Source organism: Paenibacillus periandrae (genome assembly GCF_022458865.1).
Lineage (GTDB): Bacteria > Bacillota > Bacilli > Paenibacillales > NBRC-103111 > Paenibacillus_S > Paenibacillus_S periandrae.
Map to the genome: position 1 here is coordinate 115,344 of NZ_JAJNMU010000009.1, position 225,621 is coordinate 340,964.

At 45.7% G+C, this 225,621-nt stretch carries 217 protein-coding genes, 1 other RNA gene, 2 pseudogenes and 1 riboswitch (1 of these 221 cut by a window edge); of the genes and pseudogenes, 175 read left to right on the plus strand and 45 right to left on the minus strand.

Translation table 11 applies throughout. From position 1 onward, the window contains the following. Positions 1-950, minus strand: partial view of a substrate-binding domain-containing protein gene (locus LRL21_RS16425; RefSeq protein ID WP_240416888.1) — the 5' portion only. Its footprint begins 88 nt before the window's first position; only the first 950 of its 1,038 coding nucleotides appear in the window; its start codon is at positions 948-950; its stop codon lies beyond the left edge, outside the window. A 187-nt stretch (positions 951-1,137) separates the two neighbouring features. On the opposite strand from LRL21_RS16425, the gene modA reads away from it, so the two are divergent. The 3 genes from modA (at position 1,138) to fumC (ending at position 4,212) form a co-directional block, all read left to right on the plus strand. Further along, on the plus strand, positions 1,138-1,974 hold the full coding sequence (modA, locus tag LRL21_RS16430; RefSeq protein WP_420832455.1) for a molybdate ABC transporter substrate-binding protein: 837 nt from the start codon (positions 1,138-1,140) through the stop codon (positions 1,972-1,974). Further along, the gene (gene modB, locus LRL21_RS16435) at positions 1,975-2,649 is read left to right on the plus strand and encodes a molybdate ABC transporter permease subunit (protein WP_240416889.1); all 675 of its coding nucleotides are present in this window, start codon (positions 1,975-1,977) and stop codon (positions 2,647-2,649) included. A gap of 171 nt (positions 2,650-2,820) precedes the next feature. Beyond that, a complete protein-coding gene (fumC, locus tag LRL21_RS16440) occupies positions 2,821-4,212 on the plus strand; it encodes a class II fumarate hydratase (protein ID WP_240416890.1) in 1,392 nt (463 codons plus the stop codon). 112 nt (positions 4,213-4,324) lie between these two features. On the opposite strand, the gene LRL21_RS16445 is transcribed toward fumC, so the two are convergent. The 5 genes from LRL21_RS16445 to LRL21_RS16465 all read right to left on the minus strand — a co-directional run bounded on the left by LRL21_RS16445 (position 4,325) and on the right by LRL21_RS16465 (position 9,448). Continuing rightward, on the minus strand, positions 4,325-4,477 hold the full coding sequence (locus LRL21_RS16445) for a DUF1540 domain-containing protein (protein WP_240416891.1): 153 nt from the start codon (positions 4,475-4,477) through the stop codon (positions 4,325-4,327). Between the two features lie 279 nt (positions 4,478-4,756). Next, positions 4,757-5,302: a DoxX family protein gene (locus LRL21_RS16450; RefSeq protein ID WP_240416892.1), complete on the minus strand. Its 546-nt coding sequence runs from the start codon at positions 5,300-5,302 to the stop codon at positions 4,757-4,759. Between the two features lie 307 nt (positions 5,303-5,609). Then, positions 5,610-6,620: a lipoate--protein ligase gene (locus tag LRL21_RS16455; RefSeq protein WP_240416893.1), complete on the minus strand. Its 1,011-nt coding sequence runs from the start codon at positions 6,618-6,620 to the stop codon at positions 5,610-5,612. Positions 6,621-6,711: 91 nt separating this feature from the next. Beyond that, complete coding sequence (locus LRL21_RS16460; protein ID WP_240416894.1) at positions 6,712-8,598, minus strand: ATP-binding cassette domain-containing protein; 1,887 nt, start codon at positions 8,596-8,598, stop codon at positions 6,712-6,714. After that, positions 8,588-9,448, minus strand: coding sequence for an ATP-binding cassette domain-containing protein (locus LRL21_RS16465; protein WP_240416895.1), 861 nt, complete (start codon positions 9,446-9,448; stop codon positions 8,588-8,590). Before LRL21_RS16465 ends, LRL21_RS16460 begins: the two co-directional genes overlap by 11 nt. Positions 9,449-9,576: 128 nt before the next feature. Here LRL21_RS16465 and LRL21_RS16470 point away from each other — a divergent pair, with 128 nt between their 5' ends. The 7 genes from LRL21_RS16470 (at position 9,577) to LRL21_RS16500 (ending at position 20,480) form a co-directional block, all read left to right on the plus strand. After that, a complete protein-coding gene (locus tag LRL21_RS16470; RefSeq protein ID WP_240416896.1) occupies positions 9,577-10,167 on the plus strand; it encodes a biotin transporter BioY in 591 nt (196 codons plus the stop codon). Positions 10,168-10,286: 119 nt separating this feature from the next. Continuing rightward, positions 10,287-10,940 (plus strand): SGNH/GDSL hydrolase family protein, encoded by a 654-nt coding sequence (locus LRL21_RS16475; RefSeq protein WP_076230039.1) that lies wholly within the window; start codon positions 10,287-10,289, stop codon positions 10,938-10,940. Positions 10,941-11,023: 83 nt separating this feature from the next. Continuing rightward, the gene (locus tag LRL21_RS16480) at positions 11,024-11,176 is read left to right on the plus strand and encodes a hypothetical protein (RefSeq protein WP_240416897.1); all 153 of its coding nucleotides are present in this window, start codon (positions 11,024-11,026) and stop codon (positions 11,174-11,176) included. Between the two features lie 78 nt (positions 11,177-11,254). After that, positions 11,255-11,752: a L,D-transpeptidase gene (locus LRL21_RS16485; protein ID WP_240416898.1), complete on the plus strand. Its 498-nt coding sequence runs from the start codon at positions 11,255-11,257 to the stop codon at positions 11,750-11,752. A 506-nt stretch (positions 11,753-12,258) separates the two neighbouring features. Further along, the gene (locus LRL21_RS16490) at positions 12,259-14,424 is read left to right on the plus strand and encodes an efflux RND transporter periplasmic adaptor subunit (RefSeq protein WP_240416899.1); all 2,166 of its coding nucleotides are present in this window, start codon (positions 12,259-12,261) and stop codon (positions 14,422-14,424) included. Further along, complete coding sequence (locus LRL21_RS16495; protein WP_240416900.1) at positions 14,421-17,549, plus strand: efflux RND transporter permease subunit; 3,129 nt, start codon at positions 14,421-14,423, stop codon at positions 17,547-17,549. The genes LRL21_RS16490 and LRL21_RS16495 overlap by 4 nt, the downstream gene beginning before the upstream one ends. A 57-nt stretch (positions 17,550-17,606) precedes the next feature. Continuing rightward, a complete protein-coding gene (locus LRL21_RS16500) occupies positions 17,607-20,480 on the plus strand; it encodes an RCC1 domain-containing protein (protein ID WP_240416901.1) in 2,874 nt (957 codons plus the stop codon). Between the two features lie 99 nt (positions 20,481-20,579). Here the strand turns inward: LRL21_RS16500 and LRL21_RS16505 are convergent, their stop codons facing one another. Both LRL21_RS16505 and LRL21_RS16510 read right to left on the minus strand, forming a co-directional pair. Next, positions 20,580-21,848: a glucuronate isomerase gene (locus LRL21_RS16505; protein WP_240416902.1), complete on the minus strand. Its 1,269-nt coding sequence runs from the start codon at positions 21,846-21,848 to the stop codon at positions 20,580-20,582. A gap of 416 nt (positions 21,849-22,264) precedes the next feature. Beyond that, on the minus strand, positions 22,265-22,471 hold the full coding sequence (locus LRL21_RS16510; protein WP_076230063.1) for a DUF1657 domain-containing protein: 207 nt from the start codon (positions 22,469-22,471) through the stop codon (positions 22,265-22,267). A gap of 144 nt (positions 22,472-22,615) precedes the next feature. Between LRL21_RS16510 and LRL21_RS16515 the strand changes: the two genes are divergently transcribed. The 18 genes from LRL21_RS16515 (at position 22,616) to leuS (ending at position 40,263) form a co-directional block, all read left to right on the plus strand. Further along, positions 22,616-23,473, plus strand: a complete 858-nt coding sequence (locus tag LRL21_RS16515) for a DUF421 domain-containing protein (RefSeq protein ID WP_240416903.1) — start codon at positions 22,616-22,618, stop codon at positions 23,471-23,473. A 16-nt stretch (positions 23,474-23,489) separates the two neighbouring features. Continuing rightward, positions 23,490-23,963, plus strand: a complete 474-nt coding sequence (spoVAC, locus tag LRL21_RS16520) for a stage V sporulation protein AC (RefSeq protein ID WP_240416904.1) — start codon at positions 23,490-23,492, stop codon at positions 23,961-23,963. Between the two features lie 3 nt (positions 23,964-23,966). Next, a complete protein-coding gene (gene spoVAD / locus LRL21_RS16525; RefSeq protein WP_240416905.1) occupies positions 23,967-24,980 on the plus strand; it encodes a stage V sporulation protein AD in 1,014 nt (337 codons plus the stop codon). Positions 24,981-24,994: 14 nt separating this feature from the next. Beyond that, positions 24,995-25,345 (plus strand): stage V sporulation protein AE, encoded by a 351-nt coding sequence (gene spoVAE, locus LRL21_RS16530; protein WP_076230285.1) that lies wholly within the window; start codon positions 24,995-24,997, stop codon positions 25,343-25,345. 222 nt (positions 25,346-25,567) lie between these two features. Continuing rightward, positions 25,568-26,536 carry an AAA family ATPase gene (locus tag LRL21_RS16535; protein ID WP_338044637.1) on the plus strand — a complete coding sequence of 323 codons (969 nt, stop codon included), beginning with the start codon at positions 25,568-25,570 and terminating at the stop codon, positions 26,534-26,536. Between the two features lie 5 nt (positions 26,537-26,541). Next, the gene (locus tag LRL21_RS16540) at positions 26,542-27,786 is read left to right on the plus strand and encodes a DUF58 domain-containing protein (protein WP_240416907.1); all 1,245 of its coding nucleotides are present in this window, start codon (positions 26,542-26,544) and stop codon (positions 27,784-27,786) included. Next, positions 27,783-30,029 (plus strand): DUF4129 domain-containing transglutaminase family protein, encoded by a 2,247-nt coding sequence (locus tag LRL21_RS16545; RefSeq protein WP_240416908.1) that lies wholly within the window; start codon positions 27,783-27,785, stop codon positions 30,027-30,029. Before LRL21_RS16540 ends, LRL21_RS16545 begins: the two co-directional genes overlap by 4 nt. A 164-nt stretch (positions 30,030-30,193) precedes the next feature. Next, complete coding sequence (locus LRL21_RS16550; RefSeq protein ID WP_240417088.1) at positions 30,194-30,691, plus strand: YqeG family HAD IIIA-type phosphatase; 498 nt, start codon at positions 30,194-30,196, stop codon at positions 30,689-30,691. A 7-nt stretch (positions 30,692-30,698) separates the two neighbouring features. Continuing rightward, positions 30,699-31,820: a ribosome biogenesis GTPase YqeH gene (gene yqeH, locus LRL21_RS16555; protein WP_240416909.1), complete on the plus strand. Its 1,122-nt coding sequence runs from the start codon at positions 30,699-30,701 to the stop codon at positions 31,818-31,820. 21 nt (positions 31,821-31,841) lie between these two features. Further along, entirely contained in the window at positions 31,842-32,699 is an 858-nt protein-coding gene (aroE, locus tag LRL21_RS16560) for a shikimate dehydrogenase (protein ID WP_240416910.1), read from the plus strand. A gap of 91 nt (positions 32,700-32,790) precedes the next feature. After that, positions 32,791-33,084: a ribosome assembly RNA-binding protein YhbY gene (gene yhbY, locus LRL21_RS16565; RefSeq protein ID WP_240416911.1), complete on the plus strand. Its 294-nt coding sequence runs from the start codon at positions 32,791-32,793 to the stop codon at positions 33,082-33,084. A 26-nt stretch (positions 33,085-33,110) separates the two neighbouring features. After that, positions 33,111-33,710, plus strand: coding sequence for a nicotinate-nucleotide adenylyltransferase (locus tag LRL21_RS16570; protein WP_240416912.1), 600 nt, complete (start codon positions 33,111-33,113; stop codon positions 33,708-33,710). Continuing rightward, complete coding sequence (gene yqeK / locus LRL21_RS16575; protein WP_240416913.1) at positions 33,688-34,260, plus strand: bis(5'-nucleosyl)-tetraphosphatase (symmetrical) YqeK; 573 nt, start codon at positions 33,688-33,690, stop codon at positions 34,258-34,260. Before LRL21_RS16570 ends, yqeK begins: the two co-directional genes overlap by 23 nt. Positions 34,261-34,299: 39 nt before the next feature. Beyond that, complete coding sequence (rsfS, locus tag LRL21_RS16580) at positions 34,300-34,647, plus strand: ribosome silencing factor (RefSeq protein WP_240416914.1); 348 nt, start codon at positions 34,300-34,302, stop codon at positions 34,645-34,647. Then, positions 34,644-35,576 (plus strand): CvfB family protein, encoded by a 933-nt coding sequence (locus LRL21_RS16585; protein WP_240416915.1) that lies wholly within the window; start codon positions 34,644-34,646, stop codon positions 35,574-35,576. The genes rsfS and LRL21_RS16585 overlap by 4 nt, the downstream gene beginning before the upstream one ends. Before the next feature lie 36 nt (positions 35,577-35,612). Then, positions 35,613-36,407, plus strand: coding sequence for a class I SAM-dependent DNA methyltransferase (locus tag LRL21_RS16590; protein WP_240417089.1), 795 nt, complete (start codon positions 35,613-35,615; stop codon positions 36,405-36,407). Positions 36,408-36,725: 318 nt separating this feature from the next. Further along, positions 36,726-37,418 carry a TraX family protein gene (locus tag LRL21_RS16595; protein WP_240416916.1) on the plus strand — a complete coding sequence of 231 codons (693 nt, stop codon included), beginning with the start codon at positions 36,726-36,728 and terminating at the stop codon, positions 37,416-37,418. A 394-nt stretch (positions 37,419-37,812) separates the two neighbouring features. Further along, positions 37,813-40,263: a leucine--tRNA ligase gene (leuS, locus tag LRL21_RS16600; protein ID WP_240416917.1), complete on the plus strand. Its 2,451-nt coding sequence runs from the start codon at positions 37,813-37,815 to the stop codon at positions 40,261-40,263. Positions 40,264-40,362: 99 nt separating this feature from the next. Here leuS and comER read toward each other — a convergent pair whose 3' ends face one another. Next, positions 40,363-41,196, minus strand: a complete 834-nt coding sequence (comER, locus tag LRL21_RS16605) for a late competence protein ComER (protein ID WP_240416918.1) — start codon at positions 41,194-41,196, stop codon at positions 40,363-40,365. A gap of 60 nt (positions 41,197-41,256) precedes the next feature. On the opposite strand from comER, the gene LRL21_RS16610 reads away from it, so the two are divergent. The 4 genes from LRL21_RS16610 (at position 41,257) to LRL21_RS16625 (ending at position 46,208) form a co-directional block, all read left to right on the plus strand. Continuing rightward, positions 41,257-41,949, plus strand: a complete 693-nt coding sequence (locus LRL21_RS16610) for a ComEA family DNA-binding protein (RefSeq protein ID WP_240416919.1) — start codon at positions 41,257-41,259, stop codon at positions 41,947-41,949. 79 nt (positions 41,950-42,028) lie between these two features. Then, the gene (locus tag LRL21_RS16615) at positions 42,029-42,550 is read left to right on the plus strand and encodes a deoxycytidylate deaminase (protein WP_240416920.1); all 522 of its coding nucleotides are present in this window, start codon (positions 42,029-42,031) and stop codon (positions 42,548-42,550) included. Next, the gene (locus LRL21_RS16620; RefSeq protein WP_240416921.1) at positions 42,550-43,431 is read left to right on the plus strand and encodes an Rpn family recombination-promoting nuclease/putative transposase; all 882 of its coding nucleotides are present in this window, start codon (positions 42,550-42,552) and stop codon (positions 43,429-43,431) included. Before LRL21_RS16615 ends, LRL21_RS16620 begins: the two co-directional genes overlap by 1 nt. Positions 43,432-43,553: 122 nt before the next feature. Further along, positions 43,554-46,208, plus strand: coding sequence for a DNA internalization-related competence protein ComEC/Rec2 (locus LRL21_RS16625; RefSeq protein ID WP_240416922.1), 2,655 nt, complete (start codon positions 43,554-43,556; stop codon positions 46,206-46,208). A 72-nt stretch (positions 46,209-46,280) separates the two neighbouring features. Here the strand turns inward: LRL21_RS16625 and LRL21_RS16630 are convergent, their stop codons facing one another. Next, a complete protein-coding gene (locus tag LRL21_RS16630) occupies positions 46,281-47,426 on the minus strand; it encodes a DUF2264 domain-containing protein (RefSeq protein WP_240416923.1) in 1,146 nt (381 codons plus the stop codon). A 411-nt stretch (positions 47,427-47,837) separates the two neighbouring features. Between LRL21_RS16630 and LRL21_RS16635 the strand changes: the two genes are divergently transcribed. The 3 genes from LRL21_RS16635 (at position 47,838) to holA (ending at position 51,205) form a co-directional block, all read left to right on the plus strand. Further along, on the plus strand, positions 47,838-48,395 hold the full coding sequence (locus LRL21_RS16635; protein WP_076230084.1) for an RNA polymerase sigma factor: 558 nt from the start codon (positions 47,838-47,840) through the stop codon (positions 48,393-48,395). A gap of 127 nt (positions 48,396-48,522) precedes the next feature. Further along, positions 48,523-49,932 carry an anti-sigma factor family protein gene (locus LRL21_RS16640; RefSeq protein ID WP_240416924.1) on the plus strand — a complete coding sequence of 470 codons (1,410 nt, stop codon included), beginning with the start codon at positions 48,523-48,525 and terminating at the stop codon, positions 49,930-49,932. A gap of 253 nt (positions 49,933-50,185) precedes the next feature. Beyond that, positions 50,186-51,205 carry a DNA polymerase III subunit delta gene (holA, locus tag LRL21_RS16645; RefSeq protein ID WP_240416925.1) on the plus strand — a complete coding sequence of 340 codons (1,020 nt, stop codon included), beginning with the start codon at positions 50,186-50,188 and terminating at the stop codon, positions 51,203-51,205. A 193-nt stretch (positions 51,206-51,398) separates the two neighbouring features. Here holA and rpsT read toward each other — a convergent pair whose 3' ends face one another. After that, a complete protein-coding gene (gene rpsT / locus LRL21_RS16650) occupies positions 51,399-51,671 on the minus strand; it encodes a 30S ribosomal protein S20 (RefSeq protein ID WP_240416926.1) in 273 nt (90 codons plus the stop codon). 198 nt (positions 51,672-51,869) lie between these two features. On the opposite strand from rpsT, the gene gpr reads away from it, so the two are divergent. Beyond that, positions 51,870-52,862 (plus strand): GPR endopeptidase, encoded by a 993-nt coding sequence (gene gpr / locus LRL21_RS16655; RefSeq protein WP_240416927.1) that lies wholly within the window; start codon positions 51,870-51,872, stop codon positions 52,860-52,862. A 106-nt stretch (positions 52,863-52,968) separates the two neighbouring features. Here the strand turns inward: gpr and LRL21_RS16660 are convergent, their stop codons facing one another. Next, on the minus strand, positions 52,969-54,678 hold the full coding sequence (locus tag LRL21_RS16660) for a methyl-accepting chemotaxis protein (RefSeq protein ID WP_240416928.1): 1,710 nt from the start codon (positions 54,676-54,678) through the stop codon (positions 52,969-52,971). Positions 54,679-54,884: 206 nt separating this feature from the next. Here LRL21_RS16660 and LRL21_RS16665 point away from each other — a divergent pair, with 206 nt between their 5' ends. The 48 genes from LRL21_RS16665 to rnpB all read left to right on the plus strand — a co-directional run bounded on the left by LRL21_RS16665 (position 54,885) and on the right by rnpB (position 109,191). Then, entirely contained in the window at positions 54,885-56,126 is a 1,242-nt protein-coding gene (locus LRL21_RS16665) for a stage II sporulation protein P (RefSeq protein ID WP_240416929.1), read from the plus strand. 23 nt (positions 56,127-56,149) lie between these two features. Then, the gene (locus LRL21_RS16670) at positions 56,150-56,524 is read left to right on the plus strand and encodes a hypothetical protein (protein WP_240416930.1); all 375 of its coding nucleotides are present in this window, start codon (positions 56,150-56,152) and stop codon (positions 56,522-56,524) included. Between the two features lie 96 nt (positions 56,525-56,620). Next, positions 56,621-58,432 carry a translation elongation factor 4 gene (gene lepA, locus LRL21_RS16675; RefSeq protein ID WP_240416931.1) on the plus strand — a complete coding sequence of 604 codons (1,812 nt, stop codon included), beginning with the start codon at positions 56,621-56,623 and terminating at the stop codon, positions 58,430-58,432. 99 nt (positions 58,433-58,531) lie between these two features. Next, positions 58,532-59,695 carry a radical SAM family heme chaperone HemW gene (gene hemW / locus LRL21_RS16680; protein WP_240416932.1) on the plus strand — a complete coding sequence of 388 codons (1,164 nt, stop codon included), beginning with the start codon at positions 58,532-58,534 and terminating at the stop codon, positions 59,693-59,695. A 90-nt stretch (positions 59,696-59,785) separates the two neighbouring features. Beyond that, on the plus strand, positions 59,786-60,247 hold the full coding sequence (locus tag LRL21_RS16685) for an N-acetyltransferase (protein WP_240416933.1): 462 nt from the start codon (positions 59,786-59,788) through the stop codon (positions 60,245-60,247). A 128-nt stretch (positions 60,248-60,375) separates the two neighbouring features. Next, the gene (gene hrcA / locus LRL21_RS16690; RefSeq protein WP_240416934.1) at positions 60,376-61,398 is read left to right on the plus strand and encodes a heat-inducible transcriptional repressor HrcA; all 1,023 of its coding nucleotides are present in this window, start codon (positions 60,376-60,378) and stop codon (positions 61,396-61,398) included. Next, the gene (locus LRL21_RS16695; protein WP_240416935.1) at positions 61,395-62,933 is read left to right on the plus strand and encodes a TCP-1/cpn60 chaperonin family protein; all 1,539 of its coding nucleotides are present in this window, start codon (positions 61,395-61,397) and stop codon (positions 62,931-62,933) included. The genes hrcA and LRL21_RS16695 overlap by 4 nt, the downstream gene beginning before the upstream one ends. Positions 62,934-63,032: 99 nt before the next feature. After that, the gene (gene grpE, locus LRL21_RS16700; RefSeq protein ID WP_240416936.1) at positions 63,033-63,614 is read left to right on the plus strand and encodes a nucleotide exchange factor GrpE; all 582 of its coding nucleotides are present in this window, start codon (positions 63,033-63,035) and stop codon (positions 63,612-63,614) included. Between the two features lie 118 nt (positions 63,615-63,732). Then, positions 63,733-65,577: a molecular chaperone DnaK gene (gene dnaK, locus LRL21_RS16705; protein ID WP_240416937.1), complete on the plus strand. Its 1,845-nt coding sequence runs from the start codon at positions 63,733-63,735 to the stop codon at positions 65,575-65,577. 91 nt (positions 65,578-65,668) lie between these two features. After that, positions 65,669-66,793: a molecular chaperone DnaJ gene (dnaJ, locus tag LRL21_RS16710; protein ID WP_240416938.1), complete on the plus strand. Its 1,125-nt coding sequence runs from the start codon at positions 65,669-65,671 to the stop codon at positions 66,791-66,793. A gap of 173 nt (positions 66,794-66,966) precedes the next feature. Then, positions 66,967-67,119: a YfhD family protein gene (locus LRL21_RS16715; RefSeq protein WP_240416939.1), complete on the plus strand. Its 153-nt coding sequence runs from the start codon at positions 66,967-66,969 to the stop codon at positions 67,117-67,119. 37 nt (positions 67,120-67,156) lie between these two features. Further along, entirely contained in the window at positions 67,157-67,444 is a 288-nt protein-coding gene (locus LRL21_RS16720) for a hypothetical protein (RefSeq protein ID WP_240416940.1), read from the plus strand. Positions 67,445-67,652: 208 nt separating this feature from the next. Further along, positions 67,653-68,636, plus strand: coding sequence for a 50S ribosomal protein L11 methyltransferase (prmA, locus tag LRL21_RS16725; protein ID WP_240416941.1), 984 nt, complete (start codon positions 67,653-67,655; stop codon positions 68,634-68,636). Positions 68,637-68,644: 8 nt separating this feature from the next. Then, on the plus strand, positions 68,645-69,337 hold the full coding sequence (locus LRL21_RS16730; protein ID WP_240416942.1) for a site-2 protease family protein: 693 nt from the start codon (positions 68,645-68,647) through the stop codon (positions 69,335-69,337). A 101-nt stretch (positions 69,338-69,438) separates the two neighbouring features. Next, positions 69,439-70,215, plus strand: a complete 777-nt coding sequence (locus tag LRL21_RS16735) for a 16S rRNA (uracil(1498)-N(3))-methyltransferase (RefSeq protein WP_240416943.1) — start codon at positions 69,439-69,441, stop codon at positions 70,213-70,215. A gap of 1 nt (position 70,216) precedes the next feature. Beyond that, the gene (gene mtaB / locus LRL21_RS16740) at positions 70,217-71,551 is read left to right on the plus strand and encodes a tRNA (N(6)-L-threonylcarbamoyladenosine(37)-C(2))-methylthiotransferase MtaB (protein WP_240416944.1); all 1,335 of its coding nucleotides are present in this window, start codon (positions 70,217-70,219) and stop codon (positions 71,549-71,551) included. An 87-nt stretch (positions 71,552-71,638) separates the two neighbouring features. Next, positions 71,639-72,337, plus strand: a complete 699-nt coding sequence (gene deoC, locus LRL21_RS16745; RefSeq protein ID WP_240416945.1) for a deoxyribose-phosphate aldolase — start codon at positions 71,639-71,641, stop codon at positions 72,335-72,337. A gap of 22 nt (positions 72,338-72,359) precedes the next feature. Then, complete coding sequence (locus LRL21_RS16750) at positions 72,360-73,733, plus strand: class I SAM-dependent rRNA methyltransferase (protein ID WP_240416946.1); 1,374 nt, start codon at positions 72,360-72,362, stop codon at positions 73,731-73,733. 256 nt (positions 73,734-73,989) lie between these two features. Further along, complete coding sequence (locus LRL21_RS16755; RefSeq protein ID WP_240417090.1) at positions 73,990-74,565, plus strand: nitroreductase family protein; 576 nt, start codon at positions 73,990-73,992, stop codon at positions 74,563-74,565. 159 nt (positions 74,566-74,724) lie between these two features. Then, entirely contained in the window at positions 74,725-75,240 is a 516-nt protein-coding gene (locus LRL21_RS16760) for a sigma-70 family RNA polymerase sigma factor (protein ID WP_240416947.1), read from the plus strand. A gap of 83 nt (positions 75,241-75,323) precedes the next feature. Then, a complete protein-coding gene (locus LRL21_RS16765; RefSeq protein ID WP_240416948.1) occupies positions 75,324-76,514 on the plus strand; it encodes a hypothetical protein in 1,191 nt (396 codons plus the stop codon). Further along, positions 76,511-77,470, plus strand: a complete 960-nt coding sequence (locus LRL21_RS16770) for an ABC transporter ATP-binding protein (RefSeq protein WP_240416949.1) — start codon at positions 76,511-76,513, stop codon at positions 77,468-77,470. Before LRL21_RS16765 ends, LRL21_RS16770 begins: the two co-directional genes overlap by 4 nt. Then, a complete protein-coding gene (locus LRL21_RS16775) occupies positions 77,467-78,351 on the plus strand; it encodes an ABC transporter permease subunit (protein WP_240416950.1) in 885 nt (294 codons plus the stop codon). The genes LRL21_RS16770 and LRL21_RS16775 overlap by 4 nt, the downstream gene beginning before the upstream one ends. 232 nt (positions 78,352-78,583) lie before the next feature. Next, positions 78,584-82,291: a helicase-exonuclease AddAB subunit AddB gene (addB, locus tag LRL21_RS16780; RefSeq protein ID WP_240416951.1), complete on the plus strand. Its 3,708-nt coding sequence runs from the start codon at positions 78,584-78,586 to the stop codon at positions 82,289-82,291. Continuing rightward, positions 82,281-86,192: a helicase-exonuclease AddAB subunit AddA gene (gene addA, locus LRL21_RS16785; protein WP_240416952.1), complete on the plus strand. Its 3,912-nt coding sequence runs from the start codon at positions 82,281-82,283 to the stop codon at positions 86,190-86,192. The genes addB and addA overlap by 11 nt, the downstream gene beginning before the upstream one ends. A 111-nt stretch (positions 86,193-86,303) precedes the next feature. Further along, positions 86,304-88,418: a stalk domain-containing protein gene (locus LRL21_RS16790; RefSeq protein ID WP_240416953.1), complete on the plus strand. Its 2,115-nt coding sequence runs from the start codon at positions 86,304-86,306 to the stop codon at positions 88,416-88,418. Positions 88,419-88,617: 199 nt separating this feature from the next. Next, positions 88,618-91,140, plus strand: coding sequence for an EAL domain-containing protein (locus LRL21_RS16795; protein WP_240416954.1), 2,523 nt, complete (start codon positions 88,618-88,620; stop codon positions 91,138-91,140). Between the two features lie 89 nt (positions 91,141-91,229). Further along, positions 91,230-91,574 (plus strand): histidine triad nucleotide-binding protein, encoded by a 345-nt coding sequence (locus LRL21_RS16800; protein ID WP_240416955.1) that lies wholly within the window; start codon positions 91,230-91,232, stop codon positions 91,572-91,574. 105 nt (positions 91,575-91,679) lie between these two features. Then, positions 91,680-91,853: a 30S ribosomal protein S21 gene (gene rpsU, locus LRL21_RS16805; protein ID WP_076230116.1), complete on the plus strand. Its 174-nt coding sequence runs from the start codon at positions 91,680-91,682 to the stop codon at positions 91,851-91,853. A 12-nt stretch (positions 91,854-91,865) separates the two neighbouring features. Beyond that, entirely contained in the window at positions 91,866-92,309 is a 444-nt protein-coding gene (locus LRL21_RS16810; RefSeq protein ID WP_076230117.1) for a GatB/YqeY domain-containing protein, read from the plus strand. Between the two features lie 420 nt (positions 92,310-92,729). After that, the gene (gene yqfC / locus LRL21_RS16815; RefSeq protein WP_240416956.1) at positions 92,730-93,008 is read left to right on the plus strand and encodes a sporulation protein YqfC; all 279 of its coding nucleotides are present in this window, start codon (positions 92,730-92,732) and stop codon (positions 93,006-93,008) included. 15 nt (positions 93,009-93,023) lie between these two features. Next, positions 93,024-94,202 carry a sporulation protein YqfD gene (gene yqfD, locus LRL21_RS16820; protein WP_240416957.1) on the plus strand — a complete coding sequence of 393 codons (1,179 nt, stop codon included), beginning with the start codon at positions 93,024-93,026 and terminating at the stop codon, positions 94,200-94,202. Positions 94,203-94,270: 68 nt separating this feature from the next. Then, on the plus strand, positions 94,271-95,236 hold the full coding sequence (locus LRL21_RS16825) for a PhoH family protein (protein ID WP_240416958.1): 966 nt from the start codon (positions 94,271-94,273) through the stop codon (positions 95,234-95,236). 53 nt (positions 95,237-95,289) lie between these two features. Then, positions 95,290-97,533, plus strand: coding sequence for an HD family phosphohydrolase (locus LRL21_RS16830; protein ID WP_240416959.1), 2,244 nt, complete (start codon positions 95,290-95,292; stop codon positions 97,531-97,533). 4 nt (positions 97,534-97,537) lie between these two features. Beyond that, the gene (ybeY, locus tag LRL21_RS16835; protein WP_240416960.1) at positions 97,538-98,167 is read left to right on the plus strand and encodes an rRNA maturation RNase YbeY; all 630 of its coding nucleotides are present in this window, start codon (positions 97,538-97,540) and stop codon (positions 98,165-98,167) included. After that, on the plus strand, positions 98,164-98,862 hold the full coding sequence (locus tag LRL21_RS16840) for a diacylglycerol kinase family protein (RefSeq protein ID WP_240416961.1): 699 nt from the start codon (positions 98,164-98,166) through the stop codon (positions 98,860-98,862). Before ybeY ends, LRL21_RS16840 begins: the two co-directional genes overlap by 4 nt. A gap of 16 nt (positions 98,863-98,878) precedes the next feature. Then, positions 98,879-99,295 (plus strand): cytidine deaminase, encoded by a 417-nt coding sequence (locus LRL21_RS16845; protein ID WP_240417091.1) that lies wholly within the window; start codon positions 98,879-98,881, stop codon positions 99,293-99,295. Beyond that, positions 99,295-100,206: a GTPase Era gene (era, locus tag LRL21_RS16850; RefSeq protein ID WP_240416962.1), complete on the plus strand. Its 912-nt coding sequence runs from the start codon at positions 99,295-99,297 to the stop codon at positions 100,204-100,206. The genes LRL21_RS16845 and era overlap by 1 nt, the downstream gene beginning before the upstream one ends. A 153-nt stretch (positions 100,207-100,359) precedes the next feature. Then, positions 100,360-100,500: a YqzL family protein gene (locus LRL21_RS16855; RefSeq protein ID WP_240416963.1), complete on the plus strand. Its 141-nt coding sequence runs from the start codon at positions 100,360-100,362 to the stop codon at positions 100,498-100,500. A 54-nt stretch (positions 100,501-100,554) separates the two neighbouring features. Then, entirely contained in the window at positions 100,555-101,301 is a 747-nt protein-coding gene (recO, locus tag LRL21_RS16860) for a DNA repair protein RecO (RefSeq protein ID WP_240416964.1), read from the plus strand. 115 nt (positions 101,302-101,416) lie between these two features. Beyond that, positions 101,417-102,229 carry a pyruvate, water dikinase regulatory protein gene (locus LRL21_RS16865; RefSeq protein WP_240417092.1) on the plus strand — a complete coding sequence of 271 codons (813 nt, stop codon included), beginning with the start codon at positions 101,417-101,419 and terminating at the stop codon, positions 102,227-102,229. A gap of 113 nt (positions 102,230-102,342) precedes the next feature. Then, positions 102,343-102,810: a YaiI/YqxD family protein gene (locus tag LRL21_RS16870; RefSeq protein WP_240416965.1), complete on the plus strand. Its 468-nt coding sequence runs from the start codon at positions 102,343-102,345 to the stop codon at positions 102,808-102,810. A gap of 40 nt (positions 102,811-102,850) precedes the next feature. Further along, positions 102,851-104,677 (plus strand): DNA primase, encoded by a 1,827-nt coding sequence (dnaG, locus tag LRL21_RS16875; protein WP_240416966.1) that lies wholly within the window; start codon positions 102,851-102,853, stop codon positions 104,675-104,677. Between the two features lie 51 nt (positions 104,678-104,728). Further along, entirely contained in the window at positions 104,729-105,859 is a 1,131-nt protein-coding gene (gene rpoD, locus LRL21_RS16880) for an RNA polymerase sigma factor RpoD (RefSeq protein ID WP_076230131.1), read from the plus strand. Between the two features lie 132 nt (positions 105,860-105,991). Then, positions 105,992-106,834 carry a hypothetical protein gene (locus LRL21_RS16885; protein WP_240416967.1) on the plus strand — a complete coding sequence of 281 codons (843 nt, stop codon included), beginning with the start codon at positions 105,992-105,994 and terminating at the stop codon, positions 106,832-106,834. Position 106,835: 1 nt separating this feature from the next. Beyond that, positions 106,836-107,606, plus strand: a complete 771-nt coding sequence (locus LRL21_RS16890) for a tRNA (adenine(22)-N(1))-methyltransferase (protein WP_240416968.1) — start codon at positions 106,836-106,838, stop codon at positions 107,604-107,606. Next, positions 107,573-108,688 (plus strand): Nif3-like dinuclear metal center hexameric protein, encoded by a 1,116-nt coding sequence (locus tag LRL21_RS16895; RefSeq protein WP_240416969.1) that lies wholly within the window; start codon positions 107,573-107,575, stop codon positions 108,686-108,688. The genes LRL21_RS16890 and LRL21_RS16895 overlap by 34 nt, the downstream gene beginning before the upstream one ends. Before the next feature lie 95 nt (positions 108,689-108,783). Then, positions 108,784-109,191, plus strand: an RNA gene (gene rnpB, locus LRL21_RS16900) — RNase P RNA component class A. Between the two features lie 53 nt (positions 109,192-109,244). Here rnpB and LRL21_RS16905 read toward each other — a convergent pair. Beyond that, positions 109,245-111,179 (minus strand): S8 family peptidase, encoded by a 1,935-nt coding sequence (locus LRL21_RS16905; protein ID WP_240416970.1) that lies wholly within the window; start codon positions 111,177-111,179, stop codon positions 109,245-109,247. Between the two features lie 194 nt (positions 111,180-111,373). Here LRL21_RS16905 and LRL21_RS16910 point away from each other — a divergent pair, with 194 nt between their 5' ends. From LRL21_RS16910 to LRL21_RS16975, 14 genes and pseudogenes are all read left to right on the plus strand, one after another. After that, positions 111,374-111,874: a DUF3907 family protein gene (locus tag LRL21_RS16910; protein ID WP_240416971.1), complete on the plus strand. Its 501-nt coding sequence runs from the start codon at positions 111,374-111,376 to the stop codon at positions 111,872-111,874. 72 nt (positions 111,875-111,946) lie between these two features. Next, the gene (locus LRL21_RS16915) at positions 111,947-113,122 is read left to right on the plus strand and encodes a glycoside hydrolase family 15 protein (protein WP_240416972.1); all 1,176 of its coding nucleotides are present in this window, start codon (positions 111,947-111,949) and stop codon (positions 113,120-113,122) included. A 15-nt stretch (positions 113,123-113,137) separates the two neighbouring features. After that, positions 113,138-113,347, plus strand: coding sequence for a DUF1540 domain-containing protein (locus LRL21_RS16920; protein ID WP_076230137.1), 210 nt, complete (start codon positions 113,138-113,140; stop codon positions 113,345-113,347). A 97-nt stretch (positions 113,348-113,444) separates the two neighbouring features. Then, positions 113,445-114,140, plus strand: coding sequence for a lytic transglycosylase domain-containing protein (locus LRL21_RS16925; protein ID WP_240416973.1), 696 nt, complete (start codon positions 113,445-113,447; stop codon positions 114,138-114,140). A gap of 98 nt (positions 114,141-114,238) precedes the next feature. Beyond that, entirely contained in the window at positions 114,239-115,411 is a 1,173-nt protein-coding gene (locus tag LRL21_RS16930) for a cysteine desulfurase family protein (protein ID WP_240416974.1), read from the plus strand. 6 nt (positions 115,412-115,417) lie between these two features. Further along, complete coding sequence (gene thiI, locus LRL21_RS16935; protein WP_240416975.1) at positions 115,418-116,620, plus strand: tRNA uracil 4-sulfurtransferase ThiI; 1,203 nt, start codon at positions 115,418-115,420, stop codon at positions 116,618-116,620. Between the two features lie 74 nt (positions 116,621-116,694). Then, positions 116,695-117,363: a TerC family protein gene (locus LRL21_RS16940; RefSeq protein ID WP_240416976.1), complete on the plus strand. Its 669-nt coding sequence runs from the start codon at positions 116,695-116,697 to the stop codon at positions 117,361-117,363. A 74-nt stretch (positions 117,364-117,437) separates the two neighbouring features. Then, positions 117,438-117,764 carry a hypothetical protein gene (locus LRL21_RS16945; RefSeq protein ID WP_240416977.1) on the plus strand — a complete coding sequence of 109 codons (327 nt, stop codon included), beginning with the start codon at positions 117,438-117,440 and terminating at the stop codon, positions 117,762-117,764. Positions 117,765-118,043: 279 nt separating this feature from the next. Further along, positions 118,044-118,361 (plus strand): annotated as a pseudogene (locus LRL21_RS16950) (ABC transporter ATP-binding protein); the annotation flags it as partial. Between the two features lie 181 nt (positions 118,362-118,542). Next, a complete protein-coding gene (typA, locus tag LRL21_RS16955; protein ID WP_240416978.1) occupies positions 118,543-120,390 on the plus strand; it encodes a translational GTPase TypA in 1,848 nt (615 codons plus the stop codon). A 429-nt stretch (positions 120,391-120,819) separates the two neighbouring features. Beyond that, a complete protein-coding gene (locus LRL21_RS16960) occupies positions 120,820-121,092 on the plus strand; it encodes a YlaH-like family protein (protein WP_240416979.1) in 273 nt (90 codons plus the stop codon). A gap of 23 nt (positions 121,093-121,115) precedes the next feature. Next, entirely contained in the window at positions 121,116-121,571 is a 456-nt protein-coding gene (locus LRL21_RS16965) for a hypothetical protein (RefSeq protein WP_240416980.1), read from the plus strand. Position 121,572: 1 nt separating this feature from the next. Continuing rightward, on the plus strand, positions 121,573-121,848 hold the full coding sequence (locus LRL21_RS16970; protein WP_240417093.1) for a hypothetical protein: 276 nt from the start codon (positions 121,573-121,575) through the stop codon (positions 121,846-121,848). A 248-nt stretch (positions 121,849-122,096) separates the two neighbouring features. Next, positions 122,097-122,549, plus strand: a complete 453-nt coding sequence (locus tag LRL21_RS16975) for a pyridoxamine 5'-phosphate oxidase family protein (protein ID WP_240416981.1) — start codon at positions 122,097-122,099, stop codon at positions 122,547-122,549. Positions 122,550-122,599: 50 nt separating this feature from the next. Here the strand turns inward: LRL21_RS16975 and LRL21_RS16980 are convergent, their stop codons facing one another. Beyond that, a complete protein-coding gene (locus LRL21_RS16980; protein ID WP_240416982.1) occupies positions 122,600-123,142 on the minus strand; it encodes a YhcN/YlaJ family sporulation lipoprotein in 543 nt (180 codons plus the stop codon). A 110-nt stretch (positions 123,143-123,252) separates the two neighbouring features. On the opposite strand from LRL21_RS16980, the gene LRL21_RS16985 reads away from it, so the two are divergent. After that, on the plus strand, positions 123,253-124,584 hold the full coding sequence (locus LRL21_RS16985) for a PhoH family protein (RefSeq protein WP_240416983.1): 1,332 nt from the start codon (positions 123,253-123,255) through the stop codon (positions 124,582-124,584). Positions 124,585-124,671: 87 nt separating this feature from the next. Here LRL21_RS16985 and LRL21_RS16990 read toward each other — a convergent pair whose 3' ends face one another. From LRL21_RS16990 to LRL21_RS17000, 3 genes are all read right to left on the minus strand, one after another. Next, positions 124,672-125,178 carry a hypothetical protein gene (locus LRL21_RS16990; RefSeq protein WP_240416984.1) on the minus strand — a complete coding sequence of 169 codons (507 nt, stop codon included), beginning with the start codon at positions 125,176-125,178 and terminating at the stop codon, positions 124,672-124,674. Between the two features lie 28 nt (positions 125,179-125,206). After that, positions 125,207-126,307, minus strand: a complete 1,101-nt coding sequence (locus LRL21_RS16995; RefSeq protein ID WP_240416985.1) for a hypothetical protein — start codon at positions 126,305-126,307, stop codon at positions 125,207-125,209. A gap of 164 nt (positions 126,308-126,471) precedes the next feature. After that, positions 126,472-127,458 carry a hypothetical protein gene (locus tag LRL21_RS17000; protein ID WP_240416986.1) on the minus strand — a complete coding sequence of 329 codons (987 nt, stop codon included), beginning with the start codon at positions 127,456-127,458 and terminating at the stop codon, positions 126,472-126,474. Positions 127,459-127,650: 192 nt separating this feature from the next. Here LRL21_RS17000 and LRL21_RS17005 point away from each other — a divergent pair, with 192 nt between their 5' ends. Then, the gene (locus LRL21_RS17005; RefSeq protein WP_240416987.1) at positions 127,651-128,790 is read left to right on the plus strand and encodes a class I SAM-dependent methyltransferase; all 1,140 of its coding nucleotides are present in this window, start codon (positions 127,651-127,653) and stop codon (positions 128,788-128,790) included. 34 nt (positions 128,791-128,824) lie between these two features. Here the strand turns inward: LRL21_RS17005 and LRL21_RS17010 are convergent, their stop codons facing one another. Beyond that, a complete protein-coding gene (locus tag LRL21_RS17010; protein WP_240416988.1) occupies positions 128,825-129,055 on the minus strand; it encodes a DUF2626 domain-containing protein in 231 nt (76 codons plus the stop codon). Between the two features lie 434 nt (positions 129,056-129,489). Between LRL21_RS17010 and LRL21_RS17015 the strand changes: the two genes are divergently transcribed. From LRL21_RS17015 to LRL21_RS17055, 9 genes are all read left to right on the plus strand, one after another. After that, positions 129,490-130,140: an RsfA family transcriptional regulator gene (locus LRL21_RS17015; RefSeq protein WP_240416989.1), complete on the plus strand. Its 651-nt coding sequence runs from the start codon at positions 129,490-129,492 to the stop codon at positions 130,138-130,140. A 114-nt stretch (positions 130,141-130,254) separates the two neighbouring features. Continuing rightward, positions 130,255-131,259: a ketopantoate reductase family protein gene (locus tag LRL21_RS17020; protein WP_240416990.1), complete on the plus strand. Its 1,005-nt coding sequence runs from the start codon at positions 130,255-130,257 to the stop codon at positions 131,257-131,259. A gap of 20 nt (positions 131,260-131,279) precedes the next feature. After that, positions 131,280-131,675 carry a DUF3397 domain-containing protein gene (locus LRL21_RS17025; protein WP_240416991.1) on the plus strand — a complete coding sequence of 132 codons (396 nt, stop codon included), beginning with the start codon at positions 131,280-131,282 and terminating at the stop codon, positions 131,673-131,675. Between the two features lie 15 nt (positions 131,676-131,690). Next, the gene (locus LRL21_RS17030; RefSeq protein WP_240416992.1) at positions 131,691-131,978 is read left to right on the plus strand and encodes a late competence development ComFB family protein; all 288 of its coding nucleotides are present in this window, start codon (positions 131,691-131,693) and stop codon (positions 131,976-131,978) included. A 217-nt stretch (positions 131,979-132,195) separates the two neighbouring features. Beyond that, entirely contained in the window at positions 132,196-133,857 is a 1,662-nt protein-coding gene (locus LRL21_RS17035; RefSeq protein ID WP_240416993.1) for a peptide ABC transporter substrate-binding protein, read from the plus strand. Positions 133,858-134,021: 164 nt separating this feature from the next. Then, positions 134,022-134,957 (plus strand): ABC transporter permease, encoded by a 936-nt coding sequence (locus tag LRL21_RS17040; RefSeq protein WP_240416994.1) that lies wholly within the window; start codon positions 134,022-134,024, stop codon positions 134,955-134,957. Then, on the plus strand, positions 134,957-135,874 hold the full coding sequence (locus tag LRL21_RS17045; RefSeq protein WP_240416995.1) for an ABC transporter permease: 918 nt from the start codon (positions 134,957-134,959) through the stop codon (positions 135,872-135,874). The genes LRL21_RS17040 and LRL21_RS17045 overlap by 1 nt, the downstream gene beginning before the upstream one ends. 33 nt (positions 135,875-135,907) lie before the next feature. Further along, positions 135,908-136,933 carry an ABC transporter ATP-binding protein gene (locus tag LRL21_RS17050; RefSeq protein WP_240416996.1) on the plus strand — a complete coding sequence of 342 codons (1,026 nt, stop codon included), beginning with the start codon at positions 135,908-135,910 and terminating at the stop codon, positions 136,931-136,933. Further along, a complete protein-coding gene (locus LRL21_RS17055) occupies positions 136,930-137,889 on the plus strand; it encodes an ABC transporter ATP-binding protein (RefSeq protein ID WP_240416997.1) in 960 nt (319 codons plus the stop codon). Before LRL21_RS17050 ends, LRL21_RS17055 begins: the two co-directional genes overlap by 4 nt. A 59-nt stretch (positions 137,890-137,948) precedes the next feature. Here LRL21_RS17055 and LRL21_RS17060 read toward each other — a convergent pair whose 3' ends face one another. Further along, positions 137,949-138,377: a pyridoxamine 5'-phosphate oxidase family protein gene (locus LRL21_RS17060; RefSeq protein ID WP_240416998.1), complete on the minus strand. Its 429-nt coding sequence runs from the start codon at positions 138,375-138,377 to the stop codon at positions 137,949-137,951. 211 nt (positions 138,378-138,588) lie between these two features. Between LRL21_RS17060 and bshC the strand changes: the two genes are divergently transcribed. From bshC to gyrA, 8 genes are all read left to right on the plus strand, one after another. Then, entirely contained in the window at positions 138,589-140,220 is a 1,632-nt protein-coding gene (bshC, locus tag LRL21_RS17065) for a bacillithiol biosynthesis cysteine-adding enzyme BshC (protein ID WP_240417094.1), read from the plus strand. 36 nt (positions 140,221-140,256) lie between these two features. After that, positions 140,257-141,519, plus strand: coding sequence for an adenosylhomocysteinase (locus LRL21_RS17070; protein WP_240416999.1), 1,263 nt, complete (start codon positions 140,257-140,259; stop codon positions 141,517-141,519). Between the two features lie 187 nt (positions 141,520-141,706). Then, the gene (locus tag LRL21_RS17075; RefSeq protein WP_240417000.1) at positions 141,707-143,035 is read left to right on the plus strand and encodes a M23 family metallopeptidase; all 1,329 of its coding nucleotides are present in this window, start codon (positions 141,707-141,709) and stop codon (positions 143,033-143,035) included. 159 nt (positions 143,036-143,194) lie between these two features. Next, entirely contained in the window at positions 143,195-144,019 is an 825-nt protein-coding gene (locus LRL21_RS17080) for a GDSL-type esterase/lipase family protein (RefSeq protein ID WP_240417001.1), read from the plus strand. A 25-nt stretch (positions 144,020-144,044) separates the two neighbouring features. Next, positions 144,045-145,007 carry an ABC transporter ATP-binding protein gene (locus tag LRL21_RS17085; RefSeq protein ID WP_240417002.1) on the plus strand — a complete coding sequence of 321 codons (963 nt, stop codon included), beginning with the start codon at positions 144,045-144,047 and terminating at the stop codon, positions 145,005-145,007. After that, positions 145,000-145,992, plus strand: coding sequence for an ABC transporter permease (locus tag LRL21_RS17090; protein WP_240417003.1), 993 nt, complete (start codon positions 145,000-145,002; stop codon positions 145,990-145,992). Before LRL21_RS17085 ends, LRL21_RS17090 begins: the two co-directional genes overlap by 8 nt. Positions 145,993-146,101: 109 nt before the next feature. Further along, the gene (gene parE / locus LRL21_RS17095) at positions 146,102-148,075 is read left to right on the plus strand and encodes a DNA topoisomerase IV subunit B (protein ID WP_240417004.1); all 1,974 of its coding nucleotides are present in this window, start codon (positions 146,102-146,104) and stop codon (positions 148,073-148,075) included. A 7-nt stretch (positions 148,076-148,082) separates the two neighbouring features. Next, positions 148,083-150,518, plus strand: coding sequence for a DNA gyrase subunit A (gene gyrA / locus LRL21_RS17100; protein WP_240417005.1), 2,436 nt, complete (start codon positions 148,083-148,085; stop codon positions 150,516-150,518). On the opposite strand, the gene LRL21_RS17105 is transcribed toward gyrA, so the two are convergent. Next, positions 150,515-150,682 (minus strand): hypothetical protein, encoded by a 168-nt coding sequence (locus tag LRL21_RS17105; protein WP_179097445.1) that lies wholly within the window; start codon positions 150,680-150,682, stop codon positions 150,515-150,517. The two genes, gyrA and LRL21_RS17105, sit on opposite strands and share 4 nt — an antisense overlap. Before the next feature lie 200 nt (positions 150,683-150,882). On the opposite strand from LRL21_RS17105, the gene LRL21_RS17110 reads away from it, so the two are divergent. The 5 genes from LRL21_RS17110 (at position 150,883) to LRL21_RS17130 (ending at position 155,162) form a co-directional block, all read left to right on the plus strand. Then, positions 150,883-151,290 (plus strand): MarR family winged helix-turn-helix transcriptional regulator, encoded by a 408-nt coding sequence (locus LRL21_RS17110; RefSeq protein WP_240417006.1) that lies wholly within the window; start codon positions 150,883-150,885, stop codon positions 151,288-151,290. A gap of 81 nt (positions 151,291-151,371) precedes the next feature. Further along, entirely contained in the window at positions 151,372-152,220 is an 849-nt protein-coding gene (locus tag LRL21_RS17115; RefSeq protein WP_240417007.1) for a tetratricopeptide repeat protein, read from the plus strand. Positions 152,221-152,254: 34 nt separating this feature from the next. Further along, positions 152,255-152,336: riboswitch (ZMP/ZTP riboswitch) on the plus strand. 56 nt (positions 152,337-152,392) lie between these two features. Then, a complete protein-coding gene (locus LRL21_RS17120) occupies positions 152,393-153,241 on the plus strand; it encodes a bifunctional 5,10-methylenetetrahydrofolate dehydrogenase/5,10-methenyltetrahydrofolate cyclohydrolase (RefSeq protein ID WP_240417008.1) in 849 nt (282 codons plus the stop codon). A gap of 407 nt (positions 153,242-153,648) precedes the next feature. After that, positions 153,649-154,401: an ABC transporter ATP-binding protein gene (locus tag LRL21_RS17125; protein ID WP_240417009.1), complete on the plus strand. Its 753-nt coding sequence runs from the start codon at positions 153,649-153,651 to the stop codon at positions 154,399-154,401. Beyond that, positions 154,398-155,162, plus strand: coding sequence for an ABC transporter permease (locus LRL21_RS17130; RefSeq protein WP_240417010.1), 765 nt, complete (start codon positions 154,398-154,400; stop codon positions 155,160-155,162). The genes LRL21_RS17125 and LRL21_RS17130 overlap by 4 nt, the downstream gene beginning before the upstream one ends. A 180-nt stretch (positions 155,163-155,342) precedes the next feature. On the opposite strand, the gene LRL21_RS17135 is transcribed toward LRL21_RS17130, so the two are convergent. The 3 genes from LRL21_RS17135 to LRL21_RS17145 are packed head-to-tail and all read right to left on the minus strand — an operon-like array spanning position 155,343 to position 158,066. Further along, positions 155,343-156,038: an RluA family pseudouridine synthase gene (locus tag LRL21_RS17135; protein WP_240417011.1), complete on the minus strand. Its 696-nt coding sequence runs from the start codon at positions 156,036-156,038 to the stop codon at positions 155,343-155,345. 3 nt (positions 156,039-156,041) lie between these two features. Next, positions 156,042-156,905 (minus strand): class I SAM-dependent methyltransferase, encoded by an 864-nt coding sequence (locus LRL21_RS17140; protein WP_240417012.1) that lies wholly within the window; start codon positions 156,903-156,905, stop codon positions 156,042-156,044. Positions 156,906-156,926: 21 nt separating this feature from the next. Beyond that, positions 156,927-158,066: a peptidylprolyl isomerase gene (locus LRL21_RS17145; protein WP_240417013.1), complete on the minus strand. Its 1,140-nt coding sequence runs from the start codon at positions 158,064-158,066 to the stop codon at positions 156,927-156,929. Between the two features lie 222 nt (positions 158,067-158,288). Between LRL21_RS17145 and glgB the strand changes: the two genes are divergently transcribed. From glgB to LRL21_RS17170, 5 genes are read left to right on the plus strand one after another with little or no spacing between them, the layout of a single operon-like run. Then, positions 158,289-160,229 carry a 1,4-alpha-glucan branching protein GlgB gene (glgB, locus tag LRL21_RS17150; RefSeq protein ID WP_240417014.1) on the plus strand — a complete coding sequence of 647 codons (1,941 nt, stop codon included), beginning with the start codon at positions 158,289-158,291 and terminating at the stop codon, positions 160,227-160,229. After that, positions 160,222-161,385 (plus strand): glucose-1-phosphate adenylyltransferase, encoded by a 1,164-nt coding sequence (locus tag LRL21_RS17155; RefSeq protein WP_240417015.1) that lies wholly within the window; start codon positions 160,222-160,224, stop codon positions 161,383-161,385. The genes glgB and LRL21_RS17155 overlap by 8 nt, the downstream gene beginning before the upstream one ends. A 15-nt stretch (positions 161,386-161,400) precedes the next feature. Further along, on the plus strand, positions 161,401-162,501 hold the full coding sequence (gene glgD, locus LRL21_RS17160; RefSeq protein WP_420832458.1) for a glucose-1-phosphate adenylyltransferase subunit GlgD: 1,101 nt from the start codon (positions 161,401-161,403) through the stop codon (positions 162,499-162,501). A gap of 57 nt (positions 162,502-162,558) precedes the next feature. Next, entirely contained in the window at positions 162,559-163,986 is a 1,428-nt protein-coding gene (glgA, locus tag LRL21_RS17165; protein ID WP_240417017.1) for a glycogen synthase GlgA, read from the plus strand. A 57-nt stretch (positions 163,987-164,043) separates the two neighbouring features. Beyond that, entirely contained in the window at positions 164,044-164,916 is an 873-nt protein-coding gene (locus LRL21_RS17170; RefSeq protein ID WP_240417018.1) for an HAD hydrolase family protein, read from the plus strand. An 86-nt stretch (positions 164,917-165,002) separates the two neighbouring features. Here the strand turns inward: LRL21_RS17170 and LRL21_RS17175 are convergent, their stop codons facing one another. Next, positions 165,003-165,299 (minus strand): hypothetical protein, encoded by a 297-nt coding sequence (locus LRL21_RS17175; protein ID WP_076230187.1) that lies wholly within the window; start codon positions 165,297-165,299, stop codon positions 165,003-165,005. 182 nt (positions 165,300-165,481) lie between these two features. On the opposite strand from LRL21_RS17175, the gene LRL21_RS17180 reads away from it, so the two are divergent. From LRL21_RS17180 to LRL21_RS17205, 6 genes are all read left to right on the plus strand, one after another. After that, the gene (locus LRL21_RS17180; RefSeq protein WP_240417019.1) at positions 165,482-165,682 is read left to right on the plus strand and encodes a hypothetical protein; all 201 of its coding nucleotides are present in this window, start codon (positions 165,482-165,484) and stop codon (positions 165,680-165,682) included. Between the two features lie 109 nt (positions 165,683-165,791). Beyond that, positions 165,792-166,487 carry a FadR/GntR family transcriptional regulator gene (locus LRL21_RS17185; protein WP_240417020.1) on the plus strand — a complete coding sequence of 232 codons (696 nt, stop codon included), beginning with the start codon at positions 165,792-165,794 and terminating at the stop codon, positions 166,485-166,487. Positions 166,488-166,679: 192 nt separating this feature from the next. Then, positions 166,680-168,005: an ABC transporter substrate-binding protein gene (locus LRL21_RS17190; RefSeq protein ID WP_240417021.1), complete on the plus strand. Its 1,326-nt coding sequence runs from the start codon at positions 166,680-166,682 to the stop codon at positions 168,003-168,005. A 133-nt stretch (positions 168,006-168,138) separates the two neighbouring features. After that, a complete protein-coding gene (locus LRL21_RS17195; RefSeq protein WP_240417022.1) occupies positions 168,139-169,017 on the plus strand; it encodes a carbohydrate ABC transporter permease in 879 nt (292 codons plus the stop codon). Beyond that, positions 169,004-169,846 carry a carbohydrate ABC transporter permease gene (locus LRL21_RS17200; protein ID WP_240417023.1) on the plus strand — a complete coding sequence of 281 codons (843 nt, stop codon included), beginning with the start codon at positions 169,004-169,006 and terminating at the stop codon, positions 169,844-169,846. Before LRL21_RS17195 ends, LRL21_RS17200 begins: the two co-directional genes overlap by 14 nt. 40 nt (positions 169,847-169,886) lie before the next feature. Next, positions 169,887-171,083, plus strand: a complete 1,197-nt coding sequence (locus tag LRL21_RS17205; protein ID WP_240417024.1) for an enolase C-terminal domain-like protein — start codon at positions 169,887-169,889, stop codon at positions 171,081-171,083. 68 nt (positions 171,084-171,151) lie between these two features. Here LRL21_RS17205 and LRL21_RS17210 read toward each other — a convergent pair whose 3' ends face one another. Next, positions 171,152-171,379: a hypothetical protein gene (locus LRL21_RS17210; protein ID WP_240417025.1), complete on the minus strand. Its 228-nt coding sequence runs from the start codon at positions 171,377-171,379 to the stop codon at positions 171,152-171,154. 263 nt (positions 171,380-171,642) lie between these two features. Between LRL21_RS17210 and LRL21_RS17215 the strand changes: the two genes are divergently transcribed. The 9 genes from LRL21_RS17215 to LRL21_RS17255 all read left to right on the plus strand — a co-directional run bounded on the left by LRL21_RS17215 (position 171,643) and on the right by LRL21_RS17255 (position 178,662). Next, positions 171,643-172,569, plus strand: a complete 927-nt coding sequence (locus LRL21_RS17215; RefSeq protein ID WP_240417026.1) for an MBL fold metallo-hydrolase — start codon at positions 171,643-171,645, stop codon at positions 172,567-172,569. A gap of 227 nt (positions 172,570-172,796) precedes the next feature. Then, a complete protein-coding gene (locus tag LRL21_RS17220) occupies positions 172,797-173,738 on the plus strand; it encodes a hypothetical protein (RefSeq protein WP_240417027.1) in 942 nt (313 codons plus the stop codon). 102 nt (positions 173,739-173,840) lie between these two features. Beyond that, entirely contained in the window at positions 173,841-174,587 is a 747-nt protein-coding gene (locus LRL21_RS17225) for an ABC transporter ATP-binding protein (RefSeq protein ID WP_240417028.1), read from the plus strand. Next, entirely contained in the window at positions 174,580-175,332 is a 753-nt protein-coding gene (locus LRL21_RS17230; RefSeq protein WP_240417029.1) for an ABC transporter permease, read from the plus strand. Before LRL21_RS17225 ends, LRL21_RS17230 begins: the two co-directional genes overlap by 8 nt. A gap of 12 nt (positions 175,333-175,344) precedes the next feature. Further along, complete coding sequence (locus tag LRL21_RS17235; RefSeq protein WP_240417030.1) at positions 175,345-176,811, plus strand: sensor histidine kinase; 1,467 nt, start codon at positions 175,345-175,347, stop codon at positions 176,809-176,811. Between the two features lie 34 nt (positions 176,812-176,845). After that, entirely contained in the window at positions 176,846-177,535 is a 690-nt protein-coding gene (locus tag LRL21_RS17240; protein WP_240417031.1) for a response regulator transcription factor, read from the plus strand. A gap of 113 nt (positions 177,536-177,648) precedes the next feature. Beyond that, complete coding sequence (locus LRL21_RS17245; protein WP_240417032.1) at positions 177,649-178,011, plus strand: hypothetical protein; 363 nt, start codon at positions 177,649-177,651, stop codon at positions 178,009-178,011. A gap of 33 nt (positions 178,012-178,044) precedes the next feature. Then, complete coding sequence (locus LRL21_RS17250; RefSeq protein WP_240417033.1) at positions 178,045-178,266, plus strand: hypothetical protein; 222 nt, start codon at positions 178,045-178,047, stop codon at positions 178,264-178,266. A gap of 195 nt (positions 178,267-178,461) precedes the next feature. Continuing rightward, positions 178,462-178,662 carry a copper ion binding protein gene (locus LRL21_RS17255; protein WP_240417034.1) on the plus strand — a complete coding sequence of 67 codons (201 nt, stop codon included), beginning with the start codon at positions 178,462-178,464 and terminating at the stop codon, positions 178,660-178,662. A 104-nt stretch (positions 178,663-178,766) separates the two neighbouring features. On the opposite strand, the gene LRL21_RS17260 is transcribed toward LRL21_RS17255, so the two are convergent. After that, the gene (locus tag LRL21_RS17260) at positions 178,767-180,206 is read right to left on the minus strand and encodes a DHA2 family efflux MFS transporter permease subunit (RefSeq protein WP_240417035.1); all 1,440 of its coding nucleotides are present in this window, start codon (positions 180,204-180,206) and stop codon (positions 178,767-178,769) included. 187 nt (positions 180,207-180,393) lie between these two features. Here LRL21_RS17260 and LRL21_RS46285 point away from each other — a divergent pair, with 187 nt between their 5' ends. After that, a complete protein-coding gene (locus LRL21_RS46285; RefSeq protein WP_338044632.1) occupies positions 180,394-181,551 on the plus strand; it encodes an HAD-IA family hydrolase in 1,158 nt (385 codons plus the stop codon). Between the two features lie 11 nt (positions 181,552-181,562). Here the strand turns inward: LRL21_RS46285 and LRL21_RS17275 are convergent, their stop codons facing one another. Continuing rightward, complete coding sequence (locus tag LRL21_RS17275; protein ID WP_240417036.1) at positions 181,563-182,834, minus strand: methyl-accepting chemotaxis protein; 1,272 nt, start codon at positions 182,832-182,834, stop codon at positions 181,563-181,565. Positions 182,835-182,973: 139 nt separating this feature from the next. On the opposite strand from LRL21_RS17275, the gene pyrB reads away from it, so the two are divergent. The 9 genes from pyrB to LRL21_RS17320 all read left to right on the plus strand — a co-directional run bounded on the left by pyrB (position 182,974) and on the right by LRL21_RS17320 (position 189,537). After that, positions 182,974-183,969, plus strand: coding sequence for an aspartate carbamoyltransferase (gene pyrB, locus LRL21_RS17280; RefSeq protein WP_240417037.1), 996 nt, complete (start codon positions 182,974-182,976; stop codon positions 183,967-183,969). 246 nt (positions 183,970-184,215) lie between these two features. Then, positions 184,216-184,674 (plus strand): VOC family protein, encoded by a 459-nt coding sequence (locus LRL21_RS17285; RefSeq protein WP_240417038.1) that lies wholly within the window; start codon positions 184,216-184,218, stop codon positions 184,672-184,674. A gap of 18 nt (positions 184,675-184,692) precedes the next feature. Next, entirely contained in the window at positions 184,693-185,151 is a 459-nt protein-coding gene (locus tag LRL21_RS17290; RefSeq protein WP_240417039.1) for an NUDIX domain-containing protein, read from the plus strand. A gap of 102 nt (positions 185,152-185,253) precedes the next feature. After that, positions 185,254-186,108 carry an aminoglycoside phosphotransferase family protein gene (locus LRL21_RS17295; RefSeq protein ID WP_240417040.1) on the plus strand — a complete coding sequence of 285 codons (855 nt, stop codon included), beginning with the start codon at positions 185,254-185,256 and terminating at the stop codon, positions 186,106-186,108. A 139-nt stretch (positions 186,109-186,247) separates the two neighbouring features. Beyond that, entirely contained in the window at positions 186,248-187,060 is an 813-nt protein-coding gene (locus LRL21_RS17300; protein WP_240417041.1) for a VanW family protein, read from the plus strand. Next, positions 187,053-187,760, plus strand: coding sequence for a class I SAM-dependent methyltransferase (locus LRL21_RS17305; protein ID WP_240417042.1), 708 nt, complete (start codon positions 187,053-187,055; stop codon positions 187,758-187,760). The genes LRL21_RS17300 and LRL21_RS17305 overlap by 8 nt, the downstream gene beginning before the upstream one ends. A 49-nt stretch (positions 187,761-187,809) precedes the next feature. Beyond that, positions 187,810-188,295 (plus strand): NUDIX hydrolase, encoded by a 486-nt coding sequence (locus LRL21_RS17310; RefSeq protein ID WP_240417043.1) that lies wholly within the window; start codon positions 187,810-187,812, stop codon positions 188,293-188,295. Between the two features lie 203 nt (positions 188,296-188,498). After that, on the plus strand, positions 188,499-189,116 hold the full coding sequence (locus tag LRL21_RS17315; RefSeq protein WP_240417044.1) for a nucleotidyltransferase family protein: 618 nt from the start codon (positions 188,499-188,501) through the stop codon (positions 189,114-189,116). 58 nt (positions 189,117-189,174) lie between these two features. After that, positions 189,175-189,537, plus strand: a complete 363-nt coding sequence (locus LRL21_RS17320) for a VOC family protein (RefSeq protein ID WP_240417045.1) — start codon at positions 189,175-189,177, stop codon at positions 189,535-189,537. 20 nt (positions 189,538-189,557) lie between these two features. On the opposite strand, the gene LRL21_RS17325 is transcribed toward LRL21_RS17320, so the two are convergent. After that, the gene (locus LRL21_RS17325; RefSeq protein ID WP_240417046.1) at positions 189,558-189,884 is read right to left on the minus strand and encodes a hypothetical protein; all 327 of its coding nucleotides are present in this window, start codon (positions 189,882-189,884) and stop codon (positions 189,558-189,560) included. 183 nt (positions 189,885-190,067) lie between these two features. Here LRL21_RS17325 and LRL21_RS17330 point away from each other — a divergent pair, with 183 nt between their 5' ends. After that, complete coding sequence (locus tag LRL21_RS17330) at positions 190,068-190,919, plus strand: AraC family transcriptional regulator (protein WP_240417047.1); 852 nt, start codon at positions 190,068-190,070, stop codon at positions 190,917-190,919. Between the two features lie 16 nt (positions 190,920-190,935). Here LRL21_RS17330 and msrB read toward each other — a convergent pair whose 3' ends face one another. Then, positions 190,936-191,883, minus strand: coding sequence for a peptide-methionine (R)-S-oxide reductase MsrB (msrB, locus tag LRL21_RS17335; RefSeq protein WP_240417048.1), 948 nt, complete (start codon positions 191,881-191,883; stop codon positions 190,936-190,938). Positions 191,884-192,202: 319 nt separating this feature from the next. On the opposite strand from msrB, the gene LRL21_RS17340 reads away from it, so the two are divergent. From LRL21_RS17340 to LRL21_RS17370, 7 genes are all read left to right on the plus strand, one after another. Then, complete coding sequence (locus LRL21_RS17340) at positions 192,203-192,763, plus strand: DUF1697 domain-containing protein (protein ID WP_240417049.1); 561 nt, start codon at positions 192,203-192,205, stop codon at positions 192,761-192,763. Between the two features lie 76 nt (positions 192,764-192,839). Beyond that, positions 192,840-193,238, plus strand: coding sequence for a hypothetical protein (locus LRL21_RS17345; protein ID WP_240417050.1), 399 nt, complete (start codon positions 192,840-192,842; stop codon positions 193,236-193,238). 29 nt (positions 193,239-193,267) lie between these two features. Then, the gene (locus LRL21_RS17350; protein ID WP_240417051.1) at positions 193,268-193,903 is read left to right on the plus strand and encodes a hypothetical protein; all 636 of its coding nucleotides are present in this window, start codon (positions 193,268-193,270) and stop codon (positions 193,901-193,903) included. 140 nt (positions 193,904-194,043) lie between these two features. Continuing rightward, positions 194,044-195,351 (plus strand): WD40/YVTN/BNR-like repeat-containing protein, encoded by a 1,308-nt coding sequence (locus LRL21_RS17355; protein WP_240417052.1) that lies wholly within the window; start codon positions 194,044-194,046, stop codon positions 195,349-195,351. 152 nt (positions 195,352-195,503) lie between these two features. Further along, positions 195,504-196,331 (plus strand): AAA family ATPase, encoded by an 828-nt coding sequence (locus tag LRL21_RS17360; RefSeq protein WP_240417053.1) that lies wholly within the window; start codon positions 195,504-195,506, stop codon positions 196,329-196,331. Positions 196,332-196,478: 147 nt separating this feature from the next. After that, positions 196,479-196,952 (plus strand): hypothetical protein, encoded by a 474-nt coding sequence (locus tag LRL21_RS17365; protein ID WP_240417054.1) that lies wholly within the window; start codon positions 196,479-196,481, stop codon positions 196,950-196,952. 164 nt (positions 196,953-197,116) lie between these two features. After that, complete coding sequence (locus tag LRL21_RS17370; RefSeq protein WP_144026440.1) at positions 197,117-197,530, plus strand: Fur family transcriptional regulator; 414 nt, start codon at positions 197,117-197,119, stop codon at positions 197,528-197,530. Positions 197,531-197,565: 35 nt separating this feature from the next. Here the strand turns inward: LRL21_RS17370 and LRL21_RS17375 are convergent, their stop codons facing one another. The 7 genes from LRL21_RS17375 to LRL21_RS17405 all read right to left on the minus strand — a co-directional run bounded on the left by LRL21_RS17375 (position 197,566) and on the right by LRL21_RS17405 (position 203,356). Then, positions 197,566-197,814, minus strand: a complete 249-nt coding sequence (locus LRL21_RS17375) for a type B 50S ribosomal protein L31 (RefSeq protein WP_240417055.1) — start codon at positions 197,812-197,814, stop codon at positions 197,566-197,568. A 128-nt stretch (positions 197,815-197,942) separates the two neighbouring features. Next, entirely contained in the window at positions 197,943-199,121 is a 1,179-nt protein-coding gene (locus LRL21_RS17380; protein ID WP_240417056.1) for a Ger(x)C family spore germination protein, read from the minus strand. Positions 199,122-199,135: 14 nt separating this feature from the next. After that, positions 199,136-200,653, minus strand: coding sequence for a spore germination protein (locus LRL21_RS17385; protein WP_240417057.1), 1,518 nt, complete (start codon positions 200,651-200,653; stop codon positions 199,136-199,138). Positions 200,654-200,667: 14 nt separating this feature from the next. Then, complete coding sequence (locus tag LRL21_RS17390) at positions 200,668-201,771, minus strand: GerAB/ArcD/ProY family transporter (protein WP_240417058.1); 1,104 nt, start codon at positions 201,769-201,771, stop codon at positions 200,668-200,670. Positions 201,772-201,788: 17 nt separating this feature from the next. Beyond that, entirely contained in the window at positions 201,789-202,031 is a 243-nt protein-coding gene (locus LRL21_RS17395) for a hypothetical protein (RefSeq protein WP_240417059.1), read from the minus strand. A 201-nt stretch (positions 202,032-202,232) separates the two neighbouring features. After that, a complete protein-coding gene (locus tag LRL21_RS17400) occupies positions 202,233-202,454 on the minus strand; it encodes a hypothetical protein (protein WP_240417060.1) in 222 nt (73 codons plus the stop codon). Positions 202,455-202,591: 137 nt separating this feature from the next. After that, the gene (locus LRL21_RS17405; protein ID WP_240417061.1) at positions 202,592-203,356 is read right to left on the minus strand and encodes a DUF3105 domain-containing protein; all 765 of its coding nucleotides are present in this window, start codon (positions 203,354-203,356) and stop codon (positions 202,592-202,594) included. Positions 203,357-203,582: 226 nt separating this feature from the next. On the opposite strand from LRL21_RS17405, the gene LRL21_RS17410 reads away from it, so the two are divergent. After that, positions 203,583-204,143 (plus strand): nitroreductase family protein, encoded by a 561-nt coding sequence (locus LRL21_RS17410; RefSeq protein ID WP_240417062.1) that lies wholly within the window; start codon positions 203,583-203,585, stop codon positions 204,141-204,143. 112 nt (positions 204,144-204,255) lie between these two features. Further along, positions 204,256-204,753 carry a MarR family transcriptional regulator gene (locus LRL21_RS17415; protein ID WP_240417063.1) on the plus strand — a complete coding sequence of 166 codons (498 nt, stop codon included), beginning with the start codon at positions 204,256-204,258 and terminating at the stop codon, positions 204,751-204,753. Positions 204,754-204,786: 33 nt separating this feature from the next. Here the strand turns inward: LRL21_RS17415 and LRL21_RS17420 are convergent, their stop codons facing one another. Both LRL21_RS17420 and LRL21_RS17425 read right to left on the minus strand, forming a co-directional pair. Next, positions 204,787-205,617, minus strand: coding sequence for a sulfurtransferase (locus LRL21_RS17420; RefSeq protein ID WP_240417064.1), 831 nt, complete (start codon positions 205,615-205,617; stop codon positions 204,787-204,789). A gap of 62 nt (positions 205,618-205,679) precedes the next feature. After that, positions 205,680-206,963 carry an LLM class flavin-dependent oxidoreductase gene (locus LRL21_RS17425; RefSeq protein ID WP_240417065.1) on the minus strand — a complete coding sequence of 428 codons (1,284 nt, stop codon included), beginning with the start codon at positions 206,961-206,963 and terminating at the stop codon, positions 205,680-205,682. Positions 206,964-207,209: 246 nt separating this feature from the next. Between LRL21_RS17425 and LRL21_RS17430 the strand changes: the two genes are divergently transcribed. From LRL21_RS17430 to LRL21_RS17440, 3 genes are all read left to right on the plus strand, one after another. Next, positions 207,210-208,940 (plus strand): ABC transporter ATP-binding protein, encoded by a 1,731-nt coding sequence (locus tag LRL21_RS17430; protein ID WP_240417066.1) that lies wholly within the window; start codon positions 207,210-207,212, stop codon positions 208,938-208,940. Further along, a complete protein-coding gene (locus LRL21_RS17435) occupies positions 208,933-210,756 on the plus strand; it encodes an ABC transporter ATP-binding protein (protein ID WP_240417067.1) in 1,824 nt (607 codons plus the stop codon). Before LRL21_RS17430 ends, LRL21_RS17435 begins: the two co-directional genes overlap by 8 nt. Before the next feature lie 127 nt (positions 210,757-210,883). Then, positions 210,884-211,870 (plus strand): aldo/keto reductase, encoded by a 987-nt coding sequence (locus LRL21_RS17440; RefSeq protein ID WP_240417068.1) that lies wholly within the window; start codon positions 210,884-210,886, stop codon positions 211,868-211,870. A gap of 87 nt (positions 211,871-211,957) precedes the next feature. Here the strand turns inward: LRL21_RS17440 and LRL21_RS17445 are convergent, their stop codons facing one another. Then, complete coding sequence (locus LRL21_RS17445) at positions 211,958-212,347, minus strand: type II toxin-antitoxin system PemK/MazF family toxin (RefSeq protein ID WP_240417069.1); 390 nt, start codon at positions 212,345-212,347, stop codon at positions 211,958-211,960. Next, complete coding sequence (locus tag LRL21_RS17450) at positions 212,331-212,513, minus strand: hypothetical protein (RefSeq protein ID WP_240417070.1); 183 nt, start codon at positions 212,511-212,513, stop codon at positions 212,331-212,333. The genes LRL21_RS17445 and LRL21_RS17450 overlap by 17 nt, the downstream gene beginning before the upstream one ends. A gap of 195 nt (positions 212,514-212,708) precedes the next feature. Between LRL21_RS17450 and LRL21_RS17455 the strand changes: the two genes are divergently transcribed. From LRL21_RS17455 to LRL21_RS46290, 3 genes are all read left to right on the plus strand, one after another. Further along, entirely contained in the window at positions 212,709-213,077 is a 369-nt protein-coding gene (locus LRL21_RS17455) for a MerR family transcriptional regulator (RefSeq protein WP_240417071.1), read from the plus strand. Positions 213,078-213,199: 122 nt separating this feature from the next. Beyond that, positions 213,200-215,965: a sensor histidine kinase gene (locus tag LRL21_RS17460; RefSeq protein WP_240417072.1), complete on the plus strand. Its 2,766-nt coding sequence runs from the start codon at positions 213,200-213,202 to the stop codon at positions 215,963-215,965. After that, the gene (locus tag LRL21_RS46290; RefSeq protein WP_240417073.1) at positions 215,962-216,687 is read left to right on the plus strand and encodes a response regulator transcription factor; all 726 of its coding nucleotides are present in this window, start codon (positions 215,962-215,964) and stop codon (positions 216,685-216,687) included. Before LRL21_RS17460 ends, LRL21_RS46290 begins: the two co-directional genes overlap by 4 nt. A gap of 87 nt (positions 216,688-216,774) precedes the next feature. Here the strand turns inward: LRL21_RS46290 and LRL21_RS17470 are convergent, their stop codons facing one another. Further along, on the minus strand, positions 216,775-218,262 hold the full coding sequence (locus LRL21_RS17470; RefSeq protein ID WP_240417074.1) for an S-layer homology domain-containing protein: 1,488 nt from the start codon (positions 218,260-218,262) through the stop codon (positions 216,775-216,777). A 242-nt stretch (positions 218,263-218,504) separates the two neighbouring features. After that, positions 218,505-218,933, minus strand: coding sequence for a VOC family protein (locus LRL21_RS17475; RefSeq protein WP_240417075.1), 429 nt, complete (start codon positions 218,931-218,933; stop codon positions 218,505-218,507). 146 nt (positions 218,934-219,079) lie between these two features. Between LRL21_RS17475 and LRL21_RS17480 the strand changes: the two genes are divergently transcribed. Together LRL21_RS17480 and def are read left to right on the plus strand one after the other, a co-directional pair. Next, positions 219,080-219,775 carry a DUF7002 family protein gene (locus LRL21_RS17480; RefSeq protein WP_240417076.1) on the plus strand — a complete coding sequence of 232 codons (696 nt, stop codon included), beginning with the start codon at positions 219,080-219,082 and terminating at the stop codon, positions 219,773-219,775. 23 nt (positions 219,776-219,798) lie between these two features. Further along, positions 219,799-220,344, plus strand: coding sequence for a peptide deformylase (gene def, locus LRL21_RS17485; RefSeq protein WP_240417077.1), 546 nt, complete (start codon positions 219,799-219,801; stop codon positions 220,342-220,344). Here def and LRL21_RS17490 read toward each other — a convergent pair. Together LRL21_RS17490 and LRL21_RS17495 are read right to left on the minus strand one after the other, a co-directional pair. Further along, a pseudogene (locus LRL21_RS17490) lies at positions 220,323-220,945 on the minus strand (AraC family ligand binding domain-containing protein); the annotation flags it as partial. The gene def and the pseudogene LRL21_RS17490 overlap by 22 nt on opposite strands. A gap of 335 nt (positions 220,946-221,280) precedes the next feature. After that, entirely contained in the window at positions 221,281-221,559 is a 279-nt protein-coding gene (locus LRL21_RS17495; protein ID WP_240417078.1) for a zinc ribbon domain-containing protein, read from the minus strand. A gap of 145 nt (positions 221,560-221,704) precedes the next feature. Between LRL21_RS17495 and LRL21_RS17500 the strand changes: the two genes are divergently transcribed. Continuing rightward, the gene (locus LRL21_RS17500; protein ID WP_240417079.1) at positions 221,705-222,613 is read left to right on the plus strand and encodes a helix-turn-helix transcriptional regulator; all 909 of its coding nucleotides are present in this window, start codon (positions 221,705-221,707) and stop codon (positions 222,611-222,613) included. A 45-nt stretch (positions 222,614-222,658) separates the two neighbouring features. Here LRL21_RS17500 and LRL21_RS17505 read toward each other — a convergent pair whose 3' ends face one another. Next, complete coding sequence (locus LRL21_RS17505) at positions 222,659-222,796, minus strand: hypothetical protein (protein WP_240417080.1); 138 nt, start codon at positions 222,794-222,796, stop codon at positions 222,659-222,661. Positions 222,797-223,102: 306 nt separating this feature from the next. Between LRL21_RS17505 and LRL21_RS17510 the strand changes: the two genes are divergently transcribed. The 4 genes from LRL21_RS17510 to LRL21_RS17525 all read left to right on the plus strand — a co-directional run bounded on the left by LRL21_RS17510 (position 223,103) and on the right by LRL21_RS17525 (position 225,501). Beyond that, positions 223,103-223,537, plus strand: coding sequence for a hypothetical protein (locus tag LRL21_RS17510; protein ID WP_240417081.1), 435 nt, complete (start codon positions 223,103-223,105; stop codon positions 223,535-223,537). A gap of 11 nt (positions 223,538-223,548) precedes the next feature. Continuing rightward, a complete protein-coding gene (locus tag LRL21_RS17515; RefSeq protein ID WP_240417082.1) occupies positions 223,549-223,797 on the plus strand; it encodes a sensor histidine kinase in 249 nt (82 codons plus the stop codon). Positions 223,798-223,860: 63 nt separating this feature from the next. Beyond that, positions 223,861-224,595, plus strand: coding sequence for a hypothetical protein (locus LRL21_RS17520; protein ID WP_240417083.1), 735 nt, complete (start codon positions 223,861-223,863; stop codon positions 224,593-224,595). A gap of 45 nt (positions 224,596-224,640) precedes the next feature. Then, positions 224,641-225,501, plus strand: a complete 861-nt coding sequence (locus tag LRL21_RS17525) for a stalk domain-containing protein (RefSeq protein ID WP_240417084.1) — start codon at positions 224,641-224,643, stop codon at positions 225,499-225,501. Positions 225,502-225,621: the final 120 nt, after the last annotated feature.

Genomic DNA, 225,621 nt, shown 5'->3' on the forward strand with positions numbered 1-225,621 from the left:
AATTGAAGAACGTGTTCCAGCCATATCTTATTTTCCGGCTTTTTCAGCATGACCAGGTCATATCGTTCCTGAATTAACGGAATAAATTCAATATTTCCGACAATTATGGCTGCCTTTTCAATACCAACCCCAACATCGGCTTCTCCTGCTGCTACTTTTCCGGCCACTGCCAGATGGCTCGTTTCCTCCTGATCGTATCCTCTTATTTGACTCGAATCTAAATGCTGCAATCGCAGCTGCTCATCCAGCAGCACTCTGGCGCCAGAGCCCTTTTCACGATTAACAAGACGAAGACCAGGTCTGCTTAAATCGCTCCAATGGCCGAGCTTTAATGGGTTGCCGCGCTGTACGTACAATCCGGCTTGCCGTGAAACGAGATTCACAACTACATAGGAAGAGCCGACGAGCAGCGTACGTATATATGGCAAATTATATGCACCTGTATCACCATCGAGCAAATGAGTGCTTACAATATCGGCTTCGCCCTTGTACATCGATATTAAACTGTCCATGCTGCCAACAAATGCCCTCAATGGTCGAATGCCTGGAATGCTTCGTTCCATATGCTTGGCTAATAGATCAAGACTCATGTCCTGGCCTGTGATCACGAGAGGTCGAATTCCGTTTGTGTTCGGAAAATGGGAAGGTGATGAACTATAATGAGCAGATGGTAAATGAGGCACTGCTGTATGCTCAGAGCGGTCAAGCTTCTCTGATTGCAGGGCTGGATGCTGTGAGGGCGGAGCTTCTGCAGACTGGGATTGGAGTAACGTCTGCATCGTTTTAGATCGCTGCTTGTAGGCTTCAAGATCTGCAGCGTCTACGCGCATTTGTTTGCCAACCCGATAGGAGGGAAGCTCGCCTTTTTTGATTAGATCGTAGACGGTGAGCTTGGATATTTTTAAAAGCCTGGATATATCTTCGGTTGTATACGAGGAATCGTTGGGCATGTAGACCTCCACGTGCTTGATTTGGAATCATTCATTTCAATTATTAATTGTATCACATCTAGAATAGTCTCAGCTCTAAATCATGTCTGTCATAGCTTGAAAAAATTCCGAATAATCAACTATAATCAAATATAACTAATTATATCTAATTATAATATATGGAGGCTCGATGATGAGGGAAAAAGCAGTGAGAAATCAATTATGGGTACCGATTATTGCGATGACTTTACTGATTGCCGGTTGTGGGACCAAGACGGAGCCAATGGCTGAAGCCGGTGCTGGTTCAAAGCAGCAGCAAAGTGCGAGTCCAGCTCAAGCGCCTGCAGAAGCAGTGGAGCTGACGATTTCAGCAGCTGCAAGCTTGACGGATGCACTAAAAGAAATTCAGACAGCCTATCAGGCCAAAGTAAAAAGTACGAAGCTTAACTTTAATTTTGGCGCATCGGGAGCGCTGCAGCAGCAAATCGAGCAGGGGGCTCCTGCAGACTTGTTCTTATCCGCGGCTACGAAGAATATGAAGACGCTTGTTGATAAGCAGCTGATTGATTCAGGAAAGCAGAAAAACCTGCTGACCAACGAATTGGTCGTTGTTGTTCCTTCAGATGGCAAGGTATCCATTGGCAGCGAAGCGGATCTATCGAAGCCGGAAGTGCTCCATGTTGCAATCGGCATACCCGAAAGTGTTCCGGCTGGCAGCTACGCCAAGGAAGCTTTAACCTACAGCAAGCTGTGGGATAGTCTGCAGCCGCGACTGGTTCAAGGGAAAGACGTCAGACAAGTACTGCAGTACATCGAGACAGGCAATGCGGAAGCGGGTTTTGTTTATAAAACGGATGCTTTGACCTCTTCTAAAGTAAAGATTGCGTTTGCCGTCGATCCAAAGAGCTATCAAGCTGTTGAGTATCCTATCGGTATTGTGAAATCGACCAAGCATAGCAAGGAAGCCGAAGACTTTTACAATTATTTGCAGTCCAAAGATGCGCTCGATGTGTTCGTTAAATTCGGTTTTACGGTTCCCAAATAAATGATAGCTGAACTTCATTGGGGTGAGCTTTGGCCTCCAATCCGTCTGTCTCTTCAAGTTGCACTTCTCTCCAGTGTTGTTGCTGCCTTATTGGGAGTCGCAATTGCATGGTGGATGTCACGCAAATCGTTCAAGGGCAAGCTGCTGCTTGAAACGCTGTTTATGCTGCCCTTGGTACTGCCTCCCACCGTTATCGGCTTTTTACTTCTAGTCATGCTGGGCAGAAAAAGTATCGTCGGCCGCTTCATGGAGTGGCTGTTTCATGCACCGGTTATTTTCTCCTGGTGGGCTGCCGTTATTGCTTCTATAGTGGTAGCCTTTCCATTGATTTATCAGACGATGAAGGTAGGTTTTGACTCTGTCGACATCAGTGTGGAGGAGGCAGGGCGTTCAGATGGGGCGAATGCTTGGCAGGTTTTTCGCTTCATTACTTTGCCTTTGGCAGCACGTTCGCTCATAACGGCTTATATCTTGGGCTTTGCCCGTGGTCTTGGCGAATTTGGTGCGACCTTAATGATAGCCGGCAATATTCCAGGTGTTACACAGACGATACCGACAGCGATCTATGTGGCGGTAGATTCAGGCAAAACAACAATGGCCTGGGCCTGGACAGTCTCGATCATCCTGATTTCCTTTCTTTTGTTGTTCATGACAAGACGTAGAGTAAGCACGTAATAGCTCGGACATTGGGTAATGCTAGAGGTGGTTATGCATCCGTCTAACAATAGAGCGTGCGTTGTGATGTTCCGCGGGGTTATTCAATCCCCCACGTTTGACATTGATAATCGTTATCATTTAAAATGGATGCAATACGTTTAAATCGAGATGTCAGAGGAGGATTTAATTGTGGAATACAGAATTGAAAAGGATACGATAGGTGAAATCAAGGTTCCTGCACATCAGCTTTGGGCGGCACAAACGCAGCGAAGCTTTGAAAATTTTAATATTGGCACCGAAAAAATGCCGCAAGCTATCATTCAGGCTTTTGCTATTCTCAAGAAAAGTGCGGCAGCGGCTAACCTGAAGCTGGGCAAGCTGGATAATGTGAAAGCAGCTGCAATTATCGCTGCTGCCGATGAAATTATTAGAGGAGAGCTTGATGATCATTTCCCGCTTGTGGTATGGCAGACGGGGAGCGGTACCCAATCCAACATGAACGTCAACGAGGTAATTGCCAACCGTGGGAATCAAATTCTCAAAGCACAGGGCAGTGAGCTGAAAATTCATCCGAATGACGATGTGAACAAGTCGCAAAGCTCTAACGACACGTTTCCAACAGCGATGCATATTGCTGGTTTAATCGCGATTGAAGAGCAGGTATTACCAGCTATTGCACTGTTAAAAGAAACCTTTCGCCAGAAAAGCGAGGTATTTGCGGACATTATCAAAATTGGGCGAACCCATCTTCAGGATGCGACTCCATTGACACTTGGACAGGAGATTAGCGGCTGGCACCGGATGCTGGAAAAAACGGAGTCCATGATCAAACATAGCTCCGAATCCTTGAAGGAGCTGGCTATCGGAGGAACAGCTGTGGGTACGGGAATCAATGCCCATCCCAAATTTGGCGAGATTGCAGCTGAGGAGATCAGTGAGCTGACTGGCAAAGAGTTCACGTCCGCATCCAATAAATTTCATGCGTTAACGAGCCATGATGAATTGGTTTATGTACATGGCGCTTTAAAGGCTCTTGCTGCAGACCTGATGAAAATTGCTAATGATGTACGTTGGCTTGCCAGTGGACCGCGCTGCGGCATCGGAGAACTGATTATTCCGGCAAATGAACCAGGCAGCTCGATCATGCCGGGTAAGGTGAATCCGACTCAGAGCGAAGCATTGACAATGGTGGTCTGCCAGGTTATGGGGAATGATGCCGCTATCGGCTTTGCGGCCAGTCAAGGCAATTTTGAGCTGAACGTATTCAAGCCGGTCATTATTTATAACTTTCTGCAATCCACAAGGCTGCTTGCAGATTCGATTCGTTCTTTTAATGACCACTGTGCAATTGGGATCGAGCCGAATTACGCAGTAATTCAAAACAATGTGGAACGCTCGCTTATGCTGGTTACTGCTTTAAATCCTCATATCGGCTATGAAAATGCTGCTGCTGTTGCCAAGCTTGCCCATAAAGAAGGGTCTACACTAAAGGAGGCAGCCGTTAAGAGCAAGCTTTTGACCGAAGAAGAATTTGATCGTCTGGTGAAACCGGAGCTGATGATTCATCCTGGCGAAGAATAAAAAAATACTTGATAATAATTATCATTATTGATAAAATGAAACCATAATCACAAAGAAAAAAGGAACCCGAGGGTTCCCATACATTCATTGCTAAATTTCTTGCAATCGCAGCTTATTTCGATTCAAACGTTTTGCAATCTGTTTCTGCAGAGCTGTGGGCTTGTTTTGATTGATGGTTTGTAATGTAAATGGATGAAGCGGTACATTGGTTTTCATTAGCCCAGTGACGACAGGAATTCACTTCACATAACACGTCTTTAGCCATAGTCAGGCACCTCCTTTACGTAGAATACAACACAATTTCATAGTTAGCTTGTACAAGGTGGATCTTGTACAAGCAGCGAAACCCTCAATATTTGAAGATAGTGAGGGTTTTTGTGTATGAATGTGTAGTTGCTTTGACCAGCATAGCAAATTTTCTGACAATTATCAAATTCGGCAAGCAGCCTTCTGATTTTCTGCGAATCACTGGAGTATGAACTTCTACTTCCTGGATAGCCAAAGAGCAGCTCGCATGAAGCTGCTCTTTGTACAAGATTGTAGGTTATGCGTGCGCTGTAGTAGGCTTTTTACCTGTTCCTGCTGCTCCATCCGTAGGTTTATTCTTATTTGTGAACCATTGGCGAAGGTATGGCATCAGGTAGTAGTCAACGCCGAATCTGCCAGTGTTCGCTCCTGCCATGAATAAGATCACACCGATAAGAATGAACCAAGGATTCGTGCTTACAGTGCCTGCGAACATGAACATGAAGTTCATCATCAGTCCGAAGAATGCTGCTGCTGTGGTCAGAACACCGAGTATCAAGCCAAGTCCTACCAGGAACTCACCAAGCGGAATCAAGAAGTTAATGATCTTGACATTAGGTAGTGCAAAGTTTTGGATAAATGCAGTGAAGGTTGGATAAATAAGTTCATTGGTTGCCTTGTCGATCACTGGTTTGGTGACCGCGTTATTCAGAAAGCCTGTTGCATCAAATCCTCCGGTCAGCTTCTGCCATCCGTGAGTGAGCCATTCATAACCAATGAATAATCTGATGACAAGCAAGATACCTGCTGCATATTTATTTTCTCTTAGCCATTGTCCAAACATGAGTATCATCTCCTAATTTTATTGTGAAAAAATTCACATCATTGTCTAAAAAAAATGTTGATTTACTTGTGCCAGCTACGGGATCGTTTATGTGGTTGTGTTGTCATCTTCCATCAATCCTTCCGTTTGTTGTCTTTCTGTTATCTTACACCCTTAATTTAACATGTTATGGATCCTATGTATGTGATTATAATCACAGCCAAGAAATAATTGGATGCATCCGTGGACAATAATAAACCTCCCAAGCTCAGTGAAAGCCGGGAGGTTATTTGCATTAAATCAATATGGGTATTCAATTGAAAAACAGTTATTGTGGGATCTCCTGCAGCAATAATAGGGCCATGAATTGCTGGGTCGTAAGATTGCCAAAATAGTGATGGATATCAATGCTGTTAAGAACATTAAAAATAGCCTGCTGTTCATACTGGATGCCTGTGAGGTGTTGTTCCAATTCAGATACGTCATGAGTGCCGAAGAAATCACCGAAAATATGGATCGACGCTATTTTACCCTGAATGACGTTGAGACGCACATCGATAATCCCGGAAGGAAATTTGAATGTATTTTGGATATTTGACTTCGGTGAACGTCCATAATTCCAATCCCAGCTCCGATAGCGCTCATCAGCCAGCTTATGAACAGCAGCCCAATCGTCCTCCGTTAAATGATATTGAGGGACATCTGCAAGTGAGCAATCAAATAATTGCTGCAGCAAAATGTCTCTAAACTGCTTAATCGTCAACGGCTCTCTTAAAAAATCCGAGATATTGGCGACTCGGGAGCGAACGGATTTAATACCCTTGGATTCTATTTTAATCGGTTTGACTTTGAGAGCAGAAGCAACATTTTCCATTGCTGAATTAAACAGCAGGGTACCGTGACTGAACATTCGTCCCTTGGATATGTACTGAGCATTGCCGGAAATTTTTTGTTCACCAACCTGAATGTCGTTGCGCCCAGTTAATACGGCCTCCACCCCAAGCCGATGAAGGATCTCGATAACGGGTCGGGTGAACTTGGCGAAGTTATGAAAGGAATTCCCGTCATCCTTCATCAGAAAACTGAAATTGAGGTTGCCCAAATCATGATAAACCGCACCGCCACCGGAAAGACGTCTGACGATATGTAGATGCTGCTGCTCTACGTAATCCGTATTGATCTCTTCGATGGTATTCTGATTTTTGCCAATAATGATGGACGGTTCATTTATATAGAACAGTAAGTAACTGTCGTCCATGGGCAGATTACGCAGCGAATATTCCTCCAGGGCGAGATTAACAGCCGGATCGGTAATGTCTTTATTATCAATAAACAGCATGAGATGTTGTACCTCCAAAATGGGTTATATTCGATTACTCATCATTATTATAATGAACAATGATAATCGTTATCAAATTTGTTGGACTCTATCATGCCAATATTATATAGTTCAGCACTAACAGAACCATTAATATACTCGCTGCGGCTGCAACTAGTCTATAATCATAACGGTTAAAGCGAAGCCGGAAGGCGATCGTCGGCTTGCTATCCGCACGCCCTACACCTCGCACAATCAGAATCAGGGACAACGCTTCGCCAAGGCGCAGAAGTGAAATGAGTACCGGAATCATTGTCATTCGCATACGGAATATAGGAATCTGTCCAGGACGAAAAGGGTACTTGCCGCGTGCAGCGGCGATTTTCGCAAACCGTTGCCATTCGTCAATAATCATCGGAATGAACCGAATGATCAGCGAAGCTGTTAAGGCAAAAGGGTCAACAGGAACACGGATTCGTTTTAACCAATGAAGTCCTTGCTCCAACCCCCGTTTTAGTCGCAAATGATTGATTCCCGATAGAAGTACAAACCCAATGAGCATGATCAAGACCAATATACTTAGTCTGAAAAATGTCTCGACAGCCGGACTCACAGCAAAACGCAGGTTAAAGGGAAGTGAATATAGGATTCCGCCTGTTTCACTTTCGCTGCCTGGGAGTGGGGCTTCAGCTCCTTCTACAGCTAGTCCAGACAAAACAGAGGCTATAAGAGTAAATACAATCAAACCAGCAGCGGGCTTTAAGCATTCCATAAGCGGTATATGCGCATAACGTATGACAGCCAGCGTTACTATGAAAGCAGCTATCCAGCCAAACCAATGGGATTGGACAAGGATACCTGGCGATATGAGCATATAAGCAACCCATACAGCACGTGGATCATAAGCCTTTAAGCCTGATTTCTTTGTAGGCATGGAGTAGGAAGTATCATCGCCAGCAGGTATGGGTCTAGGTGTTGATTCGGTAATGGGTTCAGGAGCAGCTCCTGTCATGCATTCAGATGTTCCCTGCGAGCGCATCTTAACCTGCTCTGCCTTGGGTCCGTTTATAGGATAACTTTCTTCAGCAGAGGTAGTATCCATTCTCGTGTGCTCTTCCAGATTTTCGATTGCTCCTGCTGCCATATGGACCGTTAGTGCAGATTTAATGGCAGTTGCCGCTGCTTTTGCATCGGGCCAGCTCGCGATAGGCATAGGGATTCCTGATGCTTGCAGCAGGTTCAGCGTATTCAACTGGACAGGCGGAGCAAGTCCGACCTGACTCCATATAGACTTCTGATCTGCCAGTTCTGAAGGTGACCCTTGCCAAAAGGTATCGTCATATAAAATAAGCACGGAGTCGGCAAGCGTCAGCAAAGCTTCCGGATCATGTGTGACGATGATAGTGCCGAGACCTTCGGCTTTTCGTTGCTGCAGATGTCCGTAGAGCAGGGAGGCTCCTTCGGCATCAATCCCCGCTGTAGGCTCATCGAGAAGCAGCCAGTCAGGAGCTGCTGCTTGCAGCAATGCAAGCGACAATCGACGCTGCTGCCCTCCGCTTAATTGAAAAGGATCTCGCTCCAGCCATGACTCGGGCTCTCCCGAAAATAGACGAAGTGCATGCTGTATACGTTGATTGCTCTCTGCAGGGGATAGCTTAAAGGGGCGAAGCGTATACTGAAATTCTTCCTTGATGGTATTGGCAAATAATTGCTGCTCCGGATGTTGAAAAGCTGTGCCTAATCGCAGCAGTACCTGACGATTCGGTTTTCTCCGTTTGGAGGTACCTGTCCAGAGTGAGGTGCTTCCCAGGCTAATCTGACCGGAGGAAGGCTCACGCAGCCCCGATAACATCTCCAGAAGCATAGTTTTACCCGTACCGCTGCGCCCCAGAACAAGGGTTAATGTGCCTGCATGAAACTGATGATTCAAAGGCTTGGACAGACGGTTCCCGTTGGTTGTGAACGATGCTAATTCGCGAATAACTAAATCATCGGACATACTTATGCACCACCTCTACAAGCTGCTCGGCAGTAAGCGGCAGTCTATCCAAATGGACGCCTTGTCTCATCAGCTCACGGGCCACCTGAACCGGATATGGTGGCTCAAACCCGAGCTGCTCACAGGGAGTCAAACCCATGCTAGTTTCGGAGCTCAACTCAGGTTGCAGCAGAGAACCATGAGAACCTTCGTTACCATAGAAGAAGGAAGCTGTTGGACCGTCGAACGTGATTTTCCCATCCATCAGTCCGATGACACGAGTTCCTGCTGCCAGCTCTTCCATATGATGTGTCAACCAGATCACAGAAGCCCCCTGCCGATGAATGGCTTGGACAGTCTTAAGCACATCCTTGCGTGAAGTTGAGTCCAGCATGGACGTCGCTTCATCGAGCAGCAGCAGCGGGGCCTTTGCTGCGATACATCCGGCAATGGCTGCCAGCTGTTTTTGTCCTCCAGACAATTCGGCAAATGGACGATGCATGAGTTTGGCCAATCCTACTGCCAGTAGTGCCTGATGAGCAATACCTGGGATTTGCTTTGGCTCCTGACCACGCATTTCCAATTGGAAAATGATATCCTCCCACGGCGTATCACCAATACAGTAATGCTGCTGCATCACATAAGGCACAACTTCAGGAAGAAAAGCTCTATCGAAATTACCGGAATGAGCGCTCTGAATCCCTGCAATAAGCTGAGCTAGTGTTGATTTGCCACTTCCGTTAGGTCCGACAATGTTTACCCACTCCCCCGCGGCAATCCGCAGATCGATATGGTTGAGCACAGGGAGTGTATGCCCGGATTGATTTCTATAAACCGTTACCTTGCTCATTATTAGTTCATTTCCTGCCATTATGGGTTCACCTGTATACTTTCAAAAATTCAAATTGCCTCTTCCACAAGAGGAATAAGATGTGCTATACTCCTAATTGTCAACCGAACTTATACATAATAGGTTAACAAATAAAAGGAGGAAAATCAATGAATTCAACTGCATGGAATGTCAGGGGGCTCGTATTCAGTGCCCTTTTCGCAACACTGTTCATCGTATTTAGTATGATCAAAATCTCGCTCGGCTTTAATCCGGTACCCTTCACATTAGAAAGCTTTGCTGTCATGCTGGCTGGCGGACTGCTGGGAGCACGGTATGGTTTTTATAGCATATTTACGGTATTCATACTTACAGCTATTGGTCTGCCATTGCTTCACGGGCAAGGTGGGATTTCACTTATAATTGGCAAAACAGGCGGATTTATATGGATGTTTCCAGTTGCTGCATGGGCCATTGGTTGGGTGTCCAGCCGTATACGAGGTGAAGGTATAATGGCTTTCTTGCTGTTGTTCGTTACTATAGAAGCTTTTGGGTCCTTGCTGCTGTATGCTGGTGGTGCACCATGGCTTGCTTATACAGCAGGCTTATCATTTTCCAAGGCAATGACCCTGGCTGTGTATCCCTTCATTCTACCCGATCTGCTGAAAGCATTGGTTGCAAGCTTCATTGTGCTTAAGCTGCGCAAGTATGTGCCCTCATTTGCAGCTCCCAAACCAGCATCCCCGCGCATTTCCGCGTGATTCAGATATGCATCCCGGTCCTTATCCTGAGGGTCGGGATTTTTGATGCAGACAAGGCGATAATCAGGTAAAATCAAACTGGAATCTATTTCATATTTATTAAAAGGGAGATTATGGACATGATTTTTAACAAAAATGATAAGCTGGTTATGATAGGCGATTCGATCACAGACGTGGAACGCAAACGGCCGCATGGCGAAGGTCGCAATGATTCTACTGGAAAAGGTTATGTAGCCGCAGTTAATGCGCTGTTCCATTCTGTATATCCGGAGCTTTCGCTGCGGGTAATTAATATGGGTATTAGCGGCAACACGGTTCGTAGCCTTAAGGAACGCTGGCAAACCGATGTACTGGATCTAGAGCCGGACTGGGTTTCTATAATGATCGGAATCAATGATGTATGGCGTCAGTATGATCAGCCGACAATTAAGGAATCACACGTATACATAGATGAATATCGCGCTACACTCGATGAATTGGTTAAGCAGACATTACCATCAGTCAAAGGATTAATCCTGATGACACCGTTTTATTTGGAGCCTAACGTCAATGATCCGATGCGACGGACGATGGATGAGTACGGTCAGGTTGTTAAAGAAATCGCTGATCAAAATAACACTCATTTTATCGACATTCAGGCTGCTTTTCAACCTGTGTTGGAGCACATTTATCCGGCTACGCTGGCATGGGATCGTGTGCATCCGAATCTGGTGGGGCATATGGCAATAGCGCGTGCTTTCTTACAGGAAACAGGATTTAACTGGAATCGATAATATTGCAGCACATTTAAAAGCAATCGGATTTATTGGTCATAGGTACAAAATCTGCTCTTCCACATTGTACCTCATTCTGTGGAATGTTACATTACGGTATTCATGGGAAACTGACAGATGAAGAAATACGAGTGGTGCGAGAGCTGGACATTCGTTTTTTTTCCTACCGCATAGAGTCTGGTATCCTGATCAGGCAAGTACCGAATGATTACCCTAACTTTATGGGGATTGCGTGAAGAGTGATGACAAGTGCACATAAATCGATATCGATCTGGCAACTATAACTTCGTATGGCTAGCAAAGGATGCGATTTCATGAAGCTTGTTAATTGTACGATCATTGTTCTTGTCAGTATCTGGTTGAGCTTGATCTTCGGTTCTACAGTAAGTGCTGCAATAGCTCCGTTTCCACTTGAAGCAGTGCACGAAGAGGGTGTGTATATCGAAATAAACAAAAAAAGCAATTTGCTTACCGTCTACGTAAATGGGAGGGCAAATTACCGGTTTTCGGTAGCTACAGGTCGCAGTAAGGATTTGACGCCTGAGGGTGAATTTCACATTGTGACCAAAATCGTCAAGCCCTGGTACATGCGTAAGCAAATTCCGGGTGGTCATCCCCGTAATCCTTTAGGGACAAGATGGCTCGGGATCAATGTGCCTGGATCCGGAGGTTATACATACGGAATCCACGGAACAAATCGCCCTTATTCGATTGGCAGTCATGCTTCATCAGGATGTGTACGTATGCACAATAGGGATATAGAATGGCTGTATCGTCACATTCCGTTAGGTACTAAAGTGATTATCAAATAAATTAAATGCAAGGTACATGTATAAAAAGCTTAGCGATTGAGAAACATATGATTAGCGGTGAAAAAGAGAGGCGTGATTCCGTTGAACCATTCAACGAAACATCGTGGAAATTTGTTGCTTGACTCCAGATAGAAGCGGAGGGATGTGCCAAAGACACGTTAGGGTAGTACTCGTACTGCAGTAAAGTGACCAAGGTTTCTGACCCAGCTTTTGGAAAGAGCTTAAGACATTGGACCTATATCCTTTCATCGCTAAGCAGACCCCGAAAGGGGTCTCTTTTTGTGTGTAAATATATCAGACAAAAGTACTATTTGAAGCCGATATTCACAGTTTTTTTACATTTAAATCATAGTTTAATCATGAATATACGCTAAGTTGATCTTATACTGGAGCATCTGTAAGAAAGCATCCGGAGCCGTTAGACGAAAGCCTTGACAACAAGGGCTTCTTTGTGGAGGGTTAACCTTACAGGGAAGGGACGGATAAGACTACATGGAGGTATGGAAATGATCAGGTGGATCCAAAACGTATCGAAAAAATGGGTGATTGCCGCCATTGCTATCATTGCGGTGATTGCTGTTGTAGGAGCCTCCTTTCTGAATTGGGGCGGCTTAAATAGTACTCAGGCGGCTCAGCCGAATGCACCTGGTGCAGGTGCAGGCCAACAGCGTGGTGGCGGGGCGGCGGCACGACAGTTCCCTGTTGAAACACAACTGGTAAAAATGGCGGAGGTTGGCGGCGGACAAGTTTTTACCGGCTCTATTACACCTATCTATACAACGAATATTTCCTCCAAAGTTAGCGGCAGAGTAACCGATTTAATGGTCAAAGCTGGTGACAGGGTCAAGGTCGGACAGCCTTTAGCCAAGATTGATACCAGCGCCCTGCAGCAGCAGATTGCTCAATCCGAAACTTCGTTGGCTGTTAGCGCTGCTCAGCTTCAGCGAGCTGCTAACGACCAGGCAAACAGCGCGGCAACGGCAGAAAAGCAATTAATCATTCAACGCGCGAACCTGGAAAAGGCGATAGCAGATCAACAAAATACGATCACAACAGCCAAACAACAGCTGGCTTTATCACAAGCCAATTATAATAAAGCGATCAGCGATCAACAAAATGCCATTGCGTCTGCCAAGCAGCAGGTCGCAATATCACAACAAAACTTAAACAATGCTCAAAACACATACAATACGACGCTAGTTAATGCGCAAAATACATTGAATGCCCAGCAGGACACGACTCAAACCTCGCAGGTTAGCACGAATAACTCACAGACTTCCTTGCAGCTTGCTCTTCAACAGGCTATCGTAAATTTTAATAATGTTCAGGCTGCCTTAGGTGCTAAAAAAGCCGATGTTGATGCTGCTATGGCAAAGGTGCAATCAGCCCAGCTGGCTTTGGATCAAGCGCAACAAACTACACCAAACTCGCTCAGTTCGGCAACGGCAGCCCTGCTTAAGGCACAAGGGGATTTGGCAGCAGCTCAAAGCTCACAAACGGTTCAGGTTGCCCAGGAAACATTAAATCGCGACACGGTTGCATTAGCCAACGCGCAAAATACATTATCGGTCATCCTCGACACGAATCAACAAAGTTTGCAAAAGGATCAGCTTTCTTATGCGAATTCAGTTGCGTCTCAACAAACAAACCTCAACGTTACTAAAGCACAGGTTGCTCAGTCTGAGCAGGCGCTGTTGACTGCACAATCAACAGATGCTGTTGCCGTATCCAGTGCCCAATACCAGCAAGCTGAAACGAATTTGAGAGTGCTTAATGAGCAGCTTCAGGACGGAGTACTGTCTTCACCAATAGATGGAGTAGTCACTGTGGTTAGCATTCCGGTAGGACAAAATGCAAGCACTCAGGCTGCGATACTCTCCATTGCAACTGTGGATCCAACGCAAGCCACAGTAAATATTTCCGAGGCTAATATCGGGAAAATCAAAATCGGTATGGAAATGAAAGTTACCGTGCCAACGTTGAACAAGACGTTTGATGGAATTGTTGCAACGATTAAGCCTTTATTGGATCCTGTAACCAAAGCTTATAATGTCGATATTAAAGTAAGTGATCCTAAGGGAGAGCTGCTTCCGGGAATGTTTGCAACATCAAGCTTAAAGAGCGAAGGACGCAAAGCGGTCATGGTTCCAGCTGATGCTGTACTCAGTCAACCGAGCGGTTCAGCCGCTTTCATCATTCAGGACGGACGTGCCAAGAAAGTGTCTGTAAAAGTCGGAAGCCTGACGAGTGCAATGTTTGAGATTACGAGCGGTCTTTCCGAAGGCGACGAGTTGGTCGTTAAAGGGCAAGAATTGCTTTCAGACAAGGCAGCTGTGCAAATTGTCCAACCAGGCAAGGAAGGTCAGAAGCCGCAAGGCGCCCAGCAGCAGGGTGGCCAGCAAGGCGGCCAACAACAAGGTGGTCTAGGCGGACAACGCCAGCAAGGCGGAGGCCAAAATGGACAAAACCAGCAGGGTGCCGGACAAGGTGGCAATCAGCAGCAAGGCGGCCAAAGTGGCCAACAGGGAACTCAAGGACAGGGCGGACAACGCAATCAGGGAGGGCAGTCTGGCGGCACCGCTCCAGCGGGCAACAGCTCGCAAACTCCAGCTACAGCTAATCCCAATACCGGAACAACCGGTCAAGCAGGGAGAGCGGGTGGCGGTCAGTGAATTTAGCTAATTTTTCAGTCAACAGACCGGTAACGATAACGATGATGATGATTGCAATGATCATCATTGGTTCAATTGCAGCACCACTGCTCCCGGTAGATTTGTATCCGAATATGGATATTCCGACGGCAACGGTTTCCGTTAACTGGGCAGGTGCTTCTCCAGGACAGGTAGAAACACAGGTTACCAAGCGCATAGAAGCATCCATGGCAACCCTGGCCAACGTACAGTCAGTCACCTCAACCTCTCGAACGGGAGGAAGCACAGTCACTGTACAGTTCAATTTTGGAACAGACATCAGTGATGCTACTTTAACGATGAGGGACCGTTTGGACCGGGTTAAGCGACAACTGCCTACGGATGCAGATGCTCCTGTCGTGTCACGCGCTGACCCCAACAGTCAGCCTATACTGAGCCTGGCGCTCTATGGGAACAGCGTAGATCTGGTCACTCTGCGTGATCTTGCAGATAATATTGTTAGCCCTGCGGTTCAACGTGCCGATGGTGTAGCTTCGGTTGGTGTAACAGGAGGAAGGGTCAGACAAATCCAATTGCTGCTTGATCAGAACAAGCTGACCCAATACGGCTTAACCTTTAGTCAGGTGACTTCAGCTTTAAGCAATGATAATCAATCAACGGATGTAGGTTATGTCTACAAGGGTGACCAGCTCGTGCCGTTAAGTATTGCCGGTGAGTTCAAATCCGTTAGTGAAATAGAAAAGGTACGTGTCACCTTAGGCCGCGGCCAATCCATTGCACTTGGCGAGTTAGGGAAAATTATTGATACGTATCAGGATGTAACCTTTGATTCCCGTCGTGATGGGGAACAAAGCGTCGGCTTATCCATACTCAAGCAATCCGATGGCAACACCGTCGCTGTAGCCAAAAATATTCGCAAGTCGATGGAAGAGCTGCAAAGCAAGCTGCCTCCAGGCGTGAAGCTTGGTATTTTAAATGATTCATCCAAATTTATTAGCAACTCGATTAATACAGTTATTGAGCATACGCTTTTAGGAGCTATTTTCTCGATTATTATTCTTTTATTGTTTTTAAACAGTGTGAGAGCTACGCTCATTATCGGGGTTGTTATCCCGATTTCAATTATTAGTACGTTCAGTATGATGTACTTCTCTCATCAGACGATCAATACGATCACACTTGGAGGTCTGGCGCTCGGTCTGGGCTCGCTAGTTGACTTTGCGGTCGTTGTTCTGGAGAGTATTTACCGTAAAAAAGCGGAGGGACTGTCTCCAGTCGAAGCGGCCAAACAGGGAACAGCTGAGGTCGGAACTGCCGTATTGGCATCCGCACTGGCACAAATTGCTGTTTTTGCTCCTACAGTATTTATATCAGGCATTATCAAAAATTTCTTTGCTCCTATGGCGCTCACTGTGAGTTTTTCTCATATAGCGGCCCTGATCGCTGCTATTACTCTGGTGCCTATGCTGGCAGCGAAGCTTTTAAAGAAAAATCATGAAGAAGAGCTACCTGAAGGACGTTCTTATAATCCGGCTGTATGGTTTGGCAGAGGGATGAACCGTTTTACAAACGGTTATACAAGATTGCTGCGTTGGTCGCTGGGACATCGTTTGATTATCGTGCTGATTACGGTATCGATGCTGGGCGGAAGTGTGTATTTGGCTAAATTTGTCGGCTCTGAGCTGACCCCCAAAACAGATGAAGGCCAATTATTCATTAATATTTCACTGGCACAAGGCACTAAATTTGAAATAACGAATGCATTGACTTCCAAGGTTGAAGCACTTATCAAGGATATTCCCGATATCGAATCGATCTTCACAAATGTCGGTAGTGCAGGGGGAGGCGCTTTTCAGAGCGCATCCACGAATTCTGCCAATATTTCCGTTACACTGAAGCCCTTGGCTGAGCGGAAGTTGAAAACAGAGCAAATCGTCGAGCAAATCCGTAATTTGACAAATGGCAATGCAGGCGCGCAAATCTCGGTTAACGCCCGATCCTCAATCCGTCTTCCTGGTATTGGTGGAGGTGGTGGCGCTGATATTCAGGTTAATTTAAATGGACCCGATATGGCTGTATTGAGTAAGCTGGGTGATATGGTCTCAGAAGAATTACGTGCCATTCCAACACTCAGAAACGTACAAAATACACTTGAACGCACGATACCAGCCTATGAGATGACGATTGATCGAGAAGCGGCTACCTATTACGGTATTTCGTCCAGAGAGGTCATGACTTCACTGCGGACTGCTTATCAGGGATCGGTTGCAACCAATTTCAAAACAGGAGATACCCAAATTTCTGTATTAGTTAAATATCCAACAGAGTTTACGAACAATTTGGAAAACCTCAATCAGATCGTGCTGACTACATCTACGGGAACACAAATTCCGCTTAGTGCCATCGCGAAGGTTGAGCCGGGCTCAGGTCCATCACAGATCAGACATATTAATCAGCAGCGCTTGACCACGGTTCAAGCCTTTGTTACCGGTGCACCCGTGGGCGATGTCGCCAAAATTGTTCAAGAACGTCTGGATACCATTCAGCCGCCTGATGGCTATGCAATTTCATTGGGCTCTCAGGCTGATTCCAACAGTACCTTCAGCAGCCTGTACATGATGCTTATCTTGTCTGTCGTCTTGGTTTATATGGTTATGGCGGCACAATTCGAATCGTTGTATGGTCCTTTTATAATTATGTTTTCGCTGCCACCTACATTTATTGGTGCCATTCTCGGTTTGTATTTAACAAATAGAACAATCAATATGAACTCCGTAATGGGAATGATTATGCTCATAGGGGTCGTGGTCAATAACGCAATTGTGCTAGTTGACTATACGAATCAGCTGCGCAAACGGGGTTATACGTTATTCGATGCATTAATTGAAGCGGCCAGAGTACGGCTAAGGCCAATCCTGATGACTACAGCGACTACCGTATTGGCAATGCTGCCTCTTGTTATCGGCTTTGGTGAAGGGGCTGAATCGCAAGCGTCCATGGCAACTGTTGTTGCCTTTGGTCTGACGATATCGACAATGGTCACATTATTGTTAGTACCTGTCGTGTACACTTTGATGGATGGCATGATGGATTTCTTTCGCAGTAAATGGAAGCGGCAATCCCCTCCAGCCCTGCCAACCAAATAGTCATAGCTTGTCGAGCAGGGTATCAACCGCATAAATCATGATGGAGGAGATTGTACAATGGTTCGAAACCGTTTTAAACATAAACTAATGTATTGGCTTTCCTTTTCACTGACAGGGGCACTTCTGCTTCAAAGTCTGGTGATACCGGGCGCTGCTTTTGCTGATGGTGTGCCAACTGGAGGTAGTTCAGGGGTAGAACCTACAGCAATAAATTCGACTACGACAGTGTCCATGCTTGGTGTTGCTCAGGTTACAGGCGGATTAAGTCATACGGTCGCTCTCAAAAGTGACGGCACGGTATGGACCTGGGGTGACAGCTTGCATGGCAAGCTCGGAACAGGTGCAGGTGTTTCCCGATATACACCGACTCAAGTGAAGGAATTGTTCGATGTTACAGCAGTTGCGGCTGGAATGAACCACACTCTTGCACTTCGTAAGGATGGAACAGTATGGGCGTGGGGACAAAATAATGCAGGTCAATTAGGTGATGGCACATTAAACGACCGTCTGGCGCCATTCCAAATCGAGGATTTAAAAGATGTTGTTGCTATCACCGCAGGAAGCAATCACTCTGTCGCTTTAAAAAGCGATGGAACGGTTGTGACTTGGGGCGATAATTCAAAAGGCCAATTGGGTGATGGCACCTTGAATAATAAGCTCAAGCCTGCACAGCTTTCTTACCCTACTAATGTTAAGGCTATTGCGTCTGGCTCCAATCATGTGTTGGCCCAGATCTCAGACAATTTTGTCCTTGCCTGGGGAGACAACTCCTATGGACAGGCGGGAGATGTGGATTCCAATGATATTGTAACCAGACCCACTCGGGTCAATTTTACCTATGAGACAAAAGCTGTAGCCGCTGGCGGTAATTTCTCAATGACACTTAAGGAAGATGGAAGTGTATTTACCTGGGGCTCTAACGTTGCCGGTCAGCTAGGTAACGGGAATACCACTGATAGAAACTTTGCAGCCGGTGTAATTGGCGTTAATGACGCAGTGAGTATCGCTGCCGGTAATTCTCATGCATTAGTTCGACATAAAGACGGAACGGTTAGTGCGTGGGGTTTGAACAACTATGGACAGCTTGGTACCGGTAACTATACTAACAGTATTGTTAATATGAGTATTGATAGTTTGAAAAATGTTTCCGCAATTGGCACCGGTTATTTCCACTCCATGGTGGTTAAAGCCGATGGAACGGTTTGGGCTTGGGGAAACAGCACGCTGGGCCAATTGGGTGACGGGGCTGCTACTAGCCGGATCATTCCAGCGCTAGTACCGCGGTTTATCTTAACGCCCCCGCCAATCGATCCCACATTGGGAAGTTTTAACGGTGAGATCCAATCACGTAAGCTTGCATCTGGCGACAGTTTTACGATGGTTTGGAAAAACAACAAGCTGTGGACCTGGGGAGAGAACACATTTGGTCAACTGGGCATTGGCAGAAATGGTGGAACGAATACACCAGTTGCCTTGGAAACTCTGGACCGAGTCGTTTCAATTGTTGCAGGCACCGGGCATGCTCTGGCACTGAAAGCCGATGGGACGGTGTCGAGCTGGGGCTTGAATAGTAACGGCCAACTGGCAGATAACATGGAAATGAATAAAAATACGCCTGCCGCGGCACCGTTGCTAACGGATATTATAGACCTTGCTGCTGGAAATTCTTTTACAGTCGCCTTGAAGAAGGATGGAACGGTATGGGCTCTGGGTGATAATACTTTTGGTGCCCTTGGCGATGGTACGTCCAAATCAAGCACAACCCCAATCGAGATTCCAGGTCTGAAACGGATCCAAGCTGTTGCGGCAGGCTACAATCACGCGTTAGCCTTAGCCAGTGATGGAACGGTGTGGGCATGGGGTGACAATATTAATGGACAGATTGGCGATGGTACTTTGTCGACACGTCGTTCAGCTATACAGCTTTCAGGTTTAAGCAATGTGAAGGCAATAGCGGCAGGCCGCAATCATTCTTTGGCGCTTAAAAATGATGGTACCGTATGGGCATGGGGCTATAATGGCTATGGCCAAATTGGGGACGATTCGACCACTAATAGGTCAATTCCTACCCAGCTTGGCGGTCTATACGATGTGACTGCCATTGCTGGAGGCAGCTATCATTCCCTCGCAGTAAAAAAAGATGGGACCGTATGGGCGTGGGGACTGAATGTTTATGGTCAATTGGGTGATGGAACCACTACAAACCGGAAGATGCCTGTTCAAGCAAAAGCGATTAACGGTGCTCAGGCTGTTTCTGCGGGTAGTGCCCATTCTCTCGCTTTGTCGGCTGATGGAACAGTATGGACGTGGGGAGGCAATACGATAGGTCAATTAGGTGATGGTTCTTACAAAAACCGCACAACACCAGGGATCGTAACTGTATTTGCCAGCGGCATTGGCTTTAGTGATACAAGTGGCCACTGGGCCAGCACGGAGATTGCTGCAGCCGTGGAGAAAGGCTACACAGATGGCTACCCGGATGGGACCTTTAAGCCTGAGGGGACCGTTACTCGAGCTGAATTTGCTAAGCTGACAGCAGCCGCTCTTAAATTGTCAACCTCCCAATCATCGTCAAGTAACGTATGGTATCAATCCTATGTGGATGCATTAGTCAGAGCAGGATTGTATGGTCCAGGAGAAACCCAAACCAATTGGGATGCTCCGATTACCCGCTCAGAAATGGCGAAAATTGCTGTTCGCGTGACTAATAAGGAGCTTCAAAATGCAGCTACAGTTGTTGATAGTTCATATGCGATGCTGAATGCTGTACAAAAAGGTATCCTGCAAGGTCTCAATAACGGTGAGCTGGCACCACAAGAAACGACTACAAGAGCTCAAGCAATCACAATCATTGAAAGACTGCTTGCTCTTAACAGCGGAGCTGTGCTGCCGGTTGATGAGCTTGCCCTCAAAAATGCACAGGTAAAGTAACGTTAAAAAAAGCAAAGGAGCATCCCCCTAACCACAGTGGGGAGGTGCTCCTTTGCTTTGTATTACAATATTGAATCTAATATTCTCCAAGAATGATATTTAGTTTACAGCCGCTGGATCGGGTTTTCCAAGAAACTTCCAGAAAGTACCACCGAGCAAGTCGTCGACATCGCGCTGAATTTCTTCTTCCTCCAAGCGCCATCCCGCTGCCAATAAATCATCATATTTCTCAAACAATACTTTTGCAATGATTTCACGGGAATGATCCCATTTATACAGCAATTGGTCAATAATTCGACAATCGGAATGCTGTGGAATGATGCTGCCACCGAGCAATTCGAAACGCATACGGGTAATTTCTTCGATAAGACTTGGATTGTTAAGGAACCACCAGCAGCCGAAAATTAATAAATTACGGTTTTTACGGGCAGTTACGGCGAGCTCATGCTGATTTTCACGTGAAAGCATGGTCACCAGGAATTTCACGTCCTGATATTTGCTGACGATTCGTTCTACTGTTCCGATATCACTTTTTCCCAAGCTGTCTCCAGCATCCTTCAAAGATGGGTTAACCTGACGTTTAACACCGATCATCATGGCAAATGGGATATCAGTCTCACGCGCGGTAGGAACGATGCATTCATCAATGATGCGTCCACGGGAAGAATCCTCAGGGTAAGCAAAATCACTTGGCAGTGAAACCGCCATATATAATGGATTAATGCGCTCAATCCAGTCGGTTAGAAAACGACGAATCTCTGAAATGGTATTTCCTGAAAAGTCGGATTTGACCTCGTAGCCTTGCTCAACAAGCAGAGTCCAGGTAGTATCCCAAGCATTCAACAAGGGATCGATACGTAACGCAGCGAGAAAACGGGGATCCTGCGGATGATTTTGCGACCATTTCTCACGTTCAAAGCTATTGAAAGGATCATTCGTCATGACGACAGTTTTCACCTTTGCCAGGTCCAATATGCGTGTAATATAATCTTTGGCGCTGACATTGTTGTAATATTCGCGATATGTGTTCAGATCTCGCGTACTTAAATCAAAGCCAAGTCTGTTCAGCACGGTGACAACACCACGACATGCTTCACTATAAGGGGAGTGTTCAATGAACAACGTTTTCCATATTAAATCGGCCTGCTCCTGCTTGCCCATAGCCCAAAAAACATCATAAGATAATTCCGGCTTGAAGCGAAACGTTTCAGCAATCAGGTAATGGTAGGTTAATAAGTCATCGACACCCCATAGCAGCAGGTCGCCGAACGATTCTGCAAATAAATGTGTGTGTATATCGGTTACTTGAGTATTTCTTACCGTTTCCGTAACAAATGAATACAGTTGCTCCTTCGAACGAATCGTCATAATAGAAGAGAAACCTCCCGCAAAATAAGTTTATGTTAACGTGAACAATGAACATATTATATCATTAAATTCCATATAGGCATATACACATTCCAAACAAATTAACGGGACATAGGATAGATCGGGAACATTAAGGATAGATGGGAGCCTGTTCATATGAAAAAACAGACTAATCTTCTCTTTATACTTGTACTTTATATTTTATTGCTTTTATTTTTATGGCTATTGGGTTGATCGAGGGAACTCATACGAAGCTTATTAGAGCTATGTGCATAGGTAAACTTACATAGCTCATGATTGTTCTAGTTTTCGGCAAAGAAATATGAGCGCATAAAAAGCCTTGAACTGCCATTTTTTTGACAGTATCAAGGCTTTTATGTGTGGACAAGTTTTTTGTCCAATTCGTTCAGCCTTAGTTAAAAGCCTTTATATTGAGGCTCTTCACTTTCCAGCTGCTGAACACGTCCGCTGATTTGATCGCAAACTTGTTGTGTTGTTTGAGCAGCTTGCTCAAAAATCTGCTTGGCTTCTTGATTTTGTGTACTCAGAGCAAAAGTCTCCAAGCTCGCTTGTGCACTTTTTAAAGAGGCAAGTGTTGTCTTTACGCTTGATGCTACAGTCATGATTGTTCACCTCCTTGTGTTTCACCTTTTACATTGTGCTCACAATTTTTGAAAACATAACTGGAATAATTTAGAAACCATAAGTCTGAGCAATGATGCAAATAATGTTACGGTGAGGTTTATTCCGGGAAGGAGAGAGTGGGGATGGATTGGGTACACATTATTGTCAGGTCGCTTGGAGCTATCGCGATGCTGTTTATACTGACAAGGTTACTAGGGAAAAAGCAGATTTCCCAGCTTACTTTTTTTGAATATATAACAGGTATAACCTTGGGTGAGCTGGCTGGTTTTATATCGACCGATATCGAAAATAATTACATGCACGGGGTTGTTGCGTTATTGGTATGGGCACTGGTACCGCTCGGAGTGGAATTGATCACGCTGAAGAGCGTTACGCTGAGGGGTTGGTTCGAGGGGAAGGGTACGGTCATGATCAAGGAAGGTAAGGTCATGGAAAAAAACCTCAAGAAAGAACGTTATACGGTGGATGAATTACTGGAGCAGCTTCGAAGCAAAAGCGTATTTAATCCAGCGGAGGTCGAATTTGCAATGCTGGAGGCAAGTGGTGAGCTAAGCGTCATGCTGAAGAAAGAGAATCAGCCGCTTACACCCAAGCATCTTGGTATCCAAACTGCACCTGAACAGGCTTCGCAGGCTGTGATTATGGACGGTAATATCATGGAAGAACCACTCGCAACAGCGGGTTTAAATCCAGGATGGCTCAGGACCGAATTGGAGAAAATCGGGGTCACAGTCGACAATGTGTTTCTGGGGACCGTTGATTCCTATGGAGCGCTGTATGTCGATTTGTATGACGATATGCTCAAGCTGCCGGTAAATAACGAAAGAAGACTGCTGTGGGCAACGATCAAAAAATGCGAAGCCGATTTAACCTTATATGGCTTATCAACGGTTGATGCATCTGCCAAAAAAATGTATGAGGACTGTACCCTGCAGCTGCAAAAGCAAATCAGGCTGCTTGAGCCCGTCCTAAAAAGATAAGAAAGGAAGCGATGATATGGCTTCAAAAACCAAGCAAAAACTAACCTGGACACAGCAGGAATACCAGGTGCTTGCCAAAAAGAAGGAGCCGTCCAGGCCGGTTCTGAAAAACTGCCTAAGGGCTTTTTTAGTCGGGGGGATTATCTGTGTAATTGGTCAAGGCTTAACTGAAATGTTTATCCACGCGTTTGGATTTCAGGCAGAAAAGGCAGGTAATCCTACAGTGGCCGTGCTTATTTTATTGTCGGTCATTCTTACCTGCTTTGGTTGGTATGACAAGCTTGCGCAATGGGCGGGAGCAGGCTCAGCCGTTCCCGTAACTGGGTTTGCAAACTCGATGTGCTCAGCAGCTCTTGAGCATAAGAGCGAAGGGTTTGTGTTAGGTGTTGGTGGTAACATGTTTAAGCTGGCTGGCTCTGTCATTGTGTTCGGTATCGTAGCAGCTTTTGTGATCGGATTGATTCATTTAATTTTCAACATAGGAGGATGAGCGATGCTTCAGGGACATCAAAGCTGGGCATTTCAGAACCGTCCCGTCATAACGGGTGCTGCCACTGTCGTTGGCCCTGAGGAAGGCTCAGGACCGTTAGGTGATGATTTCGATATTGTTCATGGAGATATGATACTGGCGCAGGACAGCTGGGAAAAGGCAGAGCGACAATTGATGGATGAAGCCGCCAAGCTCGCTGTAGAAAATGCGGGATTAACGAAAGAAAAGCTTCAGTTCTACGTTGGCGGCGACTTGATGAATCAAATTATTAGCAGTACATTCGCGGCACGAACGCTGGCGATCCCGTACATTGGTATTTTCGGTGCTTGTTCTACTTCAATGGAAGGGCTAGCGTTAGCATCCATGCTGACGGATGCAGGTTATGCGAATGACGTCATGGCCGGAACCTGCAGTCACAATTGTACCACGGAGAAGCAGTTCCGTTACCCGACCGAATACGGCTCGCAGAAGCCTCCCACTGCCCAATACACAGTAACAGGTGCAGGTGCAGCAGTAGTTTCACGACATGGAAAGGGACCTGTTGTTACGGGCGCTACGATCGGCCGGGTCGTCGACATGGGCATAAAGGACCCGTTTAATATGGGTGCAGCAATGGCACCTGCCGCGGTCGATACCATGCAGGCGCATTTCAAGGATTTTGACAGAGAACCTGGATACTACGATTTAATCGTAACAGGAGATTTGGCCAAGGTTGGCTATGATATTGCAAATGAATTGCTTATCAAGCACAAAATACCGATTCATCAGACCACCTATTACGACTGCGGCCTGATGATTTATGATCGTGAAAAGCAGCCTGTTATTGCAGGGGGGAGCGGCTGTGGATGCTCGGCCGTTGTGACCTATGGTCATATTCTTAAAAAGCTGATTAAAGGCGATTATCGTAAAGTTCTGGTCATTGCTACAGGAGCTCTGCTATCGCCGCTTTCGTTTCAGCAAGGGGAAAGCATTCCTTGTATCGCACATGCTGTAGCTATTGAAAGTGGGGTGCAGTAATTTTGGAAACCTTCATGGATTTTGTCTGGGCGTTCATTATCGGTGGCGCAATATGCGTGGTGGGGCAGCTGCTTATGGATGTTGGTAAGCTGACTCCTGCGCATACGATGAGTACATTAGTCGTAAGTGGTGCAGTATTGGATGGAATCGGCTGGTATGATCCGTTGATTCGATTCGCGGGTGCCGGCGCCACGGTGCCGATTACAAGTTTTGGGAATGCGCTCGTTCATGGAGCTTTGCAGGAGCTGAAGGAGGATGGTGCGATAGGTATAATCACAGGTATTTTCAATGTGACAAGCGCCGGGATATCATCCGCGATTATCTTTTCATTTCTGGCCGCTCTGGTTTGCAGGCCGCGAGGGTAAAGTTCCCATTCCATGAAACCAAATGCAACTATTGTACGTATCCTTAATAAGGTCTGTTGCGCTCCAGGGGCTCGTCCTTTGGAGTTTTTTGATTACCAAAATATCTCTAAATGTGTAATTTTACAAACAAATTTAGCGTATTTGCATGTATACGGCCTTTTTTTATTCCTGTAAAATAGAAAGAGAAACGCTCTGCCCACTTATTATACACACCCAAGGAGGATCAGGAACATGGAGGCCATTGTCAGTGAAGATATAGGAGTGCTAAAGCGCATACAAGCGAATTTGGAGTCTTGCATCCTCGGTAAGACAGATGAAATTAAATTACTTATGACAGCCATGTTAGCAGGCGGACACGTTCTTTTGGAGGACGTACCCGGTACCGGGAAAACAATATTAATCAAATCATTAGCCAAATCAATTCGTGGTCAATTCCGACGTATTCAATGCAATCCTGATTTGCTTCCCACCGATATTACTGGAGTGTCGATATATCATCCAAAAGATGAAGTGTTCATTTTCAGACCTGGTCCTATCATGACGCATATTTTGCTGGCAGATGAGATTAACCGTGCCACGACCAAGACCCAATCCGCATTGCTCGAAGCAATGGAAGAACGCCATATTACCGTAGACGGAAACACGCATGAGCTGCCACAACCATTCATGATGCTGGCTACGCAAAATCCGATAGATTTTGAAGGGACTTATACATTGCCGGAAGCTCAATTGGACCGTTTTATGATGAAGTTCAGTCTGGGCTACCCCGATGAAGCGACTGAAACGAAAATGATTATATCACAAAGCATCGTGCATCCGCTAGAGAAGCTGGAACCGGTAGCGGATATTGAACACATACTTGGCATGCAGCAAAGAGCAAAGCGGGTACATCTGGATGACGCGGTCGCAAGCTATCTCGTTTCGATCACAAGACAAACCCGTGAACACAACTCGATTTTTCTGGGGGCAAGTCCTCGTGCGACCCTGGCGCTGGTACAGGCAGCTAAAGCCTTTGCATTATTGCAGGAAAGAGATTATGTAATCCCCGACGACATCAAGTTTTTGGCTCCATACGTGTTGGGGCATCGCCTCATTCTGAATGCTGAAGCCCGAATGGACGGCGCTACGGTGCAATCCGTACTGCAGTCTGTGTTTCAACAGGTGAGAGTACCCATACGAATGGAGAAGTGAGCAGGATGCGAGAAGCCATCGTTCAGAAGCTTACCGAATTACCACGTATGAGCAAACAATTTTGGGCGGTTCTGCTTAGCTTGCTGGGAAGTTTGGGCTTTCTGTTGTTTCAAGGCGGGAAGCTGGCACTTATGCTATTTGTGGTCATGCTTGTTTTAAGCATCTATTTATTGCTCGGTCAATGGAGTGGAATCAAACGGACACAGGGTGCGCGGACACTGCATACTGCCGAAACGACGAATACATTGGAAGCAGGCAGTTCACTCTCAGTCACGATTCAATTGCAAATACCTGGATTTTGGCCTATGCCTTATATATTCGTTAAAGATCGCTTGACACATAAAAACGGCAGTGAATTGGCATTTGAATCTACCATAGTTCCCGATTGGAGACGACGTGGAGAGTGGGAGTACCGGACCCCTGCTTTGCGCAGAGGTTCTTATACATTTGGTACGACCGAATGTGTCACTGAAGATATATTTGGATTATTCGAGCATCGAGGTACTCTGAAGCTGCCTAATAGTATTGTAGTTCTACCGCAAACTGTGCAGATCCGCGAGTGGCAGCAATATCATCAAATGATGAAAGGTACGAACCACCATTCTACAACGACTCGTGCAGTTCGCGAAACAACGCAGATCAATGGTGTTCGAGAGTATATTTATGGGGATCGGTTGTCTCGTATTCACTGGAATGCGACCGCCAAAACAGGAACATGGAAATCAAAGGAGTTTGAGCGTGAGTCTTTGCCCAAAACTTACCTGATTCTGGATCGTGACCGTAAAGCTTATGGAGATCCGGAGAATTTTGAGCTCGCCGTGTCTGTTGCTGCATCTTTGTTTCAATACGGGGCCGGTCGCAGTCTGGCTCTGGGCCTGGTATCTACAGGAGCGGATGATGTGTATTTTGAGCCTAAGCCTGGACAAAACCTGCAAAAAGCGGTTCAGCAGCATTTCATTCATGTGGAGGCTGATGGTTCGTACAATCTTCGTCAAGTATTGAGGGAAAAGGTGCAGCATCTGGTTCCCGGCAGCTTTATTACCTTGATTACTCCGCAGTATGGCGAGTCGGTTATACAAATTTTTACTTGGCTTAAACAGCTCCAGTTGAATCCTTGTCACCTATGGATATGCTCGGATGCTACCGATCAGGAGGCTTGGCTGAAAAGACTGCAATCGGTTGGCGTGGTTGGGTATGCGATCCATTCACTTCATGAGCTTCCGGTTGTGCTGGGAGGGAGAAGTGGATGAGCGAATTGATGGTTGAGAGGACGCCAGTGTGGCGCCGCATGCTTTTGACGGATTGGACGCATCGGTTGACGGTTCTGCTGGTTGGTTTGCTGTTATTGCAATTTGTTACCTGGATTTCAAAAGAAAATGGATTGTGGCTTCCGGAAACGGTGCGCATTGTTCAACTAACATTGCTAGTCACCTTTCTACTAGAGCATGTCCCTCGGCTTCACTGGCTAGTGCGCGGCTTTATACAGATGGTTGCCGTGATTGCGCTTAATGCCCATGTTTTACTTGATTATAAAATTATTGAAGACGTATCACTATCCAGTTATTTTTCTTCGCAGCTTTTTCTGAATTTATATCAATTGACGCCTTATTTATGGTTTGCATTAAGTACCTGGGTTATTTATCTGACATTGATCTGGTGGGTAGAGGTGAAGTGGAGAGTTTATTTACTGATGATCGTCAGTGTTCTCGTCATGTGTATCCGCGATTCCTTCTCGAATGTATATTTATGGCCTCAGGTGGTCATGGTAGTGGGCTGTGGATTGTTCCTGTTAATTTTGTGTCATTTTCAACGGCTGCGTCGAAAAGATCCGACTGCGTGGAGCTATCTCGCTGATTATCCGACGTCGATATCGGTTCCGGTCATTACATTGGTTTGTCTGACGTTATCGATCGGCTCCATTATGCCGGAAGTCAGTCCATTATTAACTGATCCTTATACCGCATGGCGCAATTTTCAAGGCCAACCGGTTAATTTCACCACTGGCAAAGGCGTTGAGGTTGCAGCTCCTACGTCTTCGGGTGATGCTTCTTCGGGATACAGTCGCAATGATGCGGCACTTGGCGGAGGGTTTGAATTCGATTTTACACCGGTGATGACCGTAGAAACCTCTCATCGAAGCTATTGGCGGGGCGAGACACGCAGTTTGTACACTGGCAAGGGCTGGGAGCTTGGAGAAGGCGATAGACGTGCTCCCGTAAGTACGGTACGAGCAGATGTCGCATTGGCTGCTGATCCAAGAGCTGCCGGCAGCAAGCTGAAAACCATCGAGGTTACTCAAACGGTTACGATTTTGTCAGAGGAAAAATATCCTGTATTATTCGGTGCCTTCAGCCTGCAAAAGGTAGTCGATCTGGGTGGCGCCAAAACAGGTTTTGAACCTTTGCTCTGGGCTCCATCGCAGTCCGAGCTAAGATTTAATGAACAGCAGCGTCAGGCATTTCCTAAATCGTACACGATTGTCTCACAGATGCCGATTGTGGAAGAGGAAGGTTTGCGTCAAGCTCCTGCGGAGCTGCCGAATCGCGCCGAGCTGGCTGAATACTTACAGCTGCCTGACAACACCCCGAATCGTGTCCGACAGCTGGCAGCAGATATTACTAAGGATACAGCGAGTCCTTATGATAAGGCAAAAAAAATCGAACAATATTTACGCCAAACGTATCCATACACAAATAAGCCTGATCTCACCAAAGGCAAAAGTCGCGATTTTGTAGAACGTTTCTTGTTTGAAATCAAGGAAGGCTATTGTGATTATTTCTCATCGGCAATGGCCGTGCTGTCCAGATCCTCCGGGCTTCCAACACGTTGGGTGAAGGGTTATGCTTCTGGCTCGACGACAGTTCCTGACGAATATTTGAATATGTCAGTTGAACAGGGTATGCTGGACCCCGATGCTGCAGGTGTGTATACCGTTCGGAATGCGGATGCTCATTCCTGGGTGGAAATCTATTTTAGCGGATATGGCTGGATTCCTTTTGAGCCTACCTCAGGCTTTGTGCTGCCGCGTGCTTCACAACTGCAGGAAACCGTGATTGATCCATCCACATTGCCCGAAATTCCGGAAACAGCAGAAGAAGCGGTTGTCTTTTCAAATTCAGGCCATGTTGTCGGGATCAGCGGATTGGTTTTGTTCGTTGTTGCTTTAGTTGCTTTTTTAATTTGGAAGCTGCAGGTAGTCGATCTTGTCAAAGAACGGATTGAGCGCCGCAGAGCGTCACTTCTGAAGCAAAAGGTCATTGTAGAGTGTGAACGCATGCTGCGGATTTGTCGACGTAACGGTTATACCCGTGATGAACATGAAACATTACGAGAAGCAACTCGCAGATGGATCAAGCAGAGCAAATGGATGAAGGCGGACTTGGAGCAGGTGCTTACGATCTTCGAGAAAGCTAAATACAGCAATGCAGAAATAACAGAGGATGACTGGCAAAGCACGACTCAGTTGGTTGAGAAGCTGCGTTCGCAATTTTGATTTACAACGAGGATTCCCATAAGAAGCATTCAGCTCTTTAAGCTGTAGCCTGGCAGCCTGCTGTCAGGCTTTTTGCTGCCTATAGTTATTATTATTTTGCCACACCTAACTGGCTGTGGTATAGTTTGACGTATGTAGGTATGATCGTTCCCGAGGTGATTTCTTTGTTAAAAAGGCTGCTTCCACAATTACAAGTCAACACGATTTATGATATTGATCTCAATGAACTATGGGCCAAAGGTGTTCGTGGTATTATTACAGATCTGGATAATACACTCGTAGGAGCCAAAGCACCACTGGCTACGCCTGAATTAATCGAGTGGCTCAAGGTTGTCGGACAGATTGGATTTCAAGTCGTGATTGTTTCCAACAATAATAAGCTGCGGGTTAGCAAATTCGCTGAACCACTGCTGTTGCCTTTTATTTATCGGGCCAAAAAGCCAACCAGTGCGGCCTTTCACAAAGCACTTGGTATGATGAAACTGCTGCCAAGTCAGACAGTAGTTATTGGGGATCAGATGATGACCGATGTGCTTGGCGGGAACCGAATGGGGCTATTTACAATTCTGGTGCTTCCAATTGCAAAGGGTGATGAAGGTTTTTTTACGAAAGTTGTCAATCGCTCACTCGAGAAAGTAGCTACAAGTTGGATGAAAAGGTAGGTAAACCATGACAGAAAAGATTGCAGAAGTAAAAGCATGTGCCGGCTGTGGTGTGAAGCTGCAAATGGAGCATGTGGACAAGCTGGGCTATGTTCCGGCGCAAGCATTGGATCGTTCACCGATCATATGCCAGCGCTGTTTTCGTATGAAAAATTATAACGAGTCCTCAGGCATTACTTTAGACCACAATGATTTTTTGAAGCTGCTGAGCCACGTAGGCCATACAAAATCGCTGGTCGTCAATATTGTCGACATTTTTGATTTTGAAGGTACCTTAATCAGCGGCTTGCCGCGTTTTGTCGGGGATAACCCGATTGTGCTAGTCGTTAACAAAATTGATTTGCTCCCGAAAGTAACGAATTACAACAGAATTATTAACTGGATTCGTAAACAGGCTAGTGAATTTGGTCTTAAGGTTGTTGAAGTTGTGCTGTGCTCAGCCAAAATGAATCTGGGCTTTGACCGTGTGATCAAGGCATTGGACGAGCATCGGAATGGCCGCGATATTTATGTCGTTGGAGCCACGAATGTTGGTAAATCGACATTGATTAACCGTCTGATCCGTGATTACAGTGACCTGGAAGCAGAGCTGACAACGTCTCAATACCCGGGAACGACGCTGGACCTGGTGAAAATACCAATGGATGACGGTACCTTTATTATTGATACACCGGGTATTGTGTACCCACACCGGTTGACAGAGCTTGTGAGCAAGAAGGATTTGGCTGCGTTAATGCCTGATAAAGTCGTCAAGCCGGTCGTATTTCAATTAAATGAGAAGCAGACGATATTTTTCGGAAGCTTTGTACGGTTTGATTTTATCCAAGGTGCGCGTCAATCGTTTACCTTTTATGTATCCAATTCAATCACCCCGCACCGGACCAAGCTTGAACGTGCCGATGAGCTGTATGCAGAGCACAAAGGTGTCATGCTCGCACCGCCGACTCTTGAAGCCTTGGAGCTGCTGCCGAAGCTGACCAAGGTACCTGTACGTATTCCGAAGGGTAAAATTTATGATGTATCGATATCGGGCCTGGGCTGGATTAAAGTAAACAGTGACAGTGGCGCTGATCTGGCTATTCATGTTCCCAAGGGAGTTAAGGTTGCTGTACGTGAGGCAATGATATAGAGCGGGAGGAACGAAGTAATAATGGGGAAACAGAAAATAGACAGCAACACGATTCTGTATGGTGTATTTGGGGATCCGATTCGCCATTCCAAATCGCCGATTATGCTGAATCGCGCTTTTGAAGAAGCGGGAATTAACGCGGCTTATGCGGCATTTCATATTAAACCAGGGCAGCTTAGGTCTGCTATTGATGGAATCCGTGCGATGCAATTTCGTGGTGTCAATGTTACCATTCCACATAAGCTAGAGGTCATGGACTATATGGATGAAATCGATGAAGGCGCCCGAGTTATCGGTGCAGTCAATACGATTGTCAATGAGGATGGTCGTCTTGTTGGTCATAATACGGATGGTATCGGATACGTACGGTCCTTGAAGGAAGAAACGGGAATCGATTTGCGAGGCAAACATGTATTGATGCTCGGCGCAGGTGGTGCAGCGCGTGGTGTCGGATATGCATTAGCCATGGAGGGCGCGGCACATATCTATATTGCCAATCGTACCCGTGATAAAGCTATAGAATTGGCACAATCCATGTCCAGTTTTACCATGGCTACGGGCTTAGGGCTCGATGAAATAGTGGACATAGTCGGTAAGGTTGGTTTGATCGTAAATAATACTTCGGTTGGCATGCACCCTAATGTCAATGAAGTACCGATGGATACTTCATTGATTCTCAATACAACGATTGTCAGCGATCTGGTTTACAACCCGATGGTTACAAAGTTTCTTCGTGAATCCGAGTCTCGGGGTGTTACCATACACAGTGGCTTGGGGATGTTTATTTACCAGGGCGCTTATGCTTTTGAGTACTGGACAGGGGTTTCAGCCCCGGTTGTGGCTATGCGTCAGGCTGTCATTGATTCATTTAACACGTAAAAAATGGTCGGAGCTTGCAGCAATTTTGAATACATGTCAAGCCCGACCACAGATAACTATATTTACTCAAGAATAGAGGATAACGAACATTATGCTAACAGGTAAACAAACCAGACATTTACGCGCTTTAGCGCACCATTTGAACCCGATCTTCCAGGTGGGCAAGGGTGGAGTGAACGAGCATTTAATCAGACATATCAACGAAGCATTGGAAGTACGCGAGCTGATCAAAGTTACAGTGCTTAACAACAGTGGCGAGGATCGCAAAGAAGTCGGTGAACAATTGGCTGAACAAGCGGAGGCTGAGCTCGTGCAGGTTATTGGTAAAATTATCGTTTTGTACAAAGAGTCCAAGGACCACAAAACAATTGTGCTGCCAGTATAGATTTTTGAGCTAGAAGAGGTGAGAGCATGAAGGTTGGAATTATGGGAGGTACCTTTGATCCTATTCATATCGGACATTTGATTGCTGCCCAACACGCGTGTGAGCAGGCCTTCTTGGATGAGGTCTGGTTCATGCCAACAAATGTGCCCCCTCATAAGGAAAAAGGCCCGATGGCTACGCCTGGGCAGCGTTGGGACATGGTATGTAGAGCGGTCGAGGACCACTCCCATTTTCGTCCTTTTGATTTTGAGCTAAGGAAGGGCGGGATTTCATACAGCATTGATACGGTAACCGAGCTTCTTAAGGTTCATCCCGATATTCATTTTGCCTATATTATTGGTGCGGATATGGTACAGTATTTGCCTAAGTGGTACCGGATTAATGAATTGGTGCAGAAAATTACATTTATCGGCCTGCAGCGTCCAGGTTATGTTTGGGATTTGAATCTGCTGCCAGAAGCTATACGTAAAGCGGTTATTGCTGTGGAAATGCCTTTGATTGAGCTCTCATCCAGCTTGATCCGATCGCGTCAGGCTGAACGGAAGTCGGTTCGCTATTTAGTGCCAGATCGAGTAAATGAATATATGGTGGTGAATCGGATTTATGAATCGCAAGCAGCTGATTGATGCGGTAAAGGTTCAAATGCCTGCTGCCCGTTGGGAGCACACGTTAGGTGTGATGGAGACGGCTGTATTGCTCGCAAGGAGCTATCATGGTGATGCGGACAAGGCGCATTTGGCTGCCGTGCTGCATGATGTTTGTAAATATTGGCCAGTCAAGGATCAAGGTAATATTATTCGTGATCATGGATTGCCAGCCGATTTGCTGGAGTATGATAAAGAGCTTTGGCATGCGCATGCGGGAGCCTTTATAGCCCAGAGGGATTATGGTGTTAATGATGAAGAGGTATTGGATGCAATCCGTTATCATACTACCGGACGTAAACCTATGACCCAGCTGGAAAAAATCGTTTGTCTTGCAGATTATATTGAGCCTGGAAGAGATTTTCCGGGTGTGCATAAGATTCGAGAAATCGCCGAATATAGTATAGAGAAAGCTCTCTTGATGGCGTTTGATGGAACGATCATTTTTTTGCTGGAAAAGGGAAAAAAGGTGTATCCACTAACGATAGAGGCAAGAAACGGCCTCGTAGATGAAGTGAAATCCGTTGGATAGATTGAATTTGTCATACAGTTAGATCGAGGAGGAATTAAAATGAGTCTTACACCAGAAAAGCTAGTAGACCTTGTTGTCGAAGCGGCTGAAGATAAAAAAGCAATGAATTTAATCGCGTTAAACCTACAGGGGGTTTCGCTGATTACGGATTATTTTGTTATATGCCATGGTAATTCAGAAACTCAGGTTCAGGCTATTGCTACGGAAATTCGTAAAAAAGCTGAACAAAATGGCGGACGCGTACGTGGATTAGAGGGTATGGATACAGCACGTTGGATACTCGTTGATTTGGGTGACGTGATTGTTCATGTTTTCCATCGTGAAGATCGGGAATATTATAATATAGAGCGTCTATGGTCAGATGCCAAGGTGGTAGAACGCGTATGATATTAGATGCAGGAAGAACTTATAAACTGAAGGTTGCCAAGGAAATCGCTCCACACGGCTATTTTGTAACGGACGGCACTCAGGAAGTATTGCTCCATTACAGTGAGGTCGTAGGAACGATTAAGCCGGGTGATTCGGTAGATGTGTTCTTGTTCTACGATACCCAGGATCGTCTTGCCAGTACGATGAAAAAACCATTGATCCAGCTCGGTGAAATTGCACTTCTGGAAGTTGTTGATATTCACCCGCGATTCGGCTGTTTTCTGGAAATGGGCTTGGGCCGCAATTTGCTGCTTCCATTCAGGGAGCAACCGGATTTGCGTGAGCTTCGTCCCCAGGTAGGGGATAAGGTGTTCGTTGAACTTGCCCATGACCGTCAAGGTCGATTACTGGCCAGAGTTGCCGGTGAGGCAGAGCTTAAGCCGATGTGCTTTGATGCTCCAACCAGCTGGAAGAACACCTGGGTTAGCGCAAGAGTGTACAAGCCGCTGCAGATGGGTACCTTTGTTGTATGTGATGGAGGCGTCGTTGGATTTGGTGTCATTGGTATGATCCACTCCACGGACCGGACCAGAAAGCTGCGTCTTGGTGAGCAGGTGGATGTGCGGATAAGCTTTGTTCGTGAGGATGGCAATGTGAACTGTTCGATGAAGGCGGTAAAAGAGGTTGGACGGGATGAGGACTCGGAACGGATTCTTGCCTTTTTGCGTGAAAGACCAAACGGTTCCATGCCTTATTCGGATGAATCCCCTGCGGATGCGATTAATGAACGGTTCCAGATCAGTAAATCTGCTTTTAAACGGGCAATTGGTAAATTAATGCGTGAAGGCCTTGTTTATCAGGAAGGCAGCTGGACTCATCTGAGGCAGGAGCAACAACCTGAGGATAATCAGGAGTTGAAGACTGAGAGTCAGTCGGACGGAGAATAATAGCTGTAAATTGTCAATTAGTAAAGGTGCTGAATGATTGTGGCTTATAATCAGTTTGCGTATTATTACGATCGATTGATGGAGGACATGCCGTACGCCGAATGGCTCGAATTTCTGCAGCAGTGCTGGAAACAATATGGCCATCCACAAACGATAGCGGATCTTGGATGCGGAACAGGCAGTATAGCGCTGCCACTTGCAAAGCAAGGTCACGAAGTTTATGGCATCGATAGTTCAGAGGATATGCTGGCGGTCGCGCAGCAAAAGGCACAGGAAGCTGAAGCTCAGCATCTTTTTCAGGGAAAAGGTCGAATAACCTGGCTGCAGCAGGATTTGCGTGATTGGTCCTTGCCGGTTCAGGTTGATGCGGTCATCTCCTTATGTGATTGTATGAATTATTTGCTGGAGGAAGAGGATGTGCAGCAGGCATTCAGACAGGCATACAATGGTCTTAAAGCCGAGGGTATATTTGTGTTCGATGTGCACACTCCCCTTCAGCTGGAAAGCTATGCGGAGGAACAGCCCTTTTTTCTAAATGAAGACGATATTGCTTATATTTGGACGAGCGAGCTGGATGAGGAGCGCTGCGAAATCGAGCATTCACTAACTATCTTTAGTCAGGTTCCTGCGAGTAATGGGAAATCTGGCTATGAGCACGGTGATTTTTTCCAACGTTTGGAGGAATATCATTCGCAGCGTGCCTACTCACTTGCATGGATGAAGCAGCAGCTATTGGCGGTTGGTTTTAACGAAGTGCTTTGTTACGGTGATTTTGTGTGGAAGCCAGCAACAGATTCGACGCAGCGTGCTTTTTTTGTAGCGAGGAAGTAGTTGGGCTTAATCTGAACCAACACTTCTGCGCTGCTACAGCTTCATAAGTAGACTCCATATACATAAAATGATTCCCCAAAGTGGTAAAGCTAACAAAATTCCGTTCATGATACCTAACATATGACCCACCTCGTTCCTGAGTGATCGGAGCTGCTGCCGCTGTTCCATTGACAGCTCATATTGTTATCTTTTCCATTTAGGAAACTCTCTAATCATGCTGACTATCGCCAAATAGACCTCGATTGGCTTTAATAGTGGCCATCGAGGTTTATTCACGGCATGGAGAACACTATTTAACAGAGAAAGCGGGTATCCCTTATGAGCGATGAAAACAGCACTGTGCAGCCCTTGGTTAAGGCAAAACCGCTCGGCATGCAGCGGGAGCTTCTCCAAATCGTAGCCATGCTGACCATGCTCATTGATCATATTGGAGCAGCCTTATATCCGGATCAATTTCTGATATTGCGCTTTATTGGACGGATTGCTTTTCCGCTGTATGCTTTTGGTATCGTCCAAGGATACCTGTATACCCATGATATTCAGAAATACGTATTGCGGTTAGGAATTTTAGCGGTCATATCCCAATTTCCATTTATGTGGGCCTTCGACTATTTGGAAGTGAATGTGATCGGAACCTTTTTTATATGCATATTAACCTTGATTGCGATGGAGCGTACGCGGATTATTTTATTGCAAATCCTGTTTGCTTGTGCCGCTTTCCTGCTGTTCAGCTGGATTCCAACAGATTACGGCACTTACGCGCTGATGATGATTTTGATCTTCAGGTACACATCTTCCTATTTTGCCTTGCTATTGCATTTTTTCTTGAACCTGTACTACTACTGGACAGGCGGCGTTATTTATCAATTTATTAGTATGGTGTCTACGATCTGGCTGATTTGGGGAGCCAAAGCAAGGCCAATCCCATTTACCATTCCACGGTGGCTCTGGTTATCGTTTTATCCTGCACATTTATTCATTCTTGCCATTATCAAATGGCTATTTTATTGAAAAAACGGTGTGTACAAGCAGGCGTGACTTGACACAGCAGCTGTTTTTTACATATAATCGCCTTATATGAACTAGCGGCAGTGATAGGAAGTAGTAGCTACGTACCATTTTTCAGAGAGTCAGTGTTAGGGTGAGAGCTGGCAAATGGGAAGAGTGAACTCGTCTTGGAGCCAGAAGGTCAATGCTTGAACGATGCTGAGGTTGAATACGTCAACAGAGCAAACACAAGTCTAACCGGATCGTTGCCCCCGCGTTAAGGGGAAGAGTGAACACGGGCAAAGCATGCTCGCTGTTAACTAGGGTGGTACCACGGGAAGCACGCCTCTCGTCCCTAGCCGTTGCGCTAGCGATGAGGGGCTTTTTTGTTTGGACATAATGAAAGGGGATTAACAGAATGACAGAGGAAATCAAAGAACAGCAGGGCTATAACCCACAGGCCATCGAGCCGAAATGGCAAGGATATTGGGACGATCATAAATCCTTTAAAGTGCTGGAGGACGATAGCAAACCGAAATTTTATGCGTTGGATATGTTTCCTTATCCGTCGGGAGCCGGACTTCACGTAGGACATCCGGAGGGCTACACGGCCACGGATATTGTTTCCCGTTATAAAAGAATGCGCGGCTATAACGTGCTGCACCCGATGGGCTGGGATGCATTCGGACTGCCTGCAGAGCAGCATGCATTGGATACGGGACAGCACCCCCGTGACATAACGATCAAAAATATTAATAATTTTCGCCGTCAAATCAAGTCGCTGGGCTTCTCCTACGATTGGGACCGTGAGGTCAGCACGACCGACCCGGATTATTATAAATGGACGCAGTGGATTTTTATTCAGCTGTATAACAAAGGACTTGCCTATGTAGATGAGGTTGCTGTGAACTGGTGTCCGGCACTGGGTACGGTATTGGCTAATGAAGAAGTTATCAACGGCTTGAGTGAGCGTGGTAATCATCCTGTCGTGCGTAAGCCGATGCGTCAGTGGGTATTGCGAATTACAGAGTACGCAGAGCGGCTGCTGGACGATCTGGAGGAGCTGGACTGGTCTGAGTCGATTAAAGATATGCAGCGGAATTGGATCGGGAAATCGAAGGGTGCCGAGGTCGTATTTGCGATTGACGGACATCAAGGTGAGGGCTTGAAGGTATTTACCACTCGCCCAGATACCCTTTTTGGTGCCACCTACTGCGTTATGGCTCCTGAGCATGATTTGGTAGCGAGCATTACAACACCTGAACAGGACGCAGCAGTGAAGGCTTACCAGGAAAAAGCGTCACATAAAAGCGATCTGGAGAGAACGGATCTGGCCAAGGATAAATCCGGTGTATTCACAGGTGCGTATGCGGTCAATCCGGTAAATGGCGCCAAGGTACCGATCTGGATTTCCGATTATGTGCTGGCTGGTTATGGAACAGGCGCGATTATGGCTGTACCTGGGCATGATCAACGTGACTGGGAGTTCGCCAAGCAGTTTGATCTGCCGATTGTTGAGGTTATAACAGGCGGTGACATTACGAAGGAAGCTTATTCAGGAGACGGAGCGCACGTTAATTCAGAGCTGTTGAACGGATTGACGAATGTGCAGGCGATTGCCACGATGGTTGAATGGCTGGAGTCGAACGGTAAAGGTCACGGTAAAGTCACATATAGACTGCGTGACTGGTTATTCAGCCGTCAGCGTTACTGGGGAGAGCCGATTCCGATTTTACATCTTGAGGATGGCACAATGAAAACTGTTCCTGTTGATCAATTGCCTTTACTGCTGCCGGATATCGAGCAAATCGCTCCTTCGGGTACAGGAGAATCACCACTGGCTGTTGTCACAGAATGGGTAGAAACTATAGATCCTGAGACCGGTATGAAAGCGCGCCGCGAAACAAACACGATGCCGCAATGGGCAGGCAGCTGCTGGTATTATCTGCGTTTTATCGATCCAAAGAATGACAAGGAGCTGTGCTCACAGGAGCTTCAGCAAAAATGGCTGCCGGTGGATCTGTATATTGGCGGTGCCGAGCATGCGGTGCTTCACTTGCTGTACGCACGTTTTTGGCATAAGGTGTTGTACGATCTGGGTGTGGTTGCAACAAAAGAGCCTTTCCACAAGCTGGTCAACCAAGGAATGATTTTGGGTGAAAACAATGAAAAAATGAGTAAATCGCGTGGTAATGTGATCAACCCGGATGAGATCGTTAATGAATTCGGCGCGGATACACTGCGGATGTACGAAATGTTTATGGGGCCGCTAGAAGCGACGAAGCCTTGGAATATTAACGGCGTTGAAGGAAACTTCCGTTTCCTGAACCGGATTTGGCGGATGTTTGTCGGAGATAATGGTCAGCTGCATTCCAAGATTTCCTCTGACGAGACCTTGGGAAGTGAATCCTTCAAGCGTACCTGGCATCGTTCGATTAAAAAAATTACCGAGGATTTCGAAGCACTGCGCTTTAATACAGCAATCAGCCAATTGATGATTTTTACGAACGAGGCTTATAAAACAGATCGTCTGCCCAAAGCAGCGATGGAGCATTTTGTTCAAATGCTTTCCCCGATCGCACCTCATATCGCTGAAGAGCTGTGGGAGAAGCTGGGGCATACGGGCTCAGTGACTTATGCCGAATGGCCAGTGTATGATGAAGCATGGACTGTAGATAATGAGATCGAAATCGTTGTACAGGTGAATGGAAAAATCGTGGAGCGCGCACTTGTTTCCAAAGATGCCGATGAAGCGGCTCTGCAGGAATTGGCGATGGGCTCTGAGAAGGTCCAGGAAGCTATGGCTGGCAAAACTGTAAGGAAAGTAATCGCGGTAAAAGGAAAGCTTGTTAACATCGTAGTTGGCTAATTGAGCCTGGCTGCCAATCGACTCATGATTGCTTGACTAATTTAAATAACCGTCCGGTTGCGCGGACGGTTCATACGAGGAAAACGTGAAAGCATCGCGTTAGTCGGCACTTGCGCCGAAAAACCGGGCTTTCACTTTTTCCACATCTTCTTCATATTTGGAATGAGTTGTGCGGATCAGTTTATTAAACATCCCGTGCAGCTCATTTTCCATTATACGGAGCCCTTCGGCCGTAATTCCACCGGGCACTGCAACCTGTTTTTGCAAGGATAAAGGTGTAAACCCGCCAACGGTCAGCAGCTTGCCTGTTCCAAGCAGCATTTCGCATGCTAGTCGTGTCGCTTCAGGCTCGGAAATTCCGGTTTCTTCAACTGCGGCATCGACGAATTTTTGTATGAAATAAGCTATAAATGCCGGTCCAACACTTGTCAGGTCAGATGAAATACGTGCATGCTCCTCGGATATACGTATCGGTGTACTGATGAAGGCAAGTAAGTTCTCGACTAGCTCAATATCTTGCTCAGACATGCGATCGCTATACATACATAGAGTCGCACCGCTGGATACATAGTTGGTAATACTGGGTATCATTTTGGCAATCTTGCAGTTGAGCTGCCCTTCCAAATGACTAATAAGCACAGGGCTTGTTATGGACACGAATATATGTGAACCATCTATCTCGTCCTTCAGTTCATCAATGACTGCTTTATACTCCAATGGCTTGACGCATATAAACAATATTTCGGAATGCTGTAAAACATCGATGCTGGAGTGGGAAACTCGGATACCGGGATAGGCAGCTGCTAATCGTTCTGCTTTGGACAGGGTGCGGTTTGTGATCGTAATTTGCTCCGGCAGGAGCGCACCCGCTTGAATGAACGCTTCGATTAATATGCTGCCCATGCTGCCTGTACCGATGAATCCAACTTGCATAGCCATCCCCCCTTGGATCAATAGACCTTCCTTTATGCCTATGCGGATGAGGTTGGGATTATGCAGCAATTGAGCCATGGTCACGAAAATGAAGGGTCCAATAAGCGCTTAGGGTGGAATGCAATGATGAACCATATTCAAATTTACTCTCACCAGAACGGAGGGAATTTACTTTTGAACCTTAACAGTGGATGGAGCATCAAATGGGTAGTGTGGCTTGTAACTGCTGCTATTATTTTGGTCATGGCGTGGTGCGGTTACTCTTGGTATGGGCGTAGTTTTCCCCAGTCAACCGGATGGCACAATGCTAATGAAGAGATGCAAACGTTTTTACTCAAGCAATCAGAAGAAAAGCTGAAGAAGGCAGAAATTTCCGCTGAGCAGGGAAAGAATGCATCGACACCCGCAAAAGCAGTCACAGATAAAAATGTTCCCAAGGATACATCGGCTACCGCCCAAACGAATCCGGACCCACTGGCGTTAGAGGCTGCTTCTCCCGTAAACAAGCCCGATCCCGTGTTACCTGACCCAGCTTCCAAGCCAGTATCAACTAAAGGCACGGTGCATCTTAACAAAGCCACGCAGGCACAGTTGATTACCATACCTGGCATCGGTGAAGCCAAAGCCAAAGCTATAATTGCCCATCGCAAGCAAATTGGAGGTTTTCAGAGAATCGATCAGCTGTTGGATGTGAAAGGGATCGGAGAGAAGCTGCTGGAGAAAATGAAGCCTTATCTGGTTCTGGAACCTTGATCAAGCCTTTTGTTTTGAGGAAAAGTATGAGAAAATAGTATCAATACCTATTCTATTATAACTTATGGAGAACCAACTAATGACAACCCGCAAAGATTGGGACACTTACTTTCTGGATATGGCTTATATGGCTTCAACCCGTTCCCGCTGTAACCGCAGACATGTCGGAGCCGTACTGGTGCAAGGGAAAAAACTTCTGGGTGCTGCTTATAATGGTGCGCCTATGGGGGTGCCGGATTGTTCGGAAGCTGGCTGCATGCTTGTAGAGGAATATGAGCTTTTAAATCTTGAAGGCGCAGAGCAGGTTCTCAAAAAACAACGCTGCATCCGCACCATTCATGCCGAGCAAAATCTGCTGTTGTTTACAGATCCAAAGGATCGTGAGAATTCTGTCGTTTATGTAACCGACCAGCCGTGCTGGACCTGCTCGAACATGCTGGCCAACAGCGGAGTTATCGAAATCGTGTACCATCGTCCATACAATAAGGACAGCGCCAAGGTGACAGCATTGATGGAGCAAAAGGGAATTATTTTTCGCAGTCTGGAGTCCTATGTACCGCCTTCTGGAACGAGTGATCCTATCAAGGATGGCGCGGAGTGATGGACAGAAGATTTGTGAACCATATACCACAAAAATTCATTCCTATGAAATTGGATATTTTGTTCAAGATGGTATTTGGCAGCAGCAAGGTAATATTAGGTGATTTTTTGTCCGCAGTAGTTGGCAGCAAAGTGGAAGTTGAAGAGATCATCAATAATGAGCTTGCCAAAGAGAATCTTGCTGAAAAGAAAAGTATTTTAGATGTGCTTGCATCTCTAGAGGGTGGTAGTAAAGCCAATATAGAAGTGCAATTGAGCAGTCACAATATGTTTAGTGAGAGATCTCTTTATTATTGGAGTAAGCTGTATGGAAGACAAATTCCTGAAGGCTTTGACTATTCTCATTTAAGAAAAGTGATTTGTATAAATATTGTAGACTTTAACCTACAGACGAATAAAGATATCACTCATTATCATACTGAGTTCAATATCAGAAGAGAAGATGGCAAACTATTTAGTGATCACTTATCACTTCATTTTTTGGAGCTTCCCAAGCTAACTGAATCAAAAGAGCCTGTAAATAGGCTTGAGCTATGGTTGAAGTTTTTAAATGCTGAATCTGAGGAGGAATTGAAAATGATTTCAGATAAAGATTCATTGCTTTCAGATGCATACTTGGAACGAATTAAAGCATTTGCAGATGAAGCTAAAATGCACGAAATCGATGCCAGACAAAAGGAATTGATGGATAGTATAACCTCTATTAACTATGCCAAACAAGAAGGCAGGAAAGAAGGCAGGAAAGAAGGTAAACAAGAAGGTAAACAAGAAGGCAGGATTGAAGTAGTTAAAGAGATGTATGCTGGTGGTATGTCAATTGAAACAATAGCTAAAGTTCTCAAGCAAAGTGAAGCTGAGATTCGCAAATATGTAAATATGTAAACAGCGGGTATTACAAAGATAATCATAATTATTACTATTATGGGGAAGAACCTCTTCATGCACCCTTAGGTGCAAGAGGTTTTTTTGTGTTTTATCCATAATTTCATGGAGGAGGCTGCTGGATGAATCGACCTCTCGTAGTATGTACGCTGCTGTGGATTAGCGGTTATGCATTGGCATATTTATTCAGTCTTGATTGGTTATCTCTATATGTAAGTTTACTATTAGCAATAGCTATGATTATATATTGGGTTCTGGGCTTGAAATTCAGAATAGGCGTATGCGCAGTACTGCTTGTGTTGATTGGCGCAGGCTATTATGAGAATTATGACCAATCCAATCGCAGTGATATTTCAATGCCGCGTGATGCAGAAGGAGCTGGAGAAGCCAGCATGATTCTGGCAGGCTTCATTGCATCGAGAGTAGAGGTTGACGGGGATAAAGCATCCTTTACTTTAATGGTTGAAAGCAAACAACAGGAGACAAGGGTGGATGAGCCCAGTAAGCTTGACGTAAAACCTAAGCGTGTAGAAGAACCGATAGCTGTAAATGTTAAGCTGTTAACCCGCGAGGAGCAGCAGCGTGCCTATTCCTGGCAGAGGGCAGATCGAGTCGTTCTTCAAGGGGTGGTCAAGCTCCCAGCGGAAGCACGGAATTTTGACGGATTTGATTATCGCGACTACTTGAGGCTGCAGCATATTCATTGGATTGTGAGTGTTAAAGGGATTGCATCCATGCAGGTTACACAGCCACAAACATGGACTCTGGATTCTCTATTACGCTGGAATGATCAATTTCGAATGATTCTCGCGCAACGGATTTCAGATATATTCCCTGCTGCTCAGGGAGGATTTATGCAAAGCATGCTGATCGGTTTAACTGATGATATGGACCCTGTTCAATTTCAGCAATTTTCACAGCTTGGATTAACACACATTTTAGCGGTGTCCGGATTAAATGTTGCGGTATTTCTTGCTTGTTTGCTATGGGTATTGCGTAAATTACGTTTTACGAGAGAGACCTGCATCCTTACAGCTATTGCACTGATGCCGCTATACATTGCTCTAACTGGGGGCTCGCCATCTATTGTTCGCGCAGGATTAATGGCGATGATCGGTTTATATGCGGCGTATCGTCATACATTAAAGGACGGCTTGCACTCCGTTCTATTTGTTGGTTTTGTCATGCTGTTATGGGATCCCTATTACTTACTGGATGTCAGCTTTCAGCTCTCATTTTTGGTAACCATAGGGTTAATTGTCGGAGTACCGCCTGTTAACACCATTATGCCTATCCGTTCGCAGCTATGGAAAAATACACTTTCGATCTCGTTAGTGGCTCAATTGATTTCTTTTCCGGTATCGATTTATTATTTTAATCAACTATCGCTGCTGTCGCTGGCAGCCAATTTGTGCCTGGTCCCTGTGTTTAGTATGGTCACGATGCCGGGAGGCACTGCAGCTTTGGTTATCGGCTTCATCTATGTGCCTGCAGGTCAGGCGTTGGCTTGGCTTGTCGCCAAGGTCAACGATTGGGTGTTTCTCGTCGTTTCGATCTCCAGCAAATGGGATGGCTTTCAAACAATTTGGCCAAGCCCCAGTATAGGTTGGATGGTTGGTTACTATATAGTTCTCGCTTTTCTGGTAGCGATGCTTATTCGTTTGAAAAACGAACATCATAAAGCAGCTGAGCCTATGCTGAAGGCTGTACGACCCGGCTGGTACCTTGAAAGAAATGGCCAAATGAAGTGGAATTGGATGAAGAAAAAATTGCCGCTGCCTCTGGCAAGCATAAGCTTGATTGCCCTGTTGGTATATGCCTATATTCCTGACCGGTGGCATTCAGTCGGGGAGGGGCATGTGGATTTTATCGATGTGGGTCAGGGGGATAGCATATTAATACGTTCACCGATAAGTCGCAGTGTAATTTTGATTGATGGTGGTGGAACAGTAAGCTTTCATAAACCGGGAGAGGAGTGGAAGCTGCGCAAAAATCCGTATGAAGTGGGAGGCAAGCTGCTTGTACCTTTATTAAAAAAACGCGGCATACAGCAGATTGATTATTTAGTCATCTCCCATGAGGACGCCGATCATATCGGTGGCTTGCAGGCAGTATTGGAGCAAATACCGGTAAAGCAGCTTGTGTACAATGGTACATTCAAACCCGGCCCATCCGTAGAAAAATTGTTCCAGACTGCCTTGGATAAACAAGTGAAGCTTGTTAAAGCCAGTGCCGGAAGCACACTAAAAATAGATGCGGCTACGGAGCTATTGGTGCTGCATCCAATACCGAGCACTGCTGCAGAGGGACTGCGTATTGAGAAAGAGCAAAATGGCCAGTCGGTTGTGTTCATGATGCGTATGGATAACACAAGATGGCTATTTACCGGAGATATGGATCAAGCTGCCGAAACGGCTGTAGCACAAATGACAGCTGCTGCCAAGCCCATTGACACCCGTGCGAGTAGCCCCCATGCTGCCAAGGAGATGCCGCTTAATTTGCATGAATTGATGATGCAGGGGCCTATTGATGTGCTCAAGGTTGCGCACCACGGAAGCAAGACTTCTACGTCCAATACCTGGCTTCAGGCCTATCCACCTAAAATGGCGGTTATATCAGTCGGTGCAACCAATGTTTATGGTCACCCGCATCCTACCGTTGTAGAGCGTCTGCAGCAGCATGATATTCAAATCGTACGCACAGATAAAATGGGGGAAGTGCAAATGTTGATTCATAACGGAGAGATAAAGGTGAGGACAAAGCTTGAAGTGAACTGATAAAGGGTTAATATGATTCTATATACATAAACAAAAAACTCGCTCTGATTTTGAGCGAGTCCCTTTCAATAATTAACCTTTCAAAGCCTTGTCAATCGGAATTTCTTGGCCGGCCCATGCCTTCTTTCCTGTCCAGTCTGCTTGTCCCTGCCAAAAAGGATCAGACGCACTTAATCCCAGTGGCAAAAATACGGCAGAACATAAATACAGGCTGCCTGTAGATATATACGTCTCGCCAACCTCCGGTTGATGGCCGCAGAATCCGATAGTCAACCAGCCATTCTCATCAAATGTACCAGGAGCTTCAATCATCCGTCGAATAACCGCAGTTAATGCGCAGCGAACTTGTGCTGGCTCTATACTGTCATCCAGCTCATTGCGCAGCGCGATTTGACTCAAAACCTGGAAAGCGCCAAATCGATAGGCTAGTGAGCGACCGTGTGTCGGAAACGTGCCCTCAGGTGAAATCAGGCGCTCTTGTTGAACAGCATAACGTTGGGCTCGCTTCACGATGCGTTCTTGTAATGCAGCCCAAGCCTCATCTTCACCGGCAACAGCTTCAATGATATCAACCAGCATGGGTTGAATGACAAAACTGTTGTAATAATCCGCATGATACTCCGGCCCGTCCCCATAGATGCCATCACCTTTATACCATTGTTCATGCTGCCTGATAGCATAATCGACACGCATCCGATCCCAATCTTCACCAGCATGGAAAAGAGCGGTTTCAATCATCGCTGCGAACAAGAGCCAGTTGTTAAACCCCGGCTTGCGTGTCCGGGTTGCTTTCAAAGCTGCAACTACTTGCTGTTGTACTCGTGGCTCCAGCTTTTCCCATAGCTCTATGGGAGCCCGTAAAATGGCATGAGCCAAAAACGCCGCGTCCACAATAGGCTGATAACCTTCGGAAAAATTCATGAAATCAGGAGAGGAGGGATCTGTACCCGCATCAATGGCTTGTCTGGCAAGATCGGCGTAATGCTGTCTCAAACGTCCTTCTTCACCCTCGCGGCTGCCAGTTTCGAGCCAAGGTGCCATTCCTGTTAATAAGCGGGCTAATGCCTCTAAATGCGTATACATAGGCCTGTCATTGGTTTTTCCTTCGACGGGCATTTTTTCTTTTAGCTGACGGTTGGTCAAATGATACAGCACGGGTTGTGCAATTCGACTTAAAGTATCTATCCAATAAATTCGATCTTCCTGAGCTTCCGGCATGATGAGATTCCCTCCAACATAGTTTCGACAATTAAGTTCTCTTTTGATCATTTTATAACAAAAAGATACATGGGTCATTGGTGAACATGACAATTATCTTTGTGTAAAAATTATATAGTTTCATTTTCTAGCACAAATATTGGGAGCTAGGGTGTTTCTGGGTAAGTTCTATAAGGGAGAAAGTGTATAAATCTATATATTAGTTGTTGGCAGGCAGCTTGTTGAACGTGTATAGTTTGTATGTTGCAGGCAACTAATCACTTAAAATCAAGACTTCCATTTCAGCCAATAACTGCTGGAGTATACCTTCGCACTTAAATTTGATATTCTTAATACAACTAATTATATTTTTGTTGTGCAACATTATTAATTATAGTTTCGTTTATATAGTTGCAAGAGAGGGGGATCCCAGTGGTAGCGCCAGATTTGATCAAGGCTGCCCAGTCGGGCGATCGCGACGCTCTAATTACCCTGCTGCGTGAGATTGAAAATCATGTTTACCGAACTGCATATTACATTTTGGGTAATGAGCAGGACGCCTTGGATGCCGCGCAGGAAGCTTTGATACGCATTTATACAAAAATAAATTCTTATGAAGAAAAGGCGCAATTCAAAACGTGGGTCCAGCGCATTGTTACCAATTTGTGTATAGATAAATTCAGGAAAAACAAGCCTACTGTTTCCATTGAACAGTTTGATTTGACCTTTACAGAAACAAAGACAGTTGAACAAGAGGTTATGTCCGCATATATTGCCGAAGATATTAAAGAGGCCATTGATAAACTGCCGGAACATCATCGATCAGTCGTCGTGCTTAGGTATTTGCAGGATTTTTCCTACAATGAAATTGCCGAATCACTTGATTTGCCCATCAACACGGTTAAATCCTATTTATTTAGGGCTAGGCAGCAGTTGCAAACGTTGTTGCAGGATTACAAAAAAACATCAACCGAATCGACCCGGGGATGAGCAGATAACGGGCTTGATTTTCAAGCTTAGTCGGTATGCTGCGTAGCGTTGTGCACTGTCACATATCAGTTGTGAATCTTTTAGAAAGGTAGTGTGCGGGATGAATTGCCAAGAGGTGATCGAACTGATGCAGAGATATCTCGATCAAGATCTCGATAAAATAGAATATAATCAAATGCTCGATCATATACAGGATTGCCCGGAGTGCTCAGAATTGTTTGAGCGATTATTAAATGTATCCGAGCAATTGGAAAGCTTGCCTAAGGTTACGCCTGCGTTTAGTCTGGTAGATGCGATTCTGCCTAAGCTGCAGCAAATGGATATGGTGTCAACTCCTTTGACAATGGAGGATCATGCTGCATATGCAGCCCGCGACATCTCATCCCCTGTTCCAGCAGAGCTGCCATCCTCAGCTGCGCAGACTGTGCGCAAAGATACTGTACCTGTAAGTCGAGCTACAGATTGGCGTAGTCGGACACGTGGCTTTGTTTCAGCTAAAATCGTTGGTGGTGTAGTTGCCGCTGGTTTGATTCTCGGTTTCTTTGTTTTCAATCAGCAAGAGCAGAGCAATATGCAAAATGCTGATAGCGCCCTAATGGCTCCGAAATCCGCCTCAACGAGCAGCGCAAGCTCTAGGGAAAAATCTGCAGCTCCTGCAGCGTCAGGCATGAGTGATTCCAAAAGTACGGCTCCTACGGATATCGCTTCAGATGTTAACGGCAATGCGCAGGGACTTCAGCAAGAACAAAGCAGTGCGTCCCAATCTTCTAAAGATTTGGTTACTCCATCCGTAGCTCCGACTACGAGTACGCCTGCTAGCAACTCAACGCCAGCACCGAACATGGGCTCCAATAAGATAGGAGGCGCGGTTCCACAGACATCCAGTCCAAAAAGCCCGGCAGCCGACAGTCAGATCATGACTCCTCCAAGCACAGGTGAGAGTACTTTATCGAAATCTTCGTCCACTCCGCTGCAAGCGGGCACAGGAGACGGACAACTGAAAGAACCTCTAACCTTTGGAGCACAGCAGCCAGCGGCTAAAGCGGATAACCCAACTGCCAAGGCGATTGTTCCGCAGGCAGAGACGCCACGCAGCAGCTTGGCAGCACCAGGTTTATTCGGTGGTAATGCAGCATCTTCGGCTGCATCCGATAAAAACTCTGGCGCTGGGTCAGGAGAGGTTGCCCAACCAAGCACCGGCAACGCAGCTTCAGCCAATGAAAGTAATGCGGCCAAATCCAAAATAGGTGAGGCGCCAGCTGCGGATCAAAGCTTCTCGTTCATGCAAGCTCAAGCAGCCAGCAGTCTTGCTGCTGCTGACAAGACGTACACGGCTGCCATTAGCGAGAAGCGAGTCGTTATAAGTGATAAGAATGGAAAAAGCATCTTTACATCGATGAATGTAGCCGCGGATACCGAACAAATTACATTGATGGAATGGACGACTGATTACAAGCTGACCTATCAGATAAGCAATCCAACCAGCACAAGGACTTTCACTATCAACGCTGTAAGTCGATCGGAAGCAGCCAAGTGACCATTTACAAATATTTCGTATTCAAGCCAACACACATTGTTCTTCACTTGCGTATGATAGGTTAGGTTGGAAATGAAATCATAACGTCGTATGACCACTCGGGGAACGGTTTCTAGAGCCTTAACCCGATTGTTTATATAGATGGGCTTGGCAGCAAAGGGATGATGTCTGAACCGTAAGGTTTTGACGGAATCCCTTTGTTGTTGTTACAATGCTCATATAAACAGGCTTAGAGAGAAATGGGTGAGCAGCAATGGATTTCAAGACCGCGTTAAGGAGTATTCAAAAAGGTGCATTTGCGCCGCTGTATGTGTGTTACGGTACAGAGGGCTATTTAATTCAGGAATTTTTACAGAAGCTGACGAGCCGTCTTATTGATCCACAGGATGCAGCGTTTGCTGTATCCAGGTATGATTTGACAGAAACCTCGATAGATAGGGTTATAGAAGAAGCTGAGGAGTTACCCTTTATTGGGCCAAGAAAGTTGATCGTAGCGACAAACGCACTGTTTTTGACAGGGTCCAAGGACAGCTCAAAGGTTGAACACAGTCCCGAGCGGCTGCTGGAATATTTAAAATCCCCTGCCGATTTTTCCGTTATCGTTCTAACAGTAAGTGCTGAAAAGCTTGATGAACGCAAGAAGCTTGTGAAATCACTGAAGGAAAAAGATTATTTGATATCATGCGCTGCTTTATCGGCAGACGATCTGGGACAGTGGGTGAAGGGAGAGGCTGACAAGGTCGGCATTTCTTTTGCACCTGGTGTTCAGGATCAATTTATTATGTATACGGGAACGAATCTGCAGGCTTTATCGAGTGAGTTGGATAAATGCGCTATGTATATAGGGCGCGGCGGCACGATAACGAGTGATATATTAGAGCAATTGGTGACGCGAAGCATTGAACAAAATATTTTTCTGCTGATTGAGCATATAGTACAGCTTAAACTGGACAAGGCCTTCACGATGCTGGCTGAGCTTCTGCGGCGCAAGGAAGAGCCTATTAAGATCATGGCTTTGATAGCGAGACAGTTTCGTATCATGTACCAGGTAAAGGATTTGCAGCAGCAAGGCTACTCACAGCAGCAAATTGCATCGCAGATCAGTTTGCATCCTTATGCAGTCAAGATCGCAGCCGGACAGAGTAACCGCTTCGAGGTCAGTCAGCTGTTACATATTTTAGATCAATTATCTGATCTTGACTATCAAATGAAAAGCGGTAAAATCGATAAAGCAATCGGTCTGGAGCTTTTCTTGTTAAAGCTCGTTGCTTGAAGCGAGTGCCGGATTTATAAGAAAAGCTTCTGTTCGAAGCCTATTCGATGAAGATACATCCGTGTTATAAATGTAGCTTTTCCTGCGAGATAAGAATCGTCCAGCTTTGCTGAAAACATATAAATTCTTATCTCTTCAAAAAAACGACCTGCCCCCAAAGGAGTGGTCGTTTTTATTTGTTCGCATTGGTTAATTAAGCTTGTGCTGAAAGCGCGTTAAGTCTTTTCGCTAAGCGGGACTTTTTACGGGCTGCGGCATTTTTATGGATTAAGCCTTTGGACGCTGCTTTATCCAGCTTTTTGCTGGCAGTGACCAGGGCTGCAGTTGCTGTTTCCACATTGCTGCTAGCAGCAGCTGTTTCAAAGCTCTTTACTGCTGTGCGAAGGTTTGATTTCTGGGATGCGTTGCGTAGACGACGCTTCTCATTGACTTTCACTCTTTTAATCGCGGATTTAATGTTCGGCATTGACGTTCACCTCCTAATACAACTTGCATCAACCATAGTGCTTGTTTGAAAGATCCTTTTGTTGACAACTCTAGATATTCTAACACGGCCCATATCAAATTGCAATAGATCAATCCGCAACGATTCCGACAATTGTTGCATAAGGCTGCCTGTACATTCACACACTACGGGCATAGCTATGTAAAAGGAGATGTCAGCATGGATCTAAGCGCATATACAATTCGTACGGACCTGGCTTTGGAGGCGCATGATATGGCTTCAAATTCAGGCAAGGCAATCCCCGGTGTTCATATGTCATCAGAAACGCATGAAGGAATCACGGTTAGTACCACCGATATTACGTCTCAGGAGGGCTCTGCTGCATTAAGCAAGCTGCCTGGACATTATATTACCATAGAAGTGCCTCAATTAAGAAAAAAAGACAGTGTACTCCAGGATCGTGTTGCAGCTGTCTTTGCCAAAGAGTTCGAATCCTTTTTGGCCAAGCTCCAAATCGATTCGATGTCAAAGGTATTGATTGTGGGCTTGGGGAATTGGAACGTCACTCCAGATGCTCTGGGACCATTAGTCGTAGAAAATGTGATGGTCACCCGCCACTATTTTGAGCTAATGCCCGGAGAGGTGAGTCCGGGTTACCGTCCTGTGAGCGCTATAGCGCCTGGTGTTCTGGGTACGACAGGAATTGAGACCGGTGAAATTATTCAGGGAATCGTCGAAAAATCAAAGCCGGATCTGGTCATTGCCATCGATGCACTAGCCTCGCGTTCTCTGGAGCGAGTGAATACGACCATCCAGATCGCGGATACAGGCATACATCCGGGATCTGGGATTGGCAACAAACGTAAGGGCTTGACATTGGACACACTCGGAGTACCTGTCATTGCTGTGGGAGTGCCAACCGTCGTGTTTGCTTCCACCATTGTGAATAATGCGTTTGAGCTGATGCACAAGCATTTTCAGCAGCAAACCGCTCATACGGGTGAAATTCTTGGTCTTTTGGACCAAATGAAGGAAGATGAGCGACTGCTGCTGGTTAAGGAAGTGTTAAGTCCATTGGGACACGATCTGTTGGTCACCCCAAAGGAGATTGACGAATTTATTGAGGATATTGCCAATATTATTGCCAGTGGCTTGAATGCCGCCCTGCATGAGGTCGTCGGGATGAATAATGTAGCCGCCTATACTCATTAGTCTATTATGATTGTATGGAATGACATGACAAAACGCCAAGCCTGCGGCCGGAATAACGCATAGCTTGGCGTTTTTAGGTATACATGGAAATTTACTGCTGCTGAAATCAAACGATCTTGAAGCGTTTGACGAGGCTGTTCAAGTTCTCGGCCATTTTGGAGAGATTCAACGAGGAGAGAGCAACTTCTTCCATTGATGCCAGCTGCTGCTCAGTTGCAGCGGAAACATTTTGTGCACCTGCCGCTGTTTCCTCTGTAGTCGAGACAATCCCATTAATGGCGATAACCATTTGCTCGGTATTCGCAGATATCGCTTTCAGCGATTGATGGACATTGTGGATACGATTATTGACCTCACCAACAGCCTGGGTAATTTCAGCAAAGGAGCTGCCGGCATACTGAACTGCTGCCAATCCTTCCGTCATTTGCGAACTTACCAGATTCATGCTATGGACCGCAGCTGCTGTATCCTCCTGTATCGTTTCGATCATGTTCTCAACCTTCTTCGAGGAGCTGGCGCTTTGCTCCGCGAGCTTGCGAACCTCTGCCGCAACTACAGCAAAGCCTTTTCCATGCTCTCCGGCTCTTGCCGCCTCTATCCCGGCATTTAAGGCCAACAGATTCGTTTGCACAGCAATGCTATTAATCACTTTGTTCATATCACCAATTTCACTAACACGTTGCGCTAACCGCTGCACGACACTATTCATGTCTCCAATTGTATCGTGTATCGATTGAATTTGCCGAACCGCTGATTGAATCGTTTGAAAGCCTGAATGGGCATTTGTGGAAGCAAGCTCTGAGGAGGAAGCTGCCTGATTCGTATGCTCTGTAATTTGTTGAATCCCTGCGTTCATTGTGGTTACGGCATCGGAGGTTTCATTCACACTGCGTACCTGCTTATCGCTATCCACGGCCATAACCTGAATGGTTTGGGCGATATGCTCGGTGGCCTGACTGGTTTGATCAGCGCTGGCAGTCAACTGCTCTGTGGAAGCGGATACCTGAATGGCATGATCATCAACCTCGCGAATGATATGCTGCAGATCCGTTACCATTTCTGCAAAGGAGCCTGTCAATCTGCCTATTTCATCGGTGGAATCCGCTCGAATATGGACGGTCAAGTCACCTAGTGCTACTTGTTTCGTCGCTTCAATCAATCGGTCCATCGGCTTGGTCAATATGCGTGCAAGCAATAATGCGAACAATAGTCCCACAATAATGGCCACGGGCAGTGTGATCAAAGAAATCCGAATATCCTGATCGATATGGTTCTGGAGCAGCTGGCTTTGATTAGAGAGCTCCTGATCATGGTATGTGATCATTCGATCTATAGTGGTGTACAGCTTTACTTTATGTATGTCGGTCTCATCATCAAGCTTCTTATAAGTTGCTTTTAATGTATCGGCGTTCATGGTTTTTCTTTGATCATAGGCAGCCTTTACTCTATCAAAGGTAGAAAGATAAGCGGTGGTTTCCGTAGCAATTTCCACAGCCCACAGCTTTTCCTGATCATTGCTGGCAGCCTTTTGGATATCAGCCAATTGGCTATTGATCGTTCGTGTGTCCTGCTCGTAAACAGTGATGGAGCCTTCATTTTCATTAATAATCAGGTCAGCCTGACTGCTGTACAATTGACCGATCATATTTTTGAACTGCAATGCGAGTTTGGAAGTATTCACTGAATTCAACTGGTGCTGTGTAGTCTGCTTGATCTGGCTGAGCATGATGTAATTAAATCCGATGACGCCTCCCAGAAAAAAGATTAATACCCCAAATCCCATTAGCATTTTCCACTTTAACGGTAAGTTTTTCATGACAAGCCCCTTTCGTCTGACATAGCTAAATTGGAAACTACCGATATTATATCACGAATCCATTAGAGTCCATTCAAGATTCAATAGAGGAAGAAATGAAATCTTTTCGTTCTAGATCCTACCAACTGCTCATAGATTTGTTACTAGAGAATGGAGCACGACTACAAATCCATGATGTGGGTTTTAGGGTGGAGGAGGATGCAGAATTGAAGTGGACAGAGGTTACTGTGGATGTAAATAAACATCGTACAATAGGACAAGGTCTGGCTGTATATTTCCGCATTATGGCCACACTGCTAATGGGGTGTGTGATGTTTTTTGCGGCGTTTGGTCTTTTGGGCTTTGCTCAGGCCAAGCTGACGAATACGACACCGAATTCATCGATGAAGGGTTTGGCTTCGTCGGTTTCAAGTCGATTTTTTTTGGACATGCTTGGGATGGAAATGCCGCATATGCAGACAGATCGGCAAACCTTTACCTTCTCGCAATCTAATGTTTCCGGTTTTCTATTTACGCTCGTCACAGATTTGAATTGGAAGGATCCCAAAACCTTTATTTCCCGTGAAATGCCCGGTATGTCTCAGGATCGTTCAGTTGTGCTGCGTAAGGGGGTACAGACAGGAGATGACGGGCCAGAAGATTATGGACCGAAGGCAGATGTTATTCCCAAAAATGGAGAGGGCGGGGAGGGTTCAATTACTGCTAATCCATCTCCGCTTCCGGAAGTAGGCGAAACGACACAGGGAGAGACCAAGATAATTCCGCCTACAGCTCAGCCCCCACGAACCGCAGGCAGAAATGTTGCATTCATTTATCAGTCTCACAATCAGGAATCGTATTTACCTGAGCTCGATGGTGTTAAGGACCCAGACAAGGCCTACGATCCTCAGACTAATGTGACCAAGGTTGGGCTGCGGTTAGCGCAAAAATTGGAACAGGAGGGTATCGGTGCTGTTCACTCTGACAAAAATTATCCTGCAATAGAAAAAAGCTTTAATTATTATTTTTCCTATAAGTATTCTTTGAAAACCTTGCAGGAAGCAAGCGCATCCCATCCGGATCTGAAATACTATTTTGATATCCATCGGGACTCCCAAAGGCGGGAAAAAACGACGGTTCGGATCAACGGTAAGGATTATGCGCAGCTCTATTTTATTATTGGAGGCAAAAACCCGAACTGGAAAGAAAATGAACAGTTTGCTTCACAAATTCATCAAGCTATCGAAGCCAAGTTCCCGGGGATCTCCAAAGGCTCGTTTGCCAAAGCTGCGGAAGGCAATGGTGTGTACAATCAAAATTTTTCAGCGAACAGCGTACTGATCGAGGTTGGTGGTGTAGATAATTCCCTCGAGGAGTGCTACCGGACTGCAGATGCGCTGGCAGCAGCAATAGCCGAGGTTGTGCTGAACGTGAAGAAGGTTGATGGAGCGAATACACAGGCGAAGTAGGCAAGTAGTGGAGGAGCAGGAGCATGGACAAGCTGTATGTGAGGCTGATGGTGATCGGGTTTGTGACGGGCTTTTGCATTTTTGTAGGATTGATGCTGGTTAATCGAGCTGTTGAGAGAAGTCACGAACCAGTGGTTATAGAAGCTGCACAGCAGAGAGAACCTGAATCTACAGAGTCTGCATTACAAGTAAAAGCCGAGCCTGATAAGACAAATGTGGATGAGGCATCCAAGGAAACGACTGTGAAAGAAAAAGTAGAGTCCGAAGAACAGCGGACTGTGATCAGCAAAGCAACAGGTGTCGGACGTTTGGGTAACAAGATTGGCGGTCTTCTGCAAATACTGGCGCATTATGGTATCCAGGGGGTTGTTGCCTTATTTGAGGCGATTACCGCTTAAGGTATGAATACGAAGGTGACTCCATTGCCGCAAAACGACACACCTGCTATAATTAGAAGAATTGTTAAATTTGCAGGTTAGTGAGGGTCAACTTACATGGATATTCATGCCAGACAGAAAATGATTAGAAACTTTTCAATAATTGCCCATATCGACCACGGGAAATCGACATTGGCCGACCGGATATTGGAATATACGGGTGCTCTTTCATCAAGAGAAATGCAGGAACAAGTGCTGGATCAGATGGATCTGGAGCGTGAGCGGGGTATTACCATTAAGCTGCAGGCCGTTCGTTTGGAATACCGCGCTGATGACGGGGAAACCTATATTTTGAATTTGATTGATACACCAGGGCATGTCGACTTTACGTACGAGGTATCACGGAGTCTAGCAGCCTGTGAGGGTGCGTTGTTGGTAGTAGATGCCGCACAGGGGATAGAGGCGCAAACGCTCGCAAATGTGTATCTGGCATTGGATAATAACCTGGAAATCTTACCTGTTATTAATAAAATCGATTTGCCGAGCGCTGATCCTGAACGGGTCAAGCAGGAAATCGAAGAAGTGATCGGTCTGGACGCAAGCGAGGCGGTGTTAGCATCGGCCAAGGCGGGAATAGGGATCAAGGAAATTTTGGAGCAGGTAGTCCAAAAGGTCCCAGCGCCTTCAGGTGATTCCGGGCAGCCGCTAAAAGCGCTTATTTTCGACTCACATTATGATCCCTACAAAGGTGTTATCGTATATGTTCGTGTCATTGACGGAGCTATTAAAGCAGGCTCCAAGATCAAGTTTATGGCTACGGATAAAGTTTTTGAGGTCATTGAGGTAGGGGCGTTTATGCCAAGAATGACGATTGTCGACACCTTAAATATAGGGGACGTTGGCTTCATCGTTGCGGGGATTAAGCATGTTGGCGACACGCGGGTCGGGGATACCGTAACGGATGCCAAAAATCCGGCTCCAGAGGCGCTTCCCGGCTACCGGAAGATCAATCCGATGGTATTCTGCGGATTGTATCCGATTGAGAGTACGGAATATAACGATCTTCGAGAGGCGCTCGGAAAGCTGCAATTGAATGATGCTTCATTGAGCTTTGAGCCAGAGAGCTCGACGGCACTAGGCTTTGGCTTCCGCTGCGGTTTCCTGGGCTTGCTGCACATGGACGTTATTCAGGAGCGGATTGAGCGTGAGTTCAACATTCCACTGATTACGACAGCACCGAGCGTTATTTTTAAAGTGACTCAGACCAACGGTGAAGTGCTAACGATCGATAATCCATCGATGTTCCCGGAGACAGGCAAAATTGATTACGTGGAAGAGCCTTACGTAGTCGCATCTATAATTGTACCTAATGATTTTGTGGGTGCCATTATGGAATTGTGCCAAAGTAAACGCGGTGAATTTATAAATATGGAATACTTGGACGCCACGCGTGTTACGCTTTCTTATAACATTCCGTTGTCCGAAATTGTGTATGATTTTTTTGATCAGCTGAAATCAAGCACCAAAGGCTATGCTTCATTTGACTATGTGTTGTCAGGGTACAAGCAGTCCAATCTGGTCAAAATGGACATCCTGCTTAATGGTGAGCAGGTGGATGCTTTATCTTTCATTGTGCATAGAGACCGGGCCTTCAATCGCGGGCGCATTATTTGTGAAAAGCTGAAGGAGCTTATACCGAGGCAAATGTTTGAGGTGCCGATTCAGGCAGCGATTGGTCAAAAAATCATTTCGCGTGAAACCGTTAAAGCGATGCGTAAAAACGTACTTGCCAAATGCTACGGCGGTGATATTTCCCGTAAAAGAAAACTTCTGGACAAACAAAAAGAAGGTAAAAAGCGGATGAAGCAGGTTGGTAACGTTGAAGTACCGCAAGAAGCGTTTATGGCCGTGCTGAGGCTGGATGAGTAGCAGGTAAGGCGATGCAAGAGCAGGTGCTTGTCTGAGCACCTGCTTTTGGCGTCATAGAAGCAGGCTGCTATTACGTGTTCCGCGGAAAGGAGAAAACGGATGATTCAGCGTGAGGAGACACCACAAGCATTATATATACACATTCCATTTTGCACCAATAAATGTCACTATTGCGATTTTAATTCTTATATATTGAAGGGTCAGCCGGTAATGGACTACCTCGATGCATTGGAGCGGGAAATGGAGCAAACGGTGAAACGGATTCCGCCGGGTGAGATCCAAACGATCTTCGTCGGAGGGGGTACACCGACCGTTCTGCTGCCTGATCAAATGGAAAGCTTCCTGAAAAGGGTGCATACTTATTTTCCTCATAAGTCTGCTGAGCTTGAATTTTCTATGGAGGCCAATCCGGGAACGACGGATAAGGAAAAGCTGCAGGCCATGAAGGAAGGAGGCGTGAACCGGATCAGCTTTGGTGTGCAATCCTTCGACAATGCGCTGCTGGAAGGAATCGGTCGAATTCATAATACAGATGATGTATATCGCAGTATTGAGAATGCGCGGCAGGTCGGCTTTACGAATATGTCGATTGATTTAATGTTTGGACTGCCCAATCAGACGGTTGCCGCTATGAATGATTCTCTGGACAAAGCGCTTGCGCTTGGGCTGCCGCATTATTCGATTTATGGTCTCAAGGTTGAGGAGAATACGTTGTTCCACAATTTGTATCAAAAAAACCTGCTGCCGCTTCCTGATGAAGATGATGAGCTGAATATGTTCCTGCTGATTATGAAACGTTTGAAGGAGGCTGGGTATTCACAATACGAAATCAGTAATTTTGCCAAGCCTGGTAAGGAAAGCCGCCATAACAGCATGTACTGGCTGAATCGCAGCTATTATGGTCTGGGAGCTGGTGCGCATGGCTATATGCACGGGAATCGTCATGTGAACATCAAAGGTGTTCAGGCGTATATCGATGAAACACAGCAAGGCCGTCCATTATTGGAGGAGTATGCGATCAGTGAGCAAGAGGCGATTGAGGACTTTATGATGGTCGGCCTACGGCTGTTGAGTGGAGTGAAGCGAGCTGACTTCAGACGTCAATTTGGATTGGAGCTGGATGCTGTGTTTGGCAGTCATTTGAATAAATTGATGGACCAGAAGCTGCTGACCAGTACAGAGGATGGATATCGATTGACCGAGCAGGGTGTGCTGATGGGTAACGAAGTATTCGGTGCGTTTCTAAGCATTTCGGTTGAATAGGGAGTTTGCGGAAAAATTTTTGATGGATATTTTATACGTCTTGTTGTATATTTATTCATATTAATTTTTTTGTGAATGGTGGTTTTTCTAATGACTGTTGTATGCAGAAAGGCAACGCCTGACGACGTTGATATTTTATTTGATATTATTCAAGGTTATGCGGAACAAGGAATTATGCTGCCGAGGTCGCGAGAGGTGCTGCTTGCACAGATTGATACCTTTGTTGTAGCTTTTATAGAGGAACGGTTGGTTGGCTGCGGTTCTCTTACACGATTGGGTCAGGATTTGGTGGAGATCCGTTCGCTTGGGGTAACGCAGGGCTACAAGGGTAAGGGCATCGGGAATGCACTGGTTGACTTTCTGACAGATGAGGCAAGAGCTCAACACATCCCAAAAATTATGGCATTGACGTATGAAGTGCGGTTCTTCGAAAGAAACGGGTTTACCGTGGTGGAAAAAGAAATTTTCCCCGAGAAAGTATGGCGCGACTGTATTCATTGCAAAAAGCAGCACTGCTGTGACGAAATTGCCGTTTTGAAGCGGCTGGATTGACTTGACACAGACCTCCGGGTCTGTTATTTTTGTATTATGAATTAGCACTCGACAGATATGAGTGCTAACATTTAAATGAAAGCAAGATCCTTAATGGATCTATTATGAATAACTTTGGAGGGTTGAACATGCTAACCGAACGCCAACGCCAAATTCTTAGTGCCATCGTAGACGACTATATCCGTTCGGCAGAACCGGTTGGCTCCAGAAGCATTTCCAAACGAGGAAATGTGGGATTCAGCCCTGCTACGATACGTAATGAAATGTCGGATTTGGAAGAAATGGGTTTTTTGGAGCAGCCACACACATCGGCAGGCCGTATTCCTTCTCATAAAGGCTACCGTTATTATGTGGATCATCTGATCCCCCACGGAATTGCGAATCAAGAGGTTGATGTTTTAAAGCTGTTTTTTGCAGAAAAAATGCAGGAAATGGAGCAGGTCATTCAACACGTAGCTTCCATATTGTCGAATTTGACCAACTATACATCTATTGTGATGGGACCCGAAATGTTCAACACAACGCTTCGGCACTTACAGATTGTTCCCCTGAGTGATCGGACGGCTGTGGCGATTATCGTTACGAACAGCGGGCATGTCGAGAACAAAACCGTGACAATTCCCGAAGGTATTCCGATGTCGGAGATTGAGAAGTTTGTCAATCTGCTGAATGCACGTATGCAGAACGTACCGATACTGCAGTTTAAATCCAAGCTGTACACTGAAATCGGCGAAGAAATGCGCAGCTATGTGTCCGGTTATGAGGAGCTGCTTACGATGCTTAATGGTGTCCTTGATCAAGGTGAGGAAGACCGGATATTTCTCGGTGGTACAACGAATATGTTGACACAGCCGGAATTTCGGGATATGGAAAAGGTGAAAAGCATTCTCGATCTGCTGGCTGAGACACCCGCTTTAGTGAAGCTGTTTACAGGTACCGGAGCAGGCATTCAGGTGAGAATCGGCAGCGAGAATACGGTGGCCGCGATTAATGACTGCAGCTTAATTACCGCTTCCTATACGATAGAAGGCAAGAATCTCGGTACGATAGGTATTCTTGGACCGACTCGTATGGATTATGGCAAGGTTATGAATCTTCTGACTCATTTATCCAAAGATATGACGTTGGTTCTGGAGCGATGGTACAAATGAATCCGGTAAAGCCGATCTCAAGTGAAGGCGATGACACGTTTGCTACTATACTCAACAACGCAGGGGCGATTCGAGCCATTTGCTCCGCAGTTGAGGGAACGCTTGGTCCCAAAGGGCTGGATACGATGCTCGTGGGCGCACAGGGCGAAGTCATCATTACGAATGACGGTGTAACCATTTTGGAAAAGATGGATGTGACCCACCCTGCTGCGCGTTTATTGATTCAGGTTGCGCGATCACAGCAAGAGCATGTTGGGGACGGTACAACAACCGCTACTGTGCTTGCGGGAGCCTTGGTGGCCGAAGGTGTAGCGCAGGTAACAAGGGGCGTGCCGGTAGCCAAAATCGTCAAAGGGATTCAAGAAGGAATTGCAGCTGCGATTAAGCTTCTTGCACGGCGCAGCCGAAAGATTAATGGATTGGATGACCCGCTTCTGTACCGGATTGCTTATATAGCCGGGCGTGAGCATACGGATTTGGCGCAGCTTATACTTGAGGGTGCGCGCCAATTGGGTACAAATAAGCTTCAAGAAGACAGCTTTCGGTTTGCCGATGTGGTGATTTCCCATAAAAAAGCGGTTAGCGAGGTATGGCCTGGGCTGCTTATACAAAAGATACCTGCTAATGCGCAAACGGATTTTCCAACCGCCCCAGCCTCGGTCCTGATCATACAGGATGCATTTGAGCCGGAAGTGATCGATGAAGAAGCGCTGATGACGGAAGCCGGCTTTCAGAAGCAGATGCAGCTGAGGGAGCAATTTCGTCAGTCGCTCAATAAGCTTCTCGAGCTGAAGGTTGGGCTTATACTCGCAGACCGTGGAGTTAACGCCGAAGCGGAGCAGTTCTGCACGGATCACGGAATTATGGTTGTACAGCGGGTTCCGCGCCGAGAGCTTCGTCTTGTAAGCGAGTATACGGGAGCACGTCCGATACGTCGCAGCGGGCTGTATAAGCCGGTAAATGAGCTGTCAGGTTATCTGGGCTTCGCCGGGCGTGTGTCCTACGACGAGCGGCTGGAATGCGTTCGCATATCCGAAGGCAGAGGACGCGCACAGGTGACCGTCATTGTTGGTGCAAGCACGAGCGAGGTTGTTGGCGAGCGACTGCGTATTGCCAAGGACGCAGCCGCTGCCATGCAGGCGGCGCTGCGCGGCGGATGTTTGCCTGGCGGCGGCGCTGCAGAGCTGTCTGCTGCGTATGAACTGGACCGTCTGCGTGAGACGGTCCAGGGGATGGAGGGCTTCGGGATCACAGCCGTTGCCCAAGCCTTGCGTAAGCCGCTTGCCCAAATTGTTGTCAATGCGGGTTATAATCCTCTGGAAAAGGTCGAGGAAGTCAAGGCCGCGCAAATTGCTTCAGGGTCAGATTCATTGGGTGTGAATTGCGACAATGGCACAGTCATCGATATGCTTGAATACGGCATTGTCGACCCGGCTGATGTGAAATTGCATGCGCTGCATGCTGCTGGCGAGGTGGCGGCTGCGATTTTGCGCATACATACAGTCATCAAGATGAAGCCGCGCGTGGAAGAGTAAGAACCCGTCAGCAGGGCGAGTGGAAGCTCAAACTTGCTTAAAGCTCACATGCATGGTTAATATAGAGTCATGTAGATTTGATTAAGGAGGTGACAGACATTGAGTACAGAAAATAACAAAAATTTTGATGGTAACGCAGAAGCTGAACAAGCTGATGCTAAATATACCGAAGAAGCAGTAAACACTTCCTTTGAAAATGAAGCGGCTCAATCCGAGCAGGCTGATCCTCAAGAACAGGAGCTGCTGCAGCTCCGCCAGCAATCGGAAGAAAATTACCAACGTTCTTTACGGACACAAGCCGATTTTGACAACTTTAGAAGAAGAACCCGTCAAGAGAAGGAAGAGTTTGCAAAATACGCCTCCCAAAAGGTGATTGAGCAGCTTTTGCCTATAATTGATAATTTTGAACGTGCATTGGCTGCAGGCAGGGAAAGCAATGATTATGAATCGCTCCTGAAGGGTGTAGATATGATCTACCGTCAACTGGACCAGGCTCTTGCAGGTGAAGGCCTGAAGCGAATGGAATCAGTTGGACAGCCATTTAATCCGGAATTCCATCAAGCCATTATGCAAGTTGAATCAGATGAATATGAAGAAGGTATTATCGTCAGTGAAATTCAAAAAGGCTACCTGCTCAAAGATCGGGTGCTGCGCCCGGCAATGGTTCAAGTAAGCTCTTAGGATTTATCTTACCTGGATTAGCTCCAATGATATTGTACAACCGCAGGCATGCGGACTGTTTGCATAGTCATTGCGTTCGTGTTTTGCTGGCATAAAAACTATTAGGAGGTTTACTATAATGAGTAAAGTAATCGGTATTGACTTAGGAACAACCAACTCATGCGTAGCGGTAATGGAAGGCGGCGAAGCCGTTGTTATCCCTAACGCAGAAGGTAACCGTACAACTCCATCGGTTGTAGGCTTCAAGAAGGACGGCGAGCGGATCGTTGGTGAAACTGCCAAACGTCAAGCAATTACGAACCCGGATCGTACCATCAGCTCAATCAAACGCCACATTGGTTCGAATCATAAAGAATCTATTGACGGTACAGACTATACGCCTCAAGAAATTTCCGCAATTATCCTGCAAAAGCTGAAAGCTGATGCTGAAGCTTACCTGGGTACTACAGTTTCACAAGCCGTTATTACCGTACCTGCATACTTTAATGATAGCCAACGTCAAGCAACCAAGGATGCTGGTAAAATCGCTGGTCTTGAAGTTCTGCGTATCGTTAATGAGCCAACTGCTTCCGCACTGGCATACGGTATCGAGAAATCCGAAGACCATACGATCCTGGTATATGACCTTGGCGGCGGTACCTTTGACGTTTCTATCCTGGAACTGGGCGATGGTATTTTTGAAGTAAAAGCAACCAGCGGTGACAACCGTTTGGGCGGTGACGACTTTGACCAATTGGTAATCAATCATTTGGTAGCTGAATTTAAAAAAGAGCAAGGCATCGACCTGAGCAAGGATAAAGCAGCTGTTCAACGTTTGAAGGATGCTGCAGAAAAAGCGAAGAAAGAACTTTCCGGTGTATTGACAACTACGATTTCCCTGCCGTTTATTACGGTAGTAGACGGAGTTCCTCAGCATTTGGAGATCAACCTGACTCGTGCCAAATTTGATGAAATTACATCTGCTTTGGTAGAAAGAACATTAGGACCAACACGTCAAGCTTTGAGTGATGCGGGTCTGACAGCTAACCAAATTGATAAAGTTGTTCTGGTTGGGGGTTCCACACGGATTCCTGCCGTTCAGGAAGCTGTAAAACGTTTGATCGGTAAAGAGCCTTCCAAAGGCGTTAACCCGGATGAAGTCGTTGCTCTTGGTGCAGCTATCCAAGCCGGCGTATTAACCGGTGATGTAAAAGACATCGTATTGTTGGACGTAACTCCGTTGTCCTTGGGTATTGAAACTGCTGGTGGCGTATTTACGAAGATGATTGATCGGAATACAACAATTCCTACCACCAAATCTCAAATATACACAACCTATGCCGATAATCAGCCTAGCGTAGAAATTCATGTGCTTCAAGGTGAGCGGGCTATGGCTAATGACAATAAAACACTGGGACGCTTCATGCTTGGTGATATTCCTCCGGCTCCGCGCGGTATTCCGCAAATTGAAGTTACCTTTGACATTGACTCCAATGGTATTGTTAATGTTAATGCCACAGATAAAGGAACTGGCAAAAGTCACAAAATCACAATAACTTCTTCCAGTGGGTTGTCGGATGAAGAAATTGATCGTATGATGAAAGATGCCGAAGCTAACGCCGACGAAGATCGTAAGCGCAAAGAGCTTGTTGAAGCTCGCAACACAGCAGATCAATTGGTATACTCCGTTGATAAGACGATCAAGGACCTTGGCGACAAGGTAGATCAAGCTGAAATCGATAAAGCGAACGAAGGTAAGGAAAAAGTTAAAAAGGCGTTGGAAGGCGACAATCTTGACGAAATCAAAGCAGCAACGGATGAATTGACAGAGATCGTTCAACAGCTGTCTGTGAAGCTGTATGAGCAGGCTGCCCAACAAGAGCAAGCGGGTCAACCAGGCGCTCAAGGCGAAGCCGATTCAGCGAAAAAAGATAATGTTGTCGATGCTGACTACGAAGTTGTTGACGAGAACAAAAAGTCTTAATTTATTCTTGAAAAACATAGGCAAGATGAAGGTCAAAGCTGTTTTCAGGCTTTGACTTTCCGTTTGTGGTTAGAAGAATAGGAGTGGAACGATGAGTAAACGTGATTATTACGAGGTTCTTGGTCTGAGCAAGAACGCCTCGCAGGACGAGATCAAAAAAGCATATCGTCAAATGGCTCGCCAATATCATCCAGATGTGAACAAAGCTGCTGATGCCGAAACCAAGTTCAAGGAAGCAAAAGAAGCTTACGACGTCTTGGGCGATGATCAGAAAAAAGCGCAATACGATCGTTTCGGCCACGTAGATCCCAATCAGGGAATGGGCGGCGCAGGCGGTGCTGATTTTGGCGGCGGCTTCGGCGACTTATTCGACATGTTTTTTGGTGGTCAAGGTGGTGGGCAAAGACGGAATCCGAATGCGCCGCAGCGCGGTAACGATCTGCAGTACACAATGACGATCGAGTTCAAGGAAGCCGTATTTGGCAAGGAAATGGATATTCAAATTCCGCGCACGGAAACTTGTGACACGTGTCATGGCAATGGCGCAAAGCCGGGGACAAAGCCGGATACATGTACAGTTTGTAAAGGCAGTGGTCAGCAGGAGGTCGTACAAAATACGGCGTTTGGCAGAATCGTTAACCGTCGTGTTTGCTCCGCTTGTAATGGTCAGGGTCAAACCATCAAGGACAAATGTACAACTTGTCATGGTGCAGGCAAAGTGAAGAAGCAACGTACCATTCATTTGAACATTCCTGCCGGCGTTGATGACGGTGCTCAGCTGCGTGTTACTGGAGAAGGTGAAGCTGGTTCCAAGGGTGGCCCTTCCGGTGATCTGTATGTCGTGATACGTGTCAAGCCTCATGACTTCTTTGAACGTGAAAATGATGATATTTATTGCGAGATTCCGTTGACGTTTACTCAGGCTGCACTCGGCGACGAAATCGAGATTCCGACGCTGACCGAAAAAGTGAAGCTGAAAATTCCTGCCGGTACCCAGACGGACACTTACTTCCGTTTAAAAGGCAAGGGAGTTCCTCGTTTGCGCGGCTATGGTCAAGGTGACCAGCATGTCAAGGTTATTATTGTAACACCGACCAGTTTGAATGAAGAACAGAAAGAACTGCTGCGTGAATTTTCACGACAAAGCGGTGAACATACACACGAGCAGAATCAATCCTTTTTCGAAAAAGTGAAAAAAGCTATTTTAGGTGAATGATAACCATAAATTGATTTGAAAAGTGGTATGCTGCAGTTGTAGTGGGCACATCAGGCTAAGTGTAGCTTGATGTGTTTTTTTGTATATTGTTTATTGTATAGCCAGCCTCGCTTGGTAAACAATACTGAGGTATGCAGTTAACCCATTCGAAAGAAGAAAGTGAGGCAAGACTAATGGATAAGCAGCAAAAAAGTGTAAGAACATCTAGAAACCAGTTACCGATCGCAAAAAAAGAAGACGTGGATTATCATGCAGAGTTTGCCGATGATAACGACAGGATTGCATCAAAACGTGCGTCCGAGGCGGATCAACGTCAGGAATCCTGATAATGTAATGATTGCTCTGTGAATGGAGGAGACAGTTTTGGCTGAAAAAAGCATGCAGGCCTATTTTCATTCGTCAGCAGAAGCACAAAGTATCCTTACAAAGCTGAAGGCGTTACGGGTGAAGGATGTTCAAATAAACCAGGTGGGCTCGAACCCTGTAGAGGAAAACTCGCAAACTGCTATGACTAGTGCAGTCGGCTTTGAAGGTGAGGATACGGCTTCTGACGGGGACGGCAGGCTGGGTACCCTTTTAACGGCACTCATTGATGAGGTAAGCTATAAGCAGGCAGTACGAGTGGTACGTGATGGCGGTGGCGTGATTTAGGGATAGGTTAGCAATTAGCAGAAGCTTCCTCGACGGAAGCTTTTTTGTTGTGCCGAAGTATTGTATACTGGGAACAATGTGCATTCGAGCGTTTTGCTGTGCAAAGCTCAGGCTGATGCTTACGAAGAAAGCTTTGCTACGCAAAGCTCAGGTTAATGCTTACGATGCTAGTTTTTGCTAAAGCAAAAACTCTTAGGAGGATTCAAACATGCGGTGGCATGAGGTAACGGTGTATACAACCGAAGAGGCAATTGAAATGGTTTCAAATTTTATTCATGAATTAGGTGCGGGTGGCGTATCGATTGAAGAGTCGGGGACGCTGAACAAGGAACGGGATACGTCGTTTGGGCAGCTGTATGATCGGCCTTTGAATGATATTCCGGAAGGTTTTGCGGTAATTCAAGGGTATTTTTCCAAGGATGTTGATATGGCTGATGTCATGGAAAGGCTGCAGGAGTCTGTAGCCCAGCTAAGCGAGTACGATATTGATACGGGTAATCCGACCTTCGCACTGCAGGAAGTTGATGATGAGGATTGGGCGAATGCGTGGAAGCAATATTTTAAGCCGGTACGGATCTCCGAGCGACTGACGATTAAGCCGACCTGGGAGGAATATACGCCAGAAACGGATGAGCTGATCATTGAGCTTGACCCGGGAATGGCCTTTGGAACAGGGACTCATGCAACAACCTCTCTGTGCCTGCGTGCATTGGAGACCGTGATCAAAGAGGGCGACGATGTGATTGATGTCGGAACCGGCTCAGGCATATTGGCGATAGCTGCGGCCAAGCTGGGCGCTCGTCATGTACTTGCTGTAGATTTGGACCCGGTTGCAGTCGAAAGTGCTATGGACAATACAGCGCTGAATGGACTGACAAGTCTGATTTCGGTCAAGCAAAGCGATTTACTTCAGGTGCTGAATGAAAGTGCTTCTGGAGATAGCGAGAAAGCCTCCGCGCTTGGTGTGCGTGTGCCGGTACAGGTTGTTGTTGCGAATATTTTAGCTGAAATTATTTTGTTGTTTGTTCAGGAAGTTTATGATGTTTTGGAAGCGGGTGGCGTGTATGTCGTTTCCGGTGTAATTAGCAGTAAGGCGGAGCTTGTAGAGCAAGGACTTAGAGCCGTTGGTTTTACTGTTACAGAACAGATTGAGGATCAGGCTTGGGTCGTTATTATAGCTAGAAAGCTGTAGGTGAATGTATGGATTTCAGTTCTTTTTTAGCATTTCCTGTTGAGCAAATGCCGTTTGTGTTTCTCGTTTTATTAATTGGCTTTACGATTCATGAATTTTCCCATGCGATAGTTGCTGACCGTTTTGGAGATGAAACTCCACGTTCTATGGGCAGGGTAACCTTAAATCCACGTTCACATATCGATTGGCTGGGGATGATTTTTTTCCTGGTGATCGGTGTGGGCTGGGCGAAGCCGGTGCTTGTGAATCGGGCTCGTTTCAAAAGTCCGCGAGTGATGGGTATCATTGTGTCTCTCGTTGGTCCGTTAAGTAATTTGGTATTGGCCTTCATCAGCTTGATTATTTTTTATGCGCTGCTGCAGGGTCATGTCATTGACGGTTTTTCAGTCGGAACCATTAAAGCTATAAAATTATTTTTTAGTCTAATGATCATGCAAAATATTTTTCTGTTCATCCTGAATTTAATTCCTTTCCCGCCACTCGACGGTTACCGGATTTTGGAGGATTTGCTGCCGCGTGCCTGGGCTGACAAAATGAGATCCTATCAGCAATGGCTGTTTTATGCAATTCTGCTTATGTTCTTCATACCGCCGATTCGGAATGTGACGATTGGACCGATTTTTGAATTTCAATGGACCATACTTGCCGCTTTTAATTGGGTTGCCGTACATATTTTTGGGGGCGGCGTGCTGCGCATGTAGTCACCGTCCATGATCAATAGTGCGTGAAGTGTGTAGATTTTTACGGACAATCATAGTATGATGTAGGTTGATATTTTGAATAATAGAAAGTAGAGAAGCACATGCAGCGTTATTTTATTGCACCTGAGCAATTTACTGAAGCCGCGGTTACGATTTCCGGCGATGACGCTCATCATTTGGTTAGAGTGATGCGGGCAAAAGAAGGCGAGCAGGTCATTGTCAGCGATGGTGAGAGTCGTGAGGCATTGGTGCGTATTCGCGAGTTGGATAAAGATCAGGTAACAGCCGATATTGTAGAGCTTTTATCGATGAATCATGAGGCGAACGTAGAGGTATGGATCGCTCAAAGCTTACCCAAAGGTGACAAGATGGAAACCGTTATCCAAAAGGGGACGGAAATCGGTGCTGCCCGGTTCATTCCTTTCATATCGGAGCGGACTGTAGTCCAGCTTGATGCCAAGAAGGAAGGCAAGCGCGTGGAGCGCTGGCAAAAAATTGCCAAGGAAGCGGCTGAACAGGCCCATCGCAACCGTGTACCTGTGGTAGATATACCTTTAACCTGGAAAGCTTTACTTCAGCAGGCTGGCTTAGCGGATGCGGCCTGGATCTGTTATGAGAAGGAAAATGGCTTGCAGCTTAGGCAGCAAATTCAAGCAGCATTGGCCAGCAGGCAGGTAACAGACACTTCCACTGATAAAATAAAGCTTATGCTCATCGTAGGACCAGAGGGTGGCTTTAGTGAACGAGAAGTGGAAGCAGCGGAAGCGGCGGGGTGTCGTTCGATCAGCCTGGGCAAACGTATTTTACGAACAGAAACGGCAGCTATGGTCGGATTAACTTGTATTTTGTACGAATCCGGCGAGATGGGAGGAAATTAGAATGCCTACAGTAGCATTTCATACATTAGGCTGTAAAGTGAATTTTTATGATACGGAAGCGATCTGGCAGCTATTCAAGCACGAAGGCTATGAGCAGATAGATTTTGAAGCGTCCGCTGACATATATGTGATCAATACCTGTACGGTAACCAATACGGGCGACAAAAAAAGCAGACAGATGATCCGACGTGCGATTCGCCGTAACCCGGAAGCCATTGTTGCAGTTACAGGCTGTTATGCGCAAACCTCTCCTGCGGAAATTTTGGCCATACCAGGCGTTGACCTGGTTATTGGGACACAGGACCGGGATAAAATCATTCCGTATGTGCAGCAGTTGGTTCAGGAGCGTCAGCCGATTAATGCGGTACGCAATATTATGAAAACCCGTCAATTCGAAGAGCTGGATGTACCGGATTTTGCCGATCACACAAGAGCCTTTCTGAAAATTCAAGAGGGCTGCAACAATTTCTGTACGTTCTGTATCATCCCTTGGTCACGTGGACTTATGCGCAGCAGGGAGCCTCAGAGTGTACTGAAGCAGGCGAGAATGCTGGTGGATGCAGGCTATCAGGAGATTGTGCTGACAGGGATTCATACGGGCGGTTATGGCGAGGATATCGAGAACTACAGTCTGGCCAAGCTGCTCTGGGATTTGGACAAGGTGCAAGGTCTCAAACGCATTCGTATCTCTTCCATTGAAGCCAGCCAAATCACGGATGAGGTGCTGGATGTGCTGAAGCATTCAGACAAAATGTGCCGTCATCTGCATATTCCGCTTCAAGCTGGTGACGATCAGGTGTTGGCGAGAATGCGTCGCAAATATACGACAGCCGAGTTTGGCGAGAAAATCAAGCGAATTCGTGAAATTATGCCGGACGTCGCAATAACCACGGATGTGATTGTCGGCTTCCCAGGTGAGACGGACGAGATGTTCATGAATGGCAAAAGGTTTATGGAGCAGATGCAGTTCTCCGAAATGCACGTATTCCCTTATTCCCAAAGAACAGGAACCCCTGCTGCTCGGATGGAGGACCAAGTCGATGAAGAATTAAAAAACACGCGTGTACATGAGCTGATTGATTTGTCGGAGCACATGCAATGGACCTATGCGCAGAAATTCGTGGGTCATGTGCTGGATGTGATACCGGAGAATGGCAATAAAGGCCGAGCAGATTCCATCATTATGGGCTACACGGACAACTATTTGCAGGTTGTATTTGAAGGCAGCAAGGATTCAATCGGGCGTATTTGTCAGGTTAAGATTGTTGAAGCTGGTGTCAATGAATGCCGCGGGGAGCAAATTGTTATACCGGAAATTGCACGGGCTATCGTTTAAATTGTAGTGCTGCATGAACGAAGGATTTCATTCTGGTATAAGAGTGAAATCTTTCTTTTTAATTGAAAAGAAACCGGGGTGGATGGAATGAGTGAAATGGAGGGTTTAAAGTTGGATCTGAAACAGCTGCCATCATACATCGATCATACGCTTTTAAAGGCGGATGCCACATCTGCAGCTATTCACAAGCTGTGTGAGGAAGCGCTAGAGTATGGTTTTTACAGCGTTTGTGTGAACGGGGTTTGGGTACCTTTCTGTAAAAATGTACTTGAAGGCAGCAATGTGCGGATCAGTGTGGTGTGCGGCTTTCCGTTAGGCGCCAGTAATCCGGCTGTCAAGGCTTTCGAAGCTGCTCAAGCGGTTGAGGCCGGAGCGTCAGAAATCGATATGGTGCTGCAGGTAGGGCAACTGCTCGAAGGTAATGAGGACGCTGTTCGTGAAGACATTCGCGGCGTGGTGAAGGCAGTAGCAGGTCGCGCTATTGTGAAAGTAATTTTTGAGACTGGTTATTTGAATGAGCAGCAAAAGATCACAGCCTGCCGGCTCTCTGAGGAAGCTGGAGCGCACTATGTAAAGACTTCGACCGGATTTGGTCCTGGAGGAGCGTCGGCCCCGGATATACGCCTGATGCGTGCGAATGTATCCGCGTCAATCGGGGTGAAGGCTTCCGGAGCTGTTCGTGATCTAGCTACAGCCCTGAGCATGATCGAAGCAGGAGCAACCCGTCTGGGAACGAGCTCAGGTGTTGCGATTATGAAAGGTACTTCGAGCTCATCGTCTTATTAATATTAAAATGAGGAGGCCCCGAATGGCTGCCGTATATTTGGATAAAAAACGTAAAAGACGGCTTGAAGCGGGACATCCGTGGATTTTTCAATCCGAAGTGGAACGAACAGAAGGCGAACCTGCTGCAGGTCAATTGCTTTCGGTACATACGCATAATGGACAATATTTAGCCACTGGCTACTGGAACCCGACTTCGCAAATTGTGGTGCGGATTGTTTCCTATGAGCCGTTGGAGGCCATGACGCATGATTTTTTTGTTGAGAAATTTAAAATTTGTCTGGAGCATCGAGAACGTTTTGTGCCGGAAGCACGCTCTTACAGGCTTGTGTATGGAGAAGCAGACCGGCTTCCAGGGCTGATCGTTGACCGTTTCGAGAATGTGCTTGTCGTGCAGCTGCTAACACTGGGAATGGATAGTGCGCGCGAAGCGATTATTTCCGCTCTGGTCGAAGTTGTTCAGCCTTCGGGAATATACGAACGCAGCGATGTGTCTGTTCGTGAGCTGGAGGGCTTGAAGCAGCAAAAGGGTTTATTATATGGCGAATGTCCTAGGCATGTTCGAATCATGGAAAATGGGCTGAGCTTGGAGATCGACATTATGGAAGGTCAGAAAACCGGCTATTTCTTTGACCAGCGTGAAAACAGAGCCGCAATTGCTCCCCTTATGGTCGGTTGGGGCAAACGCAGCGGGATCGAATTGAAGGACTTGCCCGATCCTGATGGTTCGGGAGCGTTTGTGAAAACGCCAGTTAATGCAAATGGCAAGGCTGTAACCTTCCCGCTTTGGGACGGAGCAACCGTATTGGAGTGCTTTTCTCATACGGGCAGCTTTACCTTGAATGCCTGCAAATATGGTGCCAAGAAAGTAACCTGCCTCGACATTTCCGAGCATGCGATTGAAAGCGCCAGAAACAATGTCAGACTTAATGGATTTGAGGATCGCGTGGAGTTCGTGGTCGCGGATGCATTCGAATATTTGCGTACACAGACTAAGGGATTGGATGAACGCCAGGAAAGAGCTCTTGCAGATCGCAAGAAGCTTGATACCTCCCAGCCGCTGCAGTCTGGTGGTAGAACCTGGGATGTAGTTATTCTCGATCCACCGGCGTTTGCCAAGACAAGAACCGCAGTCGAAGGTGCAATCAGGGGATATAAGGATATTAACCTGCATGGGATGAAGCTTGTAAATGAAGGCGGTTATCTAGTTACAGCCAGCTGCTCTTATCATATGAAGCCCGATTTGTTTCTTGAAGCTATACATGCTGCGGCAGTTGATGCGAAGAAGATACTCAGGCTGATCGAATACCGCGCAGCGGGCAAGGATCACCCAAGGATTTTAGGTGTGGATGAAGGGCATTATTTGAAATTTGCCATCTTTGAAGTGAGAAGTAGATAAGCTCCATTGTCATGCCGTCGCTTTCGATCTGAGAAGCGGCGGTTTTGCCTGTCAAAATGAGTGATGCCCGAGCTCACGAGCTTCTATGTGCAGATAACGGTTGAATTGTATGAGTAGTGCTTATATAATAGATAATATTGATAATCATTCTCAAATGGAATTAACTGATTTTTTTTATGGAGCCAGTTAAGGTCTTGTCAAGTGCAGTTTGCCTATTAAGGGAGGTTTTATTTTGAACCAATCAGTACATATTTCGATGAATATATGGGATGCCATTCGAGAACGACGCAGTATCGGTAGGGTTAAGCAGGATCCGGTTGAACGGGAAAAGATCGAATTATTACTTGAAGCCGCTGCGTGGGCGCCCAGTCATCATGCTACAGAGCCTTGGCGTTTTTTTGTATTAACAGGTGAAGGCAGAGGTGTACTGGGCAAGGCTTATGCGGATATTGCTGCAGAGGCGGCTCAAGGGCTCGAACCAGAGGAACTGGAATCTATTCGCAGTAAAGCGAGAGCGAAAGCTTTTCGTGCTCCGCTTGTAATCGCCATTGCCGTCTCCCCTTCAACGGATCCGAAGGTTAGCCGGATAGAGGAATTTGCTGCTGCCCATTCAGCCGCTCAGAATATGCTGCTTACTGCGCATGCTTTGGGTTTAGGCACCATTTGGCGTTCAGGGGATCCAATGTATCACCATCGTATGAAGCAGGCGTTTGGACTTACGGAGTCGGAGGAATTGGTAGGTCTTATCTATATTGGTTACCCGGATATGCCTCAGCTTACTGGTAAAAGGGTGCCTTATGAGACGAAAACTGTATGGATATCACATGAGTAAATAATAACGATAGAACTATAATTTCGAAGCAGACTTCTCTTTGACAGAGGGGTCTGTTTGTCGTTAGGTGACATTTTTTCTATTATTTTTTGAAGTTTGATACAAAATAAGCCTGGTACTCGTCTTATATATAGCTGCAGCTGAAAGGAGGATAATCGATTGCAACATCCTACAAACGATTACTTTAAAGAAGTTTTTCATACACATTATCCGTCGGTGCGTCGAAAGCTGGTAGCACTTGTGCGTGACGAAGCTATAGCAGAGGACTTGGCACAGGAGGTTTTTCTCAGATTATATCGCAATCCACCCGAGGAGCCGCAAGTTATTGGTGCCTGGCTGCATCGAGTGCTGACTCGTATTGGTTACGATCATCTGAATAAACAAGCGCGTGAGCGGAAGCTTCAGGAAAAACAGGAGCAATATATGCAGACTGCCGAACAACTGGGTGCATCCAATGAACAGACATTTATTCGACAGTTGGATCAGGAGGAGGTTCGTGATTGGCTGGATCAGCTGCCTGAGCGTGACCGCAATGCGCTGCTGCTTCGTTATTCCGGATACAGCTATGCTGAAATAGCCGAGCAGCTCCAGGTGAATCCACCGCTCGTAGGAACATTGTTAAACCGGGCAACCGCCAAGCTTAAACGACATGCTGAAGCACGAACGCATACCTGACAGAAGGCTGCAAGATCATCGAAAAACATTGATGAATACCAGAAATGATCTGGAAATGTGAACTGCCAAGGAGGCGAAAACTGTTGACAAGATTGAAACCAACTATAGCTAATGATCCGAAGAACGAAGAGAAACTTACTAGCGCTGCCTGGGCGAGGCTGCAAGCCTCCCTTAAAGAAGAGGGCGAACAACCACAATGGCTGCTGTTAGGGCAAAGAGCTATGGCTGATCGTACTGAGGAAGCTGCAGCAGTGAGTGAGCTGGACGCACAACAGACTCAGATACAAGGAGCAGGCAAGCTGATTCATACGCCACTTAAGTCGAGCCAACCTGTATGGAATGATTCAGATGCCAAGCTAACGACTGAGGAGCGAGAGGTGCACAAACGTGCAGGAGTCTTCAGCAGCTGGATACGCCGTAATAATAAGAGAATTTGCATCGCAACTGCCGGATGCCTGCTGGTTGGCATTATTGCTACACCTATAGGAAATGAGGCACTTGCATCCATTTTGAACAAGTTTCGTATGCAGCAGGTTACCGTTGTTAATGAAAATGATTTGCAGCAGCTGTTTTACAACGCTACGAATGGGGAAACACGTGAATCCGTGAATAAGTTTGGTGATTTCACACAGGTATCAGGCAATAAATCGGGTGAGCTGACTGCTGTTGAAGCTTCCAAGCTGCTCGGACGCAGTATCGTGGTTCCAAAGGATTGGAATGCCAAGGAGCAAAAGCTGTATATCTCGCCGTCCAATGCTATTACGCTCAAGCTGAAGGTAGATGAAGTAAACAAAACGATGCTTCGTCTCGGAGCGAAAAAGCTGCTTCCACAATCGATCGACGGTAAGCCGATCACACTTGAAATCGGTGAATCGGTCCATATTCATACAAGTATAAAAGATAAGCCAGGCTATTCCTTCTCACAACAGCCAGTGCCGGTTATCACAGTAGATCCGACAATCCCTGTTGCAGAGGCCTATGATGCATTACTTCAGTTCCCGCTTTTGCCAGATAGTCTGAAGCAAAGCCTGCAGCAAACGAATGTATTGAGTGGAGGAGCGGTTCCGCTGCCAGTCGTGACTAATGGTCAGTCGGAGAAATTAAAGCTGAATAATCTGGATATCATTATGACGACAAGCAGCTCTGGTAAGTATGTTCATTATATGGCGACATGGGTGAAAAATGGACAATTGTTTACATTGAGTGGAGGGCAAGAAGTATTTGCAAACCGTCAAGCCCTGCTTGATCAACTGACCGAGCTGACTCAATTATGAAAAATGCGGTCGTGGATGCAAGAGGTTTGACGAAGGACTACGGCAATGGTCGCGGCTGCCGCGAGATTACGATTCAAATCGGTCAGGGTGAGGCATTCGGGTTCCTTGGTCCGAATGGAGCAGGTAAAAGTACATTTGTTAAAATGCTGGTTGGATTAATTCGTCCAAGTGGTGGTCGTGCATTTATTCTCGGAGAGCCTATTGGCTCTCTGGAGGCACGGAGGCATATCGGTTATTTGCCGGAGCTGTACCGCTATCAGGAATGGCTGAGCGGGGAGGAAGTACTCCAGCTTCATGCCCGACTATGCGGTATGAAGAATTCGGAAGCCAAGCCTGCTATCAAACGATTGCTTGATGAAGTGGGAATTGGTCTTCGTGGACGGGACCGCGTGAAACATTATTCCAAAGGCATGCAGCAGCGGCTTGGCTTGGCATGCGCCATGATTAATGATCCGCAGATTATTTTTCTGGATGAGCCTTCCTCGGCACTGGATCCGATAGGCCGCAACGAAGTAAGGATGATGCTGCAGCGGCTGCGCAGCCAGGGGAAAACCATCTTTCTCAACTCGCATTTACTTGAGGATGTGGAGTTGTTGTGTGACCGGGTTGCCTTATTAAATAATGGTGACATCCTGCAGACAGGTACGGTTGCAGAGGTTCTTCAGGAATCGATCCGTTGGCGCCTTCGCGTCGGCGGATTTACGCCGTTTTTTTTATCGTGGCTTGTGGAGAACACCGGATTGTCTATCATGAAGGTGGACAACCCTTCGGATTCAGAGGGTGATATCGTTTGGCTGGAAGCAGAGCTCGAGGACGACGAGCAGATCGGCTGGCTGAACAGTCTGGTCGTTGAACAAGGGCTGACCTTATATGAAGTGCATAAAGTGAAAGCACGTTTGGACGAGTGGTTTGTCGGTGCGCTCACCGGAATCAGTCATAGGGGGGAGCACATATGACAACGATTATTGCTATGACCTGGAAAGAAATGCTGCGCAAGCGTGTGATGCTATTAACTTTATTGATGACTACGGTTTTTATGGTAGCCTTCTGGTTCGTAGCGCAAACGATTGGCGCAGATTTGCGGACAAATGGAGGCGGTTCTGAGCAATCGATCTCTTATCTGATCGAACGTTTCAAGCTGGGCTCCATGATTCTTGCGCTTGGATTTTTCTTTGGCTCCTTCGTAACTGCTTTTCTATCGATATTCAGTTCCTTCTCCTCAGTAGCAGGAGAAGCAGAGCAAGGTGTGCTGCTTGCTTTACTGCCACGGCCATTAGCCAGATGGCGCTGGTACGCAGGCAGATGGATCGGTTATGTTACACTGGGGATTGGTTACGCCCTTCTGCTATTTGTTTCTATCATGCTCGTAGCGCGTTACCACGCAGCAATTCCTTTGGATTGGCTGCTGCTTGTGAAGTCATTTGTGCTTTTTGCATGGGTAGTGCCCTTGCTGGTATCGGTATCTATGCTGGGCTCTTGTCTATTTTCCGCACTGGGTAATGGTGTGTTTATGACGATGCTGTTTGGTGCGGGTTGGTTGGGTGGCATGATTGAGAAGGTATCCGGAAGCTTATTACGTAGAGATGCTTCTCTACAGCCTCTCAAAACAATTGCGGGGTTGATGTCCTTGGTGATGCCAGCGGATTCCATTCAACAGCGAATGCTGTCTGAAATGTTTTCTTTATCGGATATAACGGGTTTGATGAATATTAATCAATCGCTGGGACCATTCGGGTTCGGTCAGGAGCCAACAAACCTCTTTTTACTATACACTGCTTGTTATACCTTGGCTGCACTGGCGCTTGGGATGTGGATATTTCAAAGAAAAGATTTGTAGGTTGGAAAATAAAGCTGAATATATAGCTCCGTGTCCTCTGATCAGGATCGCGGGGCTTTTATTTTCACATAATAGGAACAAGTGTTCTTATTCGAGGTCATGTGGTATAATACATCCATTAGATCCCTTTTGGTATGACACCAAATTTTGATACAATGAACAGAACGGCAGCAATGAACAGAACAGGATCAGCGCACTTTCAGAGGTTGTTGAGGTTTAGGAGGAGAGTTACATGGCTGTACAATTTATACTGGGCAGAGCTGGCACTGGCAAAAGTACATATTGCTTGCGCAGCATCACCCATCAATTAATTGAATCTCCCGGCGGAAGGCCGCTTATTTTATTAGTACCGGAACAGGCTACTTTTCAAGCCGAGTATGCATTGGCAGCTTCTCCAGAGCTTGGAGGAACGATGCGTGCTCAGGTGCTTAGCTTTCGCAGGCTTGCTCTGCGTATTATGCAGGAAGTAGGCGGAATAGCGAGATTGCCTATTGATGATATTGGGAAAAGGCTTCTGTTGCACCATATCCTACATAAACATCGTAAACGGCTAAAACTGTTTCAATACTCGGCTGATCAGATGGGTTTTATTGATAAATTGGCTGATTTGTTTAATGAGTTCAAGCGGCACTGTGTCACCTCGGAAGGCCTTGCCGTGTTCGTATCAGGGACATCAGGCGAAGGCCAGGCATCTCCAATGCTGGCTGACAAGCTGCATGACCTGCAGCTGGTTTATGGCGAGTTCGAAGCAGAACTTTCCCGGGCCTATCTCGATGGTGAAGATTATTTGACACTGCTGGCCGAGCAGCTTCCCAAGTCTCAATATGTTAAGGACGCCGTGTGCTGGATCGATGGGTTTCATGGCTTCACACCGCAGGAAATGGCGGTGATCGAAGGCCTGGCTGCAACTTGCGGCGACGTTAAGATTACATTGACCCTGGATAAGGACTATAAGCTGGGCGATAAGCTGCATGAGCTGAACTTATTTCATCGGACAGCAAGAACAATGTTAAAGCTAAAGGAACGTTTGGATCATTTGGGACTGGCTGAGCAGGAGACGATTCTGTTACCCTCGCAGCCGCCATTTCGTTACGGGAGCAGTCCGATGCTCGCTTATATGGAACAATCCTTTGAGCAGCGTCTGAAGCGGCCTTACGTCCTGTCTGGCGAGATGAATCGCGGCGATATGTTGAGTGCTGAAGCGCCAAAGCAGCAGCTCCAATTATCAGCGGCCGTTAATCGCAGAGCCGAGGTGGAAGGGGTTGCCCGCGATATTCTGAAGCTGGTTCGTGAAGAAGGACTGCGGTATCGCGATATTGCCGTTACACTGCGTAACACTGAAGCATACGGCGAGCTGTTGGCTGGTACCTTTAACGATTGCAGCATTCCGCACTTTTTTGATTCCAAGAGAACCATCATGCATCATCCACTGGTAGAGCTGATACGTTCTTCGATGGACGTTATTCTGCATTATTGGAAATACGATGCTGTGTTTCGTTGTGTGAAAACCGGCTTCTTTTTGCCTATGGAGGGTGAAACAAGCCCTGAGCAGCTGGGCATCCACGAACTCGATCAATTAGAAAATTATGTGCTTGCCTTTGGCATTCAAGGTGCCAGATGGTTTGATGGGAAGCCTTGGACCTATTCACTTCGCGCAAGCGTAGAGCAGCCCGATGTAATAACAACGGATCGAGAAACCGTTCACCTGCGCAAAATCAATGCATGCCGCAGCCTCGTCGCCCAACCGCTGCATGCTTTTCAAGAGCGGATGAAGAAAACAGTACGGATTACGGATAAGGTAACCGTCTTATACCAGCTTTTAATCGATTTGCATGTACCCGAAAGGCTGGAGAGCTGGAGTCAGGCTGCATTGCAGGAGGGAAATCCTGAGAAAGCACGGGAGCACGCACAAATATGGGAACGGATTATTGAAATGCTGGATCAGATGGTTGAGCTTCTGAAGGAGGAGGAACTATCTGCGGAAACGTTCGCAAGCTTGCTGGAGGCGGGTATGGAGAGCATCCGGTTGGGACATGTTCCGCCCTCTCTGGATCAGGTGCTGATCGGAAGCATGGATCGTACCCGAACAGGAGCCGTTAAGCATGTATTTGTACTGGGTGTTAACGAAGGAATTATACCAGCCAAAATCAGTGAGAATGGGGTTCTGTCCGAGCACGAACGCGAATCCTTGTCCGACCAGGGCTTGATGATGGCAGATGGTGCACGTCGTCGACTGCTCGATGAAATGTTCATAATTTACAGTACATTTTGCACGCCTTCAAGCTGCTTGTGGCTCAGTTATCCACTGGCTGACGAGGAAGGGAAAACATTGCTGCCCTCAGAAATTATTAGGCAGATGAAGCGAATGTTTCCCTTTGTAGGGGAGCGTCTGCTTGTGATGGAGCCGACTCGGACCATGAGCATGAAGGAACAATTGGAATATGTGGAGCATCCATCCAAAGCTCTCAGCTATTTGCTTGCCAAGCTTAAGTCCTGGCTGAACGGAGAGCCGATGCCGCTGGTTTGGTGGGCCGTTTACAATTGGCTTATTGAGCAGCCAGAATGGGGCGGACGGTTAAAAGCTATGATGCAGTCGCTGCAGTTTACTAATGAGGCAAAGACATTAAGTCCGACAACAAGCAGACTGTTGTATGGGGAGCATATTTTGTCGAGTGTGTCCCGGATGGAGCGTTTTGTTGCCTGCCCTTTTTCACAATTTTCATCACATGGACTGAAGCTTCAGGAGCGCCGTATTCATCGGCTGGAAGCACCGGATATCGGACAGCTGTTTCATGCTGCGCTCAGCTCGTTTGCCGTAGAGGTAGCGAACCAAGGCAGCGATTGGGGGGAGCTTAGCTCGCAGGATTGCATGAATCTGGCGGGCAATGTCGTGGATTTGTTGGCTCCTCGATTACAAAGTGAAATTCTGCTCAGCTCCAATAGACATCATTATATAGCCCGCAAGCTTAAGCAGGTTGTGGGTCGGGCTGCCATGATGCTGGGTGAGCACGCACGACGTGGAAAGTTTCAGCCGGTAGGTCTGGAAATTGGATTCGGAACGGGACAGACCATACCTCCTTTATCATATCAGCTTGCCAATGGTATACGTATGGAGGTACGGGGTCGAATAGACCGAGTAGACCGCGCAGATACGGAGCAGGGAACGCTTCTACGCGTTATAGATTATAAATCGAGTCCAACCGCACTGCTGCTCTCAGAGGTGTATTACGGCCTGTCGCTGCAAATGCTGACTTATCTGGACGTTATTCTTACCCACTCCAAAGCATGGCTGGGCATAGAAGCCAAGCCGGCAGGCGTGCTGTATTTTCACGTACATAACCCGCTGCTGCAAATGAAGAACAGGATTACAATCGAAAAAGCCGATGAAGAGCTCCGTAAACGTTATAAAATGAAAGGGCTGCTTCGCGCTGATCCCGAAACAGCAACGCTGATGGACGGTGGGTTGATTGAAGCCAGCGGGCACTCGCAGCTGATTCCGGTCGCACTCAAAAAGGATGGTAGCTTTTATAAATCTTCCTCTGTTGCCGACGATGCGCAGTGGAATACACTCCGTGATTATGTTCGCCATACGATTGAAGGGATTGGTAGCGCCATGACTGGCGGTGATGTCGGAATTGAGCCGTATCGTATGGGTGTGGACAAGGCCTGTACGCATTGTTCCTATAAGTCGGTATGTCAATTCGATACTCAATTCGAAGCCAATGAGTACAAGCTCCTGCTGCCTGTCGCTAAAGATCGTGCCTTGGAGCTGATGAACGAAAGGCTGGAGGCAAAAGGTGATCTGCATGTAGTACCCTTCCGGCGGACGAAAGCCAAGCAAGTGATCGATATACAGGAGCAGGAAGATGTCGGAGCTGAGCCATTTATGAAGCAGCCTGAAGCTCTACAAGGAAAAGAAGGTGTGAACGATGATCAATAGAACCGTAAAACCAGAAGGAACCTCGTGGACGGAGGATCAATGGGATGCCATTTCGATACATGGGCATGACATGCTCGTTGCAGCAGCAGCCGGTTCAGGTAAAACTGCAGTACTGGTTGAACGGATCATCCGCCGCATTTCATCGGAGCAAGAGCCGGTTGATGTAGACAGGCTGCTGGTAGCGACATTCACCAATGCCGCAGCTGCCGAAATGAGACATCGGATCAGCGAAGCGCTGGAAAAGGAGCTGGAGCGTAACCCCGGCTCCGATCATGTGCGCAGACAGTTGGCCTTAATGGGAAGAGCGTCGATAACGACACTTCATTCCTTTTGCCTGGAGGTGATTCGCACTCATTACCAGAAGGTCGGACTGGACCCGGGCTTTCGTATTGCCAATGAAACCGAAAGTGACCTGATGCGTCAGGATCTAATAGAGGAATTATTCGAGGAGCAATATGGCAGCTCGACAGAGGATAGTGATTTTTGGAAGCTGGCCGAATGGTTTAGCGGTGAGAAAACGGATGACGCACTTTATCGACTTGTGCAGAAGCTATACGATGATTCGCGTAGTCATCCTTGGCCCGAACGATGGTTGAGGGAGACCGCAGCTATGTTCAATCGGGATGCCGATACACCTAATCCCTGGATTCCAGGGCTGCTGGCTTCCGTTCGAATGGAGCTGGAGGGAATATCCGCACTGCTGCAGGAAGCAATCCATTTGGCTGAGCAGCCTGGAGGACCTTCACCTTATTTATCGAATTTGCATGAAGATCTGGAAGCCATTGCTTATTTGCAGCAGGTCGCCGATTACTCGTGGGAACACCTCTACGAGTCTTTTCAAGGCGCTTCTTTTGGGAAGCTCAAAGCCTGCAAGGGCTCCGATTACGACAAGCAACTGCAGGAGCAGGTCAAGGATTTACGAAGCAAAGCCAAGGATCAGCTGTCCGATTTGACTGAGGAGCTTTTTGGCCGAACAAACGAGCAATATGAGGAAGAGCTGCTGGTGCTGGCACCTTTAATGAGTGCCTTGGTGGAACTGGTTATTGAATTTGGCAATCGGTATCAGGCTGCCAAGCAGGCTAAGGGGCTAGTTGACTTTGGGGATCTGGAGCATTTTTGTTTACAGCTGCTGTCCGATGTAGATCCGGTAAGCGGAGAAATAGGACCGTCCGAGATTGCTAAGGGCTATCGGGATCGTTATGTCGAGGTGCTCCTGGACGAGTATCAGGATACGAATCGTGTGCAGGAAACGATTGTTGCTTTTATATCACGAGAGCTGCCAGGCAATCGGTTTATGGTCGGAGATGTTAAGCAGAGTATTTACCGCTTTCGGTTGGCGGAGCCCGGTTTGTTTCTGGAGAAGTATAAAAACTACCCAAGTGATAATACCGTTCCGGGACAGCGTATTGACTTGGCCCGTAATTTTCGCAGTCGTACGTCTGTTGTGAATGGAGTCAACTATATATTCAAGCATATCATGGGTGAAGCGGTTGGTGAAATTAATTATGATGACCGGGCTGAGCTTAAATATGGAGCTGATTATTACCCGGAATGGAACACAGAGACCAATGGCTCGGAAGCCATCGAGCTGCTGCTTATAGACCGCTCTGAGGATCTTGAAGCATCAAGGACGAAGGAAGATGCGGATCAGGAAACGAGCGCATCAGATCAGGGCTCAGACGGTATAACTGAGGGGTACGATACGGATGCTGGAATCGATCTAGCCGCAGAGGCGCGTGAGATGGAGACGGTACAGCTTGAAGCAAGAATGATTGCGGCTCAAATTCATAAACTGCTTGGACAGACGGGCGAGGGTACTTTTCAGGTATATGACAAATCGGCGAAGGGTCCGCGAGATGTGACTTATCGGGACATCGTTATTTTGCTGAGAGCGACCCAGCAGTGGTCTCCCATTCTGATTGAGGAGCTGCGGCAGCAGGGGATTCCTGCTTATGCAGAGCTGAATACAGGGTATTTTTCTGCGATGGAAGTCGAGGTCGTATTATCCTTGTTGAAGATAATCGATAATCCCTTTCAGGATATTCCGCTTGCTTCCGTGCTCCGCTCGCCTATTGTTCAGCTGACAACAGAGCAGCTCGCATGTATTCGAATTGCCAGCAGCCAGGGCTCCTTTTACGAAGCGATGTGCCTGTATGCGATCGAGGGAGCAAATGAATCCGGACCTGGCGGCAAGCTCGCGATGGATAGAGACTTGCAAAACAAGCTTCGCGTTTTTATGGCCCTTTTGGATGGCTGGAGGGAAGAGGCGCGACATGGTGCATTGGCAGATTTGATCTGGAATATTTTCCGGGTTACCGGCTTCTTTGATTTTGTTGCTGGCCTGCCCGGTGGTCAGCAGCGTCAAGCCAATTTAAGGGCATTGTATGATCGTGCCCGTCAATATGAAGCAACGTCATTTCGCGGGTTGTTTCGGTTTCTGCGTTTTGTTGAACGGATGAAGGACAATGGGGGAGACCTTGGTACCGCTCGAGCTCTCGGTGAACAGGAAAATGTGGTGAGGATCATGTCGATCCATAAAAGCAAGGGTTTGGAGTTTCCTGTTGTCTTCTGTGCGGCAATGTCCAAAAGATTCAATATGCGCGATCTGACTGAGGCTTTTATGGTTCATAAGGATCTTGGATTCGGACCCAAGTTTACCGATACAGCAGCCAGGATCAGCTATCCCACGCTGCCTTGGCTCGCTATCCGGCGCAAGCAGCGTATGGAAATGATCGCTGAAGAGATGCGTGTGCTTTATGTAGCGCTAACCCGTGCACGAGAGAAGCTGTATATCTTGGCTACGATCAAAGGGACAGACAAGCTGCTGCACCAGTGGTCACGGTATGTGGATCATGATAAGCTGCTGCTGCCGGATTCCGCTGTCTCTAGTGCGCGCACTTATATGGATTGGATCGGACCTGCAATCATGCGCCATCCGAGCGGGGCTTCACTGCGTCATCAAGCGGGTATCAGCAGCAAGCCGCCTGAATTTATGAACAAGGAAACCTCCCTGTGGCAGGTGCAGATCATTAGACCGGAGCATGCTGCCGCGCATGCCCAAGCAGCTGTTACAGCAGCTGTCGATGAACAACAAAAGCAATCTGTGCTCGGATTAGAGCATGTAGAAGAAGGACAGTATTGGGAATATGAAGTTGCGCATAAACTGGCATGGACATATCCTGAAGCCCAAGCGTCCACACTGCCTTCAAAAATTTCTGTCACTGAGCTGAAACGGCAGTCCGAGCATGTCCGCCTGCTGGAAAAAGAATCCGGTGAGAAGCTCTTTCCAGAGGCAGCAGAAGCGAGCAGCTCGGTCTATCAGCCCGTCATTGTCAGGCGTCCGCGATTTATGGAGCAGAAGAAAATGAACGCGGTAGAGCGTGGTACCGTGTTTCATGCTGTGATGCAGCATATTCCCATTACCCATGAGCCTTCCATTCAAGATGTGAAGGAAGCTCTGGAGGATATGGTACAGAGAGAGTTAATCACACTGGAGCAGAGTCAAGTGGTGGAGCCTGACGTCATCGCAGCTTTCTTTCGCAGCCATGTGGGACAACGCCTTTTGCATTCGTCCGAGGTATATCGTGAGGTTCCCTTCAGCTATGGAATTCCTGCCAATGAGGCCTATGCAGACGCTAATTCATCCGAATCGCAGTCATCGGACATCGTTATGCTGCAGGGTATGATTGATTGCTTGTTTGTAGAAGCCGATGGCCTGGTTCTGATGGATTTCAAAACGGACCGAGTTCCAGATGACAGTGAAACTTCTGTAAATACGATCAAAGAGCGTCATAGACAGCAAATCGAATTGTATGCGAAAGCAGTGGAAACGATCTGGAAACGGCCTGTGAAGGGGAAATATATCTTTTTATTTGATGGTGCAAGATTGCTGGAGCTGTGATCCGAGCAACTATTTATTTGACAAGCCTTTACTGTAATTGCTGTATAATGGATACAGATGACATTTTAAAGGCGCCTTTTTCGGAAGGTAGGGGGAGAGAAGGAGAGAAATATGAAACTATTTCGCAAGCATACATCACTTTTTAAAAAAGGTGCAGCCGTATGTGTAGTAGCCTCTATGCTGCTATCAGGGGCTTCTGCTGTCCAAGCGGATCCGATTTGGGATCGATGGCAGGCAGCAGAAAAGGCTAACAAGAACGGTCACCCGGAGCTTGCAGTTCCACATTGGAAATTTCTTGTCGACCATTATGCTTCAATTGGGGATTGGCAGGGGGCTGCATTATTTTGCGGATGGCTTGATGAGTACTACGACAAGATTCAGGATTACGAAAACGCGATTTATTATTATGAGCTGGAAAACATTTACTGGCTCAAAGACGGCAAGGATTGGGGAGCTGTTGATTTGCAGCGTGCCGAGCAGATTCGGACGATAACAGAAGTGTACATGTCCACCCCTGATGTCGAGGTCTTGAAGAAGCAGGGGGCTCCGGTGAGTGGCAAGCTGGCTAAATACGAACCGGAATATGGAATATATATTGGGATGTATTCCGAACAGGACCCGGCAATGGGCAATAACTTTAGTAAATCGCAATCTGTGTATGGCAGCAAGCACGCCCATTATTTAGCATATACCCCATACGATGCACCGTTCCCCAAGCAGTATGCGACTAATGCCAAGCAGGCGGGGGCAGGACTGCAGATTGCCTGGGAACCGAGCAATGGTCTGGATTCCGTGCAGGATGATGCACATTTAAGGGAATGGGCGCGCGCGGCAAAAGCAACAGGTATTCCTATTTTTTTACGCTATGCCAGTGAAATGAATGGCAACTGGGTGGTTTGGCATGGAGATCCACAGAAGTATATCGAGAAATTCAGGCTTGTGCATGACGTGATGGCGGAGGAAGCGCCAAATGTTGCGATGGTCTGGAGTCCCGGTGATGTGCCGGCCTATTCAATGGATGTATACTATCCAGGGGATGATTACGTAGACTGGGTTGGAGTGAATATGTACACAGAGCCTTATGAGAATGGGAATCCGGCAACTGCCAATATGCAGTCAACGAGTCCGATAGAGCGTCTGGATTATTTGTACAAAACGTATTCGGATCGAAAGCCACTTATGATCAGTGAAACCGCTGTGTCGCATTTTGCTCATATACCGCAAGAATCGTTTACTGATTACGGGCTGCTGAATTTGCATCGTTTGTACCAAATCATGCCGCTTAAATACCCGCGTCTCAAATCGATCAATTACTTTAATGTTGATTTGAAGGATCGCGAGTCCCGCAATAATTATCTGCTTGGCGACAATGAAGCGATGAAAAAGCTGTACAGCAGTATGATCGCCGAACCGTTTTATTTAAAAAAGGTCGAGCAGGATTCCAAGCCTGCGGATAGCGTTGGTCATATAAAGCTGAATGATAAACAGAATAGCTTTCAAGGTAAAACCCGGATCACGCCGTGGGTGAAAATACCTGACTTATATATCCACCAAATCGATTATTTCATTAATGGTAAGCTCATCGAATCGCAGAGTAATCCGCCATTCGGTATTGAGCTGAACGCCGATCAGGTTCCCGAAGGCTCCACGCTGCAGCTTAATATTTATAATCGTGCCGGCTATCAGGTTGCGAGTAAGTCGTACCCACTGTCCTCTGATATCTCAGTAACTATTGATGGGAAGCTGCAAAAGTACGAACAACCTCCTGTTATCCGTGAAGGTAGTACGCTCGCCCCGCTGCGGGCGATCTTTGAATCCATGGGAGCCACCGTGGATTGGGATGCGAGTACTCAGACCGCTACAGGCCACAAGGGTGGGACTTCGGTTTCTCTGCGTGTGGGTGAGCGTAAAGTGACCAAAAACGGTCAGTCCATTGAATTGGAGGTACCAACGCAGCTCATTAATGGCAACACGATGGCACCAGCCCGTTTTATCGGTGAAGCTTTTGGCGGCGTATTGGATTGGGATAGTAAAGCACGCAAGGTTGTAATCAAAACCACAGCCACAACCTCCATGTCAAACGACTCCCAAGCCCCCGTTTCATCAGTGCCGATGCTGCTCAATCAACATGCTCAACGATCGGATACGATTACAACGAGCATGTTTGGCAAGCTGGCTGCAGCATTTCTGCTTACATGGAAAAACGTAATTATGGCTGTATCATAAAAAACGAACAATAATTAACATTTGATAATTTTCATACGTTATTTTGAGGGAAGTACAAAAGAATATAAAGTATTTCCCTCAAATATCTACAAAATCGTAATATATTGCATAAACATCTGTTGAATATTGTCAAAGTAAGGTGTATATTTTTAACAGAAAAGATATGCTATTGCAGCAGATATAGCAACGGAGGACTTTAATGAAAAATTGGTTGCTTCCGGCCACCGCGTTAATGAATCGTTTGAATTATATGCAAAAGTTTTTTTTAATTGGATTACTATTAATGCTGCCAAGCGGACTTTTTATTACCTTACTGATAGGCAACATCAATAAGGAGATTGACTCTTTAGACAAAGAAAGACAAGGGCTCGAATATATAACCGGTGTCAGCCATTTTATTGAAGATATACAACAGCACAGAGGAATGAAAAATGCTTATCTGCGCGGAGATCATTCTTTTGAGCAGCAGTTGATAAGCAAGCGCGAGGACATTGAAAAAGATATTCAACAAATCAGAGCTATGAATCAACGATATCGTGAAGTGTTGCAGCCGGAGACGCGTTTTAACCAAATGATGGATGACTGGGAGCTTATCAAAGATGTTAAATCAGTAAACGATGGCAACCTAAGCTTTTCTTTACATAGTGAAATCATTTCTCAATCGTTAGCTTTAATTGAACATGTCAGCAGCATATCAGGGCTGAAAACAGACCGGCACAAGGAAAGCTATAATCTGGTTGATGGGTTGATAGGCAAAATGCTTGCGATGCTTGAACATTTGGGGCAGACAAGAGGTATCGCTTCCGGAATTGCCGCTGATAAACAGCTTGGATTGGATCTCAAAACTCAATTGACCGTTCTGAGGGGGTTAATTCATTCAACGCTTGAAATAGTAAAAGGGAGCTTGAATGTTATTTATGAGGAAGACCCCTCGTTAAAGCTGTCCATTAAGCGGCAAATGGATGCTATTGAGCAAGGAATTAATCAATTCATTTATTGGCTGGATACTGAGATAATGAATGCTGACAGCTTGAAGATATCATCACCGGCTATATTTGAAATTGGCACATCTTCAATCCAAATGGGCTATGAGCTTCAGCATACTGGCATCCCGATCATAGATCATATTCTCCAGGAACGCATAGAAGCATGGGTCAGACAAAGAATGACGATTTTGGCCGTATTAACGATTGCATGTCTAGTTGTGGCTTATTTGTTTTTCGGACTGTACCGCTCTGTCATTCACTCTATTCATGCTTTGAAAGATGCTTCTTCCAGACTGGCTGAAGGCGATCTGACAGCAAGAGTACAGCTGAATTCGCAGGATGAACTGCTCTCTGTAGGCGCAGCATATAACCATATGGCAGAAGCCTTTGAAAGTATTTGGAGTGAAAGGAAGGCACATGAGGAGCAGCTGCAATATCGTGCATACCATGATCAGCTCACCGGCTTACCTAACAGAGTAAATTTTCATGAGCAATTAATTGCGCACATTGGGGATGCGAGACAAGAGAAACGGATGCTGGCTATTTTATTTATTGATCTGGACCGTTTTAAAATCGTTAACGATACGTTGGGCCACAAAGCAGGTGATATGCTGCTTCAAACTGTAGCTGACCGCTTGACAGATGAACCATTCGCTAACTGTCAGCTTTTCCGAATGGGAGGCGATGAATTTACAGCTATTATTCCTTTTATTGAGTCCAAGGATGAAGCAGCATGGATTGCACAGCGGATGCTCACCGTACTGGATCAGCCAATTACCCTTGATTCATATGAGATGAAGGCTTCTGCAAGTATCGGAATTAGTGTGTATCCTTCTGACGGACAAACCTTGCAGGAGCTGCTGACAAATGCCGATATGTCAATGTATGTTGCCAAAAAGCAAGGCAGCAATGGGTACCAATTGTATCATCCATTGTTGAATGAGCAGGCCCAAAAAAAGCAAGCAATGGAATTGGAATTACGTATGGCCCTGGAAAGAAACGAGTTTTCGCTATTTTACCAGCCGCGTATTCAACTGCTGGGTGGACATTATACAACAGTAGAGGCACTTATCCGCTGGAATCATCCCGAACTTGGACTTGTCGCTCCTGCGATCTTTATTCCCTTGGCTGAAGAAACAGGTTTAATTAAACCTATCGGAGAGTGGGTGCTTCGTACAGCCTGTCGGCAAAGCAACTTATGGCGTTCGGAAGGAATAAAAGATGTAAAGATGGCTGTTAACATATCAGGAGTTCAATTTCAGAGCGAGCATTTTATTCAAGAGATTGCTGAAATTCTTGCAGAGTCTGACTTTGATCCGAATAAGCTTGAATTCGAGCTGACGGAAAGTGTTGTGATGGTTAACGTCACCCAGGCGATCTCCAAAATGAAGCAGCTCAGAGATCAAGGTATTCGAATTTCAATCGATGATTTTGGAACCGGCTTTTCATCGCTTAGTTATTTGAAATATTTTCCGGTTGATATATTAAAAATTGACCGTTCTTTCGTTAAAGATATCCCGCTTGCTCCCAAGGACACGGCGATTACCAAAACAATTATCGCGCTTGCCCGCAGACTAGGCTTGGAGGTTGTTGCTGAAGGTGTGGAAACAGAGGAACAAATGGCCTTTTTGAAAAACAGGAATTGCAACGAGGCACAAGGCTATTTATTAAGCAAGCCGTTGCCAGCACTTGAAATGACAGCGCTTTTAAAAAAACACCAGCTTTCTGTCGGATAACCGTCAAGCTCTGACTGGATTTTCAAACCTGCATTCGGTATGATAGAAAAGTATGTGTGATCATTGAGTATAAAGGAGGACTTCCACCTGTGAGCTGTATATTTTGCAAAATCGTAGAAGGATCGATTCCTTCGACCAAGGTGTATGAGAATGAGCATGTATTGGCATTTCGCGACATTCAGCCTGCTGCACCTGTACATATTTTAATTATACCGAAAAAGCATATTGCGACCATGAATGATGTTGAGCCGGATGACCGCGGATTGATCGGGGATTTACATATCGCTGCCCAGGAAATCGCCAAACAGGAAGGTGTTTTCGAAAGTGGCTACAGGTTGATTAACAACTGTGGTGCTGACTCTGGACAGGTTGTTTTTCACATACATTACCATTTATTGGCCGGTGAAAAGCTGGGTGCGCTTAACGCAAAATAAATTTTTGCCATCTAGGTTGACCTATGTTTGTGTATGCAATATAATTGTAGTTGATAAACTGCTTTTTTTTGTCTTGGACGGTCTGTTCGGAGGGAGGGAAAACTGGTGTCAGAAACTCGAGTTCGCAAAAATGAAACTATAGATGCTGCACTTCGTCGCTTTAAGCGCACCATCGCAAAAGATGGCGTGTTAGCGGAGGTAAAGAAACGCAAGCATTATGAAAAACCAAGCGTTAAGCGTAAGTTAAAGTCTGAGGCTGCTCGCAAGAGAAAGTTCTAGGGGGCTTAAACGATGAGCTTAAGCGAAAAACTCAATGAAGATATGAAGCTTGCGATGAAGAGCCAGGCCAAGTTTAAACTCTCCGTAATCCGTATGGTTCGTGCCTCTATCAAGAATATCGAGATAGATCAACGTAAACCCTTAGATGACCAAGAAGTACTTGAAGTTCTAAGTCGCGAGATAAAACAACGTAGGGATTCCCTCCAAGAGTTCGAAAAAGCCGGTCGTGATGACCTGGCGGAAACCGTTAAGGCTGAAATTGAAATTCTGATCGAGTACTTACCGCAGCAGCTTACTGAAGAAGAAGTGAAATCCATTGTACAGCAGACCATCCAAGAAGTGGGTGCCTCTTCTAAAGCGGATATGGGAAAAGTCATGGGTGCATTGATGCCAAAGGTGAAGGGACGTGCCGATGGCAAGATTGTCAATCAGGCCGTTCAACAGCTATTATCATAGCAGCAAAAAAACACTCCGTTTAGGAGTGTTTTTTTGTGTTGGATTACGTTCGATATAAAAAAATGACCTTACGCTTCAAAGCTTTCAGGTGGTGAATCAGCGCCTTAGCTACTCTTTGTAGCAATAAGACCTCATGGATCGTTCCTGCCTGTCTATCACCCCTTTACGACTGTCAGGAACGATTGCAGTGGATGATGGGCAGGCGGGTATGGCTATGTGAATTCATACGTGTGAAGTTCGTAAAAGAAATGCAGCCGCTGAATCCGTGGAGTCAGCGGTTCTTTGGTATGTTTTCATAAACAGCTATTTATTCGCATATGTTGTAAATAGTATGTGTGCGTTCAGTAAACGCAGCGCCATTAGTCCTTAGACGCTCAGGAAGTACAATATCCGTCGAAAAGCTCTTAAGGGGGATACAGGATGCGAAGTATTACTAAAAGTTTTCATAAGCTTACCTCCCAAATGCTGGACCTTCCTCAGGATGTCACATCGGACTTGCCCCGTGTAACGATGATTGGCAATGTGCAGCTATATATTGAAAATCACCGCGGAGTTCAGCATGTTTCAAGTGAGCTGCTGCGGCTTGGCTTATCCCAAGGAAAGCTTGAGGTACATGGGAAGGAGCTAGTGATCCGGGTTATTTATCCTGAGGAAGTATACATTGAAGGGATCGTTCATGAGCTCAAATATATTCCGTAAAAGAGGTGCACCGATTTGAAATCATCCATTTTTTTATGGGTAAGAGGGTACGTCAGGATAGAGGTTCGTGGACAGAATTTGGAGTCATTTATTAATCAATTGGTCGAGAAGCGAATATTGGCTTGGGATATTTGTTTTTATGAGGGTTATGCGAAGCTGTATATGTCTCTGAAAGATTTTTTCGGGCTTCGCCCGCTTTTAAAGGAGACAGGCTGTCGGGTCCATGTCCTTGAGCGGTTCGGATTTCCTTTTCTGCTAAGTCGTTTGGAGAAGCGCAAGTTTTTTGCAATTGGTCTGATTGGATTTATCATAGGGCTTTATTTGCTGTCCTCCCTAGTTTGGCAGGTGCGGGTTGAAGGTAATGAATTGATCAGTACACAGGATATTTTGCAGACAGCCAGGCAGGAAGGGATCTACAAGCTGCAGTGGAAGTTTCGGCTCAAGGATTCGGATGTATTGTCCAAAAACCTGCAGGGAAAGCTTGCGGGTACGGCATGGGTAGGGGTTGAAATCCAAGGAACGCAGGTCGTAATCAAGGTAGTGGAAGCAACTTTGCCTGACAAGCCGCAGCTGCTGAATCCTCGCCATCTGGTGGCCTCCAAGAATGCCTTGGTGACATCTATTTTTGCTGAAAAGGGAAGGCCCGTCGCCAAAATCAATACGTATGTAAAAAAAGGGGACATCCTCATATCGGGTATATTAGGTGACGAAACCCATCGGCAAACTGTAGTTGCGAGCGGTCAAGTAAAAGGAATTGTATGGTATACACCTCAAGTCGAGGTGCCACTCCTGCGGCAGTATAAGACCTACACAGGCTCGACACAAAACCGTTCTTATTTGGTATTGGGCAGCCGAGCGCTGCAGCTTACGGGTTATGGCGCCCTCAGTTTCGAGAGCTATGAAACGATACCGGAACGCAAGACACTGCAGTGGAGAGATTATGTCCTCCCGATCGGCTGGCTGCGAGAGCGGATTATGGAGGTTCAACTCGTCGACCGACCTATGGAGCTGCAAGAGGCACGAGCCGTTGGTATGGAGCAGGCCAAGCTGGAAATTATAGCTGCTGTCGGTGGGGATGCCAAGGTCGTAAATCAAAAAATTTTGCATGAAAAGACGGACAATGGTAAAGTTTATATGGAAGTGCATTTGGAAGTGGAAGAATCGATTACCCAAGAGCAAGCAATTATACCATAACGCATTCGCTTGAAGGAAAGTGCTAACGATGCTAGTTTGCTACGCAAACTTTAAGGAGAAGAGGCCTGTTGACTGATCAATCACGTTTTATCAAAGTAGCTTTGAAGAATACAGCTGAGGGGCTAGCTCTCTTTGGGCCGCAGGACAAGTTCTTGCAGTTAATCGAGCAGCATACCCGTGCCAGCATTCAGTCCCGTGGTGAAGAAATCGTCATAAGGGGCAATGCGGGTGAGATGGATTCGCTTCAGCAGCTATTTGATGTACTGCTAGAGCTCGTTCGAAACAATTACATATTGACTGAACGCGATGTGCTGTATGCTATTGAGCTGTCCAAGGATATGAAGGCTGATCAGCTTCTGGATTTGTTCAAGGGCGATATTGCAACTACGCATAAGGGCAAGCCTATCCGGGTAAAAACCATCGGTCAAAAGCAGTACGTGTCTACGATCAAACAAAAAGATATTGTATTTGGCATTGGGCCAGCGGGTACAGGGAAAACGTATCTGGCTGTCGTTATCGCGGTCACGGCTCTTAAAGAAGGCAAAGTGAAACGGATTGTGTTAACTAGGCCTGCTGTCGAAGCTGGAGAAAGTCTGGGATTTCTACCGGGAGATCTGCAGGAAAAGGTTGACCCTTATCTTCGCCCATTGTATGATGCACTTAACGATGTCCTCGGACCTGAGCAGGTGCTGAAATCGCTCGAAAGAGGTTTGATTGAAATTGCGCCTCTTGCCTATATGCGTGGGCGGACACTGGATGATTCGTTTATTATTTTGGATGAGGCGCAGAACACGACGCCTGAGCAGATGAAGATGTTCTTGACTCGTCTCGGTTTTGGCTCGAAAATGGTTATTACCGGAGATGTAACGCAGATTGACCTGCCGCGCGGCAAATCCTCGGGTCTTATCGAGGTGCAACGTATTTTGAAGGGGATTGAAGAGATCGGATTTATTCAGTTTTCTGAAGCGGATGTTGTCAGACATGCTCTGGTTCAAAAGATCATTATTGCCTATAATGAACAAAACGACAAATAACCTGATACGTCTTAGTTCATCAGGATGTGTATAGAAAGGGATGACCTTTCGCAATGAACAATATTCAAAGAAAACTTCAAAATCCGCTTGTTGGCTGGAAATATAGTGCCTTGGTGCGCTTTCTTCTGTTTTTCCTGCTTGCAGTCGTACTATATGCTTCGCTGACGAACAGAATGATTCCGCAAACCTATGATATTCAGGTGGGTTCTACAGCGGAAAAGGACATTCTGGCTCCGCGCGCCATTGAAAACGCTATAGCTACCGAGAAGGCCAAGGAGGATGCTGCGCAGCACGTTCAGCCCGTCTACAGGATTGTGTCTTTAAAGAATGAGGCATTGATCGAAGCGATGTTCGAAAAGCTGCAGCAAATCAACGCTGACTCGGAGGTTACTTTAGGGGATAAGGTCAATATTTTCAAATCCGTATTTCCCATTCTCGCGCAGGATCACATGGATAAACAGATTCAGAGCTTTGCTGTCAGCGGTCAATATAATGATGCATTACTGCAAGAAATGCGCAAAAAAATCAATGAGCAGCAGTACCGTATTCCGGAGGAAACCTTTTACAAGATGCCGCGTTTGCCCAAGGAAGATCTCGCGTTGATGGAACCGGTCGCTAAAGATATCGTGACACGGTTGATGAACGATCAGATTATGGAGGCTCAGACAGTACGGGCCAAGGTTGCCGAGCTTGTGAACAGCTCAACCTTGACGAAAAGTATGTCCAGGGAAATGGTGCAGGAAATTGTACGAGCTGCCATAACGCCTAATAAATTTCTCGATCAAAAAGGGACAGAAACCGCAAAGGGCCATGCAAGGGATAACGTAAAACCGGTATTTGTTAATAAAAATGATGTGCTCGTCAGTAAAGGTGAACCGATAACGGCCGATATTTACCAACGGTTGAGCAGTCTGGATATGCTTCAGGACGAAGCCAGCTATTGGCCGCGTATTGGGTTAATCATTATGGTGCTGATGTTAGCCATAGCTGTTTTTATGTTTGTCAGACAAAGCACGCTGTCCATCAGCAGCAATAACGTACAGCTGGTCATGCTGCTTCTTATCATCATCATTAATCTTCTCGGTATGAAGCTGTTTTCTCTGGTGCAAAATTTGGATTACCCTTATATTGGACTTCTGGCTCCGACGGCAATGGGGGTTATGCTTATAGTCATCTTGTTGGATGAAAAGCTTGCTTTTATGGGAGCTATGCTGTTTTCAGTTATGGCCAGCATGATTTTTAACATGGACCACCTGCAGTCGTTTGATTTTCGTTATGGACTGGTTACTATGGCAACCTCATTTGCCGCTATCTTCTCCATCCAGCGGGCAGGCCAGCGTTCAACCATTCTCAAGGCAGGTGTTATCGTGGCTTTGATGGGGATGCTGCTTATGGGTTCCCTGCTGCTGATTGAAGATCATGAGAGCAAGCGGAATATGCTTTTTGCCTTATCGTTTATCGTGGGCAGCGGTCTGCTTACAGCTGTATTCGTCATTGGACTTCTACCTTTTTTCGAGACTGCTTTCGGTATTCTGTCTCCCTTGAAGCTGGTGGAGCTGTCTAATCCGAACCATCCATTGCTGCGAAAGCTGCTAACGGAAACTCCAGGAACGTATCATCACAGTATTATGGTTGGCAATCTGGCAGAAACAGCGGCTGAAGCGATCGGCGCGGATGGACTTCTATGCAGAGTAGGCGCATACTATCATGATATCGGGAAAACGAAGCGGCCTGCTTATTTTATCGAAAATCAGACAAATATAGAAAATCCGCATGATAAGATGGACCCGGAGCTTAGCAAGTCGATCATTGTAGCGCATGCGAGAGATGGCGTCGAAATGCTGAAGGAATATCACATTCCAAAGCAGATTCGCGATATCGCCGAGCAGCATCATGGCACGACACTGCTGCAATTCTTTTATCACAAAGCTAAGAAAATTGCCGAGGCAGCAGGGGAGCCAACTCCTGATGAGCAGGAGTACCGATATGACGGTCCACTTGCACAATCCAAGGAGGTCGCTATTGTTGGTATTGCCGATTGTGTAGAAGCGGCTGTCCGCTCCCTTCGCAGTCCGAATATGGAACAGATTGACTCCATGGTTCGTAAAATTATTAAAGGCAGATTGGATGACGGCCAGTTTAACGATTGTGATCTGACTACCAAGGAATTGGATCAAATAGCCAAAACCTTAAACGAAACGTTATTAGGCATTTTTCATTCCAGAATCGAATATCCAACAAATCTTCCGGCTGCGAGCCAGCCATCAACGACACAGAATCAAGAAAAAAGGAGCTAAAGCTATGTCTCTACGTCTGGAATGGAGCAGCGAGCAAACCCATTACGAAATTACACAGGAGCTTATTGATAAGCTGGAACTGCTGCTTCAGCTTGCCGGGAAATCGGAGCAGGTCGCAGAGGGCGAGGTAGCCCTAACCTTTGTTGACGATGCAGAAATTCAACGCTTAAATAAAGAATATCGTGGACTCGATAAGCCTACAGATGTGCTGTCCTTTGCGATGAATGACATCGGTGAGGATGAGATGGAGATCATCTATGTGGATGAGAGTGACGATGAAGACGAGTATGTGGACGAGGAAGATCTGGACGATGTTGAACGTCTTGACAAATCTGATGAGATAGACGATTCTAACGAGCGTGAGGATGACATAGAGCTGGAACTGCAGGATGACGAGGATGAAGATGGACTTGTTACGATCTTTGAGGAGCCGCTGGGGGATATCATTATATCGGTGCCCAGAGCCATCGAGCAAAGTGAGGATTACGGTCACTCTGTAGAGCGTGAGCTCGGATTTTTGTTTGTGCATGGTTTCCTGCATTTGATCGGTTACGATCATGACAATGAAGAAGCGGAGAAAATCATGTTTGCCAAGCAGGAGCAAATTTTACAGCAGGCAGGATTGGTAAGATGAATTCGAAGGTAAAGTGGCGCAGAAGCTTTCGGTATGCGTATGAGGGAGTAAAGTATGCCCTTTCTACACAGCGCAATATGAAATTTCATTTTTTTGCCGCTTTTATCGTTCTGCTGCTAGCACTTTACTTGCGTTTGCCCAAGTTTGAAATCCTGTTTATTTTAATGGCTGTAACGTTGATGATCGTAACAGAGCTGATCAATACAGCGATTGAAAAAGCGGTTGATCTTGCTATGCCTGATCGTCATCCCCTTGCCAAAATAGCCAAGGATGTGGCCGCAGCCTCCGTACTGGTGTCTGCGGTTTTTGCGGCTATAGTCGGGATGGTCGTTTTCTATGAGCCTATCGACCATCTATTCCGCAGTGCACGGCAAGCGGAGGGTCATAGCTTTTCTGCGGCTATGGTATGGATATTGCTTAGTTTGGTGATCCTGACGATTATTGTACTCGAGACCAGATTTTCAACCAAGGGCAGCAGGCTTCGCTTGAGCTTGCTCGCAGCCCTCGCTTTTGCGATAGCCACCTTTATTGCTTCATATGTTTCAATTACTTTAGTAGCATTACTCTCGTATTTACTTGCCTTTCTCGTCGTGCTGGTGCTCTACGACAAGCGCAGTCGTTCTTTTCCATCGCTAATTCTGGGTGGACTGGTCGGATGCTTCGTGGCAGCCTGCGTCTATTATTTAGTGAATTAAGAAAGGAACGATGCCGATGGACAAGCACCAATTACTTGGACGGGCACTGGAAGCAAGGGAGAAAGCCTATGTGCCTTATTCGCATTTTAAGGTTGGCAGTGCCTTGCTGGATTCGGACGGTCAAGTCCACTTGGGCTGCAACGTCGAAAATGCAGCTTACGGTCCAACGAATTGTGCCGAGCGCACAGCGCTATTTCGTGCAATTGCTGATGGGAAACCTCCACGAAGCTTCCGTGCCATTGCTGTCGTAGGCGATACACCTAACCCGATTACTCCGTGTGGGGTATGCCGTCAAGTTTTGATTGAATTATGTGCTCCGGACATGCCGGTTTATATGGCGAATCTACAGGGAGCTATTATCGAAACAACCGTAGCCGAGCTGCTTCCCGGAGCCTTTACACAGAACGATCTAAATGGAGGAACAATAGTATAATGACATCAACAACCCCAAAGAAAGCTTACAAATCCGGTTTTGTCGCTATTATCGGACGTCCCAATGTCGGTAAATCCACATTGATGAACCAGGTCATTGGCCAAAAAATTGCTATTATGTCAGACAAGCCGCAAACAACACGCAACAAAATTCATGGTGTTTATACAACTGAACAATCTCAGATCGTATTTCTCGATACGCCGGGGATTCATAAACCGCAATCCAAGCTAGGCGATTATATGATGAAGGTCGCAGAAAGCTCTCTGAAGGAAGTGGATGCGATTCTGATGCTGATCGATGTCGTGGAAGGGCTCGGCGGCGGTGACCGCTTTATTATTGAAAATTTGAAAAAGGTGACTACACCGGTCATCCTAGTGATGAACAAAATCGATCAGATCCAGCCGGAAGCACTGCTGCCGATCATTACCCAATATAAAGATTTGTACGATTTCGCAGAAATCATTCCGGTATCCGCGATGAAGGGCAACAACGTCAATACGCTTCTTGAGCAAATTACGAAATATTTGCCGGAAGGCCCGCAATATTATCCGGCTGATCAGGTAACAGACCATCCTGAGCAGTTCGTATGCGCCGAGCTGATACGTGAGAAAATTCTTCATCTGACCCGTGAGGAAATTCCGCATTCCATCGCTGTAGGCATCGAGGACATGAAGGTAGAAGCTAATGGCGTTGTTCATATATCGGCGATTATTTATGTGGAAAGGGACTCACAAAAAGGGATTGTAATAGGGAAAAAGGGTGCTCTACTTAAAGAAATCGGGCAAAAGGCCCGCTATGACATCGAGGCGCTGCTTGGCTCCAAAACCTTCCTGGAACTATGGGTCAAAGTGAAAAAGGATTGGCGTAATCAGGATCGGGTTCTGCGTGACCTTGGCTTTCGCAACGAATAATAACGAATAGCCGATGGGTGGCAGTTATTGCTTAACATAATTATCGCTCAAACGTAACATCCTATACTATCGCCAGATACCGTCCAGCTCATGATAAGAAGGAAAGCTTTTCTGCTGTTAGCAGACGCTTGGCTTACGGAGGGATGATGCAGCATGAGAGATTTTTCGTGGCAATATTTTTCGTTAACAGGTGATGTGGATGCATATCTGCTGTATAAGGAGATCAACAATGATACCGATTCAATTGAAGCGGAAGAGGACTTGACGTCAGAGTCTGATGATGGTTTAGAATAGCCTCAGGAGATTTACTGAAATACCTCTTTAAGATGGGCTTGGGGGAAATCGGCGATGCAGTATCAGGTACAAGGAATCGTCATACGGAGTATGGACTATGGGGAAGGCAATAAGATCATTACCTTGTTTACACGTGAAATGGGCAAAATGGCAGTCATTGTCCGCGGCGCCAAAAAGCTTAAAAGCCGTTACGGCTCGGTATCCCAGTTGTTCACTCTTGGAGATTATCTGTTTTTCAGATCAGGTCAGCTGGGTACTTTAAAGCATGCAGAAATTATAGATTCGCACCATCGGATTCGGGAGGATCTTCATATGTCCGCCTATGCTTCCTACATGGCTGAGCTGACGGATCGTTTGCTGGCTGACCAAGAGGCCAATTCCTTTTTGTTTGATCAGCTGAACGCAGCGCTGCAAGGACTGGTTGAGCAGAAGGATATGCAAATCATTGCATTCATTTATGAAATAAAAATATGGGTGCAAGCCGGGTATTTGCCGGAGCTGGAGGTTTGTGTAGCCTGTAGAAACGATGGTAATACGATGGCTTTTAGCCCGGCGCTCGGCGGTATGCTATGTGAGAAATGCCGGCATAAGGATCCACAAGCGCTATCGCTCACGTCGGGAACACTCAAGCTTGTTCGTCTGTTCGCACATATGGACATACGCAGACTGGGACAGATTGATGTCAAACCGGAAACCAAAGCAAGTCTAAAAAGACTGATGAGGGCTTACTTCGATACCCATATTGGTGTGGCACTAAAAACGCGAGGTTTTCTGGATCAAATGGATAAATATGGGGTTTGACATTATTCATACGATTTGCTAATATAATAAATTACATTAAATTATTCCTCGTCATGAGTCTCGCACAGGCTTGTTGGCGAGTTCTTTTTTTGAATAGGAAGGAAGATGTATGCCGATGACGGACAAATCCAATCCAATTATTCTTGTTGCCTCCGATTCTGCGGGTGATACGGGAGAAGCTGTAGTACACGCGGCAGCTGTTCAATTTTATCCCCACTTGGTAGATGTGCGTATTATGCCTTTTCTTGAAGATCAAGAAGACGTTGACAAACTGATCCAAACTGCAGCTAAGTGTGACGGGATTATTGTATTTACACTCGTTATTCCTGAGCTTCGCGATTATTTGATTCAGCAGGCCATGCTGCACCAACTGATACATATTGATTTGCTGGGGCCTGTGTTGAATGCTTTGGAGCAAAAAATGCAGCAAACCTCAAGACATCAGCCTGGCATGATTCATCTGCTGGACGAAGGTTATTTCAAAAAGGTAGAAGCGGTTGAGTTTGCGGTTAAATATGATGATGGACGCGATTATACCGGCGTGCTGCAGGCTGACATTGTATTGGTTGGCGTATCGCGAACGTCCAAAACCCCATTGTCGATGTACCTCGCACACAAAAAGTTTAAGGTAGCCAATGTGCCGCTTGTTCCCGAAATACAACCGCCCGAGCAGCTGTTCACCGTATCGAACAAAAAAATTATCGGGCTTCGTATTGATCCCGACAAGCTTAATGTGATTCGCACGGAGCGTCTAAAAATGCTCGGTCTGCCACGAACGGCTTCGTATGCCAATGTGGAAAGAATAAATGTAGAGCTTGAATACGCAGACCGGATAATGAAACGCATCGGCTGTACGGTCATTGATGTGTCCAATAGAGCTGTAGAAGAGACAGCAGCATTGATCATGGAATGGTACCGGGGCAGGTAATGCTTTTTATAAACAGGAAGCAGGATTTTTTATTTCTTCAGCGTATATATTAGATATAGTGCTATTATGAGCACCCAAGTGAAGCTACGCTTATTCAGAAAGATGGGGTCAACATGCCTAAAGCCCACAAAATTATTGTGGATGCCGATGCTTGCCCGGTGAAGCCGGAAATTGTTAAGGCAGCAGCACCTTTTGGGGTTGATGTGCTGATGGTAGCTTCCTATGACCATAGGCTGGCACCAATGGATGGAGTAGAGATTGTACAAGTTGATCGTTCCGATCAGTCGGTGGATCTTTATATTGTGAATCGAATTGCTGCCGGAGACGTATTAGTAACTCAAGACTTTGGTTTAGCTGCACTTGCTTTAGGCAAAAAAGCGCTAGCCATGTCGAATCGAGGCCAGCAGTACTCAGATTTGACGATTGATTTTTTACTCGATCGCAGGCATGAACAGGCCAAGCAGCGGCGCGGAGGCAAACACAGCAAAGGCCCAAGGCCTTTCACAGATGAAGACCGACACTTTTTTCTACAATCTTTGACAAAAGTTTTGCGTGGCTTGCAGGAGATTTCCGAGAGTTAGCGAATATTATTACGTGTTAATTTGAATGAAGGTGGATAGAATGAGTAACGGACGTATTCCGGAAGAAGTCATCGAAAAGGTACTTAAGCATCATGACATTGTCGATGTCGTAGGCCGTTATGTCCATTTAAGCAAGCAGGGTCACTATATGAAAGGGTTATGTCCTTTTCATTCCGAGAAAACTCCTTCCTTTACCGTCACACCTGAAAAGCAAATTTATCATTGTTACGGCTGTGGTGCAGGAGGCGGGGCTATACGATTTTTAATGGAGATTGAAGGCTTTACCTTCATCGAAGCGATTAATCAAATGGCTGCTGAAGCGAATCTGGATCTCGGTATTGATCTTGGATCGGATACTCCATCCCAGCAAAATCCGGAAAAGACAAAGCTATATGAGGCTTACGAATTTACCGGAAAGCTGTACCAGCATATTTTGAAAAATACCGAGCAGGGCAAGCAAGCAATGGAATATTTACGTTCACGGGGGTTAAATGATAAGCTGATCGACACGTTTGGTATTGGTTATGCACCATCCAATTGGGACACATTGGCCCAACTGCTGGAGAAGCGTCAATATGCTTTACCGCTTATGGAAAAAGGAGGCCTTTTGTCTGCAAGACAGGAAGGACAAGGGTACTTTGACAAATTTCGTGATCGGATCATGTTCCCTATCCACGATTGGAAGGGACGGCTAATTGCTTTTGCGGGTAGAGCTATGGGTGAGGCGCAGCCCAAATATTTAAACAGCCCGGAAACGATGCTTTTCCATAAAAGCAAAAGCTTGTACAACATGCATCTGGCACGACCGCAAATTCGTAAGCTGCAGCAAATTGTTGTATTTGAAGGGTACATGGATGTAATCAAGGCTTGGGATGCAGGCATAACCAATGGTGTGGCAACCATGGGTACAGCGTTGACCGAAGAGCATACAGATGTGATTCGCAAGCAAGCCGATCAGGTAACGGTGGCCTACGACGGTGATTCCGCTGGACAAAATGCTGCATATAAGAGCATCCCTATTTTGGAGCAGGCCGGATGTCTGGTCAAAATAGCCATGATTCCAAATGCGCAGGATCCGGATGACTTTATTACCCATCATGGTTCTGAGCGATTTGTACGGGAAGTTATAGAAAACGCCGTACCGTCGATCAAATACAAACTTCTTTATTTTCGCAAAAACTTTAAACTGCAGGAGGACGGGGAAAAGCTTCGCTACATGCAGCAGGCGCTCAAAATTATTGCAGACATCACGTCTCCAATCGAAAGAGAGCACTATGTAAGGGAGCTATCTACAGAATTTCGTTATTCCTTTGAAACGACTTTGCAAAACCTGAACGAGATCAGGCTCCAAGCGGAAAAAAGTAGTAACTCCGGGGATAATAAAGCGAAAGCGTGGAATAATGTTAGGAATGAACGAACACCCCGGGAACAAACCGCAGTGTCTCCAAATCAAGATGCAGAACGCCAGTTACTGGCTATTATGCTACATGATCGCGACGTAACAGATTATGTGAAACAGAACTTGGGAGACCAATTTAATGAGGATGCACATGCAGTTTTGGCCGCTTATTTGTATTCATATTATGAGCAAGGGTATGAGCCAAACGCCAGCAGCTTTATTGCGATGCTTCAAGAGGAAGAATTGGAGGGGTTGGCAAGCTCAATTGCTATGATGGGCAACGCTTATTGGATAAATAATCAGGTTGTTGACGATTGTATAAGTAAAATTAAAAAATATAAGCTTCAACAATTGATCAAGCAAAAAACAGAAGAAATGATAGTGGCAGAACGATCAGGTGATCTGAAGATGGCCGGTCAAATTGGCAATGAGATTACATCCCTAGTCAAACAATTAAAATCATCATGATAATTCGTTTGAATTTATCTTCGATGGCTCTAGGGAGGAGGGAGTTAGCATATGGCGAACGATCAACACACGGAGATAGAGACAGAGTTGACGTTGGATCAGGTAAAAGACCAGCTTGTTGAGCTGGGCAAAAAACGTTCATCTTTAACTTATAAGGATATCATGGAGAAGCTGGCTCCTTTTGATCAGGATCCGGAACAAATCGATGAGTTTTTCGAGCAGCTTTCCGAAATGGGTATTGATGTAGGGAATGAGTCAGATGAAGATAATGAAATCAGCCCGATAGATCGTGATAGGGATCGGGAACATGATGATTTTAACTTTGAGGATGATATTTCACTGCCTCCGGGAATAAAGATAAATGATCCGGTTCGGATGTACCTGAAGGAAATCGGCAGAGTGCCGTTGTTATCTGCGGAAGATGAGATCGATTTGGCAAAGCGAATCGAGCTTGGAGATGAAGAAGCCAAGCGCCGTCTGGCTGAAGCTAACCTGCGTCTCGTGGTAAGCATTGCCAAGCGTTATGTCGGGCGCGGTATGCTGTTTCTCGATTTGATTCAGGAAGGCAACATGGGCTTGATTAAAGCGGTTGAAAAGTTTGACCATGATAAAGGTTTCAAATTCAGTACGTATGCGACCTGGTGGATTCGTCAGGCAATCACCCGTGCGATTGCCGATCAGGCAAGGACGATCCGGATACCGGTACATATGGTTGAAACCATAAACAAGCTCATTCGTGTTTCCCGTCAATTGCTTCAAGAACTGGGGCGCGAACCGACTCCGGAAGAAATCGCCAAGGAAATGGATCTAAGTACGGATAAGGTTCGGGAAATAATGAAAATCGCTCAGGAACCGGTTTCTCTGGAGACACCGATCGGCGAAGAGGACGACTCCCATTTGGGTGATTTTATCGAGGATCAGGAAGCACTGGCTCCTGCTGATGCTGCTGCCTATGAGCTGTTGAAGGAGCAACTGGAGGACGTGCTGGATACGTTGACAGAACGTGAGGAAAACGTGCTTCGACTACGTTTTGGCCTTGATGACGGGCGTACGCGTACACTGGAAGAAGTCGGTAAAGTGTTTGGCGTTACCCGGGAACGGATTCGTCAGATCGAAGCCAAGGCATTGCGGAAGCTGAGACATCCAAGCCGCAGCAAGCGTCTGAAAGATTTCCTAGAGTAGTTATTGGTTAGACCTTACTGCATCTGCAGTTAGGTCTAATTTTTTGTCTGAGCATTACCGATAAATAAATGACAGGAATTGAATAAAATTCAGGAAAATGGCTGCTCAGTATTGAAGAGGTGATCGTGTGCAATGGCAATGGACGAAAAAAGAAGAATATTAATTATGGAAATTGAGCGTTGGCGGAAAAGCAAGCTTTTACCGGAACATTATTGCGATTTTTTATTAAATTTATATTTGGAAGATTCTTCTGAAAGGCCGAAGTCCAGTTCCGGTTTTCTCGGTGTAACCCCAACAGCCATAAAAGACAGTAATTGGAAAATATGGATATCAATATTTGTTGTAATTGCTCTTATTTCTTATGCTGCTCTTAATTTTACCGCTTTTGAATTACCAATGCAAATGGGCCTATCGATGCTTCTTTTGTTTTGTTGTTATACGGTTGGAAGCCTGCAGCGATCCAAGGAGCCTCTTCGAGCTCAAATATTGTTTGGAGTAGCCTCCTTGTTTTTACTGTTTATTGGTGTGTTTATGCTTAAGCTTCACGGGATTCAGAAGCCGGTGCTGGTTGTCGGATATGTAGCTGTATGCAGTATAGTCTGGTTGTTAACGGGTCTGTTGTCAAGATTTATGCTTTTTCAATTGTGCGGCTGGGTCGTGCTTATCTTTTGTTATGGCTGGCTGCTGCATTATCAGCTGGATCTGGCGAGCTGGATTACGCTGGAGCTTAGCTGGGTGCCACTCAGCATCGTATTTGGCTGGATGGGCTGGATGATTCATGAAAGAAGCAAGCAGATGGGTACAGTTTTTCTTATGCTGAGCTGCATCGTTTGGTTCATGCCTGAATTGTATGCTATGCTGTATTCCGAGCTTTATGGTGAGGATACGGTTCAAATTGTTTTTTTAGTCAAATTGTTTATTGAAGCGAGCTTGCTGTTTGCTTTAAGAAAAAAATGGATAGAGTGGGTTACATAATATGCTGCGAATATCAAAACGTTTGGAAATGATTGCGGGTGGTGTGCCGACAGGAAGCCGTTTGGCTGACATTGGTTCGGATCATGCACTGCTTCCGGTTTATTTGGCTCAGAAGAAGCAAATTGTGAAAGCTGTTGCTGGAGAAGTGAACCTTGGACCCTTTCAAGCGGCCTCCAGGCAGGTTCGTGATTCTGTACTTGATCAAGTTATTGATGTCCGACATGGAAATGGTCTTGAGGTTGTGGAAGTCGGAGAAATTGATGTAATCACAATAGCGGGTATGGGCGGAGCCTTGATAGCCGACATACTTGAGGCTGGCAAGGATAAGCTGGACGGTGTACAATTACTTATTTTACAGCCCAATGTTGGTGAGTCCAATGTGCGTTCGTGGCTTATTCAGCAGGATTGGATATTAATAAACGAGCAAATTCTCGAAGAGGACGGCAAAATCTATGAGATTTTGTCGGCAGTGCCCTCCCATTTAAGTCAAGTCTCGAATGCTATGCTTTATCAGGAGCGTCAGCTTGCAGACGGAGTAACCGTGAATCGTGAGCTGCTGCTCAAGCTGGGCCCTTTCTTATTGGATCATCCTCAAGAGGTCTGGTTTCAGAAATGGGAGTCGGAATTGGATAAGCTCGCGATGATTGTACAGCGGCTGGCTCTATCGACACTGCCTGAATCCAGAATAAAGGAGCTTGAGTATCAGAAGGAGATTGAACGAATCAAGGAGGTACTGGCATGCTTGCAAAAGGACAAACCGTCATACAACTGATGGAGGAGCTGGCACCCAAGCATTATGCGGTTCCTGATGACAAGATCGGGTTACAGCTGGGGACCCTGCAAAAGGAAATCAGCAATGTGCTGGTGGCACTGGATGTGAACGATGAGGTGATTGATGAAGCGATCCGGCTGCAGGCTAATTTGATTATTGCTCACCATGCGATAATTTTCAGGCCGCTTGCTCATTTGCAAACCGATTCGGTGGCAGGGAAGCTGTATGAGAAGCTGATCAAGCATGATATTGCTGTCTATATATCACACACCAATCTTGATGTGGCTGATGGCGGAGTTAATGATATGATGGCGCATGCTATTGGTCTAACGGGGCTTTCACCGCTTGAGGAATTGCATACGGATAAGCTGAAAAAGCTCGTCGTGTTTGTGCCTGAGACGCATTTGGAGCCTGTTAGAGAAGCGATTTTCCGTACAGGTGCGGGTTCGATCGGGAAGTACAGTCATTGCAGCTTTGCTGCCGAGGGAACAGGGACCTTTTTGCCTGAGGCTGGAAGTGAACCTTTTATCGGTAAGCAGGGCAAGCTGGAGCAGGTGCGCGAGATGCGGTTGGAAACAATTGTTCCGCAAAGCCTTGAGAGAAGAGTCGTTCAGGCGATGATTAAAGCTCATCCTTATGAGGAAGTAGCCTATGATCTATACACGTTGGATTTAAAGGGTCGCGCTTACGGTCTGGGCAGGGTCGGCAAGCTGCTCGAGCCAGTCACCCTGGAGCAGCTGTGTGAGCTTGTTAAAGACGGCTACGAGGTTCCTGCTGTTCGACTTGTCGGCAATCCACAGCGTAAAGTACAAAAAATCGCTGTTCTTGGCGGCTCAGGGGGCAGATACGTCCGCCATGCTTTATTTGCAGGAGCGGATGTGCTTATTACCGGAGATATCGACTACCATACAGCTCAGGACGCCATGGCCGCAGGGCTTAGTATCATTGATCCAGGCCATAATGTTGAAAAAATATTAAAGCGCGGCGTAGCCGATTATTTACGAGCCAAATTGCAGGAAAAGAAATCAAATACGGATGTATTTGCCTCCGAAATTAATACGGAGCCGTTTCTATTCGTGTAAAATTTACAAAGCTAAAGCAGGTCATGGATTAAATAGCAATGAATTGTTGTTGTATTTTAACGTAAATCCCTGTATACTATCCTTTGCACATCAGGAAAGCTTGACAGACAATCGCTGGTGAGAAATCACGAGAGGAAAGTCCGGGCTCCGCAGGGCAGGATGCTGGATAACGTCCAGTCAGCGCGAGCTGAAGGCTAGTGCCACAGAAATGGACCGCCGATGACGTGGAATGTTTTCCACGAACAGGTAAGGGTGGAACCGTGGTGTAAGAGACCACGAGGAGATATGGTGACATATGTCCTGGTAAACCCCATCTGGTGCAAGACCTAATGGAACGCATGTCCCTCTGGGGACACTCCTTGCCCGGGAGGCGTTCGGGTTGGTCGCTTGAGCCAAACGGCAACGTTTGGCCTAGATAGATGATTGTTGCTTCAATGGTGGGAGGCTGGTAGCCGTTACGACCACTGGAAGTACAGAACCCGGCTTAAGTGCAAGCTTTCCTGTTACCAATGAAAAACCGCCTCCTAAGGGCGGTTTTTGTGCGTTATATAGACAGTTAAGGGGATTGCATCCGTTCGAGCAATCTTTGTGCCCAGGAGGTCCAGTAATCAAGACCACTAATGACACCGGTTTGAGATTGAGCAGATCGTTCAGTAGGTGTGGTCTTTTCGGTCGCCAGAGCCCCTTTCTTATTTACTGCGCTTTTCACCGCGGCTACGACGTCGATAATGCCATAACCATAATATTTGTCCTTACCTGCTGGTCCTGCATCGGATGCTGTATCGCGCATGAGCTGCATGACTTCTTTATTCGTAAGTGCCGGATTGACTGAGCGGATAAGTGCAGCCAGAGCCGTCACATGGGGGCTGGCCATCGAGGTACCGGATAATGCCGCATACTGATTGTGCGGGTAAGTGCTGGCAATATTGACTCCGGGCGCAGCTACATCGATGTAATTTCCATAGTTGGAGAAAGATGCCTTGTTCCGATTCGCATCTGTTGCAGCGACTGCGAACACTTCCGGATAAGCCGCAGGATAACCGGGCTGCTCTGTGTTGTCATTACCGCTAGCGGCAATAAGTACAACATCATGATCGTAGGCATAACGAATGGCATCATGTAAAAAGTTGGCATCTGCATAGTTGCCGAGGCTCATATTGATGACTTTGGCTCCATGATCCGTTGCCCAGATAATACCTTGAGCCACCGCATACGTGCTGCCTGCTCCCGACTGATCGAGCACCTTGACAGGAATGATCGGATTATACCAGCTCATTCCAGCTACACCCAGTCGATTATTGACAATGGCTCCGATGACACCGGCCACATGGGTCCCATGGCCGACATCGTCCATTGGCGACATTTCCGAATTCACTACGTTGTAGCCGCTAATGAGCTGATCCTTCAGATCCGGGTGATTAAGATCAACACCGGTGTCGACGATGGCTACAGGAACATCTTTGGAGCCTTTGCTTACAGCCCAGCCAAGCTCCGTATCGATGGCAGGAAGGTTCCACTGATATCGTTGATATAGCGAATCATTGGGCGTCAGCAGCGTGTAGTCAGAGGCAGCTGGCTGCGGGTTTCCGGCAGGATTTTGGGTCACTGTACTGTTAGTCATATACAAAAAGTGAGGCTCTACGTATGCAATGTTCCACTTTTGAAAATAGTTCATCAGCTGCTTGGCTTCCATTTGCTTCGATTCAAATATATACGTATAGCCAAGCTTTCGGTAAGGCTTTGAGGCTTGAATATCCGTTTCGATTTGTGATAATTCCGCTTCACTTGGTTGAGTGTTGAAGCGTACAACAACCTGATTGACATGATAATGGCTGGTGCCCTCATTTTGCTCAGGATGATCGACTTTGACATCCTGTAGTGTGCGGGAATCAACGGATTCAATTTTGTAACGATTATCACTCGGATAAGTAACGATCCTTAAATTGTTAAGCTGATGATTCTCAACCTGCTGCAAAATGCTTTGCTTAACAACCCCAAGCAGTGCCTCGTCTGTAACCTCTGACGGCACGCCAAGCACAAAATAAGTGGAACCGTTAGCTTCAAATGGAGCCGACTGATAAGACTTGCCTTGCTCCGTGTTCGTCTTGGCCTTCTGTAGTTCCGCTTGAGCTTGTGTTTGTACGGACTCACCCAGACTGCCAGAATGAAGACCTGACTCCAAAGGCTGTGAATGCTGGGTCCAGATGAGCTTCTCCATATGCGGATGCTCAGCTTGGAGCTGCTGCATGCCTGTCAGCTTCGCCTCCGCCGATTCCTTTTCCTTCAAATGCAGCATACGATCGAGCTCCAGATTGCACTGGCTGCGGCAAAGCTCGCCGGTTACCTGCAGATCCTGCTGCATGATGTTTTTCTTGGATTGCATCTCGGCAGCGGCCGATAAAGTCTCGAATTTGAGCGGATCCTCACTGCGAGGAAATAATAACACGCCGAAAGCGAGCACCATAACAAAAGCTAAAGCATATTTCCACATCGAATGGCCCCTCCTTTAAAATGATACCGTTAGCGTCTCCGCAGGAATGTTTTTTACTACCGGAAATCATCGCCTTTAACATTTTGACCAACTGACACTTTACGAGTTACTTTTAGCTTGAATTTATGGTAGGATAAAGGTGTAACAGTTCTACTAAAAAATATGATGTTGTTGATTAAAGGAGGTCCTGCGACATGACTGTGCTGAATGTGAAAAATTTATGTGAAACTACGAAGTACAAGCTAAATGAAGCTACTGCAAAAATCGAAAAATTTCTGAATGATCATTCTCTGCAAGAGCTCAACAAGGAGCAAGAACCTGAGATGGATGAGTTTTACAAAGGGTTTTTGTCGGATACCAGACATTTGCTAGTATTCAGTGAAGTTGCTTATGAGAAGCTTGGTATGAGCTTACGTCGTCCGAGCTTTAATGTGGAATATGCGGAAAAAGTGCTTTATGAAGTTTATCATAATTCGGTGAACAGCTTCTTTTATCCGAAGCATGAGTGCTATTCCGAGGATGGCCGTTACGCTTATACAGGACAGGATGCGATTCGCTTCCGCAAAAAACCGATTCGTGAGGTACGTGATTTGACGATTGAGCTTTCGAAAATATTCGAAACCTTGCGGGAAGATCTGACTTATTATGAAACGGATTACATTACTCAAAAACGTATGCAAGGTGAGAGAGTCTAATCTTGCTTAATTGTGATGATGAAAAAAGGTGCTATGTAGCATCTTTTTTTTTTTTAGAGGGGACTTGAGGCGATGAATGGGCAAGAAAAGGGTTGGCAAATCACTGCTGAACAGCTGATACCAATCAGCAAGCAGTTAATTAAATGGAACCAGCATCCAAGCGGCGGCTATACGGCATGTCCGCTTTTTGCCAATTACGCCTACAGTTGGCTGCGGGACGGCAGCTTTATAGCTCATGCAATGGATGTTAATGGTGAAACAGAAAGTGCCGCCGGCTTTTATAATTGGGTCAGTCAAATCATTTTACGTATGAAAACTAGCATTGAGCTGCTTTTGGAAAGACATGAGCGCGGGGAAAGCATAGGACAGCATGAGTTTTTACATACGCGATATCAGCTGGATGGACGGGATGACCACAATGTGGAGTGGGGACATTTTCAACTTGATGGTTATGGAACCTGGCTATGGGGGGTTATCGAGCATTACCGATTAGCAGGCCGAACCGAGTTGCCAGAGACTATTGTGGAAAGTGTCGATCTGGTGGTTCGCTATTTACGTGCTTTTTGGAAGCAGCCGAACTATGACTGCTGGGAGGAGCGCGGTGATCAGCTTCATCCTTCAACACTTGCATGCATTTACGGAGGAATCGAAGCTGTCGGCAAGTTCCTTGGACGTACGGACTTGCTGGAACAATGCTCACAAATCAAACAGTTTATTGTAGAGCACATGGTGCACCCTGAGGGCGGATATGTAGTGAAAAGTATACGGCCGACCTATAATGGAAATGAATATGAAATCGGATATACTGGTGTGGATGCGAGCACGCTCTGGTTGTGTGAGCCGTTTCAGGTGTTTGCAGCGGATCACCCTGTGATGGCAGTCACGATCTGCAAAATTGAAGCGGATTTGAAAACAACAGACGGCGGGATCCGACGTTATTCCGAGGATGAATATTATGGCGGAGGCGCTTGGATTCTGCTAACAGCTTGGTATGGCTGGGTATCTTTGTCGTCAGGTAAACGACAGGAGGCTGAGCAGGCCCTGCAGTGGATGGTGGAGCAAGCGGATTCCCTTGGCCGATTACCAGAGCAGGTAGCTCATGCTGAGACGGATTCAGACGTGTATCAGAGCTGGTTGAATCGCTGGGGAACACCTGCAACCCCATTATTGTGGTCACATGCGATGTACCTTGTCCTTATTTTCCAACTCACCAAATCGTATGGACTTTTCAATCCCCGGGTACATTGATATAGGGGTGATGAAATGCCAGACGTGAACTGCAGTGTAGCCAATTGTACGTATTGGGCTAACGGCAACAAATGTAATGCAAAGTCGATATTAATTGATATCGATCAGCATGCAAACGTGGATGTGTCAACAGAATTTGCTGGAGAGCATGGTTCTACGGAGCACAAGGATTATGCGGAGAACACGCAAAATACGTGCTGTCACACGTTTAAAGCAAAAAAGTAAAGGTAGGAATGGCATTATTCTAAAATTTGCCTAGCTGGTCGTTCCAAAAAAGTGTACAATAAGGTATCATCTTGTACACTAAGGAGCATTGTCTTCTATGAACATTGATCCACGAATGTTAAAAGAGCTTTTACGTATGCAATTGCTGAACAAAACGGATATTCTTTCCAACAAAGGTTCAGGTGCTAGTGATGATGAATCTGAATTTTCAGAGCTGTTAAATGATTTATTGTCACAAAATACGGATAGCTCGACATTATTCAATGCAGGAGTGTCTGCTCCTGTAACTCAAACAGCATTTAAACCAAGCAGCTTAAATTCATTGTTTGCTTCCGCCAGTTCTTATCGTACAGGCCAAACATCCGGTTCTGCGCAAGCTAAGGAATTGGACCCGTTAATTCAAGAAGCAAGCAGACGACATCAAGTTCAACCAAGCCTGGTCAAAGCAGTTATTGATGCAGAGTCGTCCTTTAACTCAAAGGCAGTATCTCAGGCGGGTGCCAAAGGCTTGATGCAATTGATGGATGCAACGGGGAAAAGCGTTGGCGTGAACGACCCTTTTGATCCTGTACAAAACGTTCAGGGCGGAACCAAGTATTTATCGAATCTTTTGAAGAAATATGATGGGAACCAGGGTGTGGCTTTAGCTGCTTATAATGCAGGCTCCGGTCGTATCGACCGTTTGGGCATTGCCAACGACAATGATTTGGCAGCCAAGATGGGTCAGCTTCCCAAGGAAACACAAGCCTATGTTGCCAAGGTCATGAACTTACAACGCAATTATGAAGGATAACAATTAGCGACCCAAGACCTAAAGCAAGTACCCTAACTCGTGAGGGGCTTGCCTAGGTCTTGTTTTTTGTGGTTGTCTACATATAAGGAGAAGTGACGATGTTATATTTGGACTATGCTGCAACTACGCCCCCTTATGATGAAGTCATAGATGCAGTTGCTGAAGTCATGAAGCAGCATTACGGCAATCCCTCTTCCTTGCATCGTATGGGTGTTGTTGCTGAACAGCTGGTAAGTCAAGCCAGAGCCGTCATCGCAAGCAGCTTGAGCTGCCAGCCGGTAGAAATTCGATTCACCTCAGGCGGGACTGAAAGCAATAATTGGGCGATACAAGCTACAGCTCGCCGATTTCGGCAACGCGGTAATCATTTGATTACGACAGCTGTGGAGCATGCCTCGGTATATGAAACCTTTCGTGAGCTTGAGCGGCAGGGGTTCCGAGTCACTTATTTGCCTGTGGACGCAACGGGAGCCGTGAAGCTGGAAGAACTGGACAAGGCTCTTAGCGACGATACGATACTTGTCAGTATTATGGCGGTCAATAACGAAATAGGTCGCATTCAGCCGATATCCGCCATTGGAGAGCTGCTGCGGCAACGGTCTCGTACGATAGTATTTCATGTAGATGCCGTACAGGCTATCGGTAAAGTGCCGCTGCACCCGGGGAAGCTCAAGATTGATCTATTGTCCTGCTCCGCTCATAAGCTGCGGGGTCCTAAGGGGAGCGGCTTTTTATACGTTAGAAAAGGCCTGGAGCTTCCTCCACTGATGTATGGGGGCGGACAGGAAGGCGGGCTTCGATCGGGTACGGAGAATGTTCCTTCGCTTGTCGGTATGGCCAAGGCAATCAGAATGGCTGTGGAAGAGCAGGATCGTTTCCATGCACATACCCATCTTTTGCGTAAACAGCTGGCAGCTGCAATTCGGGATATTCCTGAATTAAGGCTGAGCGGGTCTGATGCTGAAGGCGAAATGGCACCACATATTGTGCATTTTTGTTTTCCTGGGATGAAATCCGAGGTGCTCGTTCATGCTTTAGAGGAAGCGGACATTTATGTATCCAGCCGTTCGGCTTGCTCTTCTTCTGCCAATAAACCGAGTCGTGTGCTTAAGGCGATGGGCTTTGACGATGCACGGGCAATAAGTGGTATTCGAGTTAGCTATTCGCTGAGTCAAACGATCGACGATATAAACTATTTTGGCGAACAATTACAAAAGGCTGTTGCACGCTTGAAGCACACGATCACAGGGCAGCCAAATCAAAGGAGGTAGCTAAAGATGAAGCCAGATATGATTATGCTTCGTTTGGGAGAGCTTACACTAAAAGGGAAAAACCGCAGCCGGTTTGAGAAGGTCGTTTTTGAGCAGGTAAAAAAATCAGTTCAGAGCTTTTCAAGGCTTACTTTTGTACTAGAATTCGGCAGGGTGTACATACACTTAAACGAGGAGTCTTATGAAGCGGTGCAGAAACGGCTGCGTAAGGTGCTCGGCTTGTCTTCATTTAGTCCGGTGTATACAGCCCCCTTGGAGCTTGAAGAGATTCAGTCCACGGCCTTGGCAGCAATGGAAATGCTGGATAACGGACAAGCCGAATTCAAGGTAACGGTGCGCCGTGTCAACAAAAAATTCCCTTATGACTCACAAGAGATGAACAAGCTGGTTGCTGGATATATCCTTAAGGCTGTACCGGGTCTGAGGGTCAATGTTAATCAGCCTGAGGTTGAGCTTAAAGTGGAGCTGCGTGAAAAGCAGGCTTTGATTTTTTCTCAAAGTGTTACAGGAGTGGGAGGTTTTCCACTCGGTACAAATGGGAAAGCGATGCTGATGCTATCTGGTGGCATTGACAGCCCGGTTGCAGGGTTTCTTGCACTGCGCCAAGGCTTGAGGCTTGAAGCTGTGCATTTTCACAGCTATCCCTATACGAGCGAAAGATCGCAGCAAAAGGTAAAGGAGCTGGTTGCCAAGCTGAGTGGGTATGCGGGTGACATCAGACTGCATATGGTTCCGTTCACGAGCATACAAACCCGAATTCATGAGGTTTATAAGGAGGACCTGTTTATTACGCTGCTTAGGCGTGCGATGTTTCGGATAACGGAGAAGCTGGCGGAGAACTACGGGGCATCGGCAATCGTAACTGGAGAGAGCCTGGGTCAGGTGGCCAGTCAAACCATCAACAGTATGAATGTCATCGGACGTGCAGTAGAAGTTCCGATCATCCAACCGCTGGTTTGTATGGAAAAAAAAGAAATCATCCGAATTGCTGAAGATATTGATACGTTTGAAATTTCGATTTTACCGTACGAGGATTGCTGCACCTTGTTTATGCCTCCTTATCCCAGCACAAACCCGAGCCTACGTATTGTGGAAAGCATTGAAAAGAGTATGGAGTGGCTGGATGCTGAATTGGACGAAGCTGTCAGGCTTACCGAACAAATATGGGTTGGGGCCGATGAAAAACCTCAATTCGCGGCTTTATTTTAAAGAGGTAAATGTGTATCACAGATTAAGCTAAGAGACGGGTGGTTGCTGAGTAATTGTATGGGAGGTAAGAAGGAATGCTGGATTGGCTTTTATTATTCTTGCAGATCATGCTTATCAATATTGTGCTCAGCGGCGACAATGCTGTCGTGATCGCTTTAGCTAGTAAAAACCTGCCTCCCGATCAACGCAAGCAGGCGATATGGTGGGGTGCTTTTGGAGCTATAGCGCTCCGTGTCATATTAACCATTATAGCTGTATACATACTCAGTGTGCCCTTTGTTCAAGCTCTCGGCTCCGTGCTGCTGTTCTGGATTGCAGTTAAGCTGCTGATAGATGAGGAAGGGATTTCGGATGTAAAGGAAGCCTCAACCTTGTGGAAGGCGATTCGCACAATTATCGTGGCAGACTTTGTTATGAGTCTGGATAATGTGCTTGCGATAGCAGCCAAAGCTAACAATAACCTGGCAGTGATCATACTTGGGATTGGGCTTAGTGTTCCGATCATAATATGGGGCAGTACGATGGTGATGAGGCTGCTGACCAAGTATCCTATTTTCGTTTACCTGGGCGCCGCATTGCTTGGTTATACAGCTGGAGAAATGTTCGTCAAGGATAAAGTTGTTACTGATATTTTACTGGCTGATGTGCCGCACTGGATCGTTCCGATTGCAGCAACAATAGTCGTAGTCGGAGCAGGGTTTTGGAAGAAAATAATACTGAAGCCACGAACGCACCATTTTTGAAGCGGTATAGTGCAGGGTGTTGAAGTATGGGATAGGACGCTATAGCGCCTATCTTTTTTGTTGTGCTCTTAAGTATGACGAACAAAGTATGGACAGTTGATCTTTATTTTGACTCCTTATCCTTACAGCAGCACTCTGATTCAAGTAGGGGGTCGGTAGCGAGGAAGCTTGATCGTACAATCGGTGAAGGGTACGTGAATCATATGATTACCCAATCCGGGATTGAAATTATAGATTCGAATTACCAACTGGCAGACAGTCGGAATGGGAGCTTTCACTTTAACGCGGCTATGGTTGAGCTCAGCTTTTGTTTGCAGGGAAATGGAGAAATCCATGCTTCAAATACTCGACACCAAGCAGGGGTTATACGCCCGAATGTGGCATACCTATATGAATGCTGAGCAATGGCAGATAGCGAATGGGGGCAGACCCGTATGAATATTTTTTACAATATTACAGCAGAAAACCCTAAGAAGCTCGTCAAGCCTGTAGCTTATACAACTCTCGCCTATTGTTTGGGACTAATCCCCTTCATACTGCTGGTGGAAGCCGCAAGATTAATATTCGACCCTTTTGTCCATCCCGGGTCACAGCTTGATATCACGCGACTATGGTGGGTATGCGGCACAATGGGTGCAGCACTGTTTCTCCCCTGTATGGTGTTGAAATACCAGCCTATCGTTCCCAGTGCTATGCTCAAAGACGCCCCGATTATATTGCTTGACGAAGCGACTGCTTCCCTGGACCCGGAGAACGAGGCGGAAATTCAGCAGGCTATCAACAGATTAATTGAGCATCGAACCGTAATCGCCATTGCTCATAAGCTGAAAACGGTAATGAATGCAGATCATATTATTGTGCTTGAAGAAGGACGGGTCGTTGAACGTGGTCGCCATGATGATTTACTTGCGCAGCGAGGTCTCTATGCCCGGTTATGGAAGCTGCAAAGTGAAACATCGGACTGGAGACTTTCGTCACGGATAGCGACTTCAACGTGACTAATGTAAGCGTATGAAGTATAATATCATGTTTTGCCTTGCTTTTTCTTACTTAGGACAGTATAATATAGCTAAATGTCAAGCGTCGGCGCTTATGTCCGACGCTTGTTTTATGAACGGGCCCCAGCCGCTCCTAGGGTGAGTAGGGCGAGAGGGTCGACAAGGAGAGGTTAGGGAAAACATGCATTCAAGAGACAAAATCCGCAACATCGCGATCATCGCACACGTTGACCACGGCAAAACAACACTAGTAGACAAATTGCTTCAACAATCGGGAACTTTCCGTGATAATGAAGCTGTTCAAGAGCGGGCTATGGATTCCAACGACCTGGAACGGGAACGTGGTATTACCATTTTGGCTAAAAATACAGCAATCAACTATAAAGATTATTTGATCAATATTATGGATACTCCAGGCCATGCTGACTTTGGCGGCGAAGTAGAACGTATTATGAAAATGGTTGATGGCGTGTTGTTGATTGTTGATGCGTTCGAAGGTACAATGCCACAAACCAAGTTTGTTCTTCGTAAAGCTTTGGAGTCAAACCTGAAGCCAATTGTTGTTCTTAACAAAATCGATCGTCCAGCTGCCCGCCCAGCCGAGGTAGTGGATGAAGTATTAGACTTGTTTATTGAACTGGGTGCTACTGATGAGCAGCTGGATTTTACTGTTGTCTACGCATCTGCACTTATGGGTACTTCCAGCATGGAGCCTGAGGTGGAGAAGCAGGAGCCGAATATGCAAGCTATTTTTGAAACAGTAGTTAGCCGTATTCCTGCACCAACCGAAAGCATTGAGGAGCCATTGCAATTCCTGGTAACTTTGATGGACTATAATGAATACCTCGGCCGTATTGCCATTGGTCGTGTTAATCGTGGTGTCGTCAAACAAGGGCAAGCCATCGCTGTAATTAACCGTGAAGGTGTTGTCAAATCAGCTCGTGTTGAAAAGCTGTTTGGCTTCCAGGGCTTGAAGCGTATTGAAATTGAAGAAGCCGGCGCTGGCGATATCGTCGCGATTTCCGGAATTAAAGATATCAATATCGGGGAAACCATGGCTGATCCGGCTAATCCGGAAGCATTGCCTGTATTGAAAATTGATGAGCCTACCTTGCAAATGACGTTCCTCGTGAACAATAGTCCATTTGCCGGACGTGAGGGTAAATGGGTAACATCCCGTAAGCTGCGCGAGCGTCTGTTTAAAGAATTGGAAACCGATGTGAGCTTGCGTGTTGACGAAACCGACAGTCCGGATGCATTTATCGTATCAGGACGCGGTGAGCTGCATTTGGGTATCCTGATCGAGAATATGCGTCGTGAAGGCTTTGAAATGCAAGTATCCAAGCCTGAGGTTATTATCAAGGTGATTGATGGCCAAAAAATGGAGCCTGTGGAGCATCTTATTATTGACTTGCCTGAAGAAAGCATGGGCGCAGTTATGGAAAGCTTGGGTTCCCGTAAAGCTGAAATGGTCAATATGATCAACGCTGGAACAGGAAATGTTCGTTTGGAGTTCAAGATTCCTGCACGTGGCTTGATCGGTTACAGAACCTACTTCCTGACATTAACACGCGGATATGGTACTATGAATCATGCGTTTGACAGCTATGGTCCATACTACGGTGCAGGTGTTGGTGGACGTCACGAAGGTGTGCTCGTATCCAGTGAAACAGGTGTTTCCACGTTGTACGGTATTCTTTCTGTTGAAGACCGTGGTATTCTGTTCGTCGAGCCGTCCGCTGAGGTTTATGAAGGTATGATCGTCGGAGAGCATACACGTGATTCCGACATCATTGTTAATATCTGTAAAGAAAAGCAATTGAACAATATTCGTTCTGCTGGTAAAGATGATACCGTCAGAATGAAAACTCCACGTCTATATACTTTGGAGCAAGCTTTGGAATATTTGAACGATGATGAGCTGTGTGAAATTACACCTAAGTCCATTCGTCTTCGTAAAAAGCTTTTGAACAAATCCGAACGTGAGCGTGCTGCAAAGCAACGTAAAACTGCCGAAGCGAATGCCTAACCCTCCCAAACCCTCCCTATAGGGAGGGCCCCAAAGGGCGCTGCCCTCTGGACTCCCTCGGGTTGGATGCGTGAGCTGTAGTGTTCTCGAGGCGCTTATCGTCCCTGCGGGACACGCTTGGTTATGGTGTGCTGATGGGATGCTGAGCTGTAGTGTTCTCGGGGCGCTTATCGTCCCTGTGGGACACGCTTGACTTGGGTGCTGGATTGTACACCGAGATTAAAGAGTCTGCCTGGGGCAGAAAGATGCCCGTTACTGGGGCATCATAATTGAATAACGTTCAAAGAAAGCTCTGATGACTCAGAGCTTTCTTTTTAAAATTAAACCTTAAATTAAACCTTAAATTAAACCTTAATGAAATGATAAATGCTTACACACTAATGATACAATGAATATACAAACCCTACCGAATAAAGGAGGTTTAATCCTATGACCGAATGGTTTCGTGAATATCCACTGATCACCTATATTTTGATTTATGTAATGATCACTTATGTCTACAACAAAGTGTTCAAAACACGTAAGCTGCCAATTCTGAAAGAAGCCATTATTTATTTGCTGCTGGGGGTTGGTGCGGGAATGCTGCTGCTGTTTCAGCTTGGTGCACTGCCTATTGTGCCATGCTTGGCGGTTGCGATCGGATTGATGCTAATGGTACGCGTTCGTTATTTTTTTCAGGATCGAAGATTGAATAAGAAGTAATATGCAGGTGTGAGGTGAGTACGATGAGTGTACATTGGTTATCGCCTATTCGAATTAAGGAACAATCGGTCGTATTGGAAGCAGGACGTATCGCTCTTCAGCCTGATGAAGCCAGAGGTTTATTCCTATCCTTGTTGAAATCAGTAAATCCGGGCATGCTGCTGTTATTCAAGTCTCATATGCTGTTAAGTGAAGAGGCGGCAGAGGATTGTGGTGTCGATGAATTGCCTTTTGACCTGGGCGATGTCGAAGAACCGATTTTATTCGGACAGGACGGTATTGAGCTGTCGCATTGTGCGGAGGCTTACTTGGACAGGCTGCCCTCTATCAGGGAAATGACAGAATGGCTGCAAGTGGCCAAACTACGTTTGTCGACAATACCTGAGCTTGAGCATGGCATCGAAAGTGATTGGTTGTCCGCTATGCAAGTCTGGATAGAGCAGGGAAGCCAAATTATTTTGCTGCGGGAGGATGATTAGCTTGAGGCTTGAGGATGCGCTTTTTAATTGGCTGCAAATCAAGATTGTTGCTGAAGCGAGAACGGATGATATGGCTGCCGAGGAGACACGACTTTTTTTTGAAGAAATTTTGCGGGATGATCATTTATTAACTGATTTTACGACAAGCTCCGATGAACTGAGAATCACGATTTCCTATGAGCTGGAAGGAATACGTAAGACGCTTATGTTTGACAGGGAGCTGGCCGAACAGCTGCTTACCGATATTAATTCAAATCCGAAGTACAACAATGAATGACATAATTAAGCTGTAAATCGATACAATACATTATCGGCTTCTGCAAGCAGTCATTATCCCGTCTGGCAGCACCGGCTACATAGTTTCCTGTGAACCAAGGTTCAATGGGGGAGTTCTATAATTCTATAGATCAGACTTCACCCATCAGAATGGCTGCAAGTGTCTGTGGTTGACTGACCATTCCTGTGATATAATGAGGTTGTCAATACAGCTTGCCAATAACCTAATAGACGCAGGAGGGGTAACCTATGGCAGAAACGATCTCAGCACTGCCGGAGCAACTGTATACAGCTTTGCAAAAGGAATCCTTTGCACTGCTAAGTACAATTGATTTCGAATCCGGCTCACCTTCTATGAATGCCATTTCGTGGTTGTACGCAGTACATTCTGGAACTATTCGATTTGCGGTAGATTCGCGTTCACGTATTGTCAGCAATATCAAAAGCAATTCACAAGTAAATCTGACCTTTGTTGGCGAGGGTTCGGTCCATGCCATTTATGGCACTGCGAGGATCGTGACCGAGGCTTTAAATGATGTGCCTATTAAACTAACCTGTTTGGACATTGAAATTACTGCGGTTCGGGACGCCATGTTTTATGGCGCGCGCATTTCAACCGCACCCGAATATGAAAAAACCTACGACAAGCGTGCAGCGGATAAGCTGGATACGCAAGTGTTTGATGCGATGAAAAAAGCCTAGAGACTTGGAGCGTTCTAGGCTTTTTCTTGATCTCTTGATACTTCAAAACCTTACAAATTGGCGTTAGGCATTTGGGGTTCCTTGCTTTCCGGTGAAGGCACAGGAGCCACATCCCGTGGCAGCTGAGGAATGATGCGTCCGATAATTTCAGACATTTCCTCAGTAAATCCGCTAATCGGTCTGCCGATCTTGACTTCATCCCGTACTTTTCTGATTCGGGCTGCTAGATCCATATCAGCCGTGACAATGGCATCAACCCCATAGGGGTCTTTCTTAAGAGCTTCCGCTACGGATAGCTTAATCGTTCCAACCTTGGAACGGTCCATATCTGGAGGCAAGTTAATCCCCACTACAGCGGTGTTTCCAAAGACTACGCATTTGGCGCTTTCAACCTGAGGGATGCTGGTTGCAATTTGCTCCAGGTGCTCGGCAACAGTGGGCGAGTTCACAATTTCTTTTTTCTGTGTAGCAGCTTGGTTGACCTGAACTTGACGCTTCGCTTCATTCACAGGAGCGGAATTAGCATTTTGTTTGGTTTGATTGCAACCAGCCAAGACGGACAGCACGAGAATGCTATAGACAAATAGTCTCATTAGTCATCGTTCCTTTCTACCTTATAGTTGTTTTCCTTAGTTTGTCCTTTCTAGCTGATTCCTATGTGTTATAGAGCCATACACCATACTTGGAAGGGGACGGACTTACTATGAAAAAAATATTTGTGTTGGATACGAATGTTCTTTTGCAGGACCCTAATGCGATTTATGCGTTTGAAGATAATGAGGTAGTTATACCGGCAATTGTGTTGGAGGAAATTGATTCCAAGAAAAGAAATGCCGATGAAATTGGCCGCAATGCCCGTCAAATATCGAGAATGCTGGATGGACTGCGTACTCAAGGCAGACTATACGAGGGTATCACGCTGCCGAGCGGCGGAAGTATCAAGGTAGAACTGAATCATAAGAGCTTCGCCAAGCTGCAGGAAACCTTTGCCGAAGCGACAAACGACAATCGAATTTTGGCAGTTGCCTTAAATTATCATATGGAACAGCAGGAGAAACCGAATCCAAGGCCGGTTGCTATCGTCAGTAAGGACATGCTTGTACGTATTAAAGCAGATGTACTTGGCTTAACGGCTCAGGATTATTTAACGGATCGAATTGTGAATATGCCGGATATGTACACGGGGTATTTAACGATACTTGCCCATCCTGCCATCATTGATGAGTTTTATACGTATCGTTATTTGAACGTCAGCTCGCTGAACCTTGCTTATCCGCTTCATCCCCATGAATTCGTTATCTTGAAGGATGAAATGGGTACCTCCAAATCCGCTTTGCTGAAGTTGAATGCCGATGGCAAGAAGCTGGAGCCGTTATTTCTCAGCAATGATCCGATATGGGGAATCGGCGCAAGAAATGCACAACAGCGTATGGCACTGGAGCTTTTGCTCAATGACGACATCCCGATCGTGACCTTGACCGGAAAAGCCGGAACGGGGAAAACACTGCTTACGTTGGCTGCAGGACTCATGAAGGTGGAGGATGAGCGCAAATACAAAAAACTGCTGATCGCAAGGCCTGTTGTCCCTATGGGCAAGGATATCGGGTATTTGCCGGGTGAAAAGGACGAAAAGCTGCGTCCCTGGATGCAGCCGATTTATGACAATCTGGAGTTTTTGTTCGATACCAAAAAACCAGGCGACATCGAGAAGATATTAGCAGGTCTTGGCAGTATTCAGGTCGAAGCGCTCACGTACATTCGTGGACGTTCGATACCCGGCCAATTTATCATTATAGATGAAGCACAAAATTTATCGAAGCATGAAATCAAAACAATCGTTTCCCGTGTAGGGGAGAACAGTAAAATTGTTCTGCTTGGCGATCCGGATCAAATTGATCATCCATATCTGGATGCCTCCAGCAATGGACTCACTTATGTCGTAGAACGGTTCAAGGCTCAAAATATTAGCGGTCATATTACACTGGAGCGTGGAGAGCGTTCGCATCTGGCACAGCTTGCCGCAGATCTGCTGTAGAGACCAAAAAAGCGCAGGAGAATATGCCCGTAGGGCCGACTCTTCCGCGCTTTTTTCTGTGTATACAAAACCCAACGAACAACTTCATTACGTGATATGGAAGGGTTCGATGGAGCATTGGTAAGCCCGAGCAATTCTTAGCATGAGTTCATCGGAATGATTATCGGTTATGTAGATAGCTTGTCCACTCACGCTGCAGGATGCAAGCAGATGCTCCTCCATTTGCTCCAATGCCTGCTGGGGTTGGGCATCTGAACCCTGACGATGGATTGTAAATAAAAAGAGGTTATCGGCATAGCTATAAATACGGTTGGAGTGGCTTGTAAAGCCATAGTCGGTAAATTCCTTACGCATCATCGTTGCAGAGGGTAGCAGCAGCAAGGGTAGTGTCTCCAGAGGAGCCTGGAGATACGTTTCCAGCTTCAAACGAACGGTCTCGGACTGTTCAACGTTCGCAAAGATTAACAGGTCCTGATCATGATCGTACAGCCGGGGAGCGTCTGCACACAACGCGATGAATTCACTCCATGCCTCGGAGAGACAGATTTCCTCACTTGTATCCGCCATCAATGCAAATTTTTGTTCAATTACCATGTACGTACACATCCTCTTGTTCCTATGATTACAGCGACATTTTCAGAATAATGCTTAGCTTGCCCGCTTCAAGCTTCAGACCCGTAACTGTTAAAAAGGGTGCCAGATTTTGTGGGTAGATCCCCAAATCAAATTCCTGCTCCATGGCTTCCACGGTCGAGCGTGGCAGATCAAATCCATTGAATTGCAGCTGAGTCATATTGAAACGAATAAAAGCTTTGCCCTTTCCTTCTTCTTTAGTGGACAATTCGTATCTCCCTTTAATCGAGACGGCAATGCCATCCTGTGTTCCTGCTGTTACCAGCTCGGTATCTGTAAAGCGGAAGGCCATATTCTGAAACAGCGGGTTTTTGGTTCTTAAAAACTGATTTAATTCGTCGTCCGTAATTTGAAACGTATATTGAAAGCCGTTAATAATCAAATGCTTCGTAATGCCGTTACCATCTTCGGAAATAATTTCCGGCAGCTGCTTAAGGGCTGAGGCTAACGCCTGAAAATACATTTTGAACAGCGGGACCCCTTTTTCCTTCCATGACAAAGTGAGCTGAGCCATCTGCTGCAAAATCAAGGCGGCATCCTTTTGCTTGGACAAATCTTCATCAAGCTGCTTTTGCAATTTAACCATTTGTTCTCTTTGCGTGATGTATCGTTCCTTGGTTTGCTGTAATGTCGTTTGAGAGCTGACCAATGCTTGCTGAAGCTCGGTTAGCTGCCGCTTATTGTCGCTGTATGTTCTTAAAGCTTCGTGATCGTTACGGACAATCATTTGTAAATAATCTAACGTAATTATTGCATCTTTAAAAGACGAAATGGAAAAAAGCAGCATCCACAGCGAATCGCGATCTCCCATATAATAAGCACGCAGCACCTTGGCGGCATGACGTTTGGTCTCCTCAGAGCGGGCCATTTGCAGTTGAAGCTCCTGTTCGGTCGTTGTTCTTTGTTTCATAATACGGGCTTCTTCCAGCTGTATTCTTGCCAGCTCCTGATCAATCTCGTATACGGTGAGTCCCTTTTGCATTAAAAGCTTGACCTCTTCATCGTTAGCCGCGAGCACGCAGTGGCTGGGGGAAATGCCAATCCAAATGCATAACAACAGGATGCTGGCCGCCCGATACCAAGGCCTCATGGATGGTTCCCTCCTTAAAGTTTCGCCGCAGGGAAACAGGCTGCGAAAGCATACGCTTTGTTGTGCCTCCCAATAGCACTACTTTTAGATTATCATAACTCTATGGAAAAAATGATAAAAAAATACTTCTTCCGAAGAAGAAGTAGGGTTCAGACTAGATTTAATTATGGTTTCTTGACCGCTGGTGCTGGCTTGACGAGCTTGAGCAGGTCCTCCAGTGATTTTTGCTTGGCAGGGATTTCTTGGGTGAAGGCAGGTGCTTTATTTAATTCCGACAATGATTGTGTCCATACCAGATGGTTTTCATTGGTGCTTCCATTGGCCGTAAAGGTTACGTTCCATTTTTGCTCATGTATAAAGCCCTGGTTATCGATTAGAAATTCCAACGAAGAAGGAGCACGGAATTGTACGGCTTGCAGACCTGATTGCCATCCATCGATATTGGCTGCAGAAGCAAGACCATTGCTTTTCAGAAGCTCTGTAAATCCGGGAACTGCCTGTTTCCATATATCGTTAAAAGCTTGTTCATTCTTACTGTTGATGTCCAGTGTAATTCGTTTGGTGACGGTACCGTCTGCCAAAGTAACAGGGTCCTTGGAGGTTAGCAGCCACTGGGGATTAACCCCTTTGAGCAGTTGATCATGAATAGTAGAGGCCAAGTGACTGCTGTTCTTCAATGGCTCGCTGCTTCCTGAAGCTGGGGTTGTGGACTTTCCTGTAATTGGGAACATCAAATACTCGTCATCCTTGTTTAAGGCAGGAATTCGGAAAAAAAGCTTGTTGTCCTTGATAAGGACGGGAATATCGATCAGAGAACCACCAGTCGGGGTGACTTTGAAGGTTGCTTCCAGCTGTGCGGGCTCCAAGGCCGTTAACCCGTTATAGTCAATCTTGCTATCTTTTAAGAAAGCGAACAGGGCAGCGGTAAATGGACTGGCTGTGCCTCCGAGCAGTGAAGGGTCAGCTTTGAGTTCAATAGAGCCTTTGAATTGGTAGCTTGTGACTTGTTCCTGCTTGGCTACGGCTTGCAGCAGATCGGTTTTGAGCTGATTATAATCGGTACATCCGGTTATGAGTAAAAGAACGCTGAGTGATAATAGAAATGAGGCATAAACAGACAATTTGCGTGTTTTTGCTGCTGATTGTGACAAAACCATAGACTCCTTCCGATACAACGAATTTGTTATCTTATATATTATAACGAGTGCGGATGTCTTTGTCACCAAACCCAAGAGCTGATAGGAATATCAAGTCAAGGTATGATACAAATACAACTTGACTTTTTACGATCGAAATAGTAGCTTTTGTTGGAATATGTCGACCCTTAAGGAGTGATGAGGAGCATGCAAGACAATCATAAGCTACTGGAAATCATCCGTGAATGTATCCGACAAAACCCGCAGCAGACGATTTCATTTCGGGATTATATGGAGCTGTGCTTGTATCACCCGGAGCTTGGATATTACACAAGCAGTAGAGATAAAGTCGGTAAAACCGGAGATTTCTACACCAGCACCTCCATTGGCGGGCTTCTGGGTGAAGTGCTTGCACAATATATCGCAGGACAAACAAGTCAAGCCTGGGGAACTGCAGAGCAGCCGCTCACATTGGTGGAATGGGGTGGTGGTAACGGGGGGCTTGCCCAACAGGTATTAGACGAGCTGAAGCGTCGTTATTCAGATGTCTATGCCCGAATCTCTTACATATCTGTAGAGATCAGTCCGCATCATCGTAGATTGCAGGCGGAGAGTCTGGCTGAACACCTTATTGCTGGTCGGGTAAGCTGGATGACTGAAGAGGAATGGGAAGCCAATGGGCCGTGGCAGCGAACGATTGTTTTTTCGAATGAGTTTCATGATGCCTTGCCTGTCCACCAAGTACAGATCAAGCAGGGGCAGGCTCAAGAAATAGGGGTGACTTGGGACGAAGCGGGAGCACAGTTTAAAGAAGTGCTGGTCCCGGTAAAGGCCGGGAGTTCGCTGGATATTTACATTAAAGCGTTGGAAACGGAAGTGAGCCTGCTGGACAATCAGCGTTTTGAAGTCAATCTGGGAGCGCCTGCCTGGATTTCCCGTGTCGGTCAGAACCTGGATAGTGGGCAAATCGTGGCAATTGATTATGGCGACTGCGCGGCTGAAATTTATAGTGAGCATCGGATGAACGGAACGTTGATGTGTTACCGTAATCATGTCGCAGCGGATGACCCTTATGCAACACCCGGAGAGCAGGATATGACCGCTCATGTTAATTTTACGGCGCTCATTCGAGCTGGGCTTGAAGTTGGATTGCAGGCTGAACAATTGATGACGCAAAAGCAGTTTTTAGTCGAAAATGGGCTGCTGGAAAAGCTGCAGGATTCCTATTCCACAGATCCATTCAGCCCGGTAGCCCGTCGGAACCGAGCGGTTCGTCAATTGCTGCTGAGCGATCAAATGAGTGAGCTATTCAAAGTATTGATATTGAAAAAAGGTGAGCTGCTGTAATAGCGGCTCACCTTTTTCATGCTGTGCATGAGGATTAAATCGACATTCTGAAGAAAGACCAATACGTAAATCCGGTAAATGAAACAATCATGTACCCCCAGAACAGCAGTATGTAGGTACGTTCGGATAAGCCCAAATATCCCAAAAGCATAAAGATAACCGTTTGAGCAAAAAAGATCAAAGCCATTGGAATCATACCACCGGCTAATGCCATCAATCCGATAATGAGTGTCCAAAAGCCAAGAACGCGAAACATGCGATCCATTGTTGCACCCCCTTATTGTTCTCGTTATTCACTTTTCGAAGAAAACTGACCTCGTAAGTATTCCCCAAACGATGGAGATTATCGCAGTGACAGCATTCGTCAAACTGCGGCTCTTTACTATTACACATTATACCTTTTGAGTCCATTGGTGTAAACGCCCAATCCGTGACGAAATTTAAACATTTATTAAAGTGTCGGTAGATTGGGAAGGGGCCGCGCGTAATGCTGATTTCAGCAATTAAACAGGCCGAGAATAGATCTGCTGTTAACAGGTATGCGCACGGACAAAATTGGCAATACAAAATAGTAGAAAACGATTCTATGAATTCTATTATGGGCATAGAGATTAAATAATGCTGCATTCCAAGTATCATATTCGATAGATGGATGTTTAAGAATGCTTGATTAACGAGAGCTGGGAGGACTGCTATTATATGACGGCAATTAGACAGGACGCATGGAGCGAAGAGGATGATTTGATTTTGGCGGAGGTAACTCTACGACACATACGGGAGGGGAGCACACAGCTGTCCGCTTTTGAGGAAGTAGGCGAAAAAATAGGCCGAACACCCGCAGCCTGCGGCTTTCGCTGGAATAGCTATGTCAGGAAAAATTACGAGCAGGCTATACAAATCTCCAAGACACAGCGTCAAAAGCGAAATCAGTTCAAAAAACATACGGCTTATGCATCTGTATCCAGCAGCAATACAGCCATATTGGAGCATGGAGAAGCAAGGAGGTCCAATGAACCTTTTACCGAAGAATCGATCTCGATGGATGCAGTAATCAGGTTTCTCCGCCAGTGGAAGGGGAGCTACCAAGAAATGTCGCGTCATATCCGGCATTTGGAGAAGGAGCTCTATGAAAAGCAGGATGAGCTGGATCGACTGCGCAGAGATAACGATGTTTTGAATAAGCAGGTTAATGAGGTAGAAACGGACTATCGCGTAGTCAATGATGATTATAAGGCATTAATTCAAATTATGGATCGAGCTCGCAAGCTGGCCTTCCTTGTAGAGGAAGAGGATGAGCATAAGGCACGATTTAAAATGGATGCTAACGGGAATTTAGAAAGAATAGATTGAGAGTGGCCCTGCAGGCGATATGCTTGCGGGGCTTATTTGTGTCTGGTAGTCTGTTATGAGATAAGCAAGAAGAGCGAGAAGTGCCAATAAAATAGGGTACAAGGGGGAAACCGTGTGAAGGTGAGAATTATTGGTGCCGGTGCAATGGGACTGCTGCTGGCAGGGCGTCTGTTTCAGTCTGGAGTGAGCGTGGAGCTTGTTACACGAACAATCAGGCAAGCAGATCAAATTCGTGCAGAAGGGCTGAGGCTTTCAGAAAATGAGCTGCAATCAGAGGTGCGTGAGATTATCCTGAAAGTGCCTGTTTATGCTATGGAAGAGCTGGGACCGCTTAAATCTGCAATGTCCTCTATGATCAGGAAAGCTGACGATGATGCGAGAGAGCCTGATGTGATCATGCTAATGGTCAAACAAACCTCGATCACGGATGAATTGGCAGTTGAACTAAGCAAGCAGCTTGCACCCTCGTCTCGGCTGGTATGCTTCCAAAATGGGATTGGACATATCGATAGGCTGAGCCGCTACATATCTCTGGAGCAAATATGGATAGCTGTCACGACAGATGGCGCATTCAAACAGACAGACCTCCATGTAAGGCATACAGGGAAAGGAATGACCTGGCTTGGGCCTGCGCTGCCTAAAGCTTCAGCTGTGGAGCTGGAAGCTGTGCACAATCTGCAAAATCTGCTGAATCTTGCAGGATTTAGCTCTATGGTGTCGAACAACATCAATAGCAAGGTTTGGAATAAGCTGCTAATCAATGCTGCTATAAATCCGGTAACAGCAATCTTGCGGGTTCCGAACGGTGCACTCCTCCAAACTCCGGCAGTATTACCCTTGATGCGTTCTTTGCACGATGAAGCATTGTTATTGGCGGAGAGGCTAGAAATAGAGGAGCTTGCGGCTGACTTATGGGAGCAGATCCTGCTTGTCTGTGAGCGAACGGCTAGTAACCATTCTTCCATGCTGCAGGATGTATTGGCCGGCAGAGACACAGAGATCGAAGCGATTACTGGAGGGCTAATCCAGGCTGCAAGCCGTCTGAATCTACAGCTTCCTACCCATTCCGCTATGTATGCGATGGTGCGTTCGATTGAACAGCAGATGAAAATAATATAAAATAAAGCAGGTGGTCTGCAATGAGTGCGTTGATAGAATGGCTTCAATTGGTATACAAATATTTGGCTTTAATACCACTTGTTCCATTTTTTCTGATCTGGGGGATCGTCTTCTTCATATCCCGGGATAAACGAAAAGCGACACACCGTGCGATTGATGTCACGACCTTATTTTTAATCGGTTCGGTTTCTATCGTTTCGAGATATTTGTTTAACTCGGATATAGGGTTTTGGGGAATTATACTTGTTTTTCTCATCGTCTGCGGACTTGTAGGCAATCTGCAAGAAAGAAAAAAAGGAAAAGTGAACCCATTTAAAATTACGAAGACGCTGCTGCGATTCGGATTTATTTTTTTGTCGGGGAGCTATGCATTGCTTTTGTGTATCGGTATAGGAAAGTACATATTGTTCAGCTAGAGGGGGACTTGAATCGTGGAAGTACATAATCTTATGGAGGATATTGTTAAAGGCTGCTTGAAAGATTTGATGCAGCATCAGGCCAGTGCGTCAGTGCTTGAAGAAAAACAGCAAGGCGATGTGATGGCGATTGTGTTGAATCGACTGCCTGCCAAGTATGTGTCCACACAGCAAGGTGAGGTTTTTGCCAAAACCCAATTGAGAGCGCAGATGGAAACGGATGTTTATCGTGAGCTCTCCTACGCCATTGAAAAAGTATTGCAAACAGAACGTCCTTCCGATTTAAACCCAAAAAAAGAATAATTTTTAACTTTTTACGGGAGCCTAGGAATAGGCTTCTTTTTTTTGTTCAGCTGTCGCACCAGAGTGACTGGATATAATTACAATTAGAATTAATTTACCTATGGTTGTATAATCTTGTTTTGATAACGATTGCGAATGGAGAAATCATTAGAAATATATTTGTGATCGATAAATTTTTAACATTAAATTACATAAATGATTAAAAGGGGGACGTTTTATGAAATGGAAAAAGGTAATGGTTATTGCAACCGCAGCAGTCATGTTTGGCTCGGTTGCGGCAGGATGTTCGAATACTAACAATCAGTCTGGAGGTGCAGGTACGGGGGGCGGCGCCGCTGTGCCGCAGGAGTTCCGAATAAATCTGTCAGCAGAGCCTCCTGCTTTGGACAGCTCGATTGCCACAACGAATCCAACCTTCACGATATTGAATGCGATTAATGAAGGGCTGTACCGATTGGATGCAGATGGGAAACCTCAGCCTGCTCTTGCCAAGGAGCTGCCAAAAATTTCCGCGGATGGACTCGTTTACACGATTACTTTGCGCGATGGAGTGACTTGGGCAGATGGGACACCGCTTAAAGCCAGTGACTTTGAATTTGCTTACAAAAGGACGCTGGACCCTGCAACGAAAGCCAAGTATGCCACCATGCTGTCTTGGATTAAAGGTGGAGCCGAGATGAACAAAGCGAAGCCTGAGGAGCTGGAAGCCAGGAAAGCAGCGCTTGGAGTAAAGACCATAGATGATAAAACCCTTGAAATTACGTTGGCACGTCCGGTTGCTTTTTTTACAGATCAGCTTTCCATGCCGACCTTCTTCCCGCAAAAGCCTGAATTTGTAACAACACAAGGCGATAAGTATGGTGCGGATGCCGATAAGGTGATCGGCGCAGGCCCGTTCAAGCTTGAGAAATGGGATCATGAGCAGCAGCTCGTCATGGTCAAAAATGACAAGTACTGGGATGCAGCGAATGTGAAGCTGAACAAAGTGACGGTTAATGTGGTGAAGGATCCTAACACGTCGCTTAACATGTTTGATACGAATCAGGTTGACTTGACCGAGCTGAAGGGTGATCAGTTCCAGATGTTCCAAGGCAAGCCTGAGCTGACGCTCAAAAAGGAATTTGTTAGTGCTTATGTGATGTTCCAGAACAAGAAGGTTCCCACTTTTGCCAATGTGAAGGTGCGTGAAGCCTTGGGTATGGCGATTGATCGTAAAGCGCTCAATGACGTTGTGCTTGGCGGTTCCTCCATTCCATCTACAGGACTTGTCCCAGGTACTGTACTGGATGGAAACAAGACAGAGTTTCGTAAAGTAGCAGGAGAGACCGAACCGAAGTTTGATGCAGCTAAAGCAAAGGAATTGTTGGCTGAAGGCTTAAAGGAGCTGAATTTGACGGCTTTGCCTAAATTTAAGCTGACCTCTGATGATACGGAAACCTCAAAGAAAACAATTGAATTTATCCAGGCACAATGGAAGCAAAATCTTGGCGTTGATGTTACCGGAGAACCGCTGCCCTTTGCACTGCGCGTGAAAAACATGCAGGAGTATAATTTTGATGCGCTGATCGGCCTGTGGGGAGCCGACTATAACGATCCGATGACATTCCTTGATATGTGGTTGTCCGACAATAAATCATTTAACTATATGGAGTACAACAGCAAGGCTTACGACGATTTGGTAAAGGGCGCCGATAAGGAGCTTGACTTGGCCAAACGTTCCAAGATGCTGGTTGAAGCCGAGAAGCTGTTAATGACCGATTCACCGCTGGTACCGCTTTACTTCCGTACAAGACCTTATGCCAAGCGTGTCAATGTAGAAGGCTTGATCCTTCCGGCAATGTCCAAGGAATGGGAATTGAAATGGGTTTCCATTAAATAAGAGTTAGGCAGCTTCACAAGCTCGATAGGGGGCCATTCTGACAACTGTTGGAGCGGCCCTCTGCTGGGTTCTAATGCTTACGAAGTCAGTTATCCATTCGGAAAACTTGGCCAATGCTTACGAAGTCAGTTTTCCTTCGGAAAACTTTAAGGAGGTCCATAAACATGCTGCGCTATGCGTGCCGGCGTTTAATTTATATGGTGATTACCTTATGGGTGATTGTTACGTTTACTTTTGTGTTGATGAAGAATTTGCCGGGGGACCCGTTCGGAGAAGAGTCTCTTAAACTCACAGCTGAACAAAAAACGCTGTTATATGCGCAATATGGCTTGGATAAGCCGCTATGGCAGCAATATTTGAAATATATGAACAATGTCATCCATGGTGATTTGGGAGTCTCCTACGCCTTTCCTACCCGTAAGGTGACAGATATTATTGCCCAAGGCTTTCCGGCCTCGCTTGAATTGGGACTGTGGGCGCTGGTGATCGCAATCATTGTTGGTCTCATATTAGGTGTTATTGCATCCTTGAACCATAACAAAGGTGCTGATATCGGAGCGATGTTCACTGCAGTTATCGGTATTTCGATACCTTCCTTTGTATTGGGTCCTTTACTCTCCTACTTCATCGGGGTGAAGCTGGGCTGGCTTCCTACCGGGATGTGGACAGGACCGTCAAGTCGCGTGCTTCCTGCGATCGCACTATCCTTCGGGACGATTGCAATATTAGCCCGGTTGATGCGAACGTCGATGCTGGATGTGCTGAGTCTGGATTATATCAAAACCGCTAAAGCCAAAGGATTGCCGCAGCGTACGATCGTCATTCGTCATACTCTTCGCAATGCGATTCTGCCTGTTGTCACGGTTCTGGGTCCGGTTTTTGTCAATTTAATAACGGGCACGCTGGTGGTGGAGCAAATCTTCGTTGTGCCGGGACTTGGCAAGCATTTTGTGCAGTCGATCTACTCCAACGATTATACGATGATCACCGGTCTGACCATCTTTTACTCCTTTCTGCTGGTAGCTGTATTGTTTGTAACTGATATTATTTACGGGTTCGTCGATCCCCGCATTCGTCTGACTCAAGGAGGCAGCAAATAATGGACCTGTCTAAAAAAGAATTGTTTGAGCCTCTTGTTAAGGAGAGTGCAGGCCGCGAGACCCTTGTAAGACCATCTATGACCTATTGGCAGGATGCCTGGAGACGGCTTAAGAAAAACAAGCTGGCGATGTTCGGCTTGATCACACTGATTACGTTGGCCGTACTATCGATTGCGGGTCCACTGTTGTCTCATTTTGATTATGCGACGCAAAATTATGAGATTAAAAATCAAAAGCCGTCGTGGGCGCATTGGTTTGGTACGGACGATTTTGGTCGGGATCTGTGGGTTCGCGTATGGTGGGGGACACGGATTTCATTAGCTATTGGTCTTACCGCAGCACTGCTTGATCTGGTGTTCGGCGTCATGTACGGTGGCATATCTGCTTATTATGGGGGCAAGGTCGATGACATGATGCAACGATTGATTGAAATCATCTATTCGATCCCATTTCTTTTGATCTCGATCTTGTTGATTGTGGTGCTCGGCCCCGGATTCAAAACGATTATTATTGCTTATGCAATCACGGGATGGGTACCGATGGCAAGACTTGTTCGAGGACAGGTGCTCTCATTGAAGGAGCAGGAGTATGTCCTGGCAGCTCGGACGCTGGGCGCAGGTGGAGCAAGAATTATTTTGAAGCATCTCGTTCCTAATGCACTTGGACTTATTATTGTACAAATTACGTTCATTGTTCCATCTGCTATTTTCGTTGAAGCTTTTTTAAGCTTTATCGGGTTGGGGATCAGGGTACCGCTTGCATCCCTGGGAGCATTGTTATCGGACGGAGCGAATTCAATCCGTTTGTATCCGCATAGAATTATTTTTCCGACAGTTATTTTTAGCCTTATCTTGATGAGCTTTAATCTGCTCGGGGACGGCTTGCGCGATGCACTTGATCCAAAAATGCGAAAATAACGCAGGATGCCACAATCAAGGAGGACACTTGCCATGAAAGACAACATATTGGAGGTCCAGAACCTCAGGGTATCCTTCCAAACCTACGCGGGGGAGGTACAGGCTGTACGCGGTGTATCCTTCGAGCTGCGTAAAGGCGAGGTGCTTGCGATAGTCGGGGAATCCGGCTGCGGCAAGTCGGTAACGGCGCAAACGATTATGAAACTGAATCCATCGCCGCCAAGCGTGATCAAGGACGGTTCCATCCGTTTTAACGGACAAACAGAGATCACGACGTGCTCTAATAAACAAATGGAGTCCATCCGTGGATCGGAAATCGGGATGATCTTTCAAGACCCGATGACCTCATTGAATCCGACTATGACGATCGGTAAACAAATTACCGAAGGTATTATTAAGCATGAAAAGGTAAGCGGTACAGAGGCCAATAAACGTGCTGTTGAGATCTTGAAGCTTGTTGGTATTTCCAATCCTGAGGGCCGCATGCTGCAATATCCGCATGAATTTTCAGGCGGAATGCGTCAACGAGTGATGATCGCGATTGCATTGGCATGCAGTCCGAAGCTGTTAATTGCTGATGAGCCGACAACAGCCCTGGATGTAACCATACAAGCGCAAATCATCGAGCTGATGAAGAAGCTGGCTGAGCAAACCGAGGCGTCGATTATCCTCATTACGCATGATCTTGGCGTAGTGGCAGAGATGGCGCAGAGAGTACTTGTGATGTACGCCGGAAAAGTGGTCGAGGAGGGGACAGTAGATGAGCTATTTTACAATCCCCAGCATCCTTATACTTGGGGGCTGCTCCGTTCTGTTCCACGTTTGGATCAAGCTGCAAATAGCGACCTGGTGCCTATTCCTGGAACGCCGCCCGATTTATTTGCACCTCCGACTGGATGTGCGTTTGCAGCCAGATGCCCTTTTGCAATGAAGGTTTGTATAGAAACCGATCCTGAGCATAGAAGTGTGTCGGATACGCAATCTGCGGCCTGCTGGCTGCTGCATCCTGACGCACCGCATGTAGAACGTCCGATAGAAGCGGGAGGTGTTACCCGATGAGCAGTGCTCCATTATTAGAAGTTCGTAAATTGCAAAAGCATTTTCATATGGGCGGCGGCAAGCTGCTGAAGGCTGTTGATGATTTGAGCTTCTCGATAAAGCGTGGTGAAACCTTTGGTCTCGTAGGTGAATCCGGCTGCGGTAAATCGACTGCAGGACGTACTATTATTCGCTTATATGAAGCTACAGGCGGGGAAGTTCTGTTCAATGGGCAGCATGTGCATAGTCTGCGCGGCCGACAGCTGCAGGAGTTTCGCAGTCAGATGCAGATGGTGTTTCAGGACCCTTATGCTTCCCTTAATCCACGAATGACAGTAGGAAATATCATTGCGGAAGGCATGGATATTAATCGTCTCTATACGGGCGGCAAACGGAAAGAACGCGTTGTTCAGCTGCTGCAGGATGTAGGCTTGAATGAAGAGCATGCGAGCCGTTTCCCCCATGAATTTTCAGGCGGCCAGCGGCAGCGGATCGGTATAGCGAGGGCCCTTGCGATTAATCCGCAATTTATCATTGCAGACGAACCGATCTCGGCACTGGACGTATCCGTACAGGCGCAGGTCGTTAATTTGTTCAAACGGTTGCAAAAGGAACGGAATCTGACCTATCTGTTTATTGCTCATGATCTGGCTATGGTTAAGCATATATCGGATCGAATTGGTGTTATGTATTTGGGCAAGCTGATTGAGGTCACCACCTCTGATGCCTTGTATGCGAAGCCGCTGCACCCTTATACACAATCATTGCTATCGGCAATTCCGATTCCTGATCCGCAAATTGAGCGTACGCGGGAACGGATTATCCTTAAGGGCGAGATTCCGAGTCCGTCGAATCCACCAAGCGGCTGTCCATTCCGGACCCGCTGTCCTCATGCCATGTCGGTATGTGCCGAGATCATGCCGGAATTTACTGAAATAGAACCCGATCATTACACAGCCTGTCATTTATACACTTAAAATAATAAGGCCCGTCGCTCAGAAAATAATCATTCTCTTGAGCAACGGGCTATTATGATTTAACCTTGCCAAACCTCTGACTGGCCATTACCATTCATATATTCAATATGGGAGGGTGTCACTTCTATAATGACATAATTGGGGTCCTGTTTGCCCTCAAAATATTGCTTGAAATCGTCCTGCCATAATTTCTCCTTCAGGCTTTCGTTCTGAGATATTTTGGCGGTTCCTTCAACCTGCAAAATAACGGATGATGGCTTTCCGTCAAAGCCGGTTAAGATGTGTACATGAGGATTTTTTTGCAGTTCCTCCACTTTGTGTGTTTTCTTGTTGGTAGCCAAATAGATGGTCAGATTGTCATTAAAAAGCGCCATATAACGCACCTTGGGCTTGTTGCCCTCAATTGTAGCGAACGAGCATACCGGATTTCCGCTGAGTGCCTTTTCGATCTTTTCCTGAAGCTGCGTTTCTTTAACTCCCTGTACCATAAGAATAGCTCCCTTCGTGGATTATTGGATGGTTGAATCGTGACTTACATCGAATCATTCTATAAAGTACCCCAAACCGCCCCATTTTGAAACGAAATCATAAAAATTTGTCGAAATTTACAGCGTCAGACTTTTGACGATTTCACCTAACATGTGTACAATCAAGTAGATACATATTATAAATAAAGTGAGGCGGCTTCCGTTGTTGAAAGTGGAATCGATTCATTGGAAATCCAGCCTGCCTTTAACTGAGGATTACGTTCAAGATTATAACAAGGTGAGTGATTTATTCGAGTATGACCCTTGGAACGAATCATCTTGGGCTGAACGTGCAGCTTGGCTCGATCGAGGGAATCCTCTGGCAGCCGACAGGGGACAACTCGCTGAGGTTTTGCTAAGTTACAATAAAGCAATCGGTAATGCTCCCGAAGCTTTGGATGCAATAGGAAAGCTGAAGCAGCAGGAGACGCTTTGTATCGTAGGTGGACAGCAAGCTGGATTATTCAGCGGTCAGGCCCTTGTTATTTATAAGGCTATCACCTTGATTCGCTCGGCAAGACTGGCTTCAGAAAAGCTGGGGCGTCCGGTTATTCCTGTTTTTTGGATTGCGGGAGAGGATCATGATTTTGACGAAGTGAACCATATGTATTACTTATCCCCGGAAATGCAGGTCAGCAAGATCAAGATTGAGCATCCGAGCGGTAAGCGTAGTACAGTGAGCAGCTTGAAAATCTCGCAGGAGCAGTGGACCACAGCACTTGAGCTGTTGGATTCATCCCTGATCCCGACTGAGTTCAAGCCAGGGTGGATGGAGTTGCTTCGCACCGCAGCGGCTGAATCCCACACCTTGGTTGATTTTTTCGGGCGCATCATTGCCAAACTGTTTGGTGCACAAGGCTTGGTGTTGGTTAACTCCGATGATCCACAGCTCAGACGTCTGGAATCCCCGATGTTTGCCAAGCTGATTCGTGAGCATAAAGCTGTGAATGCGGCAGTACTGACGGGTCGAGACAAGCTGGAGGCTCTCGGTTATTCGTCACAGGTAGAATTGAATGAACGCAGTGTCAATCTGTTCGTCGTGGATGATGATGAGCGAATCTTAATGTATGCGGCGGGGCCCGATGGTCCTTATACCGATCGTAAGAAGGAGCGCATTTATTCGCGCGAGCAGCTGTTGGATTGGGCGGAATCGGCACCAGAACGAATCAGCAACAACGTCATGACAAGACCGCTCATGCAGGATTATTTGTTCCCTGTGCTGGGTACGGTGTTGGGTCCTGGTGAAATTGCTTATTGGGCGATCACGCGTGAGGCCTTTCATCAGATCGGACTCAAGATGCCAATTGTCGTTCCTCGGCTGGAGTTCACCATCCTGGAAGGAACCGTCCAGAAAAATATGCACAAATTCGGCCTTACCCTGGACGATGTGTTATACCATCTAGAGGATAAGCAGGAGGAATGGCTTCGTTCTCAGGATACACTCAAGCTGGAGGAGCGTTTTGCCGAGGTGCGGGACCGTTTTGTTAAGGACTACCGGCCTTTGGTTGAGCTGATTGCGGGGATTAACCCGGGTATCGGCAAGCTTGGTGAAACCAACATGGGTAAGATTATTGAACAAATCCATTTTCTGGAGCAAAAAGCCAGCGATGGAGCACGAGCGCAGTTTGATGCTTCGCTACGTCATTTTCAGCGAATCGGTTTGTCAGTCGTCCCGATGGGAAAACCACAGGAACGGGTGTATAACATTTTTTCATATCTTAATAAATATGGTGATTCATGGCTGTATGAAATTGTGAACAGTGATTTGAAGCCCGATGGCAAACACAAGATTCTTTATATGTAACCTATTTTGACCCATACCTTGAAGGAGGAAATATCAATGAATACGAAGGAACGCAGTATTATTAAGGATCTGGCTTTAGCGCCGGAAGGACATTTAAAAATCGACTGGGTTAACGCCCACATGCCGGTTTTGAACCGCATTAGAGAGCAATTCGAGAAGGAACAGCCGTTCAAAGGACTTAAAGTAGCGATTTCCCTGCATTTGGAAGCGAAAACGGCTTATTTGGCCAAGGTTGTAAAAGCAGGCGGTGCTGAAGTAGCGATTTGCGGTAGCAATCCGTTATCGACACAAGATGATGTGTGTGCTGCGTTGGTAGAGGACGGTATCACTGTATTTGCCAAATACAACCCGGATCCTAAGGAATACAAGGAGCTGTTAATCAAGACGCTTGAAACTGAGCCTGACCTGATCATCGATGATGGTGGAGACCTGGTTTCCATGCTGCATTCCGAGCGCAAGGATCTGCTGAAAAACGTGCGCGGCGGAGCCGAAGAAACAACGACAGGCATTTTGCGTTTGAAAGCAATGGAAAAAGAAGATAAGCTGCAGTTCCCTATGATTGCGGTTAACGATGCTTATTGCAAATATTTGTTTGATAACCGTTACGGTACAGGCCAATCCGTATGGGATGGCATTAATCGTACAACGAATCTGGTTGTTGCCGGTAAAACGGTTGTTGTTGTAGGATATGGCTGGTGCGGTAAAGGTGTTGCTATGCGTGCCAAAGGATTGGGCGCTAATGTAGTTGTCACTGAAATCGATGGCATTCGTGCAGTTGAAGCTTATATGGACGGATTTGCCGTTATGTCGATGGAAGAAGCAGCCAAGGTCGGCGATTTCTTCGTTACTGTTACAGGTAATCGTGATGTTATCCGTGGCGAGCATTACAAGGTAATGAAGGACGGCGCGATCTTGTCCAATGCAGGCCATTTTGACATTGAGATTAACAAGCCAGAGCTTGACGAGCTTTCCGAATCCAAACGTACAGTTCGTCGCAACATCGAAGAATACAAGCTCAAAGACGGACGCAAATTTTATTTGATCGCTGAAGGCCGTTTGGTCAATCTGGCAGCCGGCGACGGACATCCCGCAGAAATTATGGACATGACGTTTGCACTGCAGGCGATGTCTTTGAAATATGTGAACGACAACTACAATTCCATTGGCAAAAAGGTTGTTAACGTGCCTTATGAGCTGGATGAGCAGGTGGCACGCTATAAGCTGGCTTCGATGAATGTAACAATCGACACGCTGACTGACGAGCAAAAGCTGTACCTGGACAGCTGGGCAGAGCATTAATATCAGATTTTACACAGTAAAAAGGGCGCTCAGCAATGAGCGTCTTTTTGTTGTGCTAACTAGATTGCTAGCTGAATAGACTAAAACAGGTTGTTTACTCTCCACCATTACACCGAATTAACGGGAGGTACAAGTGGATTACACAACAATGTTAAGTAAATGCAGGTGGTTATTTGTAGGATGTGCGATGATTGGCATGTTAGTAGTGCTTGCAGGATGCTTGCTGCGTCCTTTTCCCAATGTGCAGGGCACAGCAGCTGGAAACGAGCTGGATCATGTGAATCGGCAATTCTATGATGATTATATTTACTCTGAGCTTGAGCTTGAGATCAACGAGCAGGAGCGGTTATGGGCTGCGAGTAAGCGGGGCGTGCAAATCCTTATTGATGGAAGTCCGCTTGGAATCGTGAAGGATGAGGAGGCGGCAACCGCTCTGCTGGAACAATATAAACAGAGCCGTCTGCCTAAGATCGGACTAAATATTGCTGCCTCCAACGGTTCAGGCTTAACGAATACAGCAACCGAGGCATCTGCACCAGCAGATAAAGCCAAGGTTCGAATTTTGACGGCAGCTATGGATAAGGAGCAGGCCACGGAGCAGCCGGGACAGCTTCAGTCTGCTGAATTCATGCAGCACATTGAGCTTGTACAGATAGATATTGAACCGGAGGATATTGAGGATAATGATACTTTACTGGATAAAATTGCGACTGGAGGCGTCAAGCCCTTTATTTATACCGTGGTACGTGGGGATTGTATTTCGTGTCTGGCTTACAAATTCAAGATCGATAAACAAGTCATTTATAACAATAATCCGCAAATTCGCAATGACTTGATTCGTATCGGGGAGCAGCTGGATTTATCCGTGGCCCAGCCGATGCTGACACTCAAAACGGTTGAGCAGCGGATAAGCTCGGTAGAAGTGCCGTTCACTACAGAATATGTTGAAGATAACTCTTTAAAGGCTGGTGTACAAGAGGTGGTGTCGGCTGGTATTCCTGGGTTGCTGCGGGTTGCAACGAATACGACCCGAATAGACGGCGAATTTATTGAAGAGGCAGAAGTGAATCAAACCTGGATTCGATCCGCTACCAAGGCAGTTGTGAAAAAAGGTACAATGATTGCTGCGGGTATGGGGACAGGGCAATTCGCATGGCCGGTTTACAGGGCGAAGCTGACTAGCGACTATGGAAGCAGATGGGGAGGCTTTCATCCGGGAATGGATATGGTATCTGAGCAATCAGGCATTACCGCGTCAGATCATGGAGTAGTTAGCTTTGCAGGCTGGAAAACCGGTTACGGCAACTGCATCATCATTGACCATCACAACGGCTATAGCACGCTTTACGGACATTTAAGCAAGATTTCCGTAACTGTAGATGATCGTCTAGAAAAAGGGGATAAAATCGGGGTTATGGGCAGTACGGGCAATGCGACAGGCGTACATCTGCATTTTGAAATTCGTAAAGGCGAGGCTCAGGAAAATCCGATGAAATATTTGGGAAAAGCGAGCTGAAAGCAGGAATAATCGGTTATCTGAAATTTCATAAGAGAAGCAGGCCGATGACCCAGGGCTCCGGTCTATTTGACATGGATTTGCAAATTGTCTCGTGAACCGCTACTCTAAAATGGAGTCTTTATGAGGTTGTCGAATATGAGGAGGGGGAGAGGTCGCTTGTTTTCAACTCGTTTTTTATGGCGTACGGTTGGGTTGGCCGCGTTGCTGTCAACGCTTATTTGTGTGTTTGGATTCGTATATGCCATTAATCAGATTATGTATCCGAAGCTTGCTGCGAATAATGATTTAGCGATTCCTGCTGAAGTTGTGAAGCCCAAGGAATCGCCGCTCGCGTCCAAGGACAAAATTCAAATCGTGGCGCTTGGTGATTCATTGACCGCCGGAACGGGTGATTTATCAGGGCGCGGTTATGTCGGACAAACGAAGGAAAAGCTGGAGCAGCAGCTGGGCAAGCCTGTCTATATACTAAACAACTTTGCAATTCCCGGATTCCGGACGTATGATGTGCTGAAGGATATGGATGCCAAAAAAGATATAGGCACTTCACTGTCCCAGGCGGATTTGATTCTGCTGACCGCTGGCGGTAATGATTTGTTCGAGGGTGGACAAGGGGTATTGACCACAACCGGGGAGGAAGGCTTTAATCCCAAGGCTGCAGAAGAACGGATGCCTGAAGCCTTACAAAGGCTGGAGCAAATTTTGGACCGGGTCGCCAAGCTGAATCCGACTGCGACGATAGCTTATGTGGGCTTATACCATCCTTTTCTGGATATGGACCCCAAACGCGAAGGAATTCTCACGATACAAAAGTGGAATACAGCGGCTTTTGAAATTGCGCATCGTTACCCGAATATCGTCGTTGTCCCAACCTCTGATTTATTTGAGCTGAATTTAGGCAAGTATTTATATACAGACCATTTTCATCCGAATCAGGATGGTTATGAACGCATAGCAGAACGAATTGTGCAGATTGTTAAATGACATCTCACTTGAGAGAGGTGAAACGATGATAAATCAACAGGAAGTTGTGCTGTCCGTCCAAAATGTGAAAAAATCAATCAAACGAAAAGAAATTATTAAAGGTATCTCATTCGAGGTGTACGCAGGTGAAATATTCGGATTTCTTGGGCCCAACGGCTCAGGGAAAACGACAACCATACGCATGCTTGTGGACTTAATCGCGCCGTCAGAAGGTACGATTACAATATGCGGCTATGATGTCCACAAGGAGCACAATAAGGCCCTTCAGTATGTAGGGTGTATCGTCGAAAACCCGGAGCTGTATACATATTTAAGCGGATGGGAAAACCTGGAGAACTTCGCTCGTATGCTGCCTGATGTCGGTGAAAAGCGTATTCGGGAAGTCGTAGATATTGTCGGTATGGATGTGCGTATCCATGACAAGGTTCGTACCTATTCGCTCGGAATGCGGCAGCGGCTGGGTATTGCCCAGGCGTTATTGAATAGTCCGAGGCTGCTGATTCTGGACGAGCCTACGAACGGCTTGGACCCTCAAGGTATTAAAGAAATGAGGGAATTTATTCAACAGCTGGCGCAAACAGGATTAAGCCTGTTCGTATCGAGCCATTTACTCAGTGAAATTCAACAAATGTGTGATCGGGTCGCGATTATTAGTCATGGGAGGGTTATCAAGGTCGGAGAAGTCGACTCCCTGATCGACGAATCGGCAAGTCGTGTTATTTGGCGAGTGACACCTTTAGAAATGGCTCTGGCTATATTGCAATCCGAAAAGGATGTACAGATTATTGAATACCATCAAGCTGTTGAAGATCACAAGGGCCAAAGTCTTCAGACAGCGAGTATTGTGACTCAGCTTCGGCCTGAAGATATACCGTCATTGACACGAAAACTTGCGGAGTCCGGCGTATTGCTGTACGGTGTGGAGACGAAAAGCCCTACGCTGGAGGATTTATTCTTAAGTCTGACGGAGGGTGAGCGTATTGGTTAGCTTATATCCACTCATAAAAAACGAATGTATCAAAATTATTAAAAAACGCCGGCTGCTGGTCGTTCTACTCATTCTTGCTGCACTGATTCCGATGTTCACTTATGCACAGATGAAGGTCGCAGAAAATAATTTGAAGCAGTTCGGTACGAATGACTGGCGGGCAGAGCAGCGGCAAAAAATCGTTGATTACACGCGAAGCATTGGCAGCGCTCGTGTTCCAGAGGAATGGAAGCAGTTCCGCCGCGTCGAAGTGAAGCTTGCTCAATACTATTTGGATAAAGATGTGAATCCCGCGGAGCCGAACGGGGTAACCTTTACAAGAGAATTCATAAAAAATGCGGTGGGCTTGTTTATACCTTTGATGATCATGGTCATTGCATCGGATCTTGTATCGTCGGAGCATTCTACAGGAACCATCAAGCTGCTGCTGACAAGGCCGGTGCAGCGCTGGAAAATTTTGATGAGCAAGCTGCTCAGTCTGATTTTGTTTACATCGCTTGTCGTCATAAGTACGGGGCTGCTCTGTTACCTGATTTCAGGGGTAGTGTTCGGCTATGGCGGATGGGACATGCCAGTATTTTTTGGATTTACGATTATTGGCTCTGAGGTTGATACGACCTTTGTCCGCCCTGTCGATCAATGGCTATACCTGATCATGGAATTTGGTCTGGTTTGGTACTCAGCACTGATCGTAGCGGTTATGTCGTTGATGGTTTCGGTGCTGGTCCGCAGTACTGCTGCGGGTATGGGCTTGATGCTGGCGGTGCTGATATCGGGCACGATCTTGACAAATATGGTATCATCCTGGGAAACAGCCAAATATTTATTTATGGTGAATCTGCGTCTGACGGATTATTTGACAGGCAGTATGCCACCTATCAAAGGAATGGATTTGCCCTTCTCGTTAGCTGTGTTGACGGTTTGGGGACTTGTCTCGGTAATTGCCTCCTTTGCTGTCTTCACGAAAAAAGATGTATTGAACTAATAACGCAAGATGATATAATGCACAATAGAAACCAGACGTCACAGGTGCGACACATATTTTTTCCAGATCTGTGACATAACTGGGGCTTTAGGGATAAGGGGAGACTGCGATGGCGGAGCAACTGGATTTGTTAGCCAATACAACAACCACGCGGGCGGAATACGACGCTGATGATATACAGGTGTTGGAAGGACTTGTAGCGGTCCGTAAAAGGCCGGGTATGTATATAGGAAGCACAAGCTCTTCCGGACTGCATCATTTGGTTTGGGAAATTGTCGATAATGCCGTTGATGAGCATTTGGCCAAATATTGTTCGAAGATTGATGTAACTATTCACAAGGATCAATCGATAACCGTTCAGGATAATGGACGCGGCATACCGACAGGTATGCACAAAACCGGGATTCCAACACCGCAGGTCGTATTTACGATTCTGCATGCTGGCGGAAAATTCGGAGGTGCGGGGTATAAGAAGTCGGGCGGACTGCACGGTGTTGGAGCTTCGGTAACCAACGCATTGTCCGAATGGCTGGAGGTCACGATTTATCGTGATGGTAAGACTCACAAGCAGCGCTTCGAATACTGGGTTGATGATAAAGGTATTGAGCATGTAGGTGAGCCAGTTGGCGGCCTCGAAGTGCTGGGCAATACAAGACAAACCGGAACGAAGGTTACCTTTAAGCCGGATAAAAGAGTGTTCCAGAGCGGGATTGCGGTTACGTATGATACGCTGTACGAGCGGCTGCAGGAGATTGCTTTTCTGAACTCGGGCCTTCAAGTGACGATCAAGGACGAGCGCAGCGATAAACAGGAAACGTTTCAGTATGAGGGTGGTGCCAGTCAGTTTGTCGCTTTTTTGAACGAGGAAAAGACGGTACTGCACGACGTGATCCATTTTACCGGGGAAAAAGAAGATATCGAGGCGGAGATTGCCCTCCAGTATAACGATGGCTACACCGAGACCTTGGTTTCCTTTGTTAACTCCATACCGACACGTGGCGGGGGTACTCATGAAACAGGCTTTAAAACAGCCTATACCCGTGTCATGAACGAATATGCGCGTAAAACAGGGATCTTGAAGGAAAAGGATAAAAATCTGGACGGCCAGGACTTGCGGGAAGGCATGATGGCTGTCATTAACATCAAAATGGGCGAGGTTGAATTCGTCGGTCAGACCAAGGATCAATTGGGCAGCGCATCTGCTCGCGGTGTAGTGGATTCCATAGTTTCCGATAAAATGGCTGTTTTTTTGGAGGAAAATCCGCAATCAGCACAGATGATCATGAAGAAGGCCGTGCAATCGGCCAAAGCTCGTGAAGCCGCACGGAAGGCGCGTGAGGAAATACGCAGCGGCAAGAAGGGTAAGAGCGAGAGCTCGAATCTTGGCGGCAAGCTGACTCCGGCGCAGTCAAAGGATTACGCTCGTAACGAGTTGTTTATCGTGGAAGGTGATTCCGCGGGAGGCTCGGCCAAGCAAGGACGTGATTCCAAGCATCAGGCCATTCTGCCGCTGAAGGGTAAGCCGATGAATCCGGAGAAAGCCAAGCTGCCCGACATTATGAAAAATGATGAGTATAAGGCGGTCATTGCCGCTATTGGCGCCGGCGTCGGTCCCGAATTTGATGACAGTGAAAGCAACTACGGAAAAATCATTATTATGACGGATGCGGATACCGATGGAGCGCATATCCAGGTGCTCTTGCTTACTTTCTTTTATCGGTACATGAAGCCGTTAATCGATTCAGGCAAGGTATACATCGCTCAACCGCCCTTATATAAGGTGACCAAGAAATCAGGCAAAAACAGTGCGGTGCACTACGCGTGGACAGACGATCAATTGAACAAGCTTAACAAAACGCTGGGTAAAGGAACGGAACTGCAGCGTTACAAAGGCTTAGGTGAGATGAACCCGAATCAGCTGTGGGAAACCACAATGGACCCGGCAACGAGAATTCTATTGCAGGTACAGATAGAGGATGCGGCCAAAGCTGAAAGGCGTGTATCTACGTTGATGGGGGATAAGGTGGACCCGCGTAAGCGTTGGATTATCGAGAATGTTGATTTTACCGAGTTCGAGGAGTAGATAAATAGTGACGATACCTGAAAATTTTTTACCCGCATTTTTAGAGGAAGTGGTGGGCGACCGATTTGGCCGTTATTCCAAATATATTATTCAAGACCGCGCGATTCCCGATGTTCGGGATGGCTTGAAGCCTGTACAACGGCGTATTCTGTACGCCATGTACGACGCAGGCAATACACCGGACAAAATGTACCGCAAATCAGCCAAAACCGTCGGTGATGTGATGGGTAACTATCATCCGCACGGTGATGCGTCGATCTATGATGGTATGGTACGTATGGCACAGCCCTGGAAAATGGGACATATGCTAATAGACGGCCATGGCAACTGGGGCTCAGTGGATGATGATCCACCCGCCGCTATGCGTTATACGGAAGCCCGACTATCGGAAATCGCGATGGAGCTGCTGCGGGATATCGAGAAACGCACAGTGCTGTTTAAAGATAATTTTGATAATTCAACCAAAGAACCGGTCGTGCTGCCGTCCCGTTATCCGAACCTGTTGGTGAATGGAGTCAGCGGGATTTCATCCGGATTTGCAACGGAAATTCCACCGCACAACCTGCGTGAGGTTATTGATGCCTGTGTGGCCTTGATCGACAATCCTGATTTAGAGCTGGAAGCACTGATGCAAATTATGAAAGGCCCAGACTTCCCGACCGGAGGCATTATCATGGGCTCGGATGGTATACGGGATGCTTTTCGCACCGGTAAAGGCCGCATTTATTTGCGTTCACGTACGGAAATCGAACAGCTGCGCGGCGGGCTTCAACAAATTGTGATCACGGAAATTCCGTATCAGGTCGTGAAGTCTCGTCTTGTTACAGCGATGGAAAACATCAGGCTGGAGAAAAAAATCGAGGGTATCTCGATTGTTCGTGACGAAAGTGGACGCAATGGCATGCGTATCGTCGTTGAATTGAAAAAAGAAGCTGATGCCCAAGGGATTCTTGCGTATTTATTGAAAAAAACCGATCTTCAGGTCGTTTATAATTTTAATATGGTTGCGATTGTCAATAAGACTCCCAATCAGCTGGGCGTCATCCAAATTATGAAGGCTTACATTGAGCATCAGAAGGAAGTTGTTACGTTCCGTACCCGGTTTGATTTGGAAAAGGCTGAGGACCGCGCACATGTGCTGGAAGGGCTTGCCAAGGCGCTTAACATTCTGGATGAGGTCATCGCCACGATTAAAGCTTCAAAGAACCGTCAGGATGCTCAAAATAATCTGGTGTCACAGTTCGGATTTACCGAGCGTCAGGCAGATGCCATATTGATATTGCAGCTGTATCGACTGACGAATCTGGAGATTCATTCGATTGAAAAGGAATTAAAAGAATTACAAAAATCGATTGCCAATCTTCGATCCATTCTAAGCAGCGAAAAGAAGCTGCTCGCCGTAATCAAGACAGAAATGACCGAAATCCGTACGAAATACGGTATCGATCGTCGATCGGATATTCAGGACGAAGTGGAAGAGCTCAAGGTGAACCTGGAAGTTATGGTCACAGCTGAGGATGTTTATGTAAGCTTATCCAATGAGGGATATATCAAACGGACAAGCAAGCTGTCCTTCACCCGCTCAGGTGGAGAAATCGAAAAGACAGGCCTTAAAGAGGGCGACTACCTTCGTTATTTGCTTGAGGTCAATACGCTGCAGAATCTGCTGATTTTCACACAAAAGGGGCAATATTATTTGCTGCCGGTGCATCAGGTTCCTGAATATAAATGGAAAGAAAATGGAACCGCGATTGTCAATATTATTCCTGTTCCAAAGGATGACCGTATTATCAGCGTCATTCCGGTGAAGGATTTTAACGAGCCAGGCAAGTCATTCGTGTTCGTTACGCGGCGGGGACAAGTCAAACGTACGGAACTCAAGGAATACGCAACGAGCCGTTCTATAGGTATTGTGGCTTGTAAAGTTGCCGATCAGGATGCGATTATTAGCGTGAGGCTGAGCAGGAACGACGAGGATATCATGCTCATCACGAAACAGGGTATGGCCATTCGCTTCAAAGAAGACGAAGTGAACACGATGGGTCGGGCTGCTGGTGGCGTACGTGGTATTCAGATGAAGGATGATGATGAAGTCGTGAGTGCAGAATGGATCAAAGGTGAAGAAGGCGAGCTGCTCGTCGTTACGGATCTTGGATTTGCCAAGCGCTCGCTCATTCTTGATTATCCGATTCAAGGGCGTGGAGGCAAAGGAATATTTACCTTCGAATTCAGGGAAGGCGCCAGAGTGAAGCCCAATGGTGCAAGTCTTGTAAAAGCATTTGTCGTTAAAGAGGAATTATTACTGACAGCGATTTTGCAGAGCGGCAATCGACTTTCCTTCTCATCAGAGAAAACACCGATTGAACAGCGGAAGTCTACAGGTCGCCAAGTTATTGGTGTTACCAAAGCAGATTTAATTACGGATATGCTGAAAACCGATTAGTCATAGCTATTCGTTTCCGGTTCCAGTTTTTCCGCAAATTGCAGCAGCAGCTCCAATACGGCCCACACGGGCATCGAATCGTCGAGACGTTCGAGCCACTGTGGGTCGTTCAATATGCCTCTTTGAATTGCGAGCTGTCCGATGTGCTGCTTCCAAGTTTCCATAACCTGATCACTCCTTCTTATGATTTGACAAGCTCTGCCGATAGTCGAATGCCTATGCTGCACTATATGTTGAAAGGCGTCTAAAGTTCCTTTTTTTTATCGATTAATGTCTCAAAGTATTTATGGCATTAATCTTTAAAAGAGATCGAGTGGATGATATACTTAGGAAAAGTATGGATCTACAGGAGTGATGAGGCAAAGTGGTAACTCAGGAGTTTGCTAAGCTGTGGTGGAAACTATCTAAGGATTTGCGCACACATATGGATCTTCAATTGTCTCCAACGTTAACGGAGGGCCAATTGACCGTACTCGAGCTGCTTGTTGGCCGTGATCGAATGAAGCCTTCCGATTTTATCGAATATTTGGCAACAACACCTGCTGCGATAACTACTTTATTGGACCGAATGGAAAAAGCCGAGCTGCTGTCCCGTTCCCGTGACGAGAAGGACCGTCGCATCGTTTGGGTAGAGGTAACGGATAAAGGCAAAGCGGAATGTTTGCGGGGTACGGAAATACGAGAGCGCTTTCTGCAGCAGTACTTGAGCCGAATCTCATCGCACAATCAGCAGCTGCTAGTATACCTGCTTGGCAAGGTGGCAAACGCGTAGCTTGGAATCATGAATAAAGTGGATTGTCTGAGAGTGACAGGCTGCATAAATATTGGACTTTAATGGCTGTGGAGGAACCTCATGAAAGCTCTCATCAAACCGCTTCTTGTTATCGTCGGTATGATTATTATTGTGATCATTGTTTTTAATGTAAATATTTGGGCTGGTTTTGGCCTTATAGCTGCTATTATCATATTTGCTGCATATACGTCCCGCGCAAGTCTTTATGCGCTGCGCGGCAGCAGGGAGTTTGCCAAAGGAGAAACCCGACAGGCGCTGGAATGGTACAAAAAGGCTTATAACAGTAAGCCGTGTCCTGATAAGCATCGCATTGGTTATGGATATCTGCTAATGCGAACGGGGGATGCCAAGCAAGCCGAACAGGTTTTTGGTCCGCTTCTGAAAGCTAGCAAGAGTCGAGATACACTTGTACAGACCCAGTGCAATCTTGCTACGGCTTATTGGCTGCAAGGTAAGCAGGATGAAGCGGTTGCTTTGCTCACAGATGTATTGAAGGAGTATAAGAATACGCTTGTGTATGGCAACCTCGGTTATTTTAAAATTCTTCACGGTAACCAGGAGGAAGCTTTGACGTTCAATCTGGAAGCTTACGCATACAATGCGGACGATCTTACGATCCTGGACAATGTTGCCCTGAATTATTATGAATTGGGTCAATGGACACTCGCTGAGGAAATGTATCAAAAATTGATGCTGAAGTCGCCTAAATTTGCCGAGCCTTATTATTACTATGCTCAAATCTTAAAGCAGCTTGGAAAAACGGGCGAAGCCATCGAACAAATCAACCTGGCTGCAACCAAAACCTTATCCTTTGTAACTCCGCTAACCAAAGAACAGATTGAGCAAGAGGCATTGCGGCTGCGTGCACTGGATGCAGATGCAAGTAGTGTGGAGGCAAATAATAGTTGATTTTTCTCATAAATAGCGGTATAGTCGTCTTCACCAAGCTATGTGTGACTGGCGGAGCATGGGCAACCATGGGGGAGCACATAGAAGCAATTTCGCCGTACGCCTGGGCAAAGGTAAGGGGTTCATTCTCCTTGCCTTTTTGCGTTAATACGATGCGAAAGGATGAAGAAACATGCAGGAGAAAACACTTATTTTGGATGGCAATCAGGTATCTATGACAATCAAGGGGCAGCTAAAGGAAAGAATTGAATATTTGGCTGAGAGGTCGATTGTACCTTGTCTGGCAACGATTCTTGTCGGCAGCAACCCTGCCTCGGAAACCTATGTACGTATGAAAGGCAATGCTTGTAAAAGGCTGGGAATGGATTCACGGCGTATTTATCTGGACGAATCGACTACTACAGACAGCTTGATTGAGACGATTACCTTACTGAACAGCGATCCTGAGGTTCATGGTATTTTGCTGCAGCACCCCGTACCGTCACACATTGATGAACGGGCAGCCTTCGAAGCGATCAGCATCGACAAGGATGTCGATGGTGTGACAGCCATCGGATTTGCACAAACAGCGTTTGACTACGGCAGATTTCCTTCTTGCACACCGGCAGCAATTCTTGCTATTCTGGATGAATACCATCTACCTATCGAAGGTAAACACGCTGTCGTTATCGGACGAAGCCCAATTCTGGGTAAGCCGGTTTCTCAAATGCTGTTAAATCGCAATGCAACCGTAACGATCTGCCATTCCAAGACGCGTGATTTGGCCAAAATCGTTCGGTTAGCCGATATCGTCGTAGCTGCAGTCGGCAAACCGAAATTTGTCCAAGGTGATTGGATCAAGCCCGGCGCCGTCATCCTCGATGCCGGTTACAACCCCGGTAATATCGGTGATGTCGATTATGACGCCTGCTTCTTGCAGGCCAGTGCGATCACCCCCGTTCCCGCTGGTGTAGGCCCAGTCACAATAGCTATGCTGCTCAAGCACACCGTAGACGCAGCCTTTTATTCCAATCATTTATAATCAGCATCAGCACCCAAAGTCAAGCTTGTCCCGAAGGGGCCAAAGCGGCCCGAGAACCGTAAAGTATGCATCAAATCAGCACCACCCGCACCCAAAGTCAAGCTTGTCCCGAAGGGGCCAAAGAGGCCCGAGAACCGTAAAGTGTGCACCTAATCAACACCCGCTCTCAAGCCTGCACTAGCACCAAACCAAGCGTGTCCCAGAGGGACGATAAGCGTCCCGAGAACACAAGAGCCTGCATACGAAACAATTGCACCCAAACCAAGCGTGTCCCGTAGGGACGATAAGCGCCCCGAGAACACCAAAGTCACTCTACAGCAAGGGAGTCCAGAGGGCAGCGCCCTTTGGAGCCCTCCCTATTAGGGATGGTTTGGGAGGGTTCTCCCCCCATAAGGAAGGTGAACACAATGACAATCCTCCAAATTCATCAATTAAGAAAACATATCCAACAAAAGGAACAGCGTATTTTATTTGATGACTTCTCAGTCGAGATAAATGAGCCTGCGATCATATCGGTGCTGGGAGCCTCCGGTCAAGGAAAAAGTACATTGCTGCGGATTATTGGCATGCTCGATACAGCAGATAAAGGGACGCTTAGCTATCGTGGCAAGCTATCCAATGAATGGCAGCCACATATGTGGCGCAATAAGGTAAGCTATGTCGCTCAGCAGGCCGTAATGCTGCCAGGAAGTGTAGAAGACAATTTACGTACGGTGAGCAGGCTGCAAAGGCAGCCCTTTGATCGTGAATTGACCATGCAGCTGCTGGAAGCGGTTCAGCTGGAAAGTTTGGATTGGAGCAAACGTGCAGAGGATTTATCCGGCGGAGAGAAGCAGCGCGTGGCTCTAGTTCGCTCGATGCTGCTGCGTTCGGAAATATTGTTGGTAGATGAGATTACAGCTTCACTCGATGTAAGAAGCAAGCAGGCGGTTGAAGAGCTCCTGTTGGATTGGCATCGACGTGAAGGGACAACGTTCATTTGGGTTACTCATGATCTGGAGCAGGCACGTCACACGAGCAGCCAAGTATGGTTTATGGCTGAGAACAGGCTGTATGAAAATAGGTCGACAAGTGCTTTTTTTGAACATCCGGAGACGGAGCTCGCACGTAAGTTTGTGCAAGTACCGCAAGAGACTGAGGGAATTGGGGAGCATCGATGAGTACAACCGCGTTGGGCTTTACACTGGCATTCATATTTATTACGATATTCATTTCCATGCGTCAGAAGCTCGGTTTGGAAAAGGAAATTTGGATCGGGACAATTCGCTCTGCCGTGCAGCTCCTGCTGGTTGGATATTTGCTGCAGTTCGTATTTAATACGAATCATCCGGCGCTGCTGGTGCTGATTATCGCGATTATGGTTGTAGTAGCAGCTGCTAACTCAGCCAAACGGGGAAAAGGGCTCACAGGTGTGTTCTGGCGCGTTGCAATGTCAATTGGCGCAACAGAGGCGGTCACCATGGGCTTGCTGCTGGTGCTGCGTATTATCGAGCCGACTCCACAATATATCATACCTCTGAGCGGTATGATTATTGGCAGTTCGATGGTCGTCTCCGGATTGTTTCTTAATCAAATGCACTTAAATGTGCAAGCTTCCAGAGGCGAGATTGAGGCTCTGCTATCGCTGGGAGCAACCGTCAGGCAAGCGATCCAGGTATCCCTGAAGCGTTCCGTGAAATCCAGCATGATACCGACAATTGATGGGATGAAGACGATCGGGCTGGTGCAGCTTCCAGGTATGATGACGGGTATGATTGTTGCCGGGGCCGATCCTGTTGAAGCTGTTCGCTACCAGATTCTGATTGTGTTTATATTGGCCGCTTCTGCGGCTTTATCTAGTATGATGCTGGGTCTGCTGAGCTATAAGCTTTGGTTTACTGAGGATGAGAAGCTTCGAATGATGGCTAAGCAGCAGGATTAAGCCAAGCGCATCATCCAACCGTGGACTTCCATCAGGTGTTGGCTGTTAAACCTGAAGGAGGAAACATCTTCTAGAGCATTTCCATAAGAATGGGATAATCTGCAGCTTAACCCGAAAAACCCACCTGTCTCTCTCTATGAGTGAGACGGGTGGGTTTTTCGGCAACACGTACTTATCACTTTATAGTTCCCACAAAGACCATGGATAAGCCGATTGCGGAGGCGTTGAGCTAAAGCTCAAGACTTCTTTGGTCGTTGGGTGCTCAAAGCCAAGCTCCGTTGACCAGAGTGCGATTTGCTGACCTGGTTTTGTCAGGTGAGCCCCATAGCGCTGATCACCGACAAGCGGGCAGCCGATAGCAGCAAACTGGACACGGATTTGATGGGGCCTGCCCGTGTGCAGCTCAACACTTACAAGCGAACAGCCCTCTCTATGACCAAGCAACTGGTAATCGAGAATCGCTTCTTTAGCACCTGCAGCATTTGGGGATACAACAGAAACCATATTGGTTTTGGTATCCTTGAGCAAATGATGGCGTAATGATGCCTGCTCCTGCTTAGGTTTACCGTGTATAACCGCTATATACCGTTTACGGATGTTTCTTGTCCTTACCGAATCGGACAGCCTTGAAGCAGCCTTGGAGGTTTTGGCAAATACCATTACGCCGCCAACGGGACGATCCAATCGATGCACCAAGCCAAGGTACACATTACCTGGCTTTTGATGACGGTGCTTCAAGTCCTGCTTAATAAGCGTCAACAAATCGGGATCGTGGGAATCATCCTCTTGAGTCGGTACATTTACAGGCTTGATAACGACAATGACATGATTATCTTCGTACAAAACGGGTATTGATGAGAATGCTTCGTTCGACAAGGACTAGGCCTCCCAACGTCCCAGTATACCGCATGGCAGCATAAGCTTGGACGCCGTAATCGGAAGTCCGATTTCTCCACATGTGATGGTACCACCGTGTGCTTTGCCCATGGACAAAGCGAGAATATTTTTAAGCACCGTAGCGGAAATGCCGGTTGTATAGGAATTGATTAGCATAAATAGAGGTCTATTGGACATAATGCCCATACATGACTCTACAAAAGGAAACAGATCCGTTTCCAGCTTCCAGGTCTCACCATTCGGTCCGCGTCCATAGGAAGGAGGGTCCATAATGATCGCATCATATTGACTGCCGCGACGCTGCTCACGTTGTACAAATTTAAATACGTCATCGGTAATGAAACGCACGGGTCTGTCGCCAAGTCCGGATAGCTGCACGTTTTCCTTGGCCCATTGGACAACCCCTTTGGAGGCGTCAACGTGGCATACTTCGGCTCCGGCATAAGCGCAAGCCACCGAAGCTCCACCTGTGTAGGCGAACAGGTTTAATACCTTGATCTTCCGTCCAGCCCCCTGAATCTTGTCAATCATCCATTTCCAGTTGGCTGCTTGCTCAGGAAATAATCCCGTATGCTTGAAGCTCGTTGGCTTAATATGAAATTGCAATTTGTCATAGGCGATTGTCCAGCGCTCAGGCAATTGGGTACGCTGCTCCCATTGGCCGCCACCGCTTGTACTGCGATGGTAATGAGCATCAGCAGATTTCCAGGGTGCTGTTTCTTTACTGAGCGGCCAAATAATTTGTGGATCGGGACGGCGTAAAATAATGCTTCCCCACCGTTCAAGCTTTTCACCGTCACCGGTATCGATTAATTCATAGTCTTTCCAATCGTGTGTTGCAAACATAGATGTACCTTCCTTCGGTAATTAGGGTTTAGGCAGCGTGATGGACTTAATCAAGCCGGGTAATTCTTTTTCATTAAACTGTTTGGACAGGTCGGATAGAAGCTGCTGCTTTAATTGATCCTTTATGGCTTCAAAGGATTGGGTGCTGCGTGACTCTACCCGAATAATATGGTAACCGAATTCAGTTTCCACCGGTTCGCTGATTTTGTTGATCTCCAGGGACACAACCGCTTTCTTGAAGCCTTCTACCCATTTGGTAACCTCGGCATCTGCATAAAGTCCGCCGCTATCCTTAGAGCCGGGGTCTTCCGAATATTGCTTGGCAACTGACGCAAAATCTTCGCCGCTCTTAAGCTTATCCTGAACTTCCTTCAATTTTTGATCGATCACTTCCTTAGTGCGAGGGCTGCCTTTTTCATCATTATTGCTGATCATAATATGGCGTACTGTGGCTTTCAGCAGATTTTCACTATTGCTGCTCACCTGTTGATCATACAAAGCTTTAATTTTTTCATCAGTAGCCTGGGTGTTCAGCCACATTTGAGCACCGATTATAGTTTCAACATAGCTGTGCACAAGACTTGGAGTTAATTGATTGGCTGTGAGAACCGTATTCAGGTCTTGACCCGAGGAAGCTAGATATTTGTTCAGCTGCACTACCTGTGAATCCACGGTTACAGCGATCGATTTACGGAATTCTTCTCCCGCACGCTCCATCAGGATCTGCTGACCGATTAGCTGCTTAAGCATATAGGTTTTGTAGCCTTCATCTTTATCATACTTGGCATTATCGGGGTCAAGTAACCGCTGGAAGTTTAAATAAGTTTCAAAAGAGCCTAAATTCACCTCTCCGCCATCATAGGTAGCAACGATAGCGTTCATATCGATCTTTTTGCCAACCCAGATCGTGTCGGTATCTCCGTCGTACTGAACTTCTTTACCGAGTGCTTCACTGACAAAACGCAGCGGCACATAAGTCGTTCCATTGTAGATAAAGCTTTCACCCTGTTCGGAGGTTGGGGTTTTTACATAGCCATCAAACATATATTTGATGTTTTTGAAATATACTTCTATTTGGGTCCCGCTGGCATAAGCAATTGATCCAGTCAGCATAACGCCTAACGACAGACCAAGTACAAGCCCTTTAACCTTGTCATTCATTCTTATTTTCCACCTTTCTGAGTGTAAGCTAGAATATATTCCACTTTAATCGTCAAAATCCTGCTTTTTTGGGTAAAAGGAAGTGAAGACAGCAGCAAGGGGGCCATTTCGCCATTTCATATTTTACTAAGAATTTGGAATGTTGAGAGAGGAATTTGGACTTGGATGTAGTATTTGTCTATATATGGACGGAATTCTTGAAAATAAGGGGATGGATGACTAATGACGAGCTTAATCCCCGGTCCGGACGACCTATTCTTGTTCCATGAAGGCAGCTTGTATCAAAGCTACCGAATGCTTGGAGCGCACTTTATCGAGAATGAGGGAGTCGCCGGTGTCCGATTTGCAGTCTGGGCACCGCACGCCAAGGAAATCAGGGTTATTGGAGATTTTAACAACTGGATTGGCACTGAGCACAACATGAGTAAAGCCAGTACCTGGGGCATATGGATTTTATTTGTTCCCGATGTCCAGGAGGGCGAATATTACAAGTACGAGATTGTGACTGAACAGGGGGTAACGCTGCTCAAAGCTGATCCTTACGCGTTTTATTCCGAATTAAAGCCAGGCACAGCTTCCCGTGTCTACGAACTGGATGGTTATGAATGGAAGGATGCAGCCTGGCAGCAGCGTAAACAAGCTGAGTCCGTGTACAAGCAGCCGATTAACATTTACGAAGTTCATATGGGGACCTGGAAAAAGAAGCCCGGAGGTGAATATTACACCTACCGAGAGCTTGCTGATGAAATGATTGACTATGTGGCCGACATGGGTTATACCCACCTTGAATTACTACCGCTTGCGGAGCATCCTTATGATCGTTCATGGGGCTACCAGGCCACAGGTTATTATTCCGTTACGAGCCGCTTTGGCACACCCAAGGATTTCATGTATTTCGTTGACCGCTGCCACAGCAAAGGGATTGGGGTCATTATGGACTGGGTCCCGGGGCATTTTGTCAAGGATGAGCATGGTTTGAGGCAGTTTGATGGAGAGCCGCTCTACGAGTACAATGATCCGAAAAAAGCTGAAAAGCCGCAGTGGGGCACGTTAATGTTTGACTTTACGAAGCCGGAAGTGATCAGCTTTCTCATATCCAACGCGCTGTTCTGGATGGATAAATATCATATCGATGGTCTGCGGGTTGATGCGGTAGCCAGTCTGCTGTCTCTGAATCTCGGAAGACCACCCGAACAGAGGATTACGAATGCGAATGGAGGGGACGAGAACCCCGAGGCTGTACAATTTTTGAAGCAGCTGAACACGACTGTTTTCGCACATTATCCGCATTCCTTAATGATGGCGGAGGACTCCAGCAATTGGCCGAAGGTGACTTCGCCGGTGCATGATGGAGGCTTGGGCTTCAATTACAAATGGAATATGGGCTGGATGAATGATATGCTGAAGTATATGGAGATCGATCCGTATTTCCGTCGCGGAAGCCACAATCAGCTGACCTTTTCCTTTATGTATACTTACAACGAAAATTACGTACTGCCCTTGTCACATGATGAGGTCGTTCACGGCAAAAAATCGTTATTAAACAAAATGCCGGGTGATTATTGGCAAAAATTCGCAAACCTGCGGCTGCTGCTCGGTTATATGATGGTGCATCCCGGCAAAAAGCTGCTATTTATGGGCAGTGAGTTTGGTCAGTTTGATGAATGGAAGGATTTGGAGGATCTCGATTGGGAGATGCTGGACTACGATAGTCACCGATCCATGAAGCATTATGTTCATGATTTAAACCATCTGTACCTTAAGGAACAATCGTTATGGGAACTGGATCATCAGCCCGAGGGCTTTTCCTGGATTGATCCTCATGATAGCAAGCAAAGCATTACGACCTTCATGAGAAAATCAAGCGACCCGGATAACTTTTTGATCATCATTTGTAATTTCACTCCTGTTGTTCATGAAAAATATCGTATTGGGGTTCCGCTTTTAGCTGACTATATAGAGTTTTTTAACAGCGATCTGCCTGCATATGGCGGTTCCGGGCAAGTGAATAAGAAATTGAAAACAGAAATCGTTTCATGGCATCACCAACCCTACAGTCTGCAACTAACGATTCCGCCACTTGCGGTCGTTATTCTGAAGCCTGTCAAGATCCGCCGCAAAGCTATATCCGAAAAAAAGAAAGGGGTTAGTGTCGATGCGTAAAAAGGAATGCGTGGCCATGCTGCTAGCCGGTGGAGAAGGAAAGAGACTGGGTGTACTGACCAGCAAGCTTGCGAAACCTGCAGTTCATTTTGGCGGGAAGTATCGGATTATTGATTTCACGCTTAGTAACTGCACCAATTCTGGAATTGATACGGTAGGCGTGCTCACTCAGTATCAGCCTTTGGTTTTAAATACGTATATCGGGATTGGAACGCCATGGGACCTGGATCGCAAGCATGGTGGGGTTACAGTGCTGCAGCCTTTTATGGAGCAAAAAGGTGGAGACTGGTACAAGGGAACGGCCGACGCGATATTCCGCAATGTATCCTATATTGATCAATACGATCCCGAATATGTGCTTGTCATCTCAGGTGATCACATTTACAAGATGGACTATGATGTGATGCTGGATTTTCACAAAAAGACGGAAGCCGATGCTACCATCGCTGTTATTGAAGTGAAATGGGAGGAGGCGAGCCGTTTTGGACTCATGAGCACGGACGATGAGAACCGGATTACCGAGTTCGCTGAAAAGCCCAAGGAACCGAAAAGCAATTTGGCTTCAATGGGGATTTATATTTTCAATTGGAAGGTACTGAAGGAATTTTTGTATATGGATGAAGAAAATGCAGAATCCAGCAAGGATTTTGGCAAGGATATTATTCCATTGATGCTGAGCGAGCAGAAAAAGCTGATGGCTTATCCATTTGAAGGCTACTGGAAAGATGTGGGTACGATCGATAGCTTATGGGAAGCCAATATGGATTTGTTGGAGGCTGAACCTGAATTTAATTTGAATGATAAAGAATGGCGAATTTATTCCGTTAATCCATGCCAGCCTGGTCAATATGTGGCGCCAACCGCGCAAATTCGCCGTTCGTTAGTTAACGAGGGCTGCGCTGTTTTTGGTGAAATCGATCACTCGGTCTTATTCTATGGTGTTGAAGTAGGCGAGAACAGCTTAATTAAAGACTCTGTCATTATGCCGAATGTGCGTATCGGAAATAATGTGAAAATATATAAATCGATTATCGGTGACGGCACGATTGTAGAAGATGGCTGCACCATTGGCGAGCCTGGTGATCATCAGGATATTACTTTGATTGGCGGCAATGAAGTAATCAGTTTACCATCCAAGATCAACGTGAAAGGGTGAGTTTGTATGAAGCGAATGATGGGCGTCATCAATCTGGTTAATGAGCCGGATGGTCTGGAAGAACTTACCTACTCTCGTAATGTTGCCTCGGTCCCGTTCGGTTCCAGGTATAGACTGATTGATTTTACTTTATCGAATATGATTAATTCCGGTTTGGAAAATGTCGCCGTATTTACTCAGCACAAATACCGCTCCTTGATGGATCACCTTGGATCTGGAAAAGAATGGGATTTGGATCGCAAACGTGGTGGCTTGTTTATTTTACCGGCGATCATGCAGGAAACAACGGGCATGTCCCGCGGCGATTTATTCCAATTTTATAGCCACCGTGATTATTTTTACCGGGCTCGTGAAGAATATGTCGTTATTTCCCGCAGCCATATTGTATGCAATATTGATTTAAATGAGGTACTGGATTATCACCTGGAGAGAAATGCTGACATTACCGTTGTATACAAGCATGCGGATGACGAAGAATTTGCCAAGTTCAGGCGTATGGCCGTTAAAGAAGACGGGCAAGTCACGGTTATGGAAGATCAGAACGGTCGCTTGCGTACTGATAACATTTCTATGGAAATCTATATCATGAGCAAGGAATTGCTGCTGGATATGGTGGAATCGTGCCTGGCACAAGGCTATGATCATCTGGTGCGGGACGGTATTATGAAAAACATTGATAAGCTGGGCGTTTATGGCTATTTGCACGAAGGTCATGCGGGCATTGTCAATACGATCCAAAGCTACTATAAGCACAGTATGCAGCTGCTGAACCCCAAAGTATGGCGCGAGCTGTTTTTTCAGAAGAATCTGATTTATACCAAGGTCAAGGATGAGCCGCCAGCTAAGTATGCCGAGCATTCTCTGGCCCGCAATGCCTTAATTGCGAATGGCTGCATTATTGAGGGCAAAGTGGAAAATAGTATTCTGTTCCGTGGTGTCAAGATCCGCAAGGGTGCCTATGTAAAAAACAGTATCATCCTGCAAAATTGCGAAATCGAGGAAAATGTGATCATTGAAAATGCAATATTGGACAAGGATGTGTTTATTAGCCGAGGCCGTGTCCTGACTGGTGATAAGCAAGCGCCATTTATTGCTTCAAAAACGAAAGTTATATAAAGAAAAGTATATAGAGACTAGAGACAGGTTACATATAAAAGGAGTGGTAGTTTGTCCATGAAAGTGTTATTTGCCGCATCGGAAGCTGTACCTTTTGCCAAAACAGGTGGTTTGGCTGACGTCATCGGATCGTTACCGAAGGAATTGGTCAAGCAGGGACTGGATGTCAGAGTGATGCTGCCCAAGTATGGAGACATACCGGCACAATTTACGCAAAAAATGGAAACCATCGCCACCTTTACACTGCGGATGGGTTGGAGAGAGCTCTACTGCGGTATTTTGAAGCTTGAGCACGAAGGCATTACTTTTTATTTTGTTGACCATGAGAATTATTTTTTGAGAAGTGGTTGTTACGGGTATAATGATGATGCAGAGCGGTTTGCTTTCTTTTGCCGCGCTGTAATGGATTCCCTGCAGCATATTGATTTCATGCCGGACATCATTCATTGTCATGATTGGCAGACCGGGATGGTACCGGTATTGTACCGAGCCCATTTTAGCTACCAACCGGCTTATGCCCATATCAAGACGATCCTTACTGTGCATAACCTGAAATATCAGGGAGTGTTTGGTAAGGAACAGTTTATGGATTACTTTACGTTGGGTGAGGAGCACTTTGGCGGATTTGCACTCGAAATGCATGGAGGCGCCAGCTTCTTAAAGGGTGGCTTGTTATACTCCGATATGATTACAACGGTAAGTCCTACGTATGCCGAGGAAATTCAAACGCCGTATTTTGGAGAATATTTGGACGGACTCCTGCGCAGCCAAAGTCATCGATTGTACGGGATTGTCAATGGAATTGATTATGAAGAATTCGATCCTATGACAGATCCTCATCTGGAAGTGAACTACCGGGATTCTCTTGTGAAAAAACAGCAAAACAAGGTAAAGCTGCAAGAAAAGCTCGGTCTTCCTGTTAATAAGGATGTTCCACTAATCGGGATTGTTACTCGTCTTGTGGAACAAAAGGGTTTATCGCTTGTAGAGCATGTGATAGAACAATTGATGAGTCTCAATGCGCAATGGGTTGTGTTGGGTACAGGCGAGCACCGCTATGAGCAGCTATTTCGTTGGGCAGCTGACCGTTATCCCGACAAGCTGTCTACGCTGATTACATTTAATGAAACGACGGCGCGGCAAATTTATGCCAGCTCCGATTTGTTCCTGATGCCATCTCAATTTGAACCGTGCGGGATTGGACAATTGATTGCAATGCGTTACCGTTCAGTTCCCATTGTTCGTGAAACAGGCGGGTTGAAGGATACCGTCAGCGCCTATGAAGAGGAAACCGGTGCCGGCACGGGATTCAGCTTCACGCATTACAATGCGCATGATTTGCTGTATACGGTAAACAGAGCTGTTTCGCTTTACAGCGATTCCCAAGCTTGGAATAAGATTTTGGCTAATATTAAAAAGAAGGATTTCAGCTGGCGCAAATCTGCACAGCAGTACGCTTCCCTTTATAACCAACTAGTGAAATAATCATAGAAAACCAACGCCCAAAGCGTTGGTTTTTGTACACGAAAGGGGAACGAACTTATGATGAAGCCGATATATGCATTAACTGATTTGGATGGAACACTACTGCAGCCGGACGCCACTCTTTCTTCCTATACCATTGAGGTATTAACGGAGGCTTTGGAGCAAGGCCATCGAATCAGCTATGCCACTGCCAGAAGCTATACAAGTTCACATGCGGTTGTAGGTCAAATTCCCTGGAAACACCCTATGGTTTTATATAACGGAGCGTTATTATACGATCCTGTAGAAGGCAAAGTGCTGGATGGCGTCTTTATGGATCTGGAACTAACGAATGAATTGATTCAGTTTGGGAAGCTGCATGGACAATGCCCCTTATTATTCGGATTGGATGTAGACGGCTCGGAACGTGTGCTGCATGAATCATTAGCAGGGGTCGGCTACAAGCAATTTGTCTCAAGCAGGCCCAATGATGCAAGATTCAGGGAAATTCCTGAGCTGCGCTGCCCGGATGATATACAAACCTTGCTGCTCACCTATATCGGACATTATGACGAGATGGTGCCATTGATGGAAGCCGTACGTGCCGCATATGGCGAACGGATTCAAATTCATTTTATGGCGGATACGTATATCACGGATCATTATTTTCTGGAATTCAGTCATGTGGATGTGAATAAAGGCAATGGTCTGAGAATGTGGGCTAAGAGTGTTGGATGTCAGACGGAGGACATTATCGCTATTGGTGATAATCTGAATGATATTAGTCTGCTGGCGGCCGCAGGGAAGAAGCTCGCGGTGAGCAATGCCAAGCTGGAGCTGCAAGCGGTAGCCGATGAGATTATCGAAGCCAATTCGGAAAATGGTGTAGCCAAATATTTACTGGTGAAGATGACAGGGATGCCTCAAGAGCAATACGAGCAAGTGGATTAACGGTGATGAACTGCATAACCTTAACAAACAAAGAGTGAGATCTCTATGAGGGATCTTACTCTTTGTTGTGTGCAGACATAGATCGATCAGGCAGTCTGCAAAACCTTGGACTTCAGATGGGCACGAATCATCATAATACGTTGCTTAACGTAAAAGTCAAAAGCAGCACCTTTAAGATCTTTAAGCGGAAAGTTTTGCTCCGTATGATTATCGATAATAACCAATGACCCATCTTCAAAAAATTTGAAGGTCAGATCCAGCCAATAGCTATCTGTAGTATGGAGAATCTTTTCGATTTGAATGTCTGTCAGCAGTTCGCTATTGGTTTCTATCAATTGTTTGTAATAATCACGTTCAATAAATCTGGCGTTAGTTGCTTGCATATTCGACACCCCTTTCGGATTACGAACGAATGTTCTTAATACCATTATACCAAACATTTGTTCGTAGTCAAGAGTTTGCAGAATATTCTTTCAAATAGTTAAATACATTATCGAATAATGCTATAATGAATCCTAAAGAGGGTACTTTATAGGAAGATATAAGTTATATGGAGTTGATGATCATGAAGTTTGAATATACGATTTTGAATAAAAAGGTAGATTCCTACGGTGTAAGCTACTTTATGGATGAGAAGGCTCATATTCCGAAATTTAATGATATTTCCCTGATCAGAGTATTGAATATTCTCGGAGATCAAGGATGGGAACTGGTAGTCAAAGAAAACCCCAATACGTATATCCTGAAACGCCAGTTGAAAGGATGACGATGTGAACTGAATAGAAGATTTTTATCTTGCATTTTTGAATTAATGCTGATAATATTATCCAAGGCGATAACTTGTAGGACATGTTATAAGTAAGGTGGTGAAAGAGATGAGTTTAACAAGCATTGATAAACAAAATATCGTCGACGAAGTGTATGCCCAAATTAAAAATAATATCGTAAACGGCACCTGGAAGCCTGGTGATAAGATTCCTTCGGAGCATGATTTGTGCCAATTGTTCAAGGTGAGCAGAGTCAGTGTTAGAAGCGCGATTCAGAAAATGAGAGCGATCGGAATCATCACTACCAGACATGGACAAGGCTCCTTTATTTCGCAATCGATTCAGGATCGGATATTGAATGATTTAACTCCTATCATGAATATAACGGAACGTGAATTCATGGATATGATGGAATTTCGTGAAACGATAGAATTCAAATGTATTGATCTGGCTGTCCAGAGAGCAGATGAGGAAGATATCCGTCGCATTGAGCAGGCTCTTGAAAAAATGATAGCTGGCCAAAGCGATTACAAAAAATATACGGCCGCAGACATTGAGTTTCACGTAGCTATAGCCAAAGCTTCCAAAAATGAAATTCTGTATCAGGTCGTGAAAAATACCCATGCTTACTCTGAATTTTTGGAGGAGATGAATCGCGTTTTTGGTGTCAGTGAAGAAAGTGTGGAAGGGCACACCCAACAATTAGAAGCGTTAAAAAGAAGAGACGGTGAAGCTGTTAAAGCATTGATTAAAATAGGTATGAATGGCAATATAGAAAAACTGCGGGAAAGAAACCAGCATTAAGCAACAGATATGCCTTATGCAGATTTCTTTCGAAGTAACTTGTATGACATCATACATAATACAATTATTGATTGCGATTGCTAGGTTCACCACAGAATACTGGAACTCGATTTCAGTCAACTTATATAGCATCCGGTGAACCTTGCATTAACAATATATAGAAAGAAGCTATAACATAATGGAGGGAAAAGAATGAACAAAAAGATTGCACAAATGGGGTTGCTTTCTGTATTAGCACTAACTGTTGGCCTGACAGGCTGCGGAGCCAAACAAGAGGCTTCTGCAGGGAAGCCAGCAGATAATCAGGCGGGTAAGCCAGTTACTCTCAAAATCATCTCTGTCTCTCAAACGGAAAAGCCGGATGGCCCTGCTGAGAAGGAAATCGCCGATGAATACATGCGGCTTCATCCTAACATCAAGATTGAATTTATCGGAGTGCCTCTGAATGATTTGTTTAAAAAGCTAACCACGCTGGCAACATCTGGAGATTTACCCGATGCCTTCACCAATACGCCTGAATTCATGAGAACGGCCTATGGAATGAATATTACAGCGGATTTAACCAAGCTATTGGGTGATCAATATTTGAAAGAGTTTTATCCGTACATTGTAGAAGAATCCAGCGTTGACGGCAAACTCCAATTTTTCCCATGGAATGCTACACCGCAAGCATTGATCTATCGTGGAGATTGGTTCGAAGCTGAAGGACTGAAGGCTCCAGAAACATGGGATGACTTTGTAACCGTTGCCAAGAAGCTGACCAAGGATACGAATGGGGATGGCAAGCCAGACCAATGGGGCTTCGGAATGGTTGGTACGCGTAACTCTTCAGGCGGTTCACGCTTTATCCCGGTTCTCCGTTCATTCGGTGCGGACGAATTGAGAAAAGATGCAAGCGGTAAATGGGTAACGGATTTGGATTCGCCGAAAGCGAAGGAAGCGTTCCAGTTTTATGGCGATTTGTTTACGAAACATGGTGTTGTACCTCCAGGTGTAACAGAAACCGGCTTTCCGGAAGCAGCTACTTTGATGGCTAACGGTAAGGTAGGGATGTTGATCAGCGGTCCGAACGCTTTGGGTACCATTCTGGCTCAGAATCCGAGTTTAAAAGGCAAGCTCTACAGCGCACCCATTCCTAAGAAAGATAAGAACGTGTCCACCTTCGGACTGATTGGATATTCCATCTCTGCGGAAAGCAAAAACAAAGAAGCCGTGGCCGATTACTTGAAATTCGTAGTGAATAAAGAAAACTCGTTAAAATGGAACGCAATAAGCGGACGTTTGCCAACGAGAGTAGATGTAGGCGAAAATCAGCAATTGAATACACCAGAAATGATCGGGTTTTCAAAATCTATTGCTAATGCGTTCCACGTACCGAATTTCTCCACCTATACACAATTCCAGGACATAGTAGCTGAAGCTTATCAGATGCTGCTGGCCAAGGGCGGAGATGTGGACGCAGCTACGAAAAAAGCAGCTGGTCGTGCTAATGAATTGATCCAGAAAGAAGGCAAGTAAGCTTTCATGCAATTATTTGAGGGGGATGTCCTCCCCCTCTTTTTCACGAGAACATGAACGAGTCGTCGCATCCAAGAATAGGTTCTACGTTGCAAGTTTTTGCTGACGCAAAAAGCTCTCAGGAGGAAGAAATATGAAACAATCCATAGCCAAAACCGAGTGGGCGGGGTATTGGTTTATTCTGCCCTCAGCGATTACTTTGATTTTGCTGGTAAGCTATCCGCTAGTTTACGGAGCCTACATCAGTTTCTTCAATACGAATCTGGTGAACAAATGGGATTTTGTAGGGCTCGACCATTATATGAATATTTTTTCTAACTGGGATTTTGTTAATCGTATTTGGCTGACGCTGAAGTACACATTTTTTACGGTAGCGGGTCATTTTGTGCTGGGGATGGGACTTGCCCTGGTTTTAAATATGAATTTGGTCGGCCGAACTTTTTTCAGAGCTATTCTCATTCTTCCTTGGCTGCTGCCGGAAGTAGTCGTAGGGCTTTTGTGGAAGTGGCTGTTTAATCCGATGTACGGACTGTTTAATCATTTTCTGATGAAAATGAATTTAATCAGTGAGCCGGTTTCCTGGCTTGGCGATAATACCTATGCCTTTATTGCGATCATCATCGTCTGCATATGGAAGGGTTATCCGATGGTCATGATGCTGCTGCTGGCCGGGCTTCAATCGATTTCGCAGGATATGTACGAAGCCGCCAAGATAGATGGATGCAATCGGTTCAAATCGTTCCGTTATGTCACGGTACCCAGCTTGATGCCTGTTCTGGTCGTTACATTGATTCTGGATACGGTGTGGTGGTTCAAGCATTTCACCATGATCTGGATCTTGACACAGGGTGGTCCAGGAGACGCTACTAACGTCGTCAGTATTGATATCTTCAAGAATGCTTTCGAATTCTTTGATTTCGGTAAAGCTGCCGCGATGGCTGTCGTTGTATTTTTCGTATGCTTCTTGATCGGATTCGTTTATAGGAGGCTGTTTGACAATGGCAATGACTAAAGGGAAAGACAAAGTTTTTAATAGCTTTATGTATTTGATTATGGTCGTAGCCTCGCTGATCGTGCTGGTTCCGACTTTATGGATGGTTTCCACGGCGCTGAAGCCAAATGATGAAGTTATGGTGACCCCTCCGCAATGGATTCCGGATGCTCCGACCTGGGAATCCTTCGTCCGTATTTGGAATGACTACCCATTTGCAACCTATTTTGCAAACAGTGTTTATATCGTACTTGCTGCGACTATTATTTCCTTAGTATTTTCTGCAATGGCGGGTTATGGTGCATCCAGATTTCGTTTTAAGGGTAAGAGCACCTTCTTGACCTTTCTATTGGTAACACAGATGTTCCCATCGATTATGCTGCTTATTCCATTTTATAAAGTGTTGAAGACGTTAGGGTTAATAGATACCCACCTGGGTCTTATTCTCGTGTATATTTCATTCACGATTCCATTCTGCACCTGGATGATGATGGGCTTCTTTCAAGGCATTCCGAAAGAGCTTGATGAAGCGGCGACGATTGATGGCTGCGGCCGAATCCGTACTTTTGTACAAATCATTTTACCTTTATCTTTGCCCGGTATCGCCGCTACTGCGATCTATTCTTTTCTGCAGGGCTGGAATGAATACATGTTCGCATTGATATTGACAACCTCGGAGGATATGAAAACACTGCCGGTTGGGATTGGACAGTTAAACGGCTTTTATAAAATCGTTTGGAACGATATGATGGCAGCATCCTTCGTATCCAGCTTGCCGCTTGTTATTTTATTCTTATTTTTACAAAAGTACTTTATTAGCAGTTTAACGGCAGGAGCCGTCAAACAATAGAAACCATACAAACAGGATAAGACAAGGGAGAGAGAGCTATATGATTACAATAAGAGATGTTAAAACCATTATGACCGCACCGGAAGGGATCAACCTGGTCGTAGTTAAAATAGAAACCTCGGAGCCAGGTCTCTTTGGTCTCGGATGTGCCACATTTACTCAAAGATATTTATCGGTTGCGTCCGTCATCGACAATTACATGAAGCCATTTTTGATAGGAAAAGACGTGCAGCGGATCGAGGATATATGGCAAACTGCAATGGTGAGCGGCTACTGGCGGAATGGACCTGAATTGAACAATGCGCTGTCGGGTGTTGACATGGCCCTGTGGGATATTAAAGGGAAGCTGGCCGGGATGCCGGTGTATCAATTGTTAGGTGGAAAATGCCGCGAGGGAGCTGCTGTATATAAGCATGCGGATGGCAGCAGTCCGGAAGAAGTAGAAGCCAACGCAAAAGCATATATGGAGCAGGGCTACCGTTATATTCGCTGCCAGATGGGCTTGTACGGAGGACGCGGTGCCGCTATGACGAAGCCTGAAAATGCGCTGGATGGTGCTTATTATGATCCGAAAGCCTATATGAGAAGTATTGTTGGACTTTTTGAACATCTTCGCAGCCAATTAGGTTGGGAGGTCGAGTTTATTCATGATGTGCATGAGCGTCTGACACCGATTGATGCAGTTGGTTTTGCCAAGCAATTGGAAAAATTCCAATTATTTTATTTGGAGGATGCACTGCCTCCTGAGCAAATCGAATGGTTTAAAAATATTCGTCAGCACAGTACAACTCCGCTGGCTATGGGCGAGCTGTTTAACAATCCGAATGAATGGGTTTCTCTGATTGCCAATCGCCTTATTGATTTTATTCGCATCCATGTCAGCCAAATCGGTGGTATTACACCGGCCAAGAAGGTAATCTCGTTGGCTGAAACGTTCGGTGTTCGCACAGCTTGGCACGGTCCTGGGGATGTGTCTCCAGTAGGCCATGCGGCTAATGTCCACCTCGATGTTAGCAGCATTAACTTCGGTATCCAGGAATGGAACGGCTTCAAGGACGAGGTGCATGAAGTGTTCACAGGAATTCCTGAAGTTCGCAACGGCTACGTCTATCCGAATGAAAAACCAGGTCTTGGTGTGGATATTGATGAAAAGCTGGCAGCCAAATTTCCGTGCTCCGATGTACTTCCGGCCTGGACATTGGCGAGGCTTCCTGATGGAACGTCTTTCCGTCCCTAAATTTCGGCTGAAGCGAAACGCAAAAAACGACTGATCCTTTCAGCCGTTTTTTTGTATTTTTATTTAATTTACGAAACAGATTGTTCACGATCATGCTCTTCAAAATACATCGATTCCTTATTAAAGGATCGGTTAATGGATAAAAACGTGTGCATCAGCTCAAAAAGCTCGGATTGATCCAAACGGACCGTGACATCCCCATTTGTTTCGTTGTCCGAAATATTGAATGCAATCGATTTACGCTCCGAATTAACTTGAAGCTCCCATTTCTGTTTCTTTAGTACACTTTCCCACATTTGTACCACCCTTTCCTTTCACCTGTAGCTTGATCAGTTGACTGTCATAAAATAAGTATATGCGCCCAAAAAGGGAATTATGATGAATCATGGGCATGTAAAGGTTCATTTTCGTTGCATATTGTACAGTTGTTCAAATAGGACTGTGGTTTATGTTTGACAAAAGCTGCGTTTCCTCCTTACACTGGGATGAGTATAAGATTGATATGCAGCTATGAAAGCGGCAATGACTTAAAATTCTAACTATCGAGGTGCATTCGGGTATGTTAATACAACCACAAGGGAAGCTGGTTCCAGATTTTCATGAGCATTTGAAGGTAATATTGTTAGGTACGGGAACACCGCGCAGCTTCTATGGACGCTCCAAATCGGCAGCTGTTGTATTTGCAGGCAGCAAGAGCTTTTTGGTTGATTGCGGAGGCGGCGTTGTCGACCAGATGATTAAGGCCGGGATTATGCCACAGCGTATATCGGATGTTTTATTTACGCATCATCACAGCGATCACAATTCAGGATTTTTCGATGTATTTATTAGCAGTTGGAGGACTCATGTTATTCCTGATCAAGTATTTGAGGGCCGCAAGGTTCCCATGACTGTATATGGTCCAACGACAACCAAAGAAATTATCGGAAAAATGCGGGAATCGTTCGATTTTGATGTAAATTTGCGCGTGAATTATAACAAATCCACAGATGTGGGTGCGAATATTGAGTACGTGCTAAGTAATGAAGGAGTCGTGTATGACAACGATGGTATCAAGATTACAGCCTTTGAGGTGGATCATAAGCCTGTTTATCCGGCGCTTGCTTACAAATTCGAATATAACGGACAATCGCTTGTCATTTCCGGTGATACGATTCCCGTCGACAATATGGTTAAGTATAGCGAAGGCATCGATTTGTTAATCCATGAGTCCTATAACAAGGAATGGCTGGATGCACTGATCACTCAATTCCCTGAGCAAGCAGTTGGACTCTCGAACCCGGCCAAGTATCACACAACGACACTGGAGGCAGCGGAGATAGCCCGCAAGGCTGGCGTGAAGCATCTCGTACTCACACATCATATCCCTGCGCCAATGGAAACCGAAGAGGCGGAAGAAGCTTACATACAAGGCGTTAGAGAAATTTATTCAGGCCCCATTACGATGGCAAGAGACCTGATGGAATTTGATTTGGGTAAAATGTAATTAAGATCATACAAAAAGGCTCCATCCGAAAGCACCTTGGTCATGGGATCAGGGTGTTTTTGCTTTTGTCAGAGGGCGTAGAGGGATGGGAGGAAAAGTTTAGAAAATTTTAAGGATTGTTTTAGCTAAGCTTAAGGAGTGGTTTAGAGGCAGTTACGATTCACAGGCTACAATGAGATTGTAAGATAAGAGCTTGATACTAAAACCATTTGGAGAGGAAGTTAAACATGAACAAAAAATTATCACTAATTGGAACTGGCGTCGCGGTAGGAACCCTTCTGCTTGTTACATCTGCCTATGCGGGTGTGAATGCATCATCGGGGTATGATTCCTATAAAACGGCGATCAAAACAACCGTTGCGGCCAAAAGTGTGACCCAAGCGGTTTCGGTTACGGTGCAGGATAACGGGAAAAGCCTGATTGGCGTCAATGGAACGGTTAAAAAGAACAACGACAATCATGCCGTCAGTGCGGATGTAACGATCAAAGGCGGAGGCACGGAGCAGTCACTTAAAGTGTATAACACCGATGGGAAAACTGTATTTAAAACAGGCGATAGCGATACTTATCAAGTAATCGAAGACAAGGCGGGAATGGGGCATAAGTTCCAGGCGGCAAAAAATGACAAGGAACGCAGTGGTCAGGTCCAAGGAGATCAATTCAATAAAGAAGCGGAAAATCTAATTGATGCGCTGGTTGGTAATCTGCAGCAGTATGTAACAGAAAACCCGGCCGCGAACGGTGCCAAGGAGATTCATTTATCACTATCCGGCAATCAGATCCCTACAGCTGTTAACGCAATTGGATCGTTTCTGGTCAAAAAAGCTTCGCACGATAATGTTCAGGGAACCCATGATAAAGCCTTCAAGACACCTTTTGGAACAGATTTTAGCGCTTTGAAGCAATCACTGCCTCAACTGTCCTCGGATGTTGCGATTACGAAGGTTGACCTGCTAGCGACTGTTGATGGAAACAGCTATATCACGAATCAAAAAGCGTCTCTGACGATAGAAGGCAAAGATGCAAGCGGTCTTGCACATGTTGTCGTGGTCAGTGTCGATTTGGGCTTGTCCGGTGTGAATGCAACTACCCCGGATTCAGTTGATTTGACTGGCAAACAGGTGGAAAACGTAGATATGAAGCAATGGGAAGGCATGAAGCACAAGTAAGAAGCTTCTATAACTCAATCAATTAATAATAATGTCAAGCTTCAAGGGCTGCGGACGGGTGCAGATGCGTTCGCAGCCTGTTTTAAGAAAGGGGGAATCCAGATGTCAGAGCCGATCATTCAATTAAATGGAATCAGTAAAACGTTTAAGAACGGACGGGGTGTAGAGCAAATTACACTTGAAGTCAATAAAGGCGATGTGTACGGATTTTTTGGACCCAATGGCGCCGGCAAAACGACCGTGATGAAAATATTGGTCGGTCTTAGTCGGGCAGACCGCGGCAGTGCGCGATTGTTTGGATATGACGTATCAACCCATTTTGCACAAGCGATGCAAAAGACCGGAGCGTTGATTGAGACCGCGGAAGCTTTTGAGTATATGACGGGCTACGCGAATCTGGTTCTGGCCTCGCGCTTTTATCCTGAGCTTGACAAGACTCGGATTGATGAGGTTTTGGAGCTCGTAGGCTTGCAGAAATATAAGCGTGAGAAAGTGAGCGGCTATTCACTTGGCATGAAGCAGAGATTAGGCCTGGCGGCTGCCTTGCTGTCTAAACCGGAGCTGCTGATTCTCGATGAGCCGACTAACGGTCTGGATATTGAGGGCATGGTTGAGATGCGCGAATTGATGGTTAGTTTGGCGCGAGAGCAGGGTATGACCTTCTTCCTGTCCAGTCACATGATTCAGGAGATGGAGCTGATGTGCAGCCGCATCGGGATTTTGGTCGAAGGCAAGCTCGTCTGTGAAGGCGCACTGTCCGAACTGGTTGATGGTGTCCATGTCACTTCACTTGAGCAGTTATTTATTTCATCGGTACGGCAGGAAAGGGGGAAGGTGGCACATGCATAGCTACTGGGCAGGTGTACGTAATGAAATCAGCAAGCTGATAGCAAGAAAGAAATTGGTGCTCTTTCCGGCGTTGCTGCTCCTGCTGCCGATTGCGGCCAGCATTCTGCTATCACAGCTGCAAACCGGAATAGGTATTGCAGCCATTTCGTCCGGGGATTTTCCACAGCTTATGCTTGGGATATATACGAATTTTCTTCTGCCGCTCTTACTATTCATGGCCGCTTCCGATATGTTCGCAGGAGAGCTTCAGGACCGTACACTCAAAATAACATTAACGCGGCCGATATCCCGTTTTCAAGTTTTTGCCTCGAAAATTACCGTGCTTGCGCTGTTTGCTATGGTCATATTGGCAGCCTCTCTGATCGTTTCCCTACTGGCTGGTCTTGTGCTGCAGGCTCGTTCTGGTTTAAGTGGGTCCTTGCTGCAAGCCGTTATTTCCTATGTGGTTGCTTGGTTTCCGATGACGGCACTTGCGATTGCAGCCGCGTTGTTAGCGCAGTTTTTCCGCAGTGCCAGCGGGGCTTTGGCTATTTGTGTGGTGCTGTATGCCGCGCTTAAAGGTCTGGGCATCTTTTATCCGCAGTTTGCTGCCTACTCACCGACATTTTATACAGATTGGCACCAGCTGTGGATCAACAGTGGAGTTTCCATCGGGAAGCTGGCTAATGCATCAACCTATTTATTGGCTTGCTGCATCTTGTGTTTTACGGCTGCATTTGCTATGTTCGACAAAAGACAATTATAGGGGAAATGCATAATGTCGATCAAAGTTCGTCTGCTGCTTTCATACATTGCGATGCTGGTTGTGCCTGTGGTGCTATTTGCCTTTGCTGCATTGATTATAGGTTTGATGATTATGGGTGATTTCAAATCGGTGTTTCAGATTGATATGAAGCGTCACAATCCATTCAAGCAGGTGATGGAGGAGCAGGCTGCAGTTTATAGCGATATTCAGCAGCTTTCCTCCCAAAAACCGGAATCGTTGCTTGATCCCAATGTGATTGATGGGCTTGAGGCCAAGTTGACGCAGTTGAACATGGGCTTGGTGATTCGAAAGGATGAGCAGCTGGCTGTAGTGTCCTCCCGATTGAATGATTCTCCGGTACTTCAGATATTACCAGCTTACGGAAATCACGATCTGGGCGAAAATCGCGACAATATGTTGAATACACGCGATCATTGGTTTTTTTACAAGCAACACGATTTTACATTTACTGATCAAAGTCAGGGCAGTGCTTTTATGATCATGGATACTAATTTCTTTCAAAAATATGCGATACGGTATGCTTTGGCGCTGTTGCTGTCGTTGTTTTTGATTTTGGTTCTGACGAACGGCCTTCTGACCTACTTCGTATCCCGCAGCATCATCCGTCCGCTTCGGTCTTTGAAGCTGGCTGCCGAGCAGATTGGGGAGGGGAATCTTGATGAAGTAGTTCATTCCCATTCACGTGATGAGATCGGAGAGCTGAGTGCTTCCTTTGAGCAGATGAGGCGTAGATTGAAGGATTCAGTGGAGCTGCAGCTGCAGTACGAGGATAACCGGAAAGAGCTGCTCTCGAATATTTCTCATGACTTGAAAACACCTGTTACCTCGATTAAAGGCTACGTAGAGGGAATATTGGATGGTGTTGCAGGCGCGGATAAGCTTGAAAAGTATTTGCAAACGATTTATACCAAAACCGTAGATATGGATCGAATGATCGATGAGCTGTTTTTATTTTCCAAGCTTGATTTGGGCAAGCTGCCATTTTATTTTGAAGAGGTCGAGTTGGTTCCCTATCTGGAGGATCTGATCGGCGAAGCACAATTTGACATGGAAAAAAAGGGAGTCTCGCTGACACTGAACGTGGTCCATCCCGATCGAATTGGTAAAGTGAAGGCGGATCGTGAAAAGCTGAAGCGTGTGCTTACAAATATATGGGATAACGCGGTTAAATATGGCGATAAGGAGCAGACGCGAATCGAGGTTAACCTGGATAGGCAAAAGGAGGCTGTCATTCTTGAAATTGCCGATAATGGACAGGGCATTTCATCTGAGGCACTGCCGTTTGTCTTTGAACGGTTTTACAGGGAAGACCCTTCCCGCAGTATGGCTGCAGGTGGGAGCGGACTTGGACTTGCAATCGCCAAACAAATTATATTGGAGCACGGTGGGACGATCACAGCTGAGAGCGAAGAGGGATTGGGTACACGAATGATTATACAACTGCCCAAGCTGAGATAGTTAACAGCCTTACCAAAAGTACGGGGGGAAACAGATGAAACACATATTGATTATTGAAGATGAACTGAGCATTGCCGAGCTGGAGCGTGACTATCTGGAGATCGACGGGTTCAAGGTGGATATGGAAAGTCGTGGTGACTCTGGTTTGCAGCGGGCCCTTGAGCATACCTATGATCTCATTATTCTTGATGTTATGCTGCCGAAGATTGACGGCTTTGAAATTTGCCGCAAAATCCGCAGTGTTCAGGATACCCCCATACTGATGGTTTCCGCCAAAAAGGAGGATATCGATAAAATCCGTGGTCTTGGTCTTGGCGCAGATGATTACATCATCAAGCCGTTTAGTCCAAGCGAGCTGGTTGCCCGGGTAAAGGCGCATTTGAATCGCTATGAGCGGCTGATGGGTCGTCGGGAAACAGGTAACCAGGAGATCCGCATTCGCGGGCTGGCTATCGACAAATCTGCGCGCCGTGTGACGGTGAACGATCAGGAGGTCGTGTTTACGACCAAGGAATTTGATCTGTTGACTTATCTCGCTGCCAATCCAAATCGTGTATTCAGCAAAGATCAGCTCTTCGAGCAGCTGTGGGGAATGGATTCCATGGGAGACATCGCTACCGTCACTGTACATATCCGCAAGGTGAGGGAGAAGGTCGAGCTGGACCCATCCAATCCGCAATATATTGAGACCGTATGGGGAGCCGGCTATCGGTTTAAACTGTGATAAGTGGACACCTAACGAGCTTTTTTTGAACAATCTGCGTAATTCATGGCCATATAGGGTAAACAATACTTAAGCAGTGAACGTATACATACCCAATATGAGGAGTGATTACAATGTCCAAACACATCCAAGCCTATTTTCAGACAGAAAATGAAGCCGAGCATGTAAGAACATTGCTGCAAACGTACGATACGGAATCAGTGGAGGTTGGCAAGCTGGATGGCGGGTATTCGGGCGACAGAAGAATTATAATCCCGATTGCAGGTACCGGGGGAGGTACGCAAGCCAATGGAGCAGGTGTGCTTGGAGCTGGAGGGATTGCCCCCGCGGCGGTGCTAGGGGATGAGGACGATCTTGATCAGGATGGACACCGTGATCTGCATTATGTCTTGTCGGCTAAGGTGCTGGAAGAAGAGTATGAAGAAATCCGCAACATGATTCGTCATAACCGCGGTCACGTGGAACGACTTGACTAATCATCGGCTGGAGCTGTATAGGAGGTGGAGACCATGGCCCAAATAGAAAAAAGGTCACAGGAAATCGTAAAGACAAATCTGCGTGATAACCCGGAAGGCTCTCCAACTGAAAAAGAAAGCTTGCTGGATCTTTATGAAAGTGAGCAGACTGTGGATCCGGTTCCCGTCGAAGAATTGAAAATTCAACATGAAGATGAAAAAAATAAAGAAACGACGAAGAATACGTCCAGTAGTGAGAAACGTTATCCAGGCTAGATTTATAATGAAGAAGCAAGGGAGAGCAAATACTGGATTCCACAGAGTGGGTCAGTACTTGGATGTCCCTTGCTTTTTTTATGCTGAGAAAAGAGTGAAGTATATTTTTGTTCAACTTTACATACCCTATAGGGGTATGTTATTTTTAAATTAGGTACTACCGTTATAGTAAGACATTCATTGGGAGGAAATCATATGCAAAATGTCACTTTAAGCGTCGAAGGGATGTCCTGCGGACATTGCGTCAACTCGGTAGAAGGTGCGGTTAAGACACTCGGAGCTTCAGCCAAAGTAAATTTGGATAGCAAAGCCGTCGCTGTTGAGTATGACGAAGCCAAGACTTCTGTGAAGGCTATTAAAGAAGTGATTGAAGAGGCCGGATATACTGTCGTGTAATTGGATGCGGAGCTATTTATAGCATTGTTTTTTTCAAGAAAGTCCCTTTGACCACAGAAAGTGGCATCGGGACTTATTTGTGTTATCTTTTTAATATGAAAATATTAGGAGGATTGCGATTGCAGCTGCAGCTTACGAATAAACATGATGAGCGGTAGAGCTGCGACAGCGATGAAGGTAGCGACGATATATACATCGTTAACACTCGCTGTGAAGGAAAGCAGTTTAATTTGTACAGCATCCTGAACGCCAGCCTTGATAATGGCTGCCGACTCACTAATACCGAAGGTTCCAAGTAAGGATGTGAAAATGGCGATCGAAAATGACCCGAATAAATTACGTATCCAGTTGCTGATGGAAGAGGCATGTCCACTAAGCACAGGCGAAATTTGTTCCATACCGGCATTGCTTGCAGGCATCACGGCAAGGGCAATTCCTACATTGCGGACCATCATCCAAATCAGAATGTACATATATGGAATGTCAATGGTCAATTTGCTCAGAGCATAAGTGCCAATAATGATTAGCACGATACCAATCCCCATCAGGGCACGCGGACCGATACTCCCGTAAACTCTGCCAATGATCGGCATGACCAAGGCCATAGCAAGTGAAGCGGGAAGCAGGATTAAGCCCGTGTCAAGCGGTGTGACGTGCTGAATGTTTTGCAGAAAAATCGGGGTCAGAAAGGTTCCCGAATATAGGCTGATCGTAATGATACTGGAAATGATTAATGTGAGCGTATATCTACCATTCGCAAAAACACGGATGTTCAGCAAAGGCTCCTTCACGGTAAGCTCTCTCCAGATGAACAGAATGAGCACGATAGTGCCTATAATGAACAGGGTCATGGTTTTCCAATCCGTCCATCCCCAGGCGCCGCTTTGGCTGAATGCAACGAGCAGCGAGATGCTGCTGATCATGACGGTAAGCAGACCGGGAAAATCAAAGGTTTTGGGCACGCTTAGACGATAGTAAGGGATCAGCCATACGACCATTACAATGGCAATTAATCCTATCGGAATGTTCATCAGGAACAGCCACTGCCAACCGCCGACAACCATCAGCAAGCCAGCTAGGGTAGGTCCGATTGCGGGAGCTAGCATCGCCGATAACCCCCAGAGGCTAATCGCCATTGCTTGTTTTTCCCGCGGGATGATTTGATAAATAATGGTCATTGTCGCCGGCATAATAAGTCCGCTGAACAAGCCCTGCAGAATCCGGAATGCAATTAAAGATTCGATGTTCCAGGACATCGCGCATAGCAGCGAAGATAGCGTAAATCCAATTAAGGCAAATACATACAGCCGTTTATAACTGAATTTTTCGCCGAGGAATCCAGCTACTGGAGCAATCGTTCCCATGGCTAACATGAAGCCCGTCATCGTCCATTGAACAAGATGCAGGCTTGTCGCAAAGTGCTCTTCAAGCTTGGGAATCGCAATGGTGACGGTGCTTGAGCTCAAAACCGTAATAAAGGATCCAAAGAAAATGGCAAACATAATAGGCCAAAACTTGACTTGCTGTATACTTTCCGTGTTCATGTTGGTCCTCCGTTATCCGATTTATCTATCTATGAAAAATAAAAAAGTACTAAGATCAGATTGTAACATTTGAGTACATAAATATCTAGTAATCAAACTAAATAGTTATCAAACTATTTTTAAAGATTTGGTGAAGCGGACTTTTGGTTAGACGATTTCATCTTCGATATGAAAGGGAAGATATCTCATGGAGCAAGTGATAATCAATGAATACAATCCGGAATGGATGCACGAGTTCATTCGTGAAAAAGAGCGAATCTCCATTGCTATACCAGATATTGCGATCCAGATCGAGCATATCGGAAGTACGTCAGTCCCTGGATTAGCGGCCAAGCCATTAATTGATATGATGGTGGGTGTAAAGGACTTATCATTGATTTCTTCGGTTCATAAGGAACGACTGGCTGCAATGGGGTACGAGTTCGTGGATCATCCGGAGTTTCCAGAAAGAAGATTTTTTCGTAAAGGCAAGTGGCGTGCTGGCACCCATCATCTTCATCTCTACCGGTATGGAGGTGAGCAATGGACTTCCAATCTATTATTTCGCGATTATTTGATTGACCATCCGGAGGAAGTGGTAGTTTACGGGGACTTGAAAAGGACCTTACAGGAGCAGTATCCGCAGGATCGGGTTTCCTATACCAAAGCAAAAGCACCCTATATTCAACAGGTGATTCAAAAAGCTCAGCAAGCAGCAAAATCAAAGAGTCTGATCCAAGGCATAATTTTCGATATGGATAACACACTGCTGCAGTCCCGAATTGATTTTGCTGCGATGAAAGCAGATATTTTCAGTTATTTGCATACTTCAGGAATTGTGCCTGCGGATTTTCCGCTGTCTGTGCATACGTGCGCTACGTTGATTGAGTATGGTAAGCAAAGCGGATTAAGCGGTGAGAAGGAAAGGGTGGTATGGGAAATAGCTGCAAAGCATGAACTGCTGGGGATGGAGGGTGCGGGACTCGAGCCTGACGTGGAATCTTTGTTACAGCGACTTCATCAGAAATATACGCTGGCCATAGTGACGAACAATTCTATCGATGCAGCCAACGAGGCTCTCCACAAAACGGGGATTCACGGGTACTTTGATCTAATCGTAGGCAGAGAGCAGATGACTGCTCTCAAGCCCTCGCCTTCCGGCTTTCACTATGTGCTCAAGCAATTTCCACAGATAGCCTCTGATGCATGGTTATCTGTGGGCGATTCATGGATCGATGGTAAAGCTTCGACCGAAGCTGGAATCCGCTTTATTTGCTATCAAACCAATCTGGAGATTATGCATGAACGAGGAGTAACCGCAATAGCCAGAATTGAGAATATCCCGGATTTAATTAGGTTTATGTAGCTTATCTGACATTAGATACGGAAAATACTGATCTTTAATTTCTGCTGATCGGCATGGTCTCTCAACACCTCGGAGGATGCGGCAATTTCCTGCATAACGGCGGTTTGATCTTGTGTGGATGCTGCTACTTGCTTAGCCCCTTGCGAGATCAATCCGGCAATATCGTCAATTTCCCGGGTGCGGTGCAGGGTTTGGCTGATTTGTCGGATTTGTTCTGCGATTACACCGGTTATACCCTCTACCGATTCGGCTGTTACTTCAGTTGCGGCAGTCATTTCAGCAAGTGTACCTATAAGGGCTTCACCTTTTGCAGCTTCCTTATCCACAGTACTTACCTGCTTGGAAATATCCGACACGACTTCATTGACCTGTGACTGAACCTCCTCTATACGTTGGTTAATGCTGTGGACTGCTTCTGTGCTTTTTTCGGCGAGCTTGCGAATTTCAACTGCTACGACCGCAAAGCCGGCTCCGTGCTCACCTGCATGAGCAGATTCAATGGAGGCATTCAGTGCCAGTAAATTCGTCTGATCTGCAATTTCTCCGACTACCCTGGAGATGTGACTTATTTCCTGAGCGTGCTCGTCGAGCTTATGTATACGTTCTAAGGTCCCTACGTTAGCCTGACTCAGCTCCAATAATTGCTGAACAAGTGAATGAATCGCAAGACTGCTTTCCTGTGTGGATTTGACCATGCTGCGCGATAGCTGCAATGCTTCGTTGGCTTTGCTGCTCACATCATCAGCGGCCTTGGTGATCGTCTCGACAGACGTAAAGGTATTGTGGGCAGATAGTGCCTGCTGATCGGCCCCTTTGGAAATATTGTCAACGGTAATAGCTGTTGCTTCGATCTGCTGCGCAGCCTGCTGGAGTGCACTGCTTAGTGTGGAGGCATTCAGATTCGTAAAGGAAGCATTACTGGAGATGTCGGTAATAATTTGTCTCAGGTTCACGATCATCTGATTAAAAGACGAGCTCAGTGTGCTTAACTCATCATTGCCGCGGTGGATTGGAATCGTCATTGTCAGATTGCCGCCTGCCGCTTCATCTACAGCCGCAGTAAGGCGAAGCAGGGGACTGACCAGCCAGCGCGCGGCCAACCAACCCAGGAAACCTGTCCAGAAAACGCCCATCGACATAATAATGGACATATATAACCAATCGGTCATTTGCGGGGCTATCCAGGCTTTTAAAACAAAAATGCACACAGCGCTTGTTCCGTAGGTCATCATAGAGACGGCAGTAATACCAATGACCATTTTTTTGACAATACCGATTTTCATTACGATTCCTCATTTCGCACAGGGCTGTTGTTCTCACTATAGTAGTGTAACGCTTGGAGCCTGTTTGATCTGTGATTAAACTCACAGCAGGCAAGTGAGCACGCCATTTCACCTTGTCGCAAATTGCGCTATAATTCTAATGTTGGTACGTGGTGATCCTATCTACATTCGCAGCAGCATTCATTCTTCGGGAAAGGGATTGATTCCAATTTTAAACGTAGCTCATATCATCGGGTCCAAGCAATTCGATCAAGCGGCTTTAGGAGAGCTCTTCGCTTCAGCCAAGGAGATGGAGAATATAACCTTACAGGGGGGGGCCAAGCTTCTTACCGGTAAAATTATGTGTTCGCTCTTCTTTGAAGCGAGTACGCGTACCCGGTTTTCCTTTGAATCCGCGATGCACCGTCTAGGCGGGAGCGTGATTGGCACGGAAAATGCGGCCCAGTTTTCTTCAGCTATCAAAGGCGAAACGCTGGAAGATACGATTCGTGTTGTAAGCGGATATTGTGACTTAATAGTGATGAGACATACAGAGGTGGGTGCCGCACAACGAGCTGCAGCGGTATCGACTGTGCCGATTGTTAATGCAGGGGACGGTTCAGGGGAGCACCCGACACAGGCGCTATTGGATTTGTTCACGATTCAGAAGGAGCTTGGACGGATTGATGGTATACATATTGCTATGATTGGCGATTTGACCTATGGACGGACGGTTCACTCGCTAAGTTACTTGTTATCCAATTATAAAGATGTGAAGATTACTTTTATTGCTCCAGATAACGCGGTTATCCCTCAAGGCGTGAAACAATTTCTTGATGAAAAAGGAATTAACTACGAGGAAACCTCCGACCTCACGAAAGCAGCCGAGACGGTTGATGTCTTTTACCAAACACGCATCCAGAAGGAGCGTTTCCCTTCTCTGGAAGAATATAATAAAGCGGCAGGCCAATATATTATTGATCGGCAGCTGCTTGATCATATGAAGGAGGATGCACTGATTCTTCATCCACTGCCCAGGGCAGGTGAGATTCATGCTGATGTCGACACGGATCCGCGTGCTGCCTACTTCCGACAAGCACAAAATGGATTGTATATGCGGATGGCTATTATTGAGCAATGTTTAAGAGCTAAGTGAACCATATGAGAGGCGATCATCTTCCTGCAATGAGGATAGCCATAACACAAAACCCCAGCAGCATCGGGCAGTTACTCCATCGGAGTGCTGTCCTTTTTGGTATCCATCGAACAAAAAGAATCCGATTGAAATGGAATATGTGTGGATAAATGGTAGTATCATGCAGGAAAGTCATTCGTTTTATTGAATTCTAAAGTGTGGAGCTTTCTGTCAGTGTCAAATCTCAATTACAAAGGAGTGATCTGGATGATTCGAGGAATCTATGAAACTCATTTACAAGTAAGTCAATTGGAACGATCTATACAATTTTATGAAAGTTTAGGATTAGTGATCGATTCTATCAGTCATAGGCGAAAAATCGCTTTCTTCGTATTCAATAAACATACAGAACATGAAACCATGCTTGGCTTGTGGCAAGTGAGCGTTGGAGAAACAGTGAATAAACGTCATATCGCTTTTAATGTAAGCCTTGATCATATAAGGGCGGCAAAAGAATGGCTTGCTGCAAGGGGAATCGAGACCAAGTCTGTTTTTGGCAAAGATGGATCTAAACCGATTGTTCATGCGAATGATCCCGCTGCAGCCATTTATTTTGATGACCCTGATGGGAATGAACTGGAGTTTTACGCCAGAATACCTGGCGAGCCCAAAGTGGTAGACTCAACAAAGTTTTTAAGCGAATGGAATGGAGACCAATCTAGTTAAAACAAGAAGGAGAAAAAGATGAAACCGATTCGTAATTCAGCCAAGGCTGTCATAATCCAAGAAGGCAAACTACTACTTACCAAGAATCAAGATGAACAAGGCTTCTTTTATTTATTTCCTGGTGGCGGTCAAGAGTTTGGCGAGGAATTAATACATGCAGTAATTCGTGAGTGTATGGAAGAAATAGGAACAGAAATCATAGTTCATGATTTGATACATGTAAGAGAATACATAGGCAAGAATCATCAATTTGCAGACTGGGATTCAAATGTTCATCAGGTGGAGTTTTATTTTACGTGTCAGCTAAAGGATACTCGTGCGAGTATATCCAATGGGATTAATCCGGATTCTTATCAGGTAGGCGTAGAGTGGGTAGATCTTGGAACATTAGAAGAAATAAGACTGTATCCAAAGACGTTAGGAACTATCATAAAGAACAAAATGGAATCGAGAATATATATCGGAGATGTGAATTAACGGAAACTGTGAGTGAAGACATAGCGGCCAGGCACAAGAAGGATGAAAAGGAGATGGTCCTAGCCATCTTGTAAAAGTACACCGTGAAAGGCAGAGAGTATAATGAATGAGCTTGTCCGCAATATCAACTGGATGGAAAAGAATAAGGATTTGAATGCATGGTTAGAACAAGACATCAACATAACTCCATTAGATTCTGGACTTGAAGCTGATGTGTTCATGATTCGTACACCGGAATCTCAGTTTGTATTAAAATTATGGAATCGAGATTCTAAGCCAGATATTTCGATTCAATATAAGCTGTTAGAAGGCATGTATAATCGGCAAATTGCAGTTTCTAAACCGTTTGGTTGGGGATTCGATGAGAAACATAATCAAGTGTTATTGACCAGTTTTGATGGTACACCTATCCGTAAACTGAATACAATAAAACTTACAAAAATTGCAAATATACTAACCGAAATACATGATGTGCCTTTACAAGTTTTAGAGAATGCGACAGTGCCCAAATATGATTTTATAAGCTATTTCTTTCCTAAAGTAGACGCGCATGTAGATATAAAACAACTGCTCATACAGCTTGCTTCAAGCTCGAATATGGAACAGAACCGTCTTATTCATGGCGATTATAATTTAGGAAATATTCTTGAATCAGATGGAAAGTATACAATTATCGATTGGACCAACGTTCAATTGGGTGATCCCAGATACGATATTGCATGGTCAATTATCATAATTTGGATATATGCAAGTGAAAGGCATAGTTCAACTTACCGTTCTGTATTTGTAACGAACAACAATTACTCTGAGGATGAGCTAGAAATCTTTGAGGCGATCGCTTGCCTTCGATGGATTCTACTAAACCGAACTGCAAAGCTCCCCAAACGGCATAACACACTGTCTACGATTAGGACGATTTTAATAAAAAATAAGTATTTGAATGAAAAATTGCTTTAAATTAATCTGTTGGACAGCTATCACTTTGGTCAAAAGAGTTGGGCATACAAGCAGTTTCTTCAAATTTGATTGGAAGGGATCTTGGGGAATCATTTTTATGAAGAAAATTATTTTGAGGTATTTACCGTTTTTATACAGGTTGAGAGTTCAACAGCTGATTATGAAGAGGCATATGATTAATTTGAATCCTTCAATACATTACGCCCGTGCTATGAGCACCGAGAAGTTAAGCTTTGTATGTATGAAACATAAGTCTGTTTTAAGAAGAGTCTTGGGAAACTCTGATCCTATGTTACAAGAAAATAAGATAAACAACCTCCGAATAGCTCTTCTGAGTGTAAATGGGGTTACTATTCAATCCGGAGAGACGTTTTCTTTTTGGAAATTGATTGGCAAGACGACAAAGGATAAAGGATACATTGAAGGATTAATGCTATCGAATGGGGAAGTGCGCACTGGTATTGGAGGCGGGCTTTGTCAATTGGCTAATATGTTATTTTGGCTGGCACTTCATACACCACTCAGGATCAAAGAAAGGCATCATCATAGTTTTGATATATTTCCTGATGATCGAAGAATGATACCATTTGGAGTCGGTACGAGCGTCTTTTATAACTATGTGGATTTACAATTTTACAATCCTACGAATTACACTTTTCAATTCAATCTATCTTTAACTGATGATTTTTTGGAGGGATCGATCAGCAGCGATCAGGAATTAAATTATCTGTACAAGGTGGATGAAAGGAAGCATACGTTTTACCAGAAGGAGAACAAATGGTATAGGGGAAATGAAATATGGCGATTAGTATTAAGTAAAGAGGATCGAGCACCAGTCAATGAAGAACTGATCATTATAAATAATGCAGAAGTTAAATATGCGAAATCAAATCAGGTAACTCAGGAAACGAGCTTATCAACTAACAATAATGAGGGAAGTCACTATGAATAAAAGGATTGAAAGGATTCGAAACGAAGAAAGAAAATACCATGAAGCTTGTTACGATAATTATCAATTATTTGAAGAGGGATCTTGGCTGCACAAGCCCGTAAAAACAGTAATGGATACTTTGTCTAACTTCGATTACATGAATAAGCTGATTGTTTTAGATCTTGGTTGTGGTGTCGGTAGAAACAGCATTCCGATAGCCGAAACTTTGAAAACACGAAGTGGAAAGGTTGTATGTATTGATTTAATGCAAGCAGCTCTCAATAAATTATTAAGGTACAGTCACAAATATGGTGTAAGCGACTATATGGAAACGTATCTATCAGACATTGGAGAATATAACATTTCAGATAAGGAATTTGACTACATCATTGCCGTATCAGCATTAGAGCATGTGGAATCAGAACTTAAATTTACACAAGTGTTAGAAAAGATGGTGCGAGGAACGAAAGATCGAGGGATCAACTGTATCATTATGAATACTAACATTCAGGAAATAGATATTTCAACAAGCACGGAGTTAGAGCCTTTAATAGAACTGAATATGACAACAGATCGATCCAAGGAATTGCTTTCGAGAGCCTACGAAGGATGGGAAGTTAACTACACTACTGTAAAGTCGTTGGCGTTCAACATTGAGAGGAATGAACGTGAAATACTACTTAAAAGTGATTGTATTACATATGTAGTTCAAAGGAGATAGTGTAATTCTTCAAAGCATTTTAATTTACTTAACGGATAGGACTGATCCCATGTTTTATGTTAATTCAAGAGCGATAATTGAAAGAGACTATAATAATGAAAGACAAATTGTCATTCAAATAAGAAGTAAGCCAAATGAACCATTCAAGCTTGAACTACCTGGCGGAAGAGTCGAGCCTTATGAGTCCTTGATCCAGGCTCTGAGAAGAGAGGTAAGGGAGGAGACCGGCTTAGAGCTAACTGAAATCGAAGGAGAAGACACAAGAATAGATACAGTTGGGTTGAATCCGGAATTTGAAGTTGAATGTATGCAACCCTTCGCAGCCTACCAAACCATAAAGGGACCGATCGATTCAGTGGGGTATTATTTTAGATGTAAAGCTGAAGGAGAGTTATTAAATAGCGGTGATGAAACGACAGATATAAGATGGATCGATATTCAAGAGTTGTCCGATCTAATTCATAACGATCCGTTACAGTTTTCCAATGTGGATCGGGCAGGGATCATGTACTATTTAAAGCAGGTGGAGGGGTAGTATTTTTTAAAAATCCAATAAATAGAAGAGCTACGGAGAGACTACATGGAACAGGGTGGCTAAATCACTCGCAGATTATGGTGGTTTGTCATGGCATGGTGATCGCCACTTTATTGGAATTAATATCAGAGGATGTCCAGCTATGTGGAGTATATGAATATACTTTAAATCCATAGCATTGTATGTAGGAAAGGAGTAATGGAATGAAGGACTGGGAGGAAGCCCTCACAACATTTTGCAAGCTTTACTTTAATTCTGGAATGCAAATAGATTGGATACTGGTTGGTTCGGTTGGTTCTGTGATACAAGGAGCTGATATGAATCCTAACGATATTGATATATACACTAAGGATTGGGTGGGAGTCGAGCAGTTAGCAGGGTTACTAGAACCATTTCAGTTAGATGAAAAGAGCGATCTCCCTTATCATGATGCAAACTGGCTTTCGTCGAAGGAAGAACCGTATCATACACAGACTTTTTCAACTGGTTTTACTTGGACTAAAGGGAGATGGAGAGTGAACTCGTTTCTTTTGGAAGTCGTACATATTTCCGAATCGGCGGGAATTCCAGATTCAGAGGATGGAGAAGGAATTTGGGAAGGAGGGAAGTATATTTGGAATAAAGCTCGTTATGTTGATTTTGATCATATCCGCATACCACTAATCCCTCTTGAAATACAGCTTGAATCCAATCTCAGACGAAAACGACAAGACCGTATTGACGCCATCATGCATGCACTTAAAGCAGGAGGATTGGACGAGGAGTTACTGAACAAGGCACTCTCTACAAGTCATTATCATTTGGTTAAACAATTGCTCTAGAAGTGTTCAAGCAAGAAATTGCAAAGCAGTATAGTCATGCTTAGGGAGGAGATCATAGATGATTATTGGGTTCCATCACGCTCAAATTACAATTCCGAGAGGGCAAGAGGACGAGGCAAAAGATTTTTATTGCCAGGTCCTTGGATTTAAAGAGATTCAAAAACCGCAATCGTTAATAGGAAGAGGGGGATTCTGGGTTCAAGTTGGCAATCAAGAGCTGCATATTGGCACCGAGGATGGTGTGGATAGATCCAAAACCAAAGCGCATTTGGCCTATAGAGTCGAGGATATTAAGAAAATGGAAGAAGTACTCACACAGCATGGAATTAGTCTATTAGAATCAGTGCCTATTCCAGGCTATGAAAGATTCGAATTTAGGGATCCATTTGGCAACAGAGTTGAATGTATTCAACCGTTATAAGTGCAAGATCGGACCTCGAATCAAAGGGTTAACAAGGATTTTTTGCAAAAGCGTCTAATACATTCGAAAGTAAGCCATACGGCGGCATCGTTTTTCATTCTGGCTTGGAGCTCTTTTTCCTGATCGACTTGTTGAAAATGGGCTTCAAGCGTTGCTTCCAAACAGCTTCGAAGATCATTAATGTAATTCACATAAGGGGAATAATCGTCTAAAAAACCGTCGGCTGTATCGCGGCTCTTCATAATGATAGAAGCAGCTTCGTGATCTGTTATTTTGTAAGTCTCCTTCAACAAATCCTTAACCCCGTTCAGAACCTCGTCATCCTCAAAAAAGTCAGATAAGACCATAACATTCCCTCCCCGGTTAGATATTAAAAGCATGCTGAACAACAACATTGTGCATACCATCCAGTTATGAGAGTATCATAACAAACTTTTGTCGTAAAAAGTTATAGTCGGTTGTTGAAAAATAGCACTCGGTTGTTATGTTATAATGACATCAGCTTAATTTATCCCAGGGGGGAATTATGGATGTTATCGGACGATATTTTAAAAAATAGTGAGATTCAGTTTAAATACCGAGATATCTCTGTGGCAAATTATCCGGGTTTTTACCACTATCATCGAGGCATCGAGATTCTATTCGTTCATCAAGGTCAAGGACATATCATTATGAACCGCAAGATGTATGATTTGAATTCGGGCTGCATCGTATTGATTCAACCGTTCCAGCTTCACCGCCTGAATTTTGAAGTAAGCGATCAAAATCCTTATGAGCGTACGGTTGTGACATTCGAACCTTCGACCTTCGCTCCTTATTTCAAGAGCTTTCCTACTGTTCTGCGATTTTTTGAACATATTTGGAAGGAAGAGCTGTCGAATCAAGTATTCCCAATGGATAGCGGAGCCGCTTATATGTCGGATATATTTGAACGTTACAACACGAAGATGTCAGACCGGCACGGGAATGAGCAGCTCGAAGCGGCTTCCATTTTGCTTATCCACATTTTGGATTACCTGAAATCGTTACTTGAGGATAGTCAGCTTCAAGGGGTTCCACGTACCGAACGTAGTGTGGAAAAAATTATGCAGTGGGTGGAAGAGCACTACACGGAACCCTTTGAGCTTAGTGAACTGGCAGAGGAGCTTCATCTTTCCAGATATCATGTCTCACATCTTTTTCGTAACGAAACGGGAAGCAGCATTACTGACTATGTCATTGCCAGAAGGATCAGGCAGGCCTGCTGGCTGTTAAAAACCGAATCGTTCACCATCGAGCAGATTGGGTCCATGGTGGGAATCCCTAATTTCTCATACTTCTGCCGTATCTTTAAGAAAAATATCGGGGTTACTCCCAAGCAGTACCGTGACAGCTTTATTTAACACAAATCTAGAACGGTTAGTGGAACAGCTTGGCATATTTGCCATAACCGCGTTTCTCAAGCTGTGCTGCTGGGATAAATTCCATTGATGCTGAATTCATGCAGTAGCGTAAACCCGTAGGCTTCGGTCCGTCTTCAAACAGATGACCCAGATGAGAATCAGCATATTTGCTGCGAACCTCTACACGAACATCTCCAAGACTGCGATCCTCCTTAGTCACAATATTGCCTGGTTCCAGCGGCTGCGTAAAGCTCGGCCAACCGGTGCCTGAATCATATTTATCCTTGGAGCTGAACAGCGGTTCACCAGAGACGATATCGACATAGATGCCGTCTTGTTTGTTATCCCAATATTCGTTGTGGAACGGACTTTCGGTTCCTTCATGCTGTGTCACATCAATTTGAAGTGCGGTCAATGTTTTTAATTTTTCGTTCTTGTTAACATTTTTGTAGGGTTCTTCCTTTGGTGTCAGCTTCACTTCGAGATCGGCTCCCCATATTTTGCTGAAATACGCGTCACGCCCTGAGGCTTGGCGATAGCTGTTGTAATGGTCGGGATTTTTGAGATAGTAGTCTTGATGATATTCCTCGGCTTTATAAAAGGTAGACGCGTTCCGAATCTGCGTCACAATCGGCTTGTTAAATCGGCCTGATACGGAGAGTGCTTTCATGGAAGCCTCGGCCAGCTGCCGCTGCTCCTCATTGCGGGCAAAGATGGCTGTTGTATAGGACTCGCCGCGATCGAAGAATTGTCCTCCTGAGTCTGTGGGATCAATCTGCCGCCAATACACCTGCAGCATTTCTTCATAGCTGATTATGCTCGGATCATAACGAATTTCTACTGATTCCAGATGGCCTGTCGTTTCGGTGATAACATCATTATACGTAGGATTATTGAGGTGTCCGCCTGTGTACCCGGATACAACGCTCAGAACTCCGGGAATTTTCTCGAAGGAGGATTCCATACTCCAAAAGCAGCCTCCGGCAAAAAGTGCAATGTCTCCGAGCACGTTCGAATAACGAGAGGCTGGCGTATATGGTGACGATCAAGAGCACAAGCGGAGTTGCCAAAAGCATCCATTTTTTCATATTCATCGTATCGATCACCTCCGGACTATCTACCACTATTATAAAGCCAAATCCTTACAATAGTCTTACGTATTGTCTACGATGAAGGATAACTTTTGAGATTTTTTTCAAATACTCGGTCCAGAAGTGGGCTAGGAGAGGCAGACTTATGGTTTGTGATATAATGGAAATAAAAAAGAAACGAAGGTGTATCGTATGCCTGCATATATTGCGCTGCTCCGCGGGATTAACGTGAGCGGACAAAAGCTGATCAAAATGGTTGAGTTGAAGCAGATGTTTGAGCAAATGGGCTTTGAACGGGTTCAGACCTATATCCAAAGCGGAAATGTTCTCTTTATAACAGAAGACGCCGAGACGGCATTGAGATCAAATATTGAGCAGCGGATTCAGGAGGTGTTTGGTTTTGACGTCACGGTTGTGATCAGGACAGTTGAACAAATGGAGTACATAACTAACCATTGTCCATTCGAGGCAGACCCAACGTCTGCAGTAGAGAAGGTCTATATCGCACTACTCGCGGAGAAGCCGTCTGCGGATAACATAGCGAAGCTGCTGCTCTGTACAAGTGAGATCGATGAGTTCCAGCTCTCCAGCTCTAAGCTTGAGGTCTACATACTATGTCGGCAAAGCATTCGTAAATCGGTATTTACGAACAATTTTTTGGAAAAAAAGCTGGGGGCAGCCGCTACCACTCGTAATTGGCAAACGATGAGCAAGCTTACTGCTTTGGGAAAAGCTCTGACCACAGAAAGCTGATCAGCTGTTTAAAAATCAGGTGGAAGAGGTAATAAATTAAGCGGACTGCGAACCACAATACATAGAAAGAGGCGAAATGATGGGATTTAAACCGTATTCGTATTTGATTTTTTTATTATCCGACTCTAGCTGGGATATGATCAACTTCGCGGAGCGTCTGAAATTGAAATTCAGCGCCCCTAACACACAGATTGAAGCGTCCGATCAAGTGACGGTTATGACAATTGACAGCTGGAGCTTCCGCATTGATTACAACCAGGATCCGTCCGTCGTGGAAGAGTCAGCCGAGATCGCTCAAGCGTATGCAGTCGATCACGTAGATCAGGAACGTATTGCCGCATGCAGCAGAAGACTTGAAACGAGTGGGGATGCCGATCCTGATATGGATTATTTTAACGATGTGATGATTTTTCTGGAATGGATCGAGAAGGAATACCCGGTGGCTGTGTTTGATAGTCAGGAAGGCTTTTTATAGACAGTGGTTGGGTCAGGGGGATAGCTTGGATGACAGAGCAACGAGAAGGCTTGGGAGAACCGTCTATTTTGAAAAAAAGACTGCTCGCTTTGGCTGCACTGGATATTATTGTATGTGATGAGGAATGGCTGCGGTATCACTGCTTTGATACGAATTGGACTGAAGAGCTATCGTTGGCCAAAGTAGATAATGGCTCGGGTGACCATCTGTATATTGTGTTCGGGTCGCAGGGGGTTATTTTGAAAGGCTTCGATCATGAATCGGCACTCAGCCCCCACGCTGGTGACGTCTATGAGGTTTGGCCGGGCATATATGATCAAGTACCGAATGCGCTGATGGCTTATCTGCAAGACCCCGCCTTGGAGCATGATGTGGTTTCCTTTTGTATATGGCGAGCAAGCAATGAGGGCCAGTGGCAGCAGGGAGAGGTCCAAATTCCGCAAGGAGCCGATGATGGCTCATGCTGGTTGTTGGGGACGATTAGTAAATCACATGAGGAATATGTTGAATGGGCGGAAGGGTATTATGACCTTTCATTGGATAAGGAGACGGTCAAACAGATTTTTGCAGGAGCCCCAGTTACAGCAGACATGATTCACTTACTTGATCCAGGCAGGGATGCTGAACAAGCACTCTTGGAGCTGCATGCATTAGGATATTCATAAGAAATAAAGAATCAAATTCCTTAAAAAAGGGTAATGATAGGAGAAGAAGCCGTACATATTGCTTCTGAGCCTATCTTTTTTATGTGAAAGGACTGACAAGCATGAAACGAAAAGGAACCTGCAAATATACAATACCTCTTATGCTATTAACCCTGGCGATGGCCACGGGCTGTGGCTCCAATACCAATTCAAGCAGCAGTGCTTCGATGACCGTTCCGTCCGTAGCGAGCGGAGGGCAGACAAGCGGTACAGGCTCTGCTAATAATTCGGGGTCCTCTGGGGCATCCAATCCGTCTCAAGATAGCACAAGCACGGGAGCTGCTTCTCCATCAACAGATGCAGCGAAGCCAGCCGAGCAGCAAATTCAAACGATGCTGACAGATATGCATCTGCTCGGGGATAAGCTTGGGTATGCTTGGGGAGTGACGTCTAAGGAATTCAGGCTGTACCGTACAGAAGATGGGGGAGTGAAATGGACGGCTGCTTCCCCAACCCCGAACGGACATTCCTTCCAAGCGTCACCACAAGACAATGCAGGTGTTTTTGTACTGGATCGCGATCATATCTGGGTGTTTCAGCCTGGACAAAATGAATCCAAGTCCCAGCTGCTCCGCACGAAGGATGCGGGTAAGACTTGGGAAACGGCAGAGCTGCCCAGTATGGTAAGAGCGATAGGATTATATTTTATCGATCAAAGTCATGGATGGCTGCTAAGCTCGTCAGATGCGGCCATGGGCAAGTCCGAGAAATCTTTATATGTGACCGAAGATGGAGGTGCGAGTTGGAAGCAGATTATGGAGAACACCGGCTACCTGCCTACAGATAATCCGACTCCTCAGGCGATTCCACAAAGTGGACATTCACGCGGGATGAGCTTCAGGGACGCCATGACTGGATTTGTTCCGTTAGAAACGATAGATGGTAAGCCGGAATTGTATGGAACGCGTGACGGCGGTCATACATGGAGTGCAATCCCCTTACAGATACCTGCAGCAACGAATGAAATCTATTATTCGATTGCCGCGGCGCCACAATTTTGGGGATCAGATCGGATGAAGGGATGGTTTCCGGTCATTGTAAGAGGGAAGGATACCCAATATTTTGACGGCTTTTTTACTACGGACGGCGGACAAAACTGGACGTACACAGCGTTAAATACAGTGCCTGCTGATCAGGCGAGCACGAGCTACGACATTACTTTTGTCAACGATAAAGAAGGCTGGTACTTAAAGGACGGAAGCTTCAGCCATACCGAGGACGGAGGCACTACCTGGAAAAAGCTTGCTGCTGATCCTGTACTGTCAGAAGCGTCCCAAGCATTCCCTTATACACTTAGAATGGAATTTACCGAGGGCGGGACCGGTTGGCTGCTGCTGAGGAATGAAGCCTCGACTGGCTCGAGATTACTGCAAACGAAAGACGGCGGCGCCACATGGCAGATGCTGTGATATATGGATTGAGGTTGGCCAGCGATGGTCAGCCTCTTTGCAAAATCCAATCCTTCTGCTATAATTAATTAGTAAATATTACGATTAAATCCGTTGATGATCAACAACGTAGTCGGAATAATGATTTTAATATGAAGGAGAATTGTTGCATAATGAGTAAAAGCAGTACTAATAACCGTCTTCCCCGTGCGAAGGGAATCGATATGGCCTCTATATATACCCCCAAAGAGTGTGCTCGTAAGGTCAGACATATTGTTCTCCATCCCAGCAATAAACAAATTGTTGAGGAGTTCATCAAGATTATTCATATGAAAGAAAAGTTTGAAGAGCACGACGTTCCTATTCCGAATAAGGTTGTCATGTTCGGCCCCCCGGGAACCGGAAAAACGCTAACGGCCTTTTATATCGCTCAGCAGTTGGACATTCCTTTAATTGTGGTTCGATTGGACGCGATTATTCACAGCCATCTTGGGGAAACTGCGAGCAATATGCGTAAAATATTTGATTATGCCAAGTCATCGCCTTGCGTTCTGTTTCTCGATGAATTCGATGCCATTGCCCGTACCCGTGATAATAGTGATGAGATTAAAGAAATGGCCCGCGTCGTCAATACGTTATTGCAATGTCTGGATGAATTTCAGGGGGACAGTATTTTTGCAGCGGCAACGAATTTGGAGGATGAGCTGGATCAGGCGGTATGGCGTAGATTTGATACCAAAATGGTCTATCACATGCCTGATGTGGCGAGCAGGAGGGCGTACATTCGCTTGCTGATTGCTGACTTTGAGCAGGAAGATTTATTGTACGAACCCATCACAGACTTACTGAGTGGCTGCAGCTTTGCAGATATTGAACAGATTGTACTGAAGGCGAAGCGAAAAGCCATTATTGAGAGTAGTCCTTTGACCTTTGATCATATGCGCGGCTCCTATATGGAATACAAACCTAAGGTGATGGCAGAACCTGTGCCGATCAATTAAAATACAATGTGTTACATATGTTAGCGGAAACGTCGAACGGCTGCATCTGCTGCGCACTTCGAGATGATTTGCTGCTGGAAAATGTGATATGGGATGTTGGGTTAATTATGATCAGTCCCGGGAACCAGCTGTAGAGGGGAGAATAAGATGACAACCGTGAATACGGACAATCAGGAAGAGCTGGTATGCTCCCAGCAAACACGCGAGCAATGGAAACGCAGAGAACGGGAGTTGAGCGCGTGGGTGGATCGTGATAAGCAGATTCGGATACCTAAGCAAACCGTGCCTCTTGGTCATATGGATATCATCGTAGATGCCGAGCTGCATGGCGCATTAACCCTGCTCAAGCAGCTGCAGATTCCGACAGAATTTTCTTGTGCAGGTGTCAGCATACTGGATGATCCGGAAAATCATTCCTTATATGCTTACATAACCTTGCTGGCTTCTGAACAGACGGACCGGTTTATTCAGCTGGCTTTACAGCAAATGAAGCATCGCTTGCTGGTCACGTATGAGCCTGCCCGCTGCCGCTATGATCTATCTTCGTTTTATATCGGTCATAATCGTTCCTTTTGCATGCTGATGGAGTATTGCGCACGAAAGCTCTTATTCAATCCTTAACCTGCCAATTTGTGATCTTGCACTGAAAAACTTGGCGATTCGGTCATTTTTTGATAAAGTGATAATATATACATGTGATCATGTGTCATCAATGACTTCGCAAAGCTTGCAGAGATCAGAAAGGATTGTGAAGAGCAGTGTCAGAAAGCCATAATGTGCAGGATATGCTGGCGGTCATGTCGAGAAATGGCTGGAGAATTACAGATCAGCGTAGAACGATGGCACAAATTTTTGCCAATCAGGATGGATATTTATCTCCCAAAGATGTTTATGATCAAATGACTGTTAAATACCCAAGCGTAAGCTTTGATACCGTTTACCGAAATCTTCGTATGTTAAGTGAAATGGGTGTTTTGGAGCAATTTTATTTTATGGACGGGGGTCTGAAATTCAAGGGCAGCTGTCTTTCCCATCATCATCACCATTTAATCTGTGTGAACTGTGAGAAAACCTTGACCTTCGATTATTGTCCTATGGAACAGCAGATGGTGCTTCCCGGAAAGTATAAAATATTAAACCATCGGTTTGAGGTTTATGGAATATGCGAGGAATGCCAAAATAATCCACCTACAACATAAAAGCCGAGCATTAGGCTCGGCTTTTTTTGCTGTATTTATTTCTTGCTACCGTATCTTTGGTTGAAACGATCCACACGGCCGCCAATTTCGGCATTACGCTGCTTGCCTGTGTAGAAAGGGTGAGAAGCGGAGCTTGTTTCAACACGGATTACCGGGTAACTGCTGCCATCCTCCCATTCCATGGTTTCATTAGAGCTTTTCGTCGAGCCTGTCAAAAACTTGTAGCCGCTGCTCACATCAAGAATAATAACCTCTTGATATTTGGGGTGTATGCCTTCTCTCATTTCTCAACATCCTGCCTCTCGTTTAATTGTAATAATTACACTATGATAAATATTATATCTGATAGCTGCTTCCAAAGTCAATATGGCTTCCAGTGACATTGCAACATCATAGCTGGCTTATGTAATTGTTATTTTTTGTTTGTTGTGAAGGGCTTTCCGGCATTTACTCCTGAATTCATTAGTTGTACATGAGCTTCGATAGAAAATGTACTATCGGCAAAATGCTGCTGCCAGTCGGGTTCCCACTTCTTCCAAAGCTCGCGATGCCAACGATGAAGCATGGTTCCAATCCCGATAATATCGGCTTTCTCTTTTTGCAGAAGGAGCAGCATGTCACTAAGCTGCTTCTTTAGCAATTGCTCGACGCGTGCCGTAAAGCGATTGATATCCTTTTCGGTCAGGATTTGGGAGCAGCTGAGTTCGCCCACGTTTCCTTCAACATCGAGAATGATGTTAAGAAATAATTCCTGGTCCTTTACACTGGGCTTAATCTGCGTGTGCAGCTTGCTGATTTGAAAGGAGTCGCTGCTTTCGAAGTCGTCATCCACGCTTTTTTTGCAGGGAAGGTTAAGAAACCCGCCTTTGTATTTGTTCATAAGCATGAGTAAATAAGGGGTTTTATGACTGGGAATAAAACCGCTCATAGTCCCCTTAGGGAAATTGATAATAGCCATGCCTGTTACCTTTGCAAGCTCCTGTGTATCGTTAGACTTGTTGACATAGGGAATCACGGTTGTTGTGGAAGGCCCATTGGCTAATACGCTAAGGTCAGTGAGCGTCACCTCCATAGTTTTGCCGGATTGATCCTGCGCCAGCTGTTCGATCGATTTGAGCTGCTGACCGATGGTACTTTCAATTAAAGGTCTCATCGATAAATAAGAGCTTGAAGGTCCATGCGTAATCATAATAGCCGTTGTTCCACGAGGCTCATGGGATCGTGTGAAGAAATCGAGCAGATCACCAATATTGCGATGTGCAGCGATCTCCTCGCTTATGAGCAGTACCCGCATATGACTCCATTGCAGCTTTCGTCCCAGATTGTTGGTTGCATCGCGTGAAGCTCCAAATACAGTTGGATTTTCACTGATGATATCTACAAAGCTTGCCCCTCTGGTAGATTCCATACTTGGAGTACTGGAACCACCCGGCTTGTAGATTTGCGAAGTTAAGCGGATTTGACCACCTTCTGTTTGATCAATGGCTGCGGCTTGGACGAAACCCCAGTCGGTGAGCTCAAGCTGATTCCAGCAAGCAGACAAAGTGATTGCACATATGGATAGACATAGGGCTATGAAAAGCGATCTCAATAGAACCCTCTCCTTCAGGAAATGCGATCACGACGTCCGCGCCGATGAATTCGTCGGTTTCGGGGTGAACGCAAAAAGTATTGAAGTGGGACGCGAATGAACATATCCCGCAAATCCCTGATTTTAAGTGGTGCAAATGAAGACAGATAGGGTTGACCCAAGGCTTGCAGGCAAGTTAAGTGCAGGAGGGTTAGCAAAGCAATCGCCATAAGGCCAAAGCCTCCCAGAAGAGCAGAAGCAATCATGAACGGGAAACGCAATACCCGGATTGCGATGGCAATATCGTAATGAGGGATTGCAAAGGACGCAATGCCGGTCAACGCAACGACAATAACCATGATGGGTGAGGCGATTTTAGCCATGATGGCAGCCTGTCCGATGACGAGCGCTCCTACAATACTGACTGCCGACCCTACAGGACGCGGGAGACGAATTCCAGCTTCACGGAGCAGCTCAAATAAGAACTCCATAATTAAGGCCTCCACAAAAGCAGCAAAGGGAATGCCTTCCCGAGTATCTAGGATAGCAAGCAGCAGTACGGTAGGAATGAGCTCGGGATGAAAGGTAGACAGGGCAATATAGATGCTCGGCAAGGTAAGTGCTATCGTGAAAGCGATCAAGCGAAGTAAACGGATAAAAGAAGCGAACACCGTCCTGACATAATAATCCTCTCCGGTTCCGAGAAATTCAACGAACAAAGCAGGACAAATCAGAATCATAGGTGAGTTCTCAACCATCACAATGATTTTTCCATCCAGCAAAGCAGCCGCAGCGGAATCAGTCCTTTCGGTATAGCGAACCTGAGGAAAGGGGGTGTAATGCGAATCCTCGATCCAATCTTCAATGTATGAGGTCTCAAGCACCTCGTATTGTTCAATTCCTTTAATACGATTACGGAACTCTGCCAGTACCTCGGGGTTGACGACATGCTTCAAATATCCAAAAGCGATTTTGGATTTTATTTCACTGCCCGCTGTAAAAAATTCGATTTTAAACTGAGAATTTTTAATTCGCTGCCGAAGCATCCCCAGATTCGTTTCCATATTCTCGACGGTACCTTCACGGGGACCATGGACGACAGGTTCATTAACCGGCTCGGTTACCAGCCTTGTAGCAGGGCCTTCTGTCGGGTAGCCAATGGCTTGATCCCATTCATCCAAAAAGATAACTATATATCCTTCCAGTATATAATCATAAGCATCGTTTAAGGTTGTAATAAGACAAAATGGTTGTGTGGAGCCTCCGTGGTTATGTAAATAATCGCTGATCAGCTTTGGAGTAATGGGGGCGGAAATCCCGGTTTGATGATGGATCATTTCGAGAAGTGTGTGCATGATGAAATGATTTTTATTCATATTTACAAGCGAGCTGCAATAGACGGTCATCGCTTCGTGCTGTTGATCAGCTCCGTAGGTCCATGCTTCGAAATGGATGTCCTGGCAATTGGATAATTCGCTCTCCATACGTGCTTGGTTTTCGGCTAAGCGGCTGCAAATGTGCTGCAGAGGTGGTTTTGCTATGCTCACATCCATGACTCCCATCCTCGTTATTTGGTCATATTCTTTATCCAGGTTATGAATGCGAATAGAAAGATGAGACTGCATCCAACAGCTATCACCGTAAAGGGCCAGATCACATACACCTGCTGTTCAAAATCAGCTGGATTATTAAACAGGGTCAATGACAGCAGAATACAAATCAGAGTGATTGGATAGATCAGAGTCTGTTCATTCGACAGGTGAAATAGCTGAACGATGATTTGGTTCAAGACGAGCAGGAGTATGGTTGCTTTCATGTATGAGCCCAGAATCAAGGCGATGGCAATTACTGCTTCACTACGCTGAAAAATTTCAGGAACCTGAATTTCACTGGCCAGTCGGTACAGGGAGTAATTATAAGTTGCAGCTGCAGCTCCAAAAGCCATCGTTGTGCACAAGGTGGAAAGGATCAGCACGACCGCGGTATAAGTAAATGCGGTGTAAAGCTTGGCGATTGCTGCTGGAGCATCCTTGCGGTTGACGAATGGAAGGATCATGGAAAACAGAGCCACTTCACCAAAAGGAAATCCGCCTGCTATGAAGAAACCATGAAGTACCGGTTTAAACCCATTATCCAACAAAGGCAGCAGCCGTTCAGGATCATACAAGGGAATAGCGATGATAAGAACAGCGAACGAAAAGATGACTAACAGGGCAACCAAGAGAACAAACATCCTCGCCGTGACTTGGATACCTGCACGTGCAGTTAAAGCGGCTATGATCAAACTGATCGAATTGAACACATAAGGTGGGGTTTTATCCATCATAACCGTGGTCAAAAAATTACCGATTCCAGCATCAACAGCCGGAATCGCAAAGAGCAGCATGCCGATCAATGGAAGAGCGATAACAATGGTCATCGCATTGCCAATTAATCGCCGACTGTAACCAATCAGACTCATTCCGTCATGCTTGTTATAGAGGTACAGGACACAGGTCAGAACCACGATCCCGAAGCCATAAGCAAGCAATAAGGACATCCATGCATCATTGCCTGCTGCTGCTGTGAGTGGATTTGGAATATAAACGATTGCTGAACCGACCGATACGGCAAACAGCAATGTTGCAAGCTGTACCGGTGATATTGAAGATAGGGGTAGCTTCTCTCTCATATACCATCACCTTTTCTTTAGCGACTTACATCCAGATAGTTGACGATTTTCTTGGCGGGTCCCCCATAGAGAGTATTCAGAACATCTTCAAAACCCGGTCCAGACACTAATGTTGAAAAAAGCAAGGACAGATAAATAGAAGGAAGCAAGCATAAGACATAAAGGATTGTTGATTTGCGGTCCAATCGCTTGAAATTATGCCAATCTCCAAGGATCAATAGGGCAAACAACAATACGGATATGCATATTTTCTCCAGCATGCTTGGACGCCTCCAATCACAATTGGAAATATCTCCTATAGCATTCCTTGTCAGTTGATTCCTTATACTATATGACAAAACAATAGTATATTTATGGTAAAATATGACAAAGTAAGAGGTTCCAATAAGTTGCCTGCAACGCAATGAAGCCCGCAGCTTTTCGACTGTGGGCTTCATGGATGCTGCTATAAAGCATGCTCATCAATCCTTAATCCCGGGCAATTGGGACTCGATTTCCCGAACAAGCGCTCCGTACATATCCTTTAACATCGTAATTGTGATTAGCTCCGGGGTGTTCATAATTTCTTCCTGTGAATGTGAATTCAGAATGCCTTCCAGGCCATTGTAATTTAATTTGAGATCCTTGTAGGTTTGATCCATTTTTTCCAGTACGACGCCAATCAGAGTAGAATAGTGTTCCATTTGCCAACCACCTTGTTTCATATTTAAAAGAACTCAATGATTATGGGGACAATTGTAAACTGATGAAGGATCGTCGTCAACCAATCACCATGCCTCCTTTATCTATACCCATTGCTATTCACAGCGTATAAATTTCCTTACATGGTACCGCCGTTTTGGCGAATTTCAACAGGAATTTCTTCTGGCCCTTTATTGATATATTTGTATATAAATGTGCCGATCTTGGCTTCATCAAAGCTTGCCAGCTCCATCGTTTTGGTCCAGGCTGTCACGACAACCTCCTTGTCCGTTTGTACGTTACCGTAGGGTACAGCAAGAACGCCGGAGCCTGCTTTTTTATATTGAGTCAGCGCCGTGATTTTGGCGATCAGCTCAGGCGATGCCTCAGGATGGTAATAAATAATAATATCGCCATGCTCCAAGTTGTGGACCAACATCTCGTTAGCAGGTTTTTCTTTGTAAAAACCATATTTCAAATCGTGTGGACTGTGCGTACCTGATGTAGGGATTTTCATCTCATAGGTCACAGGGGCTTCCGAATGTCCTCTTCCGTAATCTTTATCGTCGGTTACCTGGATCGCAGCGTTATAATTCAGATTCTCAATATTCGTTTTACTGGCTGCATTAAGAATTGCGTAAATTCCCACAACAACAATAGCCGCGCCAAGCAAGGAATGCGAGAGGATGAGAATGGTTTTATTTTTCTTTTTCAAGGCGACCTTTTCGGCCTTTTTCAAGCCGCTCGTATTTTCCTTTTTTAATTGTGAAGCATACACATAACCAATAATGGATAATGCCAGAACGATCAATCCAATATACAAAAGCAAAGTACTCGTACCACCAGTCCCATGCTGCATATTCGCGTGCATATCCATATTCATTTCCAGCCTTGCGTTCATCATGCTTAATCCTCCTCAATTATACTCCTATTGCCCTTCAATGCCCGGAATCAACTTCACACTATGTATTGTAGTGTATCAATTAAGTATTTTCAAGTATCCATGGACTCCAACAATTTCCACATAATCAGACTATGATTAACAATTAGCTATTGACGATTTTGGGGAACACGTTTATATTTATATTGTTTCATATGAAACAAAAAAGTTTGAGAGGAATGAGTTCCTATTGAGTATTTCGGCAACGATTCGGGGTAGAAGGAGCATTCGTCGTTTTAATGACCGCATAGTTCCAAGCGATGTGATACTGGGAATTTTAAATGATGCTATATGGGCGCCTAATCATGGACTACGGGAGCCGTGGCGATTTATTTATGTTGAGAAACCGGAAGCCAAAGAAAAAATGGCTGAGTTGATGTTTGAAGCAGGGAGTCATCTGAAACGGTTGAAGCTTTTACCTGAGAAATTAAAGCAGGTGATGAAACGTAAAATCGTTCAGATTCCCGCCAACCTGATCGTAGTTATGAAGCAGGATAGCAATGCTCACAAGCAGGAGGAGGATTTTGCTGCGGTATGCTGCTTGATGCAAAATGTACAGCTGCTGGGCTGGGAGCAGGGACTCGGCATGATATGGTCATCGATGGAATTTATTTATTCCCCTATTTTTTATGAAGGCATGGGAGTGAAATCCGGAGAAAGAGTTGTGGGTATTTTGCATATGGGCTATTTTGACAAGGTACCTAAGCCTGGAGCACGAACGCCAGCGGATAAGAAATTAACAATCATGTAATGATCATTGTTTCGTTTGAAACAAAATGTTATGCTGTGGGGTGGTTTCACAATCAACCGAACCTGAGCTATAATGATTCATGAGATCTGGATGCAAGGAGTCGTTACCACCCATGGATATGAATGAGTCTACGAAGCATGCGATATTTGAGTTGGGCGTGAGGATTTTTTCGCAGCACGAACAAAGCATGGCCCGGATCAAGGATCAGATATTACTGGAAGCTGAAGATAGTAAAATGAATATAAACAATCTCAATCTGACTGATATCCACGTCATTGCCTGTATTGGATCGTATGAACCGATAAATGTAACCTCTATCGTCGAGAAAATAGGTGTTTCCAAAGCCAGTATTTCGAAGATAGGGGTCAAGCTGCACAAAATGAAGCTGATTCGGCGAACACAGCTGAACGATAATAAAAAGGAAGTTTACTTTCTGCTGACCGCAGAAGGGCACAGGCTGCATAAGCTTCATGAGCGAATCCATAACGACATTGAAGCTTCGATTGTTCGGTTTCTATCCGCTTATACACCTGAGCAGCTGCTTTTTGTCAAAGGATTACTGCAGGACGCCTTGGATTATACAACGATGCTGAATCCAGCCGTGAAGTAAAGAAAATCTCAGCTGTGAGAGGGCATGGCCGTATCAGGTCACAACCTCCGTATGCGCAACGTTTCCCCACTCATCCCAGGAGCCCTCGTAGGGACTTACATGGGAGTATCCGAGTAATCGCAAGACGAAGTATGTATGTGCGCCTCGCTGATTGGACTGGCAGTAAGGGACAATCGTTAGCTCCGTTTTAAGGCCTGCAGCTGCAAAATCCTGCTGTAACGTTTTGTAATCCTTGAAGCGTACAACACCTTGCTCATCTGCTGCAGCGAGTGCATCCTTCCATTCCTTATGAATCGCTCCCGGAATATGACCGCCTTTAAGGTTGGACCGCTGATCGCTGCCGGTGTATTCTTCCCGTGATCGAACATCAAGCAGAAGACTGTTGTTCAATCCAGCCTGAATGTTATTTCGTGAAGTAACTCGTTGCTTATCAGCGGTTAATGTGAGGGAGCCTTTTGACACAAACGGTTGCTCCTCCGATTCCTCCTTACCAGTTGCAATCCAGGCGATATATCCGCCATTCAGCAGTTTAACCTGATCCCGCAAACCATAATATTCCAGTACATAAAAGACTCGTGTCGCTAGAACACCGCTCCCTTCATCATAGACAACAACCGTTGTTCCATTGCTCACGCCCGATTGCTCCAGCAGCTCTTTGACAGTATCTTCCGAAGCGAACGCATACTGAGATGGGTTCTTTAAAAGTTTGGCATCAATATGGATCGCGCCGGGGATGTGTCCAGCTTCATAGCCTTTAGCCCGGGCATCCAGCAGCACGACCTCTGTGGAGCCGAGATTCGCTTCGACCCAAGGAACATCAACAAGCAAATGTCCATTAGGATAAAATTCGTTGTGGGCAGTCATAATAAATCCTCCTTGTTAAATGATAAAATGATGTATGGGATGAAGTGGATACAGTGTCGGAATCAACCGAGACCGAGGTTTTCCCGCAAGGTCTGCTTGTCATAAGCTGTAGGAAATAACCCTCTACGCTGCAGCTCGGGAACGACCAGTTCGAGAAAATCGTCCGTCCCCCCGAAGCTGAGCTGTGGCATAACACTGAATCCATCAGCCGCCTCTTCTAAGAACCAAGTCTCCATCAAATCCGCGATATGCTCAGGTGTACCCACAGCCTGGAGCTGACCGGCACCTACCCAATACTTGTTCAGCAGTTCACGTATCGTCAGCTTCTCTGTGGCGATGATCTTTCTAACCATCTGGTGAAAGGTTTGATACGCATTAACTTGACTTGGCTCAGGAAGCTCGGGGAACGGATCATCAAGCGAATAGACCGAGAAGTCGATTCCGAGTAAGTTCGATATAGACATCACTGCTCGTTCAATAGGGGCAATTTGTTGAAGCTCGTTCGCTTTTTCCTGGGCTTCCGCATCCGTTGCACCGACAATGACGAGCAGCCCTGGCAATATTTTAATACTGTCCGGAGAACGTCCCGCCGCCGCTGTCCTTGCGCGGATATCCTGATAGAACAGCTTGGCATCCTCCAATGAATTTTGAACGGTAAAAATAAGCTCGGCATATTGGGCGGCAAACTGTTTGCCTTCTTCTGATGCGCCTGCCTGGACGAGCAGGGGTCTACCTTGTGGAGGGCGCATAATATTCAGTACACCACGAACCTTGAAATACGTCCCTTCATGATGAATATCATGAACCTTGTCGACATCGGCGTAGATCCCCGAGGCTTTATCCTGAACCAGGGCGTCTTCCTCCCAGCTGTCCCACAATTTGAGTACGACCTCTGCGAATTCATGAGCTCTTTCATAACGCTCTTTATGGCTGGGCAACTGCTGCAGACCAAAGTTAAAGGCTGTGCGCTCCACGCCCGTGGTCACCATGTTCCAGCCGGCTCGGCCCCCACTGATATGATCGAGTGAAGCGAATATTCTTGCAAGATTGTAAGGCTCGTTAAAGCTTGTAGAAACGGTGGCAATCAAGCCTATTTTCTCCGTTACTGTAGCAATGGAGGATAACAATGTCAACGGCTCGAACCCCAGGATGGGACCATGCTGGACAGCCTTTGCCTCAATAGACAGCCCATCCGCGATGAACAGCGAATCAATTCGTGCAGCCTCTGCCTTAATGGCAATCTGTTGAAAATGTTTAATGTCATGTACTTCCTCCAGCCTTGTACTGGAATGGCGCCAGGCTCCTCGATGAGAACCCGCATTGTTCAAAAACAGATTTAAGATCATTCTACGTTTGGATGGGCTCATCATTCATCACCTTTTTTAAGTTATTGTTTGAAGCTTGAGCTCTCAATTCCTTGTCGTATATAGGATTATATTATTGTAATATTTTCCAACGATATTGTAAACTATTCAGATTGAAATAGTTGGATATTATTTTAAGTTGTTGATATTTCGTAATTGAGAGGTATAATTTTAAATAATCCATTTTGTAAATGAATACGATAGCCAACACAAGTTAGGGGATAAGTTATGCGCATCATCATGTCGTTTCTGAAGCCTTACCGGGTTGCCATGGTCATTGCTTTGTTATTGATGCTTGTTGAATTAATGGTCGAGCTGTTTCATCCGCTGCTCATGTCCAAGGTCATCGATAACGGAATTGTTCATCAGGATTTCTCTGTCGTGCTGTTCTGGGGAGGCGTAATGATTGTTATTTCCTTGCTTGGTTTTGTAAGCGGAATTGTAAATTCATTCTTCGCGGCTCATGTCAGCCAGAACTTCGGATTCGAGATTCGCAAAAGCCTGTTTACGAAGGTACAATCGATTCCTTTTGCCCAGTTCAATCAATTTCAGACCTCTTCCTTAATTACGAGAATTACAAGTGACGTTACCCAGCTCCAAAATACGGTATTTATGGGCTTGCGAATCATGATGCGGGCTCCATTGTTTATGATCTTTGGTATGGTGATGGCGATGATGGTCCATTTTAAAGTGGCGCTTATTCTAGTCGTCATGACGCCGCTGCTCTTATTGTTATTAGTCTGGATGATGAAGAGAGCGTTCTCATTATTTCGCTCTGTGCAGGAGCGGCTGGATCAAACCAATGGGGTGCTTCGGGAAAATTTGATGGGAATCCGGCTCATTAAAGCGCTTGTAAGGGGCAATCACGAAATCAAGCGTTTCACGCAAACCAATGAAGCGTTGATGGACCGTACGATGGCGGCTCTGCGATTAATTGAGCTGACCATACCGCTGCTGCTGTTGGTGATGAACCTGAGTATCCTGTTCATTCTCTGGTCAGGACATTTGCAGGTGAATACAGGGGATGCGACGATCGGCCAGATTGTAGCAGTCGTCAATTATGCGACGCGGATTACAGGCTTATTCTCTACGATCTCGATGCTGGTCATGGCTCTTTCGCGGGCCAAAGCCTCAGTGACAAGGGTAGCCGAGGTGTTAAGCTCACCTGAGGATATTGACAATTCCGTGCCCGTATCAGCTGCACATCAAATAACGGAGGGCAGTATCGTATTTGACAAGGTATCGTTCCGATATCCCGATATGACCGAGGATGTGTTGAAGTCGATTTCCTTTAAGGCTCGTCCAGGGGAAACCATTGCTGTGCTTGGAGCGACCGGCTCGGGGAAAACCTCCCTGTTCCAGCTCATACCCCGTTTGTATGAGTCGACACAAGGCAGTATTAGGATCGATGGACATGAGATCCGAACCTTCAACCCGAGCGTGCTGCGAAGCGAGATCGGTTATGTACCTCAGGAGGTTGTGCTGTTCACCGGAAGCGTGAAGGAGAACATCATGTGGGGCTATGATAATGCCACGATGGAGGAAGTGATCGAAGCCGCCCAAAAAGCCCAAATTCACGAGACGATCCTGAGCCTGCCGCAGCAGTATGAAACGATTGTCGGGCAAAAAGGTGTTAATTTGTCAGGCGGCCAAAAACAGCGGATCTCGATTGCCAGAGCGTTACTGCGCAAGCCCAAGCTGCTGCTGCTGGACGACAGCACAAGTGCACTGGATGTCAGAACCGAATCCAGATTGCTCGAAGCCTTGAGAACGCTTAGGTGTACAACCTTGATCATCACGCAAAAAATCGCAACGGCGATAGCTGCGGATACGGTACTCCTGTTGGAGGAAGGAAGCTTGCTCGCTTCGGGCGATCATCAAGAGCTGCTTGCACTATCTGCACTTTATCGAGAGATCGTTCAATCTCAAATCAGAGAGGAGAACGTACAGCATGCCTAATCAACCGGACCTGCAACGGAAAGTGAACCCGAAGGCTAACAAGCCCGGTGAATCTTCCCCGAAGAAAAAGCTTCCCCAAAACTGGAGCGGTACATTAAGAAAAATATGGCGTTATTGCTCGGTACATAAAGGCTTGCTTGTTTTGATTTTCCTGATGGTTCTTATAAGCTCTTCGCTTGGTCTGCTTGGACCGTATTTGCTCGGCGTAGCGATTGACAGATTTGTGGTTTCGTCTACTAGTGACGGACTTATTATGCTGCTCATCCTGTTAGCTGGAACTTATGTACTATTCTCATTATCTTCGTGGCTGCAAAATTATTGGATGATTGGCGTGGCCCAGAAAACAGTTTATGCGATGCGCGAGGATTTATTTCGACAGCTGCACAGACTGCCGATTTCGTTCTTTGCCAAGCGCCAGCATGGGGAATTAATGAGTCGGCTAACGAATGATATTGATAATGTGAGTCAAACCTTGAACAGCTCTTTTATCCAGCTTATTTCCAGCTTGTTTACGTTCACAGGTATGATTATATTGATGATTTGGCTCAGCCCGCTGCTTACCTTAATCACCGTTGTCATTATTCCGGTTATGTTCCTGGGAATGAAGTGGATTACGGCGCGTACGAGCAAATATTTTAAGGAACAGCAGCAAAATTTGGGTGAACTGAATGGTTTTGTCGAGGAAACCTTATCCGGGCAAAGTATTGTCAAGGTATTCTCACGCGAAGAGCAGATGACGGAGATTTTTTTGGCGAAGGCACAGAAGCTGAAAGTATCAGGCTATTGGGCGCAAACCTATTCAGGTTTTATCCCGAAGCTGATGAACGGGCTAACGAATGCAAGCTTCGGAATCATTGCTATCGTCGGCGGAATCCTTGTCATGCACGATATCATCTCGATCGGTATCGTTGTCACGTTTTCTGAATATGCCAGACAATTTATACGTCCATTAAACGATCTGGCCAATCAATTCAATACTTTCTTGTCGGCGATTGCTGGTGCTGAACGGGTATTTGAAGTGCTGGAGGAGAAGGGCGAAGTTAACGACGAGCAGGATGCCATGGAGCTGCCGGAGCTGCGGGGAGAGATTATATTCTCCGATGTAGCCTTTTCCTACAACGAGCAAGTCCAGATTTTACGAGAAGTCAGATTCCGTGTAGCGCCAGGTGAAACTCTCGCCTTGGTCGGCCCTACAGGTGCCGGCAAATCCACCATAGTTCAGCTGTTGTCCCGTTTCTATGATGCGGATTCCGGCCAGATTTTTATTGATGGCCATGATATCACTAACATTCAACGGGCGAATTTGCGCCGACATATGGGCTTTGTTTTACAGGATTCATTTTTATTCCAAGGAACCATTCGCGATAACATTCGTTACGGGAGGCTGGATGCCACGGATGCAGAGGTGCAGCAGGCTGCGATCTCAGCCAATGCGCATGCTTTTATTATGAAGCTGCCGATGCAGTACGATACGATGCTCAAGCAGGATGGCAGCGGCATCAGTCAAGGTCAAAAGCAGCTGATGTCGATCGCCAGAGCGATCCTCGCTGATCCCTCGATTCTGATTCTGGACGAAGCTACGAGCAGCATTGACACCATCACCGAGCTCAAAATACAGGAGGCTCTGTTTCGTCTGATGAAGGGCAGAACGAGCATAGTGATAGCGCATCGACTGAACACGATTCAGCAGGCGGATCAGATTCTTGTCGTCGACAAGGGAACGATTATTGAGAAGGGCTCTCATGACTCCTTACTGCAGCAAAAGGGCTTTTATTATGGGCTGTTCCACAACCAGTCCAACGGAGAGCCGGCTTAGCGCTCTTTAGAGTTCAATCTCTTCCCGCTTGTCCCTCTCACGAGATTTATTATTCTGGCTTCCACAATGTTACAATAGAACAGGTACAATCAGCTCCAGATCAAATTCAGGAAAAGAGGCTGCCTAGATGGAAAAAAGAGCATTGGGAAAAACAGGGCTTCACGTATCGGCCCTTGGTTTAGGATGTATGGGGATGTCCGATTTCTATAGCGGGCAAAATGATGAGGAATCTGTTCAAACGATTCAACGTGCGCTCGATTTAGGGGTTAATTTCCTGGATACCGCGGATATGTACGGTGTTGGAAGAAATGAGGAATTGGTAGGCAAAGCGATTCAGTCAAGACGCGATGAGGTTGTGCTTGCTACCAAGTTCGGCAATGTCAGAGGGCAGGATGGAAGCTTTCTGGGTGTTAAGGGAACTGCGAATTATGTGAAAGAAGCGTGTGAAGCGAGCCTTCGTCGATTAGGTGTTGACCATATTGATCTATACTACCAGCATCGCGTGGACCCGAACACACCGATCGAAGAGACCATTGGAGCTATGGCAGAACTGGTTAAAGAGGGCAAAATCCGTTACCTCGGTATGTCGGAAGCTTCCCCGCAAACCATCAGACGAGCTTACGCTGTACATCCAATTACTGCCTTGCAGACGGAATATTCTTTGTGGAGTCGTGATGTCGAGGATGAGATTTTGCCTGTTTGCCGTGAGCTCGGCATCGGGTTTGTGCCTTATAGCCCATTGGGTAGAGGTTTTCTGACGGGGCAGATTCAACGTTTTGAGGATTTGGCTGAGGATGATTACAGACGGCACTCCCCCAGATTTCAAGGGGAAAACTTTATAAAAAATATCGAGTTGGTTCACCGTATCGAAGAAATTGCCCAGGAAAAGGGCTGCAAGCCCTCTCAGCTAGCTTTGGCATGGCTGCTTCAGCAGGGAGAAGATATTGTGCCGATTCCTGGTACGAAAAAAAGAATCTATCTTGAAGAGAATATAGGTGCTCTAAAGGTCAAATTGACAGATCAGGATTTGGCAAGGATAACTGAATTTGCACCAAAAGGGATAGCGGCGGGCGAACGTTATGCGGCAGCTTCAATGAAAAGCTTGAATTTGTAATTGTAATTACTATATGTACAGAAATGAGGTTCTCCAGCAGGAGAACCTCATTTCATGTTGTAAAGCTATATCATACATTCAAGGCTTTTAATATATATTTTTGCATGCAGTTATTACTTTGTTTAAGTCATGAGGATGAAGTCCACCTACATAACCTCGTGGAACCCATTTACCATTGCGATCGGTACGCTGTTGTCTCAAATCTTTCTTCAATAGGGTAAAGGGTTTAGCAGTCCTTACATAAGAAGGTACAGTCAGGCCAGCTTCTTGCCAATAGTCAAGCGGGATATCAAACTGATCACGTGGCTCTTGTTTCGTTATAAAATTAACGATAAGTGCCAACGTGTTATTTGCTTGTTCATTTCCAACAATAACGATGGGCCGGGGCGTATTCTTATTTTCCGTATTGTTCCATACAGGAGTGACCCAAATATGACCTTGAATCATCCACAGAGTAGGATTAAATGTATTCGGCATATTCCTCGTCATAATCATTGTCTACTCCTTCAAATAAAAACCCGTAGCAAGTGCCAACGACGATGCCTATTTCCTGAATGACTTCAGTTTCTGAGGTACTCTTGTTGAATTCAGTGGAATCATCAAGTTTGTTATCGATGGAAATCACCCCTTCCGTATAAAACATTATATCAATGTATTGGAGGTTTGCCAACGAGTTGAAGGGCTATATTCAGTATTTCCAGTTAAAAGTCTAAACATTCATTGCCTGAATATATAACACATCTTGCTGTGAAGTTCACTTTAAGGTGTATGATGGATAGTGTTGCAGCTATATAGGGAATTTTAAGAACATCTTAAAAAATACAGGAAGGTGAGAAGTATGGGTTTCTCGATGAAAGAAGCCTCAGAGCGTCTTGGTGTCCCCTCTCACACGATAAGATATTATGAGAAAGAAGGTCTGCTTCCATTCATTCAAAGAGATCGATATGGAAACCGGATTTTTGAACAAAAAGATTTGGAATGGATGGCGCTAATGTCGTGCTTCCGCGCGACCGGCATGACGATTGCCGTTTTAAAGCAAATTGTCGATCTTGCCGCCCAAGGCGATTCAACCCTAATTGAAAGAAAGACGATATTGGAAAATCACAAGCTCGAGCTTCAAAAAAGACAGCTGGAGCTGGATAAAGCCTTTGAGGCAGTGAATTCAAATATGATTCCAGGCTGCAGCAACCGGACTCACCCCAAATGAGTGAAATGAGGTAGACCCCAAAGCTCAGAGCAGCTTTGGCGACGTAGTGAGGAGCTCACGGGTGTCAGGTTTGAAGTTAACTAAAGGAAGCAATAGTACGCTTAAGCGGCTGAAATCTGGGAATGCTCAGTTTCAGTCCTTTTGGCGTGCTTGGGTACTCCTTACAGCTCTGTCTACGCAGCATTACATATGATAAAATAAAAGGTAAAGTGATCAAGCTGGCAATGATGTCGGACAGGAAGGACTTACATATGAAGCATCTGCCATTACGTGTACATTTGACAAGAGCATTCACGATTATCGCCTTGATTCCGATTCTGATTCTGGGCAGCATTCAGATCGTTCAGATCAATCAAATTAAAGATGATTATAAACGTACCCAGATGCATACAACTCAACGGCTTGCCGATGCAGTCGAAGCTTATATTTATTACCGTCAAAATGCGATAGAAACATTGGGTGCGACGATCAGCGCTTCCCGTACTTCATTTCGCGATCGGGCTGGAATTACACCCAAAATCCAATCGCTTCAAGCTAGCCTCCCCGGATTAATCAATGTGGTTACTGCAGATCGTACAGGTATCGTAACCGCCTCTTATCCGGAAACCAATCCCGTCGGTGAGCCACTTGTAGGTGCTAGTCTTAATCAGAATGGCTACTATGACGAGATGCTCAAATCTCAATCCACGGTTATTACTACCTTGTTTCGTGGACTGCAAAGTGGTGGGCAACCGGATATCGTCATTGCCGCCCCCATTTTTAACGAGGATCGGCAATATGACGGATTTGTAGCAGCTACTCTCGATTTAAAACAGCTGGAGCTGCTAGTGACCAAATATGATTACGGGAAAAACACGTATCCTGTAGTGCTGGACCGCCTGAATCAAGTCATTTACCATCCTGACCGTCAACTGACGGCCACAATGAAAGATTTAAGCTCAGAAGCAGTCGTTCAGGCAGCAGGAGAGAACCCCGAGGGACTGGGCAGATACATGTCTTCCTTGAAGCAGCAAGAGGAGCTTGTCACCTATACAACGATTAGCGGACTTGGCTGGAAGGTGTGGGTCGGACGATCCTATCAGACGGTCAATGAGACGTTGTTTAACTCTCTATTATTAACCTTTACGCTGCTGCTGCTTGCGATTGGCTTGACGATTGCACTTGGCTTCTTTCTTGCCAAAGGGCTGAATAATACGATTCATCTACTCGTAGGCTATACACAAAAGCTCGCTGATGGCAGCTACAAGGAAAGACCGGAATCCACATCGATGCGTGGAGTTCCTTATGAATTGAATGTATTGGCCAGCCGTTTTTTTCAAATGGCTCAGCAGGTGAACGAAAATCAGCAGGCGCTGCTCAGACTTAATGCGGAGCTTGAGAATCGGGTGGAGGAACGCACACAAAGCCTTTCTCGTAAAAACAAAGAGCTGGAAATCGTCAATACACTCATTACGCCTATTAGTCCCACTCAGGAAACACCAGAGCTAATTGAAGGAAGTATAGGCCAACTGCGCATGCTGCTGCATACCGATGTTCGACTGCATCCTTCGTATGGGGAGGATACGCGCCCACTGGGACTTTTTAGCAGGAAAAGAACAATCGTTGATGAAGGTGAGCATTCGCTCTTTCATGAATTAAAAGCTGTGCCAACCTATATCGTTCCCGTACGTTCAGGGGCTATTGAGCTTGCCCAATTGGCTGTTGCCCAAGGGACTGAGGATGGAGCTGTGACGGAGCAGGATCGCCATTTTCTTCATACGTTTGCGAACTCTGTCGCCATTATGCTGCAGAATGATCTACTGCTCAAAAGTGTTCAGCATGAGCATGCTACGCTGCAGGCTGTTCTGGAGAGCATGACAGATGCGATTGTACTGATCGATATGCAAAAACAGGTCGTATATGGAAATCGCCAAATGAGCGAAATGTTCGGGATTCCAACGCCTGATTTGCTGCAAATGAGCGAAGAGGTTATGTTTGAGACGATCAGCTTCCAAAGCCCTGATTCTCGCGAGGACTTCTCATCGTTGATAGCCCAGCAGGTTGCTGCGATTAAATTCAAACTCACAGCGAGCTCTGGAAAAGAACGTTTTATGATTGTTTCATCTTTTCATGTGCTTAATCAGGATCATGTCTATGGCCGGGGTTATGTATGGCGCGATATAACGAAGGAGCATGAAGTCGATTCTTTGAAAAATGATTTAATATCGCTGGCATCCCATGAATTTAAAACCCCGATAACCGGTATCAAAGGAAGTGTTGAAACACTGCTCCGTACCGATGCCGATTGGGAAGAAAGCTTTAAGCAGGAGCTGCTCGAAGGGATTCACGAGGATATTGGGCGTATTCAGCAATTAATAGAGGATTGGCTGGACATTTCCAAGATTGAAGCTGGCGCGATGAGGGTCAATCGTGAGCCAACCCGTATTCAATCCATTGTCAAGAATGCCATCAAACGATTACCGAACACAGACGAGCATTGGCTTGAGATCGATGCTTCTTTGGAGGACCGCCTGCCACTTGTTTATGCAGATAAGACTCGTCTGGAACAGGTTTTTGTCAACTTGTTTACGAATGCCATCCGATATAATGACAGACGGCCTCTCGTTCGGGTATCAGCTGAGTGTGATGATACTTATGTGCATATCCGGGTTACAGATAACGGCACAGGCATTCATGCCGACCATCTGGAGCACATATTCGACCGCTTCTATCGGGTAGATCTGTCCTCCAGCCGTCGTACAAGCGGAACGGGGCTTGGGCTAGCGATTTGTAAAGGCATTATGGATTCCCACGGCGGCCAGCTTCGTGTAGAAAGTACGGAAGGTGTGGGCAGCACGTTCATCGTTTCAATACCCCAATATAATCCGAAGGAAGATGATGTGCTGTGAAGAAGCAAAAAATCCTTATAGTAGATGACGAGGCCAAAATATTGCGTTTCATCTCCGCTAATCTGAAGTCATTGGGCTATGAAACGATGACCTGTCTGAGCGGCCTGGAAGCCATGGATAAGATCGATGAGATGGACCCAGATCTGATTCTTCTCGATATTATGATGCCAGGGATGGATGGGTTGGAGGTACTGCGCAGATTGCGCGGCTACTCGGACGTCCCTGTGATCATGCTGACTGCCCGCAGCAACTCGGATGATAAGGTACAAGGTTTGAATATAGGGGCAGATGATTATTTGACCAAACCATTTTCGCTCGATGAGCTGTTTGCCCGTGTGAATGCCGTTCTGCGCCGCACCGACGGACGTGCCTTACAAACGGCAAACGCCAGTGAAATGAAGCATGGCTCCATTACCGTTAACATGGCGCAGCGACGCATAAGATATCGGGAAACCGAAATCAAGCTGACGAATACCGAATATAAATTGTTCGTGCTGCTGCTGCAAAATGTGGATAAAGTAATGACACATGAGCAGCTGTTGAGTGAGGTATGGGGCAGTGAATACCGCGATGATGTTGAGTACTTACGGGTAACGATCGCCCGGATTCGCCAGAAATTGAAGCATGCTAACACCGGGAGTCAGCTCATAGTTAACTATCCCGGAGTCGGTTACATGATTCCTACGGAAAAAGAAACTACGGCGAATCAACCGACACATTAGGAACAAGTAAAAAGGAAGACGCTACACCCGCTGTAACGGGAGGTGTCTTCCTTTTGTGTATGTGATCGTCTTATGGGAGAGATGCTATTACTGTACGCCTGTTAAGGTAATAGCTTGTGAATCAGCCCAACTGTTAACAGCGGCAACCGTATAAGTGACGCCGGAAATAAGCTTGCCGTTATTTTGAATATCAAATACACCTACCGCACCCTGGCGGGATGTAAACTTATATTGTGCGGTTAGCTTGGTGCCGTCCGGTGCGGTTAATGTCACACTGCGGCCTGCGAACAGCTCATCCTGAGGATCTGCGGTCAAAGTCACGTTGATGCTCGTAGCGGAAACAGCTTCTGCTTTTTGTATCGCAAGCGGGGCTATGGTCTTGGCTGTAAGCGTCTGTCCGCCAAAAGTTGCCCATGGTGCAGATAAGGTATAGACCGAACCCGATTTCAAAGTCTCACCATTCGCAAGACGGAACTTCGGCTCCTGCTTGCCGTCTGTCGATTGGGTGAAAGGAACATAAGTTGCCGTTATGCTGGCTCCTGCCTGGTCTGTCAGTGTAACCTGCTTCAGTCTCATGGATGGAATGATCGTAAGCGGTTTTCCGTTATAGGTATTGCTATCGTCTACGGTGAAATCCAGCCCGTTACGCTTGCCGCTGTACAGGGCAATGATGTATTGGTAATCGGTAACACCATCAGCGAGGTAGGATTGCAGCTCAATTGTATCCGCCGCTACCTGCTCTACCGCTTTAAACGGAATTTTGATATCGCTGCCGATAAACGAACCCGACTTTTGACCTTTATAGGCTACTGTGTAGCTGGTACCTGCTTTTTGCGGTGAGGTCGGTACGATATAGGTTGCTTTGGCGCCAGTTTTGAGCTGTGGAATGTTTTCGAGCATCAAACCGTCCGAGAACACAAAATTTTGCTTGGCTTTCTCAACATCCGTATTTTCAGCTGTCAGAGGTGCTGAGAATGTGATTTGTACAGCGACTGCATTCAGCACCTTCACCTGGGTGATTTGCGGGATAGCCGCTTGCTGGACTGCATAAAATAACTGTGCTGTTTCTGCGCGGGTAGCCGCTTTACCTGCTGTATATGAGCTGCCGAATAGAATCTGCACAGCTGCCTTGTCCTGCTTCAATAAAGCTGCTGCAATCTCTACCAGCTGCTCGTGGCTGACCGCAGCGCCTGGATGAAACCGATCGTTATCGGCTTTCATTATGCCCGCATTGACCAAGGCATTAATATAGCTGAAAGACCAATCGGATTGTTGTACATCCTGAAAGCTGAGCTTTTTGTCCGTATTCAGATTGACATACATCGATAGAGCAGCGATCTTAGCCAGCTCGCCTCGGGTAACGTTCTGATTAGGTTTGAATTCCGTGTCGGAATATCCTGACAGCACATTTTGTTTAGCTAACTCTTGAATCGCCAACTTGGATGCGGCAGTATTTTCGATATCAATAAATTTATCTGCTGCAAGCACCTGCAGTACATTCACGGGTGCTATGGCTGCAAAACCTACTGCTGTTGTAATCGTTAAGGTTGCTAATAAAGAGTTCCGTTTTACCATGAAGATCAATCTCCTTTTGTGTTATATTCTACTGCCTGACTTGCTGTAGGAAGTGTTCATACGTATACAATAGCCTACAGGTCATAACATTCGAATAAAAAGCAGCAGCCTCCGCATAACAAAACCATAACAAAGCACTTCAATAAGCTTTTCGTTATGATGACAAGCAAAAAGGATACAGAAGCTTTTCACAATAAGAAAAGTTCCATATCCTGATTTCGCACAGCATTATGCTACAATTATTACATATTCATTTCTCCACTGTCGTAGTTCAATTGCCATCCAATTCCGAACTTATCTGTAAACTGGCCGTAGCATTTGCTCCAAAATGTTTCTTGCAGCTCCATCCCTACTGTGCCGCCTTCTTTGAGCTTATGGAAAATCGACTTTATGGCATCAATGTCCTTAATGACTAGGGAAAGGCTGATGTTGTTTCCTACTATAAAGTTCATGTCAGGAAAAGTATCTGAAAACATCACATTGCTTCCAAATATGTTAAGCCGTGCGTGCATGACCAAATGCTTCACTTGCTCTGGAACCGTATAATCCGGGTTGGGCGGCGCTTCTCCGAAGGTCATAATTTGCGGTTTATCTGTTCCAAAAACCTCTGCATAATATTCTACAGCTTCACGACAGTTTCCATTGAAATTTAAATAAACATCAATCGACATGTGCTTCACTCCTTAGTTTGAATTGGACATCAGTGCGTTGTTAAATGCCTATTGTCATAGTATCATTACACACTATGATTTCAAATATACGCAACTTCCTATTAAAAACCATGCCTAGATCCTCAAAGACGAGAAGGAGCAGGACCATGAAAACGGCTGTAATAGTGGCAGTAACAAATGCAAAAGGCAGGAAATCCCTGTTTCATTTTACAAGAGCAAATAATTTATCAGCTATTGCCCATTTTGATGCGTTACTATCCAGTACTCGTATCAATCCCGAATTCGAAGGTGAGCGTCGATTAATGGCGAGAAGCGTGAGCTATAATGAGTTTTCAATTACCATCAATGCTCATCTGAAGATTGTTGACAGTATGATCGATGCGGCAACTACACAGGAGCAATTTCGGGCGTGTTTGGATCGGCATGTGTTTTTTTGGCCAACCTTAAGGGATTGCAAGAAAATGGTGGATACCTACGCGCGGAGAGAGCCGGATGAACAATTTGCTGTCCTTGAATTCGATGCGCAGTCTTTATTATTGGAGCATTATGCCGCAGTGAAGCTGTCCAAGTATGATTCGGGGAGCTCTCCGCGGTTTCCTGCTCACTGTTCGTACAAGAAAAGCCCGGAAATGTTTTTACCTTTGGAACGCTTCAATACTGTCATCAGCAGTTTAGTACCTGTAAAGGCGTCCGAAATACGGGAGGTGCTCGTCGAAGATCGGGTAATGGACGTGTCCAGGCATTTGCGAGCGGTTTATCTCGATAATCGGGAGCTGTTGCCTGATTGCTGGCGGAGTCTGATGAAGCCTCTGACGGATCTGAAAGTCACGAATGCTAGATGATTTAGGAGCATTGGAGGCAAATCATGGCAGAAAGATCAATTGTCCTTTTTGGTGATTCAATTTTAAGAAAAGCAGCCAAACCGGTAGATGAAATCAATCCGAAAATCTTGAAGCTTCTGGATGACATGGTCGATACCCTCTACGCGGCTGATGGCAGGGCAGGACTGGCTGCGTCACAAGTAGGAATTCTTCGAAGAGTAATTGTGATGGATTGTGGGGAAGGATTAATTGAGCTGATCAATCCTGAGATTATTGAATCCGTGGGTGAGCAGACAGGTCCGGAGGCTTGCCTGTCATTTCCAGGATATACGGGAATCGTGAAGCGAGCCAAATCTGTTAAAGTCACAAGCCTGAATCGATACGGAGAACGGTTTACTTTGGAAGCCGAGGATTATTTGGCCCGCTGCATCCAGCATGAGGTCGATCATTTGAATGGCCTATTATTTATTGACCACGTTCAGGATTTTTACTTATATCAGGATGACACTCGGAAGCGCGTCAGTCTGCTTGAAGTCCAGAAAATGATAAGATCAACTTCAATTGAGCTCTTGCAATTCAAAAAAAACTGATAAGGCGATATGCCGGTATGATTCTTAAACTCTCGGATAAATTGGTATTTGGACATATCGAACTCTTGAGAGAGGTCGTCAAGCTTCAGCACATTTTCTATATTGCCGAACATCATTTCCTTCGCTTTTTTGACGAATTCATTATTTTTTCTATAGGCTGTATCTATGTTTGTATTAGAAACAGGGTCAACTAATGTTAACAGCAGCTCGCTGCACAGTAATTCTTCTTTACCGCTCTGGATGGCATGGCTTAGGGTGATAATACATCGTGCTAATTTGGCATTGTAGACGATAGGGGAGGAGAAGCGCAATTCTTTTTTTCCAGCAGCTCTAATAATAGGGCCGGCTTGATATAGATCATGACATAATCAAGCTCTGCCCTATCATAAGAGCTGCCACCATGCGATTGCTCGGGATTAAACAGCATAACACCATTTTTATGGGATAACTGAAAGCTGCCGTCCAGGTTATATTGCTGGATTCCGCGTAAAGTCACACCAATTGCATATTCTTCGTGGTAATGCTTTTTATATGTAAACTCCGTGATGCTTGCCGATAAGGCCAGGATATCTGCTGATTTTTTATAGTTGAATTTCCCCACGCCCTTCACCTCCCCATCTCTATAGGATTCCCGATACCATAATTGCAGAGTAAACTAAAAACAGCGCCATCAGGGTGTTTATCAATTTGTAATGATGTATTAAAAGTCTTTTGAAAACTGCACCAAAAACAACCCAGGTGGTAAATGCAAAAAAGCATTTTGGAAAAATCTGCATCAAATTCTAATTTGAAAACAATCCAGTTAAAAGCACAATTCATTAAAGACTGGTATAACAAAAAAACGGCAGAGATGCCGTTTTTGAGGATGGGGAGTTATGGGTTTGAGACATTGCACAACTCCCATGATCAAGCAGGTTGGACCCAGATGCCAGCTATTTATTGCACAGGTGCCCAGCGTTTTAATGTCGGGAACAACACTTTCATTTGTGCTTTGGCTTCATTCTCAGTCATTCCTGCGTTTGCCGTCACCATGTAGGGCACACAAAATTCGATCATCTCATCCATAGTGGTATCTGCCGTGAATTCGCCATCTGCAAAGCAATACTTACAATAATCAGGATTGGTACTGCCATCCGCATTTGTACCGTGCATTTCATTGGTTTCACCAAGTGGTGCTGCGCAGCTTTGACACGCTTTAATCATATTTGTTTCCAATTGTTATCACTCCTGTTTGTTTGGTAATTGCTAGCTTAGTATACAACTCTTAATTCGACAGCAGCATGTCATATTTTTAAAAGTTTTATAATAAGACACCGCGTTATCATATTAAACTGTATACTATTACATTGAGGTGGTACACATGCCGATAAGTCGACATTTCGAAATCATTTATTTACTCCTGCATAAGAAGACTTTGACAGCAGCCGAGTTGGCCGAGCATTTCGAAGTCTCCGCAAGAACCATTTTTAGAGATATTGATACCTTAAGCGCGGCCGGAATTCCAATCTACAGCAGCCGAGGAAAAGGCGGTGGAATTTCTTTAATGGACAGGTACGTCTTAAATACGTCTTTGTTATCTGAGCATGAGCAAAATGATATTTTAATGGCTCTTCAGAGCTTAAGCGCTGTAAAAATACCTGAAACCAATGACGTGCTGGAGAAGCTGAGCACATTATTTAAGAAGGATATGAATAACTGGATTGAGGTGGACTTCTCCCCATGGGGAAGTCAGGACAGCCAGAGACAGATGTTCCCGCTCTTGCGTCAAGCGATAATGGCGCATCACCTGATCAAGTTTCATTACTATAACACAGCAGGTGTACAGAGTAAGCGGAGTGTTGAACCCGTCAGGCTGCTGTTTAAGGGTAAATCGTGGTATTTGGAGGGGTACTGCCGTAATAGTGAGAGCTCCCGTGTATTTAAGATCAGTCGCATGAAGGAGATCGTTATTACCGAGGTCGTCTGCGATCCAAGACCGGTAGTGCCGTTTACAGATGCAGAGGACAATATTATGCGTAATTCTATCGAGGTGACTTTGCGGATTTCTGCACAAGGTGCCTACCGAATCTTCGATGAATTTGCGGAGCAGGCGATTACCCGTAATGAAGATGGTACTTATAATATCACGGTATATTTTCCAGAGGGGAATTGGCTGGACAGTTATCTGTTGTCGTTTGGTGTCCTACTTGAAGACGTTAGTCCCGTACATTTACGTCAAAGAATGTTGGACCAATTAGATGCGATGAGAAGTAAATTGAGCAGAGATTGAGCTGTGACAAAAGATACATAAGATATTTCCAAACATCGATGTAGATCACTCATTTTTATGCTTGATAAATTTATTCATTAGGGAGCCAGCGAGTGATTTTAAAACAAACAAAGCAACAAGAGCTGCACCAATTAATAAATAGGTTTCTTTAATTACGGTGATCCATCGATAAATAGTGTCCAAATTGTATGCTCCTAATCTAATAAGGGATTTTAAAGTATTGCCCAACGATTAGGTGATTTAATCAATCACAGATTTATTATCTATTATGGTGGTTACAACCTGTATCTTCCTATTATGGGTTTTCCTTGTACCAAGGATATGCTAGACTCGAAATATTAACATCACAATAATACCCTCGGTACTTTTAACAATCCATCCAATACCATCGATTAATCCCTAACATAGTTGTTATTGAAAATTATCGAAGAATGAGGCGTTCCTGACAACTTCGAAGAACGAAATCAAGCTAAGCCATGTTATTTATTAGTGTTCATCCTCTTGCTGGTCGTGGTGCGTTGGAATTGGCATAATCAGCTGTCGTTACCCAATCCTCCATCTGTGAAGCAAGGTGTGTTGGATTTGCGAGGCCTAGAGCTTGAGCATTCACGTATCTTCCCAATGGATGGGGAGTGGCTGTTTTCTCCTGAACAATGGATCGGTGCATCCCATATTGCAGGCGCTTCACAAGGACAAATGCTGCAGGTACCAGGCAACTGGAATGCTGTATTTGATCCTGCAAACAAAGAGGCATACGGAATACTTGCCCATTTCGGTGTATTTGCCGAAGAGAGGGAGGGACATGTTTCCGAAACCAAATCATTTATGGTACCTTTTGCGCAGACGAATCAAGTGGAGCTGAATCTGTTCGTACGGGCTTCTAATCAGGAGTCACCTCTAAAAGGAGGTAACGGCTGCGCATAGAGGCCGCTTATTTGCAAGCGCAAATTCAGCCGCTGGTAGAGAATGCGGTTCGTCATGGCGTTTTAAAGCTGTCTAAGGGTTGGACGGTACGGATTCGGATTGAGAGGCAAGCAGAGGGTGTCCATTTTTCTGTCATTGATACAGGGATTGGCATGGATGAGAAACAGATTAGCAAGCTGTTAATTCCAGCAGGTAAAGAAAATCGTGGTATCGGGCTGTTTAATACGCATAGCCAATTATTTACTAAAGTGGTAGACTAATGTTTGACAAAATTTGCAAGGGCTCCATATGTGTGGAGATATCAAATTTAGGATGTGATTGTAATGATATGGCTATTTTTAGGAATCATAAGTTTTATGGGATTTATTGGTTGTTTAGTAGGGGCATTTATTGCATTAGCTCAAAAGAAAGGGTTACACAAAAAATATTTCATTCTTTCGGGATCATTATTCGTATTGTTTATTATTTTTGTGAATATTTCCGCCGCGAATACAACAACCGCAGTTGAAACCAATCAATCGGTTAAACAAGAAGTTGTAACAGCATCTGCTCCAACTACTAATGCAGCGGATATTTCGACCCAAAAGAAAGTTGATGAAGCAAACAAGAAAAAAGCACTTCAAGAAGCTGTATTAGCATTTGAAAAGTCAGCACAGGAGCTGGAAGCGTCAACTTCACCATTAATGAATCAATATGCAGATGTTTTAGAAAATATGGGCAAAGGGTCTACCAGAAATGATGCATATTCAGCTGTGACAAATGCTAAAAATTTAGCGAAAACGCTGAACACTAACTACCATAACCTGCCTATCCCTAATAATTTGCCTAAGGATGTTGAACAGCTTTTAGACGAGGCTCGTATTGGTTTATCTGGAGCTTACTACAAGAAAGAAAAATCATTTGACGCCATTTTAAAATACCTTGATAACCAGAAGCCAAGTGATGCACAGGCGTTCAGAGAAGAAAATGAATCCGCGCAGCGAATATCAAAAGACGCCATTTCCAAAATAGCTCAGGCCAAGGAAAAGGTTGGGCTGGATGCGAACACTAAAAAATAATAAACATGTGCATATAGAGAAAGCACTAAAAAGGAGAGGTTCTTTTTGAAAAGTCGGTTTAGTTTCATCTTTTTTATTGTTTTAATAATAACCGTTTTTGTTCCAGTGATTGCCTCAGCTAATGAATCAGATTATACAGTGTACATTAATGATAAGCAGTTAAATACTGAAAATGCGCCTATTACACGAGATAATGCTATTTATGTGCCACTATGGAGTGTTTTAGGACAATTAAATATGTCGGCAGAGGACAACAATGGAGTACTTAAAATTAATCACCCATATCGAATATTGCTAATAAAGTCAGACCAAAACATGATGACATACTTTGGGCGTGGTATGGATGAGCATAATACCCGATTAGATTATCCCATAATTTCACAGGATTATGTGTTGTATGCACCACTCACATTCTTGAGCGATTATCTTAATATGCAAATCGCATATGGTGAGAATGGGCGTATTGATATTACTGCAGGAGATTTTAGTAAAGATATATCTTGGACAACGCTAAGTAAGAATAAATACGCTATTGATACAGCGGCCAAAAAATTATATCAAGATTCGGTTGCAGAAAGTTTTTGGAGTAAAAATCCTGTGCTCTGGAATAAAAATAAGTCAGTTGGCAATACCACATTGCAGGAAAAATATGTCCAGCAAACCATTGTCAGCTACAGTGGATTAACGGTTACATTTGTGAACAGCGAGAAGCAGTATACAGTTACTTTTAGTTCTTTGGATAATATTGCTAATACCTTCTTATTAAGTGATCCCTTGGATAATTTTACTTGGTCGCAAGATATAAAATCCTTAATAAGACAAGGTTACGTTAGAATTGGTATGACACAAGAAATGGCTATTCTTTCTTGGGGTGTTCCAGATGATGTGAACAAATCCGCTATATAGATTGAACTCATAAAATTGAGAACCGCCTAATCGGGTAAAAGATAGTAATGAACCGAAAAGGGCGGGGATCGAAGTGACAAATGAAGAAGAGATTGAAAAGCTGACAACGGCCATGAAAGA

What these genes read in the sequence shown, in the direction of transcription:
- LRL21_RS17240 (WP_240417031.1), top strand. Translation starts at nt 176,846, where the DNA reads ATGAAACACATATTGATTATTGAAGATGAACTGAGCATTGCCGAGCTG.
- era (WP_240416962.1), top strand. Translation starts at nt 99,295, where the DNA reads ATGACATCAACAACCCCAAAGAAAGCTTACAAATCCGGTTTTGTCGCT.
- LRL21_RS17215 (WP_240417026.1), top strand. Translation starts at nt 171,643, where the DNA reads ATGTTAATACAACCACAAGGGAAGCTGGTTCCAGATTTTCATGAGCAT.
- LRL21_RS16670 (WP_240416930.1), top strand. Translation starts at nt 56,150, where the DNA reads ATGGACAAGCTGTATGTGAGGCTGATGGTGATCGGGTTTGTGACGGGC.
- LRL21_RS17520 (WP_240417083.1), top strand. Translation starts at nt 223,861, where the DNA reads ATGATATGGCTATTTTTAGGAATCATAAGTTTTATGGGATTTATTGGT.
- LRL21_RS16625 (WP_240416922.1), top strand. Translation starts at nt 43,554, where the DNA reads ATGAATCGACCTCTCGTAGTATGTACGCTGCTGTGGATTAGCGGTTAT.
- LRL21_RS17275 (WP_240417036.1), bottom strand. Translation starts at nt 182,834, where the DNA reads ATGAAAATCGGTATTGTCAAAAAAATGGTCATTGGTATTACTGCCGTC.
- LRL21_RS16695 (WP_240416935.1), top strand. Translation starts at nt 61,395, where the DNA reads ATGAATCCGGTAAAGCCGATCTCAAGTGAAGGCGATGACACGTTTGCT.
- yqeK (WP_240416913.1), top strand. Translation starts at nt 33,688, where the DNA reads ATGAATCGCAAGCAGCTGATTGATGCGGTAAAGGTTCAAATGCCTGCT.
- LRL21_RS16840 (WP_240416961.1), top strand. Translation starts at nt 98,164, where the DNA reads ATGAATTCGAAGGTAAAGTGGCGCAGAAGCTTTCGGTATGCGTATGAG.
- LRL21_RS17010 (WP_240416988.1), bottom strand. Translation starts at nt 129,055, where the DNA reads ATGGATCGCATGTTTCGCGTTCTTGGCTTTTGGACACTCATTATCGGA.
- ybeY (WP_240416960.1), top strand. Translation starts at nt 97,538, where the DNA reads ATGTCTCTACGTCTGGAATGGAGCAGCGAGCAAACCCATTACGAAATT.
- LRL21_RS16755 (WP_240417090.1), top strand. Translation starts at nt 73,990, where the DNA reads ATGAATATATGGGATGCCATTCGAGAACGACGCAGTATCGGTAGGGTT.
- LRL21_RS16465 (WP_240416895.1), bottom strand. Translation starts at nt 9,448, where the DNA reads ATGGCAGGAAATGAACTAATAATGAGCAAGGTAACGGTTTATAGAAAT.
- LRL21_RS17035 (WP_240416993.1), top strand. Translation starts at nt 132,196, where the DNA reads ATGAAATGGAAAAAGGTAATGGTTATTGCAACCGCAGCAGTCATGTTT.
- yqfC (WP_240416956.1), top strand. Translation starts at nt 92,730, where the DNA reads ATGCGAAGTATTACTAAAAGTTTTCATAAGCTTACCTCCCAAATGCTG.
- LRL21_RS16960 (WP_240416979.1), top strand. Translation starts at nt 120,820, where the DNA reads ATGACCGAATGGTTTCGTGAATATCCACTGATCACCTATATTTTGATT.
- rpsT (WP_240416926.1), bottom strand. Translation starts at nt 51,671, where the DNA reads ATGCCGAACATTAAATCCGCGATTAAAAGAGTGAAAGTCAATGAGAAG.
- prmA (WP_240416941.1), top strand. Translation starts at nt 67,653, where the DNA reads ATGCGGTGGCATGAGGTAACGGTGTATACAACCGAAGAGGCAATTGAA.
- LRL21_RS17245 (WP_240417032.1), top strand. Translation starts at nt 177,649, where the DNA reads ATGTCCAAACACATCCAAGCCTATTTTCAGACAGAAAATGAAGCCGAG.
- LRL21_RS17015 (WP_240416989.1), top strand. Translation starts at nt 129,490, where the DNA reads ATGACGGCAATTAGACAGGACGCATGGAGCGAAGAGGATGATTTGATT.
- LRL21_RS16790 (WP_240416953.1), top strand. Translation starts at nt 86,304, where the DNA reads ATGAAACTATTTCGCAAGCATACATCACTTTTTAAAAAAGGTGCAGCC.
- LRL21_RS16895 (WP_240416969.1), top strand. Translation starts at nt 107,573, where the DNA reads ATGCTTGCAAAAGGACAAACCGTCATACAACTGATGGAGGAGCTGGCA.
- LRL21_RS16545 (WP_240416908.1), top strand. Translation starts at nt 27,783, where the DNA reads ATGAGCGAATTGATGGTTGAGAGGACGCCAGTGTGGCGCCGCATGCTT.
- LRL21_RS16620 (WP_240416921.1), top strand. Translation starts at nt 42,550, where the DNA reads ATGGACAGAAGATTTGTGAACCATATACCACAAAAATTCATTCCTATG.
- LRL21_RS17305 (WP_240417042.1), top strand. Translation starts at nt 187,053, where the DNA reads ATGAATAAAAGGATTGAAAGGATTCGAAACGAAGAAAGAAAATACCAT.
- LRL21_RS17450 (WP_240417070.1), bottom strand. Translation starts at nt 212,513, where the DNA reads ATGTTTTATACGGAAGGGGTGATTTCCATCGATAACAAACTTGATGAT.
- pyrB (WP_240417037.1), top strand. Translation starts at nt 182,974, where the DNA reads ATGTTGGTACGTGGTGATCCTATCTACATTCGCAGCAGCATTCATTCT.
- LRL21_RS16615 (WP_240416920.1), top strand. Translation starts at nt 42,029, where the DNA reads ATGACAACCCGCAAAGATTGGGACACTTACTTTCTGGATATGGCTTAT.
- def (WP_240417077.1), top strand. Translation starts at nt 219,799, where the DNA reads ATGGCAGAAAGATCAATTGTCCTTTTTGGTGATTCAATTTTAAGAAAA.
- LRL21_RS16455 (WP_240416893.1), bottom strand. Translation starts at nt 6,620, where the DNA reads ATGCTGTTTATTGATAATAAAGACATTACCGATCCGGCTGTTAATCTC.
- LRL21_RS17155 (WP_240417015.1), top strand. Translation starts at nt 160,222, where the DNA reads ATGCGTAAAAAGGAATGCGTGGCCATGCTGCTAGCCGGTGGAGAAGGA.
- LRL21_RS16610 (WP_240416919.1), top strand. Translation starts at nt 41,257, where the DNA reads ATGCAGCAATTGAGCCATGGTCACGAAAATGAAGGGTCCAATAAGCGC.
- LRL21_RS17430 (WP_240417066.1), top strand. Translation starts at nt 207,210, where the DNA reads ATGCGCATCATCATGTCGTTTCTGAAGCCTTACCGGGTTGCCATGGTC.
- LRL21_RS16940 (WP_240416976.1), top strand. Translation starts at nt 116,695, where the DNA reads ATGCTGGATTGGCTTTTATTATTCTTGCAGATCATGCTTATCAATATT.
- LRL21_RS16945 (WP_240416977.1), top strand. Translation starts at nt 117,438, where the DNA reads ATGACGAACAAAGTATGGACAGTTGATCTTTATTTTGACTCCTTATCC.
- LRL21_RS17460 (WP_240417072.1), top strand. Translation starts at nt 213,200, where the DNA reads ATGCTCAGTTTCAGTCCTTTTGGCGTGCTTGGGTACTCCTTACAGCTC.
- LRL21_RS16510 (WP_076230063.1), bottom strand. Translation starts at nt 22,471, where the DNA reads ATGACTGTAGCATCAAGCGTAAAGACAACACTTGCCTCTTTAAAAAGT.
- LRL21_RS16570 (WP_240416912.1), top strand. Translation starts at nt 33,111, where the DNA reads ATGAAGGTTGGAATTATGGGAGGTACCTTTGATCCTATTCATATCGGA.
- LRL21_RS17345 (WP_240417050.1), top strand. Translation starts at nt 192,840, where the DNA reads ATGATGGGATTTAAACCGTATTCGTATTTGATTTTTTTATTATCCGAC.
- LRL21_RS17395 (WP_240417059.1), bottom strand. Translation starts at nt 202,031, where the DNA reads ATGCTGGAGAAAATATGCATATCCGTATTGTTGTTTGCCCTATTGATC.
- LRL21_RS17060 (WP_240416998.1), bottom strand. Translation starts at nt 138,377, where the DNA reads ATGGTACAGGGAGTTAAAGAAACGCAGCTTCAGGAAAAGATCGAAAAG.
- LRL21_RS17105 (WP_179097445.1), bottom strand. Translation starts at nt 150,682, where the DNA reads ATGGAAACTTGGAAGCAGCACATCGGACAGCTCGCAATTCAAAGAGGC.
- spoVAD (WP_240416905.1), top strand. Translation starts at nt 23,967, where the DNA reads ATGCTTCAGGGACATCAAAGCTGGGCATTTCAGAACCGTCCCGTCATA.
- LRL21_RS17005 (WP_240416987.1), top strand. Translation starts at nt 127,651, where the DNA reads ATGCAAGACAATCATAAGCTACTGGAAATCATCCGTGAATGTATCCGA.
- LRL21_RS46285 (WP_338044632.1), top strand. Translation starts at nt 180,394, where the DNA reads ATGGAGCAAGTGATAATCAATGAATACAATCCGGAATGGATGCACGAG.
- LRL21_RS17230 (WP_240417029.1), top strand. Translation starts at nt 174,580, where the DNA reads ATGCATAGCTACTGGGCAGGTGTACGTAATGAAATCAGCAAGCTGATA.
- hemW (WP_240416932.1), top strand. Translation starts at nt 58,532, where the DNA reads ATGATTCAGCGTGAGGAGACACCACAAGCATTATATATACACATTCCA.
- LRL21_RS17145 (WP_240417013.1), bottom strand. Translation starts at nt 158,066, where the DNA reads ATGAATGACAAGGTTAAAGGGCTTGTACTTGGTCTGTCGTTAGGCGTT.
- LRL21_RS16915 (WP_240416972.1), top strand. Translation starts at nt 111,947, where the DNA reads ATGAATGGGCAAGAAAAGGGTTGGCAAATCACTGCTGAACAGCTGATA.
- LRL21_RS17255 (WP_240417034.1), top strand. Translation starts at nt 178,462, where the DNA reads ATGCAAAATGTCACTTTAAGCGTCGAAGGGATGTCCTGCGGACATTGC.
- LRL21_RS17420 (WP_240417064.1), bottom strand. Translation starts at nt 205,617, where the DNA reads ATGACTGCCCACAACGAATTTTATCCTAATGGACATTTGCTTGTTGAT.
- LRL21_RS16730 (WP_240416942.1), top strand. Translation starts at nt 68,645, where the DNA reads ATGGATTTCAGTTCTTTTTTAGCATTTCCTGTTGAGCAAATGCCGTTT.
- msrB (WP_240417048.1), bottom strand. Translation starts at nt 191,883, where the DNA reads ATGGAATCCTCCTTCGAGAAAATTCCCGGAGTTCTGAGCGTTGTATCC.
- LRL21_RS17200 (WP_240417023.1), top strand. Translation starts at nt 169,004, where the DNA reads ATGGCAATGACTAAAGGGAAAGACAAAGTTTTTAATAGCTTTATGTAT.
- LRL21_RS16735 (WP_240416943.1), top strand. Translation starts at nt 69,439, where the DNA reads ATGCAGCGTTATTTTATTGCACCTGAGCAATTTACTGAAGCCGCGGTT.
- yqeH (WP_240416909.1), top strand. Translation starts at nt 30,699, where the DNA reads ATGACAGAAAAGATTGCAGAAGTAAAAGCATGTGCCGGCTGTGGTGTG.
- aroE (WP_240416910.1), top strand. Translation starts at nt 31,842, where the DNA reads ATGGGGAAACAGAAAATAGACAGCAACACGATTCTGTATGGTGTATTT.
- LRL21_RS16795 (WP_240416954.1), top strand. Translation starts at nt 88,618, where the DNA reads ATGAAAAATTGGTTGCTTCCGGCCACCGCGTTAATGAATCGTTTGAAT.
- LRL21_RS17210 (WP_240417025.1), bottom strand. Translation starts at nt 171,379, where the DNA reads ATGTGGGAAAGTGTACTAAAGAAACAGAAATGGGAGCTTCAAGTTAAT.
- LRL21_RS16450 (WP_240416892.1), bottom strand. Translation starts at nt 5,302, where the DNA reads ATGTTTGGACAATGGCTAAGAGAAAATAAATATGCAGCAGGTATCTTG.
- rpoD (WP_076230131.1), top strand. Translation starts at nt 104,729, where the DNA reads ATGGCGAACGATCAACACACGGAGATAGAGACAGAGTTGACGTTGGAT.
- LRL21_RS16750 (WP_240416946.1), top strand. Translation starts at nt 72,360, where the DNA reads ATGGCTGCCGTATATTTGGATAAAAAACGTAAAAGACGGCTTGAAGCG.
- LRL21_RS17415 (WP_240417063.1), top strand. Translation starts at nt 204,256, where the DNA reads ATGGATATGAATGAGTCTACGAAGCATGCGATATTTGAGTTGGGCGTG.
- dnaG (WP_240416966.1), top strand. Translation starts at nt 102,851, where the DNA reads ATGAGTAACGGACGTATTCCGGAAGAAGTCATCGAAAAGGTACTTAAG.
- dnaK (WP_240416937.1), top strand. Translation starts at nt 63,733, where the DNA reads ATGAGTAAAGTAATCGGTATTGACTTAGGAACAACCAACTCATGCGTA.
- LRL21_RS17025 (WP_240416991.1), top strand. Translation starts at nt 131,280, where the DNA reads ATGAGTGCGTTGATAGAATGGCTTCAATTGGTATACAAATATTTGGCT.
- LRL21_RS17455 (WP_240417071.1), top strand. Translation starts at nt 212,709, where the DNA reads ATGGGTTTCTCGATGAAAGAAGCCTCAGAGCGTCTTGGTGTCCCCTCT.
- LRL21_RS17375 (WP_240417055.1), bottom strand. Translation starts at nt 197,814, where the DNA reads ATGAGAGAAGGCATACACCCCAAATATCAAGAGGTTATTATTCTTGAT.
- thiI (WP_240416975.1), top strand. Translation starts at nt 115,418, where the DNA reads ATGAAGCCAGATATGATTATGCTTCGTTTGGGAGAGCTTACACTAAAA.
- LRL21_RS16640 (WP_240416924.1), top strand. Translation starts at nt 48,523, where the DNA reads ATGCAGAGATATCTCGATCAAGATCTCGATAAAATAGAATATAATCAA.
- LRL21_RS16870 (WP_240416965.1), top strand. Translation starts at nt 102,343, where the DNA reads ATGCCTAAAGCCCACAAAATTATTGTGGATGCCGATGCTTGCCCGGTG.
- LRL21_RS17130 (WP_240417010.1), top strand. Translation starts at nt 154,398, where the DNA reads ATGAGTACAACCGCGTTGGGCTTTACACTGGCATTCATATTTATTACG.
- LRL21_RS16585 (WP_240416915.1), top strand. Translation starts at nt 34,644, where the DNA reads ATGATATTAGATGCAGGAAGAACTTATAAACTGAAGGTTGCCAAGGAA.
- LRL21_RS16470 (WP_240416896.1), top strand. Translation starts at nt 9,577, where the DNA reads ATGAATTCAACTGCATGGAATGTCAGGGGGCTCGTATTCAGTGCCCTT.
- LRL21_RS17425 (WP_240417065.1), bottom strand. Translation starts at nt 206,963, where the DNA reads ATGATCTTAAATCTGTTTTTGAACAATGCGGGTTCTCATCGAGGAGCC.
- LRL21_RS16515 (WP_240416903.1), top strand. Translation starts at nt 22,616, where the DNA reads ATGGATTGGGTACACATTATTGTCAGGTCGCTTGGAGCTATCGCGATG.
- holA (WP_240416925.1), top strand. Translation starts at nt 50,186, where the DNA reads ATGGATTTCAAGACCGCGTTAAGGAGTATTCAAAAAGGTGCATTTGCG.
- LRL21_RS17220 (WP_240417027.1), top strand. Translation starts at nt 172,797, where the DNA reads ATGAACAAAAAATTATCACTAATTGGAACTGGCGTCGCGGTAGGAACC.
- LRL21_RS17440 (WP_240417068.1), top strand. Translation starts at nt 210,884, where the DNA reads ATGGAAAAAAGAGCATTGGGAAAAACAGGGCTTCACGTATCGGCCCTT.
- LRL21_RS16485 (WP_240416898.1), top strand. Translation starts at nt 11,255, where the DNA reads ATGAAGCTTGTTAATTGTACGATCATTGTTCTTGTCAGTATCTGGTTG.
- LRL21_RS16775 (WP_240416950.1), top strand. Translation starts at nt 77,467, where the DNA reads ATGACAACGATTATTGCTATGACCTGGAAAGAAATGCTGCGCAAGCGT.
- LRL21_RS16920 (WP_076230137.1), top strand. Translation starts at nt 113,138, where the DNA reads ATGCCAGACGTGAACTGCAGTGTAGCCAATTGTACGTATTGGGCTAAC.
- LRL21_RS17070 (WP_240416999.1), top strand. Translation starts at nt 140,257, where the DNA reads ATGAATACGAAGGAACGCAGTATTATTAAGGATCTGGCTTTAGCGCCG.
- LRL21_RS17310 (WP_240417043.1), top strand. Translation starts at nt 187,810, where the DNA reads ATGTTTTATGTTAATTCAAGAGCGATAATTGAAAGAGACTATAATAAT.
- LRL21_RS17330 (WP_240417047.1), top strand. Translation starts at nt 190,068, where the DNA reads ATGTTATCGGACGATATTTTAAAAAATAGTGAGATTCAGTTTAAATAC.
- LRL21_RS16770 (WP_240416949.1), top strand. Translation starts at nt 76,511, where the DNA reads ATGAAAAATGCGGTCGTGGATGCAAGAGGTTTGACGAAGGACTACGGC.
- LRL21_RS17235 (WP_240417030.1), top strand. Translation starts at nt 175,345, where the DNA reads ATGTCGATCAAAGTTCGTCTGCTGCTTTCATACATTGCGATGCTGGTT.
- LRL21_RS16890 (WP_240416968.1), top strand. Translation starts at nt 106,836, where the DNA reads ATGCTGCGAATATCAAAACGTTTGGAAATGATTGCGGGTGGTGTGCCG.
- LRL21_RS17055 (WP_240416997.1), top strand. Translation starts at nt 136,930, where the DNA reads ATGAGCAGTGCTCCATTATTAGAAGTTCGTAAATTGCAAAAGCATTTT.
- LRL21_RS17115 (WP_240417007.1), top strand. Translation starts at nt 151,372, where the DNA reads ATGAAAGCTCTCATCAAACCGCTTCTTGTTATCGTCGGTATGATTATT.
- LRL21_RS16660 (WP_240416928.1), bottom strand. Translation starts at nt 54,678, where the DNA reads ATGAAAAACTTACCGTTAAAGTGGAAAATGCTAATGGGATTTGGGGTA.
- LRL21_RS17355 (WP_240417052.1), top strand. Translation starts at nt 194,044, where the DNA reads ATGCTATTAACCCTGGCGATGGCCACGGGCTGTGGCTCCAATACCAAT.
- glgB (WP_240417014.1), top strand. Translation starts at nt 158,289, where the DNA reads ATGACGAGCTTAATCCCCGGTCCGGACGACCTATTCTTGTTCCATGAA.
- LRL21_RS17340 (WP_240417049.1), top strand. Translation starts at nt 192,203, where the DNA reads ATGCCTGCATATATTGCGCTGCTCCGCGGGATTAACGTGAGCGGACAA.
- LRL21_RS17140 (WP_240417012.1), bottom strand. Translation starts at nt 156,905, where the DNA reads ATGTTTGCAACACACGATTGGAAAGACTATGAATTAATCGATACCGGT.
- hrcA (WP_240416934.1), top strand. Translation starts at nt 60,376, where the DNA reads ATGCTAACCGAACGCCAACGCCAAATTCTTAGTGCCATCGTAGACGAC.
- LRL21_RS16975 (WP_240416981.1), top strand. Translation starts at nt 122,097, where the DNA reads ATGGCAGAAACGATCTCAGCACTGCCGGAGCAACTGTATACAGCTTTG.
- LRL21_RS16830 (WP_240416959.1), top strand. Translation starts at nt 95,290, where the DNA reads ATGAACAATATTCAAAGAAAACTTCAAAATCCGCTTGTTGGCTGGAAA.
- LRL21_RS16995 (WP_240416985.1), bottom strand. Translation starts at nt 126,307, where the DNA reads ATGAGGCCTTGGTATCGGGCGGCCAGCATCCTGTTGTTATGCATTTGG.
- LRL21_RS16980 (WP_240416982.1), bottom strand. Translation starts at nt 123,142, where the DNA reads ATGAGACTATTTGTCTATAGCATTCTCGTGCTGTCCGTCTTGGCTGGT.
- LRL21_RS17180 (WP_240417019.1), top strand. Translation starts at nt 165,482, where the DNA reads ATGAAGTTTGAATATACGATTTTGAATAAAAAGGTAGATTCCTACGGT.
- LRL21_RS17250 (WP_240417033.1), top strand. Translation starts at nt 178,045, where the DNA reads ATGGCCCAAATAGAAAAAAGGTCACAGGAAATCGTAAAGACAAATCTG.
- LRL21_RS17050 (WP_240416996.1), top strand. Translation starts at nt 135,908, where the DNA reads ATGAAAGACAACATATTGGAGGTCCAGAACCTCAGGGTATCCTTCCAA.
- LRL21_RS17475 (WP_240417075.1), bottom strand. Translation starts at nt 218,933, where the DNA reads ATGTCGATTGATGTTTATTTAAATTTCAATGGAAACTGTCGTGAAGCT.
- LRL21_RS16930 (WP_240416974.1), top strand. Translation starts at nt 114,239, where the DNA reads ATGTTATATTTGGACTATGCTGCAACTACGCCCCCTTATGATGAAGTC.
- LRL21_RS17365 (WP_240417054.1), top strand. Translation starts at nt 196,479, where the DNA reads ATGACAACCGTGAATACGGACAATCAGGAAGAGCTGGTATGCTCCCAG.
- LRL21_RS17470 (WP_240417074.1), bottom strand. Translation starts at nt 218,262, where the DNA reads ATGGTAAAACGGAACTCTTTATTAGCAACCTTAACGATTACAACAGCA.
- LRL21_RS17315 (WP_240417044.1), top strand. Translation starts at nt 188,499, where the DNA reads ATGAAGGACTGGGAGGAAGCCCTCACAACATTTTGCAAGCTTTACTTT.
- LRL21_RS17040 (WP_240416994.1), top strand. Translation starts at nt 134,022, where the DNA reads ATGCTGCGCTATGCGTGCCGGCGTTTAATTTATATGGTGATTACCTTA.
- LRL21_RS16905 (WP_240416970.1), bottom strand. Translation starts at nt 111,179, where the DNA reads ATGTGGAAATATGCTTTAGCTTTTGTTATGGTGCTCGCTTTCGGCGTG.
- LRL21_RS17085 (WP_240417002.1), top strand. Translation starts at nt 144,045, where the DNA reads ATGATAAATCAACAGGAAGTTGTGCTGTCCGTCCAAAATGTGAAAAAA.
- LRL21_RS17320 (WP_240417045.1), top strand. Translation starts at nt 189,175, where the DNA reads ATGATTATTGGGTTCCATCACGCTCAAATTACAATTCCGAGAGGGCAA.
- LRL21_RS17360 (WP_240417053.1), top strand. Translation starts at nt 195,504, where the DNA reads ATGAGTAAAAGCAGTACTAATAACCGTCTTCCCCGTGCGAAGGGAATC.
- LRL21_RS16865 (WP_240417092.1), top strand. Translation starts at nt 101,417, where the DNA reads ATGACGGACAAATCCAATCCAATTATTCTTGTTGCCTCCGATTCTGCG.
- LRL21_RS16885 (WP_240416967.1), top strand. Translation starts at nt 105,992, where the DNA reads ATGGCAATGGACGAAAAAAGAAGAATATTAATTATGGAAATTGAGCGT.
- spoVAC (WP_240416904.1), top strand. Translation starts at nt 23,490, where the DNA reads ATGGCTTCAAAAACCAAGCAAAAACTAACCTGGACACAGCAGGAATAC.
- LRL21_RS17350 (WP_240417051.1), top strand. Translation starts at nt 193,268, where the DNA reads ATGACAGAGCAACGAGAAGGCTTGGGAGAACCGTCTATTTTGAAAAAA.
- LRL21_RS16490 (WP_240416899.1), top strand. Translation starts at nt 12,259, where the DNA reads ATGATCAGGTGGATCCAAAACGTATCGAAAAAATGGGTGATTGCCGCC.
- LRL21_RS16480 (WP_240416897.1), top strand. Translation starts at nt 11,024, where the DNA reads ATGTTACATTACGGTATTCATGGGAAACTGACAGATGAAGAAATACGA.
- yhbY (WP_240416911.1), top strand. Translation starts at nt 32,791, where the DNA reads ATGCTAACAGGTAAACAAACCAGACATTTACGCGCTTTAGCGCACCAT.
- mtaB (WP_240416944.1), top strand. Translation starts at nt 70,217, where the DNA reads ATGCCTACAGTAGCATTTCATACATTAGGCTGTAAAGTGAATTTTTAT.
- LRL21_RS17170 (WP_240417018.1), top strand. Translation starts at nt 164,044, where the DNA reads ATGATGAAGCCGATATATGCATTAACTGATTTGGATGGAACACTACTG.
- LRL21_RS16855 (WP_240416963.1), top strand. Translation starts at nt 100,360, where the DNA reads ATGAGAGATTTTTCGTGGCAATATTTTTCGTTAACAGGTGATGTGGAT.
- spoVAE (WP_076230285.1), top strand. Translation starts at nt 24,995, where the DNA reads ATGGATTTTGTCTGGGCGTTCATTATCGGTGGCGCAATATGCGTGGTG.
- LRL21_RS16595 (WP_240416916.1), top strand. Translation starts at nt 36,726, where the DNA reads ATGAGCGATGAAAACAGCACTGTGCAGCCCTTGGTTAAGGCAAAACCG.
- LRL21_RS17290 (WP_240417039.1), top strand. Translation starts at nt 184,693, where the DNA reads ATGAAACCGATTCGTAATTCAGCCAAGGCTGTCATAATCCAAGAAGGC.
- LRL21_RS16500 (WP_240416901.1), top strand. Translation starts at nt 17,607, where the DNA reads ATGGTTCGAAACCGTTTTAAACATAAACTAATGTATTGGCTTTCCTTT.
- LRL21_RS17500 (WP_240417079.1), top strand. Translation starts at nt 221,705, where the DNA reads ATGCCGATAAGTCGACATTTCGAAATCATTTATTTACTCCTGCATAAG.
- LRL21_RS16445 (WP_240416891.1), bottom strand. Translation starts at nt 4,477, where the DNA reads ATGGCTAAAGACGTGTTATGTGAAGTGAATTCCTGTCGTCACTGGGCT.
- LRL21_RS16460 (WP_240416894.1), bottom strand. Translation starts at nt 8,598, where the DNA reads ATGTCCGATGATTTAGTTATTCGCGAATTAGCATCGTTCACAACCAAC.
- addB (WP_240416951.1), top strand. Translation starts at nt 78,584, where the DNA reads ATGGCTGTACAATTTATACTGGGCAGAGCTGGCACTGGCAAAAGTACA.
- LRL21_RS16810 (WP_076230117.1), top strand. Translation starts at nt 91,866, where the DNA reads ATGAGCTTAAGCGAAAAACTCAATGAAGATATGAAGCTTGCGATGAAG.
- LRL21_RS16990 (WP_240416984.1), bottom strand. Translation starts at nt 125,178, where the DNA reads ATGGTAATTGAACAAAAATTTGCATTGATGGCGGATACAAGTGAGGAA.
- LRL21_RS16630 (WP_240416923.1), bottom strand. Translation starts at nt 47,426, where the DNA reads ATGCCGGAAGCTCAGGAAGATCGAATTTATTGGATAGATACTTTAAGT.
- LRL21_RS16965 (WP_240416980.1), top strand. Translation starts at nt 121,116, where the DNA reads ATGAGTGTACATTGGTTATCGCCTATTCGAATTAAGGAACAATCGGTC.
- LRL21_RS17225 (WP_240417028.1), top strand. Translation starts at nt 173,841, where the DNA reads ATGTCAGAGCCGATCATTCAATTAAATGGAATCAGTAAAACGTTTAAG.
- LRL21_RS17190 (WP_240417021.1), top strand. Translation starts at nt 166,680, where the DNA reads ATGAACAAAAAGATTGCACAAATGGGGTTGCTTTCTGTATTAGCACTA.
- glgA (WP_240417017.1), top strand. Translation starts at nt 162,559, where the DNA reads ATGAAAGTGTTATTTGCCGCATCGGAAGCTGTACCTTTTGCCAAAACA.
- deoC (WP_240416945.1), top strand. Translation starts at nt 71,639, where the DNA reads ATGAGTGAAATGGAGGGTTTAAAGTTGGATCTGAAACAGCTGCCATCA.
- LRL21_RS16475 (WP_076230039.1), top strand. Translation starts at nt 10,287, where the DNA reads ATGATTTTTAACAAAAATGATAAGCTGGTTATGATAGGCGATTCGATC.
- gpr (WP_240416927.1), top strand. Translation starts at nt 51,870, where the DNA reads ATGGATCTAAGCGCATATACAATTCGTACGGACCTGGCTTTGGAGGCG.
- LRL21_RS17390 (WP_240417058.1), bottom strand. Translation starts at nt 201,771, where the DNA reads ATGAGAGAGAAGCTACCCCTATCTTCAATATCACCGGTACAGCTTGCA.
- LRL21_RS17120 (WP_240417008.1), top strand. Translation starts at nt 152,393, where the DNA reads ATGCAGGAGAAAACACTTATTTTGGATGGCAATCAGGTATCTATGACA.
- LRL21_RS16925 (WP_240416973.1), top strand. Translation starts at nt 113,445, where the DNA reads ATGAACATTGATCCACGAATGTTAAAAGAGCTTTTACGTATGCAATTG.
- LRL21_RS16845 (WP_240417091.1), top strand. Translation starts at nt 98,879, where the DNA reads ATGGACAAGCACCAATTACTTGGACGGGCACTGGAAGCAAGGGAGAAA.
- dnaJ (WP_240416938.1), top strand. Translation starts at nt 65,669, where the DNA reads ATGAGTAAACGTGATTATTACGAGGTTCTTGGTCTGAGCAAGAACGCC.
- LRL21_RS16715 (WP_240416939.1), top strand. Translation starts at nt 66,967, where the DNA reads ATGGATAAGCAGCAAAAAAGTGTAAGAACATCTAGAAACCAGTTACCG.
- LRL21_RS17260 (WP_240417035.1), bottom strand. Translation starts at nt 180,206, where the DNA reads ATGAACACGGAAAGTATACAGCAAGTCAAGTTTTGGCCTATTATGTTT.
- recO (WP_240416964.1), top strand. Translation starts at nt 100,555, where the DNA reads ATGCAGTATCAGGTACAAGGAATCGTCATACGGAGTATGGACTATGGG.
- comER (WP_240416918.1), bottom strand. Translation starts at nt 41,196, where the DNA reads ATGCAAGTTGGATTCATCGGTACAGGCAGCATGGGCAGCATATTAATC.
- addA (WP_240416952.1), top strand. Translation starts at nt 82,281, where the DNA reads ATGATCAATAGAACCGTAAAACCAGAAGGAACCTCGTGGACGGAGGAT.
- modB (WP_240416889.1), top strand. Translation starts at nt 1,975, where the DNA reads ATGATAGCTGAACTTCATTGGGGTGAGCTTTGGCCTCCAATCCGTCTG.
- LRL21_RS17385 (WP_240417057.1), bottom strand. Translation starts at nt 200,653, where the DNA reads ATGGATGTGAGCATAGCAAAACCACCTCTGCAGCACATTTGCAGCCGC.
- LRL21_RS17175 (WP_076230187.1), bottom strand. Translation starts at nt 165,299, where the DNA reads ATGCAAGCAACTAACGCCAGATTTATTGAACGTGATTATTACAAACAA.
- LRL21_RS17185 (WP_240417020.1), top strand. Translation starts at nt 165,792, where the DNA reads ATGAGTTTAACAAGCATTGATAAACAAAATATCGTCGACGAAGTGTAT.
- LRL21_RS17480 (WP_240417076.1), top strand. Translation starts at nt 219,080, where the DNA reads ATGAAAACGGCTGTAATAGTGGCAGTAACAAATGCAAAAGGCAGGAAA.
- LRL21_RS16910 (WP_240416971.1), top strand. Translation starts at nt 111,374, where the DNA reads ATGACTGTGCTGAATGTGAAAAATTTATGTGAAACTACGAAGTACAAG.
- LRL21_RS16540 (WP_240416907.1), top strand. Translation starts at nt 26,542, where the DNA reads ATGCGAGAAGCCATCGTTCAGAAGCTTACCGAATTACCACGTATGAGC.
- LRL21_RS17075 (WP_240417000.1), top strand. Translation starts at nt 141,707, where the DNA reads ATGATTGGCATGTTAGTAGTGCTTGCAGGATGCTTGCTGCGTCCTTTT.
- glgD (WP_420832458.1), top strand. Translation starts at nt 161,401, where the DNA reads ATGATGGGCGTCATCAATCTGGTTAATGAGCCGGATGGTCTGGAAGAA.
- parE (WP_240417004.1), top strand. Translation starts at nt 146,102, where the DNA reads ATGGCGGAGCAACTGGATTTGTTAGCCAATACAACAACCACGCGGGCG.
- LRL21_RS17400 (WP_240417060.1), bottom strand. Translation starts at nt 202,454, where the DNA reads ATGGAACACTATTCTACTCTGATTGGCGTCGTACTGGAAAAAATGGAT.
- lepA (WP_240416931.1), top strand. Translation starts at nt 56,621, where the DNA reads ATGGATATTCATGCCAGACAGAAAATGATTAGAAACTTTTCAATAATT.
- LRL21_RS17125 (WP_240417009.1), top strand. Translation starts at nt 153,649, where the DNA reads ATGACAATCCTCCAAATTCATCAATTAAGAAAACATATCCAACAAAAG.
- LRL21_RS17325 (WP_240417046.1), bottom strand. Translation starts at nt 189,884, where the DNA reads ATGGTCTTATCTGACTTTTTTGAGGATGACGAGGTTCTGAACGGGGTT.
- leuS (WP_240416917.1), top strand. Translation starts at nt 37,813, where the DNA reads ATGACAGAGGAAATCAAAGAACAGCAGGGCTATAACCCACAGGCCATC.
- LRL21_RS17285 (WP_240417038.1), top strand. Translation starts at nt 184,216, where the DNA reads ATGATTCGAGGAATCTATGAAACTCATTTACAAGTAAGTCAATTGGAA.
- LRL21_RS17045 (WP_240416995.1), top strand. Translation starts at nt 134,957, where the DNA reads ATGGACCTGTCTAAAAAAGAATTGTTTGAGCCTCTTGTTAAGGAGAGT.
- LRL21_RS17195 (WP_240417022.1), top strand. Translation starts at nt 168,139, where the DNA reads ATGAAACAATCCATAGCCAAAACCGAGTGGGCGGGGTATTGGTTTATT.
- LRL21_RS16685 (WP_240416933.1), top strand. Translation starts at nt 59,786, where the DNA reads ATGACTGTTGTATGCAGAAAGGCAACGCCTGACGACGTTGATATTTTA.
- LRL21_RS17405 (WP_240417061.1), bottom strand. Translation starts at nt 203,356, where the DNA reads ATGATGAACGCAAGGCTGGAAATGAATATGGATATGCACGCGAATATG.
- LRL21_RS17370 (WP_144026440.1), top strand. Translation starts at nt 197,117, where the DNA reads ATGCTGGCGGTCATGTCGAGAAATGGCTGGAGAATTACAGATCAGCGT.
- typA (WP_240416978.1), top strand. Translation starts at nt 118,543, where the DNA reads ATGCATTCAAGAGACAAAATCCGCAACATCGCGATCATCGCACACGTT.
- LRL21_RS17205 (WP_240417024.1), top strand. Translation starts at nt 169,887, where the DNA reads ATGATTACAATAAGAGATGTTAAAACCATTATGACCGCACCGGAAGGG.
- LRL21_RS16505 (WP_240416902.1), bottom strand. Translation starts at nt 21,848, where the DNA reads ATGACGATTCGTTCGAAGGAGCAACTGTATTCATTTGTTACGGAAACG.
- rsfS (WP_240416914.1), top strand. Translation starts at nt 34,300, where the DNA reads ATGAGTCTTACACCAGAAAAGCTAGTAGACCTTGTTGTCGAAGCGGCT.
- LRL21_RS17445 (WP_240417069.1), bottom strand. Translation starts at nt 212,347, where the DNA reads ATGCCGAATACATTTAATCCTACTCTGTGGATGATTCAAGGTCATATT.
- LRL21_RS16985 (WP_240416983.1), top strand. Translation starts at nt 123,253, where the DNA reads ATGAAAAAAATATTTGTGTTGGATACGAATGTTCTTTTGCAGGACCCT.
- LRL21_RS17435 (WP_240417067.1), top strand. Translation starts at nt 208,933, where the DNA reads ATGCCTAATCAACCGGACCTGCAACGGAAAGTGAACCCGAAGGCTAAC.
- LRL21_RS17295 (WP_240417040.1), top strand. Translation starts at nt 185,254, where the DNA reads ATGAATGAGCTTGTCCGCAATATCAACTGGATGGAAAAGAATAAGGAT.